181 protein-coding genes, 6 pseudogenes and 1 riboswitch (1 of these 188 running past the window's edge) are annotated in these 229,742 nt (G+C 74.4%); of the genes and pseudogenes, 86 read left to right on the forward strand and 101 right to left on the reverse strand.

Annotated elements, in window-relative coordinates; translation table 11 throughout:
• Positions 1–281: 281 nt before the first annotated feature.
• The gene (locus VKA29_RS22070) at positions 282–857 is read right to left on the reverse strand and encodes a PadR family transcriptional regulator (RefSeq protein ID WP_324787636.1); all 576 of its coding nucleotides are present in this window, start codon (positions 855–857) and stop codon (positions 282–284) included.
• A gap of 100 nt (positions 858–957) precedes the next feature.
• On the reverse strand, positions 958–2,409 hold the full coding sequence (locus tag VKA29_RS22075; protein WP_324787637.1) for a hydrolase: 1,452 nt from the start codon (positions 2,407–2,409) through the stop codon (positions 958–960).
• Positions 2,410–2,689: 280 nt separating this feature from the next.
• Between VKA29_RS22075 and VKA29_RS22080 the strand changes: the two genes are divergently transcribed.
• On the forward strand, positions 2,690–2,953 hold the full coding sequence (locus VKA29_RS22080) for a GlsB/YeaQ/YmgE family stress response membrane protein (protein ID WP_324787638.1): 264 nt from the start codon (positions 2,690–2,692) through the stop codon (positions 2,951–2,953).
• 156 nt (positions 2,954–3,109) lie between these two features.
• Here the strand turns inward: VKA29_RS22080 and VKA29_RS22085 are convergent, their stop codons facing one another.
• On the reverse strand, positions 3,110–4,030 hold the full coding sequence (locus VKA29_RS22085) for an NAD(P)-dependent oxidoreductase (RefSeq protein WP_324787639.1): 921 nt from the start codon (positions 4,028–4,030) through the stop codon (positions 3,110–3,112).
• A 61-nt stretch (positions 4,031–4,091) separates the two neighbouring features.
• Positions 4,092–4,754, reverse strand: a pseudogene (locus VKA29_RS22090) (GNAT family N-acetyltransferase).
• 355 nt (positions 4,755–5,109) lie between these two features.
• Between VKA29_RS22090 and VKA29_RS22095 the strand changes: the two are divergent.
• The gene (locus tag VKA29_RS22095) at positions 5,110–6,684 is read left to right on the forward strand and encodes an alpha/beta hydrolase (RefSeq protein WP_324787640.1); all 1,575 of its coding nucleotides are present in this window, start codon (positions 5,110–5,112) and stop codon (positions 6,682–6,684) included.
• A 32-nt stretch (positions 6,685–6,716) separates the two neighbouring features.
• On the opposite strand, the gene VKA29_RS22100 is transcribed toward VKA29_RS22095, so the two are convergent.
• Positions 6,717–7,142, reverse strand: a complete 426-nt coding sequence (locus VKA29_RS22100; protein WP_324787641.1) for a MarR family winged helix-turn-helix transcriptional regulator — start codon at positions 7,140–7,142, stop codon at positions 6,717–6,719.
• A gap of 67 nt (positions 7,143–7,209) precedes the next feature.
• Here VKA29_RS22100 and VKA29_RS22105 point away from each other — a divergent pair, with 67 nt between their 5' ends.
• Positions 7,210–7,656 carry a PaaI family thioesterase gene (locus tag VKA29_RS22105; protein ID WP_324787642.1) on the forward strand — a complete coding sequence of 149 codons (447 nt, stop codon included), beginning with the start codon at positions 7,210–7,212 and terminating at the stop codon, positions 7,654–7,656.
• Between the two features lie 99 nt (positions 7,657–7,755).
• Entirely contained in the window at positions 7,756–8,856 is a 1,101-nt protein-coding gene (locus tag VKA29_RS22110) for a chemotaxis protein (protein WP_324787643.1), read from the forward strand.
• 31 nt (positions 8,857–8,887) lie between these two features.
• On the opposite strand, the gene VKA29_RS22115 is transcribed toward VKA29_RS22110, so the two are convergent.
• Positions 8,888–9,301, reverse strand: a complete 414-nt coding sequence (locus VKA29_RS22115) for an SsgA family sporulation/cell division regulator (protein WP_324787644.1) — start codon at positions 9,299–9,301, stop codon at positions 8,888–8,890.
• A gap of 276 nt (positions 9,302–9,577) precedes the next feature.
• Here VKA29_RS22115 and VKA29_RS22120 point away from each other — a divergent pair, with 276 nt between their 5' ends.
• Positions 9,578–11,035 (forward strand): PP2C family protein-serine/threonine phosphatase, encoded by a 1,458-nt coding sequence (locus tag VKA29_RS22120; protein ID WP_324787645.1) that lies wholly within the window; start codon positions 9,578–9,580, stop codon positions 11,033–11,035.
• 21 nt (positions 11,036–11,056) lie between these two features.
• Here VKA29_RS22120 and VKA29_RS22125 read toward each other — a convergent pair whose 3' ends face one another.
• Positions 11,057–12,547 carry a hypothetical protein gene (locus VKA29_RS22125; protein ID WP_324787646.1) on the reverse strand — a complete coding sequence of 497 codons (1,491 nt, stop codon included), beginning with the start codon at positions 12,545–12,547 and terminating at the stop codon, positions 11,057–11,059.
• A 242-nt stretch (positions 12,548–12,789) separates the two neighbouring features.
• Here VKA29_RS22125 and VKA29_RS22130 point away from each other — a divergent pair, with 242 nt between their 5' ends.
• Both VKA29_RS22130 and VKA29_RS22135 read left to right on the forward strand, forming a co-directional pair.
• Positions 12,790–13,923 (forward strand): aminoglycoside phosphotransferase family protein, encoded by a 1,134-nt coding sequence (locus VKA29_RS22130; RefSeq protein ID WP_324787647.1) that lies wholly within the window; start codon positions 12,790–12,792, stop codon positions 13,921–13,923.
• Between the two features lie 334 nt (positions 13,924–14,257).
• Positions 14,258–16,228, forward strand: a complete 1,971-nt coding sequence (locus VKA29_RS22135; RefSeq protein WP_324787648.1) for an N-acetylmuramoyl-L-alanine amidase — start codon at positions 14,258–14,260, stop codon at positions 16,226–16,228.
• 6 nt (positions 16,229–16,234) lie between these two features.
• On the opposite strand, the gene VKA29_RS22140 is transcribed toward VKA29_RS22135, so the two are convergent.
• From VKA29_RS22140 to VKA29_RS22175, 8 genes are all read right to left on the reverse strand, one after another.
• A complete protein-coding gene (locus tag VKA29_RS22140) occupies positions 16,235–16,732 on the reverse strand; it encodes a hypothetical protein (protein ID WP_324787649.1) in 498 nt (165 codons plus the stop codon).
• 584 nt (positions 16,733–17,316) lie between these two features.
• Positions 17,317–20,208 (reverse strand): helix-turn-helix transcriptional regulator, encoded by a 2,892-nt coding sequence (locus VKA29_RS22145; RefSeq protein ID WP_324787650.1) that lies wholly within the window; start codon positions 20,206–20,208, stop codon positions 17,317–17,319.
• Between the two features lie 165 nt (positions 20,209–20,373).
• Complete coding sequence (locus VKA29_RS22150) at positions 20,374–21,276, reverse strand: universal stress protein (RefSeq protein WP_324787651.1); 903 nt, start codon at positions 21,274–21,276, stop codon at positions 20,374–20,376.
• Positions 21,277–21,394: 118 nt separating this feature from the next.
• Positions 21,395–21,640, reverse strand: a complete 246-nt coding sequence (locus tag VKA29_RS22155) for a DUF397 domain-containing protein (protein ID WP_324787652.1) — start codon at positions 21,638–21,640, stop codon at positions 21,395–21,397.
• A 95-nt stretch (positions 21,641–21,735) separates the two neighbouring features.
• Positions 21,736–22,902 carry a thiolase domain-containing protein gene (locus VKA29_RS22160; RefSeq protein ID WP_324787653.1) on the reverse strand — a complete coding sequence of 389 codons (1,167 nt, stop codon included), beginning with the start codon at positions 22,900–22,902 and terminating at the stop codon, positions 21,736–21,738.
• Complete coding sequence (locus tag VKA29_RS22165; RefSeq protein ID WP_324787654.1) at positions 22,899–23,948, reverse strand: thiolase domain-containing protein; 1,050 nt, start codon at positions 23,946–23,948, stop codon at positions 22,899–22,901. Before VKA29_RS22165 ends, VKA29_RS22160 begins: the two co-directional genes overlap by 4 nt.
• On the reverse strand, positions 23,945–24,886 hold the full coding sequence (locus tag VKA29_RS22170) for a Zn-ribbon domain-containing OB-fold protein (protein WP_324787655.1): 942 nt from the start codon (positions 24,884–24,886) through the stop codon (positions 23,945–23,947). The genes VKA29_RS22165 and VKA29_RS22170 overlap by 4 nt, the downstream gene beginning before the upstream one ends.
• A 118-nt stretch (positions 24,887–25,004) precedes the next feature.
• Positions 25,005–25,805 (reverse strand): crotonase/enoyl-CoA hydratase family protein, encoded by an 801-nt coding sequence (locus VKA29_RS22175; RefSeq protein WP_324787656.1) that lies wholly within the window; start codon positions 25,803–25,805, stop codon positions 25,005–25,007.
• 187 nt (positions 25,806–25,992) lie between these two features.
• On the opposite strand from VKA29_RS22175, the gene VKA29_RS22180 reads away from it, so the two are divergent.
• From VKA29_RS22180 to paaK, 5 genes are all read left to right on the forward strand, one after another.
• Positions 25,993–27,606 carry an acyl-CoA synthetase gene (locus VKA29_RS22180; RefSeq protein WP_324787657.1) on the forward strand — a complete coding sequence of 538 codons (1,614 nt, stop codon included), beginning with the start codon at positions 25,993–25,995 and terminating at the stop codon, positions 27,604–27,606.
• A 179-nt stretch (positions 27,607–27,785) separates the two neighbouring features.
• Positions 27,786–29,738 (forward strand): sulfatase, encoded by a 1,953-nt coding sequence (locus VKA29_RS22185; protein WP_324787658.1) that lies wholly within the window; start codon positions 27,786–27,788, stop codon positions 29,736–29,738.
• 207 nt (positions 29,739–29,945) lie between these two features.
• On the forward strand, positions 29,946–30,206 hold the full coding sequence (locus VKA29_RS22190) for a hypothetical protein (RefSeq protein ID WP_324787659.1): 261 nt from the start codon (positions 29,946–29,948) through the stop codon (positions 30,204–30,206).
• Complete coding sequence (locus VKA29_RS22195; protein WP_324787660.1) at positions 30,206–30,514, forward strand: hypothetical protein; 309 nt, start codon at positions 30,206–30,208, stop codon at positions 30,512–30,514. Before VKA29_RS22190 ends, VKA29_RS22195 begins: the two co-directional genes overlap by 1 nt.
• 294 nt (positions 30,515–30,808) lie before the next feature.
• Positions 30,809–32,104, forward strand: a complete 1,296-nt coding sequence (gene paaK / locus VKA29_RS22200; protein ID WP_324787661.1) for a phenylacetate--CoA ligase PaaK — start codon at positions 30,809–30,811, stop codon at positions 32,102–32,104.
• A 26-nt stretch (positions 32,105–32,130) separates the two neighbouring features.
• Here the strand turns inward: paaK and VKA29_RS22205 are convergent, their stop codons facing one another.
• From VKA29_RS22205 to VKA29_RS22215, 3 genes are all read right to left on the reverse strand, one after another.
• Positions 32,131–33,627, reverse strand: coding sequence for an acyl-CoA synthetase (locus VKA29_RS22205; RefSeq protein ID WP_324787662.1), 1,497 nt, complete (start codon positions 33,625–33,627; stop codon positions 32,131–32,133).
• Positions 33,628–33,701: 74 nt separating this feature from the next.
• Entirely contained in the window at positions 33,702–35,279 is a 1,578-nt protein-coding gene (locus VKA29_RS22210) for an acyl-CoA synthetase (protein ID WP_324787663.1), read from the reverse strand.
• The gene (locus tag VKA29_RS22215) at positions 35,276–36,385 is read right to left on the reverse strand and encodes a nitronate monooxygenase family protein (RefSeq protein ID WP_324787664.1); all 1,110 of its coding nucleotides are present in this window, start codon (positions 36,383–36,385) and stop codon (positions 35,276–35,278) included. Before VKA29_RS22215 ends, VKA29_RS22210 begins: the two co-directional genes overlap by 4 nt.
• Before the next feature lie 316 nt (positions 36,386–36,701).
• On the opposite strand from VKA29_RS22215, the gene VKA29_RS22220 reads away from it, so the two are divergent.
• Together VKA29_RS22220 and VKA29_RS22225 are read left to right on the forward strand one after the other, a co-directional pair.
• A complete protein-coding gene (locus VKA29_RS22220; RefSeq protein WP_324787666.1) occupies positions 36,702–37,085 on the forward strand; it encodes a toll/interleukin-1 receptor domain-containing protein in 384 nt (127 codons plus the stop codon).
• A gap of 17 nt (positions 37,086–37,102) precedes the next feature.
• The gene (locus VKA29_RS22225; protein ID WP_324787667.1) at positions 37,103–40,912 is read left to right on the forward strand and encodes a HEAT repeat domain-containing protein; all 3,810 of its coding nucleotides are present in this window, start codon (positions 37,103–37,105) and stop codon (positions 40,910–40,912) included.
• Positions 40,913–41,032: 120 nt separating this feature from the next.
• Here VKA29_RS22225 and VKA29_RS22230 read toward each other — a convergent pair whose 3' ends face one another.
• The 5 genes and pseudogenes from VKA29_RS22230 to VKA29_RS22250 form a co-directional block, all read right to left on the reverse strand.
• Entirely contained in the window at positions 41,033–42,598 is a 1,566-nt protein-coding gene (locus tag VKA29_RS22230; RefSeq protein ID WP_324787669.1) for an NAD(P)/FAD-dependent oxidoreductase, read from the reverse strand.
• Positions 42,599–42,648: 50 nt separating this feature from the next.
• Positions 42,649–44,970 (reverse strand): tetratricopeptide repeat protein, encoded by a 2,322-nt coding sequence (locus tag VKA29_RS22235; protein WP_324787670.1) that lies wholly within the window; start codon positions 44,968–44,970, stop codon positions 42,649–42,651.
• 68 nt (positions 44,971–45,038) lie between these two features.
• A pseudogene (locus VKA29_RS22240) lies at positions 45,039–45,314 on the reverse strand (DUF2236 domain-containing protein); the annotation flags it as partial.
• Positions 45,315–45,536: 222 nt separating this feature from the next.
• Positions 45,537–46,715, reverse strand: coding sequence for an acyl-CoA dehydrogenase family protein (locus tag VKA29_RS22245; RefSeq protein WP_324787672.1), 1,179 nt, complete (start codon positions 46,713–46,715; stop codon positions 45,537–45,539).
• 91 nt (positions 46,716–46,806) lie between these two features.
• Positions 46,807–47,181 (reverse strand): four-helix bundle copper-binding protein, encoded by a 375-nt coding sequence (locus VKA29_RS22250; protein ID WP_324787673.1) that lies wholly within the window; start codon positions 47,179–47,181, stop codon positions 46,807–46,809.
• Between the two features lie 148 nt (positions 47,182–47,329).
• Between VKA29_RS22250 and VKA29_RS22255 the strand changes: the two genes are divergently transcribed.
• Both VKA29_RS22255 and VKA29_RS22260 read left to right on the forward strand, forming a co-directional pair.
• A complete protein-coding gene (locus VKA29_RS22255) occupies positions 47,330–47,728 on the forward strand; it encodes a ChaB family protein (RefSeq protein WP_324787675.1) in 399 nt (132 codons plus the stop codon).
• Positions 47,729–47,766: 38 nt separating this feature from the next.
• Positions 47,767–48,132 (forward strand): DUF6479 family protein, encoded by a 366-nt coding sequence (locus tag VKA29_RS22260; RefSeq protein WP_324787677.1) that lies wholly within the window; start codon positions 47,767–47,769, stop codon positions 48,130–48,132.
• Between the two features lie 364 nt (positions 48,133–48,496).
• On the opposite strand, the gene ppdK is transcribed toward VKA29_RS22260, so the two are convergent.
• Together ppdK and VKA29_RS22270 are read right to left on the reverse strand one after the other, a co-directional pair.
• Entirely contained in the window at positions 48,497–51,184 is a 2,688-nt protein-coding gene (ppdK, locus tag VKA29_RS22265; RefSeq protein ID WP_324787679.1) for a pyruvate, phosphate dikinase, read from the reverse strand.
• 9 nt (positions 51,185–51,193) lie between these two features.
• Complete coding sequence (locus VKA29_RS22270; RefSeq protein ID WP_324787681.1) at positions 51,194–52,096, reverse strand: universal stress protein; 903 nt, start codon at positions 52,094–52,096, stop codon at positions 51,194–51,196.
• A gap of 171 nt (positions 52,097–52,267) precedes the next feature.
• Here VKA29_RS22270 and VKA29_RS22275 point away from each other — a divergent pair, with 171 nt between their 5' ends.
• From VKA29_RS22275 to hypE, 12 genes are all read left to right on the forward strand, one after another.
• The gene (locus VKA29_RS22275) at positions 52,268–52,936 is read left to right on the forward strand and encodes a universal stress protein (RefSeq protein WP_324787683.1); all 669 of its coding nucleotides are present in this window, start codon (positions 52,268–52,270) and stop codon (positions 52,934–52,936) included.
• A gap of 435 nt (positions 52,937–53,371) precedes the next feature.
• Positions 53,372–53,878 (forward strand): hydrogenase maturation protease, encoded by a 507-nt coding sequence (locus VKA29_RS22280; RefSeq protein ID WP_324787685.1) that lies wholly within the window; start codon positions 53,372–53,374, stop codon positions 53,876–53,878.
• Positions 53,875–56,163, forward strand: coding sequence for a carbamoyltransferase HypF (gene hypF, locus VKA29_RS22285; protein ID WP_324787687.1), 2,289 nt, complete (start codon positions 53,875–53,877; stop codon positions 56,161–56,163). Before VKA29_RS22280 ends, hypF begins: the two co-directional genes overlap by 4 nt.
• Positions 56,164–56,169: 6 nt before the next feature.
• Positions 56,170–56,427 carry a HypC/HybG/HupF family hydrogenase formation chaperone gene (locus VKA29_RS22290; RefSeq protein WP_324787688.1) on the forward strand — a complete coding sequence of 86 codons (258 nt, stop codon included), beginning with the start codon at positions 56,170–56,172 and terminating at the stop codon, positions 56,425–56,427.
• 592 nt (positions 56,428–57,019) lie between these two features.
• Positions 57,020–58,219, forward strand: coding sequence for a 4Fe-4S dicluster domain-containing protein (locus tag VKA29_RS22295; protein WP_324787690.1), 1,200 nt, complete (start codon positions 57,020–57,022; stop codon positions 58,217–58,219).
• Entirely contained in the window at positions 58,219–58,683 is a 465-nt protein-coding gene (locus VKA29_RS22300) for a cyclic nucleotide-binding domain-containing protein (RefSeq protein ID WP_324787692.1), read from the forward strand. The genes VKA29_RS22295 and VKA29_RS22300 overlap by 1 nt, the downstream gene beginning before the upstream one ends.
• Entirely contained in the window at positions 58,680–59,486 is an 807-nt protein-coding gene (locus VKA29_RS22305; RefSeq protein WP_324787694.1) for an FAD/NAD(P)-binding protein, read from the forward strand. Before VKA29_RS22300 ends, VKA29_RS22305 begins: the two co-directional genes overlap by 4 nt.
• A 1-nt stretch (position 59,487) precedes the next feature.
• Positions 59,488–60,240, forward strand: a complete 753-nt coding sequence (locus VKA29_RS22310) for an oxidoreductase (RefSeq protein WP_324787695.1) — start codon at positions 59,488–59,490, stop codon at positions 60,238–60,240.
• A complete protein-coding gene (locus tag VKA29_RS22315) occupies positions 60,237–61,610 on the forward strand; it encodes a Ni/Fe hydrogenase subunit alpha (protein ID WP_324787697.1) in 1,374 nt (457 codons plus the stop codon). The genes VKA29_RS22310 and VKA29_RS22315 overlap by 4 nt, the downstream gene beginning before the upstream one ends.
• Positions 61,603–62,229 carry a CBS domain-containing protein gene (locus VKA29_RS22320; protein WP_324787699.1) on the forward strand — a complete coding sequence of 209 codons (627 nt, stop codon included), beginning with the start codon at positions 61,603–61,605 and terminating at the stop codon, positions 62,227–62,229. The genes VKA29_RS22315 and VKA29_RS22320 overlap by 8 nt, the downstream gene beginning before the upstream one ends.
• On the forward strand, positions 62,226–63,329 hold the full coding sequence (hypD, locus tag VKA29_RS22325) for a hydrogenase formation protein HypD (RefSeq protein WP_324787701.1): 1,104 nt from the start codon (positions 62,226–62,228) through the stop codon (positions 63,327–63,329). The genes VKA29_RS22320 and hypD overlap by 4 nt, the downstream gene beginning before the upstream one ends.
• Positions 63,326–64,360, forward strand: a complete 1,035-nt coding sequence (gene hypE / locus VKA29_RS22330; protein WP_324787702.1) for a hydrogenase expression/formation protein HypE — start codon at positions 63,326–63,328, stop codon at positions 64,358–64,360. Before hypD ends, hypE begins: the two co-directional genes overlap by 4 nt.
• A 110-nt stretch (positions 64,361–64,470) precedes the next feature.
• Here the strand turns inward: hypE and VKA29_RS22335 are convergent, their stop codons facing one another.
• Entirely contained in the window at positions 64,471–65,061 is a 591-nt protein-coding gene (locus VKA29_RS22335) for a hypothetical protein (protein ID WP_324787704.1), read from the reverse strand.
• 2 nt (positions 65,062–65,063) lie between these two features.
• A complete protein-coding gene (locus VKA29_RS22340; RefSeq protein ID WP_324787706.1) occupies positions 65,064–66,053 on the reverse strand; it encodes an Acg family FMN-binding oxidoreductase in 990 nt (329 codons plus the stop codon).
• Between the two features lie 272 nt (positions 66,054–66,325).
• Between VKA29_RS22340 and VKA29_RS22345 the strand changes: the two genes are divergently transcribed.
• Positions 66,326–67,315 (forward strand): GerMN domain-containing protein, encoded by a 990-nt coding sequence (locus VKA29_RS22345; protein WP_324787707.1) that lies wholly within the window; start codon positions 66,326–66,328, stop codon positions 67,313–67,315.
• Between the two features lie 79 nt (positions 67,316–67,394).
• Here the strand turns inward: VKA29_RS22345 and VKA29_RS22350 are convergent, their stop codons facing one another.
• The 4 genes from VKA29_RS22350 to VKA29_RS22365 all read right to left on the reverse strand — a co-directional run bounded on the left by VKA29_RS22350 (position 67,395) and on the right by VKA29_RS22365 (position 73,894).
• Positions 67,395–67,916, reverse strand: coding sequence for a flavodoxin domain-containing protein (locus VKA29_RS22350; protein ID WP_324787708.1), 522 nt, complete (start codon positions 67,914–67,916; stop codon positions 67,395–67,397).
• 41 nt (positions 67,917–67,957) lie between these two features.
• A complete protein-coding gene (locus tag VKA29_RS22355; RefSeq protein ID WP_324787710.1) occupies positions 67,958–68,689 on the reverse strand; it encodes a CBS domain-containing protein in 732 nt (243 codons plus the stop codon).
• A gap of 12 nt (positions 68,690–68,701) precedes the next feature.
• A complete protein-coding gene (locus VKA29_RS22360) occupies positions 68,702–71,398 on the reverse strand; it encodes a GNAT family N-acetyltransferase (protein WP_324787711.1) in 2,697 nt (898 codons plus the stop codon).
• Between the two features lie 114 nt (positions 71,399–71,512).
• Positions 71,513–73,894, reverse strand: a complete 2,382-nt coding sequence (locus VKA29_RS22365) for a phosphoketolase family protein (protein WP_324787713.1) — start codon at positions 73,892–73,894, stop codon at positions 71,513–71,515.
• 53 nt (positions 73,895–73,947) lie between these two features.
• Between VKA29_RS22365 and ppk2 the strand changes: the two genes are divergently transcribed.
• On the forward strand, positions 73,948–74,751 hold the full coding sequence (gene ppk2 / locus VKA29_RS22370) for a polyphosphate kinase 2 (protein ID WP_324787715.1): 804 nt from the start codon (positions 73,948–73,950) through the stop codon (positions 74,749–74,751).
• Positions 74,752–74,777: 26 nt separating this feature from the next.
• Here the strand turns inward: ppk2 and VKA29_RS22375 are convergent, their stop codons facing one another.
• Both VKA29_RS22375 and VKA29_RS22380 read right to left on the reverse strand, forming a co-directional pair.
• Positions 74,778–75,650, reverse strand: coding sequence for a universal stress protein (locus VKA29_RS22375; protein ID WP_324787717.1), 873 nt, complete (start codon positions 75,648–75,650; stop codon positions 74,778–74,780).
• A gap of 100 nt (positions 75,651–75,750) precedes the next feature.
• Positions 75,751–76,656: a universal stress protein gene (locus tag VKA29_RS22380; protein WP_324787718.1), complete on the reverse strand. Its 906-nt coding sequence runs from the start codon at positions 76,654–76,656 to the stop codon at positions 75,751–75,753.
• A gap of 281 nt (positions 76,657–76,937) precedes the next feature.
• Here VKA29_RS22380 and VKA29_RS22385 point away from each other — a divergent pair, with 281 nt between their 5' ends.
• From VKA29_RS22385 to VKA29_RS22395, 3 genes are all read left to right on the forward strand, one after another.
• Positions 76,938–78,647 carry a SulP family inorganic anion transporter gene (locus tag VKA29_RS22385; protein ID WP_324787720.1) on the forward strand — a complete coding sequence of 570 codons (1,710 nt, stop codon included), beginning with the start codon at positions 76,938–76,940 and terminating at the stop codon, positions 78,645–78,647.
• A gap of 108 nt (positions 78,648–78,755) precedes the next feature.
• Positions 78,756–79,220, forward strand: a complete 465-nt coding sequence (locus VKA29_RS22390) for a cyclic nucleotide-binding domain-containing protein (RefSeq protein WP_324787722.1) — start codon at positions 78,756–78,758, stop codon at positions 79,218–79,220.
• A gap of 44 nt (positions 79,221–79,264) precedes the next feature.
• Positions 79,265–79,924, forward strand: coding sequence for a CBS domain-containing protein (locus VKA29_RS22395; protein ID WP_324787915.1), 660 nt, complete (start codon positions 79,265–79,267; stop codon positions 79,922–79,924).
• Positions 79,925–80,320: 396 nt separating this feature from the next.
• Here the strand turns inward: VKA29_RS22395 and VKA29_RS22400 are convergent, their stop codons facing one another.
• On the reverse strand, positions 80,321–80,908 hold the full coding sequence (locus VKA29_RS22400; protein ID WP_324787724.1) for a hypothetical protein: 588 nt from the start codon (positions 80,906–80,908) through the stop codon (positions 80,321–80,323).
• 236 nt (positions 80,909–81,144) lie between these two features.
• Between VKA29_RS22400 and VKA29_RS22405 the strand changes: the two genes are divergently transcribed.
• Both VKA29_RS22405 and VKA29_RS22410 read left to right on the forward strand, forming a co-directional pair.
• Entirely contained in the window at positions 81,145–81,846 is a 702-nt protein-coding gene (locus VKA29_RS22405; RefSeq protein WP_324787725.1) for a response regulator transcription factor, read from the forward strand.
• A 130-nt stretch (positions 81,847–81,976) separates the two neighbouring features.
• Entirely contained in the window at positions 81,977–82,972 is a 996-nt protein-coding gene (locus VKA29_RS22410) for an Acg family FMN-binding oxidoreductase (RefSeq protein ID WP_324787727.1), read from the forward strand.
• A 6-nt stretch (positions 82,973–82,978) separates the two neighbouring features.
• Here VKA29_RS22410 and VKA29_RS22415 read toward each other — a convergent pair whose 3' ends face one another.
• The 3 genes from VKA29_RS22415 to VKA29_RS22425 all read right to left on the reverse strand — a co-directional run bounded on the left by VKA29_RS22415 (position 82,979) and on the right by VKA29_RS22425 (position 87,653).
• Positions 82,979–83,335, reverse strand: a complete 357-nt coding sequence (locus VKA29_RS22415) for a metalloregulator ArsR/SmtB family transcription factor (RefSeq protein ID WP_324787728.1) — start codon at positions 83,333–83,335, stop codon at positions 82,979–82,981.
• Positions 83,336–83,607: 272 nt separating this feature from the next.
• Positions 83,608–84,624, reverse strand: coding sequence for a universal stress protein (locus tag VKA29_RS22420; RefSeq protein WP_324787729.1), 1,017 nt, complete (start codon positions 84,622–84,624; stop codon positions 83,608–83,610).
• A 188-nt stretch (positions 84,625–84,812) separates the two neighbouring features.
• Positions 84,813–87,653: an HAD-IC family P-type ATPase gene (locus VKA29_RS22425; protein ID WP_324787730.1), complete on the reverse strand. Its 2,841-nt coding sequence runs from the start codon at positions 87,651–87,653 to the stop codon at positions 84,813–84,815.
• Positions 87,654–87,956: 303 nt separating this feature from the next.
• On the opposite strand from VKA29_RS22425, the gene VKA29_RS22430 reads away from it, so the two are divergent.
• The 3 genes from VKA29_RS22430 to VKA29_RS22440 all read left to right on the forward strand — a co-directional run bounded on the left by VKA29_RS22430 (position 87,957) and on the right by VKA29_RS22440 (position 91,807).
• Positions 87,957–88,835 (forward strand): universal stress protein, encoded by an 879-nt coding sequence (locus VKA29_RS22430; RefSeq protein WP_324787731.1) that lies wholly within the window; start codon positions 87,957–87,959, stop codon positions 88,833–88,835.
• Positions 88,836–88,876: 41 nt separating this feature from the next.
• Positions 88,877–91,195, forward strand: a complete 2,319-nt coding sequence (locus VKA29_RS22435; RefSeq protein WP_324787732.1) for a heavy metal translocating P-type ATPase — start codon at positions 88,877–88,879, stop codon at positions 91,193–91,195.
• 321 nt (positions 91,196–91,516) lie between these two features.
• The gene (locus VKA29_RS22440) at positions 91,517–91,807 is read left to right on the forward strand and encodes a hypothetical protein (RefSeq protein WP_324787733.1); all 291 of its coding nucleotides are present in this window, start codon (positions 91,517–91,519) and stop codon (positions 91,805–91,807) included.
• Positions 91,808–92,466: 659 nt separating this feature from the next.
• Here VKA29_RS22440 and VKA29_RS22445 read toward each other — a convergent pair.
• Both VKA29_RS22445 and VKA29_RS22450 read right to left on the reverse strand, forming a co-directional pair.
• Positions 92,467–93,456: an Acg family FMN-binding oxidoreductase gene (locus VKA29_RS22445; protein WP_324787734.1), complete on the reverse strand. Its 990-nt coding sequence runs from the start codon at positions 93,454–93,456 to the stop codon at positions 92,467–92,469.
• Positions 93,457–93,499: 43 nt separating this feature from the next.
• On the reverse strand, positions 93,500–93,766 hold the full coding sequence (locus VKA29_RS22450) for an SHOCT domain-containing protein (protein WP_324787916.1): 267 nt from the start codon (positions 93,764–93,766) through the stop codon (positions 93,500–93,502).
• Positions 93,767–93,945: 179 nt separating this feature from the next.
• On the opposite strand from VKA29_RS22450, the gene VKA29_RS22455 reads away from it, so the two are divergent.
• Positions 93,946–94,860, forward strand: coding sequence for a universal stress protein (locus VKA29_RS22455; protein WP_324787735.1), 915 nt, complete (start codon positions 93,946–93,948; stop codon positions 94,858–94,860).
• An 84-nt stretch (positions 94,861–94,944) separates the two neighbouring features.
• Here the strand turns inward: VKA29_RS22455 and VKA29_RS22460 are convergent, their stop codons facing one another.
• Positions 94,945–97,314 carry a glycoside hydrolase family 65 protein gene (locus VKA29_RS22460; protein WP_324787736.1) on the reverse strand — a complete coding sequence of 790 codons (2,370 nt, stop codon included), beginning with the start codon at positions 97,312–97,314 and terminating at the stop codon, positions 94,945–94,947.
• 67 nt (positions 97,315–97,381) lie between these two features.
• Entirely contained in the window at positions 97,382–98,263 is an 882-nt protein-coding gene (locus tag VKA29_RS22465) for a universal stress protein (RefSeq protein WP_324787917.1), read from the reverse strand.
• 181 nt (positions 98,264–98,444) lie between these two features.
• Between VKA29_RS22465 and VKA29_RS22470 the strand changes: the two genes are divergently transcribed.
• The 4 genes from VKA29_RS22470 to VKA29_RS22485 all read left to right on the forward strand — a co-directional run bounded on the left by VKA29_RS22470 (position 98,445) and on the right by VKA29_RS22485 (position 102,947).
• Positions 98,445–101,063: a GNAT family N-acetyltransferase gene (locus VKA29_RS22470; RefSeq protein WP_324787737.1), complete on the forward strand. Its 2,619-nt coding sequence runs from the start codon at positions 98,445–98,447 to the stop codon at positions 101,061–101,063.
• A gap of 17 nt (positions 101,064–101,080) precedes the next feature.
• Positions 101,081–101,314 carry a hypothetical protein gene (locus tag VKA29_RS22475; RefSeq protein WP_324787738.1) on the forward strand — a complete coding sequence of 78 codons (234 nt, stop codon included), beginning with the start codon at positions 101,081–101,083 and terminating at the stop codon, positions 101,312–101,314.
• Between the two features lie 129 nt (positions 101,315–101,443).
• Positions 101,444–101,974 carry a universal stress protein gene (locus VKA29_RS22480; RefSeq protein WP_324787739.1) on the forward strand — a complete coding sequence of 177 codons (531 nt, stop codon included), beginning with the start codon at positions 101,444–101,446 and terminating at the stop codon, positions 101,972–101,974.
• Positions 101,975–102,365: 391 nt separating this feature from the next.
• A complete protein-coding gene (locus VKA29_RS22485; protein ID WP_324787740.1) occupies positions 102,366–102,947 on the forward strand; it encodes a TMEM165/GDT1 family protein in 582 nt (193 codons plus the stop codon).
• Positions 102,948–103,218: 271 nt separating this feature from the next.
• On the opposite strand, the gene VKA29_RS22490 is transcribed toward VKA29_RS22485, so the two are convergent.
• From VKA29_RS22490 to VKA29_RS22500, 3 genes and pseudogenes are all read right to left on the reverse strand, one after another.
• Positions 103,219–103,440, reverse strand: coding sequence for a hypothetical protein (locus tag VKA29_RS22490; protein WP_324787741.1), 222 nt, complete (start codon positions 103,438–103,440; stop codon positions 103,219–103,221).
• Positions 103,441–103,591: 151 nt separating this feature from the next.
• Complete coding sequence (locus VKA29_RS22495) at positions 103,592–104,032, reverse strand: MBL fold metallo-hydrolase (protein WP_324787742.1); 441 nt, start codon at positions 104,030–104,032, stop codon at positions 103,592–103,594.
• Positions 104,033–104,363: 331 nt separating this feature from the next.
• Positions 104,364–105,029: pseudogene (locus VKA29_RS22500) on the reverse strand (MBL fold metallo-hydrolase); the annotation flags it as partial.
• Positions 105,030–106,049: 1,020 nt separating this feature from the next.
• Here VKA29_RS22500 and VKA29_RS22505 point away from each other — a divergent pair.
• Positions 106,050–107,384: a phosphoribosyltransferase family protein gene (locus tag VKA29_RS22505; protein ID WP_324787743.1), complete on the forward strand. Its 1,335-nt coding sequence runs from the start codon at positions 106,050–106,052 to the stop codon at positions 107,382–107,384.
• Between the two features lie 143 nt (positions 107,385–107,527).
• Here VKA29_RS22505 and VKA29_RS22510 read toward each other — a convergent pair whose 3' ends face one another.
• The 9 genes from VKA29_RS22510 to VKA29_RS22550 form a co-directional block, all read right to left on the reverse strand.
• The gene (locus VKA29_RS22510; RefSeq protein ID WP_324787744.1) at positions 107,528–108,154 is read right to left on the reverse strand and encodes a V-type ATP synthase subunit D; all 627 of its coding nucleotides are present in this window, start codon (positions 108,152–108,154) and stop codon (positions 107,528–107,530) included.
• A gap of 4 nt (positions 108,155–108,158) precedes the next feature.
• Positions 108,159–109,556, reverse strand: a complete 1,398-nt coding sequence (locus VKA29_RS22515; RefSeq protein ID WP_324787745.1) for a V-type ATP synthase subunit B — start codon at positions 109,554–109,556, stop codon at positions 108,159–108,161.
• A 71-nt stretch (positions 109,557–109,627) separates the two neighbouring features.
• Positions 109,628–111,388: a V-type ATP synthase subunit A gene (locus VKA29_RS22520; protein WP_324787746.1), complete on the reverse strand. Its 1,761-nt coding sequence runs from the start codon at positions 111,386–111,388 to the stop codon at positions 109,628–109,630.
• Positions 111,376–111,933, reverse strand: coding sequence for a hypothetical protein (locus tag VKA29_RS22525; RefSeq protein ID WP_324787747.1), 558 nt, complete (start codon positions 111,931–111,933; stop codon positions 111,376–111,378). Before VKA29_RS22525 ends, VKA29_RS22520 begins: the two co-directional genes overlap by 13 nt.
• Complete coding sequence (locus tag VKA29_RS22530; protein WP_324787748.1) at positions 111,930–112,400, reverse strand: hypothetical protein; 471 nt, start codon at positions 112,398–112,400, stop codon at positions 111,930–111,932. Before VKA29_RS22530 ends, VKA29_RS22525 begins: the two co-directional genes overlap by 4 nt.
• Position 112,401: 1 nt before the next feature.
• Positions 112,402–112,821, reverse strand: a complete 420-nt coding sequence (locus VKA29_RS22535; protein WP_324787749.1) for an ATP synthase subunit C — start codon at positions 112,819–112,821, stop codon at positions 112,402–112,404.
• The gene (locus tag VKA29_RS22540; protein ID WP_324787751.1) at positions 112,818–114,260 is read right to left on the reverse strand and encodes a V-type ATPase 116kDa subunit family protein; all 1,443 of its coding nucleotides are present in this window, start codon (positions 114,258–114,260) and stop codon (positions 112,818–112,820) included. The genes VKA29_RS22535 and VKA29_RS22540 overlap by 4 nt, the downstream gene beginning before the upstream one ends.
• The gene (locus tag VKA29_RS22545; RefSeq protein WP_324787752.1) at positions 114,244–115,170 is read right to left on the reverse strand and encodes a hypothetical protein; all 927 of its coding nucleotides are present in this window, start codon (positions 115,168–115,170) and stop codon (positions 114,244–114,246) included. Before VKA29_RS22545 ends, VKA29_RS22540 begins: the two co-directional genes overlap by 17 nt.
• Entirely contained in the window at positions 115,143–115,652 is a 510-nt protein-coding gene (locus tag VKA29_RS22550; protein WP_324787753.1) for a hypothetical protein, read from the reverse strand. Before VKA29_RS22550 ends, VKA29_RS22545 begins: the two co-directional genes overlap by 28 nt.
• 265 nt (positions 115,653–115,917) lie before the next feature.
• Between VKA29_RS22550 and VKA29_RS22555 the strand changes: the two genes are divergently transcribed.
• Positions 115,918–116,775, forward strand: a complete 858-nt coding sequence (locus VKA29_RS22555) for a CBS domain-containing protein (RefSeq protein WP_324787754.1) — start codon at positions 115,918–115,920, stop codon at positions 116,773–116,775.
• A gap of 178 nt (positions 116,776–116,953) precedes the next feature.
• On the opposite strand, the gene VKA29_RS22560 is transcribed toward VKA29_RS22555, so the two are convergent.
• Both VKA29_RS22560 and VKA29_RS22565 read right to left on the reverse strand, forming a co-directional pair.
• Positions 116,954–118,021 (reverse strand): hypothetical protein, encoded by a 1,068-nt coding sequence (locus VKA29_RS22560; RefSeq protein WP_324787755.1) that lies wholly within the window; start codon positions 118,019–118,021, stop codon positions 116,954–116,956.
• Positions 118,022–118,071: 50 nt separating this feature from the next.
• A complete protein-coding gene (locus tag VKA29_RS22565) occupies positions 118,072–118,506 on the reverse strand; it encodes an avidin/streptavidin family protein (RefSeq protein WP_324787756.1) in 435 nt (144 codons plus the stop codon).
• A gap of 431 nt (positions 118,507–118,937) precedes the next feature.
• Positions 118,938–119,080: riboswitch (TPP riboswitch) on the forward strand.
• A 155-nt stretch (positions 119,081–119,235) separates the two neighbouring features.
• On the opposite strand from VKA29_RS22565, the gene VKA29_RS22570 reads away from it, so the two are divergent.
• Both VKA29_RS22570 and VKA29_RS22575 read left to right on the forward strand, forming a co-directional pair.
• Positions 119,236–122,184, forward strand: coding sequence for a cation-transporting P-type ATPase (locus VKA29_RS22570; RefSeq protein WP_324787757.1), 2,949 nt, complete (start codon positions 119,236–119,238; stop codon positions 122,182–122,184).
• Positions 122,181–122,840 carry a potassium channel family protein gene (locus VKA29_RS22575; RefSeq protein ID WP_324787758.1) on the forward strand — a complete coding sequence of 220 codons (660 nt, stop codon included), beginning with the start codon at positions 122,181–122,183 and terminating at the stop codon, positions 122,838–122,840. The genes VKA29_RS22570 and VKA29_RS22575 overlap by 4 nt, the downstream gene beginning before the upstream one ends.
• Before the next feature lie 14 nt (positions 122,841–122,854).
• Here VKA29_RS22575 and VKA29_RS22580 read toward each other — a convergent pair whose 3' ends face one another.
• The gene (locus tag VKA29_RS22580) at positions 122,855–124,063 is read right to left on the reverse strand and encodes an RNA-guided endonuclease TnpB family protein (protein ID WP_324787759.1); all 1,209 of its coding nucleotides are present in this window, start codon (positions 124,061–124,063) and stop codon (positions 122,855–122,857) included.
• A gap of 191 nt (positions 124,064–124,254) precedes the next feature.
• Here VKA29_RS22580 and VKA29_RS22585 point away from each other — a divergent pair, with 191 nt between their 5' ends.
• Complete coding sequence (locus VKA29_RS22585) at positions 124,255–124,911, forward strand: TrkA family potassium uptake protein (RefSeq protein WP_324787760.1); 657 nt, start codon at positions 124,255–124,257, stop codon at positions 124,909–124,911.
• Positions 124,912–124,980: 69 nt separating this feature from the next.
• On the opposite strand, the gene VKA29_RS22590 is transcribed toward VKA29_RS22585, so the two are convergent.
• The 3 genes from VKA29_RS22590 to VKA29_RS22600 all read right to left on the reverse strand — a co-directional run bounded on the left by VKA29_RS22590 (position 124,981) and on the right by VKA29_RS22600 (position 127,158).
• On the reverse strand, positions 124,981–125,379 hold the full coding sequence (locus tag VKA29_RS22590) for an Hsp20/alpha crystallin family protein (RefSeq protein WP_324787761.1): 399 nt from the start codon (positions 125,377–125,379) through the stop codon (positions 124,981–124,983).
• 226 nt (positions 125,380–125,605) lie between these two features.
• Entirely contained in the window at positions 125,606–126,202 is a 597-nt protein-coding gene (locus VKA29_RS22595) for a hypothetical protein (protein ID WP_324787762.1), read from the reverse strand.
• A gap of 236 nt (positions 126,203–126,438) precedes the next feature.
• The gene (locus tag VKA29_RS22600; RefSeq protein ID WP_324787763.1) at positions 126,439–127,158 is read right to left on the reverse strand and encodes a CBS domain-containing protein; all 720 of its coding nucleotides are present in this window, start codon (positions 127,156–127,158) and stop codon (positions 126,439–126,441) included.
• A gap of 302 nt (positions 127,159–127,460) precedes the next feature.
• On the opposite strand from VKA29_RS22600, the gene VKA29_RS22605 reads away from it, so the two are divergent.
• Entirely contained in the window at positions 127,461–129,377 is a 1,917-nt protein-coding gene (locus VKA29_RS22605) for a PAS domain S-box protein (RefSeq protein WP_324787764.1), read from the forward strand.
• A gap of 69 nt (positions 129,378–129,446) precedes the next feature.
• Here the strand turns inward: VKA29_RS22605 and narI are convergent, their stop codons facing one another.
• From narI to VKA29_RS22630, 5 genes and pseudogenes are all read right to left on the reverse strand, one after another.
• Positions 129,447–130,181: a respiratory nitrate reductase subunit gamma gene (gene narI / locus VKA29_RS22610; protein ID WP_324787765.1), complete on the reverse strand. Its 735-nt coding sequence runs from the start codon at positions 130,179–130,181 to the stop codon at positions 129,447–129,449.
• Positions 130,178–130,951, reverse strand: coding sequence for a nitrate reductase molybdenum cofactor assembly chaperone (gene narJ / locus VKA29_RS22615; RefSeq protein ID WP_324787766.1), 774 nt, complete (start codon positions 130,949–130,951; stop codon positions 130,178–130,180). Before narJ ends, narI begins: the two co-directional genes overlap by 4 nt.
• Positions 130,948–132,471, reverse strand: coding sequence for a nitrate reductase subunit beta (gene narH / locus VKA29_RS22620; RefSeq protein WP_324787767.1), 1,524 nt, complete (start codon positions 132,469–132,471; stop codon positions 130,948–130,950). Before narH ends, narJ begins: the two co-directional genes overlap by 4 nt.
• Before the next feature lies 1 nt (position 132,472).
• A complete protein-coding gene (locus tag VKA29_RS22625; RefSeq protein ID WP_324787768.1) occupies positions 132,473–136,174 on the reverse strand; it encodes a nitrate reductase subunit alpha in 3,702 nt (1,233 codons plus the stop codon).
• A gap of 146 nt (positions 136,175–136,320) precedes the next feature.
• Positions 136,321–136,542 (reverse strand): annotated as a pseudogene (locus VKA29_RS22630) (acetyl-CoA C-acyltransferase); the annotation flags it as partial.
• Positions 136,543–137,329: 787 nt separating this feature from the next.
• On the opposite strand from VKA29_RS22630, the gene VKA29_RS22635 reads away from it, so the two are divergent.
• From VKA29_RS22635 to VKA29_RS22670, 8 genes are all read left to right on the forward strand, one after another.
• Complete coding sequence (locus tag VKA29_RS22635) at positions 137,330–138,220, forward strand: universal stress protein (protein WP_324787769.1); 891 nt, start codon at positions 137,330–137,332, stop codon at positions 138,218–138,220.
• A gap of 116 nt (positions 138,221–138,336) precedes the next feature.
• Positions 138,337–138,927 carry a 2-oxoacid:acceptor oxidoreductase family protein gene (locus VKA29_RS22640; protein ID WP_324787770.1) on the forward strand — a complete coding sequence of 197 codons (591 nt, stop codon included), beginning with the start codon at positions 138,337–138,339 and terminating at the stop codon, positions 138,925–138,927.
• A complete protein-coding gene (gene porA / locus VKA29_RS22645) occupies positions 138,911–140,152 on the forward strand; it encodes a pyruvate ferredoxin oxidoreductase (RefSeq protein WP_324787771.1) in 1,242 nt (413 codons plus the stop codon). The genes VKA29_RS22640 and porA overlap by 17 nt, the downstream gene beginning before the upstream one ends.
• Positions 140,149–141,159: a thiamine pyrophosphate-dependent enzyme gene (locus VKA29_RS22650; RefSeq protein ID WP_324787772.1), complete on the forward strand. Its 1,011-nt coding sequence runs from the start codon at positions 140,149–140,151 to the stop codon at positions 141,157–141,159. The genes porA and VKA29_RS22650 overlap by 4 nt, the downstream gene beginning before the upstream one ends.
• Positions 141,156–142,793, forward strand: a complete 1,638-nt coding sequence (locus VKA29_RS22655) for an NAD(P)-binding protein (RefSeq protein WP_324787773.1) — start codon at positions 141,156–141,158, stop codon at positions 142,791–142,793. The genes VKA29_RS22650 and VKA29_RS22655 overlap by 4 nt, the downstream gene beginning before the upstream one ends.
• Positions 142,790–143,479, forward strand: a complete 690-nt coding sequence (locus VKA29_RS22660; RefSeq protein WP_324787774.1) for a Crp/Fnr family transcriptional regulator — start codon at positions 142,790–142,792, stop codon at positions 143,477–143,479. Before VKA29_RS22655 ends, VKA29_RS22660 begins: the two co-directional genes overlap by 4 nt.
• Before the next feature lie 101 nt (positions 143,480–143,580).
• Complete coding sequence (hcp, locus tag VKA29_RS22665; protein WP_324787775.1) at positions 143,581–145,248, forward strand: hydroxylamine reductase; 1,668 nt, start codon at positions 143,581–143,583, stop codon at positions 145,246–145,248.
• Complete coding sequence (locus tag VKA29_RS22670) at positions 145,245–146,288, forward strand: 2Fe-2S iron-sulfur cluster binding domain-containing protein (RefSeq protein WP_324787776.1); 1,044 nt, start codon at positions 145,245–145,247, stop codon at positions 146,286–146,288. Before hcp ends, VKA29_RS22670 begins: the two co-directional genes overlap by 4 nt.
• Before the next feature lie 46 nt (positions 146,289–146,334).
• On the opposite strand, the gene VKA29_RS22675 is transcribed toward VKA29_RS22670, so the two are convergent.
• The 7 genes from VKA29_RS22675 to VKA29_RS22705 form a co-directional block, all read right to left on the reverse strand.
• Positions 146,335–147,747 (reverse strand): NAD(P)(+) transhydrogenase (Re/Si-specific) subunit beta, encoded by a 1,413-nt coding sequence (locus VKA29_RS22675; protein ID WP_324787777.1) that lies wholly within the window; start codon positions 147,745–147,747, stop codon positions 146,335–146,337.
• Between the two features lie 5 nt (positions 147,748–147,752).
• Complete coding sequence (locus tag VKA29_RS22680) at positions 147,753–148,109, reverse strand: NAD(P) transhydrogenase subunit alpha (RefSeq protein WP_324787778.1); 357 nt, start codon at positions 148,107–148,109, stop codon at positions 147,753–147,755.
• Positions 148,106–149,242, reverse strand: coding sequence for an NAD(P) transhydrogenase subunit alpha (locus VKA29_RS22685; RefSeq protein WP_324787779.1), 1,137 nt, complete (start codon positions 149,240–149,242; stop codon positions 148,106–148,108). Before VKA29_RS22685 ends, VKA29_RS22680 begins: the two co-directional genes overlap by 4 nt.
• A gap of 49 nt (positions 149,243–149,291) precedes the next feature.
• Positions 149,292–150,305: a zinc-dependent alcohol dehydrogenase gene (locus tag VKA29_RS22690; RefSeq protein WP_324787780.1), complete on the reverse strand. Its 1,014-nt coding sequence runs from the start codon at positions 150,303–150,305 to the stop codon at positions 149,292–149,294.
• A 502-nt stretch (positions 150,306–150,807) separates the two neighbouring features.
• The gene (locus VKA29_RS22695) at positions 150,808–152,550 is read right to left on the reverse strand and encodes a GAF domain-containing protein (RefSeq protein ID WP_420718538.1); all 1,743 of its coding nucleotides are present in this window, start codon (positions 152,548–152,550) and stop codon (positions 150,808–150,810) included.
• A 112-nt stretch (positions 152,551–152,662) separates the two neighbouring features.
• Positions 152,663–153,679, reverse strand: coding sequence for a type I glyceraldehyde-3-phosphate dehydrogenase (gene gap / locus VKA29_RS22700; RefSeq protein WP_324787782.1), 1,017 nt, complete (start codon positions 153,677–153,679; stop codon positions 152,663–152,665).
• Between the two features lie 138 nt (positions 153,680–153,817).
• Positions 153,818–154,510: a response regulator transcription factor gene (locus tag VKA29_RS22705; RefSeq protein ID WP_324787783.1), complete on the reverse strand. Its 693-nt coding sequence runs from the start codon at positions 154,508–154,510 to the stop codon at positions 153,818–153,820.
• Positions 154,511–154,789: 279 nt separating this feature from the next.
• On the opposite strand from VKA29_RS22705, the gene VKA29_RS22710 reads away from it, so the two are divergent.
• The 6 genes from VKA29_RS22710 (at position 154,790) to VKA29_RS22735 (ending at position 160,967) form a co-directional block, all read left to right on the forward strand.
• The gene (locus VKA29_RS22710) at positions 154,790–155,188 is read left to right on the forward strand and encodes a hypothetical protein (protein ID WP_324787784.1); all 399 of its coding nucleotides are present in this window, start codon (positions 154,790–154,792) and stop codon (positions 155,186–155,188) included.
• Positions 155,189–155,277: 89 nt separating this feature from the next.
• Entirely contained in the window at positions 155,278–155,880 is a 603-nt protein-coding gene (locus tag VKA29_RS22715; RefSeq protein ID WP_324787785.1) for a CBS domain-containing protein, read from the forward strand.
• 310 nt (positions 155,881–156,190) lie between these two features.
• Positions 156,191–156,643, forward strand: a complete 453-nt coding sequence (locus tag VKA29_RS22720; protein ID WP_324787786.1) for a pyridoxamine 5'-phosphate oxidase family protein — start codon at positions 156,191–156,193, stop codon at positions 156,641–156,643.
• Between the two features lie 114 nt (positions 156,644–156,757).
• Entirely contained in the window at positions 156,758–157,099 is a 342-nt protein-coding gene (locus VKA29_RS22725; RefSeq protein WP_324787787.1) for a hypothetical protein, read from the forward strand.
• A complete protein-coding gene (locus VKA29_RS22730; protein ID WP_324787788.1) occupies positions 157,096–157,968 on the forward strand; it encodes a hypothetical protein in 873 nt (290 codons plus the stop codon). Before VKA29_RS22725 ends, VKA29_RS22730 begins: the two co-directional genes overlap by 4 nt.
• The gene (locus VKA29_RS22735; RefSeq protein WP_324787789.1) at positions 157,968–160,967 is read left to right on the forward strand and encodes a CHAT domain-containing protein; all 3,000 of its coding nucleotides are present in this window, start codon (positions 157,968–157,970) and stop codon (positions 160,965–160,967) included. Before VKA29_RS22730 ends, VKA29_RS22735 begins: the two co-directional genes overlap by 1 nt.
• A gap of 126 nt (positions 160,968–161,093) precedes the next feature.
• Here VKA29_RS22735 and VKA29_RS22740 read toward each other — a convergent pair whose 3' ends face one another.
• The 6 genes from VKA29_RS22740 to VKA29_RS22765 form a co-directional block, all read right to left on the reverse strand.
• A complete protein-coding gene (locus tag VKA29_RS22740; RefSeq protein WP_324787790.1) occupies positions 161,094–161,972 on the reverse strand; it encodes a universal stress protein in 879 nt (292 codons plus the stop codon).
• 355 nt (positions 161,973–162,327) lie between these two features.
• On the reverse strand, positions 162,328–162,945 hold the full coding sequence (locus tag VKA29_RS22745; RefSeq protein WP_324787918.1) for a hypothetical protein: 618 nt from the start codon (positions 162,943–162,945) through the stop codon (positions 162,328–162,330).
• Between the two features lie 160 nt (positions 162,946–163,105).
• On the reverse strand, positions 163,106–163,981 hold the full coding sequence (locus VKA29_RS22750; protein WP_324787791.1) for a universal stress protein: 876 nt from the start codon (positions 163,979–163,981) through the stop codon (positions 163,106–163,108).
• A gap of 276 nt (positions 163,982–164,257) precedes the next feature.
• Positions 164,258–164,704, reverse strand: a complete 447-nt coding sequence (locus tag VKA29_RS22755; protein WP_324787792.1) for a pyridoxamine 5'-phosphate oxidase family protein — start codon at positions 164,702–164,704, stop codon at positions 164,258–164,260.
• A gap of 124 nt (positions 164,705–164,828) precedes the next feature.
• Positions 164,829–165,500: a helix-turn-helix domain-containing protein gene (locus VKA29_RS22760; RefSeq protein WP_324787793.1), complete on the reverse strand. Its 672-nt coding sequence runs from the start codon at positions 165,498–165,500 to the stop codon at positions 164,829–164,831.
• A gap of 30 nt (positions 165,501–165,530) precedes the next feature.
• Positions 165,531–166,601, reverse strand: a complete 1,071-nt coding sequence (locus tag VKA29_RS22765) for a zinc-dependent alcohol dehydrogenase family protein (protein ID WP_324787794.1) — start codon at positions 166,599–166,601, stop codon at positions 165,531–165,533.
• A 250-nt stretch (positions 166,602–166,851) separates the two neighbouring features.
• On the opposite strand from VKA29_RS22765, the gene VKA29_RS22770 reads away from it, so the two are divergent.
• Together VKA29_RS22770 and VKA29_RS22775 are read left to right on the forward strand one after the other, a co-directional pair.
• Positions 166,852–167,244, forward strand: a complete 393-nt coding sequence (locus VKA29_RS22770; RefSeq protein WP_324787795.1) for an STAS domain-containing protein — start codon at positions 166,852–166,854, stop codon at positions 167,242–167,244.
• Between the two features lie 139 nt (positions 167,245–167,383).
• Complete coding sequence (locus VKA29_RS22775; protein WP_324787796.1) at positions 167,384–167,959, forward strand: hypothetical protein; 576 nt, start codon at positions 167,384–167,386, stop codon at positions 167,957–167,959.
• Positions 167,960–168,289: 330 nt separating this feature from the next.
• Here the strand turns inward: VKA29_RS22775 and VKA29_RS22780 are convergent, their stop codons facing one another.
• Positions 168,290–169,213, reverse strand: coding sequence for a carbamate kinase (locus VKA29_RS22780; protein ID WP_324787797.1), 924 nt, complete (start codon positions 169,211–169,213; stop codon positions 168,290–168,292).
• Between the two features lie 394 nt (positions 169,214–169,607).
• On the opposite strand from VKA29_RS22780, the pseudogene VKA29_RS22785 reads away from it, so the two are divergent.
• Positions 169,608–169,947: pseudogene (locus VKA29_RS22785) on the forward strand (SDR family oxidoreductase); the annotation flags it as partial.
• 82 nt (positions 169,948–170,029) lie between these two features.
• On the opposite strand, the gene VKA29_RS22790 reads toward VKA29_RS22785, so the two are convergent.
• Positions 170,030–171,616 (reverse strand): ubiquinol-cytochrome c reductase cytochrome b subunit, encoded by a 1,587-nt coding sequence (locus VKA29_RS22790; RefSeq protein WP_324787798.1) that lies wholly within the window; start codon positions 171,614–171,616, stop codon positions 170,030–170,032.
• Between the two features lie 480 nt (positions 171,617–172,096).
• Between VKA29_RS22790 and dhaK the strand changes: the two genes are divergently transcribed.
• Genes dhaK through VKA29_RS22805 form a run of 3 tightly spaced genes read left to right on the forward strand, consistent with a single transcriptional unit; the run spans position 172,097 to position 174,164 of the window.
• The gene (gene dhaK / locus VKA29_RS22795; RefSeq protein WP_324787799.1) at positions 172,097–173,089 is read left to right on the forward strand and encodes a dihydroxyacetone kinase subunit DhaK; all 993 of its coding nucleotides are present in this window, start codon (positions 172,097–172,099) and stop codon (positions 173,087–173,089) included.
• Between the two features lie 45 nt (positions 173,090–173,134).
• Positions 173,135–173,734, forward strand: coding sequence for a dihydroxyacetone kinase subunit DhaL (gene dhaL, locus VKA29_RS22800; protein ID WP_324787800.1), 600 nt, complete (start codon positions 173,135–173,137; stop codon positions 173,732–173,734).
• The gene (locus VKA29_RS22805) at positions 173,727–174,164 is read left to right on the forward strand and encodes a PTS fructose transporter subunit IIA (protein ID WP_324787801.1); all 438 of its coding nucleotides are present in this window, start codon (positions 173,727–173,729) and stop codon (positions 174,162–174,164) included. The genes dhaL and VKA29_RS22805 overlap by 8 nt, the downstream gene beginning before the upstream one ends.
• Before the next feature lie 227 nt (positions 174,165–174,391).
• Here the strand turns inward: VKA29_RS22805 and VKA29_RS22810 are convergent, their stop codons facing one another.
• A complete protein-coding gene (locus VKA29_RS22810; protein WP_324787802.1) occupies positions 174,392–175,090 on the reverse strand; it encodes a glycoside hydrolase family 75 protein in 699 nt (232 codons plus the stop codon).
• Between the two features lie 362 nt (positions 175,091–175,452).
• On the opposite strand from VKA29_RS22810, the gene VKA29_RS22815 reads away from it, so the two are divergent.
• Positions 175,453–176,448: a fibronectin type III domain-containing protein gene (locus VKA29_RS22815; protein WP_324787803.1), complete on the forward strand. Its 996-nt coding sequence runs from the start codon at positions 175,453–175,455 to the stop codon at positions 176,446–176,448.
• 194 nt (positions 176,449–176,642) lie between these two features.
• The gene (locus VKA29_RS22820) at positions 176,643–177,209 is read left to right on the forward strand and encodes a hypothetical protein (protein WP_324787804.1); all 567 of its coding nucleotides are present in this window, start codon (positions 176,643–176,645) and stop codon (positions 177,207–177,209) included.
• 58 nt (positions 177,210–177,267) lie between these two features.
• On the opposite strand, the gene VKA29_RS22825 is transcribed toward VKA29_RS22820, so the two are convergent.
• From VKA29_RS22825 to VKA29_RS22840, 4 genes are all read right to left on the reverse strand, one after another.
• Positions 177,268–177,819 (reverse strand): PadR family transcriptional regulator, encoded by a 552-nt coding sequence (locus VKA29_RS22825; protein WP_324787805.1) that lies wholly within the window; start codon positions 177,817–177,819, stop codon positions 177,268–177,270.
• A 34-nt stretch (positions 177,820–177,853) separates the two neighbouring features.
• Complete coding sequence (locus tag VKA29_RS22830; protein ID WP_324787806.1) at positions 177,854–179,869, reverse strand: NADPH-dependent 2,4-dienoyl-CoA reductase; 2,016 nt, start codon at positions 179,867–179,869, stop codon at positions 177,854–177,856.
• Between the two features lie 128 nt (positions 179,870–179,997).
• Positions 179,998–180,357, reverse strand: coding sequence for a hypothetical protein (locus VKA29_RS22835; RefSeq protein WP_324787807.1), 360 nt, complete (start codon positions 180,355–180,357; stop codon positions 179,998–180,000).
• Positions 180,358–180,568: 211 nt separating this feature from the next.
• Positions 180,569–181,444 carry a hypothetical protein gene (locus VKA29_RS22840; RefSeq protein WP_324787808.1) on the reverse strand — a complete coding sequence of 292 codons (876 nt, stop codon included), beginning with the start codon at positions 181,442–181,444 and terminating at the stop codon, positions 180,569–180,571.
• Between the two features lie 258 nt (positions 181,445–181,702).
• Between VKA29_RS22840 and VKA29_RS22845 the strand changes: the two genes are divergently transcribed.
• Positions 181,703–183,769: a SpoIIE family protein phosphatase gene (locus tag VKA29_RS22845; protein ID WP_324787809.1), complete on the forward strand. Its 2,067-nt coding sequence runs from the start codon at positions 181,703–181,705 to the stop codon at positions 183,767–183,769.
• A gap of 262 nt (positions 183,770–184,031) precedes the next feature.
• Positions 184,032–184,601 carry a hypothetical protein gene (locus tag VKA29_RS22850; RefSeq protein WP_324787810.1) on the forward strand — a complete coding sequence of 190 codons (570 nt, stop codon included), beginning with the start codon at positions 184,032–184,034 and terminating at the stop codon, positions 184,599–184,601.
• Between the two features lie 43 nt (positions 184,602–184,644).
• On the opposite strand, the gene VKA29_RS22855 is transcribed toward VKA29_RS22850, so the two are convergent.
• Complete coding sequence (locus tag VKA29_RS22855) at positions 184,645–185,484, reverse strand: putative protein N(5)-glutamine methyltransferase (RefSeq protein WP_324787811.1); 840 nt, start codon at positions 185,482–185,484, stop codon at positions 184,645–184,647.
• A 275-nt stretch (positions 185,485–185,759) separates the two neighbouring features.
• Here VKA29_RS22855 and VKA29_RS22860 point away from each other — a divergent pair, with 275 nt between their 5' ends.
• From VKA29_RS22860 to VKA29_RS22885, 6 genes are all read left to right on the forward strand, one after another.
• Positions 185,760–186,224, forward strand: a complete 465-nt coding sequence (locus tag VKA29_RS22860) for a MarR family winged helix-turn-helix transcriptional regulator (protein ID WP_324787812.1) — start codon at positions 185,760–185,762, stop codon at positions 186,222–186,224.
• Between the two features lie 229 nt (positions 186,225–186,453).
• Positions 186,454–187,059: a sulfite oxidase-like oxidoreductase gene (locus tag VKA29_RS22865; RefSeq protein ID WP_324787813.1), complete on the forward strand. Its 606-nt coding sequence runs from the start codon at positions 186,454–186,456 to the stop codon at positions 187,057–187,059.
• Entirely contained in the window at positions 187,052–187,807 is a 756-nt protein-coding gene (locus VKA29_RS22870) for a ferredoxin reductase (RefSeq protein ID WP_324787814.1), read from the forward strand. The genes VKA29_RS22865 and VKA29_RS22870 overlap by 8 nt, the downstream gene beginning before the upstream one ends.
• Positions 187,808–188,023: 216 nt before the next feature.
• Entirely contained in the window at positions 188,024–188,608 is a 585-nt protein-coding gene (locus VKA29_RS22875) for a hypothetical protein (RefSeq protein WP_324787815.1), read from the forward strand.
• Positions 188,609–188,864: 256 nt separating this feature from the next.
• Positions 188,865–189,833 (forward strand): acetylxylan esterase, encoded by a 969-nt coding sequence (locus tag VKA29_RS22880; RefSeq protein ID WP_324787816.1) that lies wholly within the window; start codon positions 188,865–188,867, stop codon positions 189,831–189,833.
• 96 nt (positions 189,834–189,929) lie between these two features.
• The gene (locus tag VKA29_RS22885) at positions 189,930–191,096 is read left to right on the forward strand and encodes a serine hydrolase domain-containing protein (RefSeq protein ID WP_324787817.1); all 1,167 of its coding nucleotides are present in this window, start codon (positions 189,930–189,932) and stop codon (positions 191,094–191,096) included.
• A gap of 325 nt (positions 191,097–191,421) precedes the next feature.
• On the opposite strand, the gene VKA29_RS22890 is transcribed toward VKA29_RS22885, so the two are convergent.
• On the reverse strand, positions 191,422–192,174 hold the full coding sequence (locus VKA29_RS22890) for a class I SAM-dependent methyltransferase (RefSeq protein ID WP_324787818.1): 753 nt from the start codon (positions 192,172–192,174) through the stop codon (positions 191,422–191,424).
• Positions 192,175–192,278: 104 nt separating this feature from the next.
• Between VKA29_RS22890 and VKA29_RS22895 the strand changes: the two genes are divergently transcribed.
• A complete protein-coding gene (locus VKA29_RS22895) occupies positions 192,279–192,677 on the forward strand; it encodes a nuclear transport factor 2 family protein (protein WP_324787819.1) in 399 nt (132 codons plus the stop codon).
• On the opposite strand, the gene VKA29_RS22900 is transcribed toward VKA29_RS22895, so the two are convergent.
• Entirely contained in the window at positions 192,646–193,242 is a 597-nt protein-coding gene (locus tag VKA29_RS22900) for a hypothetical protein (protein WP_324787820.1), read from the reverse strand. The genes VKA29_RS22895 and VKA29_RS22900 overlap by 32 nt on opposite strands.
• Before the next feature lie 3 nt (positions 193,243–193,245).
• Complete coding sequence (ctaD, locus tag VKA29_RS22905; RefSeq protein ID WP_324787919.1) at positions 193,246–194,922, reverse strand: cytochrome c oxidase subunit I; 1,677 nt, start codon at positions 194,920–194,922, stop codon at positions 193,246–193,248.
• A 1,068-nt stretch (positions 194,923–195,990) separates the two neighbouring features.
• Between ctaD and rho the strand changes: the two genes are divergently transcribed.
• Both rho and VKA29_RS22915 read left to right on the forward strand, forming a co-directional pair.
• A complete protein-coding gene (gene rho / locus VKA29_RS22910) occupies positions 195,991–197,133 on the forward strand; it encodes a transcription termination factor Rho (protein ID WP_324787821.1) in 1,143 nt (380 codons plus the stop codon).
• Positions 197,134–197,296: 163 nt separating this feature from the next.
• Positions 197,297–198,133: pseudogene (locus tag VKA29_RS22915) on the forward strand (D-alanyl-D-alanine carboxypeptidase family protein); the annotation flags it as partial.
• 83 nt (positions 198,134–198,216) lie between these two features.
• Here the strand turns inward: VKA29_RS22915 and VKA29_RS22920 are convergent.
• The 9 genes from VKA29_RS22920 to VKA29_RS22960 all read right to left on the reverse strand — a co-directional run bounded on the left by VKA29_RS22920 (position 198,217) and on the right by VKA29_RS22960 (position 206,982).
• A complete protein-coding gene (locus tag VKA29_RS22920) occupies positions 198,217–199,602 on the reverse strand; it encodes a glycosyltransferase family 87 protein (protein WP_324787920.1) in 1,386 nt (461 codons plus the stop codon).
• Complete coding sequence (mptB, locus tag VKA29_RS22925; RefSeq protein WP_324787921.1) at positions 199,602–200,996, reverse strand: polyprenol phosphomannose-dependent alpha 1,6 mannosyltransferase MptB; 1,395 nt, start codon at positions 200,994–200,996, stop codon at positions 199,602–199,604. The genes VKA29_RS22920 and mptB overlap by 1 nt, the downstream gene beginning before the upstream one ends.
• 741 nt (positions 200,997–201,737) lie before the next feature.
• Positions 201,738–202,754, reverse strand: coding sequence for an asparaginase (locus tag VKA29_RS22930; RefSeq protein WP_324787822.1), 1,017 nt, complete (start codon positions 202,752–202,754; stop codon positions 201,738–201,740).
• A 112-nt stretch (positions 202,755–202,866) separates the two neighbouring features.
• The gene (locus VKA29_RS22935) at positions 202,867–203,532 is read right to left on the reverse strand and encodes a FadR/GntR family transcriptional regulator (RefSeq protein WP_324787922.1); all 666 of its coding nucleotides are present in this window, start codon (positions 203,530–203,532) and stop codon (positions 202,867–202,869) included.
• Between the two features lie 222 nt (positions 203,533–203,754).
• Positions 203,755–204,591: an undecaprenyl-diphosphate phosphatase gene (locus VKA29_RS22940; protein WP_324787823.1), complete on the reverse strand. Its 837-nt coding sequence runs from the start codon at positions 204,589–204,591 to the stop codon at positions 203,755–203,757.
• Between the two features lie 70 nt (positions 204,592–204,661).
• Complete coding sequence (gene crcB, locus VKA29_RS22945; protein WP_324787824.1) at positions 204,662–205,036, reverse strand: fluoride efflux transporter CrcB; 375 nt, start codon at positions 205,034–205,036, stop codon at positions 204,662–204,664.
• Complete coding sequence (locus tag VKA29_RS22950; protein WP_324787825.1) at positions 205,033–205,413, reverse strand: DUF190 domain-containing protein; 381 nt, start codon at positions 205,411–205,413, stop codon at positions 205,033–205,035. The genes crcB (VKA29_RS22945) and VKA29_RS22950 overlap by 4 nt, the downstream gene beginning before the upstream one ends.
• The gene (gene crcB / locus VKA29_RS22955; RefSeq protein ID WP_324787826.1) at positions 205,410–205,871 is read right to left on the reverse strand and encodes a fluoride efflux transporter CrcB; all 462 of its coding nucleotides are present in this window, start codon (positions 205,869–205,871) and stop codon (positions 205,410–205,412) included. Before crcB (VKA29_RS22955) ends, VKA29_RS22950 begins: the two co-directional genes overlap by 4 nt.
• A gap of 148 nt (positions 205,872–206,019) precedes the next feature.
• Positions 206,020–206,982 (reverse strand): SMP-30/gluconolactonase/LRE family protein, encoded by a 963-nt coding sequence (locus tag VKA29_RS22960; RefSeq protein WP_324787827.1) that lies wholly within the window; start codon positions 206,980–206,982, stop codon positions 206,020–206,022.
• A gap of 399 nt (positions 206,983–207,381) precedes the next feature.
• Here VKA29_RS22960 and VKA29_RS22965 point away from each other — a divergent pair, with 399 nt between their 5' ends.
• Positions 207,382–208,179 carry a ribonuclease BN gene (locus tag VKA29_RS22965; RefSeq protein ID WP_324787923.1) on the forward strand — a complete coding sequence of 266 codons (798 nt, stop codon included), beginning with the start codon at positions 207,382–207,384 and terminating at the stop codon, positions 208,177–208,179.
• Positions 208,180–208,255: 76 nt separating this feature from the next.
• On the opposite strand, the gene VKA29_RS22970 is transcribed toward VKA29_RS22965, so the two are convergent.
• From VKA29_RS22970 to VKA29_RS22980, 3 genes are all read right to left on the reverse strand, one after another.
• Complete coding sequence (locus VKA29_RS22970; protein ID WP_324787828.1) at positions 208,256–208,393, reverse strand: hypothetical protein; 138 nt, start codon at positions 208,391–208,393, stop codon at positions 208,256–208,258.
• Positions 208,394–208,590: 197 nt separating this feature from the next.
• Positions 208,591–208,992, reverse strand: a complete 402-nt coding sequence (locus VKA29_RS22975; RefSeq protein ID WP_324787829.1) for a MarR family transcriptional regulator — start codon at positions 208,990–208,992, stop codon at positions 208,591–208,593.
• Positions 208,993–209,247: 255 nt separating this feature from the next.
• Complete coding sequence (locus tag VKA29_RS22980; RefSeq protein ID WP_324787830.1) at positions 209,248–209,649, reverse strand: SseB family protein; 402 nt, start codon at positions 209,647–209,649, stop codon at positions 209,248–209,250.
• 201 nt (positions 209,650–209,850) lie between these two features.
• On the opposite strand from VKA29_RS22980, the gene VKA29_RS22985 reads away from it, so the two are divergent.
• From VKA29_RS22985 to VKA29_RS22995, 3 genes are all read left to right on the forward strand, one after another.
• A complete protein-coding gene (locus tag VKA29_RS22985; protein WP_324787831.1) occupies positions 209,851–211,296 on the forward strand; it encodes a glyceraldehyde-3-phosphate dehydrogenase in 1,446 nt (481 codons plus the stop codon).
• Between the two features lie 136 nt (positions 211,297–211,432).
• The gene (locus VKA29_RS22990; RefSeq protein ID WP_324787832.1) at positions 211,433–211,789 is read left to right on the forward strand and encodes a PRC-barrel domain-containing protein; all 357 of its coding nucleotides are present in this window, start codon (positions 211,433–211,435) and stop codon (positions 211,787–211,789) included.
• 23 nt (positions 211,790–211,812) lie between these two features.
• Positions 211,813–211,986, forward strand: a complete 174-nt coding sequence (locus VKA29_RS22995) for a hypothetical protein (protein ID WP_324787833.1) — start codon at positions 211,813–211,815, stop codon at positions 211,984–211,986.
• A 61-nt stretch (positions 211,987–212,047) separates the two neighbouring features.
• On the opposite strand, the gene VKA29_RS23000 is transcribed toward VKA29_RS22995, so the two are convergent.
• Positions 212,048–229,742 carry the 3' portion of a lonely Cys domain-containing protein gene (locus VKA29_RS23000; RefSeq protein WP_324787834.1) on the reverse strand. The gene runs 3,227 nt beyond the window's last position, so only the last 17,695 of its 20,922 coding nucleotides appear in the window; its start codon lies off the right edge, out of view; the stop codon is at positions 212,048–212,050.

A 229,742-nucleotide genomic window follows, 5' to 3' on the forward strand; every position in this document is an offset into this window, starting at 1 on the left:
TCGACTACGGCGTCGTCGGCGACCTCTTCGACGTCGTCCCCCAGCTCACCGAGGAGATCAACACCCGCAAGGGCTGAGCCGGCCGGCTCGGGGGCGGCTCACCGGGGCAGCGTGCCCTCGGCGTCGAAGCGGCCCCCGGTCGGGCCGTCCGGTCCGGCACCGAGGCGGCCGAGAAGCTGGCGCCGCCGGCGGTCCTCGGTGCCCGGAGCCCGGTCGAGCAGGACGTCCGGGCAGCGCACCGGAGGGCCGCCGGCACCCCGGATCGGTGGGGCGGGGCGGCCTCAGCGCAGTGCGGCCGCCCGCTGTTCGAGGCGGCGCAGGGCGGTGCGCGCCCACTCGACGTTGGCCCGTTCGAGGGCGAGGCCGCCCAGCAGGGTGAGGTAGGGGCCGATGCGTTCGGCGGTGGCGAAGTAGTCGTCCTCGTCGCGCCCGGCCAGGAGGCGTTCCTGCAGGCGCTCGTAGCGGGCGAGCTTGGCGGCGGACCGCTCCATGCGCTCGACGACGGCGGCCCGTACGGCCTCGACGTCGCCGGTGTCGCCGATGTCGACGCACTGGACCTTGACCATCAGCTCGTCCCGGATGGCCGTCGGCCGGGCGGGGACGTCGGCGACGTAGTCGCGGAGCACCGCGAGACCGGCGTCGGTGAGCGAGTAGAGCCGCTTGTTGGGGCGCCGCTGCTGCTGCACGACCCGCGCGGAGACCAGTCCCTCGCTCTCCATGCGCTCCAGCTCGCGGTAGAGCTGCTGCGGGGTGGCCATCCAGAAGTTGGCGACCGATGCCTCGAAGCCCTTCGCGAGGTCGTACCCGGATGCCTCGCCCTCCAGGAGCGCGGCCATCACAGCGTTGCGCAATGCCATTGCCCCAAATTAACACCGCGTTGATCAGCGCAGGGGCGGCCGTCGGGGGCCCGTGGGGCCCTGGCCGGTCCGCGGCGGAACCGGGCAGGGCCCCGGCGGGTCAGCTGACGTTCAGCGCCGTGTCGTCGATGACGAACGACGTCTGGAGGGTCGAGCCCTCGGTGCCGGTGAACTTCAGGGTGACGGTCTGGCCGGCGTAGCTCGCCAGGCTGAAGCTGCGCTGCGTGTAACCGCCGGCGGCGTTGAGGTTGGAGTACGTCGCCAGGGTGCCCAGGACCGTTCCGGAGCTGTTGAGCACCTGGACCTTGAGCGTGTCGTAGGCCGTGCTGGTGGTGGTCTCCGCCGTGTCGACGTGCAGGTAGAAGCTCAGGGTGACGGTGGTGCAGCCGGACGGGACGGTCACCGACTGGGAGAGGGTGTCGGTGTTGGCGGAGCCGTAGCCGTTCAGCCATGCGTAGTAGGAACCCGTACGGGCCGGCTCACCGGTGGAGTTGGTGATGACGCCGCTGCTGGAACTCCACGTGGTGGCGCCCGACTCGAAGCCGTTGTTGCCGAGCAGCTGGGCGGCGGTGCAGGTGCCGGAGCCGCCGCCGCCACCGCTGCTGGTGCCCGCGCCGGCCAGCCACGCGGTGGCGTTCAGGGCGAGCGCGGCGTTGGTCGCGCCGGAGTCGTTCCAGCCGTCGTAGAGGGTGTTGCCGGACTGGCCGGTGCCGTCGTCGATGGGCGAGCTGTCGCCCCAGAAGGCGACGCGGCCGCTGCCGAAGGTGCTGGTGGCGAAGAACGCGCCGGTGTTGCCGGAGTAGCCGGTGCGGTACAGCAGGCCCTTGACGGAGGGGTTGTCCGCCGGCTTCAGGGTGGCGGTGGTGCCGCTGGCGATCAGGCTCTTGGTGACGTTGCCGAACGAGCCGTGCAGCACGGGGTCGGTGCTGTCGCTGATGGCCTTCGGGTAGTCGGAGCTGATGCTGAGCGAGTCGACGGAGAAGCCGAACGGGTCGGTGGAGTCGACGCTGTTGTTGCTCATCAGGTCGTTGAAGATCTCGACCGCGTCGTAACCGTCGTTGTTGCGGTCGGCGCCGGTGTGGTCGGAGATCATGAACAGCCCGCCGCCGTTCTTGACGAAGTTCATGATCGCCGTCTTCTCGGCGGCGGTGAAGAGGGTGTTGGGCTCCGGCAGGACCAGCGTGTCGAAGTTCGACAGGTCGGTGCCGGAGGAGCCGCCGTAGCTGAGGCTGGAGCCCGAGGGCAGGGTCTTCTGGCTGTAGCCGCCGGTCTTCTGCAGGGCGACGCCCCAGGAGGACAGCGCGCCGGTCCAGTCGGTCTCGGCGGACGGGGAGGAGTTCTGGCCGAGCGGGTCGGGCTGGCTGGTGGAGATGATCCAGTCGGCGTTGCCGGCCGTCTCGGCGTGGGCGTTGTCGAACAGAACGCGGTGGGTGGTGGCCGCGTGGGCGGGCGTGGCGGTGGCCGTGGCCTGCACGGCGACGCCCGCGGTGAGGAGGCCCAGTGCGGCGAGGGACGTGGTGAGTCTGTGGCGGAACCTGCTGTGTCCGAGCATCCGGCATACCTCCGTGGGGAGTCGGGGACGAAGCGGTGCGGGGGCCGGAACTACGCGCGTAGACGCAGGGGGCGTCTGCGCGCGTAGACAACCGGTCGCACGGCACCCGTGCGAGCGATCTTTTGAACCGTACATGGCAAGAGGATGGCTGAACAACGCCTCCGGAATGCTGCACCCCAAGATTGACCCAGCGTTGGCCGGCGGTTGAACTCGAGCGGACTGTACGGGGCGCGAGGGGGCATGAGCACTGTGCGGGAACCTTGAAGAAATGGGGTGGAGAATGGAGATCTCAGGCATCATCAGTGCCATCGTGATCGGCATCGTCATCGGCGTTCTGGGCCGCCTCGTGCTGCCCGGCCGCCAGCGCATCGGCATCCTGCTGACGATCGTCGTGGGCATCGTGGCCGCGCTGATCGGGTCCGCGATCGCGAACGCGCTCGGCGTCGCCGAGACGAGCGGCGTGGACTGGATCGAGTGGCTCATTCAGATCGCCCTGGCCGCGCTGGGCATCGCCGCGCTGGACCGGTCGCGGGTACACCGCTGACGGCCCCGGGCACGCGGCAGACCCTTGCGGGCGTGCCGCGGACACGCCGGCGGACGGGCGGGCGGGCCCGAACAGGCGGGCCGCCGCCCGGCCGCGGGCCGACGGCCCGCTGACGACCGGCCACGGACTGCCCGACGTCCGGTTCACGTCGGCCGCTCAGCCGGCCTGGGCCAGGGCCGCCAGACCCTCGCGCGCAGACGGGTGGGCGGGGCTCCAGCCCAGTTCCCGCTCCGCCTTGGCCGTGGAGACCCGCAGGTCCGTCGACATCACGGCGTGCGCGTACGACATCGGACGCAGCAGCCACAGCGGCACCTTCATCGGCCTCGGCAGCCCGAACCGCTCCGCCACGCACAGGAGATGGGCGCGGAACCCGAGCGGGGTGCGGTCCGCGACGTGGTACGCCCGGCCGGGACGGCCGCGTTCCACCGCCGCCACCACCGCGCGCGCCGCGTCGGTGAGCTCCACCCATGGCAGGACCCGGCCGTGGTCGTCGGGGACGGGCAGCCGCCGCTTGCGCAGCAGCGGCAGCAGGGCGTCGGTGCCGCCCGGCCCGTAGAACAGGCCGAAGCGCAGGGCGATGCCCTCCAGACCGGCCGCCGAGAAGGTGAGCCGTTCCTTGACGCGCATGCCCGCGAGGTGCCGTTCCAGTTCCGGCGTGGTGCCGTGCGGCCCGAAGTCGTCGTCCTCGGTGAGGGGACGGTCGCCGAAGTCCCCGTAGCCGTGGCCGAAGACCATCGACTCGCTCACGAAACGGCGGGCACCCGTGGCCTGCGCGGCCTCGACCAGATGGGCCGTGCCCTCGGTGCGCAGTGCGTCGGTGGCGTACATGTCGCGGTGGCGCACGGGCGCCTTGCGCAGGGCTGTCGCCGCGTGGATCACGGTGTCGAAGCGCCGTCCGGCGACCGCGCGCAGCACCGCTTCGCGGTCCAGGAGGTCGGCGCGGACGTCGTTCGCGGGCCCCCGTCCGAGCCCGGTCACCTCGTGGCCCGCCTCGGTCAGGGCCCGGGCGATGTGCCGGCCGAGGACGCCGCTCGCGCCGGCCAGGAGGACGCGCTGGTTCTCGCTGTTCGTAGTCATGCCCCTGCGACGGACCGAACGGCCGCGGATGTGACGTCGCCCCCGTGCCGGACGAACCGCGTCAGGCGGCAGGCGGTGTGTACGTGTACGGGGTGGTCGTGGTCAGTGGCTCGAAGCCGAGGTGTTCCAAGGCCGGGCGGCTCCGGCCGGAGGCGTCGGCATGGAGGTAGCGGTGTCCGCGCCCGACGGCGGCCCGGGCCCGGTGGGCGATCAGGGCCCGGTGGACACCGCGGCCGCGTCACGCCTCGCCGGTGCCGCCGCCCCACAGGCCGGCGAACCCGGTGCCGGGCACGACTCCATGCGGGTGGCGCTCACCGGCTCGTCACCGGCGAGCGCCACCACGGCGACGATCGTCGCGGGCGGTTCGGCGCCGAGGTCGAGGTCCGCCGCTTCGGCGGTCGTCAGCGTCTCCTCGGGCCGGGGCGCGAACCCCGCTCCCCTCGGCCGCCGGCCGAGGTCCACCGGCAGATCGTGCCCGTACAACTTCCACTCGAACACGCGTCCCAGACCGGTGAAGTACGCGATCTGCCCGGCGATCGCCGGGTCCGCGCCCGCGGTGTCCGGACCGGACCGGAGGACGCCGTTGCGACCCTGTGCCGGGGCGGCCTTGCCGGACGACGGCGCCGGCCCGCTCCACGCGGGCGTCCGGGCCGTCCGGGCCGTCCGGCCGGGCCCCTTCGCGCATGCGGCGGTCGTGGAGCGCGGATACCGGGGAGCGGTCCATACGGTCACCCCAGCATCGAGCGGTGTCCGGCGGCGACGGCTTTACGCGGGGCCGCGGCGCCCTCGCCGTCGCCCTGCCGGTCCGCGGCGAGATGGGCGCGCACCGCCGGTCACGGTCGCGGGCGGGGCGGTCGAGGCGGGCCCGGACGCGGCCGATGCGGCTCCGCGTTTGGGCCGGGGCACCCCGGAACGGGCCGGCCCGGCCATCCGGCGGCGTGGCGCGCCACGGGGCGGCGGGGAGGCTCCGCGGGTGGCCGGGGCCGGGGCGCTCGTCCGGAGGCGGGGCCCGCGGCATCCGCTTATCGTGAGCGAGGGGCGCCGTTCCACCGGTCCGCGACGGTTCCCTGGAGGCATGGATGGTGGCCAAGCTGTCGAGGCGGTCCGCCGTCCCGTGCCGCGCGCTCACCGGCGCCGTCGGCCTGGCCCTGCTCGGTGCGGGCCTGCCCGCGGCGGCCTCCGACGGCGCCGGCCCCGACCTGACCCGGTTCTACGCCCAGAAGGTCGCCTGGTCCAGGTGCGACGGGCCGGACATGCCCGCGGACCTGGAGTGCGGCAGGGTCACCGTGCCCCTCGACTACGCCAGGCCCGGGGCGGGGACGCTGGACCTGGCCCTCGCCCGCTACCGGGCTACGGGGAAGAAGCGGGGCTCGGTCGTGCTGAACTTCGGCGGCCCGGGCGGCCCGGGCGTCAACGAACTCGCCTCCGGCGCCAAGGAGTTCATGGGGCTGACGAACGGTTACGACGTGGTCGCCTTCGATCCGCGCGGTGTCGGCAGATCCTCGCCGGTCAGCTGCGGCAACGGCTCCGAGGAGGCCGCCGCCGCACTCGACGCGGACACGGACGTCAGCGATCCGAAAGCCGGGCTGGAACTGCTGCGGAAGGCAGCCGCCGCATGCGCGCGCAACTCCGGGCCCGTGCTGCGCCACATCGGCACGGTGAACGCCTCGCGCGACCTGGACGTGATACGCCAGGCCGTCGGCGACAGGAAGCTCAACTACCTCGGTTTCTCCTACGGGACCCGGCTCGGCGCGGTGTACGCCGCGCAGTTCCCCGGAAAGGTGGGGCGGTTGGTGCTCGACGGTGTCGACACGCTGACCGAGCCGCTGGCCGAGCAGGGGGTGGCGGGCGCCGAGGGGCAGCAGAGGGCGCTGGAGGACTTCATCACCTGGTGCACGGAGGACGTCGCCTGCCCCTTCGGCCAGGATCCGCGCGCCGCCCGTGAGCAGGTGGTGCGGCTCGTCCGGTCGCTGGACCGGAACCCGGTGCCGACGGGCCTCGGCGGCGGCTTCACCGGGCAGGATCTCGCGGGCGCCATCGGTCAGGCCCTCTACAGCAGGCGGTTGTGGCCGTCCCTGGAGCGCGCGCTGGCCGATCTGCTGGAGGACGGTGACACGCGCGCCGTCATGGGCTTCGCCTCCGCCGGAACGGCCGTTCCCGCCCGGAAGGCGCACCACAGCGGGCTGGTCGACGAGGAGGACGTGCCCGTCGACAACCTCCCGGCGGCGCTGATGGCGGTCAACTGCGCGGACGACCCCGACCGTCCGACCGCCGGCCGCATCACCCGGGACCTCGGCCGGCTGCGCGCCCGGTACGAGGAGGCGTCGCCGGTGTTCGGCCGCTACCGGCTCACCGAGGTGCTGATGTGCTACGGCCGTCCCCGGGGCACCGACTTCATCCGCGAGGAGGTGCACGACGTCCGGACCCCGAAGATGCTCCTGGTCGGCACCCGGGGCGACCCGGCGACGCCGTACCGGTGGACGGTGGAGACGGCGCGGCGGCTCGGCTCCTCGGCCGTCGTGCTGGACAACAGGGGCGAGGGGCACACCGGTTACGCCTCCGCCGAGTGCGTGCACCGCAAGGTCGACGCGTTCCTGCTGTACGGCTCCCTGCCGGCCGACGGCAGTTCCTGCGCTTCGGAGCACGACGACTGAGCAAACCGCGGTCACTCGCCGAGGGGTGGGCGTCAGGGCTCCCAGTGCGCGAGGCGGTCCAGGGCGCCGGCGGTCCGGAGGAAGCCGTCGTCACCGAGCAGGCCCCGCAGTTCGGCGTTGAAGCGGTCGATCTCCGGTTGCGCGGCCCGCAGGGCGGCGTGCCCTCGGTCGCTCAACTCCAGGACCACCGCACGGTGTTCGCGGGGATGCGCCCGCTTGTGCAGCAGACCCGCCGTGGTGAGCCGCCCGACGAGTCCGGTGACGGCGGATTCGCGCAGGCCGAGGGTGCGGGCGAGTTCCTGCTGGGTGGCGCCGGGCCGGTCGTGGACCGCGAACAGCGCGCCGAGCTGGGCGGTGGTGACCCCGGCGGCCGCCAGGCAGCGCCGGTCCGCCGTGGTGCGCAGCCGGTGCGCCGCCCGCTGCAACAGGAAGAACAGGCGCTGGTCGGGCTCGGACATGGGCCGATCTTGACAGACCCGGCCGGTCCGCGCCACTCTCACTTCACTGATGAAGTGAGGAGCGCACGTGCCTGGAACCCTCGGCCTGGAGCCGGCCCGCGAGACGCTGGCGGCCCAGCCCTTCAGCGCGCTGCTCGGCGCCCGCCTGACGGCGTTCGGCGAGGGCGAGGCGACGCTCGAACTGAACATCCGCGAGGAGCTGTTGCAGCAGTACGGCTTCGTCCACGGCGGAGTGCTCGCGTACGCGGCGGACAACGCGCTGACCTTCGCCGCGGGGTCGGTCGCCGGCAGCGGACTGATCACCGCCGGATTCACCATCGACTACCTGCGGCCCGCCACCGGTGAGACCCTGCGCGCGCACGCCCGGGTGGTACGGGCCGGGCGGACCCGCGTCGTGTGCCGGTGCGACCTGCTCACGACCGACGTGGCGGGCGTCGAGACGCTGTGCGCCGTGGCCCAGGGGACCGTCTCGGTGACCGGCCCCGCGGACCCGCCCGGCCGCGGACCGGCCTGAGACGGACCGACACGCGGGGGAGCAGCTCGAGACGGACCGACCATTTCGCCCCGGACCGCCCCTGATGCCCGATTCGCGAAACGGACCTATCGTGCTGTCATGGAGCACGACCTGAGCCCCGCGTCCCTGTCCGAGCTGCGCCGTCCCCGCCCCTATCCGGCCGTGTCCGTGCTGACGCCCACGCATCGGCGCCGCGGGCCGGTGGACGCGCAGGACCGGGTCCGGCTGCGCAACGCCGTGGCCGAGGCCAGGAGGCAGCTGGAATCCGATCCCGCGGTCACCCGGGAACGGCGCACCGACGTGACGCACCAGCTCGACCTGGCACTGTCCGAGGTGGACCTGTCGCGCGCCGAGGACGGTCTGGCGATCTTCGCCGCCCCGGGCGAGCACCAGGTGTGGGCGCTCGCCCGCTCCGTGCCGGAGCGGGTGGTGCTGTCGGACACCTTCCTGACCCGCAACCTCGTCTCCGCGCACGCCGCGGCCCGCCCGTTCTGGGTGCTGGCGGTCTCCGCCGACCGCGTCACGCTGTGGAGCGGCGGCGCGAACCGCGTCGTGGAGCACCGGGACGACGGCTTCCCCCTGACCAGGCGCCCGGTGAACTTCGACGCCGAGCGGCAGGAGCGGATCGGCGACATGCCGAGCACCTACCGCGACGAGGACACCCGCCACTTCCTGCGCGAGGCCGACGCCGCCATGGGCAGGCTGCTGCGCGAACAGCCGCGACCGCTGTACGTCACCGGCGAACCGGCCGCTCTGGCGGTCCTGGACGAGGCCGGCGGCGTGGCCAAGGAGGCCGTGCACGCCCCCCACGGGGGCCTCGCGCACGGCAGCCCGGACGCCGTGTGGCAGGCGGTGCAGCCGATCGTCGCCGACAACGAGGCCAGGAGCACCGACGCGCTGGCCCGGGAGCTGGTGACGGCGAAGGGCCGCAAGACGTTCGCGGCCGGTGTCGACGAGGTGTGGCAGAACGCGCGCGAGGGCCGGGTACGCCTGCTCGTCGTCGAGGAGGACTACCGCGTGACCGTGCGGGACACCGACGGCGACCATCTGGTCCCCGCCGCGAGCGGCGACCTGGACGCCCGTGAGGACATCGTGGACGAGATCGTCGAGCAGTGCCTGGAGACCGGCGCGGAGGTCCACTTCGTGCCGGACGGCACCCTGGGCGATGCCGCGGGGATCGCCGGGGTGCTGCGGTACTGAGGCCGCGCCCCGGGGCGCGGCCGGCCCGGCCTCAGACGTTGCCGAACAACGTGCTCAGCCCCCGGTCGACGGCCTCGCCGACGTCCTCCTGGCCGGCCGCCACGACGGCGTACGTGCGCAGCAGGAACCGGCTGAGCGCGGGCGTGTCGAACTGCAGCAGGGCCAGACCGTACGGCGAGTGCAGTTCCAGCACCGTGCGGGCCCGGCCGCACGGCCACAGGTGCACGTCCCCGCCGCCCGCCGGCCCGTACAGCCCCTCCTCCAGGAGGCTGCGGGCGAAGGTCCAGGTGACCCCCGTGCCGTCGAGGGAGACCTCGGGCGGGAAGTCGACGTGCACCGCCAGCGGGTCCCCGGAGGTGTAGCGGAGCGTGGCCGGGACGGGGAGTTCCTGCTCGTCCGCGGTGATCAGGCGACCGCGGGCGGGCTGCTCGAGGGTGATGTCCATGGGTCGGTCTCCCCTGCGGGTCGGAGGTCGGCCGGATTGCCGTGTGGTGTTACGACCTCGCAGGTGCCGTTTGCATTACACCGGAGCCCCCACCAATTGATGTGACCTCCGTCACTTCCGATTCGGCCGACCCGCCCGCGAAGACGGTGGCATATGCCAGAAGCACCACCGGATCGGGTGTTGCCAAATCCCTTACAGCGCGTCGCGGGCTGTGCAACAGTCGTAACGGTCCCTCCGTCCGTCCCCGGCCGTACCGTCCCCGCATCGGAGTGCGTCATGCCGTCCCATCTCTCTGCGGACCGCCCCGCCGCCCAGCCGCCCGGACGCGGCTCGGTGGACGCGCTCATATCGCAGATGCGGCGGCTCAAGGGAGACGTGGACGCCGTACGACGGGACACCCACGGCGACGGATCGGACCCGCAGGAGCGCTGGCAGCGGGCGCTGTGCGACCTCGCACTGCACCAACTGGACGATCTCGGGGCCCACTTGGCGCAACTGCGGGACGGCCACCCGGCCCCCTCCCCCGTGCCCGAGCCGTCGGCCGCCGCGCCGCCCCCGCCCGACGGCGGCTCGCTGCTCAGCAGGGTGGGCAGCGCGGAGTGGAACCTGCTGACGGACCGGGCCAGTTGGTCCGCGGAGCTGTACCGGATCCTGGGCCGCGACCCCGGCACTCCCCCGCTCACCCTCGACGAGCTGCCCGCCCTGGTGCTCGACGAGGACCGGCCGATACTGACCGCGATGGTCACCGAGTGCCTCGTCGACGCCAAGCCGATCGACGGCGAGTTCCGCGTGGTGCGCCCGGACGGCGAGGTACGCACCGTGCACATGATGGGCGAGCCGGTGCTCGACACCGACGGCGGCACGGCCTCGATGTGGGCCGTCCTGCGCGACGTCAGTGAACTGCGCCGCCGCCGGCGGGCGGTGAGCGAGACCCGTGACTCGCTCCGGCACCACCGGCAGCGCGAGCAGACCGAGCACCGGCTTGCGGTCGAGCTGCAGGAGGCCGTGCTGCCGCCGTGGCGCGGCTCCCTGCGGCTCCCGCACCGCGGGCCCGGGACCCTGGACCTGGCCGCCCGGTACCTGCCGTCCGCGGCCGGCGCCCCGATCGGCGGAGACTGGTACGACGCGCTGGAACTGCCCGGCGGAGAGACGCTGTTGAGCGTGGGCGACCTGACCGGGCACGGCGTGGCCGCGACCTCGGGCATGGCCACGCTGCTCGGCGCGGTACGCGGGATGGCCACGGTCGGCACCGCGCCCGGCCGGCTGATGTCCTGCCTCAACCAGCTGCTCGACGCCACCGTCCAGCCCGCCCTGGGCAGCGCCGTCTGCTGCCGCTACCGGCCGGAGACCCGCACACTGACCTGGGCGCAGGCAGGACACCCCGCCCCGCTGCTGTACCGCGGCGGGACGGGGCGGGGGCTGCCGGCACCGCACGGCGTCCCGCTCGGCGCGACCTCGGGTGCCGTCTACGGGCAGGCCGAGGAGGCCCTCGACGCGGGCGACGTGCTCCTGCTGTACACCGGCGGGCTGGTGCCCGGCCACAGCGGTGCCCCCCGCGCGGCCGAAGCCGACGGCGGAGCAGGAACGGCGGCCCGGAACCCGCTGCTCGGCCTGGCCCCCCGGTTCGCCGAGGCACGCACCGCGCAGGACTGCGTGCGGCTGGTCGTGGAGGAGTTCGGCGGGAGGGAGCGCGAGGACGACGCGTGCGTGCTCGTGGCCAGGGTGATCGGATGACCGTAGACGGCACCGGTCCTCCTACGCCGGGGCGCTGTCACCCCCCTTCGCCTGCTTCGGCAGCGCCAGCCGGATCTCCTCCCGCAGCTCGTTGATCCTCGGGTAGCCGGAGTACTCGGCGGTGAGCCGGTACATCTGCCGCAGCCGGTCCCAGGTGCGGTGGGAGGAGTTGGATCCCATCGACATCAGGGCCAGGCGCGCGTACCGGTCCGCCTGTTCGGGGTCGTCCGCGATGAAGCACGCGGAGGCCATCGACAGGAAGTCGAAGATCTTCGACCGCTGCCGCCCGTCCACCCGCAGGGCCAGGGCCTTCTCCGCGTAGTGCTGCGCGTGCACGGCCGCCGAGGGATCGAACTCCGCCAGCGTACGGTAGGCCAGGGCCTGCATGCCGTACAGGTCCTCCTCCTTGAACATCTGCATCCAGCTCGGCGGCGGCACGTCGCCCTTGTCGGAGACGAAGAGGTCCTCCGCCTGCCCGAGGGTGCGGCGCATCGCCTGGCCCTTGCCCATCGAGGCCTGGGCCCAGGCCTCGATGGTGAAGAGCATCGCCTTGGTGCGGGGCAGCACCTCGTCGCCGGAGCCGGACTTGGCGAGCTTCATCAGATCCAGTGCGTCGTCGGGCCGGCCCAGGTGCACCATCTGGCGGGCCGCCCGGGACAGCGCCTCCCCGGCGCGCGGCCGGTCACCGCCCTCTCTTGCCGCATGGGCGGCGATGACGAAGTACTTCTGGGCCGTGGGCTCCAGGCCGACGTCGTGCGACATCCAGCCCGCGAGGACGGCGAGGTTGGCCGCGACGCCCCACAGGCGCCGCTGGAGATGGTCGGGGTGACGGTAGGCGAGCATGCCGCCCACCTCGTTGAGCTGGCCCACGACCGCCTTGCGTTGCAGCCCGCCGCCGCGAGCCGCGTCCCAGGCCCGGAACACCTCGACCGAGCCCTCCAGTTCCTCGATCTCCTGCGACCCGATGGGGGCGGCCTCGTAGCGGTCGAACCCGGCGGGGTCGGCGTGCAGGGGATGGTCGGATCGGGGGGTGTCGGCCCTGAGGGCCGGATCGGTGCGGAGCCAGTCGTGCATGGCGTTGCTGAGCGATGATCCCGCGGCGAGCGCGGCACCCGCGCCCACCAAGCCGCGTCGGTTGAGCATGAGGTCCATTCCCGTGAATTCGGTGAGGACCTCGGCGGTCCGTTCGGGCGCCCACGGCACGCCGTCGGGATGTTCCGCGCTCCCGCCGTGCTGCCGTTTCCCCGCACGCCCGTGCCGGACCAGACCGAGGTCCTCGATGGTCACGACACGGCCGAGACGCTCGGTGAACAGAGCCGCCAGCACCCGCGGCACCGGATCGCGCGGGATCTCTCCCGTGTCGATCCAACGCCGCACCCGGGAGGTGTCGGTCGCCAGCTGGGGGTGGCCCATGGCCGCCGCCTGCCGGTTGACCAGCCTCGCGAGTTCGCCCTTGGACCAGCCGGCCAGGCCGAACAGGTCCGCCAGACGGGTGTTGGGTTGTCCGCTCACGTCAAGCCCCCAGGTTCTCGGCTGAGTTGACAGTAGCCCCGGGAGACATGCCGGGCGACTATTCGCCAGGGTTCGCCAGGGTGCGCCAGATGGTGTGCCACGGCGCATCGGGTGTCAGGTAGGAACGCGCCATCCCGACCCGGCAGCCGTCGCTCGTACGGACCCATTCCCCAGGTGGGTCCGGGCCGCCGGGCCGGGCGGCGCACAGAAGTCGCAGGCACACGAAGGGATCTGTCCAGCACATGTACGCAGCATCGTCCTCCGTGTCCGCCCCGCCCCGGCCGTTACTTCCCCGCCCGGGGACCGGCGGCCCCTACCTCGACCCCGCCGCGCGCCGGCCGGCTCCCGCGCTCGGCGCGGGCCGGACGCGACGCCCCCCGGGGATCGGCACCCAACCGCTCAGCGGGAGGCTCGACCTGTCCGGCCCCCAGGGTGGTCAGCTGCGCTCGGCGATCGCGTCGGTGCACCGGATCTGCCCGGAGTTCGCCCCGGTCCAGGTGCTGCGCCGCAGCGGGCGGTCCGTGCTCCTGGTCGGCACGACCGGACGCAGCACGGCGGTCGCCAAGTGCTTACTGGACCACTCCCCCGCCCGGGCGGAGCGTATCCGCCACGAAATAGCCGCATACCGCTCGTTCGTCCGGAACCGGCCACCGGTGCGCGTTCCGAGACTGATCGCGGCGGATCCGGACAGCTGCACCCTGGTGATCGAGCGGATGCCGGGACGGGTGGCGGCACTCCAGCGGCACCCGGCAGAGGCCCCGCCGCGCGCGGACATCAGGGCCGCGCTCGGCGCGGTCTGCCGGCTGAACGCCTGGAGGCCCCCGGCGGGCACCTTCGACGCCCCGCTCGACTACGCGGCCCGCATCGCCCGGTACCACGAGCTGGGCCTGCTGACCGACCGGGACATGGGCGACCTGCAGAAGCTGCTGCACGGCATCGCGCACGCGGCGGGCCGGCAGGGCATGGGCCAGTTCTGCCACGGGGACGCCCTGCTGTCGAACATCCTCCTCTCCCCGGCCGGTCCGGTGCTGGTGGACTGGGAGCACGCGGGCTGGTACCTGCCGGGCTACGACCTGGCGACGCTGTGGTCCGTGCTCGGCGACGCCCCGGTGGCCCGCCGCCAGATCAGCCAGCTCGCGCAGTCCGCGGGGCCGGCCTCCCGCGACGCGTTCCTGGTGAACCTGATGCTCGTGCTGACCCGGGAGATCCGGACCTACGAGACGGCCGTGCAGCGGTCGATGCACGAGGCGGCGCCGACAGCGGCCCATCCCGGCGCCATGCCGTCCGGCGAGGAGCGGCGGCTGGTCCTCAGGCGGCTGCACGACGACTGCCAGCTGGCCCGGCGGGCCGTACGCGCGGCGGTCGGCACCCGCTGAAACCGGGCGAAGGCCCGTGGCGCACCCCTGGAAATCCTTCGAGGGGTGCGCCACGGGCCTTCGCGTGCGCGGGGCTCCTGGCCGGGCGTATACCGCGGTATACGCCGACGGCCACGGGCCTTCGCGCGCGGGCTCCTCACACCGACCACATTGGTCTACTCCACTGTTGCCCCGCAGGCCCGCGCGCCACCGCCGCGAAACCTTCCCCTCCTCGCGTCGACACGCGAATTCCCCAGTCCCTGGGCATGATTGACGGATCGTCGGACAGCGGGTACCACTGACGGACCGCTCGGCCCGCACGCCCCGCCACGCTCGTCCTTCCCAGGAGGCCGCATTGCGAGGATCCGCCCCCGCCCCCATACCCGCGCCCGGTCACAGACGCGCCCGCGCCACCGCCGGCGCGCTCGCCTGCGCGGCGCTGCTGCTCCCGTTGCTGGGCGCGGCCCCGTCCCAGGCGCAGCCCTCCGCGGACCGGCTGCAACAGGCGTTCGCGGACGCGTCCGCCGAGTACCACGTCCCGCAGAGCGTGCTGCTGGCCGTCTCCTACCTGCAGTCGCGCTGGGACGCCCACGGCGGGGCGCCGAGCGTGACCGGCGGCTACGGCCCGATGCACCTCACCGACGCGCGCACCGCCCTCGCCGGGGCCCCGCACCACAGCGAGGGCACCGAGGACGCCCGCGGCGACAGCGCCCGCCCGGCCCTGCACCCCCGCACCGGGGTGCCCGCGGACTCCGGACTCCCGGCCCGCCTGAAGACGCTGCCCAGGGCGGCCGAGCTGACCGGCATCCCGGCGGAGACGCTGCGCACCGACGAGGAGGCCAACGTGGTCGGCGGCGCCGCGCTGCTGGCCGCCGCGCAGCAGGACCTCGGCGAGCCGCTCAGTGCCGACCCGGGCGACTGGTACGGGGCGGTGGCCCGCTTCTCGGGCGCGGACGACACGGCGACGGCGGCCGCCTACGCCGACGACGTCTACGACGTGCTGCGCACCGGCGAGGAGCGCACCACGGACGCCGGGCAGCGGGTCGTGCTCGCCGCCCGGCCCGGCGTGGCCCCCGACACCGCGCAGCTCGGCGAGACGGGTCTGCGCACGGTGTCCGCGGCCGGCACCGAGTGCCCGAAGTCGGTGTCCTGCGAGTGGATCCCGGCGCCGTACGAGGAGTTCGGGGACGGCGACTACGGCAACCACGACCTGGGCGACCGGCCCGCCTCCCAGCGCATCAGGTACATCGTCATCCACGACACCGAGGGCGCCTGGGACGGCGTCCTGAACCTGGTGCAGGACCCGACGTACGTGTCGTGGAACTACACGCTGCGCTCCACGGACGGTCACATCGCCCAGCACGTGAAGGCGAAGGACGTGGCCTGGCACGCGGGCAACTGGTACGTCAACGCCAAGTCGATCGGCCTGGAGCACGAGGGCTTCCTCGCCTCACCGGACGCCTGGTACACGGAGGCGATGTACCGGTCGTCGGCGCGGCTGGTGAGGTACCTCGCGGCGAAGTACGGCATCCCGCTGGACCGGCAGCACATCCTCGGCCACGACAACGTGCCCGGCCCGACCACGTCGACCGTCCCCGGAATGCACACCGACCCGGGCCCGTACTGGGACTGGCGGCACTACTTCGCGCTGCTCGGGCACCCCTTCCGGCCCACCGCCGACGAGGACGGCGGCCTGGTGACGGTCCTGCCCGACTACGCGGCCAACCAGCCCGTGTACACCGGCTGCGTCACCAAGGGCGAGCCCTGCGCGGCGCACGGCTCCAGCGAGGTGCGGCTGTACGCGGACCACGACGAGAACTCCGCGCTGATCAAGGACGTGGGCCTGCACAAGGGCGCCGACTCCACCGTCGACGTCAACGACGTGGGATCCCGGGTCTCCACCGGCCAGCAGTACGCGGTCGCGGACCGCTACGGCGACTGGACGGCGATCTGGTACCTCGGCCAGAAGGCCTGGTTCAAGAACCCGCGGCAGAACCCGGCGGCGGTGCCGGCCTCGGGTCCGGTCGTCACGCCCAAGGACGGCCTGGACAGCGTCCCGGTGTACGGGCGTGCCTATCCGGAGGCGTCGGCCTACCCGGCGGGAGTGCCGGCGCAGGCGGTCGCGCCGCTGCCGTACACCCTGCCTCGGGGACAGCGGTACGTGGTCGGTGACGAGGTGCCGGGCGAGTACTACTACGCCGTCACCTACACCACCGACTCCCACCGGGTGGTGGCCGGCCAGGACCTCTACTACGAGATCCAGTTCGGTCACCGGGTGGCGTTCGTGCGCGCCGCCGACGTGCGGGTCGTGCCGACCGGTTCGTGACCCGTCTCAGCCCTGCTGGAAAAGCTCCGCCGGGAGCGGCTTCAGCAGGGCGTACAGGTCGTCGGTGATCGGGCGGTCCCAGGCGGCGATGGTCACCAGGACGTTGTCGCTGCGGTCGAACTGCACGCAGGAGATGCGGCTCTCGGAGAGCTTCAGGCGGCGCACGATCAGCAGGTTGTCGCCCTGCATGACCGGGACGTCCTCGACGCCGACGACCGTGACCTCCTCGTCGTTCTCCAGGGCGAGGAGCAGCTGGGCCACCTCGAAGGGGATCTCGCCCTCGGCGACCTCGCGGGCCGGGGAGCCCTCGGGCAGGTTGCCGATGATCATGGCGGGGCCGCGGCCGCCGAACAGGTCGTAGCGCAGGAAGACGCCCTGGCAGGTGCCGTCGGGGGCGGGCAGCAGTCCGGCGCCGAGATTGCCGGGCCAGTCGCCCGGGTCCATGGCCAGAACGTCGAAGTCGGGCCCGGCGGGGGTGGCGCTGCGGCGGCGGAGGAACGACATGCCGCCATGGTACGGCCACGGAGCCGGTCCGTGACGCGTGGCCTGCGACGTCACCGGCACACGCCCCACGGCGCCTCGCCGAACCGCACCGGACGGGTTCCGCGGGCGGGGGACGGTCCGGTGCTCCGGCCCCGGCGGAGGGGTCAGGAAGATGAACGGGCGCCCACGGACCGCACGGACGGCGGGCCGGCCTGGCGGACCTTGCCGGCCGTAGGGGGCGGCTTACCGGGCAGACGTGCGGGCCGAGGGCCCCTGGCGGACGGACGAGTCACAGCCGACGCACACCGGCCGGCCACGACCAGCCGACCGACAGGTCGGCCGTCCCGGACGGCAGGCCGCGCGGACTCGCGGGCCGAGGGCCCCTGGCGGACGGGCGTGGCGCAGCGGACCGTCGCACATCGACCGGCCGCCAAGGCCCGACGGACAGGGCGGACCACCGGACGCCGCGGATCAGCCGGTCGTGGCGGACCTGCGGGCGGGCGTGGCCGGGGCGGACCTGCGGGCGGGCGTGGCCGGGGCGGCCCCTCGGTCGGGGGTCGGGCGGGCCGCCCGATGCCACGCCGGACGGTGTCGGAGCGCCGGTGTCAGGTCGGTTGGAGGGCTGCTGCCAGGCCCGTGCTCTCCGTGCCGATCTTCCGGTACACCGCGGACAGCAGGCGGACCGCCTCCGCCTCCTCCACGCCCAGTTCCCGCGCGATCTCCGGCTCGGTGCGGCCCCGGGCCGCGAGGTCGGCGGCGGCGCGTTCACGGGCGGTGAGGGTGTGGACGGTGTCCGTACCGGTCGCCCGCGTCCTGCGCGGGCGCAGTCCGGCCGCGGAGAGTTCGGCGCGGGCCGCCTCGGCGAGACCGTCGGCGCCGCACTGCAGGGCGGTGTCGAGCCCGCGGTGGAGGTGCTCGGCGGCGTCCGCGGGGCGGCCGGTGCGGCGCAGTTCGGTGCCGAGGGCGACGAGCGCGCGGGCCAGTTCACCGGCGGCCGGGGAGCGCTCCAGGTGGGCGACGGACTCCTCCAGGTACTCCACGCGCATCGCGCCCGGGGACACCTCGGCGGCGATGCGCAGGGCTTGTCCGACGGCGGACGGGGTGCCGAACTGGCGGGCGCGGGCGAGCGCTTCCAGGGCGGTGGCGGCCGCGCGCTCCGGGTCGTGGCGGCTCTCGGCGCGGGCGAGGTGGAGCTGCCAGGGGCACCAGGCGGGGTTGCGGATGCCGCGCGGGTCCAGGCGGCGGCCGGCGGCGGCCAGCTCGGCGGCGGCCTCCTCGCTCCGGCCGCGGGCGAGCAGGAGTTCACCGTAGACGGTCTGGACGTCGGGGAAGACCACCGCGGACGGGAAGGGCTCGGCGAAGCCGTAGTCGTCGGCGGTCCGCGCGGCCTCGTCGACGCGGCCGCGGGCGAGGAGCACCTCGACGAGGATGCCGACGGCGTACCAGTGGGCGGGCGTGCCGGGGCCGACGCGTTCGGCGAGCCGGAGCCCGTCGCGCACTGAGTCCTCGGCCTCGGCGAGCCGGCCGCGCCGGTAGCGGACGTAGCCGAGCAGCGTGTAGGCGAAGGACATGTGGCCGCCGCGCCAGCCGCGGCGTTCGTAGTCGGCGATGCCGGTCTCGAAGAGTTCCTCGGTGCGGCCGGGGCGGTCGGCGTACATGAAGGCCAGGGCGACCAGGACGGGCACCTCGAAGCCGCGGTCGGCCTCGGCCCAGCAGAGTCCGCCGGCGAGGGCGCGTTCGGCGTGGTGCACCGCGGTCTGGGCGCGCTCGCCGCGCAGGATCGCGTCCCAGGCGCGCAGGCCGATGATGTAGCGCTCGGTGAGGTCGCGGCCGTGCAGGCGGTCGGCGAGCCGGGCGAGGCGGCGGGAGCGTGCGGGATGGTCGGGTTCGTCGGCGCGGAAGGCGTCCCACACGAACTGCTCGGCGACCATGCGGAGTCTGACCCGGGCGTCGTCGGTGGTGCGGATCTCGCGGGCGAGGGTCTCGGACGCCTCGGCGAGGCGGTCGCTGTGGGCGAGGACCTGGGAGAGCCGGTAGACGATGTTCTGCCGCAGCCGGGCGTCGGCGACGGGCTGTTCGAGGGCGGCCCGCAGGTGGTTGACGGTGGTGGCCGGCTCGGTGAGCAGGGAGGCGCTGCCCAGTTCGTACAGGACGGCGGCCCGCTCCCCGGGGGGCGGGGGTTCGCTCAGGGCTCGGGCCAGGTAGCTGCGGGCCGCGTCGGGAGCTCCGGCGCGGAGGGTCTCGACGGCTGCGGCGCGCAGTTGCCGCACCACCCAGGGGTCGCCCTCCGGGTGGGTCTCCAGCAGGTGGCGGGCGGCGGCGGAGGGGCCCTGTCCGTCGTCGACGACGCACCAGGCCGCCTGGCCGTGCAGGGCGACGCGGACGCCGGACGGGATGGCCCGGTAGACGGCGGTGGCGATCAGCGGGTGGACGAACTCGAGGGTCTCGACGCCGGTGAGGATGCGGGCGCCGCGCAGCGCGTCGGCGGCGTCGGCCGCCTCCTCGTGGCCGAGTCCGGCGACGGCGGCGGCCAGCCGGGGGCGTATCTCGGTGCCGAGGACGGCACAGGCCCAGGCGAAGCGGACGGTGGAGGCGCCGAGGCGGTCGAGGCGGGCGACGAGACCGCTGCCCTTGACGGCGGCGGCGAGGTCGCGCAGCAGGTGCGCGCCGGTCCCGGTCGGGCCGAGGCCGCGGTCGCGGACCTTGGCGAGGAGTTCGACGGTCTCGAACGGGCTGCCGCCGGTGACGGCCCAGCACTCGCGGCAGAACGCGTCGTCGGCGTGCGCGCCGAGCGTCTCCCGGACGAGGCGGGCGACGGCGGCGGCGCTGAGCGGCTCCAGGCCGATGGGCCGGCCGCCCGCGCGTCCCGGCAGGCCGCGGAACGACTCGGCGTGGTCGGGGAGTTCGTCCGGCCGGTAGGCGACGACGAGCAGCAGCGGCAGTTGCTCGGCGCGGGGCGCGAAGCCGGCCAGCCAGCGCAGGGACTCCGGGTCGGCCCAGTGGGCGTCGTCGAGGACGACGGCCATGGGGGCGCGCTGCACCGCGAGGTGGGTGAGTACCCAGTCGAGGCCGTCGCGCAGGCCCTGCTGGTCGGGCGGGGCGCCGTCGGTGGGGGCGCACAGGCCGAGTGCGGGGCCGACGATGTCGTACCAACTGCCCAGCGAGGCACGCAGTTCGGACTCCGCCGACCCGGCGAGCTGCGGTTGCAGGAGCTGGCGGGCGACGTGGAAGGCGACGCGCTGCTCCTGGTCGCCGCCGCGGGCGGAGAGCACGGTGCAGCCCTTCGCGGCCGCGCGGCGGCGGATCTCGGCGAGGAGGGTGGTCTTGCCGAACCCGGCGCGTCCGGCGAAGGCGAGCAGGCCGCCGCCGGGCCGTCCCGCGGGCTCGGCGCCGTCCGGGCGCAGGCCGGCGAGTTCGCCCAACGCCTCGTCGACAGCAGCGAGTTCACTGTCCCGTTCGAACAGGGTTCCGCTGTTCCGCGCAGCGTGCCGCACCATGATGTACCCCCTGTCACGGTGGTGCGCCCGCGCGGGGAGCGGGCGCGTACCGTGATCCACAGGCACCTCAGCGTACGCCTCACGCGGGCCCGGTGTCCCGCCGCGACCGTTACTGACCGAAGTGGGACGGGGACGTTCCGCCGCGGTACCGGCGAGGGGACCCTCTCATTCCTCGGGAGGCGCGGGAGGCACCACCGCGACCGGGCTCGCCGCGTGCAGCAGGACGGCCTGGGTGACCGAGCCCATCATGCGGGCGGGGGCGAGCAGGCGGCGCCGGTGGCGGCCCACCACGACGAGGTCGGCGTCCCTGGAGGCGGCGACCAGGTGGCCGGCCGCGTCCCCGGCAAGGACGTGGGGCACGGCGCGGACGTCGGGGTGCCGGGTGCGGTGCGGGGCGAGGAAGCCCTCGGCGAGGCTGCGGGTCTCGGCCTCGACCGCTTCCTGGCCGACCACCGGGGGCAGCAGCTCACCGGGGGCCACCAGGGTCTGCACCGGCCAGGCGTAGGCGGCGATCACCTGGAGCACGGCGCCGCGCAGGGCGGCCTCGGTGAAGGCGAAGGCGAGGGTGGCCTCGTCGGGGCCGTCGACCTGGAGGCCGACGACGACCCGGGGGCCCGGCTCGGGCGGGCCGTCGCCGTGCACCACGCGTCCGGGCCGGGGCACCACGACGACGGGACACTCGGCGTCGCGGGCGGCGGCCATGCCGTTGGAGCCGAGCAGCAGCCCGGCGAAGCCGCCGCGGCCCCGGGAGCCGAGCACCAGCAACTGCGCGCCGGAGCCCAGTCCGGGCAGCAGGACGCCGGTGGGACCGTCGAGCCCGACGTACTCGACGTCCGGCCCGCCGGTCCGTTCCGCCAGGCGGGCGCGGACCTGGTCGAGCACGGGATCCTGCTCCGCGTCCGGCGGGCCGGCGGCCAGGACGTCGGGCCGGGCCCAGGCGGCATACTGCCGCACGTGGGCCACCCGCAGCGGCGCCCCGCGTCTGCGGGCGGCGTCCAGGGCCCAGTCCAGGGCGCGCAGGCTGTGGTCCGAACCGTCGACCGCCGCGATGACCGGCAGGGTGTTCATGAGTTCCTCGTCTCCGGGTTGCGGCCTTCCTCCCGGAACCAGCCTCGCTCAGGCGCGGCCCCGGGAGAGTACTGATGGTCGCGTGTCCGGAAATACGCGCGGAACACCCTCCGCCGGCTCACGTGAGGTCGAACTCACCCTCCCTCGCGCCCGACACGAAGGCACCCCACTCCGCGGGGGTGAAGATCAAGGAGGGGCTCTCCGGGCGGCCGCTGTTGCGCATCGCGATGAATCCCTCGACGAAGGCGATCTGGACATCTCCCAGGCCACGGCTGCTCGAGTGCCACTCGGCGTTGCTGAGGTCAAGCTCCGGCTTGTCCCAGCCCGCCGGCGGCGACTGCTGCTGGATGGTGCTCTCGGCCACGTCCGTGCTCCTCCCGATGTGCGTCGTCCGCGGCCAGCCTAGCGATCGGCTCCGGCCACCGACAGGCCGTGCGAGGGGGCGCTTCGCCCGGCCCGTCAGGAGTCGGGCGGCTCGGAGCCGACCAGCCACATCGAGAAGAACTGCGATCCGCCGCCGTAGGCGTGCCCGAGTGCCCGCCTGGCCCCCGGCACCTGGTGTTCCCCGGCCTGTCCGCGCACCTGGAGGGCCGCCTCCGCGAAGCGGATCATGCCGGAGGCGCCGATGGGATTGCTGGAGAGCACGCCGCCCGACATGTTGACCGGCAGGTCGCCGTCCAGTTCGGTCACCCCCGACTCGGTGAGCTTCCAGCCCTCGCCCTCGTCGGCGAAGCCGAGGTTCTCCAGCCACATGGGCTCGTACCAGGAGAACGGCACGTACATCTCGACGGCGTCGATGTCCCGGCGCGGGTCGGTGATGCCGGCCTGCCGGTAGACGTCGGCGGCGCAGTCCCGGCCGGCCCGCGGCGACACGGCGTCCTTGCCGGCGAAGAGGGTGGGCTCGCTGCGCATCGCGCCGCCGTGCATCCAGGCGGCGGGGCGCGGGGCGCGGGCCGCTCCCGCGCGGTCGGTGAGCACCATCGCGCAGGCGCCGTCGGAGGACGGGCAGGTCTCGGAGTAGCGGATGGGGTCCCACAGCATGGGCGACGCCTGGACCTTCTCCAGGGTGATGTCGTGTTCGTGCAGGTGCGCGTACGGGTTCTTCAGCGCGTTCCGCCGGTCCTTGTACGCCACCAGCGAGCCGACCGTGTCGGGGGCGCCGCTGCGCCGGATGTACGCGCGCACGTGCGGGGCGAAGAAGCCGCCCGCGCCCGCGAGCAGGGGCTGCTGGAACGGGATGGGCAGCGACAGGCCCCACATGGCGTTGGACTCGGACTGCTTTTCGAAGGCCAGGGTCAGCACGGTGCCGTGGACCCGGGCGGCGACGAGGCCCGCGGCGACGAGGGCGGTGGAGCCGCCGACCGAGCCCGCGGTGTGCACCCGCAGGATCGGCTTGCCGACCGCGCCGAGGGCGTCGGCGAGGTACAGCTCGGGCATCATCACGCCCTCGAAGAAGTCGGGTGCCTTGCCGATGACGACGGCGTCGATGTCGGCCCACGCCAGCTCGGCGTCGTCCAGGGCGCGCCGGGCCGCCTCCCGGACGAGTCCGGCGATCGACACGTCACGGCGGGCCGCCGCGTGCCGGGTCTGGCCGACGCCCACGACGGCCACGGGCTCCTTGCTCATCGGCGCTCCCCTTCGAGTACGGCGACCAGGTTCTGCTGCAGACAGGGTCCGGACGTGGCGTGGGCCAGGGCCCGGTCGGACTCGCCGCGGTGGACGGCGGCGGCGGCCTCGCCGACGCGGATCAGCCCGGCGGCCATGACCGGGTTGGCGGCGAGGGCGCCCCCGGACGGGTTGACGCGTACGCCGTCGCCGAGCCGCAGAGCCTTGCGCAGGACGACCTCCTGGGAGGTGAACGGCGCGTGCAGTTCGGCGGTGTCGACCGGCCGTTCGAAGGCGCCGGCGTGCTCGGCCGCCAGCCGGGCGGAGGGCGAGTCGGTCAGGTCGCGCACGCCGAGGGAGTGCGCCTCGACCCGGTGGTCGATGCCGCGGATCCAGGCCGGCCGCGGGCACAGCTCCCGGGCCCGTTCCCCGGCCGCGAGGAGCACGGCGGCGGCGCCGTCGCCGACGGGCGGGCAGTCGCCGGTGCGCAGCGGGCGTACCAGGTAGTCGCCCTGCGGTTTCGGGCCGCGCAGCTGGGCGTGCGGGTTGCCGGCCGCGTCCGCGCGGCTGCGGGCGGCGATGGCGGCGAGCGCGGGCTCGTCGGTCTCTCCGGCGTCGATGAGCGCCTGCGCCTGGAGGGCGGCCAGGGCGACGGAGTCGGGCCAGAGGGGGGCCATGTAGTAGGGGTCGAGCTGCCGGGTCAGGACGTCGCGCAGCGGGCCGGGCGAGGACTTGCCGTAGGAGTAGACGAGGGCGGTGTCCGCGTCGCCGGTGAGCAGTTTCGTCCAGGCCTCGTACAGGGCCCAGGCGCCGTCCGTCTCGACGTGCGACTCGGAGATCGGCGGCCAGGCGCCGACGCCGTCGAGGGCGAGGGTGAAGGAGAAGGCGCGGCCGGCCAGGTAGTCGCTGGAGCCGGAGCAGGTGAAGCCGATGTCGGCGGTCTTCAGGCCGGTCCGTCCGAGGACGTCGTGCAGCACCGGCATGAGCATCTCGACCTCGGAGAGGTCGTCGGTGGTGCGGCGGTGGCCGGTCTGCGCGAAGGCGACGACCGCGATGTCCCGCGTCACAGCAGCTCCTTGTACGTCTCGTAGTCCGCGTCGGGCTCGCCGGTGGGCCGGTAGTGGTCGGGGTGGCGGGCCCCGTCGGTCCACACCGGTTCCACCCGCAGGCCCATCCGCACCTGGTCGTACGGGATGCCGCCGATGCGGCCGTGCAGCGCGAGGTCGGCGCCGTCGAGGGCGATGTGCCCGTAGACGTAGGGCACCTCGATGTCGAGGTTCTTCGCCTTGATGTTGACGATGCAGAAGGTGGTGACGGTGCCGCGCGGGCCGACCTCGACCTGTTCCGCGGTGGCGACGCCGCAGGTGGGGCAGGCGCCCCTGGGCGGGACGTACACCTTGCGGCAGGACGGGCAGCGCTCGCCGACGGTCCGCCGTCCGGCCAGCGCGGTGATGTAGGCGGTCTGGGCGCGGCCGGGCGAGTAGGTGTAGTCGAGGCGGGCGGGGGCGACGATGCCGGTGACCGGGTCGGCGAACTCGCCGGTGTGGCCGCCGGGCGGTGCCGCCGCGCCGTCGTACGGCTCGAAGCAGGCGATGTCGGTGATGGCCCCCGTGCGCTCCCGGGCCCAGCGGACGCGGACGCGCATGCCGGTGCGCACGGCGTCGGGGCCGGGGGCGTCGAGGGCGTGCAGGAGGGCGGTGTCGGCGCCGTCCAGGCGGACCAGGACCCAGGCGAAGGGGGTGTCCAGGGGCTGTCCGCGGCGGGGCCGGTGGTTCCAGGCCCAGGTGGTGACCGTGCCGGTGGGGGCGACCTCGACGAGGTCGCGGATCTCCTCGGCGGTGACGGGGTCGTACTCGACGGGCGGGACGAGGGTGCGGCCGTCGCCGGTGCGGACGCCGAGGACGACCCGTTCGCGCAGTCCGGTGAGGAAGGCGCTCTGGACCGGGCCGAGGGAGCGGGTGAAGGGGAATTCGAGGGTGAGGGGGGCCTTGAGGACTTCGGGCATGCCCGGTCTCCTTCAACGGGTCGGGCGCGCGGGGGACGTCGGGGGCGGACGCGCGGGGGACGTCGGGGGCGGGCGCGCGAGAGGCGTCGGCCGTCGGTGCGCGCGGGGCCGCCGGCCGTCAGGCGCGCTTGTAGACGGGGGGCCGCTTCTCGGTGAAGGCGCGGGCGCCCTCCTTGGCGTCGGCGGTGTCGAAGACCGGCCGGCCGCGGGCGAGTTCGGCCGCCAGGCCGTCGGTCTCGGTCAGGTCGGCGGTCTCGTACACCGACGCCTTGACCGCCTCGACGGCCAGCGGGGCGCAGGCGTTGATCTGCTCGGCGATCTCCAGCGCCTTGGCGAGGGCGGTGCCGTCGGGGACGACGTGCCCGATCAGGCCGATGGCGGCGGCCTCGTGGGCGGTGTAGGAGCGGCCGGTGAGCAGCATCTCCAGGGCGTGGGTGCGCGGGATCTGGCGCTGCAGGCGGACCGTGGAACCGCCGATCGGGAACAGTCCGCGGCGGACCTCGAACAGCCCGAACGTCGCCGACTCGCCCGCCACGCGGATGTCGGTGCCCTGGAGGATCTCGGTGCCGCCCGCCACGCAGTACCCCTCGACCGCGGCGATCACCGGTTTGCGGGGGCGATGGTGGCGCAGCATCGCCTTCCAGTGCAGGTCGGGGTCGGCCTTGAGGCGTTCGCGGTGGTGCTCGCCCGTCATGCCCTGGCCGGCCAGCGCCTTGAGGTCCATGCCGGCGCAGAAGGTGCCGCCGGCTCCGGTGAGCACGATCGAGCGGACCGTGTCGTCCTCGTCCGCCTCCAGCCAGCCGTCGTACAGGCCGACGAGCAGGGGCAGCGAGAGCGCGTTCCTCGCCTCGGGCCTGTTGAGCGTGAGCACGAGTGTGGCGCCTTCGCGCCGCACGGTGAGGTGTTCGGTGCCGCCCATTGCCGTCCTCCCGTCTGCGGAACGAGAACAGGTTGCAGGAGTCGGGCGGCCAGTACAAGAGTTTTCTGACAGCCAGTCAGATTTCTGCTGCGCAATCCCTTCCCAGTTGCTCCGCCGTTTGCTCTGATGACCGGCGAACCGATGGACGCGCCTTTCTTCGTCATGCCTGCCGGGGTCAGGAGGAGCGGTGGAGTTCAACCTTGCCGACCTGTTCGAGTCGGTCGTCGACGCGGTCCCCGACCGCGAGGCGCTCGTGTACGCCGACCACCCCGGCACGGGCGCCGAACGCCGGCTGACCTACGCGGAGCTGGACGCGGCGGCCGACCGGATCGGCCACCACCTGACCGACAGCGGGATACGCCCCGGCGAGCACCTCGGGCTGCACCTGTACAACGGGGTGGAGTACCTGCAGACGGTGCTGGGCTGCCTCAAGGCACGCGTCGTACCGGTCAACGTCAACTACCGCTACGTCGAGGAGGAGCTGGCCTACCTCTACCGGGACGCGGATCTGGCGGCGCTGGTCTTCGACGCCGAGTTCGAGCACCGGGTGGCGGCGGTCCGGCCGCGGGCCGGCGGGCTGCGGCACCTGGTGCGGGTGGGCGCCCCGGCGGCCGAGGAGGTGGACGCGGTGCCGTTCGCCGACGCCGAGGCGGCCGGATCGCCCGGCCGGGGCTTTCCGCGGCGCTCGGGCGACGACCAGTTCATCATCTACACCGGCGGCACCACCGGCATGCCCAAGGGGGTGATGTGGCGTCAGGAGGACCTGTTCTTCGCCGGACTGGGCGGGGGCGCGCCGACCGGTGAGCCGGTCGCGAGGCCGGAGGAGCTGGCCGAACGGGTCGCGGCCGGCGGCAGCGGCATCACCTTCTTCCCGACGCCCCCGCTGATGCACGGCACGTCCACCCTCACCTCCTTCATCGGCTTCAACTTCGGGCAACGGGTCGTGATCCACCGCAAGTTCGTGCCCGAGGAGGTGCTGCGGACGATCGAGAGGGAGAAGGTCACCAGCGTGTCGCTGGTGGGCGACGCGATGCTGCGCCCGCTGCTCGACGCCCTGGAGGGACCTCTGAACGGCACGGACTGCTCGTCCCTGTTCAGCGTGTCGTCGTCCGGGGCGGCCCTGTCGGACACCGTGCGCCGGCAGTTCCGCGCGCTGCTGCCGAACGCCGTGCTCCTGAACAACTTCGGCTCCTCGGAGTCCGGCTTCAACGGCACGGCGACCGAGGACTCCGGCCCGGTCCGCGGCTTCCGGGTCCGCGTCAACTCCCGTACGCGCGTCGTCGACCCGGCGACCCGCGAACCGGTCGCCGTCGGGGAGGTGGGCCGCGTCGCCCAGAGCGGCCACGTACCGCTCGGCTACTACAACGACCCGCGGAAAACCGCCGAGACGTTCTTCCAGAAGGACGGCAGGCGGTGGGTGCTGCTCGGCGACATGGCCACCGTCGACCAGGACGGCGTCGTCACCGTCCTCGGGCGGGGTTCGCAGTGCATCAACACCGGCGGGGAGAAGGTGTACCCGGAGGAGGTCGAGGAGGCGCTCAAGTCGCATCCGGACGTCTACGACGCGCTGGTGGCCGGAGTGCCGGACGCGCAGTGGGGCAGTCATGTGGCGGCCGTCGTCCAGCTGCGCGCGGGCGCGCGGCGGCCGTCCCTGGCGGACATCCAGACGCACTGCCGCTCCCACCTCGCCGGGTACAAGATCCCGCGCCAGCTGGTGATCACGGAGGCGATACAGCGGTCACCCAGCGGCAAGGCGGACTACCGGTGGGCCCGGGAGGTGGCGGTGGCGGCGGACCGGTAGGCCGGCCGGGGGCACCGCGGCGGGGCGGGCCGGAGGCCGGGACGGGCGTACTCTTTGCGCGCGGTTGACCCGGGCGTCTGAACGGCGGGTTGCGCGGGGCCGTACGGAGGTCGGCGGCCCGGCCCTGCGGGTCCGGTTCGCCGCGCCGTTCTCGGGCTCCAGCACGGAAGGACCAACGGGTGTCGCACCTCACGCCCCCTCCTCAGCTCCCGCACGCCGCCTCCGGCTCCGACACCGACGCCGACGCCGACGCCGACGCCGGTACGACGCCTGGTGACCGGCCTGAGCCGCCCGGTGACACGCCGGAGCCGCCCGGTGACAAGGACGGACCGCCCGAGACCGTTGCCCCCGAAGCCGGCCCGACCCCCGAAGCCGACCCGCCCCCCGAAGCCGTAGCGGTCACCGAAGCCGTAGCGGTCGCCGGAACCGAAGCGTCCGCCGAGGCGGCCGGTCCCCGCCCCGTCGCCGGTGACCGCGCCGGGCTGTTCGGGTGGCGGCGCAGGTACCCCCGTACCGCGCGGGGCGTGACCGTCGGGATCACCGTTCTGGCCGCCGTGCTGGTGCTGTCCGCCCTCCTCGTGCCGAACCGGCTCGACCGCCTCACCGTCGAGGCGTTCCTGCGCATCCCCGCCGAGGGTGTCCTCCTGGCCGGTCTGCTGCTGGCGCTGCCGCCGCGGTTCCGGCGCGCCGCGGCGGTCGCCGGGGGTGTGCTGCTCGGCCTGGTCACGGTGGTGAAGTTCGTCGACATGGGGTTCTACTCCGTGCTGTCGCGCCCCTTCGACCTGGTCCTCGACTGGATCCTGCTCGCCGGCGCCGCCGAATGGGTGAAGGAGTCGTTCGGCGGGACCGGCGAGGTGCTGGCGGTCGTCGCGGTGATCGTCCTCGTCGCCGCCGTGCCGGCGCTGACGACGCTCGCCGTCGTACGGCTGACCGACCTGATGGTCCGTCACCGCCCGACGGCCGCCCGGACCACACTGGTCCTGGGCACGGCGTGGATCACCTGCGTCACCCTCGGCGTGCAGTTCACGGGCGGCGTGCCGGTCGCCTCGAAGATCGACGCCGACCTGGTCGGCAACCGCGTCGACCAGGTGCGGGCGGGGCTCGCGGACGCGCGCGTCTTCCAGCGGCAGGCCGCCGTCGACGCCTTCGCCGACACCCCGCCCGACCAGCTGCTGACCGGACTGCGGGGCAAGGACGTCCTGTTCACCTTCATCGAGAGCTACGGCCGCACGGCGATCGAGGACCCGGCGATGACGCCGGACGTCGACGCGGTCCTCGACCAGGGCACCGCCGACCTGAAGGCGGCCGGGTTCGCCTCGCGCAGCGCCTGGCTGAGGTCACCGGTGTCGGGCGCCGGCAGCTGGCTCGCCCACTCGACGTTCCTGTCCGGCCTGTGGATCAAGAACCAGCAGCGCTACCGCTCCCTGACGACCAGCGACCGCGCGACGCTGACCAGCTACTTCCGCAAGAGCGGCGGCTGGCGCACGGTCGGCATCATGCCGGGGGTGCGCAGGGCGTGGCCGGAGGGGAAGTTCTTCGGGCTCGACCACATCTACGACTCCGAGCACCTCGGCTACCACGGCCCCTACTTCAGCTGGACGCCCGTCCCGGACCAGTTCAGCCTGGAGGCCTTCCAGCGTCTGGAGCACGGGAAGAAGGACCGGGGACCGATCATGGCGGAGATCATCCTGGCCTCCAGCCACAACCCGTGGGCCCCGATCGCCCGCATGATCGACTGGAACGACCTCGGCGACGGCTCGGTCTTCCACCGCGTCAAGAAGCAGGGCAAGGACCCCAAGGAGGTCTGGAAGAACCCGGAGAGCGTGCGCACCGAGTACAAGAACGCCATCGCGTACTCGCTGCACAGCCTGACGGAGTGGGTCCGGCGCTACGGCGACGACGACACGGTGCTCGTCTTCCTCGGCGACCACCAGCCCGTCCCGACGGTCACCGCGGGCGACACCGGCAAGGACGTGCCGGTCACCCTGGTCGCCCGGGACCAGAAGGTCCTGGACCGCATCTCCGACTGGGGCTGGACGGACGGACTCCGGCCGGCCCCCGACGCCCCCGAGTGGGGCATGGACACCTTCCGCGACCGCTTCCTGACGGCGTACGGACCGCACCGGGGGTGAGCGCGGCGGCGGGCGTCCGGGCGGCGGGCGCGGGACAGCGTACGAGTCGGCCTTCGACCGCGCGTTGCCGCCGACGGAGCGCGCCCCGGACGCAGGCTTTGGCCAGAACGGAACCGGGAGCAAGATGACCCGTTTCGGCCCGCCGACGCGCACTGCCCGCGTAGCGTGGCCGCTGGATCATTCGAGCTGTGAGGATGCGAAATTCGAGTGAATGCTGGATCGCACGGCGACCCCCGTGTACAGGCGATTCCCCGCACCGTCTCCGCCATCCACGACGCCCTGCCCGCCGGGCGGCGCGAAGAGTTTCACGCCGCCGTGGCACGCGCCGGACAAGGCGACGCACTGGACACGGTGATGACCACATGGTGGCTCGAGGCCATGTTCGAGGCGGTGCCCGAACGGGACCAGCGCCTCGACGACACCGTCGCCGCGGTGGGGCTCGTCGAACTGCCGGAGGCGGAAGACTGATGCAGCCGGTTTCGAAAGGCTGGACGGCGGTCACCCAGGTGACCGCCTCCAAGGTGCTCAGCCAGATGCGCGACGCGGGCCACGTCGACCTCCACGACAACATCGTCCGGTTTCTCCGGGCCCTGGCGCTGGAGGTCGGCAGCGCGGTGGAATCCGCCAACCCGCCTCCGGGCCTGCCCATGACCATTCGTGGCGTGACCTGGTACAGCCTCCCCGTCCCCAACGACCCCGTCTTTTTCAACTACAGCATCTATCCGGAGGAACAGCAGATCAGGGTCTGTGACCTGATCTGGGTCGCGTCTCAGTGAGCGCGTTCGCCGTTCGGCGGCGCACCCCGGGCCCATCGGTGCGGGACCGGCGGGACCGCTGGGCGCGGCGGGCACGTCCGGGGGCGTCCGGCGGAGGCTGAACGGCGTTGCCGCCAGGCCCCCGTCCTGGTGTGCGGCGGTCGCGGGGTGCGCCGCGCGGCGGGCCGCGGCGCGCCCAGAAAGTCGTGTCACACCCCTTGCCCTGGGCCACGGCGTCCTGGATTACTGATCCCGAACAGCACGACCGAATGATCGGTCGTCCGGAATGATGTGGTTGGCGAGGGAGAATTCCCCATGGTGGACGCGACGGAGCCGCTGGACGCGGGAGAACGGCTCGACGCTCAGGCGCTGCGCGCGCTGCAACTCCAGCGGCTGCGGGCCTCGCTGCGGCACGCCTACGACCACGTGCCGTTCTACCGGCAGTCGTTCGAGAAGGCCGGCGTCCACCCGGACGACTGCCGCTCCCTCGCCGACCTGTCCCTTTTCCCGTTCACCACCAAGGCGGACCTGCGCGAGAACTACCCGTACGGGATGTTCGCCGTCCCCCAGGACCGCATCCGCCGCATCCACGCCTCCAGCGGCACCACCGGACGCCCCACGGTCGTCGGGTACACCGACGGCGACCTGTCCCTGTGGTCGGACATGGTGGCCCGCTCGATCAGGGCGGCCGGCGGGCGGCCCGGCGACAAGGTGCACGTGGCCTACGGGTACGGACTGTTCACCGGCGGCCTCGGCGCCCACTACGGCGCCGAGCGGCTGGGCTGTACGGTCATCCCCGCGTCCGGCGGCATGACGGCCCGTCAGGTGCAGCTGATCCGGGACCTCGAACCGCAGATCATCATGGTGACGCCGTCGTACATGCTGACCATCCTGGACGAGTTCGAGCGGCAGGGCGTCGATCCGCGGAGCACCTCCCTGCGGGTGGGGATCTTCGGCGCGGAGCCGTGGACGGAGCGGATGCGCCGGGAGATCGAGGAACGGTTCGCGATCGACGCCGTCGACATATACGGGCTGTCGGAGGTCATGGGGCCGGGCGTGGCGCAGGAGTGCCTGGAGACCAAGGACGGCCTGCACATCTGGGAGGACCACTTCTATCCGGAGATCGTCGACCCGATCACCGGGGAGGTGCTCCAGGACGGCGAGGAGGGCGAGCTGGTCTTCACCTCGCTCACCAAGGAGGCGATGCCGGTCGTCCGCTACCGGACGAGGGACCTGACGCGGCTGCTGCCCGGCACCGCCCGGGTGTTCCGGCGGATGGAGAAGGTCACCGGGCGCAGCGACGACATGGTGATCCTGCGTGGGGTGAACCTGTTCCCCACGCAGATCGAGGAGATCGTGCTGCGCACGCCCGGCGTCGCGCCCCACTTCCAGCTGCGGCTGACCCGCGAGGGCCGCCTGGACGCCCTGACGGTGCGCGCGGAGGCCCGGCCCGAGGCGGGCCCGGAGTCCCGGCAGGCCGCGGCCGGGGCCATCGCGGCGGCCGTGAAGGACGGCATCGGGGTGTCGGTCGCCGTGGAGATCGTCGAACCGGAGTCGCTGGAGCGGTCGGTGGGCAAGATCCGCCGCATCGTGGACCTGCGGCCCCGGTAGCGCTCCGCTTCGTACGCCTTCCGGCGTCACCCGGCGAAGCGGTCCCGCAGTTCGCGCTTGAGGATCTTGCCGCTGGCGTTGCGGGGCAGCTCGTCCACGAACAGCACCCGCTTGGGCGCCTTGAAGTGGGCGAGTCTCTCCCGTGTGTGGGCGATCAGTCCGTCCTCGGTGACCTCCTCGCGCGGCACGACGAACGCGGTGACCGCCTCGATCCACCTCTCGTCGGGAAGGCCGACCACGGCCACCTCGGCGACCGCCGGGTGGGTGTAGAGGGCGTCCTCGACCTGCCGCGAGGCAACCAGCACGCCGCCGGAGTTGATGACGTCCTTCACCCGGTCGACGATCGTGTAGTAGCCGTGCGCGTCGCGGACCGCCAGGTCCCCGGAGTGGAACCAGCTGTCACGGAAGGCCGCGGCCGTCTCCTCGGGCTTGTCCCAGTAGCCCTCGCACAGCTGCGGGGAGCGGTAGACGATCTCCCCGGGCGTGCCGTCGGGGACGTCCTTGCCGTCCTCGTCGACCACGCGGGCGTCGACGAACAGCACGGGCCGGCCGCAGGAGTCCATGCGGCCCTTGTGCTCGTCGGGGGCGAGCACGGTGGCCAGCGGGCCGATCTCGCTCTGCCCGAAGCAGTTGTAGAAGGCCAGCTCCGGCAGCCGCTCCCGGAGCCGCTCCAGGACCGGCACCGGCATGATCGAGGCGCCGTAGTACGCCTTGCGCAGGCCGCTGAGGTCGCGGGTGGCGAAGTCGGGGCGGTTGGACAGCCCGATCCACACGGTGGGCGGGGCGAACAGGCTGTCCACGCGGCCGGCCTCGATCAGGTCGAACAGCCGGTCGCCGTCGGGCGCGTCGAGGACGGTGCTGGTGGCGCCGACCGCGAGGTAGGGCAGCAGGAAGACGTGCATCTGCGCCGAGTGGTAGAGCGGGAGGGCGTGCGCGGGGCGGTCCCCGGCGCTCAGGTCGAGGGCGGTGATCGCGCTCAGGTACTCGTGCACCAGGGCGCGGTGGGTCATCATCGCGCCCTTGGGCAGAGCGGTCGTCCCCGAGGTGTACAGCAGCTGCACCAGGTCCTCGCTGCGCGGTTCGGGACCGTCGTACGCGGAGGCCGTGGCCAGTCGTCCCAGCAGGGAGTCGTCGGAGTCGCGCAGGAGCAGCGTGCGGAGGTCGCCGCCGAGCCGCTCCGCGAGCCCGGGATCGGTGAGGACCAGGGAGCTGCCGGACTGGCCGAGGAGGTACGCGAGGTCGTCGCCGGTGAGGTTGTGGTTGACCGGCACGTGCACCAGGCCCGCCCGGGCGCAGGCGAGGAAGCCGATGAGGTAGGCGTCGGAGTTGTGGCCGTAGGCGGCGACCCGGTCGCCGGGCGCGAGGCCCTCGTCGAGCAGGACGGTCGCCGCGCGGGAGACGGCGTCGTCGAGTTCGCCGTACGTCCAGGTGCGCTCGCCGTACTCGATCGCGATGCGCGCGGGCGTGCGCCGGGCGCTGCGCCGCAGCACTCCGTCGACCGTGCTGCCGTTTCCCTGAGTCATGGCACATGATCTTCGGGCCGCCGCGGGACGCGGTCAAGACGCGCGACCGTGGCCGCGGCGGACGGCGCCGCATGTCACACCTGGCGGGTGCGCCCCTTCCAGTACGGCTCCCGCAGCCGCCGCTTGTACAGCTTGCCGTTGGGGTCGCGGGGCAGCTCGGGGACGAAGTCGACGCTGCTGGGCCGTTTGTAGCCGGCCAGCCGCCCGGCGCAGTGGTCGAGGATCGCGGCGGCGAGGTCCGGGCCGGGCGCGTGTCCGGGGGCCGCTTCCACGACCGCCTTGACCTCCTCGCCCCAGTCGTCGTGCGGGACGCCGAACACGGCCGCGTCGGCGACGGCGGGGTGGGACAGCAGCACGGACTCGATCTCGGCCGGGTAGATGTTGACCCCGCCCGAGATGATCATGTCGATCTTGCGGTCGCGCAGGAACAGGTAGCCGTCCTCGTCGAGGAGGCCGAGGTCGCCGACGGTGAAGAAGTCACCGATGCGGTTCCTGCGGGTCTTGTCCTCGTCCCTGTGGTACGAGAAGCCGCCGGTGGCCATCTTCATGTAGACCGTGCCGAGTTCGCCGGGCGGCAGCCGGTCGCCGTCCTCGCCGAAGACGGCGAGTTCGCTGATCGGCCAGGCCCTGCCGACGGTGCCGGGCTTCTTCAGCCAGTCCTCCGCCGTGGCGAAGGCCCCGCCGCCCTCGCTGGCCGCGTAGTACTCCTCCACGCAGGGGCCCCACCAGTCGATCATCGCCCGCTTCACGTGGTCGGGGCAGGGCGCGGCGCCGTGGATGGCGTGCCGCATCGACGACACGTCGTAGGAGCGCCGGACCTCCTCCGGGAGGGCGAGCAGGCGGTGGAACTGGGTCGGGACCATGTGGGTGTGGGTGCACCGGTGGGTCTGGATCAGCCGCAGCATCTCCTCCGGCGTCCACTTGTCCATCAGGACGACGCGGTGGCCGATGTGCAGGGACGCGCCCGCGAACTGGAGCACGGCGGTGTGGTACAGCGGCGAGCAGACCAGGTGGACGTTGTCGTCGAACGGCTTGATGCCGAAGATGCCGAGGAACCCGCCGAGGTAGGCCTCCTCGGGGGCCTTGCCGGGCAGCGGGCGGCGGATGCCGCGCGGGCGGCCCGTGGTGCCGGAGGTGTAGTTCATGACCCAGCCCATGGTGCGAGCCGCGGGCGGTGACTCCGGTCGTCCGTCGAGGAGTTCGCGGTACGGCCGGAAGCCCTCGGCCTCGCCGACGGCGTACCGGTGGGTGGCCGCGAGGCCCGCCTCGTCGGCCGCGTGGCGTGCGGGGTCCGCGTACCGTTCGTGGGCGATCAGCACCTTGGCGCCGGAGTCGGCGACGATCCAGGCGATCTCGGGGCCGACGAAGTGGTGGTTGACCGGCACCAGGTAGAAGCCGGCCTGGGTGGCGGCCAGGTAGGCGGTGAGGAACTCGACGCCGTTGGGCAGCACGACGGCGAAGGCGTCGCCGCGCTCCAGGCCGGCCTCGCGCAGGCCGTGGACGAGCCGGTTGGCGGCGGCGTGCAGGCGACCGGCGCTCCACTCCTCGCCGTCGGGGGCGACGAGGACCGCGCGGTCCGGGTCGGCGGCGGCCTGGGCCCAGAAACCGGCGGGGGGCGTGCTCGTGGGGGTGCTCTTGGACGTGCTCGTCATGTGCCGCTCCTTCCGGCGATGCGGTTGACGCGGTCGACGGCCTCCTCGAAGCCGCGGGTGAGGTCGTCGAAGACGGCCTGGACGCTGCGTTCGCTGGTCATCCGGCCGACGATCTGACCGACGGGCGTGCCCAGCAGCGGCTCGACCTCGTACCTCTGGATGCGGGAGACGGCGTCGGCGACGAGCAGCCCCTGCAAGGGCATCGGCAGGGCGCCGGGCCCTTCGGGGTCGTCCCAGGCGTCGGTCCACGCGGTGCGCAGCTGACGGGCGGGCTTGCCGGTCAGGGCGCGGGAGCGGACGGTGTCGCCGGAGCCGGCCGCGAGCAGTTTCCGGGTGAGTCCGGGCGAGGTGAGGTCGGCCTCGGTGGTGGTCAGCCAGACGGAGCCCAGCCACACGCCCTGGGCGCCGAGGGCGAGGGCGGCGGCCGCCTGCCGTCCGCTGCCGATGCCTCCGGCGGCCAGCACGGGCAGCGGGTCGACGGCGTCCACGACCTCGGGCGTGAGCACCATGGTGGCGATCTCGCCGGTGTGGCCGCCGGCCTCGTAGCCCTGCGCGACGACCACGTCGATGCCGGCCGCCTTGTGCTTGCGGGCGTGCCGGGCACTGCCCGCGAGCGCGGCGACGAGCACGCCCCGCTCGTGCGCGCGGGCCACGACGTCGGCGGGCGGCGAGCCGAGGGCGTTGGCGAGCAGCCGGATCGGATAGTCGAAGGCGACGTCGAGCTGGGTGCGGGCCACCTGCTCCATCCAGCCGGTGATGCGCCAGCCGGACGCCTCCCCCTCGGGGAACTCGGGGACGCCGTACTCGGCGAGGGTGTCCTCGACGAACCGCCGGTGCCGGTCGGGGATCATCGCCTCGACGTCGGCCTCGGTGACGCCCTCGACCTTCTTCGCGGGCATGACGACGTCCAGCCCGTAGGGCCTGCCGCCGACGTGCGCCTCGATCCAGTCGAGGTCGCGCTTGAGGTCGTCGGGGGCCGTGTAGCGGACCGCCCCGAGCACCCCGAAGCCGCCGGCCCGGCTGATGGCCGCGGCGACGGCGGGGAACGGCGTGAAGCCGAAGACGGCGTGCTCGACTCCCAGTTGGTTGCTCAGCTCCGTCTGCATGAGGCGCAGGATGCCGCAGTCCTCCGGACGACGGAAGAGGTTTTTCTGATGGGCTGTCAGTTTTCTGCCTGCCCGCCCCCTGCTCGAACGTCTCCCGAAGGCGACGGTCCGGTCCGGCCGGCACCGGCTTCCGGCACACCTCCCCGCGCACCGGCAGCCGATGCCCCTCCGGCGGCACACGACCGACCGCCGTACGTGGGCCGCGATGTCCACCTGACGCGCGGGCGGCACCACCGCCCGGCCTCCCCTGACGTGACCCCGGCAAAGGGATCGGTGGGTAGCATGTGTCGGTATCACATGGACAGGAACGGTGGGAATGGCGAACGTTTTCATCAGTCATCGCAAGGTCGACGCGTCCGCCGCCCGCCGGCTCGCAGAGGAGCTCTCCACCGTCGGCCACAACGTGTGGTTCGACGAATGGGAGATCGGAATCGGCGATTCCGTCGTGGAACGCATGGACGCCGGGCTCGAAGGCACCTCCTATCTGGTGCTGTGCTATTCGGCGTCCGGTGTCATGAGCCCCTGGGTCACCCGCGAGTGGATGTCGGCCCTCCACCGCCAGATGGAGGGCCACCGCGTGCGCATACTTCCGGTGAAGTTCGGCGGTTCGGCCCCGGCGATCCTCTCCGACCTCCGGTACGCGGATCTGTCCGATGACTGGGACCGCGGATTCGCGCAGCTCGTGAAGGCGATTCACTGACCATTCCGGGAGATTCAGTGGTCCAGATCCTGATTGCCCATGCGGACGGCGAGGAAGCCCTGGCCACCGAGATCGCCGAACCCCTTGAGGCCGCCGGATACGAGGTACTCCATCACGGCACGCTGCTCGTCGGCGAGGGATTGGTGGAGAAGGCATCACAGGCGATCTCCGCAGGCAGCCCGGTCGTCCTCTGCGGAACGGTCAAGGCCGCCGGGACCCGTTGGGCGGCTCTGCTCGTCGCTGCCGCACGGCGGCAGGGGGGCAGGATCTTCGCGCTCCAGGTGGAAAGGGACGCCTATCTGGAACCGCTCGCGCTCGACGGCAAGATCGCCCCGTACTGGCAGGACCGCCACGGCGCCATGGCCGAACTCGTCGAAGCACTCTCGGAGTTCTATCCGGCCAGGAAGCAGACCGGCACCGGCCGAAAGCTGAACCACCTGGAACAGCGCTATCGGGAACTCGCGCTCGAGACGTGCGACATCGTCGATCTGGCCAACTTCCCCATCGGGGACCGTGAGCTGATCACGAGGAATCTGCTCCTGCGCAGCTTATATGTGTCTCTGCGTGTCTCGGTGGACATCCCACCGAGCATCGACCCACAGGATCTCGACAAGAAGCTGCAGAACATCGAAGCCCGGCGCAAACACCAGGACGACCTGCATCAGGACGAGCTGCATCAGGACGACCTGCCGGACGCCGGATCCCGTGTCTCGGTCGGGGAACGGCTCCAGGCGTCGAACCACCTGGTGGTACTGGGCGATCCCGGCGCCGGAAAGAGCACACTGCTGCGCTGGATCGCCACCGCATATCTGCTGCGGCTCCAGTCCGATCCCGACTGGAGTCAACTGCCCGATGTGGACACCCTGCCCGACACCGACTGGCTGCCCCTGTTCATCCGCTGCCGCGACCTGGACACCAGGAGGATCACCGGGTCACTGGAGGAGATGATCCGGCACCATCTGTGCGATTCGGAGCTCTCCCGCCAGGAGGCCGATCAACTCACGCCCCTCCTGCTCGATTTCCTGCGCGACGGTCGCGTGCTGCTGTTGATCGACGGCCTGGACGAGATCACGGATCCCGCCCTGCGGGCCCGGTTCTGCCGCAAGGTCGAGAAGATACATGTGGCCTTTCCCAAGGCCCCCGTCATCGTCACGTCCAGGATCGTCGGCTACCGAGAGATGGGACTGAGGATCACTCGGGGGTTCGAGCACGTCACGGTCCAGGATCTGACACCGTCGGACAAGGACGACTTCGCCCGTCGCTGGTGCGTGGTGACCGAGCCGCCGAACCGTCGCGACTCGGCGGCTGAGGAGCTCATCAGCGACATCCACAGCACCGACCGTATCGAGCGTCTCACCGGCAACCCCATGCTGCTGACCACCATGGCGCTGGTGAAGAAGAAAGTCGGAAAGCTCCCGAGCCGTCGGGCCGACCTCTACCGGGAGGCCGTCGACGTGCTCCTGAACTGGCGCAGTGACGTCGACGAGCGAATGGATCCGCACGAGGCACTCCCGCAGCTGCAGTACCTGGCGTACTCCATGTGCGAGGCCGGGGTCCAGCAGATCCGGCAGGACGAGGTCCTCGGCACCCTGGAGCGGATGCGCGAAGAGTTCCCTGCCGTTCACGCGGTCCGACGGCGCTCTCCGGTGGACTTCCTGCGCCGGCTGGAACGACAGACCGGGATTCTCGTGGAGTCCGGTCACATCAGCCATCACGGCCGCCTGGTTCCGCTGTACGAGTTCCGGCATCTGACATTCCAGGAGTACCTCGCCGGACTGGCTCTCGTCGACGGGAAGTACCCCGGCCGTGACCGCAGCAAATCACTGGCGGAGCAGATCGCCACGCTCACCGCACAGACTTCCACCTTCGCGACCATGATGGATCAGGAGGACATCGCCGTCGCGGAGAACTGGCGTGAAGCCATCCGACTCAGCGTGATGACGTGCAACGACGACGACGTGGACGGTGTTCTCCGGGCGATTTCCACCCCGTTGGCCGGGGAGGACGCCTCAGCCACGGCACGGCCCCGGGCCGTGCTGGCCTGCGCCTGCCTCGCCGATGAACCCAATGTCAGCGGGGAGGTCGCGGCCGAGATCATCGAACGGTTCGTCGCAGCACTGACCGACAGCGACGGGACCGGCCCGGCGGGGACCACCGCGGACACCGTGCTCGAGGAAGTGGGAATCTCACGTTGGGCCGCCCTTCTCAGCCGTAGCATCGTCACCTCCTGGTTGGAAGAACCCTCAGCGGTCGACAGACTGGCCGGCGCGGCTTCCCAGGCGCTGGGCCAGACCACGCCGACCGCGGATGCCGATGTCCGCTCATGGGTTCGCAACCAGGTCGGCCTCCTGAAGGAACCTCGGGCGGAAGTGGCGATCGAGGCGGCACTGGCCCTGATGGACGCGGGATACCGCCAGCGGCTCGTCATGGTCCCCGGCTTGGCGAGAGGGCTGATCTCCATGCTCTCCCGCGGCCCTTGCGAGGCCACGGCGGCGGCCTGGGCTCTCGGGTGGACTCGCAAGTCCTCGCACAAGCCTCTTTGGGAACCCTCGGCGGACGAACTGCAGCAGTTGGCGGACGCAGTCGTCTCGGGGGGACTCCTCCCGGAGGGTGTCGTCTTCCTCCTGTGGTGTTTCGATGCGGCTTCCGCATCGAAACACAGGGGTATGGCCGCGGCTGTGATGGGTCAGTTCGAAGTCGCGAACAGCCGGACGCGACGTCAAATCGCGGAACTCTACAGCGATCTCTTTCCGCATGCGCTGGACCCGGTGGTCTCAGCCACGCGTCACGAGGAGCAGGAGGTGCGTCGCGAGGCCGCGCTTCTGCTGAACCGCATGGACAGCTCAGTGGCGTTGAAGCCCTTGTTGAGCGTGCTGCACAACGACGACGGCAGACCGAACTACCGTGTCGTGAGAGCCCTCGGCCAGCTCGGCGACCCGGCAGCAGTCGAACCCCTGCTCCGCCTCGTCACCGACGCGGCGGGCCGCCCCGACCCGGACGTGGCCATCGCCCTCGGCGACATCGGTGATCCCAGAGCCGTGGATCCGCTGCTGCGGCTCCTGACCGACGCCGACGCCACACGGCACAACGCCGTCATCGCAGCCCTGGGCCGGCTCCGGGACCCCCGCGCCGTGGAACCCCTGCTGAAGGTCCTGGCCCAGGCCGACGGCCCGCAGCGCGCCCATGTCGTCGAGATCCTCGGCAGCCTGGGCGACGCCAGGGCGGTAGAGCCCCTGCTGGCCTGTCTCACCCATCCCGACGGCGCACCTCACCTGAACGCCGTCGAGGCGCTGGGGCTGCTCGGCGACCGGCGCGCCGTCGACCCCCTGCTGGCGCTGCTCGAGGACACCGAGGGGGATGCCCGTCTGAGGGTCGCCGTGGCGCTCGGTCGGCTCGGTGATCGCAGAGCGCTGCACGTGCTGCTGGACGAGCAGAAGGGGCGTCCTCTCGAGCCCGGTTCGGAGACGACGGCGGCGTTGGCGGTGCTGGGAGATGCGGAGGCCACCCGGGTCCTGGAGAACGCCATGCGGGAGGCAACCGGTGAGCAGAGGCGGGCAGCACTGTGGTCGCTCGCGCTCCTGGAGAAAGACCCGCTCAACAGGATCCTGTTGTCGAGGGACCGGGACGGTCTCGCGCCGGGTATCGACCCCCGGACCGAGATCAAGGAAACGGCCCTGCGACCCTACGGCGCCGTGACAAGTCTCCCTCTCCACGAAGTCCGCAGCCGCTACGAAGAGTTGGCGGAACGCTATCCGCTGAGACTCTCCTGGCACAGGCGACAGGCAACACGTCCGGAGTCGACACCGTCGCGCCCGGGCTCGCCCTGACCGCCCTGACCGCCCTGGGCGGGCAATGGGAGCGGGACTCCCCCGGGCACACGGGCCTGAGCCGCCGGATTGCGTGACGGACGAGGGGGAGCGCTCCTCCTGGTCCCAGCCGTGCGCTCGTCAGTCCCTCGCCGCCTCCAGCACCGCCATGGCCGCGTTGTGTCCCGGCACCCCGCTCACCCCTCCGCCGCGTACCGCGCCCGCGCCGCACAGCAGCACGTTGGCGTGCCGGGTCTCGACGCCCCAGCGCCCGGTGTCCTGGTGGGCGTAGGGCCAGGAGAGCTCGCGGTGGAAGATGTTGCCGCCGGGCAGGCGCAGGTCGCGCTCCAGGTCGAGCGGGGTCTTGGCCTCGATGCAGGGACGGCCGTCGGCGTCGGTGGCCAGGCAGTCGGCGAGCGGCTCGGCGAGGTGGGCGTCGAGCTGGGCGAGCGTCGAGCGCAGCAGTTCCTCGCGGGCGGCGTCGTTGTCGCGCTCGAACAGCCGCGCCGGGGTGTGCAGGCCGAAGAGGGTGAGGGTCTGCCAACCCCGTTCGGCGAGATCCGGGCCGAGGATGGTCGGGTCGGTCAGGGAGTGGCAGTAGATCTCGGAGGGCGGAGCGGCGGGGAGGACGCCGGAGGCGGCCTGGGCGTGGGCGACGGCGAGTTGCCGGTAGCCCTCGGCGATGTGGAAGGTGCCGGAGAACGCCTCGCGCGGGTCGACGGAGCTGTCGCGCAGCCTCGGCAACCGCTGGAGCAGCATGTTCACCTTCAGCTGGGCGCCCTCGGCGGGGGCGGGCGGGGTGTCGCCGGTGAGCGCGGCCAGTTCCCGCGGGGAGGCGCCCACGAGGACGTGGCGGGCGGCGGTGACGCCCTCGCCGTCGGCGGTCCGGTGGGTGATCTCCGCCGTGCGGCCGTCGGTGTCGATACGGACCGCCTCGTGGCCGGTGGCGAGGACGGCGCCCGCCTCGCGCGCCGCGGCGGCCAGGGCGTCGGTCAGGGCGCCCATGCCGCCGACGGGGACGTCCCAGGCGCCGGTGCCGCCGCCGATCACGTGGTAGAGGAAGCAGCGGTTCTGCTTCAGGGACGGGTCGTGGGCGTCGGCGAAGGTGCCGATGAGGGCGTCGGTGAGGACGACGCCGCGGACCAGGTCGTCGTCGAAGCGGTCCTCGATCGCCACGCCGACCGGTTCCTCGAACAGGATCCGCCAGGCCTCCTCGTCGTCGACGCGGCGGCGCAGCTCCTCGCGGGTGGGGAGCGGCTCGGTGAGGGTGGGGAAGACCCGTTCGGCGACCCGGCCGGTCATGCCGTAGAAGCGCTGCCAGGCCAGGTACTCGCGGTCGGAGCCGGTGAGCCGGGCGAAGGCCTCCCGGGTGCGCTGCTCGCCGCCGCCCACGAGCAGCCCGGTGGGCCGCCCGTCGCGCTCGACGGGGGTGTACGACGAGACGGTGCGGGCGCGGACGCGGAAGTCCAGGCCGAGATCGCGCACGATCTTCCGCGGGAGCAGGCTGACCAGGTACGAGTAGCGCGACAGCCGGGCGTCGAGGCCGGCGAAGGGCCGGGTGGAGACCGCCGCGCCGCCGGTGTCCGCCAGCCGCTCCAGCACCAGGACGGACCGTCCGGCGCGGGCCAGGTAGGCGGCGGCGACCAGGCCGTTGTGGCCGCCGCCGACGATCACGACGTCGTAGGCGCTTTGCTCGTGTGCGGTCATGGTCCTTGGTAGCACGCGGTGATCCGGATCGGCCAGGGCGCACCCCGGGCTCAGCGGCCCGGGGCGGCCCCCCGCTGCCGCAGCACCGCCGCCCTGCGGTACAGCTCGGCCGCCTCGGCGCCCCGGCCGAGCTGCTGCAGGCAGTGGGCCTCGTCGTGGCGGCCGGCGAGCGTGTCGGGGTGGTCGGCGCCCAGGACCCGTTCGCGGGCCGCGGCCACCCGGCGGTACTCGCCCAGCGCGTCCGCCCAGCGGCCCAGCCGGCCCAGGCCCACGGCGACCTCCCGGTAGCTGACCAGGGTGTCCGGGTGGTCGGGGCCCAGCACCCGCTCGCGGACGGCGGCCACGTCGCGGGCCTCGGCGAGGGCCTCCTCCCAGCGGCCCAGTTGCCCGAGGCTGACGCCCAGGCCGTGGCGGGCGCGCAGGGTCTCCGGGTGGTCGGGGCCCTGCACGCGGGCGCGGTCGTCGATCAGATCGCGGTAGAGCGTCAGCGCCTCGGCGGCGTGGCCGAGGCGGCCGAGGCCGACGCCGGCCTCGTGGCGGGCGGCGAGGGTGTCGGGGTGGTCGGGGCCCAGGGTGCGGGCGCGGGCGGCGGCGACCTCGCGGTAGGTCCACACAGCCTCCGTCCAGCGGCCCAGCCGGCCGAGGGTACGGGCGACCTGGCAGCGGGTGACGAGGGTGTCGGGGTGATCGGGGCCGAGCACCCGTTCGCGGGCGGCGGCCACGTCGAGGGCCATGCGGTGGGAGTCCCGGAGGCGGCCGAGCCTGCTGAGGTTGACGGCGAGGTCGTGTCGGCAGCGCAGGGTGTCCGGGTGGTCGGCGCCCAGCACCCGTTCGCGGGCGGCGAGCACCGGCAGGTACACCTGGTGGGCGTCGCCGTGACGATCCAACTGGCCCAGCGCGTAAGCCATTTCCTGACGGACGGCGAGGGTGTCGGGGTGGTCGGGGCCCAGCGCCCGGGCCAGGCCGGCGGCGACGTGCCGGTAGGCGCGCAGCGCCTCGGCGGCGCGGCCGAGGCGGCTGAGGGCGAAGGCGGCCTGGTAGCGGCTGGCGAGCGTGTCGGGGTGGTCGGGGCCCAGCAGCCGGGCGCGCTCGGCGGCCACCGCCCGGAGCACCTCGCCCGCCTCCTCCCACCGGCCGAGCCGCCCCAGGCTCAGCCCGGTGTCGTGCCGTCCGGCCAGCTCGGTGAGCAGGCGCCCGGACGGTGCCGACGGGGGCGTGTGCGCGGACGGCGTCGGCGGGAACGTATGCGTGGACGGCGTCGGCGGGAACGTGTGGGCGGACGGTGCCGGCGGGAGCTGCGGCGGGAATCCGTAGGCGCCGGCCGCGGCGGGCCGTGGGATCCACTCGCCGGTGAGGGCGGCCCCGGCGTCCGGCGGGGCGGTGCGCGGTCCGGCGCCGACCGCCTGGTGGCCGGGGGTCATGGAGCGGGTCCAGGACGGCAGGCGCGGCTCGCGGGAGGGGATCGGCTCGGGCGGGCGGAGCACCGGATGCGGGGTCACCACGGTCGGCGGGTACGCCGGGGCGGTGCGCCCCAGGGTGATGCGACGGCCCACCTCACGGGCGTCGGGCGGGCGTTGCTCGGGGCGCTTGGCCAGCAGGTCCAGGATGATCGTCTCGAGGTAGGCGGGGAGTTCGGCGCGCGTGCTGCGGGGTGGGCGCGGCGGGGTGTCGCGGTGGCCGATGAGGATGCCCCACGCGTCGTCGAGGTCGAACGGCGGCGCCCCGGTGGCGATCTCGTACAGGACGCAGCCCAGCGAGTACAGGTCGCTGCGCTGGTCGACCTCGGTGCCACCGATCTGCTCCGGCGACATGTAGTGCGGGGTGCCCATGGCGACGCCCGTGCCGGTGAGCCGGGCGGTGAAGCCGATGTCATGGCCCAGGCGGGCGATGCCGAAGTCGCAGATCTTCACCGTGCCGTCGGTCAGCCGCATGATGTTCGCGGGTTTCAGGTCGCGGTGCACGATGTCCTGCTCGTGGGTGTAGGCGAGGGCCGCGGCGACCTGCTCGGCGATGTCGACGACGTCGGGCACGGCCAGCGGGTGACGCCGGTTGTCCTCGAGGAGCTGGCAGAGGTTGCGGCCGTGCAGGAGTTCCATGACCAGGAACAGGGCGCCGTCGGCCTCGCCGAAGTCGTGGACGACGGTCACCCCGCGGTGCTGGAGGGCGGCGGCCACGCGGGCCTCGCGCCGGAAGCGCTCGCGCAGCATGCGGGTGAAGGAGCGGTCGCGGTGCGGCCCGAGCGGTTTGAGGCACTTGACGGCGACCTGCCGGCCGAGCGACTCGTCCCGCGCGCGCCACACCTCGCCCATGCCGCCCCGCCCGATCAGCTCGAGCAGCCGGTACCGGCCCTGGATGAGTCTGCTGTCCCCCATCGCCCGCGATCGCCCCCGTCGCTGGTCGCCCCGCCCTCCCCCGGCCCGCCCAGTATGACGATTTATGGGCCGACTTTGTACGGTGCGGGACGGGAGCCGGGACCGAGCCGTGACATGGCGCGGACGATGCGGCGTCCGGGCGGCAGTTGCCGGCGCGGTCCCGCGGGAACCGAGCGCAGCAGGGTGCCCGTGACGCGCGGTCGGCGGGTCACGGTGGCGGGTGCGGGGGCCGCTCTGCCGCACAGCTCGTGGGCGTACGGGGGCAGGGAGGCGTACGCCAGGTGCGTCACGCGCCGCCACGGCACTTCGCGCGCCGGGACGAGGAGGGGGTGCGCCGGCGGGCGCGTTCCGCGGCGAGCCGGACGGTGGCACGCGTGGCGCGGAGCGCGGCGGAGCGGGGCGGAGCGGGGAGTCGTCCACCGCGCGGGCGTCGGCTCCGGGCGCGAGGTGCGGGCGCGGGTGCGAGGTGCGGGCGCGGGTGCGAGGTGCGGGCGCGGGTGCGAGGTGCGGGCGCGGGTGCGAGGTGCGGGCGCGCCTTCTCGAAGCAGGCGGCCCGCTCCGCGAGGCTAACGCCGGACGCGCGGCATCCCCAGGCCGAGCCAGGAGATGATCTCCCGCTGGATCTCGTTGTTGCCGCCGCCGAAGGTGAAGATGACCGCGGAGCGGTAGCCGCGTTCCAGGTCGCCCCGGAGCACCGCGCCCGCCGAGCCCTCCTTCAGGGCGCCCGCCGCGCCGACGATCTCCAGCAGCCAGGCGTAGGCGTCCCGGCGGGCCTCGGAGCCGTAGACCTTGACCGCGGAGGCGTCCTGCGGGGTCAGGGTGCCGTCCTGCACGGCGCCGACCATCCGCCAGTTCAGCAGCTTCAGGGCCTCCAGCCTGGTGTGGGTCTGGGCGAGCTTGCGGCGGACCCAGGCCAGATCGATCACCCGGCGGCCGTCGGCGAGTTCGGTCTCCGCGGACCAGCGCTGGACGTCGTGCAGGGCGCGGACGGCCATGGTGCCGTGCGCGGCGAGAGTGACCCGCTCGTGGTTGAGCTGGTTGGTGATCAGCCGCCAGCCCTGGTTCTCGGCGCCGACGCGGCGGGAGACGGGCACCCGGACGTTCTCGTAGTGGCTGGCCGTGGTGTCGTGCCCGGCGAGGGTGTGGATGAGGGTGCAGGAGTAGCCGGGGTCGGTGGTCGGCACCAGCAGGATGGTGATGCCCTTGTGCGGCGGGGCGTCCGGGTCGGTGCGGGTGGCCAGCCACACCCAGTCCGCCGTGTCGCCGTTGGTGGTCCAGATCTTCTGGCCGTTGACGACGTACTCGTCGCCCTGGCGCACGGCACGCGTGCTGAGAGAGGCCAGGTCGGTGCCGGCGCCGGGCTCGCTGTAGCCGATCGCGAAGTCGATCTCGCCGGAGAGGATCCGGGGCAGGAAGTGGGCCTTCTGCTCGTCCGTGCCGAACTGCATGATCGTGGGGCCGACCGTGTTGAGCGCCATCAGCGGCAGCGGCACGCCCGCCTGGGCCGCCTCGTCGAAGAAGATGAACTGCTCCATCGCCGTCAGCCCGCGCCCGCCGTACTCCTCCGGCCAGCCCACGCCGAGCCAGCCGTCCGCGCCCAGGCGCCGGACGGTGTGGCGGTAGAAGCGTTTCTGGGCGGCGGCGCCACCGTGACGTGCGGAGGCGTCGTCCGGCATCAGGCCGGCGAAGTAGGCGCGCAGTTCGGTGCGCAGCCGCTGCTGCTCGGGCGTGTATGCGAGGTGCACGGCGCCTCCAGGCTTCCCAGGCCGGTGCTGACGGCGCACACCGTAGAACGTGTTCCAGAAATAGGGAATGCCGGTGCCGCTTCGGGCGGGGTCAGTTCAGCACCGTGAGGAACTCGGTGCACGCCCGGGCGCAGTCCCGGCAGGCCTGCGCGCTCTCCTCGGCGCCCGCGACGACGTCGAAGACGTGGGCGCACTCCAGGCACACGGTGCGGCACCACTCCACCTGGATGCGCATGCCGGCCTCGTCCAGGCCGTTCTGCTCGGACAGCGCACGGCAGGTGGCGTCGCACACCTCCGCGCACAGGATGCCCTTGCGGCGTACTCTCTCCTGCTCCTCCGTTCCGTCCGGATCCACCAGGCTGGCGCGCAGCGCGCAGGCCCGCGCGCACTCGGTGCACGCCTGGGCGCAAGCGAAGCGGTCCTCCAGGAACCGGATGAGCTCCTGCTGGGATGTCGTCGAAGTCACGCGGTCCGGGTAGCCGGTGCGGATGCCGTCAAACCGGCGTGGGGCGGGCCCGCGCGGGTTCTTCCGGTGCGCCGCCGGGCACTCGTGTCCCGTGGGCGGACCTCGGCTCGACGGAGGTGGACGCCCTCGGCTCGACGGAGGTGGCGCGATGCCCGGACGACAGGAACTCCCCTCGACCCTGGAGCGCTCGTCCGACGACGCCCAGCGCACCTGGATCAAGGCGCACGACTCGGCGGTCGAGCAGTACGGGGAGGGTGAGCGCGCCCACCGGGTGGCCTACGGCGCGCTGAAGCACGTGTACGAGAAGGTCGGCGACCACTGGGAGCGCAAGGAGGGCGGCCGCAAGGGCCCCTCGGACCAGCGGTCGGAGCGGCCTCGGCAGCAGGGCGGCCACAGCGGCGAGGGCGTCGACGAGAAGGCCTCGAAGCGGCACCTGTACGACATCGCCAGGCGGCTGGACGTCGGCGGGCGGTCCCGGATGTCGAAGGCGGAGCTCCTCGACGCGATCCGGAAGGCCAACCGGGCGGAGACCCGTCGGGCGAGGTGAGCGGGTTCATGCCGGGGGGCCGGGGGTACCCGCGCGCCATGAACAGCGCATCGATGGACATCGCCGCGGGCAGCGGCGCACTGGCGACCGGGCTGGTCGTGGCGGCGGTGGCTCTGGTCGCCCTGCTGATCGGCGCCTTCTGGGTGGGGAGCCGCATCCGGCGTCGTGAGCCGGGGCCCCCTCATCCCGCCGAGCAGCCGCGGATGCCCGAGGAGGGGCCGGTCCGCGAGGTGCGGGAGCGCCGGGAGCCCGACGAGGTGCCCCGCGGCGACCGCCGGCTCACCCCGCACGAGATGCCGGGCCACGGCAACTCCCCGACGCGGAGCGGTACGGCGCAGGAGCGGCCCCGGTGGAGCGAGGGCAGCAGCGGTTCCTTCGGCAGCGGGGGGCCTGGGGGCGGCTGAGCGGCGGCGCTCCGCTGGGGGGCGGTGCGGGGTGACGCCGTCGCGGCGGGCGGGTGCGGGTGCGTTGTGGCCGGTCGCGCAGTTCCCCGCGCCCCCTCGGGGCGTCGGCGCGCCGCTGATGGACAGGGCGGGCGGTGGGAGCAGGCCCCGGTGGGCGGGCGCGGGGGCGTTGTGGCCGGTCGCGCAGTTCCCCGCGCCCCTTCAGGGCGCCGCAGCACCGCGGGGGGACAGCGCGGACGACGGGAGCAGGCCCCGGCGGGCGGGGGCGGCGGCGTTGTGGCCGGTCGCGCAGTTCCCCGCGCCCCTTCAGGGCGCCGCAGTTCCCCGCGCCCCTCGGGGCGCGGGGAACGTTGGGGTTTGCTGCTCAGCGGGTGTCGCTGGTCCTGGTGGTCTCCGTGAGGGTCGCGCGTCCCGCCTCCAGGCGGGCGGCCGGGATCCGGAACGGGGAGCAGGAGACGTAGTCCAGGCCCGCACGGTGGAAGAAGTGGATGGAGTCCGGGTCTCCGCCGTGCTCGCCGCAGACGCCCGTCTGCAGGCGGGGGTTGACCGCGCGGCCGGCCTCGACGGCGATCTCGACGAGCCGTCCGACGCCCTCCTGGTCGATCGTCTCGAACGGCGACACCTCGAAGACGCCCTTCTCCAGGTACAGCGGGAAGAAGGAGGCCTCCGCGTCGTCCCGGGACAGGCCCCAGGTCGTCTGGGTGAGGTCGTTGGTGCCGAAGGAGAAGAAGTCGGCGGTGCCGGCGATCTTCCCCGCGGTGAGCGCCGCCCTGGGCAGCTCGATCATCGTGCCGATCGGGCAGTCCAGCTCGGTGCCGGTCTCGGCGGCGACCTCGGCGAGGACGCGTTCCGCCTCGGTGCGGGCCAGCCGCAGTTCCTCGACCGTGCCGACCAGCGGAATCATGATCTCCGCCTTCGGGTCACCGCCCGCCCGCAGCCGCGCGGTCGCGGCCTCGGCGACGGCCCGCACCTGCATGGCCATCAGGCCCGGCACCGCCAGCCCCAGCCGCACCCCGCGCAGGCCCAGCATCGGGTTCTGCTCGTGCATGCGCTCGACGGCGGCGAGCAGCTCGCGGTCGCGCGGGTCGGGCTCGGCCGCCTCGGCCAGGCGGACGGCGAGTTCCATGCGGTCGGGCAGGAACTCGTGCAGCGGCGGGTCGAGCAGCCGGATCGTCACCGGCAGTCCGTCCATCGCCTCGAGGATCTTCGTGAAGTCCTCGCGCTGCAGGGGCAGCAGCGCCGCCAGGGCCTCTTCGCGGGCGGTGTCCTCACGGGCCAGGATCATCGCCTCGACCAGTGCCCGGCGCTCGCCGAGGAACATGTGCTCGGTGCGGCACAGGCCGATGCCCTGCGCGCCGAGAGCGCGGGCGCGTACGGCGTCCTCGGGGGTGTCGGCGTTGGCCCGCACCTGGAGGCGGCGCACCGAGTCGGCGTGCGCGAGCGCGCCGAGCACCGCTTCGGTCAGCGGTCCCGCGGCGGCCGCGGTCTCCAGCGCGCGGCCGACCTCGGACGCGGTGAGCGGCAGCTCGCCGAGGTGCACGGTGCCCGCGGTGCCGTCGACGGAGACGACGTCGCCCTCGTTGACGACGGTGCCCGTCTCGGTGGTGAACCGGCGGGCCACCGTGTCGACGGCGAGGGCCTCGGCGCCGCACACGCACACCTTGCCCATGCCGCGCGCGACGACGGCGGCGTGGCTGGTCTTGCCGCCCCGGCTGGTGAGCACCGCCTGGGCGGCGATCATGCCGGGCAGGTCGTCGGGCGTGGTCTCCCGGCGGACCAGCACCACCTGCTCGCCGGCCGCGGCACGGCGTACCGCCTCGGCGGAGTCGAAGACGACGGCTCCCACCGCGGCGCCCGGCGAGGCGGGCACGCCGTGGGCGAGGGGCACGTCGTCCGAGGTGGTGCGGAAGCGGGGGAACATCAGCCGGGTCAGTTCGGCGCCGCTGACGCGGACCAGCGCCTCGTCCTCGCTGACGGTGCCCTCCTCCCGCAGGTCGTGCGCGATGCGGAAGGCGGCCTCGGCGGTGCGCTTGCCGACGCGGGTCTGCAGGATCCACAGCTTGCCGCGCTCGACGGTGAACTCGACGTCGCACAGGTCCCGGTAGTGGTCCTCCAGGGTGCGCAGGTGGTCGACGAGTTCGCCGTAGACGGGCCCGTTCAGCTTCTTCAGCTCGATCAGCGGCAGGGCGTCCCGCACGCCGGCGACGACGTCCTCGCCCTGCGCGTCGGGCAGGTAGTCGCCGTACACGCCGCGTTCGCCGGTGGCGGGGTCGCGGGTGAAGGCGACTCCGGTGCCGGAGTCGGCACCGAGGTTGCCGAACACCATCGCCTGGACGTTGACGGCGGTGCCGAGGTCCTCGGAGATGTGCTCGCGCTGGCGGTAGACGCGGGCGCGCTCGGTGTTCCAGGAGTCGAAGACGGCGCGGATGGCGCGGGAGAGCTGCTCGGCCGGGTCCTGCGGGAAGTCCTCGCCGGTCTCCTTGCGGATGATGGCCTTGAACTCCTCGGTGAGCTCGGCGAGTTCACCGGCGTCCAGCAGATGGTCGTCGGCCACCGCGCGCCGGGTCTTGTGCGCGGTGAGGGCCTCCTCGAAGAGGTCGCCGTCCACACCCATCACGGTGTGGCCGAACATCTGCACGAGCCTGCGGTAGGAGTCCCAGGCGAACCGCTCCTGCCCGGTCGCCTTGGCGATACCGGCGACCGACTCGTCGTTGAGGCCGATGTCGAGGATGGTCTCCATCATGCCGGGCATCGAGAAACGGGCGCCCGAGCGCACCGACACCAGCAGCGGGTCGTCGGGGGCGCCGAGGGTGCGCCCCATGGCCTGCTCCAGGCCGGCCAGCGCCTGGGCGGCCTCCACCGCGAGTTCGGGCGGCTCCTCGCCGGTCTTCAGGTAGACCTTGCAGGCGTCGGTGGTGACGGTGAATCCGGGCGGGACGGGCAGTCCGATCCTCGTCATCTCGGCGAGTCCGGCGCCCTTGCCACCGAGCAGGGCGGCCATGTCGCGACCGCCCTCGGCGAATGCGTACACGTACTTCATCGGCTTGCTCATGGAGCCCTCTCAGAAATGGGGCACGACGGCCACGGGGCAGCCGACGTGGTGGATGGCGGCGTGGGCGACGGGGCCGGTCCGCGGACCCGTCGGGCGTTCGGCGGCGTGGCGGCCGACGACGAGCAGGCTCGCGCCGGAGGCGGCCCGCACGAGCACGGACTGCGCGCGGCCCTCGGTCACGGTCTCGACGACCTCGACGTCGGGGTACTTCTCGCGCCAGACCTGCAGGACGGCGGTCAGGAAGCCGAGCCATTCCGCCGCCTGCTGCACCCCGCCCAGCAGGCCGGTCTCCGCCGGGCCCAGCCCGATCGGGGAGGGCTGCTGCCAGGCGTGCACGACCCGCAGGCGGGCGGCGCGCGACCGGGCCGCCTCGAAGGCGAACTCGATCACCTCGTCGCAGGCGTCGCCGAGGTCGACGCCGAGCAGGACGTCGCGGTAGCCGGTCCGGGTGGACGGGCCCCCGTCGTCGTCGGGCAGGTGCTCGTCGGCGGCGTCCTCGCCGGCCCGGACCAGGACGACGGGCGTCTCGGACCGCGCCACCACGCCCAGGGCGACGGAGCCGACCAGGAACCCGGTGAAGCCGCTCAGCCCGCGCGAGCCCAGCACGAGCAGGTCGGCCTCCTGGGCCGCCTTCAGCAGGGCGGCGGTCGCGGGGCCCTCCGTCTGCTCCTCCTCCACCCGGAGACCCGGGCAGGCGGGGCGGATCCGGTCCTCCGCCTCCCGCAGGACACGGCGGGCCAGGTGCCGCTGCGCGGCGCCGGCGGGATCGCCGCCGTCCGGGCGGGGACGCCAGTTCCTTGCGTGCAGCAGGCGCAGCGGCCGGCCTCGGCGTACGGCCTCGCGGGCCGCCCACTCGGCGGCCGCGAGGCTCTCGGCCGATCCGTCGACTCCGGCGATCACGGGGGGAACCATGTGCGCACCTCCTGCGCTCGGCGAGCTCCTCCATGCCAGCGTCGGCCCGCGGCCGGATGTCAGGTATGGGCCGCCAGGGCTCGAAGCGGGACCGTTCGGCCCCTGAGGGGCACGGCCGGTCAGCGGCCAATGTGGAATTCCGAACTCCCTTTCGCGGAAAGGCGGGAAGCCATGGAGCGGATGATCGTCGCCGGTGCGGACGCGTCGGCGGCCGGTTGTGCGGCGGCCTACTGGGCCGTGCGGGAGGCCGAGCTGCGCGGGGTGCCGCTGCACGTGGTGCCGGTGGCGTCGGCCGACGGCCCGGCCAGCGTGCGCGCCCTGGGCGACGGCGCGGAACTGGTCGTGGTGGGCCTTCCTCCCGCCGCCGCGGACACCACCGCCGCGGCGCTGGTGGAGCGGGCGAAGCGCCCGGTGGTGCTGGTGCCCGGCACGCCGTCGAAGCCCGGCCGCGTGACCGTCGGCCTCGATGCCCGCGAGCCCGCGGACGTGGTGCTCGCGTTCGCCTTCGAGGCGGCCCGGCTGCACCGGGCGACCCTGCACGCGGTGCACGCCTGGGCGCTGCCCGAAGAGGCCACCGGCTGGCTGTTCACCCTCGCGCACGACGAGCGGGCCACCTGGGAGGACCAGGAGGTGCAGCGGCTGTCCGACGCCCTGCGGCCGTGGCGCACCCGGTACCCGGACGTCGACGTGCTGCAGGACGTCGTGCTGCTCGCCCCCGAGGAGGCCCTCAGCCACGCCTCCGGCAACGCCGGGCTGGTGGTCCTCGGCCGCCGCTCGGGCGGTACCGCCCTCGCCCTGCTGCGCAGCGTCCGCTGCCCCGTCGCCGTGGTCCCGGCGTAGGAACGCCTTGGTCCCGGCGCGGGAACGCCGTGGTTCCGGCGCGGGAACGCCGTTGTACCGGCGCGGAACATTGGGGTCGCGGCGCAAGAACGCCGAGGTCCCGGCGCAGGAACGCCGAGGTCCCAGCGTAGGAACGCCGTTGTACCGGCGCGGAACACTGGGGTCGCGGCGCAAGAACGCCGAGGTCCCGGCGTAGGAGCACTGGGGTCGCGGCGCAAGAACGCCGAGGTCCCGGCGTAGGAGCACTGGGGTCGCGGCGTGGGAACGCCTTGGTATCGGCCCAGGAACACCGTGGTTTCGGCCCGGCGACCGGGGACGCGAGCGGCCCGGCGGGCTCCGCTCCGTGAGGTCCTGGCCCCGGCAAGGAGGATCGGCCCTGGCGGAGGGTCGTTCGGCCCCTGTGGGTTCGCGGCCGTTCGGCACACGGTGAAGGGCATGAGGACGCACAGCGGCACCGCGGTCATCGGCGTCGGCAACGACTTCCGGCGCGACGACGGCGTGGGCTGGGCCGTGGTCGCCCGGCTGCGGGAGCGGGCCGCCGGGCGTCCCGGCGCGCCGGACACCGTCTTCGCCACCTGCGACGGCGACCCGGGCCGGCTGATCGGCCTGTGGGAGGGCGCCGGCCTCGCGGTGGTCGTGGACGCGGCGCACGCCCACCCGGGCACCCCCGGCCGGGTGCACCGCATCGAAGTGGACGGCGGGCACCTCTCGGCGCCGTCGGCCACCAGCACCCACGGGCTGGGCCTGGGCGAGGCCGTCGAGCTCGCCCGCGTCCTCGGCCTGCTGCCGGAGCGACTCGTCGTCTACGCCGTCGAGGGCGCCGACTGCGACTTCGGCGCCGGCCTGTCCCCCGCCGTCGCGGCCGCCGTGGAACCCCTGGCCGACGCGGTCGAGGACGAACTCGCGCACCGCGCGGACGGGGTGGCGAGGAGGCGGGCATGACCGTACGGCGCTTCCACGTCGAGGGCATCGTCCAGGGCGTCGGGTTCCGGCCGTTCGTGTACCGCACCGCGGCCCTGCTCGGTCTGGACGGCTGGGTGGCCAACGTCGACGGGCACGTGGAGGGCCAGGTAGCCGGGCCCGAACGGGCCATCGAGGAGTTCGCCGTCCGGCTGCGGACCAGGGCCCCGGCACTGGCCCGGGTGCGCCGCGTCCGGCTGACCGCCGGTCCCCGCGAACCGGCCCTCCGCCCGGGTTTCCGGGTGCGCGACAGCGCGTCGGCCGCCGCGGACCCGGCGACGCGGGAGATCCCGCCGGACGCCGCGATCTGCGACGCCTGCCTGCGCGAACTGCGCGACCCCCGCGACCGCCGGCACCGCTATCCGTTCATCAACTGCACCGACTGCGGGCCGCGCGCCACGATCATCGAGGACCTGCCGTACGACCGCGTCCGCACCACCATGCGCCGCTTCCCGCTGTGCCGGGCCTGCGCCGCCGAGTACGCCGACCCGGCCGACCGCCGCTTCCACGCCGAGCCGGTCGCCTGCCCGGCCTGCGGGCCCAGGCTGGCCTGGCAGGAGCTGCGCGGCGAGGACGCGCTGCGGGCGGCGGTGAAGACGGTCGCCGACGGCGGGATCGTCGCGCTGAAGGGCCTCGGCGGCTACCAGTTGGTGTGCGACGCGGGCGACCCGGCGGCCGTGGCGGAGCTGCGGCGGCGCAAGCACCGCCCGGCGAAGCCGTTCGCCGTGATGGTGCCCGACGTCGCCGCGGCGCGCCGGCTGGCCCTGATCGGCGCGGGCGAACTCGAGGCCCTGACGGCCCCGGAGCGGCCCGTCGTGCTGCTGGCCCGGCGCCGGTGGCGGGGCACGCCCGCGCTGGCGCGCGAGGTGCATCCCGGCCTGAGCCGGGTGGGCCTGTTCCTGCCCACCACCGGCCTGCACCATCTGCTGCTGGACGGCCTCACGCGACCGCTCGTCGTCACGAGCGGCAACCTGAGCGACGAGCCCATAGCGGTCGACGACGCCGGCGCCCGCCGCACGCTGGCCGGCGTCGCCGACGGCTTCCTCACCCACGACCGGCCGATCCGGTCCCGGTACGACGACTCGGTGGTGCAGTTCGCCGGACGCACCCGGATCACCGTCCGGCGGGCGCGCGGGCTGGCCCCGGCGCCGCTGCCGCTGGCCGTACGGGAGCCGGTCGCGGGGGCCGGCGCCCAGCTCAAGCACACCTTCACGCTGGCCGCCGACGGCCGGGCGCACCTGGGCCCGCACACCGGCGACCTGGCCGACCCGGCGGTCCACGACGCTTTCCTGGCGTCGTACGACCACCTCAGGCGGCTCACCGGCATCGAGCCCGCGGTGCTCGCGCACGACCTGCACCCGGGCTATCTGTCCACCCAGTGGGCCACGGCGCAGCCGGTGCGGCGGATCGCCGTCCAGCACCACCACGCGCACGTGGCGGCCTGCGCGGCCGAGCACGGGGTGCGCGGCCGGTTCCTCGGGGTGGCCTACGACGGCCTCGGTCTGGGGGACGACGGCACCCTGTGGGGCGGCGAGATCCTGCTGGCCGACCTGACCGGCTACCGGCGCGTGGGCCGGTTCGCGACCGCGCCGCTGCCCGGCGGCGACGCCGCGGTACGGCGCCCGGTGCGCACGGCCCTCGGCCGTCTGCTCGGCGGGGAGGAGCTCGGGACGCCGGCGCCGGAACCCTCGCTGACCCGGCACTTCACCGGCCGGCTCGACCCCGCCGAGGTGGCCGGGGTGCGCGCCATGGTCGCCCGGGACGTCAACTGCCCGCGCGCGTCCAGCGCCGGGCGGCTGTTCGACACGGTCGCCGCCCTGCTGGGCCTGTGCGACCGGGCCGGTTACGAGGGCGAGGCGGCCGTCCTGCTGGAGGCCGCGGCGGGCGCCGAGCACGCCGTGCCGCTCGCCCACCGCGTCGTGCGGGTGCGGGACCTGTGGGTGTACGATCCCGCGCCCACCCTCGCCGACCTGCTTCAGCGGCAGCTCGCCGGTGAGCCGGTGGCGCGGCTGGCGGCCGCCTTCCACCTCACGCTCGGGATCGTCACGGCCGAACTCGTCGGCCGGGCCGTGGCCGACGGCGCGCCGCGCACGGTGTGCCTGGGCGGCGGCTGCTTCGTCAACCGGCGGCTGCTGACCGAGGTCAAGCGCCGGCTGCACGCGCAGGGGCTGCGGGTACTGGCCGGCGGCGAGGTCCCCGTCGGGGACGGCGGCATCAGCTACGGGCAGGCGGCGGTCGCGGCCGCGCGGCTGGCCGGGGAGAGGTGAGCGCGCATGTGTCTGGGCATCCCGGGCCGGGTCGTGGAGGTCCACGACGACATGGGCCTGCGCATGGCCACGGTCGACTTCGGCGGGGTGCGGCGCGAGGTCTGCCTCAGCTGCACCCCCGACGCGGACGTCGGGTCGTACGTCATCGTGCACGTCGGTTTCGCCATCACCCGGGTCGACGAGGCGGAGGCCCGTCGGACGCTGGAGGTGCTGCGGTCGATGGCGGGAGCGGTGGAGAACGAGCTGGGCGAACCACTGCCGTGACCCGGGCCCCGCCCCGCACGGGTCGCGGGCGGAACCCCGCCCGCGACCGGTCCCAGCGGCAACCCGCCCGCACCGGTACTGGCCGGGACCCGCCACACCGGCCCCACCCGGCGCCCCACCCGCACCACACGTGCGCGCAGCCCCGCCCACGCCCGACCCCACCCGGAGACCCGCCACACCGGCCCGGCGACCCGCCGGCACCGCACGCAGGCGGAGCCCCACCGCGCCGGTCCTGGCTGGGGCCCCGGCCGTCGGCCGGTGGGTCCGGGTGCGTGGGGTCCGGGCGGGACGGGGAGCGGTGCGAACCGTCGGCGCGGTGTCCGGGCGCCGGCGCCCGCCCGTAGGCACGAGACCCGCGGTGTCCGGGCGTCGGCGCCCGCCCGCGGGCACGAGACCCGCGGTGTCCGGGCGTCGGCACCCGCCCGCGGGCACGAGACCGACCTGCGCGAGGAGGGGCGGCCGCCGACGCACGTGCGGGCGGCCGGGATCCGGTCGGCACGGGGAGCAGGGCCGGTCGGCCCCTGCCGCCGGTGACCCGGCCGCCGGAACCTGACGGTGGAGGTCCACGACCACCGGGACGAGGAGGACCGTCATGACCGTCACCACAGCCCCGGCCGTGCTGGACCGGGACGGCCTGGGCGCCCTGGTCGCGGCTCTGGTGGCCCGGGGACGAACCGTCGTGGGGCCGACCGTCCGGGACGGCGCGATCGTGCTGGCCGAGCTGACGTCGGCGGACGCGCTGCCCTACGGCTGGGGCGTGGAGCTGGAGGCCGGCCACTACCGGCTGGTGCGGCGCGCGGACGGGGCGGCCTTCGCGAACAGCGCCGGCCCGCAGTCGTGGAAGGCGTTCCTGCATCCCGCGCGGCAGCGGCTGTGGAGCGCCGACCGCACGCCCGAGGGCGACATCTCCTTCACCGCCGACGAGCCGGAGCCGCCGTCGTACGCCTTCCTCGGCGTCCGCCCCTGCGACCTGCGGGCCATCGCGATCCAGGACCGGGTGCTGGCCGGGGGACGGTACGCGGACACCGGTTATGCCGCGCGCCGCTCCGGGGCGCTGCTGATCACCGCCGAGTGCACCGAGCCCGGCGCGACCTGTTTCTGCGTCTCCACGGGCGGCGGGCCCGCCGCCGACCCCGGCTACGACCTCGCGCTCACCGAGGTGATCGACGAGCGGGGCCACCGCTTCCTGGTGCGCGTCGGCAGCGAGGAGGGCGGCCGGCTGCTGGCGGAGGTGCCGCACCGCGCTGCCGACCCGCCCACCGAGACCGCCGCGCGCGCTTCGGTCGACGCGGCCCGCGACCGCATGGGCCGCGCCCTGCCCAAGGTCGACCTGCGTGCCCTGCTGGGCGCCAGCCTGGACGCCGAGCGCTGGAACGACGTCGCCGCACGCTGCCTGACCTGCGGCAACTGCACCATGGTATGCCCGACCTGCTTCTGCACCACCACGGAGGAGGTCACCGACCTCACCGGTGACCACACCGAGCGCTGGCAGCGCTGGGACTCCTGCTACGACCTGGACTTCTCCTACCTGCACGGCGGCCCGGTGCGCTCCTCCGGGCGCAGCCGCTACCGGCAGTGGCTCACCCACAAACTCGGCACCTGGCACGACCAGTTCGGCACGACGGGCTGCGTGGGCTGCGGGCGCTGCATCGTCTGGTGCCCGGTCGGCATCGACATCACCGAGGAAGTGGCCGCGCTGCATGCCGAGACCGGAACGCGACAGGCCGAGACCGGAACGCGACAGGCCGAGACCGGAACGCGACAGGCCGAGACCGGAACGGAGACGGACTGATGCCCCCCTCGATCGCCCTGCGCATGAACCACGCCCTGCCCGCCGAGCACCGTGAACGGCTGCTGCGCGTCGGCCGGGAGGTCACCTTCCCGCAGGGCGCGCGCCTGTTCGAGGAGGGCGGGCACGCCGACCGGTTCTGGATCGTCCGCAGCGGCACGGCCGCCCTCGACATGCACGTGCCCGGCCGCCGGCCGCCGGTGGTGGAGACGCTCGGCGTCGGCGACCTGGTCGGCTGGTCCTGGCTGTACGAGCCGTTCGTCTGGCAGCTCGGCGCCGAGGCCGTCACCCGGCTGGAGACGTACGAGTTCGACGCCGTCGCCGTCCGGCTGATGTGCCTGAACGACGCGGAGTTCGGGCGCGCCGTCGAGCACTGGGTGGGCCGCGTGCTGGCCCACCGGCTGAACGCGGCCCGGGCCAGGCTGGTCGACCTGTACGGCATCTACGAGACCAGGGAACCGCGATGACCGCCGTACCGGTGCCGCATCGTGTGGTCGGCCGCCGGGAGGAGACGGCGGACACGGTCACGCTGCGTCTGGAGCCGGTCGGTGCGGCGCTCGAGGAGTTCCTGCCCGGCCAGTTCGCGATGGTGCACTCCTTCGGCCGCGGCGAGATCCCGGTCTCCGCGAGTTCGGTGCAGTCCACCGGCGGTCTCGCGCACACCATCCGCTCGGTCGGCGCGGTCTCCGGCGGGCTGTGCGCGGCCCGGGTGGGCGATGTCGTCGGCGTCCGCGGGCCCTACGGCAGCGGGTGGGAGCTCGAGCGGGCGCGCGGGCGGGACGTGGTGGTCGTGGCGGGCGGCATCGGCTTCGCCCCGGTGCGGCCGCTGGTCCTCGGCGCGCTGGCCGAGCCGGCGGCCCACGGCCGCGTCAACGTCCTGATCGGGGCCCGCACCCCGGGTGACCTGATCGCCCGCGAGGAGGTGGCGGGCTGGGCCACGGCGTACACCGGGGTCACCGTCGACCAGCCCGACGTGCACTGGCGCGGCGACGTCGGTGTGGTCACCCAGCTGCTGGGCCGGGCGCTGTTCGATCCGGCGGACACCTGGGCGTTCGTCTGCGGGCCCGAGCCGATGATCCGGGCCACCGCCCGCGAACTGGCGCAGCGCGGCGTGCCGCGCGAACGGATCCGGGTCTCGCTGGAGCGCAACATGCGGTGCGCGACCGGGACGTGCGGGCACTGCCAGCTCGGCCCGCTGCTGATCTGCCAGGCGGGAGCGGTCGTGGACTGGGCCCTCGCCGAACCCCTGCTCGCGGTGAGGGAGTTGTGAGATGGCACCGAAACTCGCCGTGTTCAAGCTGGCCTCCTGCGACGGCTGCCAGCTCACCCTGCTGGACTGCGAGGACGAACTCCTCGCGCTGGCGGGCGAGGTGGAGATCGCGCACTTCCTGGAGGCGTCCAGCGCGGTGGAGCCGGGCCCCTACGATCTGTCGCTGGTCGAGGGTTCCGTCACCACGGCCGAGGACGCCGAGCGGATCCGGCAGATCCGGGTCGCCTCCCGCCACCTGGTCACCATCGGCGCGTGCGCGACCGCCGGCGGCGTCCAGGCGCTGCGCAACTTCGCGGACGTCGACGAGTACCGGCGCACGGTCTACGCGCGCCCCGAGTACGTCTCCACGCTCGCCGACTCCACCCCCGTGTCCGCCCATGTGGCCGTCGACTTCGAACTGCGCGGCTGCCCCATCGACCGCCGTCAGCTCATCGAGGTGATCACCGCGTTCCTCGCCGGACGCAAGCCCGACGTGCCCGACCACAGTGTGTGCTTCGAGTGCAAGCGGCGCGGCAACGTCTGCGTCACCGTCGCCCACGGCACCCCCTGCCTGGGCCCGGTCACGCACGCCGGGTGCGGGGCTCTGTGCCCGACCTACCACCGCGGCTGTTACGGCTGCTTCGGGCCGTCGGGGTCGGTGAACCTGCCTTCCCTGATCCCGTTGCTGCGCCGCGACGGCATGGACGACGACGCCGTGCTGCGGTTCCTGCACACCTTCAACGCCGCCGCGTTCCAGAAGGAGTTGGACCAGTGACACACCGCGGATCCCGTGTCCTGCACGTCGGCTCGCTGTCCCGGGTCGAGGGCGAGGGCGCGCTGCGCCTGCACGTGCACGACGGCACGGTCACCGAGGCCCGGCTGGAGATCTACGAACCGCCGCGCTTCTTCGAGGCGTTCCTGCGCGGCCGGGCCCACACCGAGCCGCCCGATCTGACGTCCCGGGTGTGCGGCATCTGCCCGGTGGCGTACCAGATGAGCGCGTGCGCGGCGGTCGAGGACGCCTGCGGTGTGACGGTCGACCCGGCGGTCCGGGCGCTGCGCCGGCTGCTGTACTGCGGGGAGTGGATCGAGAGCCAGGCCCTGCACGTCTACCTGCTGCACGCCCCGGACTTCCTGGGCCGGTCCGGCGCGATCGAGCTGGCCCGCACCCACCGGGCCGAGGTGGAGCGGGGGCTGCGGCTGAAGAAGGCCGGCAACGACCTGATGGAGCTCCTCGGCGGGCGTGCGGTGCACCCGGTGAACGTACGTCTCGGTGGCTTCCACCGGGCGCCGACGCGGGAGGAACTGCGGCCGGTGGCAGAGCAGTTGAGGCGGGCGCTGGACGACGCGTGGGCGACCGTGCGCTGGGTGGCCGGCTTCGAGTTCCCGGACGCCCGCACCGACGCCGCCCTGCTGGCGCTGGCCCGGCCGGACACGTACGCCATCGAGGACGGCACCCCGAGCGTCCTGTGGCCCGACGGCTCCACCGGCTCCTTCCCCGTCGCGGACTTCACCGACCACGTCACCGAGACCCAGGTGGCGCACTCCACGGCGCTGCACTCGCGGCTCGACGGGCGCCTCCATCTCACCGGATCCCTCGCCCGGTTCGCAATCAGCGGCCGGCTGCTGTCCCCGGTGGCGCTGCAGGCGTGCGCCGAAGCGGGGCTGGGCGATCCGCGCGAGGGCGCCGTGTGCCGCAACCCGTTCCGTTCCATCCTGGTGCGGGCGGTGGAGACGCTGTACGCCGTCGACGAGGCGCTGCGCATCATCGGCTGCTACGAGCCGCCCGAGCGCCCGTACACGGACGTCCCGCCGGTCGCCGGCGTCGGGCACGGCGCGACCGAGGCGCCCCGCGGGCTGTTGTACCACCGCTACGAGATCGACGCCGGGGGCGTCGTCACCGCCGCGCTGCTCGTGCCGCCGACCGCGCAGAACCAGGGTGCCATCGAGGAGGACCTGCTGCGCCTCGTCCAGCGGGCGATCGGTGAAGGCGACCCGGGAGACGCCGAGTTGACGGCCCTGTGCGAGCGGGTGATCCGCAACCACGACCCGTGCATCTCGTGCTCCACCCATTTCCTCGACCTGACGGTCGTCCGTACCTGCGGCGCTACACCGGCAGAACCAGCGGGAGGCTGCGATGCCTGAGACTCCGTACACCGTGAGCGATGTGATGACGCAGACCGTCATCGCCGTCGGGCGTGACGCGCCCTTCAAGGAGGTCGTCGGCCTGATCGACCAGTGGAAGGTGAGCGCCCTGCCGGTCCTGGTGGGCGAGGGCCGGGTCATCGGTGTGGTCTCCGAGGCCGACCTGCTGGCGAAGGAGGAGTTCCGCGACGGGGGCGAGGAGGACGCCGAGCGGGACGAGCGGCGCAAGGCCGCCGCGCTGACCGCGGGCGAGCTGATGAGCAGCCCGGCCGTGACCGTGCACGCGGACGCCTCGGTCGCCGAGGCGGCCCGCATCATGGCGCGCCGGCACGTCAAGCGGCTGCCCGTGGTGGACGGGGTCGGCCTGTTGCAGGGCGTGGTGAGCCGCAGCGACCTGCTGAAGGTCTTCCTGCGCGAGGACGAGGAGATCGCCGAGGAGATCCGGCACGAGGTGCTGGGCCAGCTCCCGATCACCACCGAGCTGACGGTCACCGTGCGGGACGGCGTGGTCGTGCTGAGCGGCCCGCTGCCCGACCGCACCCTCGTCCCGATCGTCGCCAGGGCGGTGCGGGCCGTGGAGGGGGTCGTCGACATCCGTCTGGATCTCAGCAGCCGATGAGGTACCTCGACGAGTACCGCGATCCCGTGCTCGCCCGGCGGCTGCTGGGAGAGCTGCGGCAGACCGCCACGCGGCCCTGGCGGATCATGGAGGTGTGCGGCGGTCAGACCCACACCCTCGTCCGCCAGGGCATCGACGAGCTGCTGCCCGCCGGGATGCGGATGATCCACGGACCCGGCTGCCCGGTGTGCGTGACGCCGCTGGAGACGCTGGACCGGGCCATGGCCGTGGCGGCCCGGCCCGGCGTGCTGTTCACCAGCTTCGGCGACATGCTGCGGGTGCCCGGCTCCCGGTCCGACCTGCTCTCGCTGCGGGCGCGGGGCGCGGACGTGCGGGTGGTGTACGCGCCGATGGACGCGGTGCGCCTGGCGGCCGCCCACCCCGACCGGGAGGTGGTCTTCCTCGCGGTCGGCTTCGAGACGACGGCGCCCGCGAACGCGACGGCGGTGCTGCACGCGGCCCGGCTGGGGCTGACGAACTTCTCGATGCTGGTCAGCCACGTCCTGGTGCCGCCCGCCATGACGGCGCTGCTCGACGACCCGGACTGCGAGGTGCAGGCGTTCCTGGCGGCCGGGCACGTGTGCGCGGTGATGGGCTGGCGCGAGTACGAGCCGATCGCCGCCCGCTACCGGGTGCCGATCGTGGTCACCGGCTTCGAGCCGCTGGACCTGCTGGAGGGCGTGCTGATGGCCGTGCGGCAGCTGGAGTCCGGACGGCACGAGGTGGAGAACCAGTACGTGCGGGCCGTGCGGCGCTCGGGCAACACCGACGCGCAGGACGCCGTGCGCAGGGTGTTCCGGGTCACCGACCGGTCCTGGCGCGGCATCGGCTCGCTGCCCGACAGCGGTCTGGAACTCGCCGAGGAGTACGCGCGGTTCGACGCGGCCCGCCGGTTCGACGTGGGCGGGCTGTCCCCGGTGGAGGACCCGGAGTGCATCGCGGGCGCGATCCTCACCGGCGCGCGGCTGCCCACCGACTGCCCCGCGTACGGCACCCGTTGCACACCCCGTCATCCGCTCGGCGCGCCCATGGTGTCCTCCGAGGGCACGTGCGCCGCCTTCCACGCGGCCGGCCGCATCGCCCCCAGGAGCACGGCATGACCATCGAATGCCCCACCCCGCACCACGAGGACGAGATCGTCCTGCTCGGCCACGGTGCCGGCGGGCGCCTGACCGCGGAACTCCTCGACAGCCTGATCCTGCCCTCGTTCGGGGAGACCGGCGGGCCGCTGGAGGACGCGGCGCTGCTGCCGGGCCGCCCCGACCTGGTGATGAGCACCGACAGCTTCGTCGTCAGCCCGCTGTTCTTCCCCGGCGGGGACATCGGCTCGCTCGCCGTCCACGGCACGGTCAACGACCTCGCCATGCGGGGCGCGTGGCCGCTCGCGCTGTCGGTCTCCCTGATCGTCGAGGAGGGCCTGCCGCTGGCCGAACTCCGGGCCGTCACGGCGTCGTTGGGCAAGGCGGCGCAGGAGGCAGGGGTTCCCGTCGTCACCGGCGACACCAAGGTGGTGGGGCGCGGCGCGGCCGACCGGCTGTTCGTGAACACCACCGGCGTGGGGCAGCGGCAGGCTCCGCTGTGCCCGTCGGCGGCGTCGGCCCGCGCCGGGGACGCCGTCCTGCTGTCCGGTCCGATCGGGCTGCACGGCACGACCGTGCTCAGCACCCGCGAGGGCCTCGGCTTCGAGAGCGACATCGCCTCCGACAGCCGTCCGCTGCACCGGCTGGTGCGCGCGCTGGCGCCGCTGGGCGCCGCCGTGCACGTGCTGCGCGACCCGACGCGGGGCGGACTGGCCGCCGCGCTCAACGAGATCGCGCGGGACTCGTCCGTCGCGGTGGAGATCGAGGAGTACGCCGTCCCCGTGCCCGAGGCGGTCGCCTCCGCCTGCGACCTGCTCGGCCTCGACCCGCTGGTGGTCGCCAACGAGGGCTGTCTGGTCGCCTTCGTCGACCCGGCCGTCGCCGGGGACGCGCTGGCCGCGATGCGGTCGATGCCCGAGGGCGCGCAGGCGACCCGCATCGGCGAGGTCGTGCCGGACGGCCCGCGGGGCCGGGTGACCCTGCGCACCCTGGTGGGCGCCCGCCGCATCGTGGACATGCCGCTGGGGGAACAGCTTCCACGGATCTGCTGAGGACGGACCTTCCACGGATCTGCTGAGGACGGACGCGGGATCTGCTGAGCACGCGGACCTGCCGGCCGGCACGGCACGGACCTGCTGGGGGGCCGGGGGGTGGCGGTGCGTCAGCCCGTCCGGCCCCGCCACTGCGGGCTGACCACGGCCCACTCCGCGTCCCAGCGGCGCAGCCGGCTCCGGTCGATCCGGGCGCACACGCCCCAGCCGGCGAGCAGCACCAGGCTGCCGCCGATCACCGCGGCCGCCGCGCCCAGTGCCGCGCCCTGGGCGCGCGCCTCGTCGGCGGTGGCGGGCGCGGAGACGAGGTTGCCCGCACGGTCCAGCCAGACGCGGGTGGTGCCGCCGGCCCGGCTTCCGGGGTCGACCGCGGTGATGCCCTGGCGGGTGGTGCCGTCCGCCAGGGTCCAGCGCACCGTGGCCCACGCCCGGGAGCTGCCCCCGTCCACCGCGGACGTGCCGCGCACCGCGTCCTTGACCAGCACGGCCGCCGCCGCGTGCCGGGCGGCCCGCAGTTGGCCGACGCTCCGCTCGACCGCGCCCGCCGTCCCCACGCCCGAGGCGACGGCGGCGAGCAGGGCCAGGATCCAGGTGGCGATCAGCAGCCAGCCCTCGACCAGGTAGCTGCGGGGCCGGAGCGGGTTGCGGCGCAGCCGCCACCAGCGTGTTCCGGCCGCTCGGGGGCGGGTGACGCGGGCCATCGTCACCACCGCGCCGGGGTGCTGTCGCGGACCAGGACCCGGGTGGCGGGACGACGTGAGGTGACCCACCGCTGTCCGGTGCGGCCGAGCCGCAGGACCACCTGCGGGAAGTGGCCGGCGGTGAGGTGCCGACGCACCTGCGCCCGCAGCTCCGGCAGTTCGAGGGGCTGGGTGTGGAAGGCGGCCGTCACGCCCCGGGCGGCGGCGGACAGCAGCACGCGCTGCAGCGCCTGCCCCGAGCGCAGCCAGTCCTGGCGTCCGTCGCGCGCGGTGGACAGCACGGCGACGGTGCCGGTGCCGGAGGCCCGCCTGCGGGCCGGGACGACGTACCGGCGGGAGAGGTAGAGGTAGTCGCGGCCGGCGAGGAGCGTGCAGTCCGGGTGGTAACGGCACGCCTCGGCGGGCACCCGGTCGGGCCCGACGCGGCGGGCCACCTCCGCCGCGTGCACCGGGTCCGCGCGGTGGCAGTCCTCAGCGGTGCGCACCAGCCGGGCGAGCAGTTCGAGTTCCTCGGGTCCGTCGATGACCTGGAAGTCGGCTCCCTCGGCCCGCGCGTGCTCGCTCAGCTCGTCGAGGAACTCGCGGGGCAGCGACTCGGCGGCGAACGGTCCGCGGTGGGTGTGCCGCAGCACCATCGCGCCGGCCAGTGCGGCCTCTTCGGCGGAGACGGGGGCGTGGGCGGCGAAGCCGACGTGCGCCAGGAAGGCGGGGTCGGCCGGGTCGGGCAGCAGTTCGACGGCCGGTTTGAAGCCGAGGTGCCGCACCGCCATCCGCGCGTTGAACAGGGCCGCCCCGCAGGCGATGACCATCTCCCGGCCGTCGGGGTCGGACAGGAGCATGCGCCGGGTGGCGTCGGCGTGCACCTCGAAGCCGTGGTCGTAGCCCTCCTCGACGAAGAACCACGGCTGGCTGTTGTGCGGCGAGGGCGCGAGGGAGGCGGCGCGGGCCAGGTGCACGGCGGCGTGGCCGGGTTTGTCGTACGACACGGACATGGGTCTCCCGCCTTTCGCGAACCGTCCACCCGTCGTGAACCGTCCACACCCAGGGTCCCGGCCGGGCGTCCGCCGGGGCATGGGCCGACGGTCCCGGCAGTCGGCCTGTGCGGCCCTCCCGCGGCCCGCCGCGGCCCGGTGGCGGCCCATGCGCGGGCCCCTCGGCCCGCCGCCCCCCGGGTTGCCCGGCCGTTCGGCCCGCGGCCGGGGCCGTACAGCACTGGGTGAGGGCGCGCCGGGGGAGTTGTCTGGAAGCGTCGGAGGAGGATGCCATGTTCACCAGAACGCCGTCCGCCCGCCGCGCCCGCCGCCGCCGGTCCCGTGTGGTCACCGCGGCGCTCGCGCTTCCCCTGGTCACGGTCGCCGCCTGCGGCACCGGCACGTCCGGCGGGACCACGCCCGCCCCGTCGTCCCCCGCGGACACCGGCTCGTCCGGCGGCACCACGGGCACCCCTCGCCCGTCCGCGTCGGCCACCACCCCCGGCACCGCGGCACCGGACCCGACGGCGTCCAAGCCCTCGGCCGGCGGCTCCGGCGGCACGACGGCGAAGGAGGTCCGTACGGCGGTGTACTTCCTGCACGGCGAGAAGGTCTCCGGCGCCCCGCGCACGGTGACCGCGCCGGGCACCGCCACCGCCGCTCTGCGCGCCCTGCTGGCCGGTCCGGACGCCTACGAGGCCCGTCACTCCCGCACCACCGCCATCCCGTCCGGCACGCGGCTGCGTTCCCTCGTCATCCGCGACCACGTCGCCACCATCGACCTGTCCGGCCGCTACGACGACGGCGGCGGCAGCCTGTCGATGCGGGAGCGGCTCGCCCAGGTCGTGTTCACCGCGACCCGCTTCCCGGCGGTGCGCAAGGTCGCCTTCGAGATCGACGGCAAGCCGGTGAGGGCCTTCGGCGGCGAGGGCATCGTGCTCAACGGCCCGGTCGGCCGGGCCGACTTCGAGGACGTCTCCCCCGCCGTGCTGGTGGAGTCCCCGCTGATCGGCGACACGGTGCGCAGCCCGCTGCGGGTGTGGGGCAGCGCGAACACCTTCGAGGCGGTGTTCCGGCTGAAGGTCACCGACGCCTCCGGGCACAAGGCCGCCGACGTGCAGGTCCGGGCGACGTCCGGGACCGGCACCCGCGGCACCTTCGACGTCACCTTCCCCTACCGGGCCGTCCGCACCGGGCAGGGCCTGCTGACGGCGTACTACCTGTCGCCCAAGGACGGTCGCGCGGTGACCGTCGACACCGTGCCGCTGGCCGTGCACCGCTGACTCCGGTCCCCGGCGACTGCGGTCCGGCACGGACGGACCCCGGCGCGAGTCTCGCGCCGGGGTCCGTCGTATTCCTCCCTCACCCGGTTTCCCCGGCTTCCCCCCGCTCCTTCACCAGCGTGTCGGCGACGCGCGCCGCCCACGCCTCGATCGCGGGGAAGTCGCGGAAGTCCCCGCCCTTGCCGCTGTGCAGGATCATCCGCGCGATGCGCCCCTTGGCGCCCTCCTCCAGACGGCCGCCGAAGGTGACGTGCTCGCGGGCGTCGAGCCGGTCCATGGCGCGCAGCACGCCGGGGACGGGCGGGATGTCCCGCTCCGAGGCGGTGGCGTCCAGGGGGCCGCTGCTGAACAGCCACAGCGGGCGTTCGGCCAGCGTCCGGCCGTGCCGGCGCAGCAGGCGGCGGGCGTCCTTGTGCCAGCGTCCGGCGTACAGGGCGCCGCCGACCACGACGGCGTCGTACGGGGTGACGTCGGTGACCGCCGAGGCGGGTGCCGTGTCGGCCTCGAGCCCCTCCTTGCGCAGCACGTCGGCCACCGCCTCCGCGATCTGCGCGGTCGATCCGTTCTTCGTTCCGTAGGCGACCAGCACGCGCGTCGGCATGGCGATCCGCCTCCTCTCACCTCACGTCACGTCACGTCACGTCACAGCCTGCGCAGCCAGTCGTCGGCGACGCCGTGCAGCGCCTGCTCCTCGGGCTGGATCTGCGAGTCGTCGAGCCGGTGGGTCAGCTTGCTGACGACGGCGACCACGCCGTCGATCTGCCGGGTCATGGAGACGGCGATCTCGGCCTCGCTCTTGCGCTCCACGTGCCCGGAGAGCGTGACCACGCCCTCGACCACCGAGACGTCGATGCTGCGCGGGGCCAGCCACAGGGCGCGGACCAGGACCTCGTCGACGACCTCGTCGTGGATGTCGGCGTCGGGCCGCAGGAACACCTGCAGCAGGTCACGGCGGGTGACGATGCCGACGAGGCGCTGCTCCTCGTCCAGGACGGGCAGCCGTTCCACCCGGTTCTGCGCCATGGTGCGGGCGGCCTCGACGATGGTCTCGTCGGCGTGGACGGTGACGGCGGGCTCGGTCATCAGCTGGCCGGCGGTGCGGGCCCGGCTCTTGGCGGCACGGATCCGCCCCTCGTGGGTGAGGTCGGCGAGCCGGAAGCGCTTCCTCGGCTCGGCCGGGTCCGGGCTCTCGGCCTGCCGCATCAGCAGGTCCGTCTCGGAGATGACGCCGATGACCTTCTCGTCGTCGTCCACCACCGGCAGTCCGCTGATGCGGTGCTCGCCGAGCAGCCGGGCCACTTCCTTGAAGGGCGTGCCGTACTCGGCGCGGACGACCTCCGTGGTCATGACGGAGCCGACCTTGTTGTGTCGCATGACTGTTCCTCCTCAGCGGAGCCGGCGCAGATAGGGGTCCTGGGGCCTGCGGGGCAGCAGGCGCACCCGGGCGTCGAGCACACGGACTCCGTCCGGTGTCGCGAGCACGGGGTTGAAGTCGGCCTCGGCCAGCTGCGGCAGGTCGCTCGCCATGCGGGACAGCCTCAGCAGCAGTCGTTCGAGGCCCTGGAGATCGACCGGCCGGGCGCCGCCCTCGCCCAGCAGCAGCGGGGCGCAGCGCGGGGCGGTGATCAGGTCGTGGACGTCCAGGTCGGTGAGCGGGGCGAGCCGGGCGGCGTGGTCGGCGAGGACCTCGGTCGCGGTGCCGCCGAGCCCGAACAGCACCAGCGGGCCGAAGACCTCGTCCTGGACGACGCCCGCGAACAGTTCCGTGCCGCGGTCGGCGAGCGGCTGCAGCAGGACGCCGGTCAGCAGTCCGGCGAACCGGGTCCGCAGGTCGCGGAAGGCGGCGCGCACCTGCTGGTCGCCGCGCAGGTCCAGGTGGACGGCGTGCTCGGCGGTCTTGTGCAGCAGGCCCGGCCAGTGGCCCTTCATGACGACCCGGCCGTCGGCGCCGCGCAGCCGGTCGGCGGCGAGGACGGCCTCGTCCTCGGTCTCCGCCCAGGCCCACGGCGACTGCGGGACGCCGTAGCAGTCGAGGAGCCCGGCGCACTCGCGCGGGTGGAGCCAGCCCCCCTCGGGGTGGGCGTCGAGGAAGTCCTCGACGAGGGCGTGGGCGCGTGCGCCGTCGACGCCGTCGAGGTCGGGAACGGTGCCGACGGGACGGGCGAGCCAGGCGGCGCGGCGGGCCGCGTGGGCCAGGGCCCGTGCCGCGGCCTGGGGTTCGGCGTACGCGGGCACGGTGCCGCCGTCGGCCGCGGGCAGCAGTTCGACGGGCAGGGCCTGTTCCAGCCGGAGCACGGTGACCGGCTTCGGCCGCCGTGCGGGGCCGCCGGTGACGGCGCGGACCAGGTCGTCGCCGGTCGCCGCGGCGACCGCGGTGGGGACGAGGACGACGAGTACGGCGTCGACGGCGGTGGACCCCATGACCCGGTCCACGCACCGGGTGAGCTGTTCCTCCGTGACGGCGGCGGTGACGTCGACGGGGTTGCCGGCCGTGGCGCCGTCGGGCAGGACGGCGCGCAGGGCCTCGACGAGGCCGGGGGAGGGCGGCTGAAGGGTCAGCCCGGCCTCGGCGCAGGCGTCGGCGGCGAGCACACCGGCGCCGCCGGCGTTGGTGACGATGGTGACGCGGGGGCCCGCGGGCAGCGGCTGGGAGTGCATCAGGGCGGCGGCTTCGAGGAGTTCGCCGCAGGAGCGGGTGGCGGTGATGCCGGCCTGGGTGAACAGCGCGGCGCGGGTCATGGTGCGGGTGGCGGCGGCCGCGGTGTGCGAGGCGGCGGCGCGCCGGCCGGCGTCGGTGCGGCCGGCGTCGACGGTCAGCACCGGCATCCGGCGGGTGACGCGCCGGGCGGTGCGGGAGAAGGCGCGCGGGTTGCCGAAGGACTCCAGGTGCAGCAGGGCGAGGTCGGTGCGGCCGTCGCTCTCCCACCACTGGAGCATGTCGTTGCCGCTGACGTCGTACTTGTCGCCGAGGGAGGCGAAGGTGGAGACGCCGATGCCGAGCCGGGACAGCCCGTCGAGGAGGGCGATGCCCACTCCCCCGGACTGCACGGCGACGCCCGCGGTGCCGGGGCGGGGGTGGTCGGCGGCGAAGGTGGCGTCCAGCCGCAGGTCCGGTTCGGTGTTGCCGACGCCGAGGCAGTTGGGGCCGACCAGCCGCATGCCGCCCGCCCGGCACGCCGTCAGCAGGGCGCGCGCCTGGTCGGCGTCGAGTCCGGCGGTGACCACGAGGAGGGCCCGCACGCCCGCCTTGCCGCACTCCTCGGCGGTGCCGGGAACGGCGGCGGCGGGTACGGCGAGGACGGCGAGGTCGGGTGTCACCGGCAGCGCGGAGACCGAGGGGTAGGCCGGTACGCCGAGGATCGCGTCGGCGGCCGGGTTCACGGCGAACAGGCGCCCGGCGTAGCGGCCGGCGCGCAGGTGGTGCAGGACCGCCCGGCCCACCGAGCCCGGCCTGCGGCCGGCGCCGACGACGGCGACCACCTGCGGCCGCAGCAGCGGCTGGAGGCTGGCCACGTCGGCGGCGCGCCCGCGTTCCTCCACGGCCGTGAGGTAGCTGTCGGACTCGTCGAGCGCGATGGTGCAGCGCACCTCGGGGCCGTCGAAGTGCCGCGCCGTGTGCAGGCCGAGGTCGGCGAACAGGCGCAGCACCTCGTGGTTCTCGCTGAGCGCCTCCGCGGTGAAGTCGGTGATGCCCTCGGCCCGGGCGGCGGAGACCAGGTGCTCGGTCAGCAGGGTGCCGACGCCCCGGTGGTGCAGGGCGTCGGAGACGGCGATGGAGATCTCGGCCTCCGTGCCGTCGCCGCCGGCCGTGTCGTACTCGGCGAGGCCGATGATCCGGCCCTGCGTCTCGGCGACGAGGGCGCGGTGTCCCGGGTGCGGGGAGGCGCACGCCCGGTCGGCGGCCAGCTCGGCGGAGCGCCGGCTCGCGGAGAAGAACCTGAGCCGCAGGTTCTCCGGGGACATCTCCTCGTAGAAGCCCCGCAGCTGGTCGTGGTCGTCCGGGCGCACGCCGCGGATGCACACCGTGCTGCCGTCCGCGAGGAGAGCGTGGACCATGGGCCTGCCCGGCGCGTCGTGCGTCATCGCGGTTCCCTCCAGGTCTGTTGACACTAAGAGGGTCCAGCGGAACGGTCCCCGCTCCCATGGGCTGTTGGGGGACCGATCGGGGGCCGGTCGGCCCCCGATCCGGACCTGATCTCAGGCGTCGAAGGTCCACTCCGCGACCTCGGGCAGGTCGGTGCCGTGCTCGCGGATCCAGGCGTGGTGGCGGGTGCGGACGTCGGCCATCCGCTGGCGTACGGCGGCGGCGCGGACGGCGAGGCCGGGCACCCGGTCGATGACGTCCATGACCAGCCGGTAGCGGTCGAGGTCGTTGCGGACCACCATGTCGAACGGGGTGGTCGTGGTGCCGGCCTCCTTGTAGCCGCGCACGTGCAGGTTGCGGTGCCCGGTGCGCCGGTAGGCGAGCCGGTGGATCAGCCACGGGTAGCCGTGGTAGGCGAAGATCACCGGTTTGTCCGTGGTGAACAGGCCGTCGTACTCGAAGTCGCTCATGCCGTGCGGGTGCTCCTCGCGGGGCATGAGGCGGGCCATGTCGACGACGTTGACCACGCGGACGGCGAGGCCGGGCAGGTGCCGGCGCAGCAGTTGCGCGGCGGCCAGCACCTCCTGGGTGGGCACGTCGCCGGCGCAGGCGAGGACGACGTCCGGCTCGCCGCCGTTCTCGGTGCCCGCCCACTCCCAGATGCCGGCGCCGCGGGCGCAGTGGACGCGGGCGGCGTCGATGGAGAGCCAGTCGAAGCAGGGCTGCTTGCCGGCCACGATCACGTTGACGTAGTCGCGGCTGTGCAGCGCGTGGTCGGCCACCGACAGCAGGGTGTTGGCGTCCGGCGGGAGGTAGACGCGCACGACCTCGGGGCTCTTGTTGAGGACGTGGTCGACGAAGCCGGGGTCCTGGTGGGAGAAGCCGTTGTGGTCCTGGCGCCACACGTGCGAGGTGAGCAGGTAGTTGAGGGAGGCGATGGGGGCGCGCCAGGGCAGCCGCCGGGAGGTGCGCAGCCATTTGATGTGCTGGTTGACCATCGAGTCGACGATGTGCACGAACGCCTCGTAGCAGGAGAACAGGCCGTGCCGGCCGGTGAGGAGGTAGCCCTCCAGCCAGCCCTGGCAGGTGTGTTCGGACAGGATCTCCAGGACCCGCCCGTGCCGGTCGAGGTGCTCGTCGACCGGGAGGGTCCGTGCCTGCCATGCCTTGCCGCTGGCGCCGAAGACGGCCTGCAGCCGGTTGGAGGCGGTCTCGTCCGGGCCGACGAGCCGGAAGTCGCGGCGGGCCGCGGTCTGTTTCATCACCTCTTCGAGGAGGCCGCCGAGGACGCGGGTCGGTTCGTGCAGGGTGGTGCCCGGCTTGTCGACCTCCACCGCGTGGCGCTCCAGGGGTACGGCGGGCAGTTCGCGCAGCAGCAGGCCGCCGTTGGCGTGCGGGGTGGCGCCCAGGCGCCGGTCGCCGCCGGGGACGCAGGCGAGGACGTCGGCGACCGGCCGGCCGTCGGCGTCGAAGAGTTCCGCCGGGCGGTAGGAGCGCAGCCAGTCCTCCAGTTGCCGCAGGTGCCCCGGGTTCTCCCGGACGCCGGCCAGCGGCACCTGGTGGGCCCGCCAGGTGCCCTCCACCGGCAGGCCGTCGACCTCGGCGGGGCCGGTCCAGCCCTTCGGCGTGCGCAGCACGATCACGGGCCAGCGGGGGCGTTCGGTGACGCCCTCCTCGCGGGCCGTGCGCTGCAGCAGGGCGATGCGGTCGAGCGCCTCGTCGAGGGCGCCGGCCATCGCCCGGTGGACGGCGGCCGGGTCGTCGCCGGTGACGTGGATGGGGGCGTGGCCGTAGCCGCGCAGCAGGTCGTCGAGTTCCGGCTCGGGCAGGCGGGCCAGCACGGCCGGGTTGGCGATCTTGTAGCCGTTGAGGTGCAGGATCGGCAGGACGGCGCCGTCGCGTACCGGGTCGAGGAACTTGTCGGAGTGCCAGGAGGCGGCCAGCGGCCCGGTCTCCGCCTCGCCGTCGCCGATCACGCAGGCGACCACCAGGTCCGGGTTGTCGAAGGCGGCGCCGTAGGCGTGGGAGAGCGAGTAGCCGAGTTCGCCGCCCTCGTGGATCGAGCCGGGCGTCTCCGGCGCCACGTGGCTGGGGACGCCGCCGGGGAAGGAGAACTGCCGGAACAGCCGCTCCATGCCCGCCCCGTCGCGCGGGACGTCCGGGTAGGTTTCGCTGTAGGTGCCCTCCAGCCAGGAGTTGGCGACCACGGAGGGGCCGCCGTGGCCGGGGCCCCAGACGCACAGGGCGTCCAGGCCGCGGGCCTTGATGACCCGGTTGAGGTGGGTGTACACGAGGTTCAGCCCGGGCGAGGTGCCCCAGTGCCCGAGCAGCCGCGGTTTGATGTGCTCCGGCTTCAGCGGCTCGCGCAGCAGCGGGTTGGCGAGCAGGTAGATCTGCCCGGCGGCCAGGTAGTTGGCGGCCCGCCAGTGGGCGTCCAGCGTGCGCACTTCCTCGTCGGTCAGTACGGTGGCGTCCTGGTGTTCGACCTTGGGCATCAGTGGCTCCAGGTGTCAGCGGCACGGGTCATCGAGCGGTGGAGGCGGCGGCAATGGCCGGCAAGGACGAGGCGGCGCTGCCGCGCAAGACCTACGAGAAGGAACTGCTCCGGCTGCAGGCGGAGTTGGTGAGGCTGCAGGAGTGGGTGCGGGCCGAGGGCGCTCGTCTGGTGGTCGTCTTCGAGGGGCGGGACGCGGCGGGCAAGGGCGGCACCATCAAGCGTGTCGCGGAACACCTCAATCCGCGAGTCGCCCGCATCGCGGCGCTGCCGAAGCCGACCGAGCGGGAGCGCACCCAGTGGTACTTCCAGCGGTACGTCGAGCACCTGCCGGCCGCCGGGGAGATCGTGCTGTTCGACCGGTCCTGGTACAACCGGGCCGGCGTCGAGCACGTGATGGGTTTCTGCACCAGGGAGGAGTACCAGCTCTTCCTCAGGCAATGCCCCATCTTCGAGCGGATGCTGGTGGAGGACGGGATCCTGCTGCGCAAGTACTGGTTCTCGGTCAGCGACGCGGTGCAGCAGGAGCGGTTCCGGCGCCGTCTGGACGACCCGCTGCGGCGCTGGAAGCTGTCGCCGATGGACCTGGAGTCGATCACCCGCTGGGAGGCCTACTCGCGGGCCAAGGACGAGATGCTGGTGCACACCGACATCAGCGAGGCCCCGTGGTACGTCGTGGAGAGCGACGACAAGCGCCGGGCCCGGCTGAACATGATCGCCCACCTGCTGGGCACGGTGCCCTACCGTGACGTGCCGCCGCCGGTGCTGGAGCTGCCGCCGCGGCCGCCGTCGACCGGGTACGAGCGCCCGCCGCGCGATCTGCAGACCTACGTCCCGGATCACGCGGCGAGCCTGTAAGCCCCTCACGGGCCCCGTCGCGGGCCTCAGACCCGGTGCGGCACCACGGCCACCGGGCAGGCGGAGTGGTGCAGCACGGCGTGCGTGACACGGCCGAGCTGCAGTCCGACGTGCCCGGGGCGCCGCTTCGCCCCGACGACCAGCAGGTCGGCGCCCTGCGAGGCGGCCACCAGCACCCGGCGGGCGTGGCCCTCCACGGTGCGCCGGCGCACCTCCAGATCCGGCGGGGCGTCGCGCAAAGCCGCCTCCAGCGCCTCGGCGGCGCGTTCCTCGTGCACCCGGGCGGGTTCGCCGGCCAGCAGCGGATGGTCGGTGGTCTCGTGCGCGGGGCACCGCCAGGCCCGTACGGCTTCCAGGGGGACACCGCGGCGCCGGGCCTCGTCGTAGGCGAAGCGCACGGCCGGGGCGTCGGCGCCGTCCTCGCCGACGGCGACCAGGACGCGCCCGTGGGTGCCCGGCTCGGCCCGCTTGTCCTGGCTGCCGCGCAGCACGATCACCGGGCAGTCGGCGTGGGCGGCCACGGTGAGGCTGACGGAGCCGAGCAGGTACTCGGCGACGCCGCTGCGGCCGCGGGTGCCGACCACCACGGCGGAGGCGTTGCGGCCCTCACGCACCAGGGCGTACTCGGGCTCCTCGGCCAGCACCTCGCCGGACACCTTCAGCTCGGGCCGGCGGCGGCGCGCCCGGTCGACGGCGCCGTCGACGATGTCCTCGGCCATGACCTCGTCGGACGGTTTGCGGATCTCCTGGGCGAGCGCGGCGCCTTCGTAGCGCTCCCAGAGAGAGGCGTACACGATCCTGAGTGGCACGCCGTGCAGCGTGGCCTCGTCGGCCGCCCAGTCCACGGCGCGCAGACTCGGCTCGGAGCCGTCCGTGCCCACCACGAGGGGCAGTTCCATCGTCCTCACCGTCCTGATTCCAGATCGAACACGATGCGGGCCCTGACCCGGCCGCGCGATATGCCGAAGCCGGCGTTCATGTCGCTCGCTCCTCGGGTGGTCAGTCGTGCGGGACGACGGCGACGGGGGCGGTGGAGTGGTGCAGCACCGCGTGCGCGACGGGGCCGATGAACGGTCCGAGCGGGGTGCGGCGGGCGCGGCGGCCCACGACCAACAGCGCGGCCCCGTCGGCGGCGTCGACCAGGAAGTCGGCGGCGCTGCCGGCCCGGGACTCCTCGACGACCTCGACGTCCGGGTACTTCCGCCGCCAGGGGCGTACGGCCTCGGCGAGGGCCGCGGCCTGCCGGCGGGCGACCTCGTCGTGGAACTGCGGGTCGACGGTCAGGCCGTAGGTGTAGTAGGGCGGCAGGTTCCACCCGTAGACGATCCGCAGGACGGCCGAGCGGCGGGCGGCGGCCTCGAAGGCGAACTCCAGGAGGGTGTCGTCGGGTCCGGCCGGGTCGAGGCCGAGCACCACCGGACGGTAGGGGGTGGCGGCCGACGGGATGCCCACCGGGTCCGGCTGGTGCTCGTCGGCGGCCTGTTCCCCGGCCCTGACCAGGACCACGGGCGCGGTGGCGTGCGCCACGACGGCGAGTCCGACGGAGCCGACCAGGAAACCGCCGATGCCGCTCAGGCCGCGGGAGCCGAGGACGAGCAGTTCGGCGTCCTTGGCCGCCCCGAGCAGGACGTCGGCGGGCCGGCCGTCGGGCTGCTCGACGGTCACCTCGACGCCGGGGTGGCGCAGCCGCAGGCCGGCGGCGGTGTCCGCGGGGTACTGGTCGGTCCACTGCTGCCGGGTCTCGGCGCCGAGGAAGGGTGCCTGGGCCACCGGCGCGGGGACGGGCTCCCACACGTGGACGATCGTCAGGGGCAGGCCGCGCAGTTTCGCCTCGCGGGCGGCCCATTCCGCGGCGGCCCTGCTTTCGGGCGAGCCGTCGAGTCCTGCGACAACGGTACGGACCATTTCTGCCTCCTGATCGGGATCTGCTCCCAGCCTCGGCCAGTTCCCGGCGGGAGCTGCAGGGGCCGCATGTCCCCCGCCGGGACCGACCGGCCCAACGGCCGTGCCGGCCCGCGAACGGCGTCCGTCACGGGGCCGACGTCGCACGTCGGCGGCGGGGTCGTATGGTCTGATCGGCCCCTTCCCGGCAGTCGCCGGGTCGCGGAGGCCGGCGCCGCCGAGGTGGCCGGGCGGTGGGCCGTGGCACGGCGGATGCCGGACAGGCCGGCGGAGGGAGGCCCAGGGTGCGCGGCTCGGGCGGGCATGTACGTGACTGGCGCCGTCTGGCGCCCGGGATCGCCGCGTTGGGCTCCTACCGCCGGTCCTGGCTGCGCGGCGACCTGCTGGCGGGTCTCACGGTGGCGGCGTACCTGGTCCCGCAGGTGATGGCGTACTCGGGCGTGGCCGGGCTGCCGCCGGTGGCGGGACTGTGGGCGATCCTGCCCGCGCTGGGCCTGTACGCGCTGCTGGGATCCTCCCGGCTGCTGTCGGTGGGGCCCGAATCGACGACGGCGCTGATGACGGCGGTCGTGGTGGGTCCGCTCGCGGGCGGCGACCCGTCGCGTCACGCCTCGCTCGCGGCGGCCCTCGCCGTCACGGTGGGCCTGCTGTGCCTGGCGGCACGGGTGCTGAGGCTGGGTTTCGTCGCCGACCTGCTGTCCCGGCCGGTGCTGATCGGCTATCTCGCGGGCGTCGCCCTGATCATGATCGTGGACCAGTTGCCCAAGCTGACGGGCGTGCCCACCACCGGCTCGGCCTTCTTCCCGCAGCTGTGGTCGTTCCTGCGCCATCCGGGCCAGGCGCACGGCGCGACGGTGCTGTTCTCGGCCGTCGCGATCGCGTTCCTGTTCGCGGTGAACCGGCTGCCGCGCCCGCTGCCCGGCCCGCTGCTCGCGGTGCTGCTGGGAACCGTGGCGGTGGGCGTGTTCGGTCTCGACGACCGCTTCGGCATCAAGGTGATCGGCGAGGTGCCCTCGGGGCTGCCCTCGGCCGGGCTGCCCGAGCTGGGCGTGCTGCCCCAGCTGGTGCTGCCCGCGCTGGGCGTGCTCATCGTCGGCTACACCGACTTCGTGCTGACCGCGCGGGCGTTCAGCGGCCGCGACGACGAGGCGCCCCCGCTCGACGCCGACCAGGAGTTCCTGGCCCTGGGCGCGGCGAACCTCGGCGCCGGCTTCCTGCACGGCTTCCCGGTGAGCAGCAGCGCCAGCCGGACCGCGCTCGCGTCCTCGGGGGGCGCGCGCAGCCAGGCGTACTCCCTGGTGGCGGGCGCGGTGGTGCTCGGCGTCCTGCTGTTCCTCAGCCCCCTGATGGCCCGCATGCCGGCCGCGGTGCTGGGCGCGCTGGTGGTGTACGCGGCCGTCCGCATGATCGACCTCACGGGTTTCGCCCGGCTGGCCTCCTTCCGCCGCCGCGAGCTGCTGCTGGCGTTCGGCTGCCTGGCCGGCGTGCTGGCCCTGGACATCCTGTACGGGGTGCTGGTGGCCGTGGGCCTGTCGGTGGCGGAGCTGCTCAGCCGGGTGGCCCGCCCGCACGACGCCGTGGAGGGGCTGGTGCCGGGGGTGGCCGGCATGCACGACGTGGACGACTACCCGCAGGCCCGCACGATCCCCGGGCTGCTCATCTACCGCTACGACTCCCCCTTGTTCTTCGCCAACGCGCAGGACTTCCACCGCCGGGCGCTGGCCGCCGTCGACGAGCAGACCGAGCCGGTGCGCTGGTTCGTGCTGAACACCGAGGCGAACGTGGAGGTGGACATCACCGCCCTGGACGCCGTCGACGCGCTGCGCCGCGAGCTGGCCCGCCGCGGTGTGGTGTTCGCGCTGGCCCGGGTGAAACAGGATCTGCTGGACGACCTGGAGGCGTACGGGCTGGCCGACTCGGTGGGCCGGGACCTGATCTTCCCCACGCTGCCGACCGCGGTCGCCGCGTACCGCAAGTGGTGCCGGAGCCGGTAGCGCCGCGCCGGGTGGCCCGGACGCAGGGCCGGGTGGCCCATGGCCCGGCGCCCCCTTCGCCGACACGCTGGAACTGGCCAGTTCCGTACGCCGCACTGGAGGCACGCCATGAACGCTCCCGCAACGACGAGCCTGCCGCGGGCCCTGCCCGCCGAACAGCGGCAGCGGCTGATGGAGCTGGCCCGCGAGGTGTCGTACCCGCAGGGCACCCGGCTCTTCGAGGAAGGCAGCCGGGCCGACAAGTTCTGGATCGTCCGCACCGGCACGGTGGACCTCGACATGCGGGTGCCCGGCCGCCGCCCGGCCGTCATCGAGTCCATCGGACACAACGACATCGTCGGCTGGTCCTGGCTGTTCCCGCCGCACGTCTGGCACCTCGGCGCCGAGGCGGTGACCCCGTTGCGGGCGTACGAGTTCGACGCCTCGGCCGTGCGCGAGCTGTGCCACAAGGATCCGGTGTTCGGGCTGGCCATCGCCGAATGGGTGGGCCAGGTCGTGGCGCACCGGCTCCGCACGGCCCGGACCCGGCTGCTGGACCTGTACGGCCCGTACGGCAGCGGAGGCATGCGATGACCACGGCGTCGGACCCCGGCGGGCGAGAGGCCCGCGCAGCGGACGTGTACGGAACCCCGCACACCGTGAGCGACGTGATGACCCGCGCCGTCGCCTCCGTCGACCGGACGGCGTCCTTCAAGGACATCGTGCGGGCGCTGCAGCAGCACAAGGTGAGCGCGCTGCCCGTGGTGGACGGCGTCGGCCGGGTCGTCGGCATGGTCTCCGAGGCGGATCTGCTGCCCAAGGAGGAGTTCCGGGACAGCGACCCCGACCGGCGCACGCAGCTGCGCAGGCTGTCCGACCTCGCCAAGGCGGGCTCGGTGACGGCCGGCGAGCTGATGACCTCCCCCGCCCTCGCCGTCCGCGGCGAGGCGACGCTCGCGCAGGCCGCGCGGGAGATGGCGCGGGCGCGCGTCAAGCGGCTCGCCGTCGTCGACGAGGACGGCCGCCTCGAGGGCATCGTCAGCCGGGCCGACCTGCTGAAGGTGTTCCTGCGCGAGGACGAGGACATCGCGCGGGAGGTGAGCCGGGAGGTCGTGGCGTACCTGTTCCCGGCTCCGGACGCGGAGGTACGGGTGGAGGTCGACGAGGGCGTCGTGACGCTCGGCGGACGGGTCCGCGACACCTCCCTCGTCCCGGTCGCCGCACGCATGGTCCGGGCGGTCGAGGGCGTCGTGGACGTCCGCTTCGACCTTGACGGACCGGGCACGCCCGCCGCCTGACGGCGGGTCCGGCGGGCCCCGGGGACCAACCGCCACCTGACGGCGGACCGGACGGTCCCCGGGGCACCCGCCACCTCACGGCGAGTCGAGCAGGGTCGCGGGACACCCGCCACCGCACGGCAGGTCCGGCAGAACCCCGGGAACACCCGCCACCACACGCCGAGCCCAGCAGAACCCCGGGCACGCCCGCCACCGCACGGCAGGGCCCGGCAGAACCCCGGGAACACCCGCCACCACACGGCAGGGCCCGGCAGAACCCCGGGAACACCCGCCACCACACGCCGAGCCCAGCAGAACCCCGGGAACACCCGCCACCACACGGCAGGGCCCGGCAGAACCCCGGGAACACCCGCCACCGCACGGCAGGGCGCCCGCGGCGGCGGTGGGGTCGGTGGGTCAGCCGGTGGTGTGTCCCCAGCGCCGGTCGGCGCGTTCCCAGTCGGCGCCCCACCGGTCGGTGGCGCGCCGCTCCACGCCCAGGCGCACCAGGTAACCGCCCGCGAGCACCGTCACGCCGGTCACGAAGGCGGCGCCCGTACCGGCCAGCACCGCGCGCGTCGTCGCCTCGGCGGCCGGGACGGGCGCGGAAACCAGGTGGCCGCGGCCGTCCGTCCACGCCCTCACCCCCGCCCCGGGCCGGGCCGCGCTCGGCACGTCCGTCGTCCCGGTGTGCGGCCGCCCCTCGCGGTCCGTCCAGCGCACGGTCGCCGGCACCCGGTCGCGCCGCACGCCGGTGAACAGGTCCCGGCCGCCGCCGGGCAGGACGCCGGTCACCACCGCGGCCACCGGCAGGCGGGCGGCCCGTTCGCGCTCCGCCAGGCGCTCCATCGCCCGGGAGCCGAGGACGCCGGCCACGACCGCCGCACACACCGCCGCCGTCCAGGCGACCAGCAGGATCCACGCCTCCAGCACGTCACTGCGCCGCCGCAGGGGGTTGTGCCGCCAGCGCCAGCCCACCACGTTCCCGTCTCCGGTCCTCCGCATCGGACCCACCCCCTTTACGGGCGCAAGGGGACAGACACACCTATAAAGGTCTCACTCCCCGGCCCCCGAGGGGAGGGGGTGCCTGTCGCGGCGGCAACCGATTGCGCAGAATATGCAATAGGCCATGTGGGGAAACGCAGGGGCCTGGTGGTCCCGGTCCCACCGCATACCGCATGATGATCGTCGGAACAGACGGCCCGCAGTCCGTCTCACACCCGGGGAAACAAGGGGTCGACATGACCGAGCCACGCACCTTCACGGCGCAGGATCCGATCCGCGTCTTCCTGCTGGACGACCACGAGGTCGTCCGACGCGGTCTTGCCGACCTGCTGGACGCGGAGCCCGACATCAGCGTCGTCGGCGACGCCGAGAACGTCGCGCACGCCCTCGTGCGGGCGCCCGCGGTGCGGCCGCACGTGGCCGTGCTGGACGTACGGCTGCCGGACGGCGACGGCATCTCCGTCTGCCGCGAGCTGCGCAGCCGCATGCCGGAGCTGGCGGTGCTGATGCTGACGTCGTTCGACGACGAGGACGCGCTGCTGGACGCCATCATGGCCGGCGCCTCCGGCTATGTGCTGAAGCAGATCAAGGGCTCCGACCTGGTCTCGGCGGTGCGCACGGTCGCCTCCGGCCAGTCGATGCTCGACCCGGCGACGACCGCCCGCCTGATGCGCTCCCTGCGGACCGAGCCCGCCGCCGAACCGGAGCTCTCGCCCGAGCTGGCGAGCCTGTCGCCGCGGGAGCGGGAGATCCTCACCCTGATCGGGGACGGCCTGACCAACCGGGAGATCGGCAAGAAGCTCTACCTGTCGGAGAAGACCGTCAAGAACCACATCTCCCGGCTGCTGGCGAAGCTGGGCGTGCAGCGGCGGGTGCAGGCCGCGGTGATCGCCTCCCAGCTGGACCAGCCGGAGCAGAATCCCCCGCACACGCGGTGAGGCCGCCGGGGCCGTCCGGCGCCCACGGAGGCCGTACGGCCCCTGTCTCCGCCCGCCCGTGAGGGGCCAGCGTGGTCCGTGTCATCGACGGACCGCCGGCCCTTCGGTTGAGGGCGGGGAGGAGACCACCATGTCCACCGCTCTTCTCGACGTGCGGACCCTGGAGGAGCTGGTCTCGGCGGCGGCGGCCGCTCCCTCGGTCCACAACACCCAGCCGTGGCGGTTCCGGTTCGACCCGGACACGCTCACGCTGGAGGTCCGGGCGGCCTCCGAACGCGGCCTGCGCCACACCGACCCGTCGGGACGCGCTCTGCACGTGTCGGTCGGCTGCGCCCTGTTCAACCTGCGGCTGGCGGTGGCGCACCACGGCTGGGCCCCGGTGACCCGGCTGCTGCCCCGGCCCGACGAACCGGACCTGCTGGCCACGGTGCGGCTCGGCGGACCGGCCCGGTTCGCGCCGCCCACGGGGCTGTACGAGGCCCTGTGGCACCGGCACAGCAGCCGCCTGCCGTTCGCCGACCGGCCGCTGCCCGCCGCCGTGCTGACCGAGCTCACCGAGGCCGCCCACGCCGAGGGGGCGCTGCTGAGCCACCCCGGCGCGGGTGAGACCGACCGTCTGCTGCGGGTGACGCTGGAGGGCGAGCGGCGCAACACGGCCGACCCCGACCGGGCCGCCGAGAGCCGCCGCTGGGTCCACGAGCCGGACGACGGGGGGCTCGGCGTCCCGCCGGTCGCGGTCGGACCGCAGGACTACCGGGACCGGGTCCCGATGCGGGACTTCGGCGCCCACCTCCACCCGGCCACGCTCGCCGCCCGCGCCTACGAGACCGACCCGGCGCTCGCCGTGCTGTCCACGGCGCACGACCGGCGCGCGGACTGGCTGCGGGCCGGACAGGCCCTCCAGCGCGTCCTGCTGGTCGCCACCGCCCGCGGCCTGCGGGCCTCGCTGATGCACCAGGCGATGGAGTGGCCCGACCTGCGGGAGGAGTTGGTACGGGAGCCCCACGACGGCCGGATCCACGCCCAGATGGTGCTCCGCCTGGGCTACGGCCCCCAGGGCCCGGCGTCCCCCCGCCGCCCGGTGTCCCGGACCCTGGAACAGCCCACGCTCGCGGTTTCCGGCTGACCCGCGTCAGCCGGGCTGTCCGCCCGGCTGCGGGGGCTGGGCGGAGCGCAGGTCGGCGAGGAGTTCCGCCTGGTCGGCCAGGACGCCGGAGAGGATGGTCCTGGCGACGCCCAGCAGTTCCGCGACCTTCGGACTGGTCAGCGAGTAGTAGACGGTCGAGCCCTCCTTGCGGGTCCGGACCAGGTTGGCCCGGCGCAACACGGCGAGCTGCTGGGACAGGTGCGCGGGCTCGATGCCCACCTGGGGCAGCATCTCCGCCACCGCGTGCTCGCGCTCGCTGAGCAGTTCCAGGACCCGGATGCGCGCCGGATGACCGAGCGTCTTGAAGAACTCGGCCTTCAGCTGGTACAGGGGCGCGGTCACCGGGCCGGCCCTTCCCCGGTTCGGCGGCACGTCCCGGCCGGCCGGGCGCCGGCACGTCGCGTCCACTCGCTCGTCGAAGACATGGGCCCCATCCTCGCCTGCCGGAGGCACGGGACCGAAATCGGGACCCCCTGACCCGTGGCGGGGGGCGTGAGCCGTAACGGGGGCCTGACCCGTAGCGGGGGCCTGACCCGTAACGGGGGCCTGACCCGTAGCGGGGACGGTGCCCGGGGATCGTCCCGGGCACCGCCCCCGCTCCCACCGCGCGGCCGTCATCCCTCGCGGTCCGCGGTCGCCGATCCCTCACCGTTCGCGGTCGCCGATCCCTCACCGTTCGTGGTCGTCGATCCCTTACCGTTCGTGGTGGGGATCGCGGCGCGGTTCGTGGTGTGGATCACGATGGGAAGGGCGGTGCCCTTCGCGGTGGGAACCCCGGCGTCACTCGCGTTGGGAACCGCGGCGCCGCTCGTCGTGGGGACCACGGCGACGGGGCAGCGTGCGTGCCGCAGCACCGCGCGTCCCGCCGAGCCCCGCACCGCTTCCGCGACCCGGCCTCGGCCCCGCGCGCCGACCACGACGAGCTGGGCGCCGGCGGTGGCCTTCTCGACGGCGGTTCCGGTCCGGCCCCTGCTGCTCCGCAGGCGCACGGTGACGTCCGGGTGCCGCTGGCACAGCACGGACAGCGTCGCGGCGCGGTGGGCGGACTTCGTGCCGTCCACCGGTCCGAACGGCAGGTGGGGCAGTTGGCCGTCCACGTGCAGGACCACCAGGTCGACGCCCCGCTCGCCGGCCTCGGCGAAGGCGAAGGCGGCCACGTCCCGACCGCCCGTCGAGGCGTCGTCGACCAGCACGACGGGACCGCCGGGCCGCGGCGTGCCGCGGACCACGAGCACCGGACCGGAGCCGTGAGCGGTCAGCCGTCCGGCGACCGAGTCGCGCGCCGGCCCGCCGAACCGGCCCAGGCTCGCGCCGCCGACCACGGTGAGCGTCGCGTGACGCGACTCGCTCTCCAGCACCGCCGCGGGCTCGCCCACGAGGACCTCGCTGGTGATCGGCAGCCCGGGGGCGACCCGGCGGGCCCGCTCCTCGGCCAGGCTCAGCGCCCCGTCCGGCCCGGCGCCGTCCGGGTCCCACGCCGGCCCGCCCGCCGGCACGGGGTCCGAGGGCCATGCGACGGCGTACGCCAGTTGCAGTCCCACCCCGCGCCGGTCGGCCTCCCACGCCGCCGCTTCGACGGCGGCCAGGCTCGACGGAGTGCCGTCCACCCCCACCACGACCGGTTCACGCATGGCAGCTCATCCCTTCTCCGTGCGGCCCGGTCACGGCGGCCGGGTACCGCGGCCGGCAGTCCGCTCGCGGCGGGACCCTCGTGGGGCGGCCCGGCCGCGGCGGGGTGCGCGCCTGCCGCATCCAGCGTCGGGCCGCCGTTCCGCTCCCGCATGGGCCGTACGGGCCCGGGCGCCCCACCGACCGGCCCTCAGCCCGCGGCCGGGCGCCGGGCCGGGCGGAACCGCACGGCCCGCACGAGCAGTTCGACGACCAGCACGGTGGAGGCGGTCAGCAGGCACAGGGCCCACTGCGTCGCCCCGAGCGGCACGGTCCCGAACAGGGTGCGCATCCACGGCACGTGGACGGCCGCCACCTGCACGGCGACGATGCCGGCCAGGCACAGCCACAGGGTCCGGTTGCGCAGCTGGTGGCGGCCCAGCACGGGCCCGTCGTCCGCGCGGGCGTTGAGCGAGTTGAACGGCTGGAAGAGGACGAACGTGGTGAACGCCATGGTCAGCGCGGTGTCCGTGCCGTAGGCGGAGCGGGCCGCGGCGAGCAGGGCGACCGTCCCGAGGGCCATGACGGCTCCGGCCCGGCCGATGGCGCGCAGCCGGCGGGCGTCCAGGATGCGCTCCGCCGGATCGCGCGGCGGCTGCCGCATCACGTCGTCGCGGGCGGGGTCCACGGCCAGTGCCATCGCGGGCGGCCCGTCCATGATGATGTTGACCCACAGCAGCTGTGCCGTCGTCAGCAGCGCGGGCAGCCCGGCCAGGGAGGCGCCCAGCAGCGTCAGGATGGCGCCGATGTTGGTGGCCAGCTGGAAGCGCACGAACTTGACGATGTTGTCGTAGATGGCGCGTCCCTCGCGCACGGCCCGCACGATCGTGGAGAAGTCGTCGTCGGTGAGCACCATGTCGGCGGCTTCCTTGGCCACGTCGGTGCCGGTGCGGCCCATGGCCACCCCGATGTGGGCGGCCCGCAGCGCCGCCGCGTCGTTGACTCCGTCACCGGTCATGGCGACGATGTGGCCCCGGCCGGACAGCGCCCGCACGATGGCCACCTTGTGCTCCGGTGCGACGCGGGCGAACACGCCGATGTCCTCGATACGCGCGGCCAGTTCGCCGTCGGTCATCCGGTCCAGCTCCGCGCCCGTCACCACCTCGCCGCCCAGCCCCAGTTCACGGGCGACGGCCGCCGCGGTGTCGGCGTGGTCCCCGGTGATCATCTTGACGGCGACGCCCGCCGTACGGCACAGCGCCAGCGCCTCCCGCGCCTGCGGCCGGGGCGGGTCGGCGATGCCGGCGACCGCCGTCAGCGTCAGCCCGCCGAGTCCGCCGCGGCCGCGCGCCGGGGCGGCGCCGTCCACCACGGCGCCGGCCGCGCCGAGGACCCGCAGACCCCGCCCGCCCAGCCGCGAGGCGACGGCCAGGATCTCGCTCCTGCGCCGGTCGTCGAGGTCGCGTACGCCGTCGTCGGTGAGGACGGTGTCGCACAGCGGCAGCAGCACGTCCACGGCCCCCTTGACCTGGACCAGGGTGCGGCCGCCGGGTCCGCCGGGTCCGACGGGTTCGTCGTGGAAGGTGGCCATGTACTTGGCGGCGGCGTCGAAGGGCACCTCGCCGGTGCGCGGCCGGCGGGCGCGCAACCCGTCGACGTCCACCCCGGCCTTCACCGCCAGCACCGCCAGCGCGGCCTCGGTGGGGTCCCCGACGGGCCCGCCGTCGGCCAGGCGGGCGTCGTTGCACAGGGCGAAGGGCACCACCGCCGTCCGCAGCGCTTCGGCGTCGGCACTGCTCATGTCGCCCGCACCGGCACCGGCACCGGCACCGGCACCGGCCGCGGCGCCGTCGGCGCCGTCGGCGTCACTGTCGGCGCGGTGCGGGCGGAGGGCGCCCGCGGTGTCGTAGCCCTCGCCCGTGACGTCGAAGAAGCGGCCGCGGGTCCACAGGGTCCGCACGGTCATCTCGTTGAGTGTCAAGGTGCCGGTCTTGTCGCTGCACACGACCGTCGCCGAGCCGAGGGACTCCACCGAGGCGAGGCGCTTGACGACGGCGCCGCGGCGCGCCATGCGGTACACCCCGAGCGCGAGGGTCAGGGCGAGGACGGCGGGCAGACCCTCGGGGATGGCGGCGACGGCCAGCGCCACGGCCCGCAGCGCGATGTCCCCCGGCGACTCGCCGCGCAGCAGCGAGATGACGGCGTAGACGACGACCGCGACGCCGCTGAGCAGCGCCAGCCGCCGGCCGAGGCTGTCCAGCTGGACCTGCAGCGGTGTGGGCGGCTCGGTGCCGGTGCGCAGCGACTCGGCGATGGCGCCGAGTTCGGTGCGCATGCCGGTGGCCGTGACGATCATCTCGGCCCGGCCCCTGGTCAGCGAGGTGTTCATGAACAGCTCACCGGTGCGCTCGGCGAGCTGCACCGGGGCGTCCGTCTCCCCTCCGACCGCCGCCAGGTTCTTGGCGACGGGCTGCGACTCCCCCGTCAGGGCCGCCTCCGCCGCCTCCACCGACTCCGCCACGACCAGCCGCCCGTCGGCCGGCACGCGGTCACCGGCCTCCAGCACCACCACGTCGCCGGGGACCAGGTCCGCCGCGTCCACCAGCCGCTCCCGGCCGTCGCGGCGGACCCGGGCGGTGGGCACCAGCATCCGGCGCAGCGCCTCCAGGCTGCGCTCGGCGCGCCGTTCCTGCACATAGCCGAGCACGGCGTTGATCTGCAGGACGACGGTGATCACCACGGCGTCCTTGACCTCGCCGATCGCCCCGGCGACCACGGCCGCGACCAGCAGGACGCCGATGAGCCAGTTGCGGAACTGGTCCAGGAACTTCAGCCACTCGGGCCGCCGGGCCGGTTCGGCCAGCCGGTTGGGCCCGCAGGCGGCCGCCCGGTCGGCGGCCTCGCGGGAGCCGAGTCCGCGGGCCGGGTCGACCCCGAGGCGCGCCGCGACCTGTCCGGGCGCCATCCGGCAGGCGCCGGGCAGCCCGGCGGGGCGTTCCCCCGGGGAGCCGGGCCGGACGGGCTCGGCCGTCGCCGACCGGTTCACCGTCATGACGCCGAACCGTCCGTCCCCGCCGCAGCCGGACCGGTCATCGCAGGCCTCCTTCTCGGTGGGTCCCGGAGGCCGTCGCACGGCGTGCGGCAGTGCCCGGGGCCCGGCATCGTCGGCCGGGCGGCCCCCGGCTCACTCCTACGCGTCCCACCCTCCGTCCCGCGCCGCCGCGCCGCAGTGGGCCGTCCGGGCCCGAAGAGCACACCGACCGGCCCTCCCTGGCCGAACGCCCCGGGAGGGACCCTGAGACCGGGGAACAACGCGCGGCAGCGCTGCCCCGGCTGTCCGAGTGGGAGGTGCGCCATGACCAGTCGTCCCGTCGTCGCAGGGCTCGACGGTTCACCGGCGAGCGTGACGGCCGCCTGGTGGGCCGCCCGCGAGGCGGCGGACCGGAAGCTGCCCCTCCTGCTGCTGCACTCCTGGACCACCCAGCCGCTCGACGTGCCCATCGCCCAGGAGGCCCTGAGCAAGCAGCGGTACGGCGGGCAGGTGCTGCAGCGCACCGAGGCGGAACTGCTCCACCGGTACCCCGACCTGTCCCTGACCACCGAACTGGTCTCCGACCCGGCCGCGAAGGCGCTTCTGGAGTTCGGTGAGAGCGCCGCCATGCTGGTGCTCGGCTCGCGCGGTCTCGGCTCGGTCGCGAGCTTCCTGCTCGGCTCCATCAGCCTGCACGTCCTCGCGCTCGCGCAGTGCCCGATCGTCACCGTCCGGGCCGGTGACCCGGCCGTCGAGGAGGGGTGGGAGCACCCCGCGGCGAGCGGACGCTGCGAGGTCGTGGTGGGGCTGCAGGAGTACGGCCCTGCCTCCGACGCGCTGCTGGAGTTCGCGTTCACCGCCGCCGAGACGCACCGGTGCGCGGTGCGGGCGGTGCACGCGATGCCGGCCGAGTCCCCGCTGCCGCACCCGCACGGGGCCGCCGTGCCGCAGGAGACGGAGGAACAGGCCCGGCTCGCGGCGGTGCTCGCCCCGTGGCGGGAGAAGTTCCCGGACATCCGGGTGGTGGAGCACCTGGCGCAGGGCTCCGCGGCCCAGGTGCTGCTGTCGGCCTCCGAGCACAGCCGGCTCACCGTGGTCGGGCGCCGCCGGCACCCGTCCTACCTGGCCTGGAAGCTCGGGCCGGTCGCGCACGCCGCCCTGCACCACGAGCCGTGCCCCGTCGCCGTCGTCCCGCACGACTGACGGCCCGGGGAGACCCAGGGGGAGAGAGTAAGGAGCACATGATGTCGGGGACACCGCTACGCCGCACGCTGGTCTCGCTTCGGCCACCGGGGCTCGAACCACTGCTGCTGGCCGTCACGGCGGCGGCGCTGGTGGTCGGCGGCGTCCTCCGGCTGCTCGGCATGCCGGGCCTCGCCGACCTGTGCTGGGCCGTGGGGACCGCGTCGGCCGTGGTTCCCGCGGTGGTGTGGGTGCTGGACGCGCTGCGGCACGGGCGCGCGGGCGTGGACGTCATCGCGGTGCTGGCGCTCGGGGGCACGCTGGCCGTCGGCGAGTACCTGGCCGGTGCGCTGATCGCGCTGATGCTCGCCACCGGACGCACCCTGGAGGCGGCCGCCCAGCGGCGGGCCTCCCGCGACCTGCGCGCCCTGCTGGAGCACGCGCCCCGCAACGCGCGGCGCCGCACCGGCAGCGAGGTGCGCACGGTGCCGGTGGCCGAGGTGGCGGCCGGTGACCTGCTGGTCGTCGGCCCGGGCGAGGTCGTCCCGGTGGACGGCCGGGTCGTCGGCGATCCGGCCGTCCTCGACGAGTCCGTGCTGACCGGCGAGTCCCTGACCGTGCGGCGCCCCGAGGGCGAGACGGTGCGCAGCGGCGCGGTCAACGCGGGCGGCGCCTTCGAGCTGCGGGCCACGGCGACCGAGCAGGACAGCACGTACGCGGAGATCGTGCGGCTGGCGCGGCAGGCCGGCGCCGAGTCCGCTCCCCTGGTCCGGCTGGCCGACCGTTACGCGGCCTGGTTCCTGCCGCTGTCGGTGGTGGTCGCGGGGCTGGCCTGGCTGGTGTCGGGCTCGGCGGTGCGGGCGGTGGCGGTGCTGGTGGTCGCCACGCCGTGTCCGCTGCTGCTGGCGGCGCCGGTGGCCGTGGTCTCCGGCCTGTCCCGCGCGTCCCGCCTCGGCGTGGTCATCCGCGACGGCGGGGCGCTGGAGAACCTGGGCCGGGCCCGGACCCTGCTGCTGGACAAGACCGGCACCCTCACCGGCGGGCGCCCGCGGGTGCTGGACGTGGTGGCGGCGCCCGGGTGGCAGCCAACCCAGGTGCTGCGACTGGCCGCCTCGCTCGACCAGTACTCCCCGCACGTCCTCGCGGAGGCCATCGTCGGCGCGGCCCGTACGCGAGGGCTGCACCTGTCGGTGCCCTCGGACATGACCGAGGTGCCCGGCACCGGGGTCACCGGCGTGGTGGCGGGACGCCGGATGGCCGTGGGCCAGCTCGACGAGCACGCCGAACGGCCGGACTGGGCGCGGGCGGCGGACAACCGGGCCCTGCTGGACGGGGCGGCCGTGGCCTGGCTGAGCGTCGACAAGCACCCGGTCGGCGCCGTCCTGCTGCGCGACCCGGTGCGGCCGGACGCCCCGCGGACCCTGCGCAGGCTGCGCGCGGCCGGGCTGGAACGGCTGGTGATGCTCACCGGCGACCGCGCCGAACCCGCCCGCGAGGTGGGCGCCGTGCTCGGGCTCGACGACGTGCGGGCCGGGCTCACCCCGGCCGGCAAGGTCGCCGCGGTGCGGGCCGAACGGGAGTCCGCGGTGACGGTGATGGTCGGCGACGGCGTGAACGACGCGCCGGCGCTGGCCGCCGCGGACATCGGCGTGGCGATGGGTGCCCGCGGTTCCACCGCGTCCTCCGAGGCCGCCGACATCGTGCTGACGACGGACCGCGTGGACCGCCTCGCCGACGCGGTGGCCATCGCCGTACGGTCCCGGCGCATCGCCGTGCAGAGCGCGCTGGGCGGCATGCTGCTGTCGCTGGCCGCCATGGCCGCGGCCGCCTTCGGGCTGCTGCCGCCCGCCGTCGGCGCGCTGCTTCAGGAGGGCATCGACATCGCGGTCATCCTCAACGCCCTGCGCGCGCTGCGTGGCGACCAGGGCGAACGGCCGCAGTTGCAGCCCGCCGCGGAGGCCCTCATCCACCGGTTCGCGGCCGAGCACGACGATCTGCAGGACGTCCTCGAGGCCGTGCGGGACGCCGCCGACGACCTCGCCGAGGGCACCGGTCCGCGGTCCCTGGCGCCGGTGGCCGAGGTGCACCGGCTGCTGACCGAGCGGCTGCTGCCGCACGAGTACGCCGAGGAGCACGAGCTGTATCCGGCGCTGGCGCCCGCGCTCGGCGGTCCCGAGGCGACGGCCACCATGAGCCGCGCCCACGCCGAGATCGAACGCCTCTCGCGGCGCATCGCCACCCATCTCGCGCTCGCCGGACCGGACGGGGCGCTCGCCCCCGAGCAGCTCGACGACCTGCGGGCCAGCCTCTACGGGCTGCACACGGTACTGCGCCTGCACTTCACGCAGGAGGAGGAGAACTACTTCTCCCTCGCCCGCTGAACGACACCCGGACGCAGGGGCGCCGACGGGGACCGGTCCGCGGTCCCGGGCCGCGGCCGGCTCGCCGGCGCGCCGCCCGACCGCCGGGGATGTCGTCCGGGACGACGGCAGCACGCGGCACCGGCACCGCCGGCCCCGCGCCGCGCTCGCCGGCAGGACGCGGCCCGTCCAGGGCGCGTCCCGGGCGGGTCGAGGGCCCGGTGGACCGTGCGGAGGGCCGGTCGGCCCATGCCGCACCGGCTCCGGTCCCCGGCAGGATGGCGGCATGCCCTGTGCGTCGCCGGCCGTGCCCCGCCGGCCGTACCTCCGGAGGTGGTTCCCATGAGCGCGCTTCCCTCCCGCCGGTCGGACCGGCGCCCCGCGACGCTGCTGCATCTGCCGTGCGCCGAACGCACCGTGGGTGTGGAGGCCGCGCTCGTGCTGCCGACGGTGATGGTGCTGGTCGTGGAGGACGCGTGCGCCGTGATCGCGCTGCGGGACTGGCAGCGGCGCGAGCCCTCCCGCCGGCACCCGCTGGCCCGCCGCCGCTGGCGCGCGGAGGGCGAGCGGCTGCGGGCGAAGAAGGCCCGGATCAAGGAGCTGGCCGCGCAGTCCCTGGACACACCGGACTGACCGCGCGCCCGAACCCGACACCACCCGGACCCGTCGGCCCCGCATCAGCCCCCGGCTGTCAGGGACCGGCCACCGGCCATGCGCCGCGGCCCTGGCGACAGACCGCGGCCTCGGGCGTGGCGCGGGCGGGCGCCACCGACCGACTCGGGCCGATACCGTCCGGGCCCGCCGGTGGCGAGCGGAGACACTCCCCCGGCGCGCGCCGAGGAACGTGCCCCAAGCCGGCTCCGGCCCGGGGGCGCGGGATCGGCACAGGCGGGCTCGGCACCGGAGCGGTACCTGGGCACCCGGGCACGGGCGAGGGCCCCGGACCCGGGCCACGGCACAGGGCACAAGGGCACAAGGGCACAGGCGGATCAGGCCAGGACACGGACACCGCGCCGGGAACAAGGCGACCGCGCCAGGGACGGGGCGACCGCGGCGAACGGGTGCGACGGCGCCTGTGACGGGTGACCGCCCCGGGGACGGGCGACCGCGGCGGGCACCCGGCCCACCGCGTCGGCGACGGGCGCGGCGGGAACGGACGACCGATCCGGAGACCGGCGACTGCGACGGCACGAGCCGACCCCGCCGGGAACGCAGCCGGGCGACCGCGGCGGGCACCGCCGGCCGCCGGGCGTAGGCCGGCGGCCGCCGGGCGCGGGCCGCCGGGGTGGGGGTTATTCGATGTCGAGTACCTCGGGCACCGGTCGGCGGGGGCTCGCCACGCCCGTGGGGCCGTAGCCCAGGCGCAGCACCATCTGGACGAAGCCCATCGCGGAGACGGGGTCCCGGGCCAGCTCACGCAGGTCGTGCTGTTCCAGGGAGTGGGAGCTGAGGGACGTGGACAAGCCGTGCAGCGTGGCGAGCAGCAGCACCCGCTGCATCGCCTGTCCGGCGCGCAGCCAGTCGACCCTGCGGTCGTTGGTGGTGCCGAGCAGGGCCAGCTGCGGAACGGTCTCGAAGACCGCCGCCGTCCGGCCGGGGACGTGGCGGCGGCCGGCGAAGTCCCGGACCGGGGCCCGCCCTCCCGACTTGGTGGGGCCGAAGGCGTAGTCCGGGATCCCGTCGACGGCCGCTTCGGCTTCCTGCTGCCCGATGCGGGTCCAGTTCTGGATGTCCTCGAACCGCTCGGGCCGTACGCTGTCGCGCCCTTCGACGTCATAGACGTGGTCGAGCAGCGCCTCCACGTGCCAGGCGTCGGGGAAGACCATCTGTGCGCCCTCCTGCCGGGCGGCGTCGCACAGGGCGTCCGCCACCTCCCGCGGGATCGGCTGCTCCGTGAAGGGGTGCCGGCTGGTGTGGCGCCGGCTGATCGCCGGGAACAGCCGGGCCAGCTCGCGGTCCGCACCGCCGGTGCCGGTGAGGCGCACGGTGGCGTAGAGGTCGGGGTCGGCCGGGCTGGGCAGCAGCAGTGTTTCCACGTCCCGGCCGGCGTGGGCCGCGGCGACCCGCAGGTTGAACAGGGCGGCCGCGCAGCCGAGGCACAGCGCGCGGTTGTCGGGATCGGTGCGCGTCATGGCACGGCTGAGGTCGGGGCGCAGTTCGAAGGTGCGCGTGCCGGTGACGTACCGGAAGCGCCACGGCTGTGCGTTGTGCATCGAGGGGGCGGCCGTCGCGGCTGCCACCAGGTCCGTGATGGTGGTCGTGTCAATGGGTTGCGCCGGCATGGCGCACCTCCCCTCGCAGGAGCCGGGGCGGCCGGTGTCGCGGTCAGTGTTTGCTGAGGGTGGGGCCGTCCGCGCGTAGCACGCTCAGCCGGCGCCGGTACTCCTCCTCGTCGATCTCCCCGCGGGCGAACCGTTCGGCGAGCAGTTGCTCGGGCGATGTCCTCGCGGGCGGGTGCGGGGGCTTGGGAGTCCGGCTCACCACGCGGTAGACGACCACCGCGACGACGATGAGCAGGGCCCACATCAGGACCATGCCGACCGACCCGGCGGACCAGGTCCAGCCCGACATGCCATGCCGGTTCCAGTACATCACGGCCGCCACCTCTCGTTCGTGCGGTGCCACGCGCGGCGGGGCCCGCCTCTGCCCGGCGTGCGTACCGCCCCTGATGGCCAGCCTCCCCGGCCCGTCGGCGGGCGGGTAGGGGCCGCCGGCACTCGGCACGGGACCATCCGGCCCATCCTCGGCGCCGTCGCCCGGGCCACGCTGGCATGGAGGGGGGAACGGAACGCGAGTCGGAGGCCGACGCCATGAAGCAGGTGATCGTCGTCGGGGTGGACCGGTCGGCGCGCAGCCGCCCGGCCGTGGAGTGGGCCGCGCGGGAAGCCGTGCTGCGCGACCTGCCGCTGTGTGTGGTGCACGTGGCGCCGCCCGGCGGGCCGGACGCGCCGCGCCCGGAGACCGTGGCCGCCGCTCTCGCCGTCGACCGGTGCCCGACGGTGGCGGTGGAGAGCGTACGGCTGACGGGCGAGCCGGGCGCCGTCCTGCTGGAGCGGGGTGTGGACGCGGCCATGACGGTGCTCGGTCTGCGCGGCGAGGGCAGGCGCACCGGGCTGACGCCGGGCTCGACGGCCCGGGTCGTCGCGGGCTCGGCACGGTGCCCGGTCGTGCTGGTCCCGGCCGGACCGGCCCCGCGGCTCCCGCCCGGACCGGCCCGACCGGCCCGACCGGCTCGACCGGCCCGACCGGCCCCGCGGCTCCCGGCCGGACGTCCGTACCAGGTCCTGGCGGCCGTGGACGCCGACGATCCGGCGGACGGCGCGGTCGACTTCGCGTTCGACACCGCGCGGTTGCACGGTGCGCGGCTGCAGGCGCTGTACGCCGGGCCGCCTCCGCTCCGGGCGCCCGGGCCCGCGGGCCGCGCGACGTCGGCGGCGCGGCACGCCGCGCGGGCGGAGCGGGAGCTGGGGCTGCTGACGCGGGCGCTGCGGCCCTGGCGGGCGAAGTACCCGGCCGTCCGGGTCTTCGAGGACGTCGTCCTGTTCGATCCGGCGCGGGCACTGATCCGGGCCTCGCACCACGCCGACCTGATGGTCGTGGGGCGCGGCGGCCGGGGCGGGCTCGGCCCGGTCGCGTACGCCGTCGCCCGCCACACCGCCTGCCCGCTCGCCGTGGTCCCGGCCTGACCGTGCGGCACGCACCACCGCCGTCCCGCCTCACCCCCGTCCCCGTGCTACCGGCCCGAGCGGTGCCATGCCCGGTCCTCACTGTCAGTCGAGGAGCGTCAGGCGGCTGGTCTCCCCCGGTTCCAGCCGTACCGCGCGGTCCGGCAGCCGCACGTCGATCGGGGACTCCTCGGACGACGGCACGATGATCTCCAGCTGCCCGCGCTGCAGCCGCAGGCCCACGCCCCAGTGGCCCTGGTAGCGCATGGCGAACCCGTACGACGACAGCTCCGGCAGCGGCACCGGGTCCAGCCACAGCGCGCCGCTCCTGGTCTCCAGGCCGGTCAGGCCGCGCTGGACGAGGTCGAGGGTGCCGGCCATGGCGCCCAGGTGGATGCCCTCGCCCGTGGTGCCGCCCTGCACGTCGGCGATGTCGCCCTGCAGGGCCTCCTGGCAGAACTTCCACGCCTCCGACCGCCGGCACCGGGCCAGCACCCAGCCGTGCACCAGGCCGCTGAGGGTGGAACCGTGGCTGGTGCGGCGCAGGTAGTAGTCGACCGTGCGGATCCAGGTGTCCTCGTCGAGCCGGATCCCCAGCCGGTGGAACATGCCGCTCAGTTCGGCCGGGGAGAACAGGTAGCCGAGCATCAGCACGTCGGCCTGCTTGGACGCCTGGTAGCGGTTGACGCTGTCGCCCTCGGCCTCCAGGATCCGGTCCAGGCGGCGGATGTCGCCGTAACTCTCGCGGTAGCCCTCCCAGTCGAGTTCGGCCAGGTTGCCGTAGCCCTCGAACTGGCTGATGACGCCGTCGTGGAAGGGCACGTGGAGGGTGCGGGCGATGTCCTCCCACTGCTCCAGTTCGCCGCCGTCCAGCCCGGTGCGCTCGACGAGTTCGCGCCGACGCGGCTCGGGCAGCAGGTCCACCAGCTCCAGGGCGCGGCTGAGCACCCAGGATGCCGTGACATTGGTGTAGGCGTTGTCGTCGAGGCCGGGCCGGGTCGCGTCCGGGTAGGCCTCGTGGTACTCGTCGGGGCCGACGACGCCCCTGATGCGGTGACGCCGCAGCCCCTCGTCGTAGACGGCCGCGTCGGCCCAGAAGCGGGCGATCTGCAGCAGCATCTCGGCGCCCTTGGTGTGCAGGAACTCGGCGTCGCCGCTGGCCTCGCAGTACTGCCAGACGTTGTACGCGATCGCGGAGCCGACGTGGTGCTGGAGCCGCGAGTGGTCGGGCAGCCAGCGTCCCGAGCGGGGATTGAGGTGCAGCTGCTGGGTCTCCTCTCGGCCGTCGCTGCCGCTCTGCCACGGGAACATCGCGCCCCGGCGGCCCGCGTCCCGGGCGGCCGTGCAGGCCTGTTCGAGGCGCCGGTGGCGGTAGCGCAGCAGGGCGCGGGACACCTCGGGGAAGTGCAGGTTCAGGTACGGCAGGACGAACAGCTCGTCCCAGAAGACGTGGCCCCGGTACGCCTCGCCGTGCAGTCCCCGGGCGGGCACGCCGACATCGAGGTCGGCGGTGTGCGGCGAGAGCGTCTGCAGCACGTGGAACAGGTGCAGGCGCAGGATGCGGCCCGACTCGCCGGGCACGTCGAGGTCGGCCCGGCGCCACAGCTGGTCCCAGGCCGTGAGGTGGTCGTCGACCAGGATGTCGAAACCGGGGGCCCGGCCGACCCGGTGGGTCGCCGCGTACAGCGGGTCGCTGATCGCGGGGTCGCGGGAGGTGTGCAGCGCGACGGTCTTGTCGATGACCACCGGGCGCCCCTCCGCCAGGTGCAGGCGGACCTCCTGGACGGCCCGCCGCCCCTCGTGCCGGACGGTGGCGGGTGCGTCCGCGGTCAGCCGTGCGGCGATGCCGATGCGGATGTCGGAGGTGCGGGTGCGGCAGCGCAGCCAGACCGTGTCGGTGGTGGCGCTGCCGGTGTGCACGTGGATCAGGTGGCGGCCGTCGAGGTCGCGGTAGCGGGCCACTCCGCTGTTGGTGACGTTGGCGTCCAGGGCCGCCTCGACCTGGAGTTCGGCGGAGAAGCCCTCGGCCGTGAACTCGGTGCGCAGCGCGCCGACGTGCGGGTCCGCCATGTGCGCCAGCCGCTGCTGACGCACCACCAGCACCCGGCCCCCGCCCAGGCCGTAGCGCGTCCACCGTTCCAGCAGGCCGGACGCCAGGTGCAGCAGCTGCCGGTGGTCGAGGACCGTCGCCGTGTCGGGGGTGAGCCACTGCCCGCCGTCGAGGCGGAAGCGCAGCGGCAGCCAGTTGGGCACGTTGACCATGTCCTCGTTCTCGACCCGGCGTCCGGCCACCTCGGAGGTGAGCCGGTTGTAGCAGCCGGCGATGTAGGTGCCCGGATAGTGCACGTCGTCGGCGGTGCATTCGGGGAGCGCCCCGCGGGTGGCGAAGTAGCCGTTGCCGAGGGCGCACAGGGACTCCCGGAGCCGCTCGTCCACGGGGTCGTAGCCCTCGTACTCCCAGATGCCGTCCGTCACTCGACCGGTCCTCTCCTCGCGTTGCCCGACGGTGCGTACTGCGGTGCCGGCCGGACCCGGCCGCCGGTCAGGCCCGTTGCGGCACCACGGCCACCGGACAGGCCGCGTGGTGCAGCAGCGTGTGCGCCACCGTCCCCAGTTGCAGGCCGTGGCGGCCGTGCCGGCGCTGCGCGCCGATGACCACGAGGTCCGCGGCGGCCGAGCGGTTCACGAGTACCCTGCGGGCCGGTCCTTCCACCGTGTGCCGGCGCAGCCGCGGCCCGAGTCCTTCCGCCGCCGGCTGCCGCAGCAGGTCGTCGAGGAGCGCGGAGGCGCGCTGCTCGTGGTCGCCCGCGGCTTCCCCGGCCGGCGGCCGGCGGTCGGCGGTCCCGGGCGCGGGGCGGCGCCAGGCTCGTACGACGTCCAGGGTGCAGTCGCGTGCCCGGGCCTCGCGGAAGGCGAACCGGGCCGCCTCGCCGGCCCGGGCCGGGTCGTCGGCGCCGAGCAGGATCCGCTCGTGGGTGCCGTGGATGCCGGCCCGGTCGCCGCGGACCACGATCACCGGGCAGTCGGCGCGTGCCGCCACGGTCAGGCCGACCGAGCCGAGCAGCAGGCCGGCCAGTTCCCCCCGGCCCCGTGAGCCGGTCACCACCGCGAAGGCGCCCCGTCCGGCCCGCAGCAGCGCGGCGGCCGGGTCGTCGGCGACCACGTCGGCGCCGATCCGCACCCCCGGATCGGTCCGGCGGGCGCGCTGCACGGCGGAGGCGACCGTGTTCTCCACCGCCACCTGCTCCGACGGGCCCCGCGGGCCGGCGCCGGCGGACGGCGCGGCGGGCTCGTAGCGCTCCCACAGGGAGGCGTACACGAGGCGCAGCGGCAGGGCGTGCCGGGCCGCTTCGCGCACCGCCCAGTCGAGCGCCTCCAGGCTCGACTCCGATCCGTCGACACCTACGACCAGAGCCGCCTCCATGGTGCCCACCGCCTTTCGTCGGGCGTCGCGGAGTCCCGTGCCGCGGGCCTCCACGGTCACTGTCGCATCCGTCCCGGGGCTGCTGCAGCGGGACGTTCGGCCCGGGCGGATGCCCGTTCAGCCCCTGGGGGCCCGCGGGCGCGGGCCGGAGACTGTGGACGAGCCGGGGAGAAGGTGCGCCATGGCCGAGGTCCAGCAAGCCGCCGTGCACGCTCTGCTCACGGACGGGACCATCGTTCGCATCCGGCCGGCGGGTTCCGCCGACCGTGGTGGGGTGCTGCGGCTGTGCGGGCAGGCGCCGGCCGGTGCGCCGCCGTGGTTCCCCGGCCGCCGGGCCCTGGTCGCCGAGCACGCCGGCCGCCTCCTCGGTGTGGCCGCCTGCGGGGAACCGCGGGAGGGCACGGCGGCGGAGCTGTTCCTGGCCGTGGCCGACGACTGGCGGCACCGCGGCGTCGGCACGCTGCTCGTGGAGCACCTCGCGGACGCCGCCCGCGCCGACGGCGTCACCGCCTTCACCGCGGACTCGCTGTGCGACGACCACGGACCGCTCGCCGTGGTGCGGGACCTGGGCCTGCACGTCACCCGGAGGGCCGACGGCCCCCGGCTGCGCTGCACGATCGACCTGGCCGAGACCGAGGACTACCTGCGCGCCGTGGACGCCCGCGGCCGGCTGGCCGACACCGTCAGCCTGCGGCCGCTGCTGCGGCCCCGCAGCGTCGTGGTGATCGGCGCGGGCGGCGGCCCCGGATCGGTGGGGCGGGCGATCCTGCGTGACATCCGGACCCGGTCCTTCGCCGGGCGCCTGTACGCCGTCGACCCGCGGGCCACGCTGCTGTGCGGGGTGCCCGCCCGGCCGGCCGTGGACCGGCTTCCCGAGGTGCCGGACCTCGCCGTGGTCGCCGTGCCCGCTCCGGACGTGCCCGCCGTGGCCCGGGAGTGCGGCGCGGCGGGCGTGCGGGCCCTGCTCGTCGTCTCCTCGCACCTGGACGCCGGCCAGACCGGCGCCCTGCTGGCCGCCTGCCGCCGGCACGGCATCCGGATGGCCGGCCCGCACGCCCTGGGCCTGGCCAACACCGAGGACGACGTCCGTCTCGACGCCACCTTCGCCACCCACGCGCCCGGCCCCGGCCCGGCCGGGGTGGCCGTGCAGTCCGGCGGGGTCGGCATCGCCCTCCTCGACGGGCTGTCCCGGCTCGGCATCGGCGTGTCCACGTTCGTGGCGCTCGGCGACAAGTACGACGTCAGCGGCAACGACATGCTCCAGTGGTGGGAGGACGACGGGCGGACCGGCCTGGCGCTGCTGCATCTGGAGTCCTTCGGCAACCCGCGCGCCTTCTCCCGTACCGCCCGCCGGGTGGCCCGCCGGATGCCGCTGCTGACGGTGGACGCCGGCCGTTCGGAGGCCGGACGGCGCGCCGCCGCCACGCACACCGCCGCGGCGGCCGCCCGCACCGTGACCCGGCAGGCGCTGTTCACCCAGGCCGGTGTCACCGCCGCCCGCTCCCTCGGCGAACTGCTGGACGCCGCAGCCCTCCTGCACGCGCAGCCGCTGCCCCGGGGGCCGCGGGTGGCGATCGTCGGCAACGCGCGCGGCGCGGGCGTCCTGGCCGCCGACGCCTGCGCGGACGCCGGGCTGAGCGTGCCGGAGCTTCCGGACGCCCTGGCCGGCGAGCTCCGCCGGCTGCTGCCCGAGGGCGCCGACGCCCCGAACCCCGTGGACGCGACCGCGTCCGTCGGCGAGAAGCAGCTGCGCGCCTGTGTCGACCTGCTGGCCGGCCACGCCGCGGTCGACGCCGTCCTGGTCGCCCTGGTGCCCACCGCGGTCGCCGCGGCGACCGGCGACGACCTGGTGCGCGCGGTGACCGACGCGGGGGCCCGCCCCCGCCCGGTGGTCGCGGTGCTGCCCGCCCAGCCGGCGCGGGTGGACCTGCTGCCCGCCCGCGGCGGGGGCGGCGTACCGGCGTACTCCGACGCCCAGGACGCGGCCCGCGCCCTGGCCCACGCGGCGCGGCGGGCCGCCTGGCTCGCCCAGCCGGCCAGTCCGGTACCGGCGTTGCCGGACGTGGAGACCCGGCGGGCGAGGACGGTCGTCGACTCGTTCCTGGAGCGGAGCCCGGAGGGCGGGCCGCTGGACCCGCGGACGACCGCCGCGCTGCTCGGCTGCTACGTCGTTCCGCAGATCCCCTGGGCCTGGGCCCGGGACGAGGACGAGGCGATCGCCGCCGCCGAACGGCTGGCGGGCACGGACGGCCGCTTCGTGATGACGGCGTACGGGCCGGGGCCGGCCCACCTCGGTGAGGAGCGGGCCGTCCGGCTCGACCTGCGCAGCACCTCCCGGCTGCGGGCCGCCCACCGGGAGCTGGTGGCCCGCTACGGCGACCGGCTGGCCGGCGTGGTGGTCCGGCCGGCCGCCGGACGCGGCACCGAACTGGCGGCCCGGGTGGTGCAGGACGACGTGTTCGGGCCGCTGGTGCTGCTCGGGCCCGGCGGCACACCGGCCGGACTCCCCGGCGACCAGGAGGGACGGCTCGCCCCGCTCACCGAACGCGATGCGCGCGAACTGATCGCGTCGGCGCGGTGCGCGCCCGCGCTCTTCGGCCGCGGCGACGGCCCGGCGCCCGACGTGGAGGCGCTCGGACAACTCCTGCACAGGCTTTCCAGGATGGCCTGCGACCTGCCGCAACTGGCGGAAGCGGACCTCGATCCGCTGCTGGCCGGAGCGGACGGCGTCCTGGCCGTCGAGGCCCGCGTGCGGCTGGTGCCGCGCCGCGGCAACGATCCCCATCTGCGCAGGTTGTGACACGGAAGAAGGCAGTCATGTTACCTCTCGTCCTGGTCGGTGTGGCGGTGTTCGGCGCCTGCCTGGTGTTCGGCTACAGCTCGTTCGTCGTCGGCTTCGTGCTGATGGTGGTGGGCGTGCTCGGCCTGCTGATGTTCCTGGCGACCCCCGGCATGGTCCGGCGTCCCGGCGAACACGGGACCGTCATCGAGGAGCGCCACTACCTGGGGGACTACGACGAGCACCGCGACCACCGCCACCACCGGCCGTGAGCCGCGTCCCGGGGTTCGCCCCAGAAGCCGGGAAGGGGCCGACCGGCACGCACGGGTGCCGCACGGCCCACGTCCCGCGGGGCTCCGCTCCGGGCAGCCTGGAAGTCCGGGCCACTCTTGGAGGCAGTCATGACCGAAAGCGCCCTCGCCGACGTCGTCGTGGTCGGTGTCGACGGGTCGGAGGCGTCCCTGGCCGCCCTGCGCTGGGCCGGGGAACAGGCCCGCTCCCTGCACCTGGAGGTCGTCGCCGTGCACGCCTGGGAGCCGGCCGCGGAACGGTACGCCCCGTACGCTCCGGCGTCCGCGTGCCCCACCGCGGCCGACCAGCGCGACCGGGCCGCCCAGCTGCTCGCCTCGTGCGTGCGCGAGGTGTTCGGCCCGCGCGTCGGCCCGGCCGTACGGGCCGTCCTGGTACAGGGGCCGCCCGCGCGGGTGCTGCTCCAGCAGGCGCGCGGCGCGCGGCTGCTCGCCCTGGGGCACGAGGCCCACGGTCAGTGGGAACGTCCCGCCGCCGGCGCGGTGGGCCGCGAGTGCCTGCGGTACTCCACGGTCCCGGTGGTGACGGTACCCGCGCCCGTCCGCGCCCGGCCCGGGCACGCGCCCGAGCCGACGGCGGCTCCGGCTCCGGCACCGGCACTACGGCAGGTGGTCGTCGTCTGACGGCAGCGGCGGGGACCGAGTGATCCGCCGACCGCCGACGGGGGGCCGGCGGGTGAGCGCGGGCGGCCCGGTGGCCGGGCCGGCATCGATGATCAGGCGCCCGGCGCTCCCTCCGGTGCGGGCCCGGCCGTCCTGTGCGGTTACACTGGCCGGCAGCGAAGGGGAGTAGTCCCGCAATACCGGCAGGTCGACATACTGGACGTCCACGGACGTCCCGGCCCCCGGGCCCCACACCACACGGTGCGGAGGTGGACGAGACCTTCGGCCAGGCAAGACCCGGCCCGTGCCGCAGTGCGGGCCGTTCCGTCATGCCGGGCCGAGCGGTTCCTCCCGTCGCCTCCTTGGGTGCCGATGAGAACCCGTGGCCCGGCCCCAGCAGAAAGCACCAGCAATGACCTTCGACCCCGTCGCGCTCGTCACCGCCTTCGGGCTGATCTTCCTCGCGGAGCTTCCCGACAAGACGATGTTCGCGTCGCTGGCCATGGGCACCCGGATGCGGCCGCTGTACGTGTGGTTCGGCACCTCCACCGCGTTCCTCGTGCACGTCACCATCGCCGTGGGCGCCGGCAGCCTGCTGAGCCTGCTGCCGACCCTGGCCGTCAAGCTCGTCTCCGCCGCCCTGTTCGCCTTCGGCGCGGTGGTCCTGCTGCGCGGTTCCGGCGACGACGAGGACGAGACGGCGGGGAGGACCGTCACCGGTTTCTGGCCCGTCTACACCACCGCCTTCATGGCCGTCTTCATCAGCGAATGGGGTGACCTGACCCAGATCACCACGGCCAACCTCGCCGCCACGAACGGCTGGCTGCCCACCGCGATCGGATCCGCCGCCGCCCTGATGTCGGTGTCCGCCCTGGCCCTGCTGGCCGGCCGGTTCATCGCCAAGAGGGTGCCGCTGAAGACCGTGCAGCGCATCGGCGGCCTGTGCATGGCGGGCCTGGCCACGTGGACCCTCATCGAGGCGTTCACCGGCTGAGGCGTTCCGGGCTCGCCGTCGGCGTCGAGGCGGTGGGACCCGCGCCTCGACCGGGTCTCCGGCCCGGCCCGAGGCCACGATGCCCAGAGGCCGCGATGCCCCGAGGCCGCGATGCCCCGAGGCCGCAACGCCCCGAGGCCGCGATCCCGCGCGCCGACGGCGGTGGCCGCCCGGCTCCGCCGGTGCGGATCCACGGCGGCTCGCCGGGCGGCGCGCGACGCGACGCCCGGCGCCGTGCCCCGCCCACCCCGCACGCCCCCGCCCCCGCCGCTCAGCAACCGACGGCGGTACGGTGATCCGCGCCCGTAGGCCGGCGCCCGGCCCGCGCGGCCGGTCCGCGCCGGTGCCGCCCGGCCGGTCCGGAGCCGTGCCGCCCGGCCGACCGCACCGCGAGCGCGTCGAACAGTGCGGCGAGCGCACAGGTCACGGCCATCGCCGCGACCAGCAGGACGGCGAACCGCTCCCAGAACTCAGGTGTGAGCGTCGTACCCACTGTGTCCCCCTCCTCTGTCCCGGAGGTCGGCCCGGGGCCGTGCCGCCACGGCCCCGGTATCCCTCGCTACCAGCCAACTCCCTTGCCGCGCACGGCGCATGAGTCGACCGGCCCGGACGGCGGGCCGGCGCGGCCCTTGCCGCGCGGCGGCTCACCGGACCAGGACCCGCTCCCCGGAGCGGGGCACGACGGCGGTCCAGCCCAGGGTGCGGGCGATCCGGTCGCGCAGCGCCTCGGCGGCCGCGGGCTCGCCGTGCACGAGGTAGGTGGCCTGCGGGGCGGGGGCGTCGCGCAGCCAGTCGACGATCTGGGTGGCGTCGGCGTGGGCGGAGAAATGCGGCACGTCGGCGACCTGGGCGCGCACCGGGACGTACTCGCCGAACATCTTCAGCACCTTCGCCCCGTCGACCAGGTCGCGGGCGCGCGTGCCCTGCGCCGCGAAGCCGACGACGACGACGGCGTTGCGCGCATCGGGCAGCAGGCGCCGCAGGTGGTGCAGCACCCGGCCGCCGGTGGCCATGCCGGACGCGGAGACGATGACGGACGGTCCGGAGACGTGGCCGAGATCGATGGACTCCTGCAGCGAGCGCACCGTCCGGAACGGTTCCGGGGCGGAGCGCCGCCGTGCCTGTCTCGGTGATGTCCGCGCGCAGTTCCGCGGCCCCGGCGGCGAGGGCGTCCCGGTAGACGTCGAGGGCGGCGAGGGCCATCGGGCTGTCGACGTACACCGGCACGGCGGCCGGCAGCCGGCCCGTGCGGCGCAGTTCCGCGAGCTCGTGCAGGACGACCTCGGTGCGGTCCAGGGCGAACGCCGGGATCACCACGGTGCCGCCGCGGGCCAGGGTGGCGGTGATCACCTCGGCGAACCGGGTCCGGCCCTCCTCCTCCTGGTGGTGCCGGTTGCCGTAGGTCGACTCCACGAGCAGGACGTCCGCGCCGGAGAACGGCTCGGCGGGACGCAGCAGCGGGTGGCCGGGGCGGCCCAGATCGCCGGTGACGGCGAGGGTGTGGCCGTCCTCCAGGGTGAGGCGGGCCCAGGCCGAGCCCAGGATATGGCCGGCGGAGTGCAGGGTGAGCCGGGTGCCGGCGGCGATGTCGACGGACGTGCGCAGCGGCACCGCGTCCACGAGCTTCATGGTGCGGTCCACGTCGGAGTCGTCGTACAGCGGCTCCGCGGGACGGTGCTTGGACCAGCCGTGCTCGTTGGCGTGCTGGGCGGCCTCCATCTGGAGCTTGGCGCTGTCGCGCAGCACGATCTCCATCAGCCGGGCGGTGAACTGGGTCGTCACGATGCGGCCCCGGAAGCCGTGGCGCACCAGGCGGGGCAGGTATCCGCAGTGGTCGAGGTGGGCGTGGGTGACGACGACGGCGTCGATGTCCTCGGCGTCGCAGGGCAGCGCGCGCCAGTTGCGCCGGCGCAGGTCGGCGAGGCCCTGGAAGAGGCCGCAGTCGACGAGGACGCGGGCGTGGTCGCTCTCGACCAGGAACTTGCTGCCGGTGACCGTGCCGACACCGCCCAGGAAGCTGAGCAGTGCGGGCCGGCCCGGGGTGGCCTGCGGGTCTTCGGTCGTCGGTGCCGCGGTGGTCATGATGTCGCTCTCCTCGGGTGATCGGGGCCGATCGGCCCTGGCGGGCAGGTGACCGCCGTGGTGTGCTGAAGACGACGGGAAGGACCCGGCGAAAGACGCGGAGCAACGGCTCTCGGGCCGCGCACCGCGCAATCAGGATCCGCGAGAAGCGGATGGGTCCTTCCCGCCTTGCTGTGCGCGGCCGCGGGCCGCTGCCGCGGGGTTGACCGCGCTGCCGTCTCCGGTCCGGTTCGCGGGCGCGGCGGCCGGTGCCGCGAGGGGCCCGGCCGGAACCCGGCCGGCGAGACGCCGGCGGCCTCGACGACGGCCCCGACGGCGTGGGCGACCGGCCGTCTGTACGACGGCGCGGCGTCCGCACGGACGTGGCTGCCGCCCCTGACACGGCGGCGCCCCCGGAGGCGACGGCTCCCCCGGGACGCGACGTCCGCCCCGGGCCCGGCGACCGCTGCGGGACGCTGCGGCCGCACGGCGTACGGCCGCCGCCCCCACCGGGGCTCGGCGGCGGCCGGGGCGGGCCGGTGGATCCGGCCGGGTGCCGCGGGTCCGCCACCTCGACGGCCCGCGCGGGTTCCGTCGCCCCGCGGCACGTCCGCGAGGTCCGCGACCGCTCCGGGGACCGCCGCCCGGCCGGGTGCGCCGTCGCGCACGGCGAACGGCGTGCCCGGGGGCAGCGGCCGCGCGGCGGTCCGTTCCCGCTGCCGGGCGACGGCCGCCGCGTCGGCGCGGACGGCGGTGGCCGCGACACGGGTGGGGACCACCATGGTCTGTCCTCTCTTTCCGCTGATGTGCCCTCAGACTGCGGGGCCCGCGACGCCCTGACATGGGCCGAAGGGGCCCGCGTCGGGGACCGGGTGTCCTCCGGGCCCGCCGGGTCGCCCCGACGGGCCCGCCCCGCGGGCGCCGTGCGAGCCGATGGTCCCTCCGGGCCGGACCCATGGGCCCCTGCCGGAACGTCCGGGGTGGGGGTCGAATGGGGGGAGGCGGGTGCCGCCGACGCGGTACGCGCATGAGGAGGTGCCCATGCGGTACCAGGACCGCACGGAGGCCGGTCTGCGGCTGGCCCATCGTCTGGCGCACCTGCGGGGTCAGGACGTCGTCGTGCTGGGGCTGCCGCGGGGTGGGGTACCGGTGGCCTACGAGGTGGCCAGGGAGCTCGGCGCGGCCCTGGACGTGCTGGTGGTGCGCAGACTCGGTGTGCCCCGGCAGCCGGAGCTCGGCTTCGGCGCGGTCGGCGAGTGCGGGGTGCGTGTCCTGGACGGCGACGTGGTGCGCCGCACCGGGCTGGGCCCGCACGAGCGGGCCGCCGTGGAGCGGTCCGAACGGGCCGAACTGGACCGGCGGACGCTGCGTTACCGCGCCGGCCGCGCGCCGGTGCCGGTGACGGGGCGGGCGGTGGTGATCGTCGACGACGGGCTGGCCGGCGGCGCCACCGCGGAGGCCGCCTGCCGGGTGGCCCGCGCGCTGCACGCCGCCCGGGTCGTCCTCGCCGTGCCGGTCGCTCCCGAGTCCACCGTCACCCGGCTGCGGGGTGCGGCCGACCAGGTGATCGCCCTGCAGCGGCCGCCCCGGGTCGGCTCGGTGGGCGCCTGGTACCGCGACTTCGCCCAGGTCGGCGACGCACGGGTGACCGCCCTGCTCGAGCGGGCCGCCCGCGCCGCGCCGGCGGCCGCGCCCCGGCCCGCCCCCGGTACGCCGGGGGACGTGGAGGTGCGGGTGCCCGCCGGGCACGTGCGGCTGGCCGCACAGCTCGTCGTCCCCGAAGCGGCTCCGGCGGTCGTGGCGTTCGCGCACGGCAGCGGCAGCAGCCGGCACAGCTCCCGCAACCGCTACGTCGCCGGCGTGCTGAACCGGGCCGGCCTCGGGACGCTGCTGCTCGACCTGCTCACCGCGGACGAGGAGCAGAACCGGCACAACGTCTTCGACATCCGCCTGCTCGCCCAGCGCCTGCACGCCGCCACGCTGTGGCTGCGGCACGAGAAGGGCCTGCCGGTGGCCTACTTCGGGGCCGGCACGGGCGCCGCGGCCGCGCTGGAGGCCGCCGCCGTGCCGGGTGCCGACGTGGTGTCGATCGTCTCGCGCGGCGGCCGTCCCGACCTGGCCACGCCTGCCGCCCTGGCGCACGTGCGGGCGCCGACGCTGTTCGTCGTCGGGTCCGCCGACCCCCGGGTCCTCAGCCTCACCCGGCTCGCCGCCGACTGGATGCACTGCGAGCACCGGATCGCCGTCGTCCCCGGCGCAACCCACCTCTTCCCCGAACCCGGCACCCTGCCCACGGTCGCCGAAGCAGCCCGCGACTGGTTCACCACCCACCCGCCCCTGCCCCACGCCGGCACGCCACTGCCAGGAGCGCAGTAGCGGCTACGGCCCCTGAGCCTGGTCGCCGGGCCGGAAGGCCGCAGGTCGCCAGGCCGGAAGGCCGGAAGGCCGCCAGGCCGGAAGGCCGGAAGGCCGGAAGGCCGCCAGGCCGGAAGGCCGGAAGGCCGGAAGGCCGATGGCGGTCAAGCGGCTGGGGGTGGGTCTTCGGGGGGTGCTGCCCAGCGTCTGCGTACCGCGTCCTCGTGTTCGGTCTGTTCGAGTGCCGCGTCCGCGCGGGCGAGGGCCGCTTCCAGGCGGGGGACCCAGTGGCGGCGCAGCGCCCGCACCCGGCGGCCGGTGCTGAGCACCTCGGCGCCGACGGCCCGGGCCGCCGCTCGGGCCGCGGCGTACTCTGCGGCCGCGCGCACGGCGTCCGCGTAGGCCGACTCGGCGTGCACCAGCGCGGTGTTCGGGGGCGCCGGGTCGCCCGGCCGCCGTCCGGGGACCGTGCAGGAGGCGCCCCCGGGATGCCGTACGCCCATCGTGGACGTCCAGGAGACCTCCAGCTCGGCCGGGCGGGGGCGGGCGACGGCGTCCAGCGCTTCCTCCCCGCCGAGGAGCAGTCCCCGGTGCAGCCACGACTCCGCCTCGCCCAGCCGCCGGTGCCAGTGCTCCCGCGCGACGCGCTCGGCCTCCGACAGCTCCTGGTGGCGGGCGCGCAGGATGCGCAGTTTCTGGTCGAGCAGGTCCGCGCCGCGCCGCGCCGCGTCCAGGCTGCGGCGCAGCTTCATCCGTCCGGCACGGCCGGGCTCCACGCGCAGCTGGGCCATGGCGTCACCTGCCTTCCCGCGCGGACTCGTGCGCGTCGAGGAACTCGGCCGGGAGCATGGCGAGTTGGCTGCGCGGCAGGGTGAGCAGCACCCGCCAGGCACGTTCCAGCGTCTGCTCCAGGGTGCGCAGTTCGGCGCTGCCCTGGTCCACCAGGCCGTGCGCGAACGCCTCGTCGAAGGTGAGGTAGCCGCGGTCCGCGGGGCCGAGCGCCGCCTGCCCGACGAGGTCGGCGAGTTCCTTGACCTGGCGCGCCCGGGCCAGCGCGGACAGCAGCTGCGCGGCGACGTCGAGGTGGTCGTCGCGGGTACGGCCCGGCCCGGCGCCCTTGCGCATCAGCCGCGACAGCGACGACAGCGCGTCCACGGGCGGGTAGACGCCACGGGCGTGCAGGTCTCGGGAGAGCACGACCTGACCCTCCGTGATGTAGCCGGTGAGGTCGGGGACGGGGTGGGTGATGTCGCCCGCGGGCATGGTCAGCACCGGCAGCACGGTGACCGAACCCGGCAGCCCGCGGATGCGTCCGCAGCGCTCGTACAGGGACGCCAGGTCGCTGTACAGGTAACCGGGGTAGGCCCGGCGCGCCGGGATCTCCCCACGGGCGGCGGATACTTCGCGCAGCGCCTCGGCGTAGCTCGTCATGTCGGTCATCACGACCAGGACGTGGCGGCCGGCGGTGAAGGCGAGGTGCTCGGCGACGGTGAGGGCGATGCGCGGGGTGAGGATGCGCTCGATCACCGGGTCGTCGGCGGTGTTGAGCAGCAGCACCAGTTCGCCCGCCGCCGAGCGCTCCTCCAGCGCGTCGCGCACGAACGCGGCGTCGGCGTGGGTGACGCCCATCGCCGCGAACACCACGCAGAACGGCTGTCCGCCGGCCGTGGACTGGGCGGCGATCTGGGCGGCGAGTTCCAGGTGCGGCAGGCCGGCCGCGGAGAACACCGGCAGCTTCTGCCCGCGCACGAGGGTGGTGAGGGCGTCGATGGCGCTGACGCCGGTCAGCACGGGCTCGGCGGGCGGCTCGCGGCGCACCGGGTTGACGGGGTTGCCGCCGACGGCCGAGGTGGCCGCGCCGAGCACGGGCGGGCCGCCGTCGAGGGGTTCGCCGCGGCCGTTGCAGACCCGTCCCAGCCAGCCGGTGCCGACGGGGACGCGCAGGGGCGTGCCGGTGAAGGCGGCGCGGACGCGCGCCGGGTCCATGCCGCCGGTGTCCTGAAGGACCTGGACCACGGCCGTGCCGCGGTCCACCTCCAGCACGAGCCCGTGCCGCCGCTCGCCCGAGTCGAGGGTGAACAGCACGAACTCGTCCCAGCCGACCCCCTCGACCTGGTCGACGACGGCGAGGGGACCGCGCAGCTCGCGCACCGAGGTGTACTCGACGCGGGCCCAGTCCTGTGTCCCGTCCACGGCACCTCCGCTCACGACGCCTCCGCTCACGGCATCTCCGTTCACGACACCTCCGCTCACGGCATCTCCGCTCACGACACCTCCGCCAGCCGGGCGAGCATGGCCCTGCCGAGCTCGCCCGCCTTCGCCGCGTCCTGCGGGCCGGCCTCCTCGCGGGCGCGCAGCACGGGCGAGAAGTCGACCTCCTCGATACGGGCCGGCGGCACCCCCGCGTCGGCCAGCTCGCGGCAACGCGCGATCACCGCCAGTACGGCCTCGGCGAGCGCGGCCGTCTTCTCCGGGCCGCTGTACGCGTCCCGCGCGGACAGGGCGCTCTGCTGGAGCACCCCCTCCCGGACGAGCCGTCCGGCCAGGACGCTGACGCGTTCCTGGGCGGGCAGGGCCGTGATGCCGACCAGGTCGACGAGATCGGCGAGCCGGTCGGCCTCGGCGAGCACCTCGGCGACGCGGGCCCGGCGCGCGGGCCAGTCCGGGTCGTCGGTGCCGGCGTGGTGGGCGCCGACGGTGGCGGCGTCGCGGGAGAAGGACTCGGCCCAGGAGACGGCCGGGTAGTGCCGTGCGTAGGCGAGGTCGCGGTCGAGGGTCCACAGGCAGCGCACGAAGCGCTGGGTGTGGGCGGTGACCGGCTCCGCCATGTCGCCGCCGGGCGGGGACACCGCGCCGATCACGGTGACCGAGCCGGGGCGGCCGCCGAGGGTGGTGACGGCCCCGGCGCGCTCGTAGAACGCCGCGATGGCCGAGGCGAGGCCCGCCGGGTAGCCCTCCTCTGCGGGCAGGGCGCCGGTGCGGGAGGCGAACTCGCGCAGCGCCTCCGCCCACCGTGAGGTGGAGTCGGCGATGACGACCACGTCCAGGCCCATGTCGCGGAAGTACTCGGCGACCGTGACGCCGGTGTGGACGCTGGCCTCCCGCGCCATCATCGGCATGTTGGAGGTGTTGGCCACGATGACCGTCCGGTCGGCGAGCCGGCCTCCGGTACGCGGGTCGGTGAGCGCGCCGAACTCCTCGATGACGTCGGCCATCTCGTTGCCGCGCTCGCCGCAGCCGACGTAGACGATCACGTCGGCGTCGCACCACTTGGCGATCTGCTGCAGCAGCACCGTCTTGCCGGTGCCGAAGCCGCCCGGGACGGCGACGGTGCTGCCGAGCGCGACCGGGAAGAGCAGGTCGATGACCCGCTGGCCGGTGTGCAGGGCGCGGCCGGCGTCCCGGCGTGCGCGGACCGGGCGGGGCGTGCGGACGGGCCAGTGGGTGGTCATCCGGACGTCGGTGCCCGCGACGGTGGCGACGACCGCGTCCTCGGGGTGGCGGCCCGCCTCGGCGGGCCGTGCCACCGGTCCCGCGCAGCCGGGCGGCACGAGCACCCGCACCGGCACCGGTCCCGCGTCGCGGATCTCACCGAGGATGTCGCCGGGGGCGACCGCGTCGCCCTCCGCGGCCAGGGGAACGTACTCCCACCGCCGCGCCGGCCCGCCGGAGCGGCGATGGGCGGCGCCCGGCTCCAGCCAGGGGCCCGCGTCCGCCAGCGGGCGCAGCAGTCCGTCGAAGACGCCGCCGAGCAGGCCGGGGCCGAGGGCCGCCGACAGCGGCCTGCCCAGCGGGCGGACCGGCATCCCGGGCGCGAGGCCGCCGGTGTACTCGTACGCCTGGACGGTGACGACGGTGTCGCGGATGGCGACGACCTCCCCGGGCAGCCGGGCCTCGCCCAGCTCGACCAGGTCGTGCATGGCGGTGCCGGCCACGCCCTCGGCCTCGACCAGGGGACCGTTGACCCGCAGCACGCGGCCGGTGCCGTACGCGGTGCGGGTCGGGGTGCCGGTCAGGGGGCCCACAGCCGCTCCGCCTCCACGCCCGTCCGCTCCAGTGCCCGGTGGGCCAGCGCGGCCAGGCTGCAGTCGATGCGGCGCCCCGGGGCCTCGCCGGTCACGCCGCCTCCGGGGGCCTCCGTCACGACGGCGTCCGGCCCCAGGGCCTGCCGTACGTAGGCGGTCAGCCGTTCCCGCAGCCGCGGGTAGGCGTCGGTGCCGCGCAGTTCCCCGACGCCCCGGACGACCTGCCGGCCCAGTTCCTCCCAGCACTCGCGGCGGGCGGCGAGCTCCCGTGCCCGGGCGGTCCTGCGGGCGCGGACGCGGGCGGCGGCGCGGACGCTCTCGGCGTCGGCCGCGCCCTGCCGCCGGGCCTCGGCCAGGATCTCCGCGGCCCGGGCCTCGGCGTCGCGGAGCGCGGCGGCGGCGTCCGCGTCGGCCGCCGCCAGCAGGGCCTCGGCCTCGGCGCGGGCGTCCCGCAGCAGGCGGTCGCGCACCGGTGCGAGGGCCGCGTCGGCCCGGGCGGGAAGCGTGGGCTTCGTCGGCTTCGTGGGCCTCGTGGCGGCGCTCATGACGGCATCACCGCGGTGAGCGGTCCGGTGTCGTCGAACGGTTCCGGGCCGAGCGCGGCGGCCGCGGCGGGCGTCATGATCAGCATCCCCACGTCCGCCGGGATCCTTTCCCGGGCGGCGCGCACCGCCGGCGGGTCCTCCGCGGCGTACACGTCGACGCCGGCCGCCGTCAGCCCCGCGACCCGCACCCGCTCCCCGATCGCCGCGATCCGCGACCGCCCGCCCCGCCGGCCGCCCGACGGCCCCGGCATCCCGGCGACGGACACCTCCGGCTCCGCTTCACCGCCCCGGTCGGCGTCGGCGTACCGGTCCCCGGCGACGGCGTACCGGTCCGCGGCGTCGGCGACGCCTGGCGCGTCCGGCTCCTCGCCGCCTCCGCGCGAGGTCGCGCCGTCACCGGGCCGGGGCGTGGCCGGGGCTCGCCACGGCAGGTCGCCCCCGGTCAGGGCGTCGTTGTCGGCGGGCATGTCAGGATTTTCCGATCAGGAGGATGGCGACGACCAGGCCGTAGATGGCGATGCCCTCGGCGAGGCCGACGATCACCATGGCGCGGCCGAACAGTTCGGGGCGTTCGCTCAGCGCGGCCAGCGCCGCGGCGCCGGTGTACGCGACGGCGACGGCCGCGCCGATCGAGGCCCCGGCGACCGCGATGGCGGCTCCGATGAGGGCCGCCGAGCCGGAGCCGGAACTCTGCGCCGCCGTCGCCGCGTCCGCGTGCGCCGAGCCGCCGCTCAGCCCGACCACCAGCAGCGCCAGGGCTCCCGCGAACAGGACCGCGTCCGCCGCCAGGACGGACCGCAGCACGGCCTTGCCGCGGCGGCGCAGCAGCCGGTGCGTCACGGCGAACGCCCCGACGAGCGCCGGCAGTGCGATCAGCCAAGCGATCATGTCGTCACCTCCGTGCTGTGCGGTGCGGGCACGTCCTCGTGCCCGGCGGTCCGCGTGGGTACGTGCCAGGGCCGGAACGGCCGTCCCTCGGTCTCGAAGACGCGGGAGAACAGCTCGTAGAATTCCAGGCGCAGGGCCTGGACGCCGGCCACCAGCGCCTCCAGCGCGAAGGCGAGCGCGTTGCCGGCCAGGAAGACGACGGCCGCCGCGACGAACGCCGCGGGCCCGGCGCCCGCGAGCGCCGTGGTGCCCTGCCAGACCATGGCGCCGAGCGCGGCGTGGGTCAGCCCGAAGGCGGCGAGCCGGGCGAAGGAGACGGTGTTCGAGCCGATGCGGATCACCACGTCGAACAGTTGGACGCCGGTCTGCAGGGCGCCCGCGGCGCCGCCCGAGGACGCCGTGAACAGACCGGTGCCGGCCAGCGCCAGTCCGGTCACGGCGAGCAGCGCGCCCGCCGTCAGGAGCGCGGGCGTGTGCAGCGCGGCACCGCCCGCGAGGCCGCCGAGGCCGAGGAAGACGGCGGCGCCGGCGATGCCGGAGGAGGCGTACAGGGCGCGGCCCGGACCGCCCTCGCGCCACCGGTTGACGATGCCCGCCGCGTAGGCGAGGGCGAGCAGGACCGCGCCGAGGGCGATCGCGCCGACCAGCAGGCGCAGCGGCTGGTCCATCGGGTTCAGCCACAGCACCGGCAGTACACCGGTGGGGCCGAAGAACTCCCCGTAGGCGATGCCGGCCAGGATGCTGGTGACCCCGGCACCGGCCAGGAAGGGCCAGACCTTCCGCAGGGGCGCCAGGCGGCGGACGCGGCCGGAGCGCAGCAGCAGCGCGCCGAGGAGCAGCAGGAGTCCGTGGCCGGCGTCGCCGAACATCATCCCGAACATGACGACGTAGGCGATCCCGGCGGGGAGGGTGGGGTCGACGTCGGCGTAGGGGACGGTTCCGTAGGTGCGCACCAGCGGCAGCAGGGAGCGCCGCACCGTGCCGTGCTCGGCCAGCCGGGTCGGCGGATCGGTTCCGCGCGGCGGCCGCAGCGGCACCACGGCGCCTCCGACGTCCGCGAGCAGACCGGTGAGCCGGGGCAGGTCGGCGGCGGGGCACCAGCCGGCCAGCGCGGCCACGTCGCCGTGGAGCACGGCCGCCTGCCGGTGGGTCTCCAGTTCCGCCTCGCCGGCCAGCAGGTCGGCCCGGCCCTGACGCCGCAGCGCGTCGAGGTCGGGCTCGGTGGCGGACAGCAGCGGCCGGGCGGGCCGGGCGCCCAGTGCCTGGAGCCGGCGGGCCGCGGGACCGGGGGCGCCGCGGTCGGCGTCGTCGGCGTGGTCCAGTTCGACGCAGCCCGCGTCGGCGACCCGCACCAGGGTGTCGCGCAGCGCCGCGCGGGGGGCGACGACGGCCACCCGCCGCATGCGGGCCGGGGTCAGGGAGTCAGCCCACGAGCTCATCGAACGCCTCCAGCGCCCGGCCGCCCTGGGCGGCGCACTCCAGGCCGGCGCGGACCCGCCAGGCGTCGACGCCCAGTACGGCGGCCGCGGCCACGACGGGTGAGGCGTCGAGCCGTGCCCGGCGCAGCATTCCCAGCGCCTCCCCCTCGACCGCGTGCCACCAGCGGGCCTCGGCCCGCCACAGGTCCTCCGGCCGTTCGACGTCCGCCAGGGCCCAGCGGGCCGGGGGCGCGAGCCGGTCGCGGAAGCCGGTGAACGACGGCGCGCGCAGGGCGGCCGGTCCGAGCAGCGACGCGGCGCGCCGCCCGGCGGGTCCGGTCAGCCGCAGGCCGGTGAGACGGACCTCGCGGGCCACCAGCAGCGCGGCCCGGCCCGCCGCCCAGCGCGCGGCCTGCGGCACGTTCGCGGCGGTCCGGGCGGCCGCCGACAGCCGCATGCCGGTGACGACGGCGGCCGGTGACTCGGCCCCGGGATCGCCCCAGGCGGAGGTGGCCAGCACGGCGCGCAGCCCGGCCGGGGAGGTGGTCCGCGACAGCCGCGGCCACGCGGTCGACAGCGCGCCCAGCCGGTAGGGGGCGCGACGCGGCGCGCCGGACAGGGCGCGCAGGTGGTGGTGGGTGTTCTCGATCTCGAAGGCGGAGGCCAGCAGGCGTACGGCGACGGTGCCGGGCCGCGGCTGCCATCCGGCGAGCACCCGCAGTTGCCACACCAGGGCCTCCGACACGGCACGCTGTGCGTCGGCCGCGCCGGCCGTCACGTCGAGTCCGCGCCGGTAGCAGGTGCCGGCGAGTTCGCGCAGCGCGTCGGACAGGCTCGGCGCGGTCGCCAGGCGCCGTGCCGTGTCGGGTCCGGCCCGCCCGGCGGCCATGGCTTCGGCCCGGGTCACTCCCGCGACCCACCCTGCGCCCATGGCGTCTCCCGGTGTGGTGTTCCGGGCCGTTCCCCGGCGTCGTCGGTGTGCGGCGCTCCGGTCAGTTCGTCCGTCGCCCGGGACACCAGCCGCGCCGCCAGGTCCGGCGTGCGGGCGCGTGCCCGTTGCCGCAGGTCCGCCACGGCTCGTTCGGCGGCGGCGTCCGCGCGGGCGGCCTCGGCGGCGGCCTCCTGGCGGAGGCGCGCCGCGGTCTCGTGGCGTACGTCGAGGGCCCGCTCCCGGGCCGAGCGCACGATGCGTCCGGCGCGCTCGGCGGCGGCACGGCGGCGGCGAGCGGCCTCGCGGGCGGCGGCCTCGCGGATCGCGGCGGCCTCGGCGGCGGCGGCGTCGGTCGCGGCGAGCGGCGCCCGCAGTTCGGCCGCGAGTTCGGCGGACCGGTCGGCGGGAACGGCCCCGCCGGCCGCCGGACCGGGTGAACCGGCCGGCCGGAAACGCGCGAGGAACGCGCGGAAGTCCGGCATGAGCACCTCCCGGCCCGCTCGATGACCGCTCGCCCTCTTGCCCTCTTGCCCTCGAAAGTCTCCTTGTCCTCGGACTGTTCTGGAGGACTGTTCCGGCAAGACCGTTCCGGAATGTCCTCGCTTTCCACGGTACGGAGGTGACGCGAGGTGTCCACAGGGGCCGGTTGACCTGGGCAAGGGGCCGTGCGGCCCCTGTGGCCGCGGCCACCGCGGCGGGAAGGTGGCCTCGGAGGACTCTCGCCCCTGCGTACGGCCGGAGGTTGCCATGGATGACCGAAACGCGCGGGAAGCCGGTACGACGTCGGCCGAGGCCCGTCGTGCGGTCCCGGGCCTGGCCCCGAAACCGGCGGAGGAGTTCCGCCAGGACCTGATGGTGCGTTACCTGCAGGCCATGGCCTCGCAGTCGGCGGAGGCCGCGGCGCGGGAGCCGGCCACCACCGCCGCACGGGCGGCCGTACCGCCCGCGGCGCACGCGATCCCCGTGCCGGAGCTCCAGGTGCGGCACGTGATGCGGCGGACCGTCGCGGGGATCTCCGCGGACACGCCCTTCCTGGAGGTCGCCCGGCTGCTGGCCCGTGAGCAGGTCGGCGCGGCGCCCGTGGTGGACGCCGACCAGCGCGTCATCGGGGTGATCGCGGAGTCCGATCTGCTCGCGCGGGCCGCGTCCCTCGCGTCGGACGAACGGCCCGGCACGTTCGAGCGGCTGTTCGGCCGGCGTCAGGCCCCCGGGGGCGACGGCGGGACGGCAGCCACGCTGATGACGGCACCGGCGCTCACCGTCCACCCGTGGACCCATGTGCTCGAAGCGGCCCGTACGGCCGCGCACTCCCGGATCCGGCAGATCTACGTCACGGACCACAAGGGCACGCTCGTCGGCGTCGTCAGCCGCAGCGAACTGCTGCACGCCCTGGTGCGGGAGGACGCGGCGGTCCGGGAGGAGGTCGTCTCCAAGATCATGAAGGAGGAGCTGGGGATCGACCCGGCGCGGGTGGACGTGCAGGTCCGCAACGGCACGGTGACACTGAGCGGCTCGCTGGACGCGGAGGCGGTCCCGCGGCTGACGGAGGCGGTGGCGGGGATACCGGACGTGGTGGAGGTGGTGGACCACCTGATCGCCGTGTGAGCAGCCGGGACGCGCGGCCCCGTCCCCCGGTCGTACCAGGTGACGACCGGGGGACGGGGCCGTGCGCGGGCGACGGGGGAACAGCGGGCGGGGACGGCGTGGGCCGGCGGGCGCGCGGGGTGGCCGGGGTGTCCCTGGACCTGCCCGATCAGCTTCGATCCGCTTCGATCCGCTTCGATCAGCGGGGCGTTCCCGTCCTGCTGGACCAGCGTGCCAGCAGCAGGGCGAGGACCAGCAGGACCGCGCCGACGACGAGGATCGACAGCGGTGCCGCGAGCGATCCCGGAAGGTAGCGTTCCGCCGTCTGCGGCACCGTCTGCAGGGTCGCGAAGGCGCCGAGCAGCAGCGCCCAGACCTTGCGCAGGGCCACGCCCAGGGCGAGCAGGGCGCCGGCGGTGGCCAGAGCGAGGAGGTGACCGGCGGCGAGGTCCATGGTCAGCTGCGCGCCGACCAGCAGACCGAGCGCGGCGGCGAGGTACCCGGTCTCCCGCGGAAGGACATGGCCGCGGTGCGCGGCGGCGCCCCACAGCGCGGACAACAGCCAGACACCGGCCCCCGGAGCCCACAACGGCACGTCGTCGCCGAGGCATTCGATGCCCGCGGCGAGCGTGACGGCGGCGCCCGCGAACACCGCCAGCTGCTGCAGCGGTGCGGGCCTCACAAGCCACGGCACGATGCCGTACGCCGTCGCGGCACCGGCGGCGGTCAGCGCCGTGACCTGCGGGGAGAACGCTCCGGCACGGGCGGCGAGCACGCCCGCGAAGGCGGCCACCGAGCCGGTGGACGCCAGCCACAGCACACCGCGCAGCCGCACGAACGCCGGTTCGGCCGCATCGCGCAGCAGGGCACCGGCGACGCCCAGGACGACGGCGGCCACCGCCGCGAGGGCGAGCTGCGCGCCCATGGGGATGTCGGGCCACAGCCGGTCCGCCGCCAGGAACCCGGCGACGACCGCCATCGCCGCCCCCAGGTAGCCCAGCGCCTCGACCACCAGCGGCACCCGGCCGGCCGGGTGCGGTCCGGCCGCAGGAGCCTGGGCCGCACCCCCGGCCTGGGCCGCGGGAGCCTGAGCCGCACCGGCCTGATCCGTACGAGCCCGGGCCACGGTGCCCTGCTCGGCGTCCGCTGCCGCGCGGGCCCGTTCGGCGGCCTCGATCCGTTCGGCCTGGCCCGCGTCGAGCAGTCCCTCCGCCACCCAGCGGGCCAGCCGGGCGTTCAGCTCCGCGTCGGGCGGGATCCTCGCCATCGTCTGCCTCCCCACCTGCGCGTCCGGCGCGCACTCATGGCTCGACCGGGCTACCGCTGCCCGGCGTGGTGCGGGTGGGAGGCGGTCCGGTTCTGCCGGGCATGGTCGGCGATCTGCTCGGGGGACGGCCGTTCACGCGTGAAGACGTCCTGCCCGACGGCCGTGGCCTCCCAGGTGTTCGCCGGGTTGGCGGACGCGGTGAGCAGCCAGGTGGCGCAGATCCGCTCTCCGCCCTCCTTGTGGTACTGACCGCTCCAGCTGGTCACCGACGCGGCGTCGCTGCGCTCGTTGTGCCAGGCCACCGTCCAGCCGAGGGTGGTGCCGTGGTCGGGGAAGTCGGCCGTGTCGTAGCGGCCGACGAGCGGGTAGGCACCCGCGGCGTGGCCGGTGGCCGACATGTAGGTCCCCCTGATTCCTCCGACGGGGTCGACCGTGATCCTCATGTGCGAGCCGACCTCGTTGTACCAGTCACCGCTGATGCTCATCGCTCGCTCCTACTCCTGTCGGCGCACGGCTGTCGCCGCCCTGGTCGGGCCGGGAGCCCACCGGGCTTCCGGCCCGTGCTCGGCTCCTGCTTCGATCGTTCGCCCCGCGCGCACCCCCGTGCACTGGGCCGAACGTCCCCGGGCCCGGGCCCGGGCGGGGGTGACCTGGAGTCCTGCCCGGCCCCACACCGCCGGGCGGCGGGACCCGGCGTCCGGCGGGACCCGGCGGCCGCCTCGGAGTGTCGTCGTACCGCTCGCGCCGGCCGTAGTGGTCCCCTTCCGGCGGCGGCAGGGCCGAACGGCCCACCCGTCGCCGGAAGCAGGGCCGAACGGCCCACCCCCGTCGGCCCGGACGGCCCTGTTGCCGCACTCGCGCGGGCATAGGCTGGAATGAGCCTGCGGGGCGAGCGAGGGAGTCCGCCCGCAACGGCAGTTCCCGGCGAGGGAGTCACCGCCCCTGTCGGAGGACGCCGCAGACGGGTGGGCTGAGAGGCCGGATGGTCGAGAGACCGGACGGCGACCTCCACAACCTGATCCGGACCATGCCGGCGAAGGGAGCCCACCTCGCAGGTTCGTCCGTGCCCCCGGGAGCGTCGTCTCCAGGGGGTTTTCGCGTGTCCGGGCCCGCCGGGGCTGCCCGACCCCGGGCGTGGGCCGGGTGGCCCCTGGCGACACGATCTTCGCCGGTCCAAGGTGGGACGGAGAGTTGCCGTCCAGCCAGGGGGTACGGTGCCGAGTCATCTCACCGCGAGCTTTCCGGCCGGTCACCCCCGCCCCGGGGCGTCCGTGCCGCGGCCCGACGGATCGTCGGCGCCGGTCCAGCGGCTGCGTCCGGACGAGGTGTTCGGCGCGTACGGCACCTCGGTCCGCGGCCTGTCCGGCGCGGAGGCCGGGGCCCGCCTGGGGTACTACGGCCCCAACCAGCTGCCGCGGCCCCGCCGCAAGGGGATGTGGCGGCGCTTCGCCGCCCAGTTCACCGATCTGTTCGCGGTCGTCCTGATCGTCGCGTCGGGGCTGACGTTCCTCGCCTACGCGCTGCAGGATCCGCGCGACGTCGGGAACCTGCAGCTGGCCTTCGCGATCCTGGGCGTGGTGCTGCTGAACGCGGTGATCGGCTTCGTGCAGGAGTACTCGGCCGAGCGCACCGCCCAGACGCTGCAGGCCATGGTGCCGCACACGTGCCGGGTGCTGCGGGACGGGGAGCGGCTGGAGCTGCCGTCGGGGGCGCTGGTGCCCGGCGACGTGGTGGCCCTGGAGGCCGGGGACGCGGTGTCCGCGGACTGCCGGGTCGTCGAGGCCCACGGCCTGTCGGTGAACAACGCTCCGCTGACCGGGGAGAGCTCGGCCGTCGGCCGGGTGAGCGAGCAGACGGCCGCGGACACCGCGCTGGATTCCCGCAACTGCGTCTTCATGGGCACCACGGTGGTGTCCGGCTCCGGCAAGGCCGTCGTGTACGCCTCCGGCGCGGCGACGGAGTTCGGCAGGATCTACCGCCTCACCGACGAGGCGCCGCAGCAGAAGACGCCGTTGCAGCGCGAGGTGGCGGTGATGGCCCGGCGCGTGGCGGCGCTGGCCGTCGCGATCGGCGCGGGCGTGTTCGCCCTGCGCCTGCAGACGGGGCAGCCGCTGGTGTCGGCGTTCGTGTTCGCCCTCGGGGTCATGGTCGCGCTGGTGCCCGAGGGGCTGCCCGCGACGCTGTCGGTGTCGCTGGCCATCGGCGTGCGGCGGATGGCCCGCCGTCAGGCGCTGGTCAAGAGGCTGCTGGCGGTGGAGGCGCTGGGCTCCACCACCGTCATCTGCACCGACAAGACCGGCACGCTCACCCAGGCCGAGATGACCGTGACGCAGTTGTGGAGCGACGGGGCGTCGCACACGGTCTCCGGGGTCGGCTACGCCCCGGCCGGCGAGGTCGCCGGTGCCGACGGGGTGCGCGCGCTGCTGCGCGCGGGGGCGCTGTGCACCGACGCCAGGCTGGTGCCGCCCGAGCGGTCCGAGGGCTGGCGGGTGCTCGGCGACACCACGGAGGGCGCGATCCTCGTCGCGGCGGCCAAGGCGGGGCTGGACACGGCGGCGGAGAAGGAGGCGGCCCCGCGGATCGGGGAGTTCCCCTTCGACCCCGTGCGCAAGCTGATGAGCACCGCCCACCGCACCTCACGGGGCGGCCTGCTGTGCGTCAAGGGCGCCCCGCAGGAACTCCTCGCCCGGTGCGACCGGGTGCGCCGCGCGGGAGGCGACGAGGAGCTCACCGGACCGCTGCGGGACGCGGTCGTCGCCGCCGACGACGAGATGGCCGGGCGGGGACTGCGGGTGCTGGGCGTCGCGGTGCGCCCGGTCGACGCGGTGCCGGACAGGGCGGAGGAGGCCGAGGCGGGGCTGACGTTCCTGGGCCTGATCGGCATGCTCGACCCGCCCCGGCCCGAGGTGTCGGAGGCGGTGCGGGCCTGCCACCGGGCCGGCATCCGCATCGTGATGCTGACCGGGGACCACCCGCTGACGGCGGAGGCGATCGCCCGCCGCGTCGGCATCGTCACCGACCCCTCCCCCACGGTGGTGACCGGCTCCCGGCTGGACGCCATGGACGCGGACGCGCTGGACGGACTGCTCGCCGGGTCAGGTCAGCTGCTGCTGTGCCGGGTCAGCCCGGAGCACAAGATGCGCGTCGTCGCCGCCCTGCAGGCACGCGGCGAGGTCGTCGCCGTCACCGGGGACGGCGCCAACGACGCGCCCGCGCTCAAGCACGCCGACATCGGCGTCGCGATGGGCGCCACCGGCACCGACGTGGCCCGGGAGGCCTCGGAGATGGTGCTGCTGGACGACTCGTTCGCCTCCATCACCGCGGCCGTCGAGCTGGGCCGGTCGGTCTACCGCAACATCCGCAAGTTCCTCGCCTACCTCTTCAGCCACAACCTGGCCGAACTCGCCCCGATCCTGGCCGCCGCCTTCGCCGGGTTCCCCCTGGTTCCGCTGACCGCGATCCAGATCCTCGCCATCGACCTCGGCTCCGACGTACTGCCGGCCCTGGCGCTGGGCGCGGAGCCGCCCGAGCCGGACACCATGGACCGCCCGCCCCGCTCCCGCCGCGAGCGGCTGTTCTCCGCCGAGCTGGTGCGCCGGTTCGTGTTCCTGGGGCTCGTGCAGTCCATCGGGGTGTGCACGGTCTTCTTCTGGCAGGTGCACTCCGCCGGCATCCCGTTCGCGGACTTCACCAGCGGCGATCCCGCCTACCGTAAGGCGATCACGCTCACCCAGGCCGCGATCGTGGTCAGCCAGTTCTTCAACTCGCTGGCCGTGCGGACGGACCGGCAGAGCGTGTTCACGGTGGGGCTGTTCTCCAATCCCCGGCTGATCGCGGCCGGCTGCTTCGGCATCCTGCTGATGGCCGCCATCAGCTACACGCCCTGGCTGCAGGACGTGTTCCACACCGCGCCCCTCGCGCTCGCCGACTGGGCCGTCCTGGCCGGCTTCGGCGTGCTGCTGCTGACCGCGGAGGAGGTCCGCAAGTGGTGGGTGCGCCGCACCCCCGCCCCCGCCGGGGCATCCGCCGGGAACGCCGCCGGGACATCCGTCGGGAAGGCCACCGGGAACGCCGCCGGGACATCCGTCGGGAAGGCCGCCGGGAACGCCGCCGGGACATCCGTCGGGAAGGCCGCCGGGAACGAGAAGGAGGAGACGCCATGAGGGTCATCGTGGTGGGCTGCGGCCGGGTCGGTTCCGCGCTCGCCGCCCAACTGGTCAACGAGGGCCACGACGTACGGGTGATCGACCGCGAGCCGAAGACGCGGCGTCACCTGCCCGCCGGGTTCTCCGGTCGGTTCCTGCCCGGCAACGGCTTCAGCCGCACCGTGCTGGAGGCGGCCGGCATCGAGCTGGCCGACGCGTTCGTGGCGGTGACCTCCGGCGACAACACCAACATCGTCAGCGCCCGCACCGCGAAGGAGACCTACCGGGTGCCGATCGTGCTGGCCCGCATCTACGACCCCCGGCGCGCCGACATCTACCGCGACCTGGGCATCCCGACGATCGCCAGCGTGCGCTGGACCGTGCACCAGCTGCACCAGATGCTGCTGCACCGCCACCTCACCCCGGAACTCGACTTCGGCAACGGCGAGACGCTGCTGCTGCGCTCCCGGTTGCCCGCCTATCTCACCGGCCGGCACCTGGGCGAGCTGGAGGTCGACGGCGAGATCCGGGTCGTGGAGGTGACCCGCGGCGGCCGGTCGTTCCTGCCTACGCACCACACCCCGGCCGAGGCCGACGATCTCGTCACGTTCGCCGTCGCCGCCGACGCCCTGGGCCGGCTGCGCGGCTTCCTGGACAAGGAGCTGGGCACTTGACTTCCTTCCCTCGCCTAATGGCGGGGGAGTCCAGCGGTCGCCCGCTGGGGTTCCTGCTTCACCGACGACCGCCCCGTCCGGGAGGACTCCCGTTGAGGTCTTACACCGTCTCCACAGGCAGACGCCGCCGGCCCGGCGGCCAGGATGTTGCGTGCCGCGTTCACGTCGCGATCGTGCACGATGCCGCAGTCGCATGTCCACTCGCGGACGTTCAGCGGCAGTTTCCCGCGGACCGTGCCGCAGGCACCGCACAGCTTGGAGCTGGGGAACCAGCGGTCGATCACAACGAGTTCGCGCCCATACCAGGAGCACTTGTATTCCAGCATCATGCGCAGATCCGTCCAGCCCGCGTCGGAGATGGCGCGCGCGAGCCTGCCGTTCTTCAGCAGGTTGCGGACGGTGAGGTCCTCAATCACGACCGTTTGGTTCTCACGGACGAGACGAGTGGTCAGCTTGTGCAGGAAGTCGCGGCGCCGGTCGGCGATCCGCGCGTGGATCTCGGCGGTGCGACGCCGGGCTTTCTCACGGTTCGCCGAGCCCTTCGCCTTCCGCGACAGCTCACGCTGCGCGCGGGCCAGGCGGGCGCGGTCACGGCGCTCGTGCTTCGGGTTCGCGATCTTCTCCCCGGTGGACAGGGTGACCAGGGAGGTGATCCCGGCGTCGATGCCGACCGCCGCCTCAGTGGCGGGGACCGGGGCGACGGTGTCCTCGCAGAGCATCGAGACGAACCAACGATCCGAGCTGTCGCGGGACACGGTCACCGTCGTGGGCTGCGCACCCTGCGGGAGGGGACGCGACCAGCGGACGTCCAGGGGCTCGGTCATCTTGGCCAGCGTCAGCTTCCCGTCGCGCCATGTGAAGGCGCTGCGGGTGTACTCGGCCGACGCGCGGGACTTCTTCCGGCTCTTGAACCGCGGGTACTTCGCACGCTTGGCGAAGAAGTTCGTGAACGCCGCCTGGAGGTGGCGCAGCGCCTGCTGGAGCGGGACGGAGGACACCTCCGCCAGGAAGGCCAGCTCCCCGGTATTCTTCCACTCAGTCAGCGCGGCGGAGGACTGCACGTAGGACATCCGGCGCTGCTCGCCGTACCAGGCCCGCGTGCGCTCCTCCAACGCCTTGTTGTACACGAGACGGACGCAGCCGAACGTGCGCGACAGCTCCGCCGCCTGCCCGTCCGTGGGGTAGAAGCGGTACTTGAACGCCCGCTTGACCTGCTGCTTCACACCTCACACGCTATCAGTTCCCGCGTGGGTGACGGGTTTCGGCCAGGGGGCCTCGGCGGTGAACGCCGGTCCGCCCTGACGGCGAACCGACTCTTTTCGCCCTGCTCCGCAGGAGCTTCGCTTCTCCTCGGCAAGCAGGAGGTACCCCCACCGCGGCCTGAAGGCCGGGGTATCCACGAAGGAAGGCCCCGATGAACGTCATCGTCGCCGGGGCGGGCCGCCTCGGCACCCAGATCGCCCAGGTCCTGGGCGCCGCTCAGAACCGCGTCACGCTGATCGACCGGGACGACGACCGGGTCGCCGCGCTGCGCGGGCACGTGCCCGCCGAGCTGTACTGGGGGGACGCCTGCGAGCCGGGCGTCCTGGAGGACGCCGGTGCGGGCGCCGCCGACCTCCTCGTGGCCACGACCGGCGAGGACGAGGACAACCTGGTCATCAGCCTCCTGGCGAAACGCCAGTTCAAGGTCGCCCGGGTGCTCGCCCGGGTGAACGACGAGGACAACGCCTGGATGTTCACCCCGCACTGGGGCGTCGACACCGCCGTCCCGGGCGCCGCGCCCCTCATCTCGCTGATCGAGGAGGCGACCAGCGCCACCGACACCGTCGCCCTGCTGCGCCTGAGCAAGGCGGGCGTCGACGTGATCGAGACGACCATCACCGCGCACTCCCGTGCGGCCGGCCGCACGCTGGGCGAGCTCGCCGTCCCGCCGGGCATCGTCGTCACCGCCGTGGTGCGCGGCGGCGAGCCGCTGGCGCCCGCTCCGGATCTGCGGCTGCGGGAGGGCGACGAACTGCTCATCGTCTCGCACACCGCCACGGAGAGCGAGGTCCACGCGGTCTTCCAGTGAGGCGGACGCGGGTGCGCGGCCGGTGGGCCACCGGCCGCGCGAAAGGTGCGGCTCAGCGCGGGACAGCGCTCAGACGTGCCGCACCGGGATGGTCCTGGTGTCCGCCGCCTTCTCGGGCACCGGCACCGTGACGGTCAGCACACCGTCCTTGTATTCGGCGGTCGCCTCGTCGCCCTTGGCGCCGGCCGGCAGCCGGACGGACCGGGTGAAGGTGCCGTAGCGGAACTCCGAGTGGTGCTTCCCGGTCTCCTCCTCGCTCCGCTCGGCCCGCAGCGTCAGAACGTCCTCGGCGACGGTGATCTCGACTTCCTTGCCGGGGTCGATGCCCGGCAGCTCCGCCCGCAGCACGTACGCCCCGTCCTTGATCTGCTCCTCGATGCGGATGCCGTGCGCGCCCGGCGCCTCGCCCCAGCCGAACAGGTCGGGGAGCGTGGACCAGCCGGGCAGCCGCTCGATCATGCTGCTCATGTCTCCCTCCTCTCCTCTTCGCCTTCTTCGCCTTCTTCGTCTTCCTCGCCGTTTCGTGGTTTCCGGTTTTCGTGGTGTTCGTGGTGTTCGTGGTTTTCGTGGCTTTCGTCGTCCCACTCCCTCCCAGGCTCCTACCGCGGCCCGGCGGACGCGTGGGCCGTCCGGCCCAGTGCGGGACCCGGTCGGCCCTGTCGGCCTGTCGGCCCTGTCGGCTCCGTCGGCCCGGTCAGCCGAGCATGCGTTTCCTCCACTGGGGGCCGATCCGCTCCCATTCCGCGGCCCACTCCTCGTACCGCCGCCGGTCCAGCCGGCCGCGCGCCAGCCGCCCGCCGCCGAGCACGAGGGCTCCGGCGCCCAGTGCCGCCGGCACGCCCAGCAGCGCGGCCTGCACCCGGGCCTCCGTGACGCCCGGCGGCTGCGTGACCGGGGTGCCCGTGCGGTCGAGCCAGACGGTGACCCGGGTCCCCGCCGGCTCGCCGGGGGCGACCTTGACGCGGTCCGTGCGGGTGGCGCCGTCGGCGCCGGTCCAGCGCACCCGCGCCCACACGGTCCCGTCGGAGCCGTACCCGGTCATGGCCGGCGCGCTGGGGACGTCGTCGGTGAGGACCGCCGACACGGGGTGGGTGTTCGCCCGGCGCGCCGCCAGGCCGTCCGTCACCCACCCGCCGACCGCGAGCCCGGCGCACAGCGCCGCGAGCAGGGCGAGGAACCAGGCGGCCAGGACCGTCCAGGCCTCCACGCGGTCGCTGTGGCGCCGCAGCGGGTTCCGCCGCCAGCGCCAGAACCGTACTTTCGCCGACCGGGTAGGACGCGCCTTCTTCATGGGAGACACCCCTTCGCGTGTGCCGCGTCAGGTTCCCCTCCCCTGCTTGCAACGTCTCACGTCCGGCCGCCGCGGGTCAGGGGCCGACCGGGGCGACCGCCGGGACGTTGGGGCACGCCTCGTGCCCCGCCCGACCCGGCACCCGGGCCGAGCGGTACCGGCGGGCGGAGCGAGGACCGTGAGGACCCGAGGCGTCTCGGACCAGGCGGAGCGTCCCGGATCAGCGGAGCGTCAGGTCAGGCGGGCCGTGCCGGTCGCTCGCCGGGGGCGTGGGGCGCGTCGGGGAGGTCGGGGTCGAGGTCCACCCGGCGGGGCGGGCCCAGCAGCGCGCAGTCGACGTCCACCACGCCCTCCACGGCCCGGGTCAGGCGCGCGGCGACGGGCACCAGCGTGGTGTCCCGGACCCGTCCGGTCAGCCGTACGACGCCCTCGCGGACCCGTACCCGCACCCGCTCGACCTGGCCGGGGAAGAGCGTGGCGACGACCTCGCGGCGCACCTCCCGGGCGATGTCCTCGTCGCTCCGCAGGAACACGCTGAGCAGGTCGGAACGGCTGACGACGCCCTGCAGCACACCGGACTCGTCCACGACCGGCAGTCGTTTGACGCCGCCCCGCGCCATGGCGCGGGCCGCCTGCGCCAGCGTGTCGCCGGTCCGGGCGGTGACGGCCGGCGCCGTCATCAGCTCCCCGGCGGTCCGGGCGGCGGCCTTGGCCAGGTCGGGCGAGCGGCGCAGCCGGGTGTGCGCGTCGGGGTCCTCGTCCCGGAACTCCTCCTTGGGCAACAGGTCGGCCTCGGAGACGACGCCCACCACACGGTGGGCGTCGTCCAGCACGGGAAGGGCGCTGACCTGCCAACTGCGCATCGCCCGGACGATCTCCTTGAAGGGGGCACCGTCCGTCACGGCGACGACGGTGCGGGTCATCACATCGCTCACGGTGTGCGGGGTGCCGTACATGGTGTCCTCCGGCGCGGCTCGGACGCGGGGTGGCGCGGTGCGCGTGAGCGCCCGTCTTCAGGCTGGGCCACGGGGACGCGCCGGGCATGGGCCGAGTGGCCCCTACCGGGGATCCCGTCGACACTTCTCGCGGACGGCGGTGCAACCGACGGGGGAACGACCGCCGAATGGTTACCGGACGACCGCGAAACCCTCACGCACAGGACAGGACAGCAAACGGACAGTAGGCGACATTCTCGCGTGTCCGTGACAGGAAGGCGCTGAGCTGTCCTGGTCGTCGGACGGGTGGAGGTGAGACGGAGGTGACCGACTTCGTCGAAGCGGAGCAGGATTCGGCGGTCCGTGAGGACACGCCCCGGGGGGCCGAAGAAAGGTTCCGGGGACTGCTGGAGGCGGCGCCGGACGCCATGGTGATCGTCGACGACACCGGGACCATCCGGCTCGTCAACGCCCAGACCGAGGCCCTCTTCGGCTACCCGCGCGGGGAACTGCTGGGCCGTCCGGTCGAGTTGCTGATCCCGCGCCGCTTCCGCGCCCAGCACACCGTCCACCGCGGCGGTTACGCCGCCAATCGCCAGGTGCGTCCCATGGGGGCCGGACTGGATCTGCACGGGCTGCGCAGGGACGGCACCGAGTTCCCGGTGGAGATCAGCCTCAGCCCGCTGGAGACCGCCGAGGGGCTGCTGGTGTCCGCGGCCGTGCGCGACGTCAGCGACCGCAAGGCCGCCGAGGCGCGCATCAACGAACTCGCGGCGCTGGTGGAGTCGTCGCAGGACGCGATACTCGCCAAGACCCTCGACGGGTACATCACCTACTGGAACGCGGCCGCGCAGAACCTGTACGGCTACACCGCCGAGGAGGCCATCGGCCGCCATGTGTCCGTACTCGCCCCGGCCGAGCTGACCGAAGAGGTCTTCGTACTGCTGGAGCGGCTGCGGCAGGGCGAGAAGGTCGAGCACTTCGAGACGCTGCGGGTCACCCGCACCGGGGCCCTGCTCGACGTCGACGTCACCCTGTGGCCGACCCGGGACGCCGGCGGCACCGTGGTCGGGGCGTGTGCCATCGTGCGGGACATCAGCGACCGCAAGCAGGCGGAGGCCGAACTCACCGCCCTGTACGAGCAGCAGCGGCACATCGCCCTCACCCTGCAGCGCAGCCTGATGGGCACCCCTCCCGCCCTGCCGGGCCTGGCCACCGCCAGCCGCTACCGGCCCGCCACTCAGGGCGCCGGCGTGGGCGGCGACTGGTTCGACCTGGTGCCGCTGGGGGCCGACCGGGTCGGGGTGCTGATCGGCGACGTCATGGGCCGCGGGCTGGAGGCCGCCGCCGTCATGGGGCAGCTGCGTTCGGCGGCGCACGCGCTCGCCAAGACCGGCATGCAGCCCCGGCAGCTGATGCAGGCCCTGGACACCTGCGTGGCCGACCTGGACGTGCCGGACCAGCTCGTCACCTGCTGCTACCTGGTCATCGCCCCGGACGCCGGGACGGTGACGGTCTGCTCGGCCGGGCACCTGCCGGTGCTCGTCGCGGGCGCCGACGAGACGGTCCGCGGCCTGCCGGCCCCGGTCAACGCGCCGCTGGGCGTGGGCGGCGTGCTGTTCCAGCAGTCCTGCACGGCGATACCGCCGGGCGCGACGCTCGTGCTGTACACCGACGGCCTGATCGAGACGCCGGGCAGTGACATAGAGGTCCGGGTCGGTGAACTCACCGTCGTCCTGGACGACTACTTCACCGGCGGCACCCCGTGCCTGGAGAGCGCGGCCGACCATGTGCTGGCGAGTCTGCTGCCCGACGCGGAGAGCCACAACGACGACGTGACGCTGCTGCTGGCCAGGCTGCCGGCCGCGCCCCTGGCCGCCATGACGACCGACCTGCCGGCCCTGCCGTCCTCCGTGCCGGAGGCACGGGTGTTCCTCCACAAGGCGCTCACCGCGTGGGACTGCGCCGACGCCGCCGACGAGGCGCTCCTGCTGCTGTCGGAGACGCTGACCAACGCCGTGCAGCACGCGGAGGGCCCCATCGGGCTGCACCTGCGCCGCACGGCCACCGACCTCACCGTCGAAGTCAGCGACCGCAGCCCGCACCTGCCCCAGCCGCGCCTCGCCGGCGAGGACGAGGAGTCGGGCCGGGGCCTGCTCCTGGTGCGGGCGCTGGCCCACAACTGGGGGGTACGGCCCACCGACGAGGGCAAGACGACCTGGTTCACGCTCCGGCTGTGAGCCGGCATCCCCGGCTTCCCCGGCTGTGACCCGGCTTCCCCGGCCGTGCCCCGGCTTTCCGCGCGACGGTCAGCGGGCCTTCTCGGGGGTGCGGGCGGGCGCGGCCACCCCGACCGTGCGGGAGCGGCGCCGGTAGACCAGGTAGGGGCGCGTCAGGTAGCCGAGCGGCACGCTCCAGACGTGGACGAGCCGGGTGAACGGCCAGGCCGCGAAGAGCAGGCAGGCGGTGAGCGCGTGCAGCCGGAACAGCAGCGGGGCACCGCTGATCGCGTCGGGCTGCGGCTGGAGGGCGAAGACGCCGCGGAACCAGACCGAGACCGTCTCCCGGTAGTCGTAGCCGCCGCCGAGGACGTTGTGCGCGGCGGTCGCGGTGATGCCGAGCAGGACGGTGGCGGCCAGCAGCGGGAACAGCAGCTTGTCGCTGCGGTCGGTGGTGAGCCGGACGCGGCGGGTCAGCAGCCGGCGGGCGCACAGCATGCCCAGGCCGGTGACCATGGCGACGCCGGCGACCGAGCCGAGCCAGACGGCGGTGGTGTGGTAGGCGTGCTCGGAGACGCCGACGGCCTCCGTCCAGGAGGCGGGCACCGCCAGGCCGACCACGTGCCCGGCGATCACGGCGAACGCGCCGAGGTGGAACAGCGGGCCGCCCCAGCGCAGCCAGCGGTGTTCCAGGAGCTGACTGGTGTGGCTGGTCCAGCCGAACTGGTCCTGCCGCCAGCGCCAGACGTGCCCGACCACGAACACGGCGAGGCAGACGTACGGGAAGGCGACCCACAGCAGCAGGTCGGAGGTGGAGACGTTCATCGCGGGTCTTCCTGACGTGCGGGCGCGGCCAGGGTCGGCGCGGCCTGCTCGGGCGGGACGAAGGTGCCGGGCGGGGCGAAGGCGCCGTAGCCGTACGGGTCCAGGCCCACCTCCTCGGCGGGCGGCCCCTCGGCGGCGAGCCGGGCGACGGCCGCCAGGTCCGCCTCGGTGGGCGGCGGCAGCAGCGTGCGCAGGGCGGCGAGCAGGTGCCGGTAGGGCGAGTCGGCGTCGGTCAGGGCGTGCTGGATCAGTTCCAGCCCGCGCCGGTGCTGCCGCAGCGGTGCCTCGCCCCGCCCGGGGCCGGCGAGCGCCGCGAACTCCAGGACGACCGGGAGGTGGTCGGGCAGTTCCCCGCCGTCGACGTCCCAGCCGGCGGCCTTGTAGCGCTGGGCCAGGGCCAGCAGCGCCATGCCGCGGCGGCGGGTGTCGCCGTGCAGGTAGTAGGTCAGGTACAGGCTGCTCCTGCGGCGCAGGTCGAACATCTCGACGTAGTGCCGCTCCAGCGCCTCGGGCTCCTGGCCGGTGAACCAGTCGGTGAAGGCGGTGAGTTCGGCGGTCGCGTCGGACGGCGGCAGCACGGCCACGGCGGCCGCCAACCGGGCTCGTCCCGCGGTCAGTTCGGAGTCGGGGTACTGCAGGAGCAGCGACAGCAGCCGCAGCAGCAGGGCGCGGCGCTCGGCCTCCTCGGGCGTCACCGCGGTGCGGCGGCGGGTGGTCGCGCGGATGCGGGTGCGGACGATCGCCGGGATGGTGGCTGGCAGCGGGCTCATGCATGTCCTCCGTCGGACGCGCGGCGCAGGGTGGGGATGCCGAGCATGACCCGGCGTTCGGACGGCCGGCCGGTGGACTCCACCGGGCAGCGGTTCTCCATGGCGCTGAGGGCGGCCGCGTCCTCCTTGTGGGCGGCGGGGACGACGTACCGGTCGGCGTACTTGGCGACGGCGAGCAGCCGGTGCAGGTCCTCGGCCTCGCGTGCGGTGAGGCCGACGGCCTCCAGCGCCGTGCCGTCGGCGTCCTCGCCCAGGGTCCGGGCGCGCATGTGGGAGCGCAGCGCGGTGAGCTTCATCAGCACTCCGGCCACCACTTCGGCGTCTCCCGCGGTGAACAGGCTCGCGAGGTACTCCAGCGGGATGCGCAGCCGGGTGACGGCGGCGAAGACGTGGTCGGGGTCGTCCTGGTCGCCGCCCGCCGCGCCGACCGCGTCCAGGACCGGGGACAGCGGCGGTACGTACCAGACCATCGGCAGGGTGCGGTACTCCGGGTGCAGCGGCAGCGCCACCCGGTAGCGGCACACCAGGTCGTACACCGGGGAGCGGCGGGCCGCGTCCAGCCAGTCCTCGGGGATGCCGGAAGCGCGTGCGGCGGCGGCGACCTCGGGGTCGTGCGGGTCGAGGAAGACCTCGCGCTGGGCCTGGAGCAGGTCCTGCTCGTCGGGCGTGGCCGCGGCCTCGCCGACCCGGTCGGCGTCGTAGAGCAGCAGGCCGAGGTAGCGCAGCCGGCCGACGCAGGTCTCGGAGCAGACGGTGGGCTGGCCGGCCTCGATGCGCGGGAAGCAGAAGGTGCACTTCTCGGCCTTGCCGGTGGCGTGGTTGACGTACACCTTCTTGTACGGGCACGCCGTCACGCACATGCGCCAGCCGCGGCAGCGGTCCTGGTCGACCAGGACGATGCCGTCCTCGGCGCGCTTGTACATGGCGCCGGACGGGCAGGCCGACACGCAGGCCGGGTTGAGGCAGTGCTCGCACAGGCGGGGCAGGTGGAAGAGGAAGGTCTGCTCGAACTCGAAGCGGACCTTCTCCGCCCACTCGCCGGTCAGGTTGGGGTCGCCGCCGGCGTGTTCGGGGGCGCCGCCGAGGCCGTCCTCCCAGTTGGCGCCCCAGGTGATCGCGGTGGGCCGGCCGGTGAGGACGGAGCGGGGGCGGGCCACCGGCATGTCCTGCCCGGCGGGCGCGTTGACGAGGTTGTCGTAGTCGTAGGTGACCGGCTCGTAGTAGTCGTCGATGGAGGGCAGGTCGGGGTTGGCGAACAGCGACAGCAGCCGCTTGACCCGGCCGCCGGAGCGCAGCACGAGCCGCCCGCGCTTGTCGAGCGTCCAGCCGCCCTTCCACTGCTCCTGGTCCTCGTAGCGGCGCGGGTAGCCGACGCCTGGCTTGGTCTCGACGTTGTTGAACCAGGCGTACTCGACGCCGGTGCGGTTGGTCCACGTCTGCTTGCAGGTGACCGAGCAGGTGTGGCAGCCGATGCACTTGTCGAGGTTCATCACCATCGCGATCTGGGCCATGACCCGCATGTCAGTACTCCACGTCCTGTGAGCGACGGCGGATGACCGTGACCTCGTCGCGCTGGTTGCCGGTCGGTCCGTAGTAGTTGAAGGCGTAGGTGAGCTGGGCGTAGCCGCCCGCGAGGTGGGTGGGCTTGAGCAGCAGCCTGGTGAGGGAGTTGTGGATGCCGCCGCGCCTGCCGGTGACCTCGGTCTTCGGCACGTTCACGTTGCGGTCCTGCGCGTGGTACATGTACACCGTGCCCTCGGGCATCCGGTGGGTGACCACGGCCCGGGCGGCGACGACGCCGTTGCGGTTGTACGCCTCGATCCAGTCGTTGTCCTTGACGCCGATCTTGTCGGCGTCGGTGCCGGACATCCAGATGGTCGGTCCGCCGCGGGACAGGTCGAGCATGAACTTGTTGTCCTGGTAGTTCGAGTGGATGGACCACTTGGAGTGCGGGGTCAGGTAGCGGACCGTGACCTCCGCCCGGCCGTCGCCCAGACGCTCGTCGCCGTAGTGGCGGGGCGTGTTCAAAGGAGGCCGGTAGACCGGCAGTTGCTCCCCGAGTTCGGCCATCCAGTCGTGCTGGACGAAGAAGTGCTGGCGGCCGGTGAGGGTGTGCCAGGGCTTCTTGTGCTCGGTGTTGATGACGAACGGGGAGTAGCGGCGGCCGCCGGTCTCGCTGCCGGACCACTCGTACGACGTCATCACCGAGCGCGGCTGGGTGCGGGTGTCCGAGAACGTGATGCGCTCCGCCTCGCGCTCGGCGGCGAGTTCGACGAGCCCCTCGCTGCCGGTCTGCCGCTCCAGCTCCTTGAATCCCTCCGTGGCCAGCCGGCCGTTGGTGGTGCCGGACAGGGCGAGGATCGCCTCGCACATGTCGGAGGCGGTCGCCAGTGACGGGCGTCCGGCGGCCGTGCCGTCGCGGACCGTGCCGTTGCGGTGCCGCAGTTCCTCGATCTCCCGGTCGGGGTGGACGGTGACGCCCTTGGTGGTGGTGCCGAGGGTGTCCAGGAGCGGGCCCACGGCGCGCATCTTGTCGGCGACGGCCGCGTAGTCGCGCTCGACGGTGACGAGCTTCGGCATGGTCCGGCCGGGCACCGGCTCGCACTCCCCCGCCTTCCAGTCCCTCACCACGCCGCCGGGCTGGGCGAGTTCGTCCGGGGTGTCGTGCAGCAGCGGCACGGCGAGGACGTCGGTGCGGGTGCCGAGGTGCTCGCGGGCCAGTTCGCTGAAGCGGTCGGCGATGGTCAGGAACGTGTCGTAGTCGGTGCGGGCCTGCCACGGCGGGGCGATGGCCGGGGTGAAGGCGTGCACGAAGGGGTGCATGTCCGTGCTGGACAGGTCGTCCTTCTCGTACCAGGTGGCGGCCGGCAGGACGACGTCGGCGAGCAGGCCGGTGGAGGTCATCCGGAAGTCCATGGCGACCATCAGGTCGAGCTTGCCCTCGGGTGCCTCGTCGTGCCAGACGACGTCCGCCGGCCGCGCCCCGGGCGGCGCCTCCTGGCTGCGCACGGCACTGTCGGTGCCCAGCAGGTGGCGCAGGAAGTACTCGTTTCCCTTGCCGGAGGAGCCGAGCAGGTTGGCCCGCCACACCGTCAGCACGCGGGGGAAGTTGGCCGGGTCGTCGGGGTCCTCGACGGCGAACTTCAGCCGGTTCGCCTTCAGTTCGTCGACGATGTGCTCGGCGACCGGGCGGCCGCGCGCGGCGGCCTCGTCGGTCAGGTCGAGCGGGTTGCGGTCGAAGCCGGGGTGGCCGGGCGTCCAGCCGAGCCGCACCGCCTGTGCGAGGGAGTCGGCGAACGCCTTGCCCTTGAAGCGGCCCTCGCCCAGCGGGGAGGCCAGTTCGTCGGGTCCGAAGGCCTCGTAGCGCCACTGGTCGGTGTTGAGGTACCAGTACGAGGTGCCCGCCATGTGCCGGGTGGGCCGCTGCCAGTCGAAGGCGAAGGCCAGGTGCTGCAGTCCGGTGACCGGGCGGACCTTCTCCTGGCCGACGTAGTGCGCCCAGCCGCCGCCGTTGACGCCCTGGCAGCCGGTCATGGTCGTCAGCGCCAGGAAGGCGCGGTAGATGGTGTCGGAGTGGAACCAGTGGTTCGTGCCCGCGCCCATCGCGATCATCGAACGGCCCTGGGTGCGCTCGGCGTTGCGGGCGAACTCGCGGGCGATGCGGGCGGCCTGCGCGGCCGGCACCGAGGTGACGGTCTCCTGCCAGGCGGGGGTGTAGGGCTGGTCGGCGTCGTCGTACGACTCGGGCCAGCTGCCGGGCAGTCCGGGGCGGCGCACGCCGTACTGGGCGAGCATCAGATCGAAGACGGTGGTGACCAGGCGGCCGCCGATCCTGCGGACCGGGACGCCGCGGACCATCGTCGAGCCGCCCTCGGTGGCGCCCTCGTCGAAGCGGGGCAGCGCGATCTCCACCGTGTCCTCGGCCCGCTCCAGCAGCGACAGTTCGGGGACCACGTCCCCGAGGTCGAGGTTCCAGCGGCCCCGCCCGGCTTCCCCCCACCGGAAGCCGAGCGAGCCGCCGGGGACCACCGGATCGCCGGTGGCCCGGTCCAGGAGGACGGTCTTGAACTCGGCGTGCTCCTCGTCGGCGCGCCCGAGGTCGGCCGCGGTGAGGAAGCCGTCGGGGACCAGCCCGTGCGCGCCGTGCTCGCGCAGCGTCACCAGGAACGGCGCGTCCGTGTACGTCCTCAAGTACTGCTGGAAATAGGGCACTTCACGGTCGACGAGGAATTCGCGCAGGATCACGTGGCCCATCGCCATGGCCAGCGCGCCGTCGGTGCCCGGGTGCGGGGCGAGCCACTCGTCGGCGAACTTGACGTTGTCGGCGTAGTCGGGGCTGACGGCGACGACCTTGGTGCCGTTGTAGCGGGTCTCGGTGAGGAAGTGCGCGTCGGGGGTGCGGGTGACGGGGATGTTGGAGCCCCACATCACCAGGTAGCCGGCGTTCCACCAGTCGGCCGCCTCGGGCACGTCGGTCTGGTCGCCGAAGACCTGCGGCGAGGCGACCGGCAGGTCGGCGTACCAGTCGTAGAACGACAGCAGCGTGGCGCCGATCAGCGACATGAAACGGGCCCCGGCGGCGAAGGACGCCATCGACATCGCCGGGATCGGGGAGAATCCGGCGACGCGGTCGGGGCCGTAGGTCTTGATGGTGTGCACATGTGCGGCGGCGACCAGCTCGGCGACCTCGTCCCAGTCGGCGCGGACCAGGCCGCCCTTGCCGCGGGCCTTCTTGTAGGCGCGCGCCTTGGCCGGGTCGGAGGTGATCTCGGCCCAGGCTGCGACGGGGTCGCCGAGGCGGCGCCGGGCCTCGCGCCACAGCTTCAGCAGCGCGCCCCGGACATAGGGGTAGCGCACCCGGCTGGGCGAGTAGGTGTACCAGGAGAAGGACGCCCCCCGCGGGCAGCCGCGCGGTTCGTACTCGGGGCAGTCGGTGCCGATCGACGGGTAGTCGGTGGCCTGGTGTTCCCAGGTGATGATGCCGTCCTTGACGTACACCATCCACGAACAGGAGCCGGTGCAGTTGACGCCGTGGGTGGAGCGCACCACCTTGTCGTGCGCCCAGCGGTCGCGGTAGAAGCCCTCCCACGCGGAGTCGCCCTCCCCGAACACCGCTCGTCCGTCGGCCGAGACCTCGCGTCGGGTCAGCAGCCGGCGGGCGGCCAGCGGCCAGCCTTCGGCGCCGCGGCCCTGCGGGGGGTGCGCGATCTTGTCGTTCTCCATGAGGCCGGACGCTATGCGCGCCGCGGGGGATGCCACGTTGGGCCGAACGGCCCCGACCGGACGCCGTAGGGCCCGGCATGCCGGGACCGGTGGCCACGGCCGGGACGGACGGGCCGCCGCTCGGCCCCGGAGACCGGTGGCCGCGACCGGGACGGGGCAGCTGTCCGGCCCGAGAAGCCGCGTTCGTACGCCGCCGCGAGCTTCTGCCGGCCGGCCGCCGCCAGTTCGTCCTGCGCCTCACGGGTGATGCCCCAGGCGCGGGCGGTGACGGCCGCGTGCTCGCCCATCGAAAGGCCGGTGCGCGGCTCGGCGTTGCGCGGGATGTCGGGGATCGGCCGGGACGGGCGGACGCGGGCGAGCGCCTTGATGGGGACCGGTGGCCACGACCGGGACGAGCCGGCTGCCACTCAGCCCCTGCGACCGGTGGCCGCGACCAGGACAAGCCGACCGCCACTCCGCCCCGGAGGCCGGTGGCCACAGCCGGGGACAGGCAGACCGCCGCCCAACACCGGAGGCCGGTGAGCGCGGTCGGGGCGGGTCGGTGCCGCTCGGCGCCCGGCGCGCGGGGGCCGGGGACGGCGGTCGGACACGAGGCCCGGGGACCGCGGTCGGACACGAGGCCCGGGGACCGCGGTCGGACACGAGGCCCGGGGACGGCGGTCGGACACGGGGCCCGGGGTGCATCGGGCCGGCGCGCGGGGCCTGGGGACGGCGGTCGGACCCGGGGCCCGGGGTGCATCGGGCCGGCGCACGGGGCCCGGGGGTGCATCGGGCCGGCGCACGGGGCCCGGGGGTGCATCGGCCCGGCGCACGGGGCCCGGGGACCGCGGTCGGACACGAGGCCCGGGGTGCATCGGCCCGGCGCGCGAGGCCCGGGGACCGCGGTCGGACACGAGGCCCGGGGTGCATCGGCCCGGCGCGCGAGGCCCGGGGACCGCGGTCGGACACGAGGCCCGGGGTGCGTCGGGGCGGCGGGCGGTGAGGTGGTCGGTGTCCTGCTCCGAAGGACGGTCCGAGCTGCGGCGAAAGGGCCGTTCGGCCCTTGCCGGGAGGCCGCGCAGCCCCTGCCCGGCCTGTCGGCCGCCCCCGGATGCTGGTAGCGGAGGGCCCGTGCCGGAGCGGACCGGGCGGGCACCGACCGGGGAGGTGTTGACTGTGGCTCGCCCCGTTGTCGTAGGACTCGACGGTTCCCGCGAGAGCCTCGCCGCCGCCGACTGGGCGGCCCGGGAGGCACTGCGTCGCGGACTGCCGCTGCGACTGGTGCACGCCTACGAGGGCCTGTCCCACGAGGTGTCGGAGCTGCCGGAGCTGGAAGTGCCGCGCTACTGGGCGGGGCGGATCCTGCGTGCCGCCCTGGACCGGCTCGACGAGCAGTACCCGCAGGTGCAGCTGAGCGGCGAGCAGATCGCGCTGCCCGCCGCTGAGGCACTGGTCTCGGCGGGCGACGGGGCCGAGCTGCTCGTCCTGGGCAGCCGCGCGTTCAGCGGTTTCGGCGGTTTCATGGCCGGATCCGTGGCGCTCGCGACGGTGGCCCACGTGCGGCGGCCCGTGGTGCTGGTGCGCGCCGACCGGACCGCGGCGGACGAGCACGTCCCGGACGCCGGGGGCCGGCCGTCCGAACGCGCGCCGTACCGCGAGGTCGTGGTCGGTGTGGACACCGGGCACCCGTGCGAGGAGGTGCTGAGGTTCGCCTTCGAGAGCGCGACCCTGCGCACCGCTCCGCTGCGGGTGGTGTACACCTGGCAGCCGCCGCGCCTGCCGGGTCCGGCGGACGTCCAGGCCGCCGACGCGGCCCGGACCGAGGCCGAGCAGGCGCTCACCGCGCTGGTGCGGCCGTGGCGTGAGAAGTTCCCCGCGGTCCAGGTCGGCGAGGTCGTGCGCATCGGGCATCCCGCGCAGGAGCTGCTGCACGCGGCGGCGGACGCCGGGCTGCTGGTGGTCGGCCGGAAGGCCCGTCCGGGCCGGTTCGGCACGCACACCGGCCCGGTCGCCCACGCGATGATGCACCACGTCCGGTGCCCGGTCGCGATCGTCCCGCACGGGTGAGGCGCGAGCGGCACACGAGGAAGGGAGCATGGGCCCCGCGGCGGGGACGTTCGGCCCCTGCGGGAGCCGCCCGCCCCGGAGTTACCACTTGAGGGACTGACTCCGGAGGAGGCGCCGTGTTCCAGGTACGCATCCACGGCCGCGGCGGCCAGGGCGCCGTCACGGCCGCGGAGTTGTTGTCGGTGGCGGCGTTCCTGGAGGGCCGCCACGCGCAGGCGTTCCCCAGCTTCGGCTCGGAGCGCACGGGCGCGCCGGTGATGGCGTTCTGCCGCATCGACGACGTGCCCGTCCGGGTGCGCGAACCGGTGACCCGGCCGGACGCCCTGGTGATCCAGGACGCCACACTGCTGCACCAGGTGAACGTCTTCGACGGGCTGCGGCCGGACGGAGCCGTGCTGATCAACTCGCCCGGCCGCGTGGAGGAGCTGGGGCTCGCCGACCTCGCCGCCACCGTGCCGCACGCCGTCGCGCTGACCGTGCCGGCCACCGCGCTCGCGCTGCGGCACTTCGGGCGTCCGGTGCCGAACGCCGTGCTGCTGGGCGGTCTGGCCGCGCTCACCGGGTGCGTGCGGATCGACTCGCTGACCGCGGCGATCCAGGAGCGCTTCGCCGGAGAGCTGGGCGCGGCCAACGCCGCGGCGGCCCGGGAGGCGTTCGACCATGTCCGCGCCGAGCGTGAGGAGTTCGTCCGTGCTCAAGCAGACTGAGGGCTCGCGCGCGGTGGCGGAGACCGTGGCGTACTGCCGTCCCGAGGTGATCGCCGCCTATCCCATCTCGCCGCAGACCCACATCGTGGAGGAACTCAGCCGTCTGGTGAAGTCCGGTGCGCTGAAGCCGTGCGAGTACGTCAACGTCGAGTCGGAGTTCGCCGCGATGTCCATGTGCATCGGGGCGTCCGCGGCCGGCGCCCGCGCCTACACGGCCACCGCAAGCCAGGGCCTGCTGTACATGGTGGAGGCCCTCTACAACGCCTCCGGTCTTGGCCTGCCGATCGTGATGACGGTGGCGAACCGGGCCATCGGGGCGCCCATCAACATCTGGAACGACCACAGCGACTCCATGTCGCAGCGCGACTCCGGCTGGATCCAGCTGTACGCCCGCGACAACCAGGAGGCCGCCGACCTGCACCCGCAGGCCTTCCGGCTGGCCGAGGAGCTGTCGCTGCCGGTGATGGTGTGCATGGACGGCTTCGTCCTCACCCACGCCTGGGAGCGGATCGAGGTGCCGGAGCAGGCACAGGTCGACGCGTTCCTGCCGCCGTACGAGCCGCGCCAGGTGCTCGACCCGGACGACCCGGTGTCGATCGGGGCGATGGTGGGGCCGGAGGCCTTCACGGAGGTGCGCTATCTGGCGCACGCCAAGCAGATGCGGGCGCTGGAGGCGATCCCGCGGGTCGCCGAGGAGTTCCGCGCGGTGTTCGGCCGTTCCTCCGGCGGGCTGGTGCACCCCTACGCCTGCGAGGACGCCGAGACGATCGTGGTGGTCCTCGGCTCCACGTTCGGCACCGTGTGCGACGTCGTCGACGAGATGCGCGAGCGCGGGGCGCGGATCGGCGCGCTGGCGATCACCTCGTTCCGGCCGTTCCCGCTGGAGGCGGTGCGGACCGTGCTCGGCCGGGCGCGCCAGGTGGTCGTGCTGGAGCGGGCGCTGGCCGTCGGGGTCGGCGGCATCGTGTCGGCGAACGTGCGGACCGCGCTGTCCGGGATCCACCTCGACGGTCACACCGTGATCGCCGGGCTCGGCGGGCGCGCGATCACCAAGGAGTCCCTGCACCGGCTGTTCGACGACGCGCTCGCCGGGCGGCTGGAGCAGCTGACCTTCCTCGACCTGAACACCGAACTGGTGGAGCGGGAGCTCGCCCGGATGGCGAGGACCAGACGGTCGGGTCCGTCGGCGGAGAACATCCTGCGCGATGTGGGGAGCAACCGATGAGTGCCGCGCCACAGGTCAAGTTCTACCAGGTGGGCAGCTTCGCCGCCGGAAACCGGCTGCTGGGCCCGGAGGCGCAGTCCGACCAGGCCGACCCGGGCCGCTCCAACGCGCTCACCTGCGGCCACCGCGCCTGTCAGGGCTGCGGCGAGGCGCTGGGCGCCCGCTACGTGCTGGACGCGGCCCAGCGGGCGGCCGGCGGCAAGGTGATCGCCGTCAACGCGACCGGCTGCCTGGAGGTGTTCTCCACGCCGTACCCGGAGACGTCCTGGCAACTGCCCTGGCTGCACTCGCTGTTCGGCAACGCGCCCGCCGTCGCCGCGGGCGTGGCCGCCGCGCTGCGCGCCAAGGGCCGCACCGACGTCCGGGTGGTCGGGCAGGGCGGCGACGGCGGCACGGTCGACATCGGCCTCGGCTGCCTGTCCGGCATGTTCGAACGGGGCGACGACGTGCTGTACGTGTGCTACGACAACGAGGCGTACATGAACACCGGCGTGCAGCGCTCCGGGGCCACTCCCCCGGCCGCGCGCACGGCCACCACCCAGACGGTGGGCGAGGATCCCGGCGCCCCGTTCGGGCAGGGCAAGAACCTGCCGCTGATCGCGATGGCGCACGAGATCCCCTACGTCGCCACGGCCACCGTCGCCGGCCTGCGCGACCTGGAGGCCAAGGTGCACCGGGCGATGGGGATGCGCGGCGCCCGCTACCTGCACGTGCTGGTGCCCTGCCCGCTGGGCTGGGGCACGCCGTCCCACGACACCGTCCGCGTCGCCCGGCTCGCCGAGCGGACCGGGCTGTTCCCGGTGTTCGAGGCGGAGTACGGCGTGGTCACCGACGTCACCCCGATCCGGCGCCGCCTGCCGGTCGAGGAGTACCTGCGCCCGCAGAAGCGGTACGCGCACCTCTTCGAGCCGGAGCCGCGCACGGACGTCATCGCCCGGCTGCAGCGGGCCGCGGACCGCAACATCGCCCGCTTCGGGCTGCTGGCCGAGGAGGAGGTGCCGTCGTGAAGGAGAAGCCGTTCGCGATCACGCTGGACGTGGGCTCCAGCCTGGCCAACCGCACCGGCGCCTGGCGCACCGAACGTCCGGAGTACGTCGACCGGATGCCGCCGTGCAACCAGGCGTGCCCGGCCGGGGAGAACATCCAGCGGTGGCTGTACCACGCGGAGAGCGGCGACTACGAGTCCGCGTGGCGGCAGCTGATGCGGGACGATCCGCTGCCCGCCGTGATGGGCCGGGTGTGCTACCACCCGTGCGAGACCGCCTGCAACCGGGTGCGGGTCGACGACGCGGTCGGCATCAACTCGGTGGAGCGGTTCCTGGGCGACGAGGCGATCCGGCGCGGCTGGACCGTCACCGCGCCCGCCGCGTCCTCCGGCAAGCGCGTCCTGGTCGTCGGCTCCGGGCCGGCCGGGCTGTCCGCCGCGTACCACCTGCGCCTGCTCGGTCACGAGGTGACGATCCGGGAGGCGCAGCCGCGGCCCGGCGGCATGATGCGCTACGGCATTCCGCGCTACCGGCTGCCGCGTGAGGTGCTGGACGCGGAGACCGGCCGGATCCTCGCGCTGGGCGTCACGCTGGAGCTCGGCACGCGCGTGGACGACGTGGAGGCCGCACGGCGCGACGGCGGCTTCGACGCGGTGTTCCTGGCGGTCGGCGCGGGCATCGGCAAGCGGGCCTACATCCCGGCCGGGGACAGCGCCCGCATCCTCGACGCGGTGTCGCTGCTGGGCAGCATGGAGGGCGAGGGCCCGCCGCTGCTGGGCCGCCGGGTCGCCGTCTACGGCGGCGGCAACACGGCCATGGACGCGGCCCGCACCGCACGCCGGCTGGGCGCGACGGACGCCGTGGTGGTCTACCGGCGCACCCGGGACCGGATGCCCGCGCACGACGTGGAGGTCGAGGAGGCGCTGGAGGAGGGTGTGCGGATGAAGTGGCTGTCCACCATCGAGCACGCCGACGGCGGCCGCCTCACCATCGAGCGGATGAAGCTCGACGAGACCGGATTCCCGCAGCCCACGGGCGAGTTCGAGGAGCTGGAGGCGGACAGCGTGGTGCTGGCGCTGGGCCAGGAATCGGACCTGTCCCTGCTGGAGGCGGTGCCCGGACTGACCGTGGAGCACGGCATGGTGCGGGTGGCCGAGGGACTGATGACGGGGCATCGGGGCATCTTCGCCGGCGGTGACATGGTGCCCGCCGAGCGGACGGTCACGGTCGCCGTGGGGCACGGGAAGAAGGCGGCGCGGCACATCGACGCGTACCTGCGCGGCGTGGAGTACGAGCCGGGCGGCAAGCATCCCCCTGCGTCCTTCGACCGGCTCAACACCTGGTACTACTCCGACGCGCCCGCCTCGGTCCGGCCGCGGCTCGAACTGGCCCGCCGCGTCTCGACGTTCGACGAGGTCGTGCAGGGGCTCGACGAGTCCACCGCGCTGTTCGAGGCCCGGCGCTGCATGTCCTGCGGCAACTGCTTCGAGTGCGACAACTGCTACGGGGTCTGCCCCGACAACGCGATCACCAAGCTGGGCCCCGGCCAGGGGTTCGTGATCGACCTCGACTACTGCAAGGGGTGCGGGCTGTGCGTGGCCGAATGCCCGTGCGGCGCGATCGAGATGGTTCCCGAGGAGGATTCCGGCACATGACCCACAGCACCCTCACGGTGCCCGGACTGCTCCCGCGCATCCCGCTGTTCGCGGGACTGACGCGGGAGCAGCTCACTGTCATCGCGGCGGGCTCGCACGTCCGCGCGGTGGACCGGGGCACGATCCTGTTCCACCAGGGCGACCCGGTGCGCGGCTTCTTCTTCGTCGTGCGCGGCCAGGTGCAGCTGACGGTGTCCGCGGCCGACGGCGCGGAGAAGGTGCTGGAGATCGTCCCGGCCGGGGAGAGCTTCGGCGAGGCGGTGGTCTTCGACGGGATCACCTACCCGGTCACCGCCACCGCCCTGGTCGACACGGAACTGCTGTCGGTGTCCAGCCGGGCGGTGCTGGACCTGCTGGACCGCGACCCGTCCTTCGCCCGCCGCATGCTGGCCAACATGGCGGTCCGGCTGCGGCGCCTGGTGCGCGACGTGGAGTCGTACTCGCTGCGCACCAGCGAGCAGCGGGTGATCGGATTCCTGCTGCACGAGGCGCGCGGCGAGGACGGCGGTCAGGAGGTCGTGCTGCCCGCGGCCAAACAGACCGTGGCGTCCCGGCTCAACCTCACCCCCGAGACGCTCTCACGCACCCTGCGGGGGCTGACCGGGGACGGGCTGATCAGCGTCCGGGGCCGGTGCGTCACGCTGCACGACGTGCCCCGGCTGGCGGCCCGGCTCGAGTGGCGGTGATCCCCGTCACGGCGCCGGCTTGACCTGGATCAAGGAACCGTCCGCCCCCCGCGCCTAACGTCACTGATCGTAACGAGCGACATCTCCCGAGGAGTACACGCATGTTCTGTTACCAGTGCGAGCAGACCGACCGCACGGGCGAGGTACCCGGCTGTGCGGGCCCGCTGGGCAACTGCGGCAAGGACGAGGCCACTTCCGACGTACAGGACCTGCTGATCCACTCGGTGAAGGGCATCGCCCAGTACGCGAGCCGGGCCCGCGCGCTGGGCGCCGCGGACGACGAGGCGGCGGGCTTCATCCTGTACGCCATGTTCACCACCCTCACCAACGTGAACTTCAACCCGACCCGCTTCGTCGCCCTGCTGCAGGAGGCGGCGGCCGTACGGGACCGGGTGCGCGGCCGGTACGAGGCGGCGGCGCGGGAGCACGGTCTGGAGCCCGAGCGGCTCGACGGCCCGGCGCGGTGGCAGCCCGCCGCGGACCTGGCGGGGCTGCTGGAGCAGGCGCCCGGCTTCCGCGTGGACGCCGGCCTGGACGTGGTCGGCCCGGACGTCGTCGGGCTGCGCTCGCTGCACCTGTACGCCCTCAAGGGCATCTGCGCCTACGCCCACCACGCGCACGTCCTGGGCAAGCACAGCGCGCAGGTGTTCGCCGGGGTGGAGGACGGGCTGGCGTACCTGGCGGGCGAGCCGGAGGACGCCGACGAGCTGCTGGAGCGGGCGGTCGGCCTGGGGCACCTCAACCTGGCGGTGATGGAGCTGCTGGACGCCGCCAACACCGGCACGTTCGGCGCCCAGCAGCCGACCGCGGTGCGCACCACGCCCGTGGCGGGCAAGGCGATCCTGGTCAGCGGCCACGACCTGCGCGACCTGGCGGCGCTGCTGGAGCAGACCGAGGGCACCGGCATCAACGTCTACACGCACGGCGAGATGCTGCCGGCGCACGCCTACCCGCTGCTGAAGCGCTACCCGCACCTGGTGGGCAACTACGGCGGCGCGTGGCAGGACCAGCAGCGCGAGTTCGCGAAGTTCCCCGGCCCGATCCTGATGACGTCGAACTGCATCATCGAGCCCTACCCCGCCTACCGCCGGCGCATCTTCACCACCGGCCCGGTCGGCTGGCCGGGCGTCCGCCACCTCGGCGTCGGCGACTTCTCCGCCGTCGTCCAGGCCGCGAAGGCGATGCCGGGCTTCAAGGAGGACGGCGAGGAGCGGTTCATCACGGTCGGGTTCGGGCGGGACGCGCTGCTGTCCGTCGCGGACGACGTGGTCGGCGCGGTGAAGAAGGGCGCCATCCGGCACTTCTTCCTGGTCGGCGGCTGCGACGGCCCGACGGTCGGCCGCGACTACTACCGCGACATCGCGCTCGGCGCGCCCGACGACGCGGTCGTGCTCACCCTCGGCTGCGCCAAGTACCGTTTCAACCGGCACGACTTCGGCGCCATCGACGGCATCCCGCGGCTGCTGGACCTCGGGCAGTGCAACGACGCCCACTCCGCCGTCCGGATCGCCGACGCGCTCGCCGACGCCTTCGACTGCGGCCTGAACGACCTGCCGCTCACGCTCGCCCTGTCCTGGACGGAGCAGAAGGCGGTGGCGGTGCTGCTGAGCCTGCTCGCGCTGGGCCTGCGCGGCATCCACCTCGGCCCGTCGCTGCCGGGCTTCCTGACGCCCACCCTGGTGGGCGCGATGGTGGACCGGTTCGGGCTGCGCATCATCGGCGACCCGCAGGCGGACATCGAGGCGGCGCTGCAGAGGGCCGGGGCATGACGGCGTCGTCCACGGCCGCGGTCACCCTCACCACCGCCGACGGCGAGCGGCTGGAGTTCGGCTGCGCCGACGGGCAGAGCGTCCTGGAGGCCGCGGCGGAGTGGGGTGCCGCCCTGCCCGCCGCGTGCCGCCAGGGCACCTGCGGCTCCTGCCGGGCGGACGTCACCGGCGGCGCCTACGACCTCGGCGCCTGCGCCGCCGACGCGCTGCCCGACGCCGATCGGGACGCCGGGGGCGTGCTGCTGTGCCGCACCTACCCGCGCGGCGCGTTCAGCGCGGCGCTGCCGTACGACAACTCCCGCATCCTGTACGGCGGGATACCGGAGCGCGAGGGCACGGTCACCGCGCTGGAGACGGTGGCGCGGGACACCGTACGGCTGGAGCTGATGCTGGCGGAGGACGCGGAGCAGGGCGCCGGATTCCAGTTCGACGCCGGGCAGTTCGTCGAGGTGCAGGTGCCCGGCCGGGAGGAGCGGCGGGCCTACTCGCTGGCCAACACCGGCAACTGGGACGGCCGGGTGGAGCTGTTCGTGCGGCTGCGGCCGGGCGGGCTGTTCTCCGGGTACCTGCGCGAGCGGGCCCTGGTGGGCGACCGGCTGACCGTGCACGGGCCGCAGGGCGCCTTCGGGCTGCGCGAGACGGGGCTCAGGCCGCGCTGGTTCGTGGCCGGCGGCACGGGACTCGCTCCGCTGCTGTCGATGGCCCGGCAGATGGCGGAATGGCAGGAGCCGCAGCCGGTGCGGTTCTTCTTCGGCGTGAACGAGGACGCGGACGTCTTCGCGGAGGACCTGCTGAAGGAGGTGGCGGCGGAGTCGGCGTCGTTCGACCACGAGATCTGCGTGTGGCGGCCGGGACCGGCCTGGCAGGGCGCGGTCGGCACACCCGCGGAACGGGTCGCCGAGGCGCTGGGGGCGGCGGACGAGGCGCCGGACGTGTACGTGTGCGGGCCGCCGCCGCTGGTGGAGAGCGTGGCGGCCGCGGCGCTCGCCGGGGGCGTCGCACCGGAGCGGGTCTTCCGGGAACGCTTCCTGCCGACCTGAGCCGGGAACGCTCCCGGCCCACCCGACCGGCGCCGCACGGCGCCGGTCAGGTGACGAACTCGCCGACGGCCGCCTTCAGTTCGGCCAGTCCCTGCTTGGCGTCGGTGAAGAACATGCCGGTCTTGGGTTCGGTGTACAGCTCGTTGTCGACACCGGCGTAGCCGTGGCCCATGGAGCGCTTGATGACGACGACGCTCCTGGCCTTGTCGACGTCGAGGATCGGCATGCCGGAGATCGCGTTGCCGGGGCGGCGGGCGATCGGGTTGGTGACGTCGTTGGCGCCGACCACGAGGGCGACGTCGGCCTGCGGGAAGTCGGGGTTGACCTCGTCCATGTCCTTGAGCTGGGTGTAGGGCACGTCTGCCTCCGCCAGCAGCACGTTCATGTGCCCGGGCATGCGGCCGGCGACCGGGTGGACGGCGTAGCTGACGTCGACGCCGTGGTCGGTGAGCAGCTTGGCGAGGTCGCCGAGCTCGTGCTGCGCCTGGGCCGCGGCGAGGCCGTAGCCGGGGACGAGGACGACCTTGCGCGCGTACGCCAGCTGGATCGCCACGTCGTCCGCGGAGACCGACCGCACCTGGGCCGCGGCTCCCCCGGCCGCGGCCGGGCCACCGTCGCCGGTGCCGAAGCCGCCGACGACGATGCCCGCGACCGACCGGTTCATGGCGTCGGCCATCAGCTTGGTGAGGATCCCGCCCGAGGAGCTGACCAGCATGCCCGCGATGATCAGCGCGGTCTCGTCGAGCACGAAGCCGGCCATCGCGACCGCGAAACCGGTGCAGGCGTTCAGCAGGGCGATGACGACCGGCATGTCGGCGCCGCCGATGGGCAGCACCATCGTCACGCCGAACAGCAGCGCGACGGCGACGAGCCCGAACAGGGCGGCACGGGAGTCCGGCGCGAGCACCAGCAGGACGGTGCCGGCCACGAAGGAAACCGGCAGCGCCACGTCGAGCAGCCGCACCCCGGGGAAGACCACCGGCGCGCCGGGGACGATGCCCTGCAGCTTGCCGGCCGCGACGAGCGAGCCGGAGAAGGTGACCGCGCCGATGACGATGTCCAGCGCGGCCGGCAGGGAGACCCGCGCGCCGAGCGCGGCCGGATCGCCGGTCTGCAGCAGGTCGGCGACCGCGATCAGCGCCGCCGCCCCGCCGCCGACGGCGTTGAAGAGGCTGACCAGCTGCGGCATGGCGGTCATCCTGACCTCGCGGGCGGCGTACAGGCCGAGCGCGGCGCCGACCAGGCCGCCGCAGGCCAGCACCAGCCAGCCGGTGAGGGTGATGGTGCCCTGGTGGGCGACCAGCCACACGGTGGCGGCGATGGCGACGGCCATCCCGCCGGCGGAGACCGTGTTGCCGCGGCGGGCGGTGCGCGGGTGGTTCATCAGGTGCAGGCCGAGCACGAAGCAGGCGGCCGCGGCGAGGAAGACGTAGTGGACGGCGTCGGAGACGGTGCCCATGGCGGTCACTCCCGCGCCTTCTCGCTCTTCGGCCCGCTCTTCGCGGCGCTCTTCGGGTCGGTGTGGTCCCCGGCGCTCGGCCTGGCCTTGAACATCTCCAGCATCCGGTCGGTGACCGCGTATCCGCCGACGACGTTCATCGCGCCGAACACCATCGCCACGAAGGCGAGCGCGTAGCCGGGCCAGGAGTGCGAGCCGGCGGCGATCAGCATGGCGCCGATGACGACGATGCCGTGCACGGCGTTCGAGCCGGACATCAGGGGGGTGTGCAGGGTCGCCGGGACCTTGCTGATCACCTCGACGCCGACCAGGACGCTCAGCACGAAGACGGTGATCGCGGTGAGGAGATCGAGGTTGTTCATGCGGGGGCTCCTCCCGTCAGCGCGGCCGTGATCTCGTCGGCCGGGTCGAGGACCAGTTCTCCGTCGCGCACGAGGTGGCGCAGCAGCGCGACGAGGTTGCGGGCGTAGGCCGTGGACGCAGCGGTCGCCATCGCGGACGGCAGGTGTCCGGCGCCGATGACGGTGACGCCGTTGTCGAGGACGGTCGTCCGGTCGGGTTCGGACGCCTCGACGTTGCCGCCGAATTCGCTCGCCGCGAGGTCCACGACCACGGAACCGGACTTCATGGCCCGCACCGCGGTGGCCGTGACCAGCAGCGGCGGCTTGCGGCCCGGCACCTGGGCGGTGGTGATCACGATGTCCGAGCGGGCGATGTGCGCGTCCAGCGCCGCGCGCTGGGCCCGCTGCTCGGACTCCGTCAACTCGCGTGCGTAGCCGCCCTGCCCGCCGCCTTGCCCGGTGCCCTGCGCGCCCTGTTCCCGCGTCGGCAGGGCGGCGACGTCCAGGAACCGGGCGCCCAGCGACTGGACCTCCTCCCGCGACTCGGGGCGGACGTCGTGGGCGGTGACAACGGCTCCGAGGCGGCGGGCGGTGGCGATGGCCTGCAGTCCGGCCACTCCGGCGCCGAGGACGAGGACCTGGGCCGGGCGCATGGTGCCCGCCGCGGTGGTCAGCATCGGGAAGAACCGGTCGTAGGTGTCGGCGGCGAGCACGGCCGCCTTGTAGCCGGCGATGTTCGCCTGGGAGGTCAGCGCGTCCATGGACTGGGCGCGGCTGAGGGTGCGCGGCAGCAGGTCGAGGCTCACCGTGCGTACCCCGCGCTCGGCCAGCGCCGAGACCAGGGCGGGCCGGCGCAGCGGTTCCAGCAGGCCGATCAGGACCTGCCCGGCGCGCAGCGACGCGGCGGCACCGGCGTCCGGCGGGCCCACGCACAGCACGGCGTCCGCCCTGGCGTACAGCTCGCGCGACGGCACGACGGCCGCGCCGGCCCCGGCGTAGTCGGCGTCGGCGAACCAGGCGCCGGCCCCGGCTCCGGTCTCGACCAGGACGTCGATCCCGTCCCGGCGCAGCAGGGTGACCGCCTCGGGGACGAGGGCGACACGGCGCTCGCCGGGCGCCCGCCCCCGTACGGCGCCGACGGTGACGGTTCCCATGATCTGCTGCCTCCGCTCGTGGCCCGGTGTGCCGTTGGCCGGGGCCGGGTCAGAACTCGAACACCAGCCGTGCCTCGGCCCGGCCCGCGAGCACCTCCTCGAAGGAGTCGTTGACCTCCTCCAGCCGCCGCGGCTCGGCGACGACCCGGGTGCGTCCGGCGGCGTGCAGGGCGAACACCTCGGCCAGGTCCTGGCGGGTGCCCACGACGGAGCCGATGACGGAGATGCCGCCGAGGACGGTGTCGAAGACGGGCACGCTGATCGCCGCGTCGCCGGCCGGCAGCGCGACCATGACCAGCCGTCCGCCCCGGTTGAGGGACCGGTAGGCCTGCTCGTACGCCGTGGGCGAGGCGGCCAGCACGACGGCCACGTCCGCGCCGCCGGCCCGCTCGATCTCCTCGACCGGGTCGTGGGTGCGGGCGTTGACGATCTCGTCGGCGCCCAGCCGGTGGGCCAGGCCCAGCTTGTCGGGTTCGATGTCGACGGCGGTGACGAAGCCGCCGACCAGCCGCGCGTACTGCACCGCCAGGTGGCCGAGGCCGCCGACGCCGAAGACCGCCACGCGCTCGGCCGGGGTCACCCCGGCGACCTTGATCGCCTTGTACGTGGTCACCCCCGCGCAGGCCAGCGGGGCCGCGTCGAACGACGACACGCCGTCGGGGACCGGCACGACGCCCCCGGCGTCGGCGACGACGTACTCGGCGAAGCAACCGTCCACGGAATAACCGGAGTTGACCTGCCGCTCGCACAGGGTCTGGCGGCCGGAGACGCAGTAGCGGCAGGTGCCGCAGGAGGAACCGAGCCACGGGACGGCGACCCGTCTGCCGACGAGGTCGGCGCTGACGCCCGCGCCGACGGCCGTGACCGGGCCGACGCCCTCGTGGCCGGGGACGAACGGCGGGCGGGGCTTGACCGGCCAGTCGCCGCGGGCGGCGTGGATGTCGGTGTGGCAGAGTCCGGAGGCCTCCGTCTTCACCAGCAGCCGGCCGGGACCGGGCTCGGGGACCGGCAGGTCGCGGATCTCCAGGGGCTTGCCGAAGTCGGTGACGACCGCTGCCTTCATGGTCTGCTCCTCAACTGGTCCGCATGCGGGGGCGCTCGGAACCGGGCCGGGAAGTGCGGCGGGTTCCCGGCCGCGAGGCGGTGAACGGCCGGTACGCCGGGCGCGCCGTCGCGTGCGTCCCGGTGACGTGCCGAGCGTCCACGGCAGCTCCCGCGTGCCTTCCCCACCCGGTCCGGTCCACCAGCCTCACGCGCGCGGCGGGCGGGCAGCAGAGGCCGAAGGACCCCGCTCACGGGGCCGCTCGGACCCCGCGCGGGGCGCGCACACCCGCCGGGCGCCCCTGGGGAGCGCCAGGGGCGGGGACGCCGAGGGCAGCGGGCGGGACCGTCGTCGGGACGGCGCCCCGGCCGGCCGCCCCCTGCCTGGGCAGCGTCCACCGGCCGCCCGCGGGAGGGACGGCACACGCAGAGCGCCCCCGGGGCGGGGAAAGTACGTGCGGACGCCCCCAGCCGGGACAGCACGTGCAAGGCGCCCCGGGCGGGCCGCCCGGCGCCGTGTGCCGTCAGTCCAGCGGGACCCGCCACACCAGGGTCGTGCCGCCGTTCTCGGGGCAGTCCACCGTCAGGGAGCCGCCGAGCTGTTCCGCCCGTTCGGCCATGTTGCGCAGGCCGCTGCGACGGCCGCCGGACGGGATGCCCACGCCGTTGTCGGAGACCTTCAGCCGCACCTCGTGGCCGTCGGTCTCCAGGGCCACGTCCGCGCGGTCGGCCCCGGAGTGGCGGGCGATGTTGGTCAGGCTCTCGGACAGGACCGCGATGACGTGATCGGCTATCTCCCGGGGCACGTCGGTGTCGACCAGGCCCTCCATGCGCACGCTCGGCGCGAAGCCGAGCACCGGCGACGCCTCGCCGACGGCCCGGACGACGCGGGCGCGCAGCCCGGTCCCGGCGCCCCCGTCACGCGCCCGCAGGCCGAAGATCGTGGACCTGATGATCTTGATGGTCTCGTCCAGGTCGTCCACCGCGCGCGCCACCCGCTGCCCGGCCTCCGCGTGCTCGATGAAGCGGCCGGCGCTCTGCAGCGTCATGCCGGTGGCGAACAGCCGCTGGATGGCGAGGTCGTGCAGGTCCCGGGCGATGCGGTCGCGGTCCTTGAGCACCGCGATCTCCTCGGAGTCCTGACGGCGTTCGGCCAGCTCCATGGCGATCGCGGCCTGCGCGGCGAAGCTCTGCAGCGGTTCGATCTCCTTCTCGGAGAACGCCATCTGACCGGTCTCGCGCACCAGCAGGACGACGCCCCGCACCCCGCCCTCACCCGTCCCGATGGGTACGGCGACGGCCGGGCCGAGCCGGGTGAAGCGCGGCGGCCCGGCGGAGACCCGGTCGTCGTGGGAGATGTCCGGGCTGGTGACCGGGGCGGCGCTGGAGAACGCCTCGCCGATCAGGCTGTCGTCCACCGGCAGCACCAGACCGCGGTGGGTCTCCGCCTCCTCCCCGACGGCGAGTTCGACGGTGAGGGCGTCGGTGTCCTCCATCGGCATCGCCACCACGGCCAGGGCCGCCCCGGTGATCTCCATGGCCCGACCGGCGATCAGGCCGAGCACCTCGCTGCGCCCGCTGCCGGACATCAGGCGGTGGGTGATCTCCGCGTTGGCCCGCAGCCACCGTTCGCGCTGCCGGGACTCCTCGTACAGGCGGGCGTTGTCGATCGCGACGCCGGCCGCGACGGCCAGGGTCGACAGGACCGACTCGTCCTCCTCGTCGAACTGCATCCCGCCGCGCTTCTCGGTGAGGTACAGGTTGCCGAAGATCTGGTCGCGCACCCGGATGGGGACGCCGAGGAAGGTGTTCATCGGCGGGTGGTGGGGCGGGTAGCCGTACGACGCCGGGTGCTCGGAGATCTTGGCCAGCCGCAGCGGCGCGGGGTGGCGGATGAGTTCGCCGAGGATGCCGTGGCCCTCCGGGTACGGGCCGATCCTGGCGATCTGGTCCTCGCTGACGCCGACGGTGTAGAACGCCGACAGCCGCTTGCCGTCGGGGCCGATCACGCCGAGGGCCGCGTACTCGGCGTCGACCAGGGCCGCGGCGGCCTCCACGATGCTGTGCAGGACCTGCTCCAGGTCCAGCTCCCGGCCGACCGAGAGCACCGCCTCCAGGAGGCTGTGCACCCGGTCGCGCGTGCCGCGGGCCGCGTCCAGCCGGGCCTGCAGCTCCTCCAGCAGCTCGTCCAGCCTCAGCTGCGGAAGCCGAATGCGGGCCTCCCCGGCGTCCTCGGAGCGTCCCACCCGTGATCCTCCACATCCCATGCCGTGCGTGCCGTCGGCCTGCCGTTCCGGTCACGTGCCACGGTAACGGTCCAGGCAAGGGGACGATACGGGATCCCGCGGAGACCGCTGCCCGCCGGGCCGGACAAGGCCGTCAGAGCCGGGCGGCGACGTGCTCGGTGAGGTCGAGCAGCCGGTTGGTGTAGCCCCACTCGTTGTCGTACCAGCCGAAGACCTTCACCAGTTCGCCGTGCGCCTGGGTCAGCGGGGCGTCCAGGACGCAGGAGGAGGGGTCGCCCACCACGTCGCGCGAGACGATCGGCGCGTCGGACACCCGCAGGATGCCCTTCAGCGGACCGTCGGCGGCCTCCCGGTAGGCGGCGTTGATCTCCTCGGCGGTCACCGGCCGCTCCAGCACCAGGCTCAGGTCGGTCAGCGACCCGTCCTCCACCGGCACGCGCACGGCGATCCCGTCCAGCGTCCCGGCCAGCTCCGGCAGCACCAGGCCGACGGCGCGGGCGGCGCCGGTGCTGGTGGGGATGATGTTGACGGCGGCGCTGCGGCCGCGGCGCAGGTCCTTGTGGGGGCCGTCGAGGACGACCTGGTCGTTGGTGTAGCCGTGGATCGTGGTCATCAGGCCCTTGACGATGCCGAAGCGTTCGTCGAGCACCTTGACCATGGGGGCCACGCAGTTGGTGGTGCAGGAGGCGTTGGAGACCACGTCGTGCCGCGCGGGGTCGTACGTCCCCTCGTTGACGCCCATGACCACGGTCGCGTCGACGTCCTTGCCGGGCACGGACAGCAGGACCTTGCGCGCGCCCGCCGCCAGGTGCGCTCCGGCCGTCTCCCGGGTGCGGAAGCGGCCGGTGGACTCGATGACGACGTCCACGCCGAGGTCGCCCCAGGCCAGCGCGGCCGGGTCGCGCTCGGCTCTGACGGCGACCCGGTGGCCGTCCACGGTCAGCGAGGAGTCGTCGTGCTCGACGGTGCGGCCCAGCCGGCCGTACGTCGAGTCGTAGGCCAGCAGGTGGGCCAGGGCCTCCGGGGAGGTGAGATCGTTCACCGCGACGACCTCGACCCGGGTGCCGCTGGTCTCGGCGCGCTCCAGCACGCAACGCAGGTAGTTGCGGCCGATGCGGCCGAAGCCGTTGATGCCCACGCGCACGTTCATGTCCGTTCGTCCTCCCCTGGGAACCCGGCGATGTCCGGGATGCGGTACCAGCCTGCGCGGGACGGGCCCGGCGCGGCATGGGCCGTACGGGGGCGGCCGGGGGGACATTCGGACCCACCGGCCGCGCCGGACGGTACGTCAGTGGCCCTGCTGCCGGAGCCGGTCCTGGGCCTGGGTGGCGATGACCGCGGCCTGGATGCGCCGCTCCACGCCCAGCTTGGCCAGCAGGCGGGAGATGTGGTTCTTCACCGTCTTCTCGGCGAGGAACAGCCGCTGGCCGATCTGACGGTTGGTCAGCCCCTCGCCGATCAGGGCGAGGATCTCCCGTTCCCGGTCGGTCAGGCCCGGCAGCGTGTCCGGCTCCTCCTCGTGCTGCTGGTCGTGGCGCAGGCGGGCCATGAGCCGCGTGGTGGCGCTCGGGTCGAGCAGCGACTGCCCGGAGGCGACCGTGCGCACCGCGGAGACCAGGTCGGAGCCCTGGATCTGCTTCAGCACGTATCCGGCGGCGCCCGCCATGATCGAGTCCAGCAGGGCCTCCTCGTCGTCGAACGAGGTCAGCATCAGGCAGCTCAACTCCGGCATGCGCGAACGCAGTTCACGGCACACGCTGACGCCGTCGCCGTCCGGCAGGCGTACGTCGAGCACCGCCACGTCGGGGCGCAGCGCGGGGACGCGGACCAGCGCCTGCTCGGCGGTCGCGGCCTCCCCGACGACGGAGATGTCCGGCTCGTCGTTGAGCAGGTCGTGCACGCCTCGCCGTACCACCTCGTGGTCGTCCAGCAGGAAGACCCGGATCGGTTCGCCGGGGCCGGGCCGCTGGCTGTCCGCCATCAGATGCTCCTCGTCACGTCTCGTGGTCCCGTACTCAGCGCGACGGAACCGTGTCCACCAGCAGATCTTCGTCGTCCCGGGACGGACGGGCCAGGGGCCGGTCGGCCCTGGTTCGCGCTCCGCGCGCACGGCTGCCGGGTACCCGGGACCGACGTTCCCGCACCTGGGCGGCGTACCGGGACCGACGGCCCGGGTGCGGGGGCCGGGCGGCCCCTGGGGCCCGGCCGGGGCCCGGGAGAGGCTGTAACCGATCACGAAAGCGCAGAAGGAGTGGAGCAGATGACTCCCAGGGACACCGGTACCGACGCCCGCACGACCCAGGCCGTACAGGTGAGGGCCGAGGGCCACGTGGACGAGGCGACCCTCGACTACGTCCGGACCAAGGTGAACACGGTCTTCGACCGGCCGGGTCTGCCGGCCGTCACCGGCGAGGTACGGATCGCCAAGGCCACCGCGCACCATGTCGAACAGCCCTGGTCGGCCGCGGCCGAGATCCGGGTCGGGAGCGAGCTGCTCGTCGTCCACGCCGACGAGGCGAGCGCCCACGAACTCGCCGACCGGCTCCAGGACCGGCTGCGCGGCCGGCTGGACCGGCTCGCCGACCGCTGGGCCACCGCCCGCAGGTCGGCCGCTCCCCCGCCGTGGCGGGGCGGGCCGGCGGACGCACGGCAGGGCTGAGGGCCCGCGGCGGGAGCGGCGCCCGTCCCGTCACGGCGGGACGACGCGCCACTCCCGCACCCGGCCGCGAGGTCAAGGAGGAAGACGTCGTGAAACCGCATCCCGTCGGTGAGGTGATGACCGGTGAGGTCGTGGTGGCCCACCGCGACACGCCCGTACGGGAGCTGGTCCGGCTCCTGGAACGGCACCGGATCAGCGGCCTTCCGGTCGTCGACCACGACGACAAGGTGCTCGGGATGGTCTCGGGCACCGACCTGGCCCGCGCGCCGGAGGGCGGGCGGACCGCCGGGGAGCTGATGTCGACGCCCGCGGTCACGGTGCACCCGGAGCAGTCGGTCTCCGACGCCGCGCGCGTGATGGAGCGGCACGGCATCGAACGGCTGCCCGTGATCGACGAGGAGGACCGGCTGATCGGCATCGCCACGCGGCGCGACCTGCTGCGGGTCTTCCTGCGCACCGACGGGACGATACGCCGTCAGGTCATCGACGAGATCGTGGTCGGCGCCCTCGGTCTGCCGCCCGACGCGGTCGCCGTCTCCGTCCGCGACGGCATGGTCACGCTGGCGGGCCGGGTGGAGCGGCGCAGCGACATCCCTCCGGCGGTGCGGTCGGCGTACCGGGTCGAGGGGGTCGTCGGCGTCGTCAACGGCCTCACCTACCGCGTCGACGACGCCCGGCCGTCCGGAGTCTGACGCCGCCCGGCCTGCGCGGCGCGGCGCACGGGGCCTGTCGGACCCGGTGCGGGGACCATCGGCCCTGGGCGGCCGGAGGGCATCGCGGCACAGTGGAATCGGGAGCGGCGTCAATCCCCCGTGGCGCCGCTCCCACCTGTTTGCGGGCGGGCCCGCACGGAAAGCCGATGTGGTGGGAAGGGCCCGCCCGGACCCATGGAAAGGTCCGAACGGCCCTACCGCGAGCGCGCCCGCGCCCGCTGCAATGAGCTGCTCGACCGAGCCCGCACCACCCACGCCCGACCGCCGAGTGAACGTACGGACGCCGCCCATGGCCCTCGACCAAGCCCAGCCGATCCCCGTCGGCCCCCGCCACAGCGTCGCGCTCGACAGCGCCGAGGCTCTTCAGCTGCTGGGCAGCGTCTCCTTCGGCAGAATCGTCTTCACGCAGCACGCGCTGCCGACCATCCGGCCGGTCAACCACGTCCTCGACGAGGGGGACATCGTCATCCGCACCCACGAGGGCGCGGCCCTGACCTCCCGCACCCGGCAGGCCGGCTCGCCGGGCGTGGTCGTCGCCTACGAGGCCGACACCATCGACCCCGCGACCCACCTGGGCTGGAGCGTGGTGGTCACCGGCTACGCCCATCTGGTCACCGACCCGGTGCTGCTGACCCGTTACCAGTCGATGCTGCATCCCTGGGTCGGCCGGGCCATGGACTTCGCCGTCCGCATCCGCCCGGACCTCGTCACCGGCATCCGCCTGACCCCCGCCGACACCTGAGCCGAGAAGGCCCCCGGGCCCCCGGGCCGACCGGTCCGGCTCACCGGGCGCGGCGGCCCGGGCGGATGGCCGGAATCAGCACCGTCGTGGGCGATGGCTTGTCATCATGACCCCGTGCGTGAAGAGCTGATATTACGGTTGCGCGGGGCGTGGCAGCACGCCGAACGACCCGACACGGCGCTGATCGGCGCCGTGCTCGCCCCGTTCGGTGCGGAGTTGGACGGGACGATCGGCGTCGACCCCGGTGACATCCGGTTGCCGGTCACGATCCCGGGGACGACCGACCTGATCGCTCTCGGGGACGCAGTCGCGGACGCGTTGGCCCTTCCCTCGCCGCGGATCACCTTCGAGCGGGAGACCGCCGCCGTACGGGGAGTCGCCGGGCGCGGCTACTACTGCTCCTGCGGCGGGGTGGACGGCGATCACACCGAACAGTGCCCGCGGGCGGGAACGTGAGCTGGCGGCCGCCCGTCCCGATGGGCTACCTGGAGAGCATCCAGGCGGTCGGCGGGATGGCCGCCCCCTTGCTCGCCGGAGGCAGCTTCACGCTGGCGGTGCTGGCGCTGCAGTCGTCCGTCCCGGGCCCCGTGGCCGTCAGCCGGTGGCCGGACGCGTCGCTGGCGTTGTTCGTCGCGGCCGGCCTGCTGCAGATCGCGACCGTCCAGGCAACGGCGTGGACCCGGCGCTACGTGTGCACGCCGGGGGACCTTCTGCAGTGGTTCCCCGGTGAGCAGACGGACGGAGTTCCGACCCCCTTCCTGCTGGGGATGCAGCGCAGCCACCTGCTGCAGGCCCACCGCTGGGCGAACGCGGCGCGCGGCTTCTACCATGCCGGGATCGTCGCGCTGCTCACCGGGCTGCTCGTCGCCTGCGTGCCGCGCGGCCCCCTCACCGGCGCCCGCTGGACGGTCCTGGCCGTCTGCGCGGCAGGCGTCGCGGGCGAGTTCGGCTGGTTGTTCAGGGCCCTCTTCCTCGATCGCGGCATTCGCCGCCGGGCAGCGGCCGACGCGGCTGTCCTGCTCGCCATCGCGGTGGCGGCGACGGCCCCCGGCATCCGGGACGATGCGCCGGCGCTCGTGGTGAGCGCGGTGTGCCTGTCGGCGTGTCTCCTGCCCGTCGTCCTGCGTCGCCCTGTCACCTCCGCGTCGGTCGTCTCGGGCGTGAGCCTGGCTGTCGGTGAGATCGCCCTGTTCCTCCCGGTACCCCAGCCGCTCGTCACGGTCGTCCTGGCACCCGCGTTCTGGCTCGCGGTCCGGGCGTTCGTGGCCGTCATCCGTCACCAGCGCGCGTGGGCGCGCGACCGGACCTCAGTGGGGACGACCTGATGGTTTCTCGTGCTGTACGGGAACTCGCGGCCTGTGTCGAACGGGTGCACTCGGCCGATGATGTGCGGCTCACCCTCGCCGACGGCATGCACGATCACCTCGCCGAAGCCTGGGCGGAGTGGGACGGTGAAGCCACCGAGGCGTCCCGGATACTCGGGATCTTCTTCTTCTACCGCTACCTGGCGGCGCACGAGCCGACCGACCTGCGCTCGGCCGTCATGGCGCTCACTCCCTGCCTGCTGTACAGCGACATGGCGTTGCCACCGGACATGCTCTCCTTCCTCGCGGAGTTCGGCGTCTGCGAGGCGGAACTGCTGCGGCAGGACGCCCGCGACTCGCCCGATCCGGTGCAGGCCGGGCGTGCGGCGTTCGCCTGGCGGCGCATCGTCATGGCCACCGACGACGACCATCCCCAGCGCGTGGACCGCATGACCGCCATGGTGCGGGCGGTCCGGCTGCTCGCCGCACGGCAGGGTGACACGAGGGAAGTGGACCAGGTAGTCGCCGTGGCGCGAAAGCGTCTCGTCCCGCGAGGCCGCCGCAAGCGCCGCGTCACTCTGCACGAGCTCTTCCTGGCGTTGGAGCACCGCTACGAAGCGACCGGTGACACGGCGGACCACGAGGCGGCGCTCGAGTGCGCCGAGGAACTGGCCGCACTCTCTCCGGGGCGGGACCCCGACGGCAGTTACTTCGCCTTCGTGTACGGCGAGAAGCTCTTTCAACGGTTCCTCCGCGATCCCAGCACCCCGGATCCGGGCCGGGCCATCGGCCTGCTGCGGGAGTCGGCCGCACTCCCCGATCCCGGGCGGCCGACCCGGCTGCTGCTTCTCTCGCGCGCCCTCTCGTACGCCGCCGCCAAGGACCCCGGCTTCCTGCCCGAGGCGGTCGCCGCAGCCCGGCAGGCCGAGGCGCTGGTCCAGCGGAACCACAAGGACCACCCGACCCTGCAGTGGCATCTCGCCGTGCTGTATTTCCAGCGCTATGAGCGAGAGGGCGCCGCCGAAGACCTCGACCGGGCCGAGGCGGCGGTGATCGAGGCCGGGATGTGTCTTCCGCGCCTGCTTCCCCTGACCGCTCTCGCCGCGGACATCGAATTCGCCCGGTATCGGCGCACGGGAGACAGCGAGCGCCTGCACCGGGCCCTCGTGCGCAGGGAACGCGTCGTACGGAGACTTCCCGCTGACGATGCCCACTCGCGGGCCGAGGCCCTGCACGCCCTCAGCCAGGCCCAGACGCACTGGTACCGGCGGACGGGCTCGACCGAGGACCTGGACAGAGCCATCGCCAACGGCCGGGCGGCCGTCGACCTGCTGACGGCGACCGACCCCCGTCGCTCCCGATTCCTGGCCGGGCTGGGCGGGGTCTGGTTCACCCGCTTCACCTGCCGCCGTGAGCCGGGCGCCGTGCCCGAGGCGGTGCGGCTGTTCCGCGCCGCCGCCGCAAGCGCACCCGACCGCCACCACCCGCACGCGATGCTGGCCACGGCGCTCTGGCAGGCGTACGAACTGACGGGCGACAGCACCTTGCTCGACGAGTCCGTCGCGGCGGGCGAACGCGCCCTGGAGCTCGCACCTCCCGGCGCGCGGGCGGACGGTCTGCTGGACCTCGGCGCCGCCCTCCGACTGCGTTTCGGCCGCTCCCACGACGCGGGCGACCTCCACCGGGCGAAAGCGGCGATCGCCGAGGCCGTCGCCCTTCCCGGTCTGTCGTCGAGGACCCAGCTGCAGATCAGGCTCGAACAGGCCGAACTGGCCGAGCTTTCCCCAGCGGGTGCGGCGGAAAGGCTCCAGGCCCTCGAGGCAGCCGTCGCCCTGCTTCCCGATCTCGGCGAGCGCAGCAGGTACTACGAGGACAACGAATTCATGCTGCAGGTGCACTCCGGGCTGGGCGCGAAGGCAGCCGACGCCGCGGTCAGGGCGCACCGCCCCGACCGCGCCCTCGAACTGCTGGAGAGGGCGCGGGGCATCCTCGCCGACACCGTGCGCGGCGCTCCGCGGAGCACGGCCGGCGATCTCTGCGGCAACACCGGCCGCGGCCCCGTCGTCACGGTCAGCACGGTGGAGACCGGCGGTCTGGCGCTCCTGGTCACTCCCTCGGGCGTCCACCCCGTCTCCTTGCCCGGCCTCACCCTCGGCGAGGCCCGGGCCCGGCTCGACGTCCTGCACGACGCCCTCGCATCCCGGGCGTGCGAGGACCTCGTCGGCGTCCTCGGCTGGCTCTGGCACACGGTCGGCCGCCCCGTGCTCGATGCGCTGACCGCGACGGGATGGAACGGCTCCCGCCTGTGGTGGTGCCCGGCGGGCATCATGGCGCTCTTCCCCCTGCACGCGGCGGGCGACGGCGAAGACTCCGTCATGGCCGGAACCATGTCCTCCTACCTGCCCACCGTCCGCGCCATGCCTGCCGCCCGCCGCGCCCCGGCTCCGCCGGGCGAAGCCCTCGCGGTCGCCATGAGCCGAACGCCCGGCCAGGCCTTCCTGGCGGGCGCCGTCTCCGAGGCGAACAGTCTCACCCGCCTGCTCGGCGCCACCGTCCTGCACAACGAGCAGGCCACCCGCAGCGCCGTACTCGCCGCGCTGCATCGCGCCCGGATCGTCCACTTCGCCTGCCACGCGGAGCCCGACACGCGCGTCCCCACCCTGAGCCGTCTGCTTCTCCACGACAGGCCGCTCACCCCGCGAGACCTGCCGGGGCGTCTGGACGCCGACCTCGCCTACCTGTCGGCCTGCGCCACCAGCGACGTGGTCTTCACCGGCGCCGACGAAGCGATGCACATGACCGCCGCGTTCCACCTGGCAGGCTTCCGCCACGTCATCGGCACCCTTTGGCCCGTCGACGACGGGGTCGCGTCCGACATCGCCGAGCACTTCTACGCCCTCATCGCCGCCCACGGTCCCGACGACGCCGCCCGGGCCCTTCACTCGGCCACCACGGAGATCCGCCGAGCCCACCCCGACAGACCCGACCTCTGGGCGTCTCATCTCCACGTGGGGCCCTGACTCGCGCCGATCAGCGCCCGCCTGCCCACGACCGGCCCGGACGGGGTGCGGCGGCCCCGGGCATGTTCCGTTCGGCCGGCTCCAGGGCTCAGCCGCGCGCCGGCCGTGCGGCCGGTGCCGGGGTCCTCAGTCGTGCGGCACCACGGCCACCGGGGCGACCGCGTGGCGGAGCACCTCCTGGGTGACCGGCCCGACCTGGCGGGCGGCGGTCGCGCTCCGGCGGTTCCTGCGGCCGATCACGATCAGTGAGGCGTCCCGCGAGGCGTCGACGAGGTGCGCTCCCGCGTGTCCGACCACGGCCTCCTCGGTGACCTCGACATCGGGGAACTTCTCCCGCCAGGGCCGCAGCAGGCTCTCCGGCCCGTCCTCCGGCCGCGCGGACGTGTCGGCGTGCGACGGCAGCCGGCGGCCGTGGACCACCCGCAGGCCGGTCGCGCGGCGCCGGGCGGCGTCGAAGGCGAAGTCCAGTACGGCGTCACCGGTGCGGTCGGCCAGCTCGACGCCGAGGACGACGTCGCGGTAGGGGGTGGCCGCCGAGGGGGTGCCGTCCGCGTCCGGCCGGTGCTCGCCCGGGGCCTCGGCGCCGGCCCGTACGAGCACCACGGGCGCGTCGGCCCGGCCCGTCACGGCCGAGGCGACGGAGCCGAGCAGGTGACCGGCGGCCCGGCCCAGCCCCCGGGACCCGATGACCAGCAGGTCGGTCTCCCCGGCCGCCTCCACCAGGGCGGCGGCGGGCCGGCCGGCGAGCCGTTCGGCGGTGACGTCCAGTCCGGGATGGCGGTGGGTCAGCGACGCCCGGACCTCCCGCAGCATCCGCTCGGTGCGGTCCTCGTCGGGCTGTGCGACCGCCTCTCCCGCGAACGGCACGTAGGCGGAGGGCTGTTGCTCCCCGGCGTACACGGCGCGCAGCACGGCCGCCCGCAACCGGGCTTCCCTGGCTGCCCAGTCGGCGGCGGCGAGGCTCTCGGGCGAGCCGTCCAGGCCGACGGTGACGGTGCGGAACATGATCGGGCCTCCTTCGTGTCGGACCCCACTGTGCTGTCCCGCCGCCCGCCCCGGACAGGTCCACTGGTCCCCGAGTGGCCCCTGATGGTCCCGCCCCTCCGCCGCGCCCGGCCCCGTCCCCTGGGCAGCCCTTGCGACGCGCTGTCAGCCCGTACGACGCGGGGGCGGCGCCGCTCAACACGGCGCCCCCGGTGCCGGGCTCCGGCGCCCGGCGCGGTGCCCCGGCCCGCGGTGCACCGCTGGTCCGCTCGGTGCCGCGGGCCGCGTGGCGCGGTCGGCGCGGGGCATGCGAAGGGCGCCGCCGCTGAGGTGGTTCCCTCAGAGGCGGCGCCCCGGTCCGGTGCGCATCGAGCGGTCAGAGGAGCCAGCGGTTACGGCTGACGAAGGGCAGCCGCGCCCACACCTTGCCCAGGCCCCAGGTGGCGCCGGCGCCCGCTGCCGCCAGGGCGATCAGGACGGCGGCGTAGATCACGTGGTAGTCGGCGAACGGGTTGGTCGACATGCTCAGCGACCCGTCCGAGAGGTGCTTGGCCGGCGGCCATTCCGCCATCCACATGAAGGCCATCATCAGCGTGCCCGCCACCGCCGCGAGCCGCAGGGCCACTCCCGAGACCAGCGCCAGGCCGATGCCCAGCAGGCCCAGCATGAACATCCAGTCCGCCCAGCCGGCGCCGGCCCAGTCGTGGAACGTCGACTCCATCGGACCGACCGCCACCGAGCTCAGGAAGCCCTTCGTGGGCGAACCGCCGTCGATCCAGCCCTTGCCCGACGGGGTGGCGTAGCCGAAGCCGAAGGTCTTGTCGAGGAACGCCCACAGGAAGACGAAGCCGGTCAGCAGTCGCAGCCCGGCGAGAGCCTGCGCGACGATCGCCGTCGATGCCGCGGTGTCCACGGTCTGCGGGGTGGTGGCGGCCTTGCGCTGGAACGAGAAGTGGAACCCGTGAAGACGCTGCGGGTGGTTGTGGACTGCCATGATCGTCATCCCCTCCGAGAGTTTCGCCCGGGCTTTCCGAGCCCTTGTTGCACCTTCAATGTCTCGCGGCCGCGGCGGCTGCCGCAGGGGCTGCAAGGCCTGACCGCACAGTCCGAACGGCCCCCTGTGCCGGACCAGTTGGGGCCCGGCACAGCGCCCGTCACCGGTCCGCAGAGGGGACCAGCACCACCGGGCAGTGGGCGTGGTGCAGCAGGGTGTGCGCGACCGTGCCGAGGTGCGGGCCGAGCCGGCCGGCGCGACCGTGCGAGCCGATCACGACGACGGCGGCCTCGCGGGTTGCCTCCAGCAGCGCCTGGGCGGCGCCGGAGCGCACCGTGCGGGCGTCGACGCCCACCGTGGGGTGCTGTTCCTGCAGCCGGGCGAGGCTGAAGCGCGCCACCGCCTCCTCCGCCCGGTCGTGCTGCGCCATGCGCCGCTGGCCGGGGCTCGTCGCCGGCACCAGCGACGGCATTTCCGGGGTGACGTGCGGGCGCTCCCAGGAGTGCAGGACGCGCAGCCACACGCCGCGGCGCTCCGCCTCCTCGAACGCGAAGCCCGCCGCGGTGACGTCGGTGTCGTCCTGCAGGCCGAGGAGCACCTCGTGACCGGTGCCGAGGTGCTCGCCCGCGTCGGCCCCGGCGGTCTCCCCGTGGCAGACGTGGTCCCCGCGGACGATCATCAGGGGACCGTGCACCTGCGCGGCCAGCCGCAGGCTCACCGAGCCGAACAGGGTCCCGGTGACCCCGCCGAAGCCGCGGGTGCCGACGACGGTGAGGGCGGCGCCCTCGCTCTCGGCGGCCAGTGCCTGGACCGCGCCGCCCTGCGCGGCCGTGGTGACGACCCGCAGGCCGGGGTGGCGTTCGCGGATGCGCGAGGCGGCCGACGACAGGATCGGTCCCGCCTCGTCGCGGTCGGGCACGGCGTAGACGACGCGCAGTTCGGCGGAGCGCCGTGCGGCGTCGTCCGCGGCGAGGTCCAGGGCCCGTACGGCGGCCGGCGTGCCGTCCACGCCGACGACCACGTGGTGGAGAGTCATTGTCCCGTTTCCCTTCTGGTGCCGTTGTCTTCTCGTGCGGCGGGAAGGGGCCGCCGGTACCGGGGCGGGTGCCCCGTCGGACGGCTCGCGGGAATCCCGCTACGGCTACGGCTACGGGTCCGATGCTCGCGGTACGGGGGCGCCGCGGGGCAGGGCCCGCGGGAACCGACGGGCATGCCGTACGGCCCCTCGTGGGAGGGCCGACGGTCCCAGGGCCCGGAACGGACGCAGGGCCTGTCCGGCGGTCATGCCGGGACAGGCCCTGATCGGGGAAGCTCAGGCGGGGATGTCGAGATCGACGCCGTACAGGGTGCGTCCGGCGACCAGTTCGCGTCCGGTGACCAGCTCCGGCTCGATGCGGACGAAGACCTCCCGCGGCGAGGCCACCCACGAGCGGGGGCCGGTACGGGCCAGGATCTCGTGCCGTACGGGGTCGGTGACCACCGCGGCCCGTCCGGTGATGACGACGCTCCAGCCGGAGTGGGCGACCGCGTCGACCTCGTCCGCCTCGAACGCGACGACCGCCTGGTCGATCGCCCGCACCAGTTCGGAGGCCGCCGAGGTGCGCAGCAGCACGGCGCCGTCCCCGTCGAGGCAGAAGTTCACCGGCAGCACCGCCGGCAGGGCCTTGCGCGTGTGGACGATGCGACCGACGGGCACCTTCGCCAGCAGACGCAGGCACTCCTGCCGATCGAGTTCGCGGAATCCGTCGTTGGGGTACATGGCCGGCCGTCTTTCAGCGCGTGGGGACCGCTCTGTGCGGCGGTATGGGAACAGGTCCATCATGTGTCGGCCGGGACCGCCGGCTTAGGGCCATGGGTCCCGACCAGGATGGACAACAGCCCTTTCACACGGTGATCCGGCGCCCGGTCAGAGCGAGCAGCTCGATGCGCACCCACACCTCGCGCCGCCCGCCGGCCCAGGGTTCGCTGTAGGAGCCCTCGACCAGCCGGCGCACCTCGTCCGGGTCGGTCACGGTCCGGGCGAGGCCGCGGACCAGCACGCTCCAGCCCTGGCTGAAGACGTCGTCGATGCGGTCGACCTCGAACGCCACCCGGCAGCCGGCCGCCTGCGCCGGCACGGTGCCCGGCGAGGTGCTGAAGACGATCGCGCCGTCGACGAGGCTGTAGTTGACGGGGACCACCAGGGGTCCCTCGACGGTGGGCACCGCGATGCGTCCCACGCCGTGCGTGGACAGCAGTGCGCGGCACTCCTGGACGCTGAGTTCGGTGAACTCCGCGTGGCGGGCCGCCCGGCCGGGGCCGGGCGGCGTGTCGGCCTCGCCGCCGGTGAGCTCCGTGATGGTGGTGCCGAGGACCTCCGCGAGCCTCAGCAGGGTGCCGGTGCCCGGTGCGGCGGCCGGCTGCTCCTCCAGGTACTGGAGGTATCCGGGGGCCACGCCGGCCCGGGCGGCCGTCTCCTCGCGGCTGAGCCCGAGACGGTTGCGCCTGCGTGCGAGACGGCGCCCGAGGTCGCCCGCCGCGAGGGCGTTCGGCGCGCCGGGACCCGCTGGTGTCATTCCCCGTCACCCCTTCCGGTCACGTCGGTGTCAGGCCGTCCGGACGGCGACGGTCTCGTGGCTCTCCTCACCGAGCACCACCTTCAGGGCGCCGGTGTCCGCGGCGCGCGCGAAGACGTCGTACGCCTCCTGCATCTCGTGCATCGGGAAGGTGTGGGTGACCAGCGCCTGCACGGGCAGCCGGCCGGCGGCCGCCATCCGCAGCAGGGTCGGCGTGGTGTTGGTGTCGACCAGGCCGGTGGTGATGGTCACGTTCTTGATCCACAGGTCTTCCAGGTGCAGCGTCGCGGGTTTGCCGTGCACGCCGACGTTGGCGACGTGCCCGCCGGGGCGCACCATGCGCGTGCTCATCTCGAAGGTCGCCGGGATGCCGACGGCCTCGATGACGACGTCGGCGCCGAGTCCGTCGGTGAGGTCGGCGATCAGTTGCTCGGGCGCCTCGCGGGCGTCGGCCACGGCGTCGGCGCCGAGCCGCTTGGCCGCGTCCAGCCGGGCGGGGGCCAGGTCGACGGCGACGATGCGTTCGGGGCTGAACAGCCGGGCGGTGGCGATCGCGGCCAGTCCGACCGGGCCCGCCCCGACGACGACCACGGTGTCGCCGGGCCGTACCTTCCCGTTGAGGACGCCCACCTCGTAGGCGGTGGGGAAGATGTCCGCCAGGAGCACGGCCTGGGTGGCGTCCAGCGTGCTGGGCAGCGCGTGAACGGACAGGTCGGCGTAGGGCACGCGCACGTACTCGGCCTGGGTGCCGTCGATCAGGTGGCCGAGGATCCAGCCCCCGCCGCCCCGGCACTGGCCGTACATCCCCGTACGGCAGTAGGCGCAGCGTCCGCAGGCGCTGACGCAGGAGACCACGACCCGGTCCCCCGGCCGTACGGTGCGCACGTCGCTGCCGGTCTCGACGACCTCGCCGACCGCCTCGTGGCCGAGGACGGTGCCTGGCCGGACCTCGGGCACGTCGCCCTTGAGGATGTGCAGGTCCGTGCCGCAGATGGTGACGGCGTCGACGCGGACGATGGCGTCGGTCGCCTCCTGGATGCCGGGGTCCGGGACGTCCTCCCAGGAGGACTGACCGGGGCCGTGGAAGACATAGCCCTTCATGGCGATCTTTCCCTCCTCGGTTCCCCGGGCCCGTGGGTCCGGGGTCACCGGATGCCGCTGCGGCGCCGGGATTGCCCCGCAGGTTCAGCTTGGGCCGTCACGGCCCTGCCCGCATGGGCCGGTCGGCCCTGCGGGCGCCGCCGGACGGGTCCTCAGCGGCCCGGTCCGGCCCGTCCGGCCCAGTCCCGGCGCGGCACGGTGGGCCGATCGGCACTTCCTCGCGCGGGCCCCGGACGGCTTGTCTTTGACCATGGCCGAAACCCACTCCAGTCGCACCCCGGACCCCACCGTGCGCACCGTCGCCGGGAGGACCGTCGTGGCGCTGCGCGGCGAGATCGACCTGCTCGTGGCGCCGTCCCTGTCGGCGCGGCTCGACGCGCTGACGTCGTCGCCGAGCCCCGACGTGGTGGTGGACCTGCGGGCGGTGTCCTTCATCGACTGCTCCGGCCTGGGAGTGCTGTGCCGGGTGCGCAACCGCGTCCTGGCGCGGGACGGCCGGCTGCGGCTGGTCTCCGACGACCCCGGCTTCCTTCGACTGCTGCGCCCCGCCGGCCTGGCGGGCGTCTTCCACGTGTGTACCCGCCTGTCCGAGGCCCTCACCCCGGGCCCGGAGCCAGTGGGCCTGTCCGCCGCCGCGGGCTGAGGTCTGGGGGCTGAACGGCCCAGCGCCACGGGGAGGTGGGTCCCGGTCGGACCCCGGGAAGGCGCCTGACCGGCCCATCCCCGCACGCCCCGCCAGGTGGCACGGTCGTGCCGTGACCACGAGGAGGAGGGGCAGGACAATGGGCGGCAGGTCTGGAAGGAAGAGGCTGTGGCGGTTCCGGAGCAACGCTCTGCGGCGCCACGAGGACATCGTCGAGGCGTGGATCGTGCTCGCCGTGTGGGCGGTCATCGCCGTCGGCGGAGCCGTCGCCGGGCTGGTCACCGCCGGTGCCGCCGGTGACGTGCTCGCCCAGCAGCGTGCGGAACGGCACTCCACCCGCGCCGTCCTGCTCGCCGACGTACCGGGCGCCTCGTCGGCCGGGGTGACGGCCGAGCGGATACCGGCCCGGGTCCGCTGGACGACGGCGGACGGCGCCACCCGCACCGGCAGGACCCTGGTGGACGCCGGTCAGAAGGCCGGCACCCGGGTCGTGGTCTGGCTGGACGGCCGGGACGCGCTCACCACCCAGCCGCCCGGGCCCACGGAGGCCCGTCTCGAGGCGGGTCTGCTGGGCGGGGCCGCCGCGCTGGCCGTCGCGGGCACCGTCTTCGGCGCGGGCGCGCTGGCCCGCTGGCGCCTGGACCGCAGGCGCTTCGACGAGTGGGGCAGGGAATGGGACCTGGTCGGACCCACCTGGGGCCACAAGACCGGCTGACCCGGCGCCCCGGCCCTGGCCGAGCCGCCGCCCCGCCCCCGGCCGAGAACCCTCCAGCCCGTGCCCCCGCCCCCGCGAGGCACGGGCTCCTCGGCGCCCACGCGACCACCACCGCGCGCCCGCGCCCACGCGACCGCCGCCTCACGACCACGCGACCACGCGACCACGCCCCGCCACCGCCACCGCCACCGCCACCGCACGATCCCGTCCCGCACCTGCCGAGCCGCCGGACCGCCGGACCCTGTCCGCCCCGAGACCGGGAGGAGGCCCGTGCACCCCGGACGGCGGGGTGCACGGGCCTCCTCCCGGTCTCGGGACCGAGGTCCGGCCTCAGCTCACCGTCAGGTCCGGGCGGACCAGCGTGCCGGAGCGGCCGTGCACGATCTCGTACGCGGCGTCCAGGGCGCCGATGGCGGCCAGCCCGCCGGTGCGGGCGACGAAGCGGGCGGCGGCCTCGGCCTTGGGCCCCATGGACCCGGCGGGGAAACCGCCGCGGCGCAGCTCGGTGGGGGTGACGTCGAGGACGGGGCGCTGTTCGGGGGTGCCGAAATCGGCGTACACGCACGGTACGTCGGTGAGGATCAGCAGGAAGTCGGCCTTGAGGTCCTCGGCGAGCAGGGCCGCGGTGAGGTCCTTGTCGACGACGGCCTCGGCCCCGCTGAGCCCCCCGGTGACCCGGTCGGCGACGACCGGTACGCCCCCGCCGCCGGCGCACACCACCAGCGTGTCGCAGGCGAGCAGGTCGTGGATGGTGGGCGTCTCCAGGAACCGCTCGGGCGCCGGTGACGGGACCACCCGGCGCCAGCCGCCGGTGTCCTGGGCGATGTGCCAGCCGTGCTCCCTGGCCAGTGCCCGTGCGTGCTCGCGCGAGTACACCTGACCGACGAACTTGTCGGGCCGGGCGAAGGCCGGGTCGTCGGCCCGGACCAGGGTGTGGGTGACCACCGAGGCGATCTTGCGGCCGGGCAGCGCGTCGTGCAGGGCCCGCACCAGCAGGGAGCCGATCAGGCCCTGGGTCTGGGCGCCGAGCAGGTCCAGCGGATAGGGAGCGCTCAGTGCGTGGTCGCTCGCGCTCTCCATCGCCAGCATGCCGATCTGGGGGCCGTTGCCGTGGGTGATGACGAGCTCGTTGTCCTGGGCGAGCGCGGCGATCGCGGTGGCCACCCGGACGATGTTGGCCGTCTGGATCTCCGCGTCCGGGCGTTCGCCCCGGTGCAGCAGGGCGTTGCCGCCGAGAGCGACGACGATACGCATGGTTCAGCCCTCCACGATGCCCCGCTTGCGCAGGTGGGTGCCGGCGGGTGTGCCTTGCGGGATCGATCCTGCTGCGCGGGACCGGGCCGGGTGAGCGGCCGCAGGTCCCCGGACGTGCCCGTTGGTCCCGGGTCGTACGGCCGCCCGGCCCCTGTCCCGCGCTGCCTCGGACGAGTTCCAGCCCGCCGTCGGCCCCGGTGGGCCTCCAGGGCCGCCGCCACCGGGCTCGATCCGGCAGGCCGGGTCGAGCCCACCCGGGAACCCCGTACACACCCGGAACACGGTGCACGGCGCCGACACCCGCGCCGGCCGACGCCGGTTCCCGTTCCGCGCCCGCTGTCACACACCCGCCGGCCGTCCGGCCAGTAGGGGGTGACCACCACTCGGCTGGGGAGAACGGCTCCGGGAAAGCGGCCACTTCCGTGCCAAGCAGGCACAGGAGGACCTGATCAGGGAGTCCGGGATCCCGTTCTCCATCGTCCACTCGACGCGGTTCTTCGAGTTCATGAAGGGCATCTCGGACGCCGCGACCGAAGGCGGCACCGTGCGTCTGGCCCCGGTCAGGATCCAGCCAGTCCACTCCGACGACGTGGCCGCCGCCGTGGGCCGCACCGCCGTCGGCACGCCGGTCAACGGCGTGGTGGAGGTGGCTCCAGGAGACCACCCTGCTGCCCGGTCCCGACGCGCGGCTCGCCCGGACGCGGATCGCCGACTGGGCCGCGCAGCAGCGGTGAGCGGCGGCAGTGAGCGGTACGGCCGGGGTGGCCCCTTTTCGGGGGCCGCCCCCTCGCTGCTGTCCGGCCCACCCCGCGAAATCTAGGAACGGGTGACTTCCCTGTGTTCCTGCTCGGTCGGCTTGATGATCTGGGAACCCTCGCCGTAAAAACCTCGGCTGAGCCGGACCCGCAGTCGCTGCGCGCGTGTGGGGCCGCCGTGAGCTCCGCCGGTGCCGTTGCCGTCGGCCGGCAGGGTGAGCGGGGCGTACTGCTCGTGCGCGGTCAGCGCGTGCAGTTCTTCCCGGCCGAGAGGTTCGTGCACCTCCACGTACTCCCCGTGCGGCAGACGCTTGACGATGCCCGTCTCCCGGCCGTGCAGCACCTTGTCGCGGTCGCGTCGTTGCAGGCCGAGGGCCCAGCGTTCGGCAACGAACCAGACGATGAGCGGTACGGCGAACAGGCCGACGCGGACCGCCCACGTGACGGCGTCGACGGAGACGTGGAGCCGGGTGGCGATCAGGTCGTTCGCCGCTCCGAAAAGTGCCACCAGGTACGCGCTCAGCCAGGCGGCGCCCAGTGCGGTGCGCACGGGCCGGTTGCGTGGCCGGTCGAGGAGGTGCCGTTCCCGGTCGTCGCCGGTCACCCATGCCTCGATGAACGGGTACGCGCCCATCGCGAGGAAGAGAACGACGCCCGCCACCAGCGGAACCAGGTTGTCGAGGGCGAGCGTGTGCCCCCAGGCGCTGATCTCCCAGCCGGGCATGACCCGCAGCAGACCGTCGGCCACGCCCATGTACCAGTCGGGCTGCGATCCGGCCGAGACCTGGTCCGGCCGGTAGGGGCCGTACAGCCAGACGGGGTTGATCTGCGCCACGGCCGCGACGAAGAAGATCACGCCGGCCACCAGGAAGAAGTATCCCGCCGACTTCACGAGACGGACCTTGGCGGGTATGCCGACGACGTTCTCGTCGGTGCGTCCCGGCCCGGGGTGCTGGGCGTGCCGGTGGCGGAGGGACAGGACCACGTGGGCGACGATCAGAGCCGTCATGAGGGCGGGGATCAGCAGGACGTGGACGGTGTTGAAGCGGGCGACCAGATCGTCGCCCGGGAACTGCCCGCCGAAGACGAACATCGACAGGTGGGTGCCGACGACCGGCACGGACAGAATGGTTCCGTTCACGACCGCCAGCCCGGTGCCGGACAGCAGGTCGTCCGGCAGGTCGTACCCGGTGAGCCCGCCGAACATGGCCAGGATCAGCAGGGAGAAGCCGAGGATCCAGTTGAGTTCGCGCGGCTTGCGGAACGCGCCGGTGAAGAAGACACGCATCATGTGAACGACCACGGCGGCGACGAATACCAGTGCCGCCCAGTGGTGTGCCTGCCGGATGAGCAGGCCGCCCCGCACGTCGAAGGAGATGCGCATCGTGGAGTCGAACGCCTCCGAGACCCGCTGACCCCGCAGCGGCGCGTAACTGCCCTCGTAGACCACCTGCTCCGACGACGGGTGGAAGTAGAAGGTCAGGTACACGCCCGTGATGACGAGGACGACGAAGCTGTAGAGGCAGATCTCCCCCAGCAGGAACGACCAGTGATCCGGAAACGCCTTCCGCAGTGCGCCCCGGGCCCGGCCGCGGTGCCCCAGCCGCGCTCCCGCCCACTCGGCGACCCTTTCACCCGATTCCTTCACGACACCACTCCCGAGTCAGGTCCGCCAACTTCCGACTCCCTTACGACCGCGCGTCGCGCGAAGATGTGACATGACACCGTCTCGGGTGCCGTCGGTGCCGCTCCGGAAGCAGCCGGCCGGTGACCGCGCTCAGCGGTCCTGCCCGAACCCCCCGGACGCCGGCCCGCGGGGGGACCGAACGGCGTCCGGAGCGCGACGCGCCTGCTCGGCTCCGTCGGCAGGTGCTGACCCGTGCTCCGGACCGGCGCCGCGGCGATCGCGGATCACAGTGTCGAGAACATGGTGAAACGGGTATCGCATCTCGACGTGATGCCGCGTCGCCCGGCAGGTGCGCCCGTCAGTGGCTCGCTCGGTTCTCGCCTCACGTGACCTTGACCGCCGCAACGCCGATACTGCCTGTGGAGGACTCCAGCCGCACGCCGTCGATCCGTCGCAGGGCCTGACACAGCGTCACCGAAGTGAGCCGACTAGGAGATTGTCATGAAGATGCTGATCAACGTCGCTGAGACCGTGGTCGCGGACGCACTGCGGGGCATGGCGGCCGCCCACCCCGAGCTGACCGTCGACGTGGACAACCGCGTGATCGTGCGGCGGGACGCTCCGGTGGCCGGGAAGGTCGCCCTGGTCTCCGGCGGCGGGTCCGGGCACGAGCCGCTGCACGGCGGGTTCGTGGGCCCCGGGATGCTGTCGGCGGCGTGCCCGGGCGAGGTGTTCACGTCTCCGGTCCCGGACCAGATGGTGCGGGCGGCGGCGGCCGTGGACAGCGGTGCGGGGGTGCTGTTCGTGGTGAAGAACTACACCGGTGACGTGCTCAACTTCGACATGGCGGCCGAACTCGCCGAGGACGAGGGCATCCAGGTCGCCAAGGTGCTCGTCGACGACGACGTGGCGGTGAGCGACAGCCTGTACACGGCCGGGCGGCGCGGCACCGGGGCGACGCTGTTCGTGGAGAAGATCGCGGGCGCCGCCGCGGACGAGGGGCAGCCGCTGGAGCGGGTGGAGGCGATCGCCCGGCAGGTCAACGACAACGCGCGCAGCTTCGGGGTGGCGCTCACCGCGTGCACCACGCCGGCCAAGGGCAGCCCCACCTTCGACCTGCCGGCCGGCGAACTGGAGCTGGGCGTCGGCATCCACGGCGAACCCGGCCGGGAGCGGCGGGCGATGATGACCTCGCGCGAGATCGCCGACTTCGCCGTGCACGCCGTCCTGGACGACCTCTCCCCGCGCAATCCCGTCCTGGTCCTCGTCAACGGCATGGGCGCGACTCCGCTGCTGGAGCTGTACGGCTTCAACGCCGAGGTGCAGCGGGTGCTCGCCGAGCGCGGTGTCGCCGTCGCCCGCACGCTCGTCGGCAACTACGTCACCTCCCTCGACATGGCCGGCGCCTCGGTGACCCTGTGCCAGATCGACGAGGAACTGCTCAGGCTGTGGGACGCGCCGGTCCGCACCCCGGCGCTGCGCTGGGGCATGTGACCGGCGAAGCCCCGCGCCGACCCACCCACCACACAAGGAGATCCCGTGCTCGACGCCGACTTCTTCCGCCGCTGGATGACGGTCACCGCCGCGTCCGTGGACCGCGAGGCGGAACGGCTCACCGCCCTCGACTCCCCCATCGGCGACGCCGACCACGGCAGCAATCTGCAGCGCGGGTTCAAGGCCGTCGTCGCCGTGCTGGAGAAGGAGGCCCCGGACACGCCGGGCGCGGTCCTCACGCTCGCCGGGCGGCAGCTGATCTCCACGGTCGGCGGCGCGTCGGGGCCGTTGTACGGCACGCTGCTGCGCCGGACCGGCAAGGCGCTCGGGGACGGCCGGGAGGTGAGCGAGGCAGGGCTGTCCGAGGCGCTGCGGGCCGGGGTGGACGCGGTCATGGCGCTCGGGGGCGCCGCCCCGGGCGACAAGACCATGATCGACGCGCTGGTGCCGGCCGTGGAGGCACTCGGCGACGGCTTCGCCGCGGCGCGGTCCGCCGCCGAGGAGGGGGCGCTGGCGACGACGCCGTTGCGGGCCCGCAAGGGCCGGGCGAGCTATCTGGGTGAGCGCAGCATCGGCCACCAGGATCCCGGCGCCACGTCGTCGGCGCTGCTCGTCGCGGGGCTCGCGGAGGCCGCCGGTGCGTGACGGCGGGGGCGAGACGGACCAGAAGGGCGCGAAGACGGTAGGCATCGTACTGGTGTCGCACAGCGCGGAGGTGGCCGCGGCCGTGGCCGAACTGGCGAAGGCCCTCGCGGGCGGCGTGGCGTCGGTGCCGGTCGCGGCGGCGGGCGGCACCGAGGACGGCGGTATGGGCACCAGCGCCGGACTGATCTCCGCGGCGGCCGGGTCCGTGGACCGGGGCGCCGGCGTCGCGGTGCTGGCCGATCTGGGCAGCGCGGTCCTCACCGTGAAGGCGCTGCTCGCGGAGGAGGACGAACTGCCCGACGGCACACGCCTGGTGGACGCCCCGTTCGTCGAGGGCGCGGTGGCCGCCGTCGTCACCGCGGCGACGGGCGCCGGCCTCGACGCCGTGGAGGCGGCGGCCATGGAGGCGTACACGTACCGGAAGGTGTAGCGGACCGGCACCCGGCCGCGGCGCGCGCTCCGGGGCGCTCACGCGCTCGTTCCCCGCGGTGGCCGGCACACGGCAGCGGGTCCGGGCGCGGGCCGCCGCCGTGGGGTTCCTCGCCCCGGACGCGGCGAGCGGCGTCGACGGCGCGGTCCTGCCGGCAGCCGCCGGCCGGGCGGTCGGCAGCCGATGGCCGGGCAGCCGTCCGGCGGTCCCGGTGGTCGGCTGCCGCGTCACCGGCCGGTCATGAACTTCAGGGCCAGCCGCTCCCCCGCCGTCACGACCGCGCCGCGGCTCTGGACGGGGCGCGCGAGGGACCGCTTGAAGACGATGTAGGTGACCCCGGAGGACACACCGCCGCCCTGCGGATCCGGGCGGATGCCGAGGCCCGCGGCGGTGGCGTAGGACGCCTCGCCGATGATGCCCTTCGGGCCGATGTCGCCCACCACCGCGTACTGCACGCGGTCGCGGTAGACGACGGCGGCGACCGACCCGCCGCGGATCCCGTGCCTGCGGTGGTCCCAGATGCGGCTGGCGGCGGGCACCACGATGTACGGCACGCGCTCGGCGCTCAGATGACGGCCGTCGGACTGCGTGAAGGCGGTGGCGGTGGAGAAGGCGGGATCGGTGTCGCCGTTGCAGCGCGGGCCGGGACGCCCGTCGCAGTCGATGTCCAGGTCGGCCTTCCAGTAGACCGCGTCGCGGGTGCCGCAGACCCGGATGTCCGCGGGACGGCCGACGTCGGTGCGGTAGCGGCCCCGTGAGACCTGCACACAGGGCCGCGCCCTGGCCAGCAGGGCGGCGGCGGTGACCGGGGTGTGCCGCCACGCCGCCGGCGCCTGCTGGACGCGGATCTGAACGGTGGCCGGGGGGACCGTCGGAGCGAGCAGGGCGGCGCTTGCCGCGGCCAGCGTCAGCGACTGGACACGCACGATGGGGAAGCCTCTCCTGGGGGGACACTGACAGACACCCGGCCCACTCTGATGACCTTCCCGGCGCGCGGCCACCGCTGGGGGGCCGTATGGTGCAACCCTGTACCCGGACAGGGGCCGGGCACCTGAGCCTGCGTCGGCTCCGGCTGCCCGGCCGCCCGCGTCCGGCGCGGGATCAGCGACGACAGCGGCCCGCGCCACCGGCGAGAACTCCCCAGCCCTCATGGGAAGTTCGCCGTGAAGAGCTTCAGCATACGTAACTCCCGCGGCAGCCCACCAATGACGGCCTCTTGCCGTGATCCCACCCGCGCCGCCATATTGGTCCGGACCAATATCGCCGTACCGCCCCTGGAGGCACAGCCGTGCGTCGCGCCGCCCTTCTCCTGTGCCGACTGCTCGCCCTGTGTGCCGTCCTGGTGCCCGTCGTGTCCTGCGGCCAGGACGGCACGGGCGACGAGGGCCGGCTCCCCGGGGCGCCCGACGGCGTCACCGCGACGGCGGGCAGCGCCACCAGCGTGCACGTCATGTGGAACGCGGTGCCCGCCGGTTCCCGCATCCGCGCCTACGAGGTGTACCGGGGCGCCACCAAGGCGGCGCGGGTGCCCGGTTCCGCGCACATGGTGGACGTCACCAGGCTCAGGCCGTCCACCACGTACGTGTTCACCGTGCGGGCCCGTGACGCCGCGGGGCGGCTCGGGCCGCACAGCCGGAAGGTGCGGGCCAGGACACCCGCGGCGGTGGCGACGGACACCGCGCCGCCGACCCGGCCGGGCAGCACCCGCGGCCGCACGGCGGGCAGCCGGGCGGTCCAGCTGTCCTGGTCCGCGTCGAGGGACGACCGTGCCGTGGTGTCGTACGACGTCTGCCAGGGCGGCACGAAGATCCACAGCGTGGGCGGGGGCCAGCGGGCGGCCGTCGTCACCGGACTGCGGCCGGGCACCCGATACTCCTTCACCGTGCGGGCCCGCGACGCGGCCGGGAACGTCTCACCGCCCGGCGCCGCCGTCCGGCTGACCACCCCCGGCTCCGACGACGGCCGGGACACCGCGCCCACCGGCTTCCGCGCGGGCACGCACCGCGCCGACGGGGCGTACTACATCGATCTGAGCTGGGTCCCGCCGCGCACCGACGGCCCGGTCACGCGGTACGAGATCCGCCTCGACGACCGCAGGACCACCTCGCTGGTCTTCGGCGGCGACCCGCCGCGCGGCCGGGCGGACTACAGCTTCTACGCGGGCCGGGAGGCCGGGGTCGGCCACCGGGTACGGATCCGGGCCGGTCTGCCCGACGGCACCTGGGGCGGCTGGTCGGCGCAGCGGTCGGTGACCACGGGACCGGGCCCGGCCACGCGGCCCTGACGGGAGAACCGGAGGACGGCCCGGAGGACGGCGGGTGTCACCCGGACGGTGGGCGGCGTCACCCGCCCGGCGGCCGTCCGCATGCGGGACGCGGCCGGGACACGTTGGCTTCCTGTGAAGGCAGCACGGGCGTTCCCCGATCCTCGGCGGCGCAAGGGATGTACCGCCAACCGTGCCGCCGGAAGGCAGTGGACATGCGCAATTCAAGGCCACCCGTTCCCCGTTCGCTCCTGACCGCGGCAGCCGCCGCCGCGCTCCCGCTCGCCCTGGCCGCCGGGCCGGCCGTGGCCCAGGGGTCGGGCATCTCGGTCAGTACCAGCGGTTCCACGGTCTCGGTGACGACCACCGCCTGCTCCCGGACCACCGGCAGCGGCAGCTTCGGCACCGCTTCCCTGCTCAACAGCAGCCAGACGAGCTTCGCCCAGGGCCGGCAGGTGGCGCTGTCCGGCACCACCGCCCTGCAGACGGCCGCCTTCCAGGGGGTGGCCCCCGGGACGTACACCGTGATCGTCATGTGCTCGTTCGACAACAGCGTCGCGGGCACGCAGTCCGTCGTCGTCTCCGCGGCCACCCCCACCGTCACTCCGACGATCTCGGCCACGGCCACGGCCACGCCGTCACGCGGGGTCATGGGCGGGCTCGGCGGCGCCGTCCGCGACTACGGCCCGGTGACGCTGGGGGTGGGCAGCGCCCTGGTCGGCGCGGGCGTCATCGCCACCGGCTGGTACCTGCGCCGCCGTTCCAAGCCGCACCGGCTGTGACCGTCCGCCGGTGACCGCGGCGGCGCTCATGCCGCCGAACGCTCATGCCGCCGGACGCTCATGCCGCCGGAGGGCCGGGCAGTTCGGCGAACTCCTCCAGGGCCCGCGTCAGCCACCGTGTCCAGAAGGTCTCCAGGTCGATGCCGGCGCGCAGCACGAGGTGCTGCAAGCGGTCCTGGGCACCGTCCTTGCCGGGCGGGAAGTCGCGCTTCTCGATCTCCTCGTACTCGGCCAGCTGCCGCCGGTGCAGGTCGAGATGGCGGCGCAGGTCGTCCTGAAGGCCCGCGGTCCCCACCACGGCCGCCGCGCGCAGCCGCAGGAACAGCGGGTCGCGCAGCGGCCGCGGGTCCTGCGGTGCGGCGGTCCAGCGGGCCAGTTCGGCGCGGCCCGCGGGCAGCACCTCGTAGCACTTCTTCTGCCCGCGGGCCGGCTGCTCGGACGGCAGGGCGCGGATGTGGCCCTCGGCCTCCAGCTTTCCCAGCTCGCGATAGATCTGCTGATGCGTCGCCGACCAGAAGTAGCCGATCGACCGGTCGAACCGGCGGGTCAGCTCCAGCCCCGAGGACGGCTTTTCCAGCAGGGCGGTGAGGATCGCGTGCGGGAGTGACATGGGGGTCATCCTAGGGACGGCGCGTCCCGCCGGATCAGAGGGCGGCCGCGACCTCGGTGCCCTGCTTGACGGCGCGCTTGGCGTCCAGTTCGGCGGCGACGTCGGCGCCGCCGATCAGGTGCGCGGCGCGGCCCGCGGCGACCAGTTCCTCGTACAGCTCGCGGCGCGGTTCCTGCCCGGTGCACAGCACGATCGTGTCGACGGCCAGCACCGTGCTCTCCTCGCCGACGGTGACGTGCAGTCCGGCGTCGTCGATGCGGTCGTAGCGCACGCCCGGCACCATCGTCACGCCGCGGTGCTTGAGTTCGGTGCGGTGGATCCAGCCGGTGGTCTTGCCGAGGCCGGCGCCGACCTTGCTGGTCTTGCGCTGCAGCAGGTGGACGGTGCGCGGCGGGGCGGGCCGCTCGGGTGCGGTGAGCCCGCCGGGCGCGCGGTAGTCCATGTCGACGCCCCAGTGGCGGAAGTACGTCGCCGGGTCCTCGCTCGCCTTGTCGCCCGCGTCGGTGAGGAACTCGGCGACGTCGAAGCCGATGCCGCCGGCGCCGAGGATCGCGACGCGGTCGCCGACGGGCGCGCCGTCGCGCAGGACGTCGAGGTAGCCGACCACGCTGGGGTGGTCCACGCCGGGGATGTCGGGGACGCGCGGGGTGACGCCGGTGGCGACGACGACCTCGTCGTAGTCGGCGAGGTCCGCGGCGGAGACCCAGGTGTCCAGCCGTACGTCCACGCCCTCCTCGGCGAGCCGGTGGCGGAAGTAGCGCAGCGTCTCGTCGAACTCCTGCTTGCCGGGGACCCGGCGGGCGACGTCGAGCTGGCCGCCGATCTCGCTCGCGGCGTCGAACAGGGTGACGGCGTGGCCGCGTTCGGCGGCGGCCACCGCGCAGGCGAGTCCGGCCGGGCCCGCGCCGACGACGGCGACCCGCTTCTTCAGCCGGGTCGGGGCGAGGACCAGTTCGGTCTCGTGGCAGGCGCGCGGGTTGACCAGGCAGGAGGTGATCTTGCCGCTGAAGGTGTGGTCGAGGCAGGCCTGGTTGCAGCCGATGCAGGTGTTGATGGCCTCGGGCGTGCCGGCGGCGGCCTTGGCGACGAAGTCGGGGTCGGCGAGCATCGGACGGGCCATCGACACCATGTCCGCGCGGCCCGAGGCGAGCAGTTCCTCGGCGACCTCGGGGGTGTTGATGCGGTTGGTGGTGACGAGCGGTACGGACACCTCGCCCATGAGCCGCTCGGTGACCCAGGTGTAGGCGCCGCGCGGCACCGAGGTCGCGATGGTGGGGATGCGGGCCTCGTGCCAGCCGATGCCGGTGTTGATGATCGTGGCTCCGGCGGCCTCGACCGCCTTGGCGAGGGTGATCACCTCGTCCAGCGACGAGCCGCCCGGCACCAGGTCCAGCATGGACAGCCGGTAGATGATGACGAAGTCCTCGCCGACGGCCTCGCGCACCCGCCGGACGATCTCGACGGGGAAGCTCATGCGGTTCTCGTACGAGCCGCCCCAGCGGTCGGTGCGGTGGTTGGTCGGCGCGGCGATGAACTCGTTGATGAGGTAGCCCTCGGAGCCCATGATCTCGACGCCGTCGTATCCGGCCAGGCGGGCGAGGCGGGCGGCGCGGGCGTAGTCGTCGATGGTCCGCTCGACCTCGGCGTCGGTGAGCTCGCGCGGCACGAAGGGGCTGATCGGGGCCTGGAGCGGGCTCGGCGCGACCAGGTCGGCGTGGTAGGCGTACCGGCCGAAGTGCAGGATCTGCATCGCGATCCGCCCGCCCTCGCGGTGCACGGCGTCGGTGACCACGCGGTGCCGCTCGGCCTCCGCCTCGGTGGTGAGCTTCGCGCCGCCCTCGTACGGCCGGCCCTCCTCGTTGGGTGCGATGCCGCCGGTGACGATCAGGCCCACTCCGCCGCGGGCGCGCTCGGCGTAGAACGCCGCCATGCGCTCGAAGCCGCCCTCGGCCTCCTCCAGGCCGACGTGCATGGAGCCCATCAGGACGCGGTTGGGCAGCGTGGTGAAGCCCAGGTCGAGCGGGCTCAGCAGGTGCGGGTAACGGCTCATCGGCCCCTCCGTGCGCGGTGTGGTGCCTCAGTTGTAGAGGACGCCGCGCCGCTTGTGCAACTAGTTGCACAAACGTGGGGGCGTGACGCGGGCCACCGTCGGACACGGTGGCCCCGAGCCGTCTCGCGTCACCGGCTGGTGAGCCGCAGGTGGACGTCGCGCTCCTGGTCGCCGGAGGCGCCGGTGAGGTCCCGCACCGAGAACAGGGAGCCGAGCGTCGTGCGCAGCCGGTCCACCGCCCAGTAGCCGCCCTGGACGTCCGCGGTGACGGTTCCGGAGAGGTGGGCGGGCGCGCAGCTCCCGCGGGTGTCGGTGACGTCGAACGTGCCGAGCCACACCGTCGGCCGCGTCTCGTCCAGCCGTTCCGGCACGTCCTCGGCGCACCGGTCGGACGCGAAGCACGCGCACAGGGTGTCGAACACGATCCGGGCGTCCTCCTCGCTGCAGTCGCTGATCTCGACGGAGACCGATTCCGGATGCCTGTCCATCGTGGTCGCTCCTTCCGTGGGTGGGCCGCCGCCCCACGGGACCGTCTCCCCGTACGGCCGCGCCCCACCCACCAGAAAAGCACCACATCACCACGGCGGCATCAGCACGGGCGCACCGCCTCGCGGGCGCATCGCCTCTCGGGCGCATCGCCCCGGCGCGGCCCCGCCCGCCCAGGCGCCCAAGCGCTCAGCCGCTCACCCGCTCACCCGCTCACCCGCGGGTGAACCGGTACGTCTTGCTGTCGGTCAGCACGCAGAAGCCCGGGGAGACCACGATCACGCGCAGCGTGCCGGTGCGGCGGTCGTAGTCGATCCCCTCCGCCTCGAAGGTGCCCGAGCAGGCGCTGCGCAGCGGCAGTTGCCGCAGGGCCGTGACCTGGCCGGAGACGTCCGAGGTACCGTTCGGCGGCGCGGACAGGTCGATCCGGAGCAGCGGCTTGGTGACTCCGAACAGCGTGCCGTCCGGGTCGTCCGAGGAGCACAGCAGCGTCGTCGGGCCGGAGAAGTCGCAGCCCTGCACGTCCCGCACGGCGTGGCCGAGGCGGACGGTGGAGACCTGGGGCAGGTTCGCCGAGGGCGAGGCGGCCGGGTTGACGCCCGGGGTCGGGAAGACCAGCAGCCGGTTCATGGTGCCGTACTCGCCCGCCAGCATCCACTGGCCGTCGGGCGAGACGGCGACCCAGGAGTTGTTGAGCGCCTCGCCCGGGCCGAGCGCGTGGGTGTACTCGGACCAGGTTCCGTCCGGAGCCTGCACGCGGAACATCTTCGCGGCGCCGTCGTCCCGCTGGTACGGCTCGATGTAGTGGCCGTCGTAGGAGGCGTCGGGGTCGCCGACGTGGTTCCAGCCGCGGCTGGACACGCCGAGGGGGATGGTGCCGATGCCGGTGTAGCGGTTGGCGCTGCCGGCCGGGACCTCGACGGAGGCCAGCCCCTGGCTCTCGGTCAGCGGGTCGGCACGGTCGGAGCCCACCTCGGTCCAGGTGTCGGCGGCCGAGGCGGCCGGGGTGTCGGCGAGGACGGCCAGTACGGCGAGAGCGGCGAGGGCGGCCGACGTGGCGGTACGGCATCGCCGGGTGCGCAGCGGCATGGGGGCTCCTCCATGGGGGCGTGGGGTCGGCGGACAGTCTGACCCGCCCGTGTAGTCATGTACAGACCAATGAGGGAAGGCGTCGGCCGGGGAACGGCCCGCCCGGTGCTGTCGTCACCCACTCGCCGGACACCTCCGGCCGTGCCGGGGGACGCTGGAGGACGACGAAGGCGTCACAGGGACGGTTGAGCGCGGTAGAACAGGGGAGTCGGCACGGGGGAACGGCGTGCCGCGCAAGGAGGCGGAGGCGGTGCGTGCATGAGTGCACCTGAGTTCCCGTGGGCCGACGGCGACGAGTCGATACGGCCCAGCGGCCTGCTCGACGTGCTGCGGGTGGCCTCGGTGGTCCTGGACGCCCGCGGGCGCATCGTGCTGTGGAGCCCCCAGGCGGAGGAGCTGTTCGGCTACACCGCCCCGGAGGCGCTCGGGCAGTACGCCGCCCGGATCATGGTGCACGAGCAGCATGTCGACCTGGTGATCAAACTGTTCGCCGACGTCATGCACACCGGCCAGAGCTGGGCCGGGGCCTTCCCCGTCCGGCGCAAGGACGGCAGCACCCGTCTGGTGGAGTTCCGCAACATGCGGCTGCTGGACGACCAGGGCGACGTCTACGCGCTCGGCCTGTGCGCCGACCAGTCGACCGTGCGGCAGCTGGAACGCGACGTGGCGCTGTCCACACGGATGATCGCCCAGTCGCCGAACGGGCTGGCGGTCCTGGACACCGACATGCGGTACGTGTCGGTCAACCCCGCGATGGAACGGCTCAACGGCATACCGGCGAGCGAGCACATCGGACGCACGGTCCGCGAGGTCCTGCCGCACCTCGACGTCGACGGCATGGAGGCCGCGATCCGCGAGGTGCTGGAGACCGGCTCACCGCTCGTCGGCCACCGGGTGGTCGGGCACACCCCGGCCGACCCGGACCAGGAACACGCCCTGTCGATCTCGCTGTACCGGCTGGAGGACGCGCTCGGCACCGTGCTGGGCGTGGCGGTCTCCGTCGCGGACGTCACCGACCAGCACCGGGCGGGCATCGAGGCGGAGACGGCACGCCGCCGGCTCGCCGTCGTCGCGGACGCCTCGGCCCGCATCGGCACCACCCTGGAGCTGGAACGCACCGCCCTGGAACTGGCCGACGTGGCCGTCCCGGAACTGGCCGACGTGGCCGCCGTCGACCTGCTCGACGCGGTCGCGGAGGGCAGACGCAGCAGCCTCGGTCCCGCGGAGTCCGCGGTGATCCGGGCCCTGGCCGTGCGGGCGGACAACGCCCCGCAGGCGCTGCGGGCGGCCGATTCTCCGGGGCAGGTGGCGGCCTACGGCCCCGACCGCCTGGTCACCGAGTGCGTGCGCACCGGCCGCCCGGTCCTGGTCGCCGAGGTCCAGGACGCCGACCTGCCGCGCATCGCCCGCTCCCCCGAGGCGGCGGAACTGCTGGCCGGCGCGGGCGTGCACTCGTACCTGGCCGTGCCGCTGATCGCCCGCGGGGAGGTGCTCGGCGCGCTCGACCTGAAGCGCACCCGCAACCCGCTGCCGTTCACCGAGGACGACCTGCTGCTCGCCCGGGAGCTGGCGTCCCGGGCGGCGGTGCAGATCGACAACGCCCGCTGGTACCAGAACGCCCGGAACACCGCGCTCACCCTGCAACGCAGCCTGCTGCCCAGCCACCCGCGGGTGACCGGCGGCCTGGAGGTCGCCTCCCGCTACCAGCCGGCCGGCACCACCACCGAGGTCGGCGGCGACTGGTTCGACGTCATCCCCCTGGAAGGCGGCAGGACGGCACTGGTGGTGGGGGACGTGATGGGCAGCGGGATCACCGCCGCGGCGACCATGGGCCGGCTGCGCACCGCGACGAACACGCTGGCCTCGCTCGGCCTCGACCCCGCGCGTCTCCTGGAGCACCTCGACCGGATCACCGAGGGCCTCGACCACTCCATCGCGACCTGCGTGTACGCCGTGCACGACCCTCAGTCGCGGCAGTGCCGGATCGCGAACGCCGGGCACCTGCCGCCGGCCCGGCTGCGCGAGGGCCGACGCCCGGAACTGCTCGACCTGCCCACCGGAGCGCCGCTGGGCGTGGGCGGCGTCGCCTTCTCGACCACCACGATCGACCTCTCGCCCGGCGACCGGCTCGTGTTCTACACCGACGGCCTGGTGGAGACCCGGCAGGACCCTCTCGACGAGCGTCTGGAGGCGCTCCTCGGCCTGCTCGGCGGACCCGACCGCCCGCTGGAGGAGGTGTGCGACCTCCTGCTGCGCACCCTCTACCAGCCCGACAACCCCGACGACGTGGCGCTGCTGATCGCCCGGGTGCAGCAGCCGGGCTGACCGGCCGCGGGGCGACCCGCCCGGGGGCGGTTTCCCCGGAAATCCGTTATCCAGTCCTTATCGTCCCCAGCCCACAATGGGAACAGAGCAGGACAAGGCAGGGCACGCGGAGACCGGGTGCCGTGGCCGATGGGAGCGAGCCGTGACGCACGAACCGACACCGGAGCGGGAAGTGACGACGGGTCCGGGCGGACCGGACCGTCCGCCGGGCGCGGGCCGAGGCAGGCCGTGGCGGGGCCGGTCCCGCCGGGCACGCCCGGTGATGGCGGCGGTCACGGTCGCCGTCTTCGCCCTCGGCGGCACCGTCGCCCACGCAGCGGCCTCGGACGGAGCCGGTGGGGGCGCCGCCGCCTCCCCGTCCGCTACGCCGTCGCCGGAGGGAACCGGCCACCGGTGCGCGTTCCGCATGGGCGTGCACGGCGAGTCGACCGTCAAGGACCCGGACACGGGCAAGTGGGTGGTGCGCGCCTGGCAGCGCGGCACCGTCCAGAAGGTCTACGACGACCAGGTGACCGTCAAGAGCGAGGACGGCGCCGCCTGGACGTGGACGGTGAACAAGAACACCGTCGTCTTCCACGACGGCAACAAGGCCTCCGGCACCGGCTACCTGAAGAAGGGCGAGAAGGCCGCCCTGGTCGGGCCGCACTCCGGCAACACGCGGACCGCGATGTACGCCATGACGGGCAACTGGGGCGAGGGCCGCTACGACGGGCACCACGACGGATGCGATCACGGCATGATGCAGGGGCATGAGAACGGATCCGACCACGACATGCCCGGGTACGGCGACGGATCCGGCCACGGCATGATGCAGGGGCACGGCCCCCGCTAGCGGCGGATGTCGTCGCCGTCGGCAACCCCGTCGGGCGGTGGCGCTACGTCCGGACGCCGATCACGACACTGGCGCCCAGTTCCTCGTCGTGGGCGAGCCGGGCGGTCAGCCCGCCGCGGGAGAAGGCGTCCACGGCCGCTCCGGCCTGCCGTTCACTCGTCTCGACCAGCAGGCAGCCGCCGCGGGCGAGCCACCGGTGCGCCTCGGCGGCTACCCGCCGCAGGACGTGCAATCCGTCGGTGCCGCCGTCCAGGGCGACCAGCGGTTCGTGGTCGCGGGCCTCCGGGGGCAGCAGGCCGACCTCGTCGGTGGGTACGTAGGGCACGTTGGCCGCGAGGACGTCGACGCGGCCGCGCAGGCCGGCGGGCAGCGCCTCGAACAGGTCACCCGAGTGGACCTGACCGCCCGCCGCGGCGACGTTGCGGCGGGCGCAGCGCACCGCGGCCGGGTCGATGTCGGCGGCGTGCAGCTCGACGGGACCGAGCGCGGCGGCCAGGGCCGCGCCGACGGCGCCCGAGCCGCAGCACAGGTCGACGACCACACGGGCCGCCGGAGCCTGGGCCAGGGCCTGCTCGACGAGGAACTCGGTTCGCCGCCGGGGGACGAAGACGCCGGGTTCCACGACGATGCGCAGCCCCCGGAACTCGGCCCAGCCGAGGACCAGTTCGAGGGGCAGGCCGCCGGACCGCCGGTCGACCAGCAGGGCCAGCTCCCGCGGGGTGCGGGCGGCGGACAGCAGCATCCGCGCCTCCTCCTCGGCGAAGACGCAGCCCGCGGCGCGCAGCGCGGCGACGACGGCGTCGTAGGAAGAAACGGAGGACACGGAAGAAGAGGCGGGAAGGGAGAAGCGGGACGAAGGAGACGAAGGAGACGACGCAGGCATCTGGGCCGAGGGCCTTTCGGTAGTCGAAGGGCGCTCCCGCGGTCACCTACCGGCGACGGTCCGCGTCGACGCGAGGGGAGAGCACCCGGTCTGGCACAGCGGTGATGACTCCCACCTCCTCGGTCCACCGGCGGCCGGGACGCTCCTCGGCCGGACGGTCACCCTACCGCAGCCCCGAGCCGCCGTGGCATGCGCCGGTCACCTCCGGTCGGGGCCGCACGGCGCACCCCGCGCTCCGGGTTGTACGGTGCAACCAGGAGAGCGAGGGAGGCCCGGTGGAGGCGCAGCAGGCCGTGGAGACCATCCAGCGGGAGATGACGGTCTTCGCCCGCCGCGCCCGGGCGTCCGCGGGGCGCCTGCACCCCGAGCTGTCGCTGGTCTCCTACACCCTGCTCGGCCACCTGGAGGAGAGCGGCGGCTGCCGCGCGACCGACCTGGCCGCGCACTACGCCCTGGACAAGTCGACGGTCAGCCGCCAGGTGACGGCGCTGGAGCGGGCCGGCCTGGTCGAGCGGCGCCTGGACCCGGAGGACCACCGCGTGCAGGTGCTGCACCTCACCGGCGCCGGCCGCCGGATCCTCGACCGGGTCACCCGCAGCCGCCGGACGGCCCTCCGGGAGCGGCTCGCGGACTGGTCGGAGGAGGATCTGGAACGGTTCGCACGGTATCTCACCCGCTACAACGCGTGGCCGGGATCCGGCGCCGGGGAGGACGAGGACCAGGCCGGACGGCGTGCCTAGAGGGCGGCGGCCACCGCCTGTGCGTGCGGGCGGTGTTCCGGTGTGCGGGCGCCGAGGAAGAGGGTCCCGCGGCGCGGCCGGAAGCCCAGGGACTCGTACAGGCGGACGGCGTCGGCGCCGGAGACTTCACCCGTCCGCGGTGATCGCCGGGCCGCCCGGTGCGGAAGCACTCCCGGGACGCACGTACGGTTGAGTGCGTGAGCTACCGACGCCGTCCCGCTGGATCCGCATGAACGTCACCCGAGGCTTCACCGGACGCCCCCGCGCGCTCCGCCCCGGCCTGCCGCCCGGCCAGTACGACGCGGGCGACGACTGGCCCGTGCTGTCCGCGGAGGTCACGCCCGACCTGGCGCCCGCCGACTGGACCTTCCGGGTCGACGGCCTGGTCGAGCGGCCGCGCACCTGGGACTGGGAGCAGGCGCACGCGCTGCCCGCGTCGGTGTACGAGGGCGACATCCACTGCGTGACGAGCTGGTCGAAGTTCGGGGTGCGGTTCGGGGGCGTGTCCCTGGACGCCTTCCTCGACGTGGTCCGGCCCCATGGGTCGGCCACCCATGCCGTGGCCTACTCGCACACCGGGTACACCACGAACCTGCCGCTGGCCGACCTGACCGGCGGGCGCGCCTGGATCGCCTGGGAGTACGACGGCCGGCCGCTCACGGCCGAGCACGGCGGGCCGGCGCGGCTGCTGGTGCCGCACCTGTACTTCTGGAAGAGCGCCAAGTGGATCGCCGGCATCCGGCTCCTCGACCACGACGAGCCGGGTTTCTGGGAGCAGAACGGCTACCACGCCCGCGGCAACCCCTGGCAGGAGCAGCGGTACTCCGGTGACTGAGACCTTCACTCCCCCGACGCGGTTCGCCGTGCCCGGCCGCATCGCCGTGAACGAGCGGGTCGCCGGGCGGTGGCAGACCGCCACCCTGACCGGGATCCGCCGCGAGACGCCGCACGCCGCCACCTTCCGGTTCGCGGTTCCGACGTGGTCCGGCCATCTGCCCGGCCAGCACCTGATGCTGCGGCTGACCGCGGCGGACGGCTATGCGGCGCAGCGCCACTACTCCATCGCGTCCGCGCCCGACGACGCGGGCCACGTCGAACTGACCCTGGACCACGTCGCGGGCGGCGAGGTCTCGGGCTGGTTCCACACCGTGGCCCGGCCCGGCGACCGGGTCGAGGTGCGCGGCCCGCTGAGCGGGTTCTTCGCCTGGCCCGGCGACCGCCCGGCACTGCTGATCGGCGCCGGTTCCGGGGTCGTACCGCTGATGTCGATGGTGCGCCACCACCGGCTGCGGGGCCTGTCCGTGCCGCTGCGGCTGCTGGTGTCCGCGCGCGGTCCCGAGGAACTGATCTACGCGCGGGAGTTCGGCGCGGAGACGACGCCGGTGTTCACCCGAAGTGCCCCGCGGGGCGTGCCGGTGGGACGCCTGACGGCCGCACATGTGGCGCCGCTCCTGGCCGAGCGGCCACCCGGCGGGTGGGAGGCCTATGTGTGCGGCTCCAACGGCTTCGCGGAACACGCCTCCCGTCTCCTGGTGCAGGCCGGCCAGCCCGTCGGCCGCATCCGCATCGAACGCTTCGGCTGACCCCGCGTCCCCGACGGCCCGTCCGGCCCCGCCAGCCCCGGCCTGCCCCGTCAGCGTCGTGCCGACCGGGCCGGCCCGGCACGCCGCGCGGAGCCGATGGCCACGGCAGCCGGCGAGCCAAGCCCCCGCGGCGCGGACACCGCAGGCCCGTGGTGGGCCGGGCGGCCGACGGGTGCGGTGAGGAAGGAACTCCGGGGGCCTGGGTATCCGGTCCCCATGCGAACCCGGGTGCGCGGCTGGCGTTGGCGGCGCGGTGCGCTGCGGCGCCGGTCGGATGTCGTCGAGGCGTGGACGGTGCTGGTGGTCGCCGTCCTGCTGGTGGTGGGCGTGCCGCTCGCGGGGGCGGCGGCCGGGCGGTGGGCCCATGACGACGCGCGCGCCGTCGCGGCGGCACAGCGCGCCGAACGGCACCGCGTGCGCGCCGAAGCGGTCGGCGCCGCCCCCGACATGCTGCCGGCGGTACGGAGCGGGCGGCAGCACGCCTACCGTGCGGCCGTGCGCTGGACGGATCCGGCCGGCGAGGTGCACACCGCGAGGGCACGCGTCCCGGCGGGCACCCGGCGCGGGGACACCGTCGACGTGTGGCTGGACTCCCGGCGCCGGACCGTCCCCGCGCCGCCGAGCCGGGGCGACGTCCGGCAGCACTCCCTCGCCGTCGGCGCGTGCGCCGCCGCGGGGACGGCGGCCCTGGTGCTCCTCGGGCACGCCGTCGTACGCCGCGTGGCCCTCGGGCGCAGGCTCGCCGAGTGGGAGCGGGCGTGGGCCCGGACCGGACCTGAGTGGACGCGCCGCCGCGCGTGACGCCGCGTCCCGCGTACCGCCCGGGCGTGCGGGCCGCGACGGGCGGTGACCCGACGAATCCTACCGGCCGGTAGTCCGCCGGGGTCTTCCCTCCCACCCCCGCGCGAGTCCTGTTCGCACCGCTTGACCAGCGGAAGCGAGACCAGGAACGGGGTGCCGGGATCACCTCCGGACGCGGTGCGGGTCTGGCGAGTCGTCCGATCTTCCACGTACGGTGTGATCATCCGCACCGACCCTTCACCAAAGGCGGTCCTTCATGGCCCTGTTCGACCTGCCCCTCGACGAACTCCGCGAGTACCGCAGCACGTCCACCGCACCGGAGGACTTCGACGCCTTCTGGTCCAAGACCCTGCGGGAGACGCGCGAGCACGACCTGGACGCCCGTTTCGAGCCGGTGGACACGGGGCTGACGACGGTGCGGGTGTTCGACGTGACGTTCGCCGGGTTCGGCGGTCACCCGGTGAAGGGCTGGCTGCGGCTGCCCGCCGCGGCGGACGGACCGCTGCCGCTGGTGGTGGAGTTCGTCGGGTACGGGGGCGGACGGGGCCTGCCGCACGAGCACCTGCTGTGGGCGTCCACGGGCCGCGCGCACTTCGTCATGGACACCCGCGGCCAGGGCAGCGCGTGGGGCGGCGGCGGTGACACGCCGGACCCGGTGGGCGGCGCGCCCGCCTACCCCGGTTTCATGACGCGGGGCATCGACGCGCCCGAGAACTACTACTACCGCAGGGTGTTCACCGACGCGGTCCGCGCGGTGGAGGCGGCCCGCTCGCACCCGGAGACCGACGCCTCCCGCACGGTGGCCGTCGGCGCCAGCCAGGGCGGCGGCATCACCCTCGCCGTGGGCGGACTGGTCCCGGACCTGGCCGCGGTCGCGCCGGACGTGCCGTTCCTGTGCGACTACCCGCGCGCGGTGACCCTGACGGACAGTCACCCCTACCGGGAGATAGGGCTGTTCCTCAAGACCCACCGCGGCCGCAGCGAGGCCGCGCTGCGCACGCTCGCCTACTTCGACGGAGTCCACTTCGCGGCCCGCGGCCGGGCGCCGGCCCTGTTCTCGACGGCCCTGGAGGACCAGACCTGCCCGCCGTCGACGGTCTTCGCGGCGTTCAACGCCTGGGCGCACGACGACAAGGCGATCGAGGTGTACGAGTTCAACGACCACGAGGGCGGCGGCCCCTACCAGGAGGCGGCCAAGCTGCGCTGGCTGCGGTCGTACGCCTGACGGCCCGCCCTTCCCTCGTGTCCGACCAGTCGGTATGTTCGGACGGCCCGGGCCGCGACAGCGCGTCCCGGGCTCCGGCTGACGACGGAGGGGTTCATGACGCGGCGCGATCACCGGGTGCACGGTCACTGCGACGCGCGGTTCGCGGCGGTGCGGACGGCGTTCGAGGAGAACTTCGAAGGCCGGGACGAACTGGGCGCCGCGGTGGCCGTCACCGTCGACGGGGTCACGGTGGTGGATCTGTGGGGCGGGTGGGCCGACGCGCGGCGCGGCCGGCCCTGGGAGCGGGACACCCTGGTCAACGTGTGGTCCACCTCGAAGGCACCCGCCGCCTTGTGCGCGCACATCCTGTCCGACCGCGGCCTGCTGGACCTCGACGCGCCGGTGGCCGCCTACTGGCCGGAGTTCGCCGCGGCCGGCAAGGAGAAGGTCCTGGTGCGGCACCTGCTGTCGCACCGGGCGGGGCTGGCCGGGCTGCGCGAGCCGCACTCGCTCGAGCAGCTCTACGACTGGGAGCTGACCACGCGGCGGCTCGCGGCGGCGGAGCCCTGGTGGGAGCCGGGCACGGTGTCCGGTTATCACGCCCTGACCTTCGGCTTCCTGGTGGGCGAGGTGGTACGGCGGGTCTCCGGGCTGCTGCCGGGGGCGTTTCTGGAGCGCGAGGTGACCGGGCCGCTCGGGATCGACTTCACGATCGGGCTGCCGGAGAAGGAGGCCCACCGGGCGGCCGAACTGGTGCACCGGAGGGCCGCGGTGGACGATGAACGGCCCGCCCCGCCCATGCGGTTGACACCGCCGACGCCGGCCGCGCTGACCAACCCCTTGGTGGGCGCGGCGGAAGCCAACACGCCCGCCTGGCGGGCCGCCGAGATCCCGGCCGCGAACGGACACGGCACCGCGCGGGCCGTCGCCGCGCTGTACGGCGTCCTCGCGGGCCGGGGGACGTACGCCGGCCGGCGGGTGCTCTCCCCCGCGGCAGCCGAGCGGGTGCGCGAGGGGCAGGGCAGCTGCCGCGACCTGGTGCTCGGCGCCGGTTTCGCGCACGACACCGAGGTGGCGCTGGGTGTCTGGCTGAGCGGGCGGAACGGCTCCTACGGCCCCAACCCGCGGGCCTTCGGGCACGACGGCTTCGGCGGCTCCTGCGGACTGGCCGACCCGGAGGCCGGCGTGTCGCTGGGCTACGTGATGAACCGGATGGGGCCGCACATCGCCGACGACCCGCGCAAGACGGCACTGGTCGAGGCCGTGTACGACGCACTGTGAACGGCACCCGCGGCGGGCCGGCGCCGACCGGACCGTACCGGCCCACCGGGCACCGCCCCCCGGGTGCCCACCGGACCGTACCGGCCCACCGGGCACCGCCCCCGGGTGCCGGCCTGACCGGGCAGGACCCGGATGTCGGCCTGACCGGCCGCCGGGGTGGCGCGCGCCCGACAGGACGTCCAGGTCCGCCCCGGCAGCACATCCCGGTCCGGGGCAGCACGTCCAGGTCCGCCCCGGCAGCACATCCCGGTCCGGGGCAGCACGTCCCGGTCCGCCCCGGCAGCACATCCGGGTCCGCCCGGGCAGCACGTCCCGGTCTACGAGGTCACGCCGCCCGCGGCGGCCCGGCCGGCGTGACCGGGCGGCGCGCCACGAGCGTGCGCACCCGCGGGCTGCCGTCGCGGCGCCGCCCGAACTCCGGCAGGGCGTGCAGCTCCACCAGGAACCCGGCCCGCTCCAGTTCCCGCCGCACCTGCCCGAGCCGGAAGGCGCGGTAGTACATGACGAACGGCGGCCGCCACAGGGCATTGCGCACCCGCATCACCGCGTCGAAACCGAACAGCATCCAGAACGCGGGCGACGAGGGGCGCGGCGGGGCCAGGACCGGGAACGCGAAGCATCCGCCCGGCCGCAGCACGGAGTGGACCTGCGCGAACAACCCCGGCAGCTCGCGCGGCAGGAAGTGCCCGAACGCCCCGAAGCTGACGACGAGGTCGAAGACGGGGCCGAAGGGCAGCGCGCGGGCGTCCGCCCGGACGTACTCCGGGCGCGGTCCGGCGCCGGTGCCGCGCCCGCGGGCGACGTCGAGCATCCCGGCGCTGAAGTCGACGCCCACGACACGGCGCCGGCACACCCGCGCCAGGACGTCGGTCCCCGCACCGGTGCCGCAGCACAGGTCGAGCCCGGCGTCGAAGGAGCCGGTGCGGGCCAGGTCGGCGGCGACCGCGTCGAGCACCGCGTCGGGCGTCCGGAAGGGGGTGTGGTCGAACTTCGGCGCGAGCAGGTCGTAGCCGCGCTCGACCGACGACAGCGCCTGGACGGCGAGCTCGCGCAGGGTGGGGCCTTCGGGGCTGAACACCGCGTCAGCTTAGGACAGCGCGGCAGCGGACGCATGGACACCTCCCCGGCCGCTGACTAGTCTCTTCTGCACCTACTCCACTAATTGACTATGAGGGTGATCCGATGCGAGCGTTCCGCGAAGCGGTGGAGGCCGGTGACCTCGACGCCGTCGAGGCGCTGCTGGCGAAGGACGTCGTGTTCACCAGCCCGGTGGCGTTCGCGCCGTACTCGGGCAAGGCGCTCACCGCGGCGATCCTGCGCGGGGTGGCGCGCGTCTTCGAGGACTTCCGCTACGAGCAGGAGCTCGCCGGGGCCGACGGCCGCGACCACGCCCTGGTGTTCAGCGCGCGGGTGGGCGACCGCGCGCTGACCGGCTGCGACTTCATCCACCTCGACGAGGAAGGACTGGTCGACCGGCTCATGGTCATGGTGCGGCCGCTGTCCGCCGCCCAGGCCCTGGCGGCGGCCATGGGCGCCCAGTTCGACCGGATCACCGAGGAGGCTCAGGCGCGGATCGGCTGACCGCCACGCGGGCGGGCCGGCCGGCCCGCCGGTGCGGCGGGCGCACCGCGTACGTCACCGCTAGGGCGACGAACAGGGCGACGACCGCGGCGGACGCGGCCGCGGTCGCCGTCCAGGCCCGGCCGCCCCCGGGACCGGCCACGATCAGGCAGGCCGCGACGGCCGTGCCGCCGAGCAGTCCGGCGCCGACCAGGGCGGCGAAGACGCCCCGGGAACCCCTCCCGCCGTGCGGCGGTGCGACGGGGCCCAGGCGCAGCGCCGCCAGCTGCGACGCGGTCTCCCGCGCTTCGCGCCGGCGCTGGACCCCGGCGCGGAGCCGCAGGCCGGCCGTCGCGACGGCGCCCGCGACCGCCGCGCCGGCGGGCGCCCACCACACGGCCGTCGCGGCCAGCAGGACGGCCACGCCCGCGACCGCGGCCCACCCGGTCAGGCAGGCGGCCGCGGCCGTGCGCGCCGAGGCGGGCCGGTCGTCGCCGGCGCGCAGGTCGACCACGGCCGGGACGTACCAGACACAGCCCGAGAACAGCACCAGCGCGGTGGCCAGCGCCAGGACGGATCGGCCCACGGGTCACGCCGCCTTCTCGGCCTGGGCGATCTCGGGGTGGTGCAGGTCGAACGCCGGGGATTCGCTGCGGATCCGCGGCAGGGTGAGGAAGTTGTGCCGCGGCGGCGGGCAGGACGTGGCCCACTCCAGCGAACGGCCGTACCCCCACGGGTCGTCGACCTCGACCGGCTTGCCGTACCTGCCCGTCTTCCAGACGTTGTAGAGGAACGGCAGGAACGACAGGCCGAGCAGGAACGAGCCTATGGTGGAAAGGGTGTTGAGGGCGGTGAAGCCGTCGGCCGCCAGGTAGTCGGCGTACCGGCGGGGCATGCCCTCGGTGCCGAGCCAGTGCTGGACGAGGAAGGTGAGGTGGAAGCCCGCCGTCAGCGTCCAGAAGGTGACCTTGCCGAGGCGTTCGTCGAGCATCTTGCCGGTGAACTTGGGCCACCAGAAGTGGAATCCGGCGAACATGGCGTACACCACCGTCCCGAACAGCGTGTAGTGGAAGTGCGCCACGACGAAGTACGAGTCGGAGACGTGGAAGTCCAGCGGCGGGGCGGCGAGGATCACGCCGGTGAGGCCGCCGAAGGTGAAGGTGACCAGGAAGCCGGTGGCCCACAGCATCGGGGTCTCGAAGGACAGGCTGCCCTTCCACATGGTGCCGATCCAGTTGAAGAACTTCACGCCGGTCGGGACCGCGATCAGGAAGGTCATGAAGGAGAAGAACGGCAGCAGCACACCGCCGGTGACGTACATGTGGTGCGCCCACACGGTGACCGAGAGACCGGCGATGGCGATGGTCGCGCCGACCAGGCCCATGTAGCCGAACATCGGCTTGCGGGAGAAGACCGGGACGATCTCGCTGACGATGCCGAAGAACGGCAGCGCCAGGATGTAGACCTCGGGATGGCCGAAGAACCAGAACAGGTGCTGCCACAGCAGGGCCCCGCCGTTGGCGGCGTCGAATATGTGGCTGCCGAACTTCCGGTCCATCTCCAGGCCGAGCAGCGCGGCCGCGAGCACCGGGAAGACGATGAGGACGAGCACGCCGGTCAGCAGCACGTTCCAGGTGAAGATCGGCATGCGGAACATGGTCATGCCGGGGGCGCGCATGCAGATGATCGTGGTGATGAAGTTGACCGCGCCCAGGATGCTGCCGAAGCCGGACAGCGTCACGCCCATGATCCACATGTCGGCTCCGACGCCGGGCGAGTGCACGGCGTCCGACAGCGGGGCGTAGAGGAACCAGCCGAAGTCGGCGGCCCCCTGGGGGGTGAGGAAGCCGCCGGCGGCGATCAGCGAGCCGAACAGGAACAGCCAGTAGGCGAGCATGTTCAGCCGCGGGAAGGCCACGTCGGGCGCGCCGATCTGCAGCGGCATCAGCCAGTTGGCGAAGCCGGTGAACAGCGGCATCGCGAACAGCAGCAGCATGATCGAGCCGTGCATGGTGAAGGCCTGGTTGAACTGCTCGTTCGACATCACCTGCATTCCCGGGCGGGCCAGTTCGGCGCGCATCAGCAGCGCCAGCGCGCCGCCGAGGAGGAAGAACGCGAACGAGGTGACCAGGTACAGGGTCCCGATCTTCTTGTGGTCGGTGGTCGTCAGCCACTCCGTCCACGAGGGCCGCTCGGCCGGCCGGACGGCCACCTCCGCCCGTTCGCGGACCGCGGGACGCGTCCGCGCCCCGGAGACCTGCTCCATCTGCTGAATCCGTACCTCGTCCACCGGGCGGTGCCCTCCGAATCTGTTCACATGGCTCACCGGCCGGGAGGTGCTCCGCGCGCGCTGCGCGACGCGGCGCTTCCCGGCCGCCGCCACATGATCATCGGAGGGTCGTCCGGCCCGGCAGGGCCCAGCGGTCCCTGCGATGGTCCCGCGATCAGGGCCCAATGGTCCCTGGCCGGACAGCGCCGGACGCGTCCTGACGTGTCGCGGGCCCGCGCACCACCGTGCGGTGATCCCTACGGCGACCGTGTCGCCGGCCGCCGGTGGTGCGCGGGCCCGGTGCGGAGGCGGGTGACCCGGCCCGCCCCGCTTTCCGAGGAGCCGCCGTGGCGACGGGCCACGGTCCCCACACCGCCGCCCGCCCGCGGGACGTGACACCGCCGGCCCGCCCCCTGAGCGGTCCGGTGGTGGGGCACGGTGGCGGGATCCTGTGAGGGAGGACCCCGCCGCCGTACGTCTCGCGGACTCGGGACTCACTCTCACAGTGCGCGGGGCACCGCAGCAGGGGCCGAACGACTCACCCGCGGACCCGACCGGCCCAACACGCGCCCCGCCGGGCGCCCCTGTGCCCGTCACGCCGCGGTCGGCGGGACGACCCCGGGCAGGTCGTCCCGGCGGCCGGCGCCGTCCCGGCGCCGACGCCGCCCGGCTTCGTCGAGTCGCGGGGTGTCGAAGACGATGTCCTGGGCCGACTCGTCCTGCCGGACGACTCCATCGCGCCGCAGGTCGATGCCCGGGTCGTCCCGGCCGCCGACTCCCTGTGGTAAGGTGCTTTCGGCACTTGTGTACGCCCCGTACGGGGCGCCGGTGCCGGTTCTCCTTCAGTTCGCCGCTCCGCCCGCCGTGTCCCGGCCGGCGCTCCGGCTTCCCAGCACCACCTCGTGACCCGCACGGCCCTGCCGTGTCCGAGGCGCTGTTCACCGTCGCCGAAGGCCGCAGTGTCCGCCTTCCCGTCGCGGCGCCCTCTCCTTCCCTCCGCATGTCCCATGCATGCCGTCGGTCCGTCAGTCCGTCAGTCCGTCAGTCCGCGAAAGGACCGCCACCATGACCACCACAGTCGAACACCCCCCTGTCCGGCGGGAGTCCGGCCCCCGGATCGTCACCGGCGTCCTGGACGTCGACGCGGGCGGGAAGGGGCGCCTGCGCTCCCCGAGCCTTCTGCCTTCGCCGTCCGACCCGGCCGTCCCCGCCGCCCTGATCCGCCGTCACCGGCTGCGGGCGGGTGACCTCGTGGAGGGCGTGCGCGAGGGCCGGCGCGATCTGACCGACGTCGTACGGGTGGACGGCCGCACGCCCGAGGCGTCGCGCGGCCGCCGTCACTTCCGCGACCTCACGCCCCTGCACCCGCGGGAGCGGATCCGCCTGGAGCACCCGGCGGCCGGTCTGACCGGCCGCGTCGCCGATCTGGTCGCCCCGGTCGGCAAGGGCCAGCGCGGCCTGATCGTGGCGCCGCCCAAGACCGGCAAGACGGTGCTGCTGCAGCAGTTCGCCGCCGCCGTCGCCGGCAACCACCCCGAGTGCCGCCTGATGGTGGTGCTGCTCGACGAGCGCCCCGAGGAAGTCACCGAGATGCGGCGCTCGGTGCGGGGCGAGGTGTACGCCTCGACCTTCGACCGGACCCCCAAGCAGCACATCGCGCTCGCCGACCTCGTCGTCGAGCGGGCCAAGCGGCTGGTCGAGGCGGGCGAGGACGTCGTCGTCCTCCTCGACTCGCTGACCCGGCTGTGCCGGGCGCACAACAACGCGGCCGCCGCCGGCGGCCGCATCCTCAGCGGCGGCGTCGACGCGACGGCGCTGACCGGGCCGAAGCGGTTCTTCGGCGCCGCCCGGCCGGCCGAGGAGGGCGGTTCCCTCACGATCCTCGCCACCGCGCTCGTGGAGACCGGCTCCCGCGCCGACGAGTACTTCTTCGAGGAGCTCAAGGGCACCGGGAACATGGAGCTGCGGCTCAGCCGCGAGCTGGCCTCCCGGCGGGTCTTCCCGGCCGTCGACGTGACCGCCTCCGGCACCCGGCGCGAGGAACTCCTGCTGTCCCCGGCCGAGTCGGCCGCCGTACCGGGCCTGCGGCGCGCGCTGCAGACGCGGGACGGGCAGACCGGCACGGAGACGCTGCTGGAGCGGATGCGCCGGACGCCGGACAACGCCGCCTTCCTGCGCCGCGTCCAGCCGACCCTGCCCGGCGGCTGATCCCCGCCCGCCGGTCCGTGGCCGACCCCGCCCCGCGCCGGTCCGTGACCGCGTGCGCACGGAGGGGCGGCACCGGCCGGGCACTACGGCATCCGGGTGCTCGCGGGTTCCGCTCGGCCCGGGCAGCGGGGCGCGGGGCGGCTCGGTTCCTACGTTTTGCGGTATGACTTTCGGATTTAATTTCCGGTCCGTCGTGTCCACCTGCGCGCTCTGCACGGCGGGGCTGCTGGCGCTCGCGCCCGCCGCGGTGGCCGATCCGCGGGTCACCGGCCCCGGCACGCCCGGCGGACCGCCCGCAGCGACACCGGGGCCGTCGGTGCTGCACCGGCCCGGCACCCAGGTCCGCGCTCACCGGAACGCCCCCCGGCTGCCGGACGTGTCGGCGCTGTCCTGGCTGGTCGCCGACGCCGACAGCGGCGCGGTGCTGGCCGCGCACGACGCACACCGCCCGCTGCCGCCCGCCAGCACGCTGAAGACCCTGTTCGCGCTGACCGTACTGCCGGTCCTCCCGGGAGGCGTCCGGCACCGCGTCGTCGAGAAGGACCTCGCGGGCATCGGCGCGGGCAGCAGCATGGTCGGCGTCGAGGAGGGCCACGCCTACCGGGTCGCCGACCTGTGGCGCGGGGTCTTCCTCAACTCTGGCAACGACGCCGTGCACGTCCTGGCCGCGCTGAACGGCGGCTGGCGCGCCACGGCCGAGCGGATGCAGGCCCAGGCGCGCGCCCTCGGCGCCCTCGACACGCACGTGCGTTCGCCCGACGGCTACGACACGCCCGGCCAGGTGTCGTCGGCGTACGACCTGGCGGTGTTCGGCCGGGCCGGGCTGCGCAACGCCGACTTCGCCCGGTACTGCCGCACGGCCCTGGCCCGCTTCCCCGACGGGGCCGGCGGGACGTACTGGATCCGGAACACCAACCGGCTGCTGACCGGCGCGGACGGCGTGCGGCCCTACCCGGGGCTGATCGGCGTCAAGAACGGCTACACCACCCACGCGGGCAACACCCTGGTCGCCGCGGCCCGCAGGCACGGCCGCACCGTCCTGGTCACGGTCATGAACCCGCAGGCGGGAGTGCCGTTCGCGGTCTACGAGGAGGCCCGCGAGCTGCTCGACTGGGGGTTCGACGCGGCCGGACGGGTGGACCCGGTGGGCTCACTGGACCCGCGGCCCGCCCGGCCGCTGCCGGGAGCCACCGTCGCTTCGCCGGCCCCCCCGCCCCCGGCCCCCGCCGCCCCGGTGGCCCGCGCGCTCCCGGCGGACCGCGCACCGGGCTGGCCGGAGGCGGGGCTCGTCGCGGCGGCCGCCGCCCTCGGCGCCGGCGTGATGGCGCTGGTCCTGCGCGGCCTCTGCGGGCGCCCGTCCGGGAGCTGACCGGCGGGCAGCCACAGCAGCAGGCCGAGGGTGATCCAGGTGTAGGCGTTGCCGCCGAGGAACCCGTCGACGCCGGACGCGTCGTCGACCCACAGCCACACCACGCTCGTGCACAGCACGGCGTACAGGGCGCCCGCGACGCGCGGGTGCCCGGTGCGGAGCAGGACGGCGAAGGACGGCAGCAGCCACACCAGGTGGTGCACCCAGGTGACCGGACTGACCAGGCAGGCGGCCAGTGCCGTGAGGGCGAAGGCGGCCGGCCCGTCGCCCGCCGCGGCCGCCCGGCGCGCCCGCCACGCCCAGACGCCCAGGACGCACACGACCGCCGCCGCCCACCAGGTCCGCCCCGGCTCGCCGAGGCGGGCCAGGACGCCCTGCAGGGACTGGTTGGAGACGTAGTCGAGGCGGCCCACCCGGCCGGTGTCCCACAGCGCCCGGGTCCAGTACAGGCGGGAGGCGCCGGGCGCGGCCCACGCGGCCAGTGCCGTCGCCCCGGCGGCAACGCCGGCCGCGACCGCGGCGGCGCGCCACCGGCGGGTGAGCAGGAGCAGGCCGATGAAGAGCGCGGGCGTGAGCTTCACCGCGGCGGCGAGACCGATGCCCACCCCGGCCCGGCGCCCCCGCCCGCTGCCGAGCAGCCGGGCGTCGGCGAGCACCAGGCCCAGCAGCAGGAGGTTGACCTGGCCGAAGCTGACGGTGTCGCGCAACGGCTCGAACAGCGCGAGCGCGCAGCCGGCCAGGGCGCAGCCGTACCACCCCCAGCGCCGCCAGGCACCGCCGGTCAGCAGGTGCACGACCAGCGCCAGGGCGGCCAGGTCGAGCAGCAGGGTGACCACGATCGCGGTGCGCAGCCCCACGAACGCCATGGGCAGCATGACGACGGCGGCGAACGGCGGGTAGGTGAACCCGTAGCCCGTCCCCGGCACCCGGTAGGCGTAGAGCCCCCCGCCGCGGTGGACCCAGGCGTCGACGGCCCCGTGGTAGACGCGCAGGTCGAACCAGTCGCGCAGCAGCGGCACGGTCGCGGTGAAGGCGGTGACGGCCGTGCAGAGGGCGAGGAGCAGCAGGAGCCGGCCGCGGTCGGTGCGGGGACGGATGATCACGCCGTGCGCCCCGGGGCGGGCGCCTGCGCCGTCTGGTGTGCCTGCCACAGCACCACCGCCGCCAGCGCGCCGCCGCAGCCGGCGAGCAGCAGCCGGCCCGCGTCCGCGGGGCCGCCGTCGGGCAGGACGGCGAGGGCGAGCACAGCGGTCACGGCCGTCACCCGGTGCCGTACCGGGGTGCCGGGGGCCGCGGCGGCGACGAGGAACAGCCCCCACAGGGCGTACCACGGGCGGACGGCGGGCCCGAACGCGGCCAGGGCGGCCAGGCTCAGGCCGAGGGCGTACACCGGGCGCGGGCGCAGCCGCCACCACAGGCCCGCGATCAGGAGCGCGGCGACGGCCAGGCCGAGCAGGTGCCAGGCCGGGACGGCCAGGTGCGCCAGGTCGCTGCCGAGCCGGGCCAGCACGGCGCGGGTGGCGCGGCCGAGCAGGCTGGTGAGGGCCCAGTTCCGCGGTGACACGGGGGTGTCGAGGGCGCGCGTCCAGCCGTATCCGGTGCCGGCGACGGCCGTCGCGGCGACCGTGGTGGCGGCGGACGCGACGGCGGCGGACAGTACGGCCCGGACCGGACGCGCTCCGGCGCGCGCGTGCAGCACGGCCACCGCGGCGAGCCCGAGCACGGCCGGCACCTTGACCAGGGCGGCGAGGGTGACCAGCACGGCGCCCAGGACCGGCCGGCGGCCGAGCGCGGCCACCAGGCCGACGCCGAGCAGGCCGAGCATGAGGGCGTCGTTGTGGGCGCCCGCGACCAGGTGCAGCAGCACCAGCGGGTTGAGGGCGCCGAGCCAGAGGGCGGCGGCCGGGTCGGCGCCGCTGTGCCGGGCGAGGCGGGGCAGCGCGGCCGCCATCAGCGCCACGCCGGCCAGCGCGACGAGGCGCATCCCGGCCAGGCCCGCGGGGAGTTCCCCCCGGGTCGCCGCGGACAGGGCGGAGGCGACGGCGAGGAACACCGGGCCGTACGGGGCGCCGGTGTGCCGCCAGGGCGGGGCGACCTCCTCGGCGAGCGGACCGCCGAGCCGGTCGGGACCGTACGCGTAGACGTCGATGTGGGCGTCGGCCATGGCGCCCTGGGCGAGGTAGCTGTAGACGTCCCGGCTGAACAGCGGCGGGGCGAGCAGCAGGGGCGCGGCCCATACGGCGAGGACGAGCACCAGGGCCCGCGGGGTGGGCGGCTCGGCGCCGCGCACCAGCCGGCCCAGCAGGACCCAGGCCGCGATCAGCAGCACCACGCCGAAGTACGCGCCGACCAGGCCGACGGCGGCGTGGGCGTCGGCGGGGGCGGGCAGTTCGCGCACCGGCAGCGCGCCGGCCGTCTCACCGCCCAGCGCGACGCAGGCGGTGCCGGTCAGCCCCAGGAGCTGACAGCGGCGGAGATCGACGGGAGAAGCCATGATCGGCACGCGGACAGGGTGGCGTCGCCACATGGCCGGAAGACGACGCCGCACCCCCCGGCCGGGGGCGCGCACATGACCGCCGTGTGATCGGCGCGGGCAATGCCCCGGCCGGATGTCACCGGCCGCGGGCATGCCCCGGCCGGGTGTCCCCGGGCCGGGCCCGCCCGTTACCGGCAGTACCCGGCAGCCGCGGGCGGCGGACCGTCAGCCGGGACGCGAAAGCGTGCTCCGCGTTCCCGGCGGTGCGGCGCCGACCGCGAGGGCGCCTCCGGCCCTTCGCCGAGTCGCGGGCACCGGCACGGGCCGGCGCCCGGAGCCCGCCCCCGCCGCCACCACCAGCGGCGACGGCTGGGACCTCGGCTTCGCCCCGGGCGGGACGGGGCGCACGGACGGACAGACCACCACCGTCACACGCAGGCCGACCGGCCCGCCGCAGCGACGGCGACACCGGACGAGCCGACCACCCTCACGCGCAGGCCGGCAGGCTCTCCGGAGCCGGCGCGCGGACCACACGGACCTCACCGACCGACCGGCCACCCCCCAGCACCGGCGCACCCCCGAACGGAACCAGCGCCACCGGGTCGACACCGGCCCGGGCCAAGGCGACCGCAGCCGCCCGAACCCGCGCCCCACCTCCCCCGCCCGCGCACACAGCGCACGGGCCGACAAGCCGCCACCGTCACACGCAGGCCGACCGGCCGGCCGCAGCGACGGCGCGACCGGACGGGCCGACCGCCGTCAGGCGCAGGCCGGCAGGCTCTCCGGAGCCGGCGCGCGGACCACACGGACCTCACCGACCGACCGGCCACCCCCCAGCACCGGCGCACCCCCGAACGGAACCAGCGCCACCGGGTCGACACCGGCCCGGGCCAGGGCGGCCGCGGCGACCGGGACGCGTGCCCGGTCGGCGCCGTCGGCGATCTTCACCGCGACGGCGCGGCCGTCCGGGAGCGCGGCGACCTGGACACCCTCGAAGCCGTCCTTGGCCAGCAGCCCGGGCACCGCCCGCATGAGCGCCGCGACGTCCCGGCCGGCCCCGGAGACCATCTCGGGGTGGCCCCGCATCGCGTCGGCGACCCGGGCCTCGGGGGTGCCGGGGGCGGCGCCGGCGATGCGCGCGGCGGCGCGGGCGAGACCGTGCAGGGAGACGGCGAACAGGGGCGCGCCGCAGCCGTCGACAGTCACCCGCGCGACACGCTGCCCGGTGAGGTCCTCGACGATCTCCGCGATCGCCTGCTGGAGGGGATGCCTCGGGTCGAGGTAGTCGTGCAGAGACCAGCCGTTGAGCGTGCAGGTGAGGAGCATGGCCGCGTGCTTGCCGGAGCAGTTCTGCGCGAGGCTGGAGGGGTGGCGGCCCTGGCGCACCCAGCTGTCCCGGACGGCCGGGTCGAACGGCAGGTCGGGCACGTTGCGCAGCCGGTCCTCGGTGAGCCCGGCGCGTTCGAGGATCCGCCGGGCCCCGGCGAGGTGGCGTTCCTCGCCGGAGTGGCTGGCCGCGGTGAGCGCCAGCAGTTCCCCGTCGAGCGGGAGCCCGGCCCGGACCATGGCGACCGCCTGGAGCGGCTTGAGGGCGGACCGCGGGTAGAAGGCGGCCTCCGTGTCGCCGATCCGCAGCCTGGCCTCGCCGTCGGCGCCGAGGACGACGACGGAGCCGTGGTGGACGCCCTCGACGAGCCCGCCGCGGACGACGTGGGCGACGGGCGCGTGGCGGGGTTCGCGGATCGGGGGTGCCTCGGCGACGGGACTGTTGTGCATCACTGCCTTCTTCTTCGGGGAGTGGCGCGGGTCGCGCGCCGGCTCGGCTTCTTCGGGGAGCGGCGCGGGTCGCGCGCCGGCTCGACGGCGTCCTCGTGCGGGACGGGCCTGTTCACGCCTGGGGGCCGGGCTCCGTGCGCGCGGGGCGCACGATGTCGGTGAGGGTCGTCTCGACGCGGTCGAGGTGGTGGCTCATGGCGCCGGCCGCGTCGACGGCGGAGCCGGCGATCAGCGCCTCGACGATCGCCCGGTGCTCGCGCTCGGACTGCTCGCGGCGTCCGCCCAGTTCGTTGAGGAACGCAGACTGGCGGGCCAGCGCGTCGCGGATCTCCTCGATGACCCGGCGGAAGACCGGGTTGCGGGCGGCCTGGGCGACGGTGAGGTGGAACAGCGTGTCGAGCGCGACCCACGAGGCGGTGTCGGTCTCCTCCTCCATCCGCCGCAGCAGATGCGTCAGACGGTCGAGGTCCTCGGGGGTGCGGCGGGTGGCCGCGTAGCCCGCCACCGGGATCTCCACGTGCCGGCGGACCTCCATCAGGTCGCCGGCCGCGTAGTCGCCGAAGGTGGGGTCCTGGACGGCACTGGCGACGACGAAGGTGCCCCTGCCGGTCCTGGAGACGGTCAGCCCCATCGTCTGCAGGGCGCGCAGCGCCTCGCGCAGCACCGGCCGGCTGACCTCCAGGCTCCGGCACAGTTCAGCCTCCGAGGGCAGCTTGTCGCCCACGGCGTACTCGCCGCGTTCGATGGCGCCGCGCAGATGGCCGAGCACCGCTTCCATGGCGCTCACGCGCCGCGGCACCCGGGAGGCTGTCTGGCTGTCTGACAGGTTCACGGGAGCGATGGTCCGGCTGCGGCGGGCGGATGTCAAGCGGCGTGCGGTGCGCCGGGGCGTGCGGTGCGCCGGGGCGTGCGGTGCGCCGGGGCGTGCGGTGCGCCGGGGCGTGCGGTGCGCCGGGGCGAGCGGCCGGACGGACCGAGCCGGCCGCACGCCAGGCGTCGGTCAGCTGCCGATGGTGCCGGTCGCCAGCAGGCCGAACAGCAGCGCGCCCACCACGAGGCGGTAGAGCACGAAGGCGTTGAAGGAGTGCTTGGCGACGAACTTCAGCAGCCAGGCGATCGAGGCGTAGGCGACGACGAAGGAGACGATCGTGCCCACGGCGAGCGGGGCGGCGCCCACCCCCGTGCCCAGGGCGTCCTTGAGTTCGTACAGTCCGGCGCCGGTCAGGGCGGGGATGCCGAGGAAGAAGGACAGCCGGGTGGCGGCGACGCGGTCCAGGTCGAGGATCAGCGCCGTGGACATGGTGGCACCGGAGCGCGAGAAGCCGGGGAAGAGCAGGGCGAGGATCTGCGAGCTGCCGACCAGCATGGCGTCCTTGAGCGAGGTGTCGTCCTCCCCGCGCTTGTGCCGGCCCATCTGGTCGGCCGCCCACATCACACCGCTGCCGACGATCAGCGAGCCGGCGACCACCCACAGGGAGGCGAGCGGGCCCTCGATGAGCGGCTTGGCGGCCAGGCCCACGACCACGATCGGGATGGTCGCGTAGATCACCCACCAGGCGAACTTGTAGTCGTGGTGGTACCGCTCCTCCTTGTTGGCCAGTCCGCGGCCCCAGGCGGAGACGATCCGCACGATGTCCTTGAAGAAGTACACGAGCACGGCGGCGATCGCGCCGACCTGGATGACGGCCGAGAAACCGACGACGGCGTCGTCGTCGACGGGGATGTTCATGAGCCCCTCGGTGATCTTCAGGTGCCCGGTGGAGGAGACGGGGAGGAACTCGGTCACTCCCTCGACGGCTCCGAGGATGACGGCCTGGCCGATGCTGATGGTGCTCATGGGATCCAGTTCTGGGAGTCGGTGGCAGGTGGTGCGGACAGTCTTACTACGTGCCGGTGTGGCCGGATGACTACGCCCAGAGCGCCTGGGCGCCCCAGACTCCGGCAAATGCCGCACCGAGGCCCGCGGCGACGCTCCCGACGACGTTGGCGGCAGCGTAGAGCCCCGCCCCGGTCTCGGTCAGCCTCAAGGTCTCGTAGGAGAAGGTCGAGTAGGTCGTCAGGGCACCGCACAGACCGGTGCCGATCAGCGGCTGCAGGTGGGAACCGGCGGCTCCGGAGGCGACCGCGCCGGTCAGCAGGCCCAGGACCAGGCAGCCGGTGACGTTCACCACGAAGGTGCCCCAGGGGAAGACCGAGTCGTGCCGGGACTGCACCGCCCGGTCCGTGAGGTAGCGCAGCGGCGCACCGATCATCGCGCCCGCCACGACCAGCAGCCAGTTCACAACGACTTCTTACCCTCCGGGCCGGCCGCGGCCGGGCCGGGGTCACGGCCGACGTACCGGATGACCTCGCAGTCGTCGAGGATGACGAGCCCCTCGTCGACGAGTTCGTCGAGCTGCGGGAGGAAGGCGCGGACGCGCTGCTCGGTGTCCACGATCACGATCGCGACCGGCAGGTCCTCGCTCAGGGACAGCAGCCGCGAGGTGTGGATCAGCGAGGAGGCGCCGAAGCCCTCGATGCCGCGGAAAACGCTGGCGCCGGCGAGGCCGGCCGCGTGGGCGCGGTGCACGATCTCCGCGTACAGGGGCTTGTGGTGCCAGGTGTCGTTCTCGCCGATGAAGACGGTCACGCGCAGGGCGTGGCCGGTCAGCCGCGTCATGGCTGCCTCCACTTCAGGACCCGGCGGGCCGCGGTCACCGCGAGCCACACCGCCGCGAGCGCCGCGAGCGCGGTCGCCGCGAGGTAGGCCAGCCCGGTGCCGGGGCGGCCGCCGTCGATGAGCTTCTGGATGTCGACGGCGTACGTCGAGAACGTGGTGAAGCCGCCGAGGACGCCGGTGCCGAAGAAGGGGCGCACCAGGCGGTGGGCGGCCCACACGTCGGTGATGACGACCATGAACACGCCGATCACGGCGCAGCCGACGACGTTGGTCCAGAAGGTCGCCCAGGGGAAGCCGCCCGGCGGGGCGGGCCACCAGCGGGCCGCCGCGTACCGGGCCGTGGCGCCGGCGGCGCCGCCGAGCGCGACCACCGCGACGACGGGCGCCTGCTCGCGCCAGGCGGCCGGTCGTGGGGGGCGGGGCAGGGCCCGCAGGTCCTCGGTGTCCGGGGCTGTCATGGTCGTACGTCTCCCACTCGCCGGGGCCCCGGCCTGCGGACGCCGCCCGCGGCGCCATGACCGCGACGCGGCTGCGGCGGGCCCCACCGCCGTGCCGCGAGGGGTGATCGCGGCCGGGCACCAGGGTAGCGCCCGGACCGGAGCCGGGTCACTTCGCGGCCGGCGGCTCGCACAGTGCGATCCCGCGCTCCCACGCGCTGCCCAGCACGAGGTGGCCCGCGGCCTCGCAGACGCTGGTGACCATGCGGAACCCGGAGCGGTGACGGGCGAGGTGGTGGACGGTCGCGCCCTGGTCGTCGACCGCGAGGACGCCGATCGTGCCGCTCGGGCGGAAGGGGGCGCGGACGGCGACGCGGGCGGCGGCCCGGCGCACGGCGGGCGCGGCCCGGTGCAGGGCGTCCAGGGGCGGCACGCGGGGGCCGACGAGGGACACCCAGATCGGGCCCTCGGGACCGGCGCGCCAGATGTTGTCCGGCATGCCGGGCAGGTCCTCGACGAACGGCTCGCCGGTGCCCGCCTTCGGGCCGGCGAGCCAGTAGCGGGTGAGCCGGTACGCCCCGGTCTCGGCGACGACCAGGAAGGACTCGCCTGCGCCGACCGCGAGCCCGTTGGCGAACCGAAGCCCCTCCAGAAGCACCTCGGGGGTCTCGCTGCCGGGGGCGAGGCGCAGCAGGAGGCCGGTCGCGGTGTTCTCGACCAGGTCGCCGATCCACTGGCGCAGGGGATAGCGGCGGCTGGAGACGGTGAAGCACACGCTGCCGTCGGACAGGGCGACCACGTTGCTGCAGAACCGCAGCCGCTCCCCCGCCACCGAGTCGGCCAGGATGCGTACGACGCCGTCGTCGAGGCCGACGCGCAGCAGTCCGAGTTCGGCGTCGCACACCAGCAGCGAGTCGTCGGGGAGGAGTTCGAGGCCGAGCGGGCGGCCGCCGGTCTCCGCGATCACCTCGACGCGGGCTGCCGACGGCTCGGCCAGTCCGTCGACGCGCAGGATGCGGCCGTCCTCGATGCCGGTCAGCACCCGGCCGCGGGCGTCGGCGACGACGTCCTCCGGACCGTGTCCGCCGATCGCGACGTACCGGCGTGGGACGAGCGTGGTGGGACGGTCCATGGAGGCTCCCCCTCGTTGTCGGGACGGTCGATCCTGGCAGGTGCGCGCAGCTCGTGCCGCGCACCGCGGCGCGCGCCCGGGTACCCTCGCCGTGCCACGTCACCCGGCCCCGTTCACGGGCCGGTGCCGCGTCACCCTGCCCGGTTCACGGGTCCGCGCCGCGTCACCCTGCCCGGTTTACGGGTCCGTGCCGTCGGCCACTCGGTCCGGTGTGCGAGCAAGTCGGAGAAGGGGTGGTCCCATGTCGCGTCCGCCCGGGCGGCGTACCGGCGGCCGCCCCGGCCGAGGAGCCTGCTGCCCACGGTGGCCGCGTTGAACGGCCGGCGTTTCCGGCCGCGCGCGGCGTGGCACCAGCTGGGGCTCGCGGAGCTGACCCGGCGGGGCCGGGAGCTGGAGCTGATGCACCGGGCCATGGGGTTCGCCACGCTCGCCCTGGTCACGCTGGCTCCGCTGCTGATCGTGATCGCGGCCGTGGACCCGCTCGGGCACGGCGGGTTCGCCCTGTGGCTGGTGGACGGCATGGACCTGTCCGGCCGGTCCGCCAAGGCGCTGTCGGACGTCTTCACCCCGCCCAGCAAGGTGGTCAGCACCACCGGCGTGCTGAGCATCGTGCTGCTGGCGCTGTTCGGGCTCTCCTTCGCCGCGAGCGTGCAGAACGGCTACGAGCGGATCTGGCGGACGGCCGCCGGCCCCTGGCACCGGCTGTGGCGCCAGACCGTCTGGCTGATCATGCTCATGGCCTACCTGTACGCACAGGTCCAGACCCGGAACGTGCTGCAGGGGCCCGCCCGCGTCCCGCTCAGCATGGCGGTGGGGGTGCTGTTCTTCTGGTGGGGGCCGCACTTCCTGCTGCACCGGCGGGTCGGATGGGGGCACCTGCTGCCCGGCGCGATCGCCACGATGGCCGGCCTGGTCGGGCTGCGCTGGTTCTCCTACCTGGTGTTCACCCCGCTCCTGGTCACCAACGCGATCAGTTACGGCCCGGTCGGCACGGTGCTGGTGGTGGAGTCCTGGCTCGTCGGCGTGGGGTTCGTGGTCTACGGCGGGGCGCTGGTGGGCCGGCTGCTGTGCGAGCGGTTCTGGGACGCCGACCCGCCGGACCGGCAGGTGCCGGGGCGCCACCCCGGCGGGCGGGGGCCGTCGGCCGCCGCCCGCTCCGCGGACCCCGCGCAGCCGCAGCCGGGTCCGTCGGAGTGACGCCGTCCGGACCCGCGGTCACCCGGACGTCCGAGCGGACGTCCGGGTGACCGCGCGGCCCGATCGGCCGGCCCGCTCAGCCCTGCTCCGGGCCCGTCTCGTCGTCCTCGTCGCGCTCGCCCTCGGCCTGGGAGGGGGTGGTGCGCGGCACTTCCTCGGCGGGCGGGACGTCGTCCCGCTCACCCTCGGCCTGGGACGGTGTCTGCTCGCTCATCAGGCCTCCTGATCCGATCCGTTCCGGCTCCTGCGGCCGGCTCCGGGTACCCGGATGCGGCCCGTCCGTACCGTCCCTTCTCCGGCGTGCCGTGCGACGCCCGGGGCCCGGCCGTCGCCGACAGGGCCGGCAGAGCAGAGGTCAGCGGTGGGTGAACCGGGCCATGGCCGGGAGCGCCCTGTCGTCGCAGAAGCGGGTCACGGCGCGGTGCGGTCGTCCAGCATGCGGGTGAGCGCGGCGCGCTGCAGGGGCAGCGCCCGGGCGTGCACCTCGCGGCCCCTGGCGGTCAGGGCGACCCAGACGCCGCGCCGGTCCTCGGTGCACGCGGAGCGCTCGACCAGGCCGTCCTTCTCCAGTCGGCCGATGAGCCGGGACAGCGCGCTCTGACTGAGATGGACCCGGCCGACGAGGTTCTGCACCCGGCAGTGGTCTCCGCGGGCGGGCGCCTCGGACGCGAGGATGTCGAGCACCTCGAAGTCGCTCGCGCCGAGTCCGTGCGGGTGCAGGGCCCGGTCGATCTCGCACATCGTGCGCGCGTGCACGGACAGGATGTCCCGCCACCGCTCCTCGAGCCGGGCGTCGGCCGTCTCAGCTGCCATACCCGCACGGTAACACCGGGTCCACCACTTGTTGACTGTGCAACCAGTGCGGACGCGTCGACCGCCGGCACCCGCCGGGGACGGCCCAGGCGGGCGGATCCCGACCAGCCCGGCCCGGTCTCCGCCCGCGCCCTTCACGAAGGCGAGCAGCCTGCCGTTGCCGGCGTCCCCCGCGTCCCGCAGTACCTCGGCGCCCGCCTCCCGCGGCCGTCCGGCCGACCCCGGACAACGGCGGCGGGCCGGCACGGCCGCGGTCTACGGCCGGGCGAGCAGCGTGCGCACGCCCTCCGAGGTGAGCGTCAGCGGGTGGTCGGAGCCGGCGTCTATGGTCAGTGACAGGTCGTCGGCCGGCCACTGCGAGGCCAGCGCGCCCAGCGGCACCAGGCGGTAGCGGGAGACGAACGGCAGCAAATCGACCATCTCCGGCTCCGAGGTGAACACGGGCACCACGGGGTTGCCGCCCGGCTGCTCCAGCACGGGCAGCGCCACCGCGGACGGATCGGCGACGTCCTCCGGGGTCGCGTCGTCGGGCACGGGAACGAGGACGTCGCTGCTCGCCAGCGTGTCCAGCGCCGCCGTGTCGTCGGTGTTGACGGCCAGTGCGTCCAGCGCCCGCCTGGCCGGAGTGACGTTGCGGTCATGCTCGGGTGTGTCCATGGCAGATCCCCTGTCAGCGATGGTCGTGGGCCCGCCCCGGACGAGATCGCAGCGAAGACCGCCCACCGGGCGCGGTGCTGCTCGCGTACCCGATCCGGACGGGGCCATTCATGTGCGGCACGGGGAACGGCCACCCCACGTGAAACGACCGGACGGCGAGGGTTTAACATATGAGCGCCGTCTAGCTCGAAAGATGAACCTGTGACTGTCAACGACGCCTCGTTCACCAACTGGAAGCACCGCGAGGAGATCGCGGAGTCGATGATCCCGATCATCGGGAAGCTGCACCGCGAGCGGGACGTCAACGTCCTGCTGCACAGCCGCTCCCTGGTGAACAAGTCGGTGGTCAGCATCCTCAAGACCCACCGATTCGCCCGGCAGATCGCCGGCGAGGAGCTCTCGGTCACCGAGACGCTGCCGTTCCTCCAGGCGCTCACCGCGCTCGACCTCGGCCCGTCCCAGATCGACATCGGCATGCTCGCCGCGACCTACCGGACCGACGACCGCGGTCTGAGCGTGGAGCAGTTCACCGCCGAGGCCGTCGCGGGCGCCACGGGCGCCAACAAGATCGAGCGCGGCGAGGGCCGCGACGTCGTCCTCTACGGCTTCGGCCGCATCGGCCGGCTGGTGGCCCGCCTCCTCATCGAGAAGGCCGGCTCCGGCAACGGCCTGCGGCTGCGCGCGATCGTCGTCCGCGGCGGCGGCGAGCAGGACCTCGTCAAGCGCGCCTCGCTGCTGCGCCGCGACTCCATCCACGGCCAGTTCCAGGGCACGATCACCGTCGACGAGGCGAACAGCACGATCTACGCCAACGGCAACGCGATCGAGGTGATCTACGCCAACGATCCGTCCGAGATCGACTACACCGCGTACGGCATCAAGAACGCCATCCTGATCGACAACACCGGCAAGTGGCGCGACCGCGCGGGCCTCTCGCAGCACCTGCGTCCCGGCATCGACAAGGTCGTGCTGACCGCGCCGGGCAAGGGCGACGTCCCGAACATCGTGCACGGCGTCAACCACGACACGATCAAGCCCGACGAGCAGGTCCTGTCCTGCGCGTCCTGCACCACCAACGCGATCGTGCCGCCGCTGAAGGCGATGGACGACGAGTTCGGCGTGCGGCGCGGTCACGTGGAGACCGTCCACTCGTTCACCAACGACCAGAACCTGCTGGACAACTACCACAAGGCCGACCGGCGCGGCCGCTCGGCGCCGCTCAACATGGTCATCACCGAGACCGGAGCCGCGTCCGCCGTCGCCAAGGCGCTGCCCGACCTCAAGGCGCCGATCACCGGCAGCTCGATCCGGGTGCCCGTCCCGGACGTCTCGATCGCGATCCTCAACCTCCAGCTGAAGCGGGAGACGTCGCGCGAGGAGGTCCTGGACTACCTGCGCGACGTGTCGCTGACCTCGCCGCTGAAGCGCCAGATCGACTTCACCACGGCGCCCGACGCGGTCTCCAGCGACTTCATCGGCTCGCGCCACGCCTCGATCGTCGACGCGGGCGCCACCAAGGTCGAGGGCGACAACGCGATCCTCTACCTCTGGTACGACAACGAGTTCGGCTACTCCTGCCAGGTCATCCGCGTCGTCCAGCACGTCTCCGGGGTGGAGTACCCGACGTTCCCGAGCCCGGCGGTCTGACCCGGCCGGACGGAGCGTCCGGTGCGCAAGCCCCGTCACGGGCCGGCACCGGACGCTCCGGCACGGGTTCGGCGCCCGTCGCCGCCGCGTGACATCAGCGGCGTGATCGGGGGTACTCCGGCGGCGGGAGGTCCTTATGTTCGAGGCGTCTGATATCCGTGAGTGGCGGGGCCACGATGTCGTGGACCAGGACGGTCACCGGATCGGCCAGCTGGAGTCGGTCTACGTGGACACGAAAACCGACCAGCCCTTCTTCGCCACCGTCACCGTCGGCCTGCCCACCCGCCGCCGTCTGGTGTTCGTGCCGCTGCCCGGCGCGACGGTCGGCCCGGGGTACCTGAAGGTCAGCCACGGCAAGGACATGGTCAAGAAGGCCCCGTCGATCGACACCGACGGCGAGCTGCCGGCCTCCGAGGAGCCCGAGGTCTTCGCCCACTACGGGATGGCCTACGCGCCGGGCGCCGGCGGCGAGCGGCGCCTCGGCCGCCGCTGAGGCACCCGGCCGACGGAGACGAGATGACCCTCTTCCTCTTCCTGCTTCTGGTGGCCCTCGTCCTGGGCATCATCGGCTTCGCCGCCCAGGGCGTGTTCTACCTGCTGATCATCGGCGCCGTGGTCCTCGGGCTCGATCTCGTCTACGCGGCGGTGCGCTTCCGCCGAGGCGGGAGGAAGCACCGCATCACCCGGTGACGGGGCGGCAGGGCGGGCGGACCGCCCGGCACGCGTGTGAAGCCGCCCACGGCGGCGGGGTTCACCGGCCGCTCCGCTCGTCCGCCTGCCCGGTGTCCGTCCCGCGGTGCGGCAGTCCGAGGGTCTCCCGGAGCCGGGCGGCGAGGCCGGCGACCGTCCGGGGGTCCGTCCCTCCCGCCGCCAGCAGGACGGCGAGCCTGCGCACCGCGTCGCGGAACTCCTCCCCGGCGTACCGCCGGTCCCCGACCACGGAGTCCGGTTCGCCCGGCAGGAGCAGCCCGAGGGCCGTCCCCCACGCCCGGGCGGCGTCCGGGTCCGCAGTCGTGCTCTCGAAGTCCGTGAACGCCGAGCGCCAGATCCGGCGCGACACCGTGGCCGCGACGGCGTCGAGGGCGTCCGGCCACGGGCCGGGACGGGCCAGCAGCAGCCGCACCCGGTCGAGCGGTGCCAGGACGCTGCCCCGCACGCCGCCGCCGAGTTCCGCCTCGACCTCCATTCCGGCGGTCGTCTCGACGCCCGCGTCCCTCAGCTCCTTCAGGCCGACGGTTTCGGCACCGTCGAAGTCCGGCGGGTCAGCGGGCAGGTCGTCCACCGTCACCTGGCCGGCGAACCACCGGCGGCGGACCTCCTCGGAAGCCGGCACCGGGAGCGGAGTGTCGTCGCCTGCGGGTTCGGTGTCCGGCAGCGTGCCCCGGCCGGTCGGCCGCGGTTGCGGGTCCGTCGGGCGCGGTTCCGGGTCCGTCGGGCGCGGTTCCGGGTCCGTCGGGCGCGGGGTGCCGGTCGAGGCCGGCGGCGCGGCGGGGACGCTGGGTCCCAGGGCGTCGGAGGGCCGCAGTCGGCCGGCGCGTGCGGCATGCAGCAGGTGGGCCAGGGAGCCGGCCGTCAAGGACCGGTCCCAGCCCTGCCGGGCGGCGTACTGACCGACGATGTGCCGGAGCCCGCCCCAGGTGAGCAGGCCGGGGTCGGCGCCGCCGACCGCCTGGAACCGCAGCCCTTCGAGGGCGCCGAAACCCTCGATCAGCTCGTGGAACTCCTCCTCCCGGGCCGGATCGGAGTCGATGTGCACACCGTGGGTCTGCCGCAGGGCCCGCACCCAGTGCAGGGCCCGCTCGGTGCGCTGCGGCACCTGGGCGGGCAGTCCGCCCAGGTCGGCGAGTGCGTCGAGGGCGACGGTCCGGGGCTCGGGTCGGAACTCCTCGATGTGGCCCACGGGGTTGTCGGGGTCGTCGTCCAGGACCAGGCGCGGCGGCAGGGCGCCCTCGGCCTCGCTCGGTGAGATCTGCCGGTCCACGGTGAAGACGGTGCGGCGGGTCTCGTTGGCGACGTACTGGGCTGAGGAGGGATGGGCGAGCAGGTCCTGGTCGGCGCGCGTCATGGACATCTCGCAGATCAGCAGCCACACCGGCGCCTCCGCGGACAGCGCCTGCATGCTCCTGCGCCGTGCCAGCATCCGGCCCAGGTGCCGGGGGTGGACCGCCTGGTTGGCGCGGGTGCTGCGGCGGGGCACGGTGGTGCGTCCGCTGTCGCCGTGGCCGACGAAGACGTAGGAGTCGGCCAGGCCCCGCGGCAGGGGCAGCAAGCCGCCCTGCCGCGCGGAATACACGCCGGGCAGCCCTTCCGTCTCGTTGGTGTAGTGCTGGATGGCGGACACCACCCGCAGGGCCTCCTCCCGCATCGCCATGTCGTGGGCGTCGAGGAAAGCCCGCCCGGTCAGTGCCTGCCCGTCGACCGTGACCAGCGGGTACGAGTGGATGTCGGCGTCGGGGAAGACGGTGCCGTTCGCGGCCCTGACGGTGGCCGCCGGGTCGTCCGGGACCAGTCCGGGGTCGGCCGGGATCCAGGTCCCGGCCGGATCGCGTCCGAAGACCGGCGCGGCCAGGACCGGCACCCGGCGGCCGTTCGGGGCCGTTTCGAGTCGCAGGTCGCCGTAGGTGAACCAGACGCGGGTTCCGGTGCGGTCGGCGATCACCCGGGCGAGGGCCTCGTTGCGGCCGTCCTCCTCGCCGATCAGGATCACCACGGGCGCGCCCGGCTGCCGCCCCGGGTCGTGCAGCACCAGTTCGGCGAACTCCTCGTCCGACACCGGTCTTCCGTCCGCCAGCAGCACCCCCTCGTCGTTCCGTTCGGCCACCAGCGCGTAGGGGGCGGGCCCCCAGGGCGCGGTGTGAATGCCCCGGGGATCGGCGACCACGTCCAGGTGCAGGCGGATGCCGGGACGTCCGCTCCAGTTCCTGCCGTGCGGCGCGCCGTCGTCGCCGCTGAGCAGGGACTCCTGCGCGTAGCCCTGCCGGGTCAGCCCGTAGGCGGCGATGGCGTCCAGGCTGCCGGCCCGGCCCCGGCGATGGGCGCTGCTCGCGAGGGAGAGGGCCTCGTAGTGCCGGGCCGCGTCCACCGGCGCGTCCGGCGCCAGGTGCAACAGCATCCGGGTGATGCCGTCGAGGTCCAGGCCGGCGCCGAAGCGGGGGTGCCCGGCGCGCGCCGACTCGATCAGGCGCAGCGAGTTGAACAACCCGTTGCGCAGTTCGGGCGCGAGCGGCTGGGAGCCGAAGGTGGCGTCGACGACCGCCCGCAGTTCCTGAAGGCGTTGCTGGACCGCGCTGTCGGTGGGCGGCGGTGCGGCGGCGGACCGTGCCTGCGGCAGCGGAGTGGAGAACGGCGACGGCAACGGGGCGGGGGTGTGCGGCTGCGGCGCGTGCGTGCCGGTGGTGCCGTCCCACAGGGCGCGGACGGCCACGTAGGAGTCGCTGCCGTCACCCGCGCCGTCCTCGGCGACGTCCCACAGCGCTCGGGCACGGGCGAGCGCCTCGTTCTCCACGTCGGTGGCCTCGACGGGGTTGACGTCCGCGGGACGCGCCCCTCGGGGACGGGCCGGTTCGACACTGCGCGGGTGGCGGGGCGCCGTCAGGGGGCCCTCGCCGTACAGCCGGCGCAGCAGCGGGTACAGGGCGGGCTGGTGGGTGCGCACCCACTCCGGGCCGGCGTTGTTGCGGGGCAGCCCGGTGTAGGGGTCACTGCCGCCGTTGGCCCTCAGATAGACGTTGGTGAGCTGGGCGAAGAACTCGAACTCGTCCCGGCTGCTGTAGTTGGGGGCGCTGCGTCGGCCGTCGGTGTCGTAGCCGTGGAGGGGGCCGTCGGGCCAGTCGCCCGCCTCGCCGGCCCGGGTGGTGGTGCGGAAGGCGTCGGTGATCCGCTGCCGGTCGACGGCGTCCAGACCGTGCAGGTGGAGGGTGTGGGCGAATTCGTGCAGGGTGGTCGAGTAGCCGTCGGGATAGGCGGACATGCCGGTGCCCACGGTGGTGCGCTCGCCGAGCAGGTTCTCCTCGCTGACGGCCGCGGTACGGGTGCCGGCACCGCGGACGTCGTCCCAGGGGCGGCCGTCGCCGGTGACGGCGCCCCGCAGGTGGCGGAAGGCGTCCAGGGAGGTCATGGCCTCGCTCCTGGGCACCACCACGACCCGCGAACCGGCCTTGAGCAGCCGCGCCGCGACGTCGGGGGCCTGCAGCAGCCGGGCGACCTGGGCCCGGGCCCGGGCACCGGCGGTGACCGGCTGCTCGACCCCGTCGGGCACCCGCGTCATCAGGTGCGCCGCGACCGAGGCGAACTCGGCCGCGGGGAGCCCGGCACGCAGGGCGTCCACGAGCACGGGATCGGCGGCCAGCCGCTCACGGTCCGCGGGCGGCAGCAGCGCCAGCGCCGTGCCACGGTCGTCGGAGGACAGGCCCGGCAGCCGCGCGGCGAGCGCCCGGACCGGGTCCGCGGTCACCTCCGGGCGGACCCGCAACCCGTCGGCCAGGGCGGTCAGCTCGCCGCGCAGCTCGGGCAGGTCGGCCTCGGTGACGCGGAGGGCGCGCCAGGTCTCCTCATGGCGGGCGAGGGCGTCGGGGTCCAGGGCCGCGGAGTCGAGCAGTTCGCTGAGCCGTACGGCGAGGGAGTCGGCGGCGCCGGCGGGGCGCGCGGAGCGGTAGGCGTCCTCGCGCGCGAGAACCGGCGTGACCGTGCGGGGGGTTCCGGCGGGGGTGCGGTGCAGCGCCCACAGCAGGTCGAGCAGGTCGCGTCCGCGCAGCTCCGGGTCGGTTCCGGTGGCCAGGGCGAGCGCGGCGTCGGCCAGGGAGTCCGCGGGCGCCGGCACGGTGAGACCGTCGACCGTCACCGTGCCGGAGGCCGGCCCGTCCACCGCCGTGACCGTGATGTCGACGCCGTTCACCGACAGGCCGAGAACACGGCCGCCGCCGGTGACGGGCCGCTCCAGCGCCCCGCGTATCCCGGCGACGGCGGGCAGGCCGGCCGCCGGCAACCGGAACTCCACGGCGCCCAGCGGCCGGGACTGGCCGAACTGCACCCGTCCCCGCGCGGCTCCGGCCAGCACCACCGGGTGGCCGAGGCCGTGCAGCACGGCACCGACCCGGCGCGCGACGTCCAGCTTGCCGGTGTCGTCGCCGGACGGCCTGCCCGTCCTGTCCGCCCCCTCCGCGGGGGCCGGAGCGGGCAGGCCGGGCGGGGTGGCGGCGGGGGCCGAGGGCGGGGGCGCGGGCAGCGGGGGCGGCGCCGGCGGTGCGGGGACGGTCGCGGCGGTCTTCAGCTGCTCGGTCCGCACGACGACGCCCAGTCGGTCGCTGAACAGGGCCGCCACGTTGGTCAGCCAGTCGGCGGCCTCCGCGGCGTCCAGGTCCGGGCGGACCGTCTCGCTCATGTAGCGGCCCGACTTGTCGTTCACCACCCAGGACCGCAGCCTCTCGCTCCAGCGGAACTCGCCGGAGACCCGGCTGCGGCCCGGCAGCGTCCGGCCGGCCCTCTCCACGCCGTCGCCGACGAAACCGGCGGCGATGCCGGTGTGGCCCAGCCCGTCCAACGCCTTGCGCAGCGACTCCGCCGTCAGATCGGGGTCCTTCTGCCGCATCCCCGCGAGCAGCGCGTCGAACTGCTCCGGCGTGACGATCCCGCCGAGGTCCTCCGTGCCCAGGATCACCCGCCCGCCGTCGGTGACCGTGTACAGCCATACCGCGTCCCGGTTGCCGGTGATCAGCAGGTCCGGATCGACCTCGTCCAACGGCACCCACAGCGGGTTCAGCCGTACGTCGCCGTCCTGGTCGCGTTCCTCGTCCTTGATCCGCTTGGGGAGGACCGGGTCGCCGAACCGGTCGCGGGCTCCGGCGTCGCTGCCGTCGTAGTGGTCGACGCCGTTGTAGTAGACCTCCGTCTGCCGCATGGCCTCGTCGGGCCCGGCGACGCTGATCCGCCGGACGCCCGACGGGAACTGCCGCACCACGTCGACCCGCAGGTCGAAGGCGTGGGCGAGAAGGGGCAGGAAAGCCTCCCCGGCCGGCGTCCCCCAGCTCCGCTCCCAGTGGACGACCGCGTCCATCAGCACGGACAGCTCCGTGTCGTCCAGCGGCGCGGTGCTCTGCACGTAGACGGTGCTGAGCAGGCGGTACAGCGCCTCGTCGTCGAGGTCGTCGGGGGTCGGCAGCAGACCCCGCTGCTCCAGGTGCTCGAACATCCGGCGCGGCCCCAGGTCCTCGGCCTCGGCCTCCACGGCCGCCCGGGCGTCCTGCGCGGAGACACCCGGGTGCGCGGGCTCCGACGCCGTCCGGGCGTCCACGTACCACCGCAGCAGATCGGCGGGGTCGGCTGCCTCGGGGACCGGGACGTGCCGGACGCCGTGATGGCCGAGGAGGGCGAGCATCCCGGCCCGGTCCGTCTTCCGGACGTCTGCCGCGAACGCGTCGGCGGCCGTCTGCCGGAACTGGCCGATGATCTGCGGATGCAGCCGCCCCGCGCTGCGCCCCAGGTAGTCCTCCAGATAGGCCCGCATGGCCTGGAGCACGGCCTGCGAGGGGCCGGTCGGGGCCCTGCCGGTCGTGGCGCGGGCCTCGGCCTGACGACGCAGTTCGGCGCGTACGGCGTCGGGGTCCCCGAGCCAGTCGTACGCGGCCCGGTCGGTGCCCGCGAGGCCGCCCAGACGGCTGCGGACGTGCGCCGGGTCGCCGGCCAGGAAGGAGTACAGGAGGCACTCGCCGGTGCCGGGCACCGGCACCCGCCGGCCCCTCGCCCGGCCGCTGTCGTTCTCCGGGCCGGAGCCCTTCTCGCCGTCCCCTCGAGGCGGAACGTCCGACGGCTGCTGGGACTCCGGTCCCACGGGCTCCGGCTGGGGCTGCTCGTCCTTCGGCGAGGACTCCGCACCCTCCGGCAGAGGGGCCGTGCCCTTCGGCGGCAGAGGGTCCGCGTCCTTCGGCGCCGGCACCTCCTCGCCCTGCGGCGGTGTCGGGGCGGCGGCCGGCAGGGCCGGTCGGTAGTGGTGGTCGTCGAGACCCAGCACCACGTGTGCGCCGGAGTGTGCGGGTGGTCCGACGAGTTCCCGCGGGTCGCCCGTCGGGTCCCCGGGAGTGAATTCCTGGAAGGCGCCGTCGCTCCCGACCACCGTGACGCGCACCCCGAAGCTGCGTGCGGCGAGCAGCGGGAGCAGGTCGGACGCGGCGTGGTTCCAGCCGGCCCCGGACTCCGCGTCGCCCGGCCGGAGGAGCTGGGTGACCGCCAGTTCGACCCGTACCTCGGGGGACAGACCGACGGCGTGCGGGATGAGGCCGCCGAGGCCGTCGAACTCACGGCGGGCAGGGGTTCCCGTCCCCAGGTCCAGGCCCGCCGCGGCGATCTCCTCCGCGCTGAAGGCGTCGGTGTGGTCGGGGGCGACGGCGGCCAGCAGGTCCTCGTCGGCGTGGTCGGTGAGCCAGGAGGCCATCCTCCGCCGCAGGCCGGACATCGCCCCTGGATCGTCGAGGTGGATGCCCTGAGCGGCCAGCAGCCCCGGAGCGGCGTGTTCGAGGCCGAGGGCGAGCGCGCGGAAGAACGCGTCCCCGTCCCTCGGCACCTCCTGGAGCGTGTACGTCTCGTTCGTCGGAGACGTCAGGACGGTGCCCGGTCCGGTGCCGGTCCTGGTGTAGCGGGGCGGGGCCGGGGGTTCGGGCTTGGCCGCCCCGGTCGGGGCCCGGTGCGTCACCGCGGGCGGTTCGGCGAGACCGTCCAGCTGCTCACGGCCCTCCGCGGTGGCCGCGAGCCGGTGCCAGCGGGTGAGCTGGTCCGCCCCGGACCGCACCCGGTGGTACTCCGCCGCGGCCTGCTCCGCCGTCTGCCTGAGCGCTTCCAGCTCGGCGCGCCGGGCCTCGAAGGCGTCGCGTGCCGCGTCCCGGCGGGCGGTGGCCTCGTCGAGGGCCCGGCCGGGTGCCCTGGCGGACAGCAGGGCCGCGTCGAGCCGCCGGTCGGCGGCCGCCTTCTCGGTGCGTGCGGTCCCCAGCCGCAGATCGGCCGCCTTCCGCAGTCTCCCGGCAGCCTCTTCCGCGTCGGCCAGACGGGCCAGAGCGGCGTCCTGTTCGTCCCGCAGGACCTCCGCCCAGCCGTCGTGCTCGGGTGCGGCGTACTCGTCCTCGGCGAAGGCGTCGACGTCGGCCCGGGCGGCGGCCACGGCCGCGTCCGCGGCGCGGTGGTCGCGGCGCGCTTCGGTCTCGGCCCGGCGCAGGGCGGTGTCCGCGGCGTCGGCGTCGGCCCGGGCCAGGTCCACCGGGCGCGTGGCCGCGCGGGCGGCCCGAGCGGCCCGGTCGAGGGATGCCTGCGCGGCGTCGAGGTCCGCGCGCAGCCCGCCGGAGGCGCGCCGCTTCTTCCAGTAGGCCTTGTCGGCGTCGACCCACGCCTTGCTCGCGCTCCCGACCGCGTCCCACGCCTTCGAGACGCTCGCGGGGAAGTTCGTGTCGGTGATGATCCGCAGCTCGCGGGCGACGTCCTCGCGGATCCAGGTGACGACGTACGCCTTCGACTCCATCGCCTGCGGACCCGATCGCGCCTTGGCGAAGGTGCCGCCCCGTATGCGGTTCGCGAGCTTCGAGTCCACGACGGAGCGGTGCACGTCGCCGACGCTGAGCCAGGTGGCCGGCACGGCGAACAGGAAGGTCCGGCCCGTCTTGGGCTTGAGGTTGCGCGAGGTCAGGTGGTCGTCCCCGACCGGCATGCCGTCGCCGTCGAGGTCGTTGGGGCCGGGACCGAGGACTCCGATCTGGTTGAGGCCCACGTTGCCGGGAGAGTCGTACAGGAAGGCACCGCCGAGACCCGAGGACTGACCGTGCTCGACGGACGACGACGTGCCGGCGTTCTCCCCGTGCCGTCTGAGCACCTCCAGCTTCTTGCCGTCGGCGACCGTCAGCAGCAGCGCGCGGCTGAAGTCGGGAGCCGAGCGCAGCGTCAGTCGTCCGCTGTCGGTGCCCACGAGGGACTTCTCGGTCAGCCCCGCCACCTGGTAGCCGTCCGGTTCGGTGGTCCGCGGGAAGAACGCCGTGATCGCCATGGTGCTGGTGCCGTCCTCCAGCGCCTGCGCCGAGCCGGTGCCCGGCCGGGTCAGCCCGGTCTCCCTGGTCCGGCGCAGGAGTTCGGTGAGAACGCCGTCGTCGGGCCGGTCCTCGGTCTCCAGGGCCCGGAGGGAGAAGCCGGCGTCGTACGCCCTCGTGAGGACGAGGTCGCCGGCCGTGCGGATGTTCTCGATGCCGATGATCCCGCGGGGGTGCATGCCGTTCTCGGGGAAGGTGAACGTCCGCGGGACGCCGTCCCCGTCCCGGACCCGCATCGCCTCTCCCGCCCCGGAGAGCGGCACCGGCCTGGGCGGACCGGCCAGGGCGGGGTCGGCCGCCGGGTCGGGCGCGGGCAGCGGCCGGCCGGGCCCGGACGTGCCGGTGCCGTCCGCCTCCGTCCGGGACGGCGCCGGCTCCATGAGGCTGAGCGGCACGTGTTCGCGCAGCTCGCCGACGCCGTCCTCCTCGACGATGCGCAGTCGGCCCCGGAACCGGTCGAGGACCGTGGGCTTCCCCTCCTCCGCCGCGGTGCCGGCCCGCGCGCCGGTGTCGGGGGTGTCGTCGGCCTCCAGGGTGATGCGCATCCGGTACGGGGTGACGATCTCCGCATGCGGCTCGGTGGACGCCGCCCGGTAGATGGTGACGGTGGTGACCGTGTGACTCGACGCGGCCGTCTTCCGGTTCGAGCCGCCCTCGCTGTACGTGGGTCCGGCGGCCGCGACCTGCGCGTCGCCGGTGTACACCAGCTGGCTGGTCAGCAGGCCCACGTCCGCCCCGGCGGAGAACTCCGAGGTCTGCTGGGAGGTTTCGACGGCCCGCCGGTTCTCCTCCAGCTCCGCGCTGTGGTCGAGCCCGTCGAACACCGGTGTCCCGGGGATCAGCTCGACGCGCGCCCGCACCCGCCGGCTGCCGATCCGGACGCTGTCCCAGCCCCAGCCTCCGGCCTTGACCAGGGTCGACGGGCCGGTGGTCGTCATCTCCCCCTTCAGCGCCCGGGTGGCGCGGCCGGTCACCAGCTGCCGGATCCGCTCCCGGCTCTGGTCGTCGAGCCCCAGCTCCCGGATCCGCCGGTCGAAGGCGAGCAGCACGTCCGTGGGGTCGAGCGCGTTCACCGCGTACGTACCGAACGCGGCGCCGCGCATCCAGGGCTGCGGGGTCCAGACCTGCCCCGTGTAGCGGGGGACGTCGCCCAGACCGTCGTCGATCAGCCCCATCCGGTGGGCGCTCTTCTCCGGCAGATGCCCCAGCAGACCGCCCGGGCTGGTCAGAGCCGTCCCCGCCGCTCCGGCGAGGGAGCGCGGCACGAGGGGGCCGGCCGCCGCGGCCGCCGCGGTCCGGCCCGTGCCCAGCCGGCTGGACAGCAGCGCGAACCAGTGCTGCACGTCGCCGGCCACCAGCACCTGGTGGGTGAAGCCCTTGCGGTTCATGTCGGCGACGACCGTGCGGACGACGCTGCGGCTGTGCGCGCGGGACGTCGTGAAGGGGTTGGCGACGATTCCGTACCCGCCCATGAGGCCGTGTCCCGGATTCCGGGCCACGGAGTAGACCAGTTGGCCGCCGAAGACGAAGCTGGTGCTGTTGCCGATCCTGCCGGCCGCCTGCCGGGTGCTGCCGAGCGTCATCTCGGTGTCCATGGACATCGGCGGGGTGAGGACGTGCAGGTTCCCGACCGTCGTCGCGTACCGGAAGGTTCCCCACAGCTCGCCGTAGGGCCCCTTGCCCAGCAGGCCGCTGCCCGCCAGGCCGAGCGGCCCCGAGCTCTGGTCGAAGCCGGCCGCCAGGTACTGGGGGGTGAAGGTGCGGACGATCGCGTCCCGGGTGGGGGCGCCCTCCTTCACCAGTTGCCAGGCACTGCCCGACGCCGTCCGCAGGACCCGGTCCACCTCCGCGATCAGTGTGGGTGACAGCACCATGTTCACGATGACGAACGGGTGCTGCCGGAACTCCTTGAACCGCTGTGTCCCGCGGTCGGCGAGCCGTCCGGCCGGCTGGCTCGCGTCGGGGCCCGCGGGCAGCACGAGGTCGCCCTTCGCCAGTGCGAGGGCCCGTTCGGTGGTCATGGACGTGGGGGCGGGCTCGTCGGACAGATAGGGGTTGAGCGCGCCGTCCGCGTACGGGTCCGCGTCGGGGGTGTGCTGGACGGGGACACCGATGAGCACCTGCCCGGTCATCGGGCCGCCGCCCCGCAGGTGGCCCAGCGCGGTCCGGCCGAAGAGCACGTTCACCGGCTCGTCCAGGACCAGCAGTCCCGGCAGGCCGAGGCCGAGCCCGCGGACCAGGCCGCGCGGCCGCCAGTAGCCGCTCATGGTCGCGGTGAGGGACAGGTCGTAGCGGTACAGGTGAGTGGGCTGGTTGGTCACCGACATCGGCTCGTTGGTGACCGTCGAGCCGAAGGTGGTCTCCGCCTCCCGACTCCACCCCTGGCGCGCGCCCAGGGTCAGCCCGAGCGTGTTCCGGCGCAGACCCGCGAGGTCGTCGACGTTGTTGTCGCGGCCCGAGAGCGTGCCCTCGAAGCCCAGGTCCAGGCCTCGTCTGGCGCTCGTCTGGCCGTCGATCCGGTCGTTGCCCTGGGCGCTGAAGCGCATTCCCTCACTGACGTCCTTGCCCTCGTACCGCCGCCCGGTCAGCGTCCCGTGCGCCCGTACGGTGTAGTAGGTCTGCCCGACGGAGTCGGGGTCGGTGAGTCTGATCGGCAGGCCGATCGTGGTCAGCGCCTCCAGGTTCGCGGTGACGTTCTGCTGGGACAGCACACCGAGGACCTGAAGGGTGTTCTGGAGCGCGATCCGGTACTTGACGGGATCGGTCCACCGGGGCGGCACGGGCAGGCTCCGGGCCGCCTGGAGCGCCTGGTCGGGCTCGCGCTCGAGCAGGTCGCCCAGGCGGGCGCGCCAGCCCTTCGGCAGGTTCGGCGGCAGCAGTTGGTCGAGGGGCACCACCAGTCCTCGGTTCAGGTGCGAGATGGCGTCCACCACGCCGTCGGCGAACGCGTCCAGCAGGGTCCGGCCGACGCCGTCCGCCGAGTCCGGGGTGACCCGGGTGCGCAGGCCGTCGTCGAAGGTGAACTCCTTCACCCGGTGCATGCCCAGGGTGCGCGGTCGGTCCACGGTCAGATAGGCCGGCACGAACGGCGGGGCGGCTCCGTTGCGCAGGGCGAGTGCGGTCCCGTCGTCCCATCCGGCCAGCCGCCGCGCCTCGGAGCTGGTCATCCGGTCCAGGCTCCAGGTGAGGAAGCGCGTCGGCGGCGCGTTGTCACCGGCCCGTCGCACCCGCACCGACTTCACGACCAGGTAGAGCGCGGTCTTGGGGCCCTTCACCTGCCCGGCCGACTTCAGGGTGCCGGCCGCGCCGAGTCCGACCGTCCAGCTCTTCGCGTACGTGTACTGGGCGGTCGGCCCGAACTGGAGCCGCAGGTCGAAGGGGGCCGCGCCGGGGTCGGAGAAGTTGAAGGCGGGTCCGGCGACGGCCTGCAGCAGCAGGCTCCTGCCCTGGGACCGGCTCCGCTCGCTGCGGACCGTCGAGGTGTTGATGTCCCGCATCTCGGCCTGGTCGGTCTCGCCGACCAGCACCGCCGCCTGCGGAATCAGTTCCTCCACCACGAAGACGCCCAGCGGTGACTTCTTCCTGTCGTCGGCGAACAGCGGCGGGGTGGTGATGCGGCCGCGCGCCATCGTGCCGCCGTGCCGCTGGAAGCTGTCACCGGAGAAGAAGGTGTCCAGCTCGGTGTAGGCCGAGCTGCCGGGGAGGGCTCCGATCTGTCCGGCCGCCCAGTCGCGGATCGCCGCGACGGGGCCGAACCCCTCGATACGGACGAAGCGGTACTGGGAGTTGCGGTCCAGGGTGATCGACCGGGGGATCCGGCCCGGCTTCGGGATCTTCGTGACGCTGTCGGGCAGGCGGACCAGGAGGCCCTTGCGGATGCCGAAGGCGAACCGGGCGGGCGCGGCCGGGTCGGTGACGGTGCCGGTCGCGGTGCCGGTCACGACCCGGCCGGCGGTGTCGGTGACACGTATGTCGTAGTGGATGTCGTCCAGGTACGACCGGGACTTGTCCAGCGTGCGGGTCTCCATCTGGTTCATGCGCTGGTCGGTCAGGGTGTAGCCGACCTTGTCGATGAAGCCGAACCGCACGGCGATACGGCCGAAGCCGCCGAACGCCGCGGTGCTCGCCGGGCCGATCGGTCCGCCGAGGCCGTACTGGGAGTTGGCCTGCATGTTCTTGGTCAGCCCGAAGGTCGCGGCCGCCCGGTGCATGCTGTCGATCTTCGTCGAGTCGCCGATGCCGTCGTCGAACGGCACCCAGTTGCCGTGGTGACGCGCCCTGACCCACAGGACGCGGGCCTTTCCGTCCGCGTTGGCGTACGGGAACGGGCGCCCCTCGCCGTCCGCCAGTGTCTTCGGCTTGTCCCGGAGCGTCCGCCGGATGGCGTCCAGCAGTTGTGCGTCGTCGGCGGGCCGGGCTTCCGGCCGGCTCTCCAGTTCCCGGCCGATGGCGTCCAGGGCCTGTTCGACGCCGCGCAGGACGACCCTGCTCTGACCGAACGTGCTCGGACTGGCGAGGAGTTGTCCGAGCTCGGCGGCGGTGAGGTGGGACGGCAGCAGCGACCGGAGGTCGTCGACGTACGGGGGCATCTGCCGGCCGTCCGCGAACCGGGCAGGGGTGCGGCGTCCCCGTGCGGGCGGCGCCATGGCGGGGTCGAGCCGGGGACGGTCCGGCGAGGGCGGATCCGCCTCGGAGGGCTTCGGAACGGGGCTCACCGTCAGGTCCGGCTCCCCGGACGAGGTGCCGGCCGCGAGCGTGGTGACCGGTGCGTTCGCCGAGGGCTGGGGGCCCGGCCGGACGACCGACCAGTCGTGGGCCCACTGACGCCCACCGTCCGCGAGGGGGAGCAGGGACAGGACGTACGGCCTCGACGGGTCGTTCTGCGGGAGCAGGCCGACCGCACCCGGTGAGGTCCACACGCCGCGGCCGGTCCCGGTGCTGAGGACGCTCGCGCTCCGCGGTGCCGGCTGCGCCACGGGCGTCGTGGGCGGGGTGGCGAGGACGATGTCGGCGGTCCGCGGGCGTCCGTTCAGCCCCGGGTCCCGCGCCAGCAGCTCGGCGACCTCCTCGTACGGCACCCGGACACGGAGTCCACCGGGCAGGTCCATGGTCAGATGGTCCGGACCGGTCGCGCTCCACACCAGGTACGGCGTGGGCCTGGTGGTGTCGGCGGTCCACGGCATCCTCGCGTTGCGCATGGGGCGGTGGCCGCCGTCCGGGGTCGCCGCCATGACGACGGCTCTGTCGACGTCCACCGTCATGCCGGACGCGCCCTGCGCCCAATGGCGGCCGGCCGGTACCCCGTTGTCGTCGAACAGCATGGTGTCCGGGGAGAGGGCTCCGAGCAGCTCCAGGTGGAACGCGGCCAGTTCGGTCGGGTTGTCCAGGTCCACACCGGCCGCCGCCGCCCCCCTCACCAGATCGAGGAGATCGGGCAGCCTGGCCGGGTCGGGCCGGTCCAGGTGCAGCAGTCGGGCGGTGAGGGCGTCCGGGTCGGGGGTCCTGCTCTCCCACTCCAGGGTCTTCACGGTCGCCCAGAGCAGCCGGGCCCGCTCGGGCGCCCCGATGACCGTCAGGACCGGGTCCAGATCCAGGAGCTGGGCGGCCTCGTCGTCGAGTTCCTGGTCCGTGAGACCGGCCAGCCCCTCGGCCACGTTGGTCACGTGCGGCAGGGTCACGAAGTCGGTGAGCACGGCGCCCGGATCCAGGCGCACCGCGTCCGCGGCCCTGGCCAGCAGGTCCCGGTAGGCGTCGGGTCCCGGCTCGCCGTCCACGTCGGCGTGCTGCGTCGCGCGGATCTCGCGGGCCGCGCGCTCGAACAGGTCCAGGCTGAACGGCACGTTGTCGCGGAGAACCGGATCGGCGTGCCGCATGATCTCCAACGCGCCGATGGCTTCCAGGAGTTCGCCGTAGCGGCTGTCGTCCTCGACGGCCACCCCGAACGTCAGACGCAGCGCGCGCACCAGCCGCAGCGTCCGCTCGCGGACGGCCTGCGCGGCCGGTCCCACCGGATCGGTGTGCAGGCCCGCCGCGCGGGCGCGGTCGTCGAGCAGGGCGCCGGTGGGTTCCGGCCGGTGCTCCACCCACGCGCCGCGCCGCCCCCGCGCGTCCGTTCTCATGTGGTGGACGACCTTGCCGTCCCGCCGGGCGAAGCCGAGCACGTGGGTGCCGCCGTACACGGTGCGCCCGGTCTCGTTGGCGACGTGCTGGCTCTCGCTGACGGCGCCCAGCGGGTCGGGGACGAACAGGTCGTGAACGCCCCGGCGTGTGCGGAGCAGGCCCGGCGGTGCCGCGCTGAAGCACGCCTCCATCACGACGGCGTGGTCCTCGGGGAGCCGTGCCAGGCTCGGGCGCCGCTTGAGCATCCCGCCGGTCCGCTCCTGCCGGGAGCGGTGGTCGGGGTTCGACCGGGTCGGCAGATGGGTCTCGCCCGGCAGGCCGTGCGCGGCGAAGACGTACACGGGTCTGCCGGCGAACGGTACGGGCTGGTCGTCCTTGGTCCACTCCCCGGAGAGCGGGTTGTGGTGGTAGAGGTCCGTCGCCGTCGTCGCGTGCCGGATGTCCTCGAGCACCCGCACGTGCTCGGTGTCCCGGAAGACGCCGCGGCCGATCGGTCCCCGGTCCGTGACGATGGTGTGGGACAGCGTCTCCTGTTCCCAGAACGGGGTGTTCGCGGATTCCGCGGGCCCGAGCACCTGTCCGGGGGTGCTGCGGATCCAGGCGGCCCGCAGGCTGCCCCGGCCGCCGCGCAGGGTCGCCACGTGCGGGAGGGACGGATCCTGTCGGGCGGTCAGGTCCACGCCGCCGTCGGCCGACCACACGTCCCTGCCGACCCGGTCCGCGGCCCGGCGCGGCAGCTCCAGACCGCGGGCGCCGGCGCCGGGGACGAGCAGCACCACGGGAACGTCCGCGGGGAGCCCTGCCAGTTCCGGGTCGAGAGCGAGCAGTTCGGCGAACACGTCGGGCGGTACCTCGCGCGGGGCGCCGTCGAAGCCGCGTACGACGACGTGTTCGTGGTTGCCGTCCGCCCTCACGACGTACGGTTCCGGCTCACCGGGGCGGTGCCAGGGCGCGGTGCGCACATCGGCGCTGCCCAGGCCGCCGTCGGACCGGAGTTCCGTCCTCCCGGTGTGCGTCAGGTCCAGGCCGGGGGTGTGGCCGGTGGTCCAGTCGCGGCCCCGGACACGGCCGTCCGGGGTGGTCATGGTGTGGGTGGGTGACAGCACGCCCTGGCGCTGGAGGTGCAGCGCGGCGAGAGTGGCCAGGCTGCCCGCCGACCGCGCCGCCGGTGCCGTGACCAGCCCCAGCAGCCTGCCGCGGTGCGCGTCGGTCACCGGACCGGCGTGGTCCAGGAGCAGTACCCGGCGGGCCACGGCGTCGAGGTCGAGCGGGCCGTACCCCCGCAGCGGGTCGTACCCCAGCAGCGGGTCGTGCCCCAGCAGCGGGTCGGTCCGGCGGAGCCGGTCCAGGCGCGCGAGCCCGTCCCGGAGGACGGGGTACAGGGGGTCCGACAGGATGCCGGGGCCGTAGAGGTCCGCCAGCAGTTCCCGGTACCGGGTCTCCTCGGCGGCCGTTCCCCGGCCGGTCTCGGCGGGGTCCCCGAACAGGTCCTCGTCGAGGCGGTCCGGCAGCGGCACGTCCGTGCTCCCGGCCGTCCCCGAGTCGCGCCGGCCGTCGTCCCCGTCCCGGTCCGCGAACGTGACGTCGTCCCCGTCCCGGTCCGCGAACGTGACGTCGTCCGCTCCGGTTCCGCCGGCCGGGACGCGGGTGGTGCCCGGCACGGTGGGGTCGCCGGGCCGGACGGCCGACCAGTCGGCGGCCGCCGGACGGCCCGGCGCGGTGGGCAGCAGGGTGGGAACGTACGGCCGGGACGGCCCGGTACCGGCCAGCGCCACACCGCCCTGCGAGGCCCACACGGCCCGCCCGGTGCCGGCGCTGATGACGGCTCGGGGATCGGCGGCCGGGGCGGGGCCGGTGGACGGGCCGGCGGCCGGGGTGGGGCCGGTGGACGGTCCGGTCGACGGGCCGGTGGACGGGCCCGCGGCTGGGGCCGCCTTCGAGACCGCCAGGACGATGTCCGTGCCGTCCGTCGGGAGGGCGTTGAGCACCGGGTCGCGCGCCAGCAGCTCGGCGACCTCCTGGTACGGCACCCGGGCGCGGAATCCCCCGGGCAGGTCCATGAGCAGGTGGTCCCGGCCGCCTCCGGCCCACACCGTGTAGGCGGAGGGGCCGCCCGGCGTGCTCCACGGCGGTCGTTCCTGGCTCACCGGCCGGTAGCCGCCGCCCGGCTTCGGGGCGGCGACGACGACGCGGTCGGTCAGCATCGTCGCGCTCGGCGGGGCCTGCGCCCAGCGGCGGCCGACCGGCGCGCCGTCCGCGTCGCGGAGCTGGGTCTCGGGCGAGAGGGCTCCGAGGACTTCCAGATGGAAGGCGGCGAGTTCGGTCGGGTCGTCCACGTCGACGCCGACGGCCGCCGCCCGGGCGACCAGGTCGAGCAGGTCGGGGCGCCGGGACGGGTCGGGCCGTTCCAGATGCAGGATCCGGCCGGTGAGGGCGTCCGGGTCGGGGGTCCTGCTCTCCCACTCCAGGGCCTTCACCGTCGCCCAGAACAGCCGGGCCCGGTCGAGGTCCCCGACGGCCGCCGGGCCGCCGTCGAGCCGCAGGACGCGAGCGGCCTCGGCGTCCAGGTCCTGCTCCGGGAGGCCGCCCAGCCGCCGCGCGGCGGCGGTGACCCGGGGCAGCGCGACGAAGTCGGAGAGCACGGTGTCCGGTTGCCCGCGTACGGCGTCGACGGCCCGGGTGAGCAGGTCGCAGTAGGCGTCGGTGCCCGCACCGCCCCGCTGATTCGCGTGGGCGGCACGTTCGAACAGGTCCATGGAGAACGGGCCGAGGTCGCGCAGGACCGGGTCGGCCGCCCGCATGGTCTCCAGCGCGCCGATACCGGCGAGGAGGTCGCCGTACCGGCTGTCGTCCTCGATCGCCGCGCCGAAGGCCTGCCGCAGCGCCCGGACCAGCCGCAGCGTCCGTTCCCGGGTCTCGCCGGACGCCGGCCGCGCCGGATCGGTGTGCAGGCCCGCCGCGCGGGCGCGGTCGTCGAGCAGGGCGCCGGTGGGTTCCGGCCGGTGCTCCACCCACGCGCCGCGCCGCCCCCGCGAGTCCGTGTAGAGGCGGTGGACGAACTTCCCGTCCGGCAGCGTCGCGAAGCTGACCATGTGGGTGCCGCCGTACGCCGTGCGGCCGGTCTCGTTGGCGACGTGCTGGCTCTCGCTGACGACCGCCAGCGGGTCGGGGACGAAGGTGTCGTCGATGCCCCGGCGGGTACGGACCACCCCCGGCGGCTTCGCGCTCGAGCACGCCTCCATCAGCACGGCGTGGTCCTGGGGGAGC

This window comes from Streptomyces sp. H51, assembly GCF_035656535.1.
In the GTDB taxonomy this organism is placed as follows: domain Bacteria; phylum Actinomycetota; class Actinomycetes; order Streptomycetales; family Streptomycetaceae; genus Streptomyces.

Excerpts from the sequence above, each read along its gene's own strand:
- VKA29_RS22475 (WP_324787738.1), top strand. The coding sequence starts at position 101,081 with ATGTTACCTCTCGTCCTGGTCGGTGTGGCGGTGTTCGGCGCCTGCCTG.
- VKA29_RS22110 (WP_324787643.1), top strand. The coding sequence starts at position 7,756 with ATGGAGCACGACCTGAGCCCCGCGTCCCTGTCCGAGCTGCGCCGTCCC.
- VKA29_RS22080 (WP_324787638.1), top strand. The coding sequence starts at position 2,690 with ATGGAGATCTCAGGCATCATCAGTGCCATCGTGATCGGCATCGTCATC.
- VKA29_RS22355 (WP_324787710.1), bottom strand. The coding sequence starts at position 68,689 with ATGCGACACAACAAGGTCGGCTCCGTCATGACCACGGAGGTCGTCCGC.
- narI (WP_324787765.1), bottom strand. The coding sequence starts at position 130,181 with ATGAACGTCTCCACCTCCGACCTGCTGCTGTGGGTCGCCTTCCCGTAC.
- VKA29_RS22530 (WP_324787748.1), bottom strand. The coding sequence starts at position 112,400 with ATGCCCGCCGACAACGACGCCCTGACCGGGGGCGACCTGCCGTGGCGA.
- VKA29_RS22995 (WP_324787833.1), top strand. The coding sequence starts at position 211,813 with ATGACCCTCTTCCTCTTCCTGCTTCTGGTGGCCCTCGTCCTGGGCATC.
- VKA29_RS22410 (WP_324787727.1), top strand. The coding sequence starts at position 81,977 with ATGTCCACCGCTCTTCTCGACGTGCGGACCCTGGAGGAGCTGGTCTCG.
- VKA29_RS22390 (WP_324787722.1), top strand. The coding sequence starts at position 78,756 with ATGAACGCTCCCGCAACGACGAGCCTGCCGCGGGCCCTGCCCGCCGAA.
- VKA29_RS22895 (WP_324787819.1), top strand. The coding sequence starts at position 192,279 with ATGCGAGCGTTCCGCGAAGCGGTGGAGGCCGGTGACCTCGACGCCGTC.
- VKA29_RS22710 (WP_324787784.1), top strand. The coding sequence starts at position 154,790 with ATGACTCCCAGGGACACCGGTACCGACGCCCGCACGACCCAGGCCGTA.
- VKA29_RS22100 (WP_324787641.1), bottom strand. The coding sequence starts at position 7,142 with ATGTCCGAGCCCGACCAGCGCCTGTTCTTCCTGTTGCAGCGGGCGGCG.
- VKA29_RS22405 (WP_324787725.1), top strand. The coding sequence starts at position 81,145 with ATGACCGAGCCACGCACCTTCACGGCGCAGGATCCGATCCGCGTCTTC.
- VKA29_RS22565 (WP_324787756.1), bottom strand. The coding sequence starts at position 118,506 with ATGAGCATCAGCGGTGACTGGTACAACGAGGTCGGCTCGCACATGAGG.
- VKA29_RS22075 (WP_324787637.1), bottom strand. The coding sequence starts at position 2,409 with ATGCTCGGACACAGCAGGTTCCGCCACAGACTCACCACGTCCCTCGCC.
- VKA29_RS22160 (WP_324787653.1), bottom strand. The coding sequence starts at position 22,902 with ATGAGCAAGGAGCCCGTGGCCGTCGTGGGCGTCGGCCAGACCCGGCAC.
- VKA29_RS22070 (WP_324787636.1), bottom strand. The coding sequence starts at position 857 with ATGGCATTGCGCAACGCTGTGATGGCCGCGCTCCTGGAGGGCGAGGCA.
- VKA29_RS22120 (WP_324787645.1), top strand. The coding sequence starts at position 9,578 with ATGCCGTCCCATCTCTCTGCGGACCGCCCCGCCGCCCAGCCGCCCGGA.
- VKA29_RS22780 (WP_324787797.1), bottom strand. The coding sequence starts at position 169,213 with ATGCGTATCGTCGTCGCTCTCGGCGGCAACGCCCTGCTGCACCGGGGC.
- VKA29_RS22660 (WP_324787774.1), top strand. The coding sequence starts at position 142,790 with ATGACCCACAGCACCCTCACGGTGCCCGGACTGCTCCCGCGCATCCCG.
- VKA29_RS22400 (WP_324787724.1), bottom strand. The coding sequence starts at position 80,908 with ATGCGGAGGACCGGAGACGGGAACGTGGTGGGCTGGCGCTGGCGGCAC.
- VKA29_RS22335 (WP_324787704.1), bottom strand. The coding sequence starts at position 65,061 with ATGGCCCGCGTCACCCGCCCCCGAGCGGCCGGAACACGCTGGTGGCGG.
- VKA29_RS22765 (WP_324787794.1), bottom strand. The coding sequence starts at position 166,601 with ATGAAGGGCTATGTCTTCCACGGCCCCGGTCAGTCCTCCTGGGAGGAC.
- VKA29_RS22320 (WP_324787699.1), top strand. The coding sequence starts at position 61,603 with ATGCCTGAGACTCCGTACACCGTGAGCGATGTGATGACGCAGACCGTC.
- ppk2 (WP_324787715.1), top strand. The coding sequence starts at position 73,948 with ATGGCCGGCAAGGACGAGGCGGCGCTGCCGCGCAAGACCTACGAGAAG.
- mptB (WP_324787921.1), bottom strand. The coding sequence starts at position 200,996 with ATGGCTTCTCCCGTCGATCTCCGCCGCTGTCAGCTCCTGGGGCTGACC.
- VKA29_RS22360 (WP_324787711.1), bottom strand. The coding sequence starts at position 71,398 with ATGACGCACGACGCGCCGGGCAGGCCCATGGTCCACGCTCTCCTCGCG.
- VKA29_RS22485 (WP_324787740.1), top strand. The coding sequence starts at position 102,366 with ATGACCTTCGACCCCGTCGCGCTCGTCACCGCCTTCGGGCTGATCTTC.
- VKA29_RS22470 (WP_324787737.1), top strand. The coding sequence starts at position 98,445 with ATGGCCGAGGTCCAGCAAGCCGCCGTGCACGCTCTGCTCACGGACGGG.
- VKA29_RS22850 (WP_324787810.1), top strand. The coding sequence starts at position 184,032 with ATGGCGGCGGTCACGGTCGCCGTCTTCGCCCTCGGCGGCACCGTCGCC.
- VKA29_RS22170 (WP_324787655.1), bottom strand. The coding sequence starts at position 24,886 with ATGCCCGAAGTCCTCAAGGCCCCCCTCACCCTCGAATTCCCCTTCACC.
- VKA29_RS22505 (WP_324787743.1), top strand. The coding sequence starts at position 106,050 with ATGCGGTACCAGGACCGCACGGAGGCCGGTCTGCGGCTGGCCCATCGT.
- VKA29_RS22425 (WP_324787730.1), bottom strand. The coding sequence starts at position 87,653 with ATGACGGTGAACCGGTCGGCGACGGCCGAGCCCGTCCGGCCCGGCTCC.
- VKA29_RS22820 (WP_324787804.1), top strand. The coding sequence starts at position 176,643 with ATGCGCAATTCAAGGCCACCCGTTCCCCGTTCGCTCCTGACCGCGGCA.
- VKA29_RS22685 (WP_324787779.1), bottom strand. The coding sequence starts at position 149,242 with ATGGGAACCGTCACCGTCGGCGCCGTACGGGGGCGGGCGCCCGGCGAG.
- hypE (WP_324787702.1), top strand. The coding sequence starts at position 63,326 with ATGACCATCGAATGCCCCACCCCGCACCACGAGGACGAGATCGTCCTG.
- VKA29_RS22230 (WP_324787669.1), bottom strand. The coding sequence starts at position 42,598 with ATGACCGCACACGAGCAAAGCGCCTACGACGTCGTGATCGTCGGCGGC.
- VKA29_RS22550 (WP_324787753.1), bottom strand. The coding sequence starts at position 115,652 with ATGCCGGACTTCCGCGCGTTCCTCGCGCGTTTCCGGCCGGCCGGTTCA.
- VKA29_RS22140 (WP_324787649.1), bottom strand. The coding sequence starts at position 16,732 with ATGTCGTTCCTCCGCCGCCGCAGCGCCACCCCCGCCGGGCCCGACTTC.
- VKA29_RS22290 (WP_324787688.1), top strand. The coding sequence starts at position 56,170 with ATGTGTCTGGGCATCCCGGGCCGGGTCGTGGAGGTCCACGACGACATG.
- VKA29_RS22950 (WP_324787825.1), bottom strand. The coding sequence starts at position 205,413 with ATGACGCGGCTGACCGGCCACGCCCTGCGCGTGACCGTCTTCATCGGC.
- VKA29_RS22545 (WP_324787752.1), bottom strand. The coding sequence starts at position 115,170 with ATGGGCGCAGGGTGGGTCGCGGGAGTGACCCGGGCCGAAGCCATGGCC.
- VKA29_RS22775 (WP_324787796.1), top strand. The coding sequence starts at position 167,384 with ATGGGCGGCAGGTCTGGAAGGAAGAGGCTGTGGCGGTTCCGGAGCAAC.
- VKA29_RS22430 (WP_324787731.1), top strand. The coding sequence starts at position 87,957 with ATGACCAGTCGTCCCGTCGTCGCAGGGCTCGACGGTTCACCGGCGAGC.
- VKA29_RS22210 (WP_324787663.1), bottom strand. The coding sequence starts at position 35,279 with ATGACGAGCACGTCCAAGAGCACCCCCACGAGCACGCCCCCCGCCGGT.
- VKA29_RS22740 (WP_324787790.1), bottom strand. The coding sequence starts at position 161,972 with ATGTTCCGCACCGTCACCGTCGGCCTGGACGGCTCGCCCGAGAGCCTC.
- VKA29_RS22255 (WP_324787675.1), top strand. The coding sequence starts at position 47,330 with ATGCCCGGACGACAGGAACTCCCCTCGACCCTGGAGCGCTCGTCCGAC.
- VKA29_RS22965 (WP_324787923.1), top strand. The coding sequence starts at position 207,382 with ATGCACCGGGCCATGGGGTTCGCCACGCTCGCCCTGGTCACGCTGGCT.
- VKA29_RS22375 (WP_324787717.1), bottom strand. The coding sequence starts at position 75,650 with ATGGAACTGCCCCTCGTGGTGGGCACGGACGGCTCCGAGCCGAGTCTG.
- ctaD (WP_324787919.1), bottom strand. The coding sequence starts at position 194,922 with ATGGAGCAGGTCTCCGGGGCGCGGACGCGTCCCGCGGTCCGCGAACGG.
- VKA29_RS22770 (WP_324787795.1), top strand. The coding sequence starts at position 166,852 with ATGGCCGAAACCCACTCCAGTCGCACCCCGGACCCCACCGTGCGCACC.
- hypD (WP_324787701.1), top strand. The coding sequence starts at position 62,226 with ATGAGGTACCTCGACGAGTACCGCGATCCCGTGCTCGCCCGGCGGCTG.
- VKA29_RS22875 (WP_324787815.1), top strand. The coding sequence starts at position 188,024 with ATGCGAACCCGGGTGCGCGGCTGGCGTTGGCGGCGCGGTGCGCTGCGG.
- VKA29_RS22590 (WP_324787761.1), bottom strand. The coding sequence starts at position 125,379 with ATGAGCAGCATGATCGAGCGGCTGCCCGGCTGGTCCACGCTCCCCGAC.
- VKA29_RS22835 (WP_324787807.1), bottom strand. The coding sequence starts at position 180,357 with ATGGACAGGCATCCGGAATCGGTCTCCGTCGAGATCAGCGACTGCAGC.
- VKA29_RS22555 (WP_324787754.1), top strand. The coding sequence starts at position 115,918 with ATGGATGACCGAAACGCGCGGGAAGCCGGTACGACGTCGGCCGAGGCC.
- VKA29_RS22745 (WP_324787918.1), bottom strand. The coding sequence starts at position 162,945 with ATGGCAGTCCACAACCACCCGCAGCGTCTTCACGGGTTCCACTTCTCG.
- VKA29_RS22855 (WP_324787811.1), bottom strand. The coding sequence starts at position 185,484 with ATGCCTGCGTCGTCTCCTTCGTCTCCTTCGTCCCGCTTCTCCCTTCCC.
- VKA29_RS22465 (WP_324787917.1), bottom strand. The coding sequence starts at position 98,263 with ATGGAGGCGGCTCTGGTCGTAGGTGTCGACGGATCGGAGTCGAGCCTG.
- VKA29_RS22930 (WP_324787822.1), bottom strand. The coding sequence starts at position 202,754 with ATGCACAACAGTCCCGTCGCCGAGGCACCCCCGATCCGCGAACCCCGC.
- VKA29_RS22825 (WP_324787805.1), bottom strand. The coding sequence starts at position 177,819 with ATGTCACTCCCGCACGCGATCCTCACCGCCCTGCTGGAAAAGCCGTCC.
- VKA29_RS22830 (WP_324787806.1), bottom strand. The coding sequence starts at position 179,869 with ATGAGCCGTTACCCGCACCTGCTGAGCCCGCTCGACCTGGGCTTCACC.
- hcp (WP_324787775.1), top strand. The coding sequence starts at position 143,581 with ATGTTCTGTTACCAGTGCGAGCAGACCGACCGCACGGGCGAGGTACCC.
- VKA29_RS22535 (WP_324787749.1), bottom strand. The coding sequence starts at position 112,821 with ATGATCGCTTGGCTGATCGCACTGCCGGCGCTCGTCGGGGCGTTCGCC.
- VKA29_RS22195 (WP_324787660.1), top strand. The coding sequence starts at position 30,206 with ATGCAGCCGGTTTCGAAAGGCTGGACGGCGGTCACCCAGGTGACCGCC.
- VKA29_RS22600 (WP_324787763.1), bottom strand. The coding sequence starts at position 127,158 with ATGTACGGCACCCCGCACACCGTGAGCGATGTGATGACCCGCACCGTC.
- VKA29_RS22755 (WP_324787792.1), bottom strand. The coding sequence starts at position 164,704 with ATGTACCCCAACGACGGATTCCGCGAACTCGATCGGCAGGAGTGCCTG.
- VKA29_RS22085 (WP_324787639.1), bottom strand. The coding sequence starts at position 4,030 with ATGACTACGAACAGCGAGAACCAGCGCGTCCTCCTGGCCGGCGCGAGC.
- VKA29_RS22650 (WP_324787772.1), top strand. The coding sequence starts at position 140,149 with ATGAGTGCCGCGCCACAGGTCAAGTTCTACCAGGTGGGCAGCTTCGCC.
- dhaK (WP_324787799.1), top strand. The coding sequence starts at position 172,097 with ATGAAGATGCTGATCAACGTCGCTGAGACCGTGGTCGCGGACGCACTG.
- narH (WP_324787767.1), bottom strand. The coding sequence starts at position 132,471 with ATGCGGGTCATGGCCCAGATCGCGATGGTGATGAACCTCGACAAGTGC.
- VKA29_RS22145 (WP_324787650.1), bottom strand. The coding sequence starts at position 20,208 with ATGGTGCGGCACGCTGCGCGGAACAGCGGAACCCTGTTCGAACGGGAC.
- paaK (WP_324787661.1), top strand. The coding sequence starts at position 30,809 with ATGGTGGACGCGACGGAGCCGCTGGACGCGGGAGAACGGCTCGACGCT.
- VKA29_RS22205 (WP_324787662.1), bottom strand. The coding sequence starts at position 33,627 with ATGACTCAGGGAAACGGCAGCACGGTCGACGGAGTGCTGCGGCGCAGC.
- VKA29_RS22585 (WP_324787760.1), top strand. The coding sequence starts at position 124,255 with ATGAACGTCATCGTCGCCGGGGCGGGCCGCCTCGGCACCCAGATCGCC.
- VKA29_RS22720 (WP_324787786.1), top strand. The coding sequence starts at position 156,191 with ATGGCCCTCGACCAAGCCCAGCCGATCCCCGTCGGCCCCCGCCACAGC.
- VKA29_RS22275 (WP_324787683.1), top strand. The coding sequence starts at position 52,268 with ATGGAGCGGATGATCGTCGCCGGTGCGGACGCGTCGGCGGCCGGTTGT.
- VKA29_RS22525 (WP_324787747.1), bottom strand. The coding sequence starts at position 111,933 with ATGAGCGCCGCCACGAGGCCCACGAAGCCGACGAAGCCCACGCTTCCC.
- VKA29_RS22235 (WP_324787670.1), bottom strand. The coding sequence starts at position 44,970 with ATGGGGGACAGCAGACTCATCCAGGGCCGGTACCGGCTGCTCGAGCTG.
- VKA29_RS22980 (WP_324787830.1), bottom strand. The coding sequence starts at position 209,649 with ATGGACACACCCGAGCATGACCGCAACGTCACTCCGGCCAGGCGGGCG.
- VKA29_RS22150 (WP_324787651.1), bottom strand. The coding sequence starts at position 21,276 with ATGAACACCCTGCCGGTCATCGCGGCGGTCGACGGTTCGGACCACAGC.
- VKA29_RS22095 (WP_324787640.1), top strand. The coding sequence starts at position 5,110 with ATGGTGGCCAAGCTGTCGAGGCGGTCCGCCGTCCCGTGCCGCGCGCTC.
- VKA29_RS22350 (WP_324787708.1), bottom strand. The coding sequence starts at position 67,916 with ATGCCGACGCGCGTGCTGGTCGCCTACGGAACGAAGAACGGATCGACC.
- VKA29_RS22935 (WP_324787922.1), bottom strand. The coding sequence starts at position 203,532 with ATGGAAGCGGTGCTCGGCCATCTGCGCGGCGCCATCGAACGCGGCGAG.
- VKA29_RS22510 (WP_324787744.1), bottom strand. The coding sequence starts at position 108,154 with ATGGCCCAGCTGCGCGTGGAGCCCGGCCGTGCCGGACGGATGAAGCTG.
- VKA29_RS22595 (WP_324787762.1), bottom strand. The coding sequence starts at position 126,202 with ATGAAGAAGGCGCGTCCTACCCGGTCGGCGAAAGTACGGTTCTGGCGC.
- gap (WP_324787782.1), bottom strand. The coding sequence starts at position 153,679 with ATGAACGTGCGCGTGGGCATCAACGGCTTCGGCCGCATCGGCCGCAAC.
- VKA29_RS22695 (WP_420718538.1), bottom strand. The coding sequence starts at position 152,550 with ATGGGATGTGGAGGATCACGGGTGGGACGCTCCGAGGACGCCGGGGAG.
- VKA29_RS22300 (WP_324787692.1), top strand. The coding sequence starts at position 58,219 with ATGCCCCCCTCGATCGCCCTGCGCATGAACCACGCCCTGCCCGCCGAG.
- VKA29_RS22680 (WP_324787778.1), bottom strand. The coding sequence starts at position 148,109 with ATGAACAACCTCGATCTCCTCACCGCGATCACCGTCTTCGTGCTGAGC.
- VKA29_RS22295 (WP_324787690.1), top strand. The coding sequence starts at position 57,020 with ATGACCGTCACCACAGCCCCGGCCGTGCTGGACCGGGACGGCCTGGGC.
- narJ (WP_324787766.1), bottom strand. The coding sequence starts at position 130,951 with ATGAGCCCGCTGCCAGCCACCATCCCGGCGATCGTCCGCACCCGCATC.
- VKA29_RS22865 (WP_324787813.1), top strand. The coding sequence starts at position 186,454 with ATGAACGTCACCCGAGGCTTCACCGGACGCCCCCGCGCGCTCCGCCCC.
- VKA29_RS22705 (WP_324787783.1), bottom strand. The coding sequence starts at position 154,510 with ATGGCGGACAGCCAGCGGCCCGGCCCCGGCGAACCGATCCGGGTCTTC.
- VKA29_RS22625 (WP_324787768.1), bottom strand. The coding sequence starts at position 136,174 with ATGGAGAACGACAAGATCGCGCACCCCCCGCAGGGCCGCGGCGCCGAA.
- VKA29_RS22575 (WP_324787758.1), top strand. The coding sequence starts at position 122,181 with ATGAGGGTCATCGTGGTGGGCTGCGGCCGGGTCGGTTCCGCGCTCGCC.
- VKA29_RS22480 (WP_324787739.1), top strand. The coding sequence starts at position 101,444 with ATGACCGAAAGCGCCCTCGCCGACGTCGTCGTGGTCGGTGTCGACGGG.
- VKA29_RS22380 (WP_324787718.1), bottom strand. The coding sequence starts at position 76,656 with ATGGTCCGTACCGTTGTCGCAGGACTCGACGGCTCGCCCGAAAGCAGG.
- VKA29_RS22220 (WP_324787666.1), top strand. The coding sequence starts at position 36,702 with ATGGCGAACGTTTTCATCAGTCATCGCAAGGTCGACGCGTCCGCCGCC.
- VKA29_RS22940 (WP_324787823.1), bottom strand. The coding sequence starts at position 204,591 with ATGAGCACCATCAGCATCGGCCAGGCCGTCATCCTCGGAGCCGTCGAG.
- ppdK (WP_324787679.1), bottom strand. The coding sequence starts at position 51,184 with ATGAGCAAGCCGATGAAGTACGTGTACGCATTCGCCGAGGGCGGTCGC.
- VKA29_RS22760 (WP_324787793.1), bottom strand. The coding sequence starts at position 165,500 with ATGACACCAGCGGGTCCCGGCGCGCCGAACGCCCTCGCGGCGGGCGAC.
- hypF (WP_324787687.1), top strand. The coding sequence starts at position 53,875 with ATGACCGTACGGCGCTTCCACGTCGAGGGCATCGTCCAGGGCGTCGGG.
- VKA29_RS22450 (WP_324787916.1), bottom strand. The coding sequence starts at position 93,766 with ATGTACTGGAACCGGCATGGCATGTCGGGCTGGACCTGGTCCGCCGGG.
- VKA29_RS22990 (WP_324787832.1), top strand. The coding sequence starts at position 211,433 with ATGTTCGAGGCGTCTGATATCCGTGAGTGGCGGGGCCACGATGTCGTG.
- VKA29_RS22840 (WP_324787808.1), bottom strand. The coding sequence starts at position 181,444 with ATGCCGCTGCGCACCCGGCGATGCCGTACCGCCACGTCGGCCGCCCTC.
- VKA29_RS22305 (WP_324787694.1), top strand. The coding sequence starts at position 58,680 with ATGACCGCCGTACCGGTGCCGCATCGTGTGGTCGGCCGCCGGGAGGAG.
- rho (WP_324787821.1), top strand. The coding sequence starts at position 195,991 with ATGACCACCACAGTCGAACACCCCCCTGTCCGGCGGGAGTCCGGCCCC.
- VKA29_RS22845 (WP_324787809.1), top strand. The coding sequence starts at position 181,703 with ATGAGTGCACCTGAGTTCCCGTGGGCCGACGGCGACGAGTCGATACGG.
- crcB (WP_324787826.1), bottom strand. The coding sequence starts at position 205,871 with ATGACAGCCCCGGACACCGAGGACCTGCGGGCCCTGCCCCGCCCCCCA.
- VKA29_RS22280 (WP_324787685.1), top strand. The coding sequence starts at position 53,372 with ATGAGGACGCACAGCGGCACCGCGGTCATCGGCGTCGGCAACGACTTC.
- VKA29_RS22175 (WP_324787656.1), bottom strand. The coding sequence starts at position 25,805 with ATGGGCGGCACCGAACACCTCACCGTGCGGCGCGAAGGCGCCACACTC.
- VKA29_RS22340 (WP_324787706.1), bottom strand. The coding sequence starts at position 66,053 with ATGTCCGTGTCGTACGACAAACCCGGCCACGCCGCCGTGCACCTGGCC.
- VKA29_RS22215 (WP_324787664.1), bottom strand. The coding sequence starts at position 36,385 with ATGCAGACGGAGCTGAGCAACCAACTGGGAGTCGAGCACGCCGTCTTC.
- VKA29_RS22885 (WP_324787817.1), top strand. The coding sequence starts at position 189,930 with ATGACGCGGCGCGATCACCGGGTGCACGGTCACTGCGACGCGCGGTTC.
- VKA29_RS22675 (WP_324787777.1), bottom strand. The coding sequence starts at position 147,747 with ATGGGCACCGTCTCCGACGCCGTCCACTACGTCTTCCTCGCCGCGGCC.
- VKA29_RS22270 (WP_324787681.1), bottom strand. The coding sequence starts at position 52,096 with ATGGTTCCCCCCGTGATCGCCGGAGTCGACGGATCGGCCGAGAGCCTC.
- VKA29_RS22440 (WP_324787733.1), top strand. The coding sequence starts at position 91,517 with ATGAGCGCGCTTCCCTCCCGCCGGTCGGACCGGCGCCCCGCGACGCTG.
- VKA29_RS22115 (WP_324787644.1), bottom strand. The coding sequence starts at position 9,301 with ATGGACATCACCCTCGAGCAGCCCGCCCGCGGTCGCCTGATCACCGCG.
- VKA29_RS22435 (WP_324787732.1), top strand. The coding sequence starts at position 88,877 with ATGTCGGGGACACCGCTACGCCGCACGCTGGTCTCGCTTCGGCCACCG.
- VKA29_RS22260 (WP_324787677.1), top strand. The coding sequence starts at position 47,767 with ATGAACAGCGCATCGATGGACATCGCCGCGGGCAGCGGCGCACTGGCG.
- VKA29_RS22970 (WP_324787828.1), bottom strand. The coding sequence starts at position 208,393 with ATGAGCGAGCAGACACCGTCCCAGGCCGAGGGTGAGCGGGACGACGTC.
- VKA29_RS22310 (WP_324787695.1), top strand. The coding sequence starts at position 59,488 with ATGGCACCGAAACTCGCCGTGTTCAAGCTGGCCTCCTGCGACGGCTGC.
- VKA29_RS22735 (WP_324787789.1), top strand. The coding sequence starts at position 157,968 with ATGGTTTCTCGTGCTGTACGGGAACTCGCGGCCTGTGTCGAACGGGTG.
- VKA29_RS22345 (WP_324787707.1), top strand. The coding sequence starts at position 66,326 with ATGTTCACCAGAACGCCGTCCGCCCGCCGCGCCCGCCGCCGCCGGTCC.
- VKA29_RS22420 (WP_324787729.1), bottom strand. The coding sequence starts at position 84,624 with ATGCGTGAACCGGTCGTGGTGGGGGTGGACGGCACTCCGTCGAGCCTG.
- VKA29_RS22960 (WP_324787827.1), bottom strand. The coding sequence starts at position 206,982 with ATGGACCGTCCCACCACGCTCGTCCCACGCCGGTACGTCGCGATCGGC.
- VKA29_RS22975 (WP_324787829.1), bottom strand. The coding sequence starts at position 208,992 with ATGGCAGCTGAGACGGCCGACGCCCGGCTCGAGGAGCGGTGGCGGGAC.
- VKA29_RS22880 (WP_324787816.1), top strand. The coding sequence starts at position 188,865 with ATGGCCCTGTTCGACCTGCCCCTCGACGAACTCCGCGAGTACCGCAGC.
- VKA29_RS22445 (WP_324787734.1), bottom strand. The coding sequence starts at position 93,456 with ATGCCGGCGCAACCCATTGACACGACCACCATCACGGACCTGGTGGCA.
- VKA29_RS22750 (WP_324787791.1), bottom strand. The coding sequence starts at position 163,981 with ATGACTCTCCACCACGTGGTCGTCGGCGTGGACGGCACGCCGGCCGCC.
- VKA29_RS22670 (WP_324787776.1), top strand. The coding sequence starts at position 145,245 with ATGACGGCGTCGTCCACGGCCGCGGTCACCCTCACCACCGCCGACGGC.
- VKA29_RS22690 (WP_324787780.1), bottom strand. The coding sequence starts at position 150,305 with ATGAAGGCAGCGGTCGTCACCGACTTCGGCAAGCCCCTGGAGATCCGC.
- VKA29_RS22130 (WP_324787647.1), top strand. The coding sequence starts at position 12,790 with ATGTACGCAGCATCGTCCTCCGTGTCCGCCCCGCCCCGGCCGTTACTT.
- VKA29_RS22365 (WP_324787713.1), bottom strand. The coding sequence starts at position 73,894 with ATGCCCAAGGTCGAACACCAGGACGCCACCGTACTGACCGACGAGGAA.
- VKA29_RS22540 (WP_324787751.1), bottom strand. The coding sequence starts at position 114,260 with ATGAGCTCGTGGGCTGACTCCCTGACCCCGGCCCGCATGCGGCGGGTG.
- VKA29_RS22560 (WP_324787755.1), bottom strand. The coding sequence starts at position 118,021 with ATGGCGAGGATCCCGCCCGACGCGGAGCTGAACGCCCGGCTGGCCCGC.
- VKA29_RS22455 (WP_324787735.1), top strand. The coding sequence starts at position 93,946 with ATGGAGGGGGGAACGGAACGCGAGTCGGAGGCCGACGCCATGAAGCAG.